Annotated in this window: 234 protein-coding genes, 7 tRNA genes and 1 pseudogene (2 of these 242 cut by a window edge); 157 read left to right on the top strand and 85 right to left on the bottom strand. The window is 66.8% G+C overall.

Annotated features, from left to right (window positions below; genetic code table 11):
* On the bottom strand, positions 1–320 hold the beginning of the coding sequence (locus ACR4XJ_RS11955) for a substrate-binding periplasmic protein (RefSeq protein WP_434755406.1). It extends 535 nt beyond the left edge of the window; 320 of the gene's 855 nt are visible here — the first part of the coding sequence; its start codon is at positions 318–320; its stop codon lies off the left edge, out of view.
* A 316-nt stretch (positions 321–636) separates the two neighbouring features.
* Positions 637–730 (bottom strand) — tRNA-Sec (locus ACR4XJ_RS11950).
* A 253-nt stretch (positions 731–983) separates the two neighbouring features.
* Between ACR4XJ_RS11950 and ftsH the strand changes: the two genes are divergently transcribed.
* The 11 genes from ftsH (at position 984) to ACR4XJ_RS11895 (ending at position 14,997) form a co-directional block, all read left to right on the top strand.
* A complete protein-coding gene (gene ftsH / locus ACR4XJ_RS11945) occupies positions 984–3,005 on the top strand; it encodes an ATP-dependent zinc metalloprotease FtsH (protein WP_434755405.1) in 2,022 nt (673 codons plus the stop codon).
* Complete coding sequence (gene folP, locus ACR4XJ_RS11940; RefSeq protein ID WP_434755404.1) at positions 3,002–3,967, top strand: dihydropteroate synthase; 966 nt, start codon at positions 3,002–3,004, stop codon at positions 3,965–3,967. The genes ftsH and folP overlap by 4 nt, the downstream gene beginning before the upstream one ends.
* Positions 3,967–4,710 (top strand): diadenylate cyclase CdaA, encoded by a 744-nt coding sequence (cdaA, locus tag ACR4XJ_RS11935; protein ID WP_007520992.1) that lies wholly within the window; start codon positions 3,967–3,969, stop codon positions 4,708–4,710. Before folP ends, cdaA begins: the two co-directional genes overlap by 1 nt.
* Before the next feature lie 2 nt (positions 4,711–4,712).
* Positions 4,713–5,612, top strand: a complete 900-nt coding sequence (locus tag ACR4XJ_RS11930; RefSeq protein ID WP_434755403.1) for a CdaR family protein — start codon at positions 4,713–4,715, stop codon at positions 5,610–5,612.
* Positions 5,613–5,783: 171 nt separating this feature from the next.
* The gene (gene glmM, locus ACR4XJ_RS11925; RefSeq protein ID WP_434755402.1) at positions 5,784–7,136 is read left to right on the top strand and encodes a phosphoglucosamine mutase; all 1,353 of its coding nucleotides are present in this window, start codon (positions 5,784–5,786) and stop codon (positions 7,134–7,136) included.
* 132 nt (positions 7,137–7,268) lie between these two features.
* On the top strand, positions 7,269–8,144 hold the full coding sequence (galU, locus tag ACR4XJ_RS11920) for a UTP--glucose-1-phosphate uridylyltransferase GalU (protein WP_434755401.1): 876 nt from the start codon (positions 7,269–7,271) through the stop codon (positions 8,142–8,144).
* 105 nt (positions 8,145–8,249) lie between these two features.
* On the top strand, positions 8,250–10,694 hold the full coding sequence (priA, locus tag ACR4XJ_RS11915; RefSeq protein ID WP_434755400.1) for a replication restart helicase PriA: 2,445 nt from the start codon (positions 8,250–8,252) through the stop codon (positions 10,692–10,694).
* A 33-nt stretch (positions 10,695–10,727) separates the two neighbouring features.
* Positions 10,728–10,895, top strand: a complete 168-nt coding sequence (locus ACR4XJ_RS11910; RefSeq protein ID WP_007520997.1) for a hypothetical protein — start codon at positions 10,728–10,730, stop codon at positions 10,893–10,895.
* A gap of 168 nt (positions 10,896–11,063) precedes the next feature.
* On the top strand, positions 11,064–11,456 hold the full coding sequence (locus ACR4XJ_RS11905) for a response regulator (protein ID WP_434755399.1): 393 nt from the start codon (positions 11,064–11,066) through the stop codon (positions 11,454–11,456).
* A gap of 84 nt (positions 11,457–11,540) precedes the next feature.
* On the top strand, positions 11,541–13,262 hold the full coding sequence (locus tag ACR4XJ_RS11900) for a response regulator (protein WP_434755398.1): 1,722 nt from the start codon (positions 11,541–11,543) through the stop codon (positions 13,260–13,262).
* Between the two features lie 445 nt (positions 13,263–13,707).
* On the top strand, positions 13,708–14,997 hold the full coding sequence (locus tag ACR4XJ_RS11895) for an OmpP1/FadL family transporter (RefSeq protein WP_434755397.1): 1,290 nt from the start codon (positions 13,708–13,710) through the stop codon (positions 14,995–14,997).
* Between the two features lie 387 nt (positions 14,998–15,384).
* Here ACR4XJ_RS11895 and dsrP read toward each other — a convergent pair whose 3' ends face one another.
* The 7 genes from dsrP to ACR4XJ_RS11860 all read right to left on the bottom strand — a co-directional run bounded on the left by dsrP (position 15,385) and on the right by ACR4XJ_RS11860 (position 22,295).
* On the bottom strand, positions 15,385–16,548 hold the full coding sequence (gene dsrP / locus ACR4XJ_RS11890) for a sulfate reduction electron transfer complex DsrMKJOP subunit DsrP (RefSeq protein ID WP_333506917.1): 1,164 nt from the start codon (positions 16,546–16,548) through the stop codon (positions 15,385–15,387).
* An 11-nt stretch (positions 16,549–16,559) separates the two neighbouring features.
* Entirely contained in the window at positions 16,560–17,339 is a 780-nt protein-coding gene (gene dsrO, locus ACR4XJ_RS11885; protein WP_434755396.1) for a sulfate reduction electron transfer complex DsrMKJOP subunit DsrO, read from the bottom strand.
* Complete coding sequence (gene dsrJ / locus ACR4XJ_RS11880; RefSeq protein ID WP_012611237.1) at positions 17,339–17,719, bottom strand: sulfate reduction electron transfer complex DsrMKJOP subunit DsrJ; 381 nt, start codon at positions 17,717–17,719, stop codon at positions 17,339–17,341. Before dsrJ ends, dsrO begins: the two co-directional genes overlap by 1 nt.
* Before the next feature lie 2 nt (positions 17,720–17,721).
* Positions 17,722–19,332, bottom strand: a complete 1,611-nt coding sequence (gene dsrK, locus ACR4XJ_RS11875; protein ID WP_434755395.1) for a sulfate reduction electron transfer complex DsrMKJOP subunit DsrK — start codon at positions 19,330–19,332, stop codon at positions 17,722–17,724.
* A gap of 9 nt (positions 19,333–19,341) precedes the next feature.
* Positions 19,342–20,349, bottom strand: a complete 1,008-nt coding sequence (dsrM, locus tag ACR4XJ_RS11870) for a sulfate reduction electron transfer complex DsrMKJOP subunit DsrM (protein WP_434755394.1) — start codon at positions 20,347–20,349, stop codon at positions 19,342–19,344.
* A 15-nt stretch (positions 20,350–20,364) separates the two neighbouring features.
* Positions 20,365–20,910 carry an RsbRD N-terminal domain-containing protein gene (locus tag ACR4XJ_RS11865; protein WP_434755393.1) on the bottom strand — a complete coding sequence of 182 codons (546 nt, stop codon included), beginning with the start codon at positions 20,908–20,910 and terminating at the stop codon, positions 20,365–20,367.
* A gap of 332 nt (positions 20,911–21,242) precedes the next feature.
* Positions 21,243–22,295, bottom strand: a complete 1,053-nt coding sequence (locus ACR4XJ_RS11860; protein WP_434755392.1) for a hypothetical protein — start codon at positions 22,293–22,295, stop codon at positions 21,243–21,245.
* A gap of 91 nt (positions 22,296–22,386) precedes the next feature.
* Between ACR4XJ_RS11860 and ACR4XJ_RS11855 the strand changes: the two genes are divergently transcribed.
* Positions 22,387–23,304, top strand: a complete 918-nt coding sequence (locus ACR4XJ_RS11855; protein WP_434755391.1) for a M48 family metallopeptidase — start codon at positions 22,387–22,389, stop codon at positions 23,302–23,304.
* A 191-nt stretch (positions 23,305–23,495) separates the two neighbouring features.
* Here ACR4XJ_RS11855 and sat read toward each other — a convergent pair whose 3' ends face one another.
* Entirely contained in the window at positions 23,496–24,782 is a 1,287-nt protein-coding gene (sat, locus tag ACR4XJ_RS11850) for a sulfate adenylyltransferase (RefSeq protein ID WP_333506909.1), read from the bottom strand.
* A 1,042-nt stretch (positions 24,783–25,824) separates the two neighbouring features.
* Here sat and rpsL point away from each other — a divergent pair.
* The 32 genes from rpsL (at position 25,825) to rplQ (ending at position 43,721) form a co-directional block, all read left to right on the top strand.
* On the top strand, positions 25,825–26,196 hold the full coding sequence (rpsL, locus tag ACR4XJ_RS11845; RefSeq protein ID WP_007521010.1) for a 30S ribosomal protein S12: 372 nt from the start codon (positions 25,825–25,827) through the stop codon (positions 26,194–26,196).
* 15 nt (positions 26,197–26,211) lie between these two features.
* Positions 26,212–26,682: a 30S ribosomal protein S7 gene (rpsG, locus tag ACR4XJ_RS11840; RefSeq protein WP_012611244.1), complete on the top strand. Its 471-nt coding sequence runs from the start codon at positions 26,212–26,214 to the stop codon at positions 26,680–26,682.
* Between the two features lie 18 nt (positions 26,683–26,700).
* Positions 26,701–28,776, top strand: coding sequence for an elongation factor G (gene fusA, locus ACR4XJ_RS11835; protein WP_434755390.1), 2,076 nt, complete (start codon positions 26,701–26,703; stop codon positions 28,774–28,776).
* 802 nt (positions 28,777–29,578) lie between these two features.
* Positions 29,579–29,896: a 30S ribosomal protein S10 gene (gene rpsJ, locus ACR4XJ_RS11830; protein WP_007521013.1), complete on the top strand. Its 318-nt coding sequence runs from the start codon at positions 29,579–29,581 to the stop codon at positions 29,894–29,896.
* A 12-nt stretch (positions 29,897–29,908) separates the two neighbouring features.
* Positions 29,909–30,538 carry a 50S ribosomal protein L3 gene (rplC, locus tag ACR4XJ_RS11825; RefSeq protein ID WP_434755389.1) on the top strand — a complete coding sequence of 210 codons (630 nt, stop codon included), beginning with the start codon at positions 29,909–29,911 and terminating at the stop codon, positions 30,536–30,538.
* Between the two features lie 18 nt (positions 30,539–30,556).
* Positions 30,557–31,177 (top strand): 50S ribosomal protein L4, encoded by a 621-nt coding sequence (gene rplD / locus ACR4XJ_RS11820; protein WP_434755388.1) that lies wholly within the window; start codon positions 30,557–30,559, stop codon positions 31,175–31,177.
* Positions 31,178–31,188: 11 nt separating this feature from the next.
* Positions 31,189–31,479: a 50S ribosomal protein L23 gene (gene rplW, locus ACR4XJ_RS11815; protein ID WP_333506905.1), complete on the top strand. Its 291-nt coding sequence runs from the start codon at positions 31,189–31,191 to the stop codon at positions 31,477–31,479.
* A gap of 3 nt (positions 31,480–31,482) precedes the next feature.
* Positions 31,483–32,313, top strand: coding sequence for a 50S ribosomal protein L2 (gene rplB, locus ACR4XJ_RS11810; RefSeq protein WP_333506904.1), 831 nt, complete (start codon positions 31,483–31,485; stop codon positions 32,311–32,313).
* 9 nt (positions 32,314–32,322) lie between these two features.
* Positions 32,323–32,604 (top strand): 30S ribosomal protein S19, encoded by a 282-nt coding sequence (gene rpsS, locus ACR4XJ_RS11805; protein ID WP_007521020.1) that lies wholly within the window; start codon positions 32,323–32,325, stop codon positions 32,602–32,604.
* A gap of 12 nt (positions 32,605–32,616) precedes the next feature.
* Positions 32,617–32,955 carry a 50S ribosomal protein L22 gene (gene rplV / locus ACR4XJ_RS11800; RefSeq protein WP_012611250.1) on the top strand — a complete coding sequence of 113 codons (339 nt, stop codon included), beginning with the start codon at positions 32,617–32,619 and terminating at the stop codon, positions 32,953–32,955.
* A 3-nt stretch (positions 32,956–32,958) separates the two neighbouring features.
* Positions 32,959–33,600, top strand: coding sequence for a 30S ribosomal protein S3 (rpsC, locus tag ACR4XJ_RS11795; protein ID WP_333506903.1), 642 nt, complete (start codon positions 32,959–32,961; stop codon positions 33,598–33,600).
* On the top strand, positions 33,600–34,013 hold the full coding sequence (rplP, locus tag ACR4XJ_RS11790) for a 50S ribosomal protein L16 (protein ID WP_012611251.1): 414 nt from the start codon (positions 33,600–33,602) through the stop codon (positions 34,011–34,013). The genes rpsC and rplP overlap by 1 nt, the downstream gene beginning before the upstream one ends.
* A 1-nt stretch (position 34,014) precedes the next feature.
* Entirely contained in the window at positions 34,015–34,200 is a 186-nt protein-coding gene (rpmC, locus tag ACR4XJ_RS11785; RefSeq protein WP_007521028.1) for a 50S ribosomal protein L29, read from the top strand.
* Positions 34,201–34,204: 4 nt separating this feature from the next.
* Positions 34,205–34,471, top strand: coding sequence for a 30S ribosomal protein S17 (gene rpsQ / locus ACR4XJ_RS11780; protein WP_333506902.1), 267 nt, complete (start codon positions 34,205–34,207; stop codon positions 34,469–34,471).
* 9 nt (positions 34,472–34,480) lie between these two features.
* Positions 34,481–34,849, top strand: coding sequence for a 50S ribosomal protein L14 (rplN, locus tag ACR4XJ_RS11775; protein ID WP_007521033.1), 369 nt, complete (start codon positions 34,481–34,483; stop codon positions 34,847–34,849).
* Between the two features lie 10 nt (positions 34,850–34,859).
* The gene (gene rplX / locus ACR4XJ_RS11770) at positions 34,860–35,183 is read left to right on the top strand and encodes a 50S ribosomal protein L24 (protein ID WP_333506901.1); all 324 of its coding nucleotides are present in this window, start codon (positions 34,860–34,862) and stop codon (positions 35,181–35,183) included.
* An 11-nt stretch (positions 35,184–35,194) separates the two neighbouring features.
* Positions 35,195–35,734 (top strand): 50S ribosomal protein L5, encoded by a 540-nt coding sequence (rplE, locus tag ACR4XJ_RS11765; RefSeq protein ID WP_007521038.1) that lies wholly within the window; start codon positions 35,195–35,197, stop codon positions 35,732–35,734.
* A gap of 12 nt (positions 35,735–35,746) precedes the next feature.
* Entirely contained in the window at positions 35,747–35,932 is a 186-nt protein-coding gene (locus tag ACR4XJ_RS11760; protein ID WP_007521040.1) for a type Z 30S ribosomal protein S14, read from the top strand.
* 18 nt (positions 35,933–35,950) lie between these two features.
* Positions 35,951–36,331 (top strand): 30S ribosomal protein S8, encoded by a 381-nt coding sequence (rpsH, locus tag ACR4XJ_RS11755; protein ID WP_333506900.1) that lies wholly within the window; start codon positions 35,951–35,953, stop codon positions 36,329–36,331.
* A gap of 9 nt (positions 36,332–36,340) precedes the next feature.
* The gene (rplF, locus tag ACR4XJ_RS11750; protein WP_333506899.1) at positions 36,341–36,877 is read left to right on the top strand and encodes a 50S ribosomal protein L6; all 537 of its coding nucleotides are present in this window, start codon (positions 36,341–36,343) and stop codon (positions 36,875–36,877) included.
* A 14-nt stretch (positions 36,878–36,891) separates the two neighbouring features.
* Complete coding sequence (gene rplR / locus ACR4XJ_RS11745) at positions 36,892–37,251, top strand: 50S ribosomal protein L18 (protein WP_434755387.1); 360 nt, start codon at positions 36,892–36,894, stop codon at positions 37,249–37,251.
* Positions 37,252–37,269: 18 nt separating this feature from the next.
* Positions 37,270–37,761 (top strand): 30S ribosomal protein S5, encoded by a 492-nt coding sequence (gene rpsE / locus ACR4XJ_RS11740; RefSeq protein ID WP_167128961.1) that lies wholly within the window; start codon positions 37,270–37,272, stop codon positions 37,759–37,761.
* Positions 37,762–37,771: 10 nt separating this feature from the next.
* Complete coding sequence (gene rpmD / locus ACR4XJ_RS11735; RefSeq protein ID WP_007521049.1) at positions 37,772–37,942, top strand: 50S ribosomal protein L30; 171 nt, start codon at positions 37,772–37,774, stop codon at positions 37,940–37,942.
* Positions 37,942–38,391, top strand: coding sequence for a 50S ribosomal protein L15 (rplO, locus tag ACR4XJ_RS11730; RefSeq protein WP_434755386.1), 450 nt, complete (start codon positions 37,942–37,944; stop codon positions 38,389–38,391). Before rpmD ends, rplO begins: the two co-directional genes overlap by 1 nt.
* Before the next feature lie 3 nt (positions 38,392–38,394).
* Positions 38,395–39,708 carry a preprotein translocase subunit SecY gene (secY, locus tag ACR4XJ_RS11725; protein WP_434755385.1) on the top strand — a complete coding sequence of 438 codons (1,314 nt, stop codon included), beginning with the start codon at positions 38,395–38,397 and terminating at the stop codon, positions 39,706–39,708.
* Between the two features lies 1 nt (position 39,709).
* Positions 39,710–40,504, top strand: coding sequence for a type I methionyl aminopeptidase (gene map, locus ACR4XJ_RS11720; protein WP_434755384.1), 795 nt, complete (start codon positions 39,710–39,712; stop codon positions 40,502–40,504).
* Between the two features lie 85 nt (positions 40,505–40,589).
* Positions 40,590–40,703, top strand: a complete 114-nt coding sequence (gene rpmJ, locus ACR4XJ_RS11715) for a 50S ribosomal protein L36 (RefSeq protein ID WP_007521055.1) — start codon at positions 40,590–40,592, stop codon at positions 40,701–40,703.
* A gap of 17 nt (positions 40,704–40,720) precedes the next feature.
* Positions 40,721–41,089, top strand: a complete 369-nt coding sequence (gene rpsM / locus ACR4XJ_RS11710; protein WP_012611260.1) for a 30S ribosomal protein S13 — start codon at positions 40,721–40,723, stop codon at positions 41,087–41,089.
* A 152-nt stretch (positions 41,090–41,241) separates the two neighbouring features.
* The gene (gene rpsK, locus ACR4XJ_RS11705; RefSeq protein ID WP_007521058.1) at positions 41,242–41,631 is read left to right on the top strand and encodes a 30S ribosomal protein S11; all 390 of its coding nucleotides are present in this window, start codon (positions 41,242–41,244) and stop codon (positions 41,629–41,631) included.
* A gap of 16 nt (positions 41,632–41,647) precedes the next feature.
* Entirely contained in the window at positions 41,648–42,274 is a 627-nt protein-coding gene (gene rpsD / locus ACR4XJ_RS11700; protein ID WP_333506895.1) for a 30S ribosomal protein S4, read from the top strand.
* A gap of 12 nt (positions 42,275–42,286) precedes the next feature.
* Entirely contained in the window at positions 42,287–43,330 is a 1,044-nt protein-coding gene (locus tag ACR4XJ_RS11695) for a DNA-directed RNA polymerase subunit alpha (protein ID WP_333506894.1), read from the top strand.
* Positions 43,320–43,721 carry a 50S ribosomal protein L17 gene (gene rplQ / locus ACR4XJ_RS11690; RefSeq protein WP_333506893.1) on the top strand — a complete coding sequence of 134 codons (402 nt, stop codon included), beginning with the start codon at positions 43,320–43,322 and terminating at the stop codon, positions 43,719–43,721. The genes ACR4XJ_RS11695 and rplQ overlap by 11 nt, the downstream gene beginning before the upstream one ends.
* A 157-nt stretch (positions 43,722–43,878) precedes the next feature.
* On the opposite strand, the gene ACR4XJ_RS11685 is transcribed toward rplQ, so the two are convergent.
* From ACR4XJ_RS11685 to ACR4XJ_RS11670, 4 genes are all read right to left on the bottom strand, one after another.
* Complete coding sequence (locus ACR4XJ_RS11685; protein WP_434755383.1) at positions 43,879–44,604, bottom strand: hypothetical protein; 726 nt, start codon at positions 44,602–44,604, stop codon at positions 43,879–43,881.
* Between the two features lie 122 nt (positions 44,605–44,726).
* Positions 44,727–45,140 (bottom strand): helix-turn-helix domain-containing protein, encoded by a 414-nt coding sequence (locus ACR4XJ_RS11680; protein WP_434755382.1) that lies wholly within the window; start codon positions 45,138–45,140, stop codon positions 44,727–44,729.
* A 480-nt stretch (positions 45,141–45,620) separates the two neighbouring features.
* Positions 45,621–46,673 carry a selenide, water dikinase SelD gene (gene selD, locus ACR4XJ_RS11675; protein ID WP_434755381.1) on the bottom strand — a complete coding sequence of 351 codons (1,053 nt, stop codon included), beginning with the start codon at positions 46,671–46,673 and terminating at the stop codon, positions 45,621–45,623.
* A complete protein-coding gene (locus ACR4XJ_RS11670) occupies positions 46,670–47,629 on the bottom strand; it encodes a selenium metabolism-associated LysR family transcriptional regulator (RefSeq protein WP_434755380.1) in 960 nt (319 codons plus the stop codon). Before ACR4XJ_RS11670 ends, selD begins: the two co-directional genes overlap by 4 nt.
* A gap of 296 nt (positions 47,630–47,925) precedes the next feature.
* Between ACR4XJ_RS11670 and ACR4XJ_RS11665 the strand changes: the two genes are divergently transcribed.
* The 5 genes from ACR4XJ_RS11665 to lon all read left to right on the top strand — a co-directional run bounded on the left by ACR4XJ_RS11665 (position 47,926) and on the right by lon (position 54,474).
* Positions 47,926–48,010, top strand: a tRNA-Leu gene (locus tag ACR4XJ_RS11665).
* 75 nt (positions 48,011–48,085) lie between these two features.
* On the top strand, positions 48,086–49,384 hold the full coding sequence (gene tig, locus ACR4XJ_RS11660) for a trigger factor (RefSeq protein ID WP_434755379.1): 1,299 nt from the start codon (positions 48,086–48,088) through the stop codon (positions 49,382–49,384).
* 232 nt (positions 49,385–49,616) lie between these two features.
* A complete protein-coding gene (gene clpP, locus ACR4XJ_RS11655; protein WP_434755378.1) occupies positions 49,617–50,477 on the top strand; it encodes an ATP-dependent Clp endopeptidase proteolytic subunit ClpP in 861 nt (286 codons plus the stop codon).
* A 7-nt stretch (positions 50,478–50,484) separates the two neighbouring features.
* Complete coding sequence (clpX, locus tag ACR4XJ_RS11650; protein ID WP_434755377.1) at positions 50,485–51,738, top strand: ATP-dependent Clp protease ATP-binding subunit ClpX; 1,254 nt, start codon at positions 50,485–50,487, stop codon at positions 51,736–51,738.
* A gap of 270 nt (positions 51,739–52,008) precedes the next feature.
* Entirely contained in the window at positions 52,009–54,474 is a 2,466-nt protein-coding gene (lon, locus tag ACR4XJ_RS11645; protein ID WP_434755376.1) for an endopeptidase La, read from the top strand.
* A gap of 285 nt (positions 54,475–54,759) precedes the next feature.
* Here lon and ACR4XJ_RS11640 read toward each other — a convergent pair whose 3' ends face one another.
* The 4 genes from ACR4XJ_RS11640 to ACR4XJ_RS11625 form a co-directional block, all read right to left on the bottom strand.
* Complete coding sequence (locus ACR4XJ_RS11640) at positions 54,760–55,335, bottom strand: FlgO family outer membrane protein (RefSeq protein ID WP_434755375.1); 576 nt, start codon at positions 55,333–55,335, stop codon at positions 54,760–54,762.
* Positions 55,336–55,358: 23 nt separating this feature from the next.
* Entirely contained in the window at positions 55,359–55,622 is a 264-nt protein-coding gene (locus tag ACR4XJ_RS11635) for a hypothetical protein (RefSeq protein ID WP_333507062.1), read from the bottom strand.
* Between the two features lie 27 nt (positions 55,623–55,649).
* Complete coding sequence (locus ACR4XJ_RS11630; RefSeq protein ID WP_434755374.1) at positions 55,650–56,642, bottom strand: FlgO family outer membrane protein; 993 nt, start codon at positions 56,640–56,642, stop codon at positions 55,650–55,652.
* A 114-nt stretch (positions 56,643–56,756) separates the two neighbouring features.
* Positions 56,757–56,975 carry a hypothetical protein gene (locus tag ACR4XJ_RS11625; protein WP_434755373.1) on the bottom strand — a complete coding sequence of 73 codons (219 nt, stop codon included), beginning with the start codon at positions 56,973–56,975 and terminating at the stop codon, positions 56,757–56,759.
* A 262-nt stretch (positions 56,976–57,237) separates the two neighbouring features.
* On the opposite strand from ACR4XJ_RS11625, the gene ACR4XJ_RS11620 reads away from it, so the two are divergent.
* The 7 genes from ACR4XJ_RS11620 (at position 57,238) to ACR4XJ_RS11590 (ending at position 64,487) form a co-directional block, all read left to right on the top strand.
* Complete coding sequence (locus ACR4XJ_RS11620; RefSeq protein ID WP_333507065.1) at positions 57,238–57,507, top strand: TM1266 family iron-only hydrogenase system putative regulator; 270 nt, start codon at positions 57,238–57,240, stop codon at positions 57,505–57,507.
* 33 nt (positions 57,508–57,540) lie between these two features.
* Positions 57,541–58,950, top strand: a complete 1,410-nt coding sequence (hydG, locus tag ACR4XJ_RS11615) for a [FeFe] hydrogenase H-cluster radical SAM maturase HydG (RefSeq protein ID WP_434755372.1) — start codon at positions 57,541–57,543, stop codon at positions 58,948–58,950.
* A gap of 25 nt (positions 58,951–58,975) precedes the next feature.
* Positions 58,976–60,487, top strand: a complete 1,512-nt coding sequence (locus ACR4XJ_RS11610) for an aspartate ammonia-lyase (RefSeq protein WP_434755371.1) — start codon at positions 58,976–58,978, stop codon at positions 60,485–60,487.
* Positions 60,484–61,527, top strand: a complete 1,044-nt coding sequence (gene hydE / locus ACR4XJ_RS11605) for a [FeFe] hydrogenase H-cluster radical SAM maturase HydE (RefSeq protein ID WP_434755370.1) — start codon at positions 60,484–60,486, stop codon at positions 61,525–61,527. Before ACR4XJ_RS11610 ends, hydE begins: the two co-directional genes overlap by 4 nt.
* On the top strand, positions 61,449–62,711 hold the full coding sequence (hydF, locus tag ACR4XJ_RS11600; protein ID WP_434755369.1) for a [FeFe] hydrogenase H-cluster maturation GTPase HydF: 1,263 nt from the start codon (positions 61,449–61,451) through the stop codon (positions 62,709–62,711). The genes hydE and hydF overlap by 79 nt, the downstream gene beginning before the upstream one ends.
* A 124-nt stretch (positions 62,712–62,835) precedes the next feature.
* Entirely contained in the window at positions 62,836–64,101 is a 1,266-nt protein-coding gene (locus ACR4XJ_RS11595; RefSeq protein WP_434755368.1) for a [FeFe] hydrogenase, group A, read from the top strand.
* Positions 64,102–64,112: 11 nt separating this feature from the next.
* Positions 64,113–64,487 carry an iron hydrogenase small subunit gene (locus tag ACR4XJ_RS11590; protein WP_434755367.1) on the top strand — a complete coding sequence of 125 codons (375 nt, stop codon included), beginning with the start codon at positions 64,113–64,115 and terminating at the stop codon, positions 64,485–64,487.
* Positions 64,488–64,737: 250 nt separating this feature from the next.
* Here ACR4XJ_RS11590 and ACR4XJ_RS11585 read toward each other — a convergent pair whose 3' ends face one another.
* Genes ACR4XJ_RS11585 through ACR4XJ_RS11570 form a run of 4 tightly spaced genes read right to left on the bottom strand, consistent with a single transcriptional unit; the run spans position 64,738 to position 67,974 of the window.
* Entirely contained in the window at positions 64,738–65,199 is a 462-nt protein-coding gene (locus ACR4XJ_RS11585) for a Fur family transcriptional regulator (RefSeq protein ID WP_434755366.1), read from the bottom strand.
* A gap of 4 nt (positions 65,200–65,203) precedes the next feature.
* Positions 65,204–66,031, bottom strand: a complete 828-nt coding sequence (locus ACR4XJ_RS11580; protein ID WP_434755365.1) for a metal ABC transporter permease — start codon at positions 66,029–66,031, stop codon at positions 65,204–65,206.
* Complete coding sequence (locus tag ACR4XJ_RS11575) at positions 66,031–66,960, bottom strand: metal ABC transporter ATP-binding protein (RefSeq protein WP_434755364.1); 930 nt, start codon at positions 66,958–66,960, stop codon at positions 66,031–66,033. The genes ACR4XJ_RS11580 and ACR4XJ_RS11575 overlap by 1 nt, the downstream gene beginning before the upstream one ends.
* A 6-nt stretch (positions 66,961–66,966) precedes the next feature.
* Complete coding sequence (locus ACR4XJ_RS11570; protein WP_434755363.1) at positions 66,967–67,974, bottom strand: metal ABC transporter solute-binding protein, Zn/Mn family; 1,008 nt, start codon at positions 67,972–67,974, stop codon at positions 66,967–66,969.
* Positions 67,975–68,293: 319 nt separating this feature from the next.
* On the opposite strand from ACR4XJ_RS11570, the gene ispG reads away from it, so the two are divergent.
* The 7 genes from ispG (at position 68,294) to dxs (ending at position 76,956) form a co-directional block, all read left to right on the top strand.
* Entirely contained in the window at positions 68,294–69,385 is a 1,092-nt protein-coding gene (gene ispG / locus ACR4XJ_RS11565) for a flavodoxin-dependent (E)-4-hydroxy-3-methylbut-2-enyl-diphosphate synthase (RefSeq protein WP_434755362.1), read from the top strand.
* Positions 69,385–71,112: a proline--tRNA ligase gene (locus ACR4XJ_RS11560; RefSeq protein ID WP_434755361.1), complete on the top strand. Its 1,728-nt coding sequence runs from the start codon at positions 69,385–69,387 to the stop codon at positions 71,110–71,112. Before ispG ends, ACR4XJ_RS11560 begins: the two co-directional genes overlap by 1 nt.
* Before the next feature lie 166 nt (positions 71,113–71,278).
* Positions 71,279–72,751 (top strand): exodeoxyribonuclease VII large subunit, encoded by a 1,473-nt coding sequence (xseA, locus tag ACR4XJ_RS11555; protein WP_434755360.1) that lies wholly within the window; start codon positions 71,279–71,281, stop codon positions 72,749–72,751.
* On the top strand, positions 72,751–73,731 hold the full coding sequence (locus tag ACR4XJ_RS11550) for a M23 family metallopeptidase (protein ID WP_434755359.1): 981 nt from the start codon (positions 72,751–72,753) through the stop codon (positions 73,729–73,731). Before xseA ends, ACR4XJ_RS11550 begins: the two co-directional genes overlap by 1 nt.
* 3 nt (positions 73,732–73,734) lie before the next feature.
* Complete coding sequence (locus ACR4XJ_RS11545) at positions 73,735–74,034, top strand: exodeoxyribonuclease VII small subunit (protein ID WP_434755358.1); 300 nt, start codon at positions 73,735–73,737, stop codon at positions 74,032–74,034.
* Positions 74,018–74,950, top strand: coding sequence for a polyprenyl synthetase family protein (locus ACR4XJ_RS11540; protein ID WP_434755357.1), 933 nt, complete (start codon positions 74,018–74,020; stop codon positions 74,948–74,950). Before ACR4XJ_RS11545 ends, ACR4XJ_RS11540 begins: the two co-directional genes overlap by 17 nt.
* A 65-nt stretch (positions 74,951–75,015) precedes the next feature.
* A complete protein-coding gene (gene dxs / locus ACR4XJ_RS11535; protein WP_434755356.1) occupies positions 75,016–76,956 on the top strand; it encodes a 1-deoxy-D-xylulose-5-phosphate synthase in 1,941 nt (646 codons plus the stop codon).
* A gap of 278 nt (positions 76,957–77,234) precedes the next feature.
* Here the strand turns inward: dxs and ACR4XJ_RS11530 are convergent, their stop codons facing one another.
* The 4 genes from ACR4XJ_RS11530 to dnaE all read right to left on the bottom strand — a co-directional run bounded on the left by ACR4XJ_RS11530 (position 77,235) and on the right by dnaE (position 84,636).
* Complete coding sequence (locus ACR4XJ_RS11530; RefSeq protein WP_434755355.1) at positions 77,235–79,550, bottom strand: methyl-accepting chemotaxis protein; 2,316 nt, start codon at positions 79,548–79,550, stop codon at positions 77,235–77,237.
* A gap of 177 nt (positions 79,551–79,727) precedes the next feature.
* Positions 79,728–80,345, bottom strand: coding sequence for a MarC family protein (locus ACR4XJ_RS11525; RefSeq protein ID WP_434755354.1), 618 nt, complete (start codon positions 80,343–80,345; stop codon positions 79,728–79,730).
* Between the two features lie 69 nt (positions 80,346–80,414).
* Positions 80,415–80,807 (bottom strand): 6-carboxytetrahydropterin synthase QueD, encoded by a 393-nt coding sequence (gene queD / locus ACR4XJ_RS11520; RefSeq protein ID WP_434755353.1) that lies wholly within the window; start codon positions 80,805–80,807, stop codon positions 80,415–80,417.
* A 313-nt stretch (positions 80,808–81,120) separates the two neighbouring features.
* Positions 81,121–84,636, bottom strand: coding sequence for a DNA polymerase III subunit alpha (gene dnaE / locus ACR4XJ_RS11515; protein WP_434755352.1), 3,516 nt, complete (start codon positions 84,634–84,636; stop codon positions 81,121–81,123).
* 338 nt (positions 84,637–84,974) lie between these two features.
* On the opposite strand from dnaE, the gene ACR4XJ_RS11510 reads away from it, so the two are divergent.
* Genes ACR4XJ_RS11510 through ACR4XJ_RS11500 form a run of 3 tightly spaced genes read left to right on the top strand, consistent with a single transcriptional unit; the run spans position 84,975 to position 86,929 of the window.
* Complete coding sequence (locus tag ACR4XJ_RS11510; RefSeq protein ID WP_434755351.1) at positions 84,975–85,310, top strand: hypothetical protein; 336 nt, start codon at positions 84,975–84,977, stop codon at positions 85,308–85,310.
* 2 nt (positions 85,311–85,312) lie between these two features.
* Entirely contained in the window at positions 85,313–86,182 is an 870-nt protein-coding gene (locus ACR4XJ_RS11505; RefSeq protein WP_434755350.1) for an HD domain-containing protein, read from the top strand.
* A gap of 54 nt (positions 86,183–86,236) precedes the next feature.
* A complete protein-coding gene (locus ACR4XJ_RS11500) occupies positions 86,237–86,929 on the top strand; it encodes a class I SAM-dependent methyltransferase (protein ID WP_434755349.1) in 693 nt (230 codons plus the stop codon).
* A gap of 13 nt (positions 86,930–86,942) precedes the next feature.
* On the opposite strand, the gene ACR4XJ_RS11495 is transcribed toward ACR4XJ_RS11500, so the two are convergent.
* The 3 genes from ACR4XJ_RS11495 to ACR4XJ_RS11485 all read right to left on the bottom strand — a co-directional run bounded on the left by ACR4XJ_RS11495 (position 86,943) and on the right by ACR4XJ_RS11485 (position 89,566).
* Positions 86,943–87,482 carry a hypothetical protein gene (locus ACR4XJ_RS11495; RefSeq protein WP_434755348.1) on the bottom strand — a complete coding sequence of 180 codons (540 nt, stop codon included), beginning with the start codon at positions 87,480–87,482 and terminating at the stop codon, positions 86,943–86,945.
* A 138-nt stretch (positions 87,483–87,620) separates the two neighbouring features.
* A complete protein-coding gene (locus ACR4XJ_RS11490) occupies positions 87,621–88,388 on the bottom strand; it encodes an HAD family hydrolase (RefSeq protein ID WP_434755347.1) in 768 nt (255 codons plus the stop codon).
* Entirely contained in the window at positions 88,385–89,566 is a 1,182-nt protein-coding gene (locus ACR4XJ_RS11485) for a DUF3179 domain-containing protein (RefSeq protein WP_434755346.1), read from the bottom strand. Before ACR4XJ_RS11485 ends, ACR4XJ_RS11490 begins: the two co-directional genes overlap by 4 nt.
* Before the next feature lie 213 nt (positions 89,567–89,779).
* Between ACR4XJ_RS11485 and galE the strand changes: the two genes are divergently transcribed.
* The gene (galE, locus tag ACR4XJ_RS11480; protein ID WP_434755345.1) at positions 89,780–90,835 is read left to right on the top strand and encodes a UDP-glucose 4-epimerase GalE; all 1,056 of its coding nucleotides are present in this window, start codon (positions 89,780–89,782) and stop codon (positions 90,833–90,835) included.
* Between the two features lie 195 nt (positions 90,836–91,030).
* Here the strand turns inward: galE and lpxB are convergent, their stop codons facing one another.
* From lpxB to rfbB, 4 genes are all read right to left on the bottom strand, one after another.
* Positions 91,031–92,221, bottom strand: coding sequence for a lipid-A-disaccharide synthase (gene lpxB / locus ACR4XJ_RS11475; RefSeq protein ID WP_434755344.1), 1,191 nt, complete (start codon positions 92,219–92,221; stop codon positions 91,031–91,033).
* Positions 92,222–92,238: 17 nt separating this feature from the next.
* Entirely contained in the window at positions 92,239–93,222 is a 984-nt protein-coding gene (locus tag ACR4XJ_RS11470) for a hypothetical protein (protein WP_434755343.1), read from the bottom strand.
* 67 nt (positions 93,223–93,289) lie between these two features.
* The gene (rfbD, locus tag ACR4XJ_RS11465; protein WP_434755342.1) at positions 93,290–94,171 is read right to left on the bottom strand and encodes a dTDP-4-dehydrorhamnose reductase; all 882 of its coding nucleotides are present in this window, start codon (positions 94,169–94,171) and stop codon (positions 93,290–93,292) included.
* Positions 94,168–95,190 carry a dTDP-glucose 4,6-dehydratase gene (gene rfbB, locus ACR4XJ_RS11460; RefSeq protein ID WP_434755341.1) on the bottom strand — a complete coding sequence of 341 codons (1,023 nt, stop codon included), beginning with the start codon at positions 95,188–95,190 and terminating at the stop codon, positions 94,168–94,170. Before rfbB ends, rfbD begins: the two co-directional genes overlap by 4 nt.
* A gap of 279 nt (positions 95,191–95,469) precedes the next feature.
* On the opposite strand from rfbB, the gene ACR4XJ_RS11455 reads away from it, so the two are divergent.
* Positions 95,470–96,309: a sirohydrochlorin cobaltochelatase gene (locus ACR4XJ_RS11455; RefSeq protein ID WP_434755340.1), complete on the top strand. Its 840-nt coding sequence runs from the start codon at positions 95,470–95,472 to the stop codon at positions 96,307–96,309.
* 161 nt (positions 96,310–96,470) lie between these two features.
* Positions 96,471–97,400, top strand: a complete 930-nt coding sequence (locus ACR4XJ_RS11450; protein ID WP_434755339.1) for a hypothetical protein — start codon at positions 96,471–96,473, stop codon at positions 97,398–97,400.
* Between the two features lie 90 nt (positions 97,401–97,490).
* Here ACR4XJ_RS11450 and ACR4XJ_RS11445 read toward each other — a convergent pair whose 3' ends face one another.
* Positions 97,491–97,694 carry a twin-arginine translocase TatA/TatE family subunit gene (locus tag ACR4XJ_RS11445; protein ID WP_043607897.1) on the bottom strand — a complete coding sequence of 68 codons (204 nt, stop codon included), beginning with the start codon at positions 97,692–97,694 and terminating at the stop codon, positions 97,491–97,493.
* Positions 97,695–97,819: 125 nt separating this feature from the next.
* Here ACR4XJ_RS11445 and ACR4XJ_RS11440 point away from each other — a divergent pair, with 125 nt between their 5' ends.
* From ACR4XJ_RS11440 to ACR4XJ_RS11385, 12 genes are all read left to right on the top strand, one after another.
* A complete protein-coding gene (locus ACR4XJ_RS11440; RefSeq protein WP_434755338.1) occupies positions 97,820–99,715 on the top strand; it encodes a rhodanese-like domain-containing protein in 1,896 nt (631 codons plus the stop codon).
* Positions 99,716–99,822: 107 nt separating this feature from the next.
* Positions 99,823–100,209 (top strand): hypothetical protein, encoded by a 387-nt coding sequence (locus tag ACR4XJ_RS11435; protein ID WP_434755337.1) that lies wholly within the window; start codon positions 99,823–99,825, stop codon positions 100,207–100,209.
* A 69-nt stretch (positions 100,210–100,278) separates the two neighbouring features.
* Positions 100,279–101,217: a hypothetical protein gene (locus ACR4XJ_RS11430; protein ID WP_434755336.1), complete on the top strand. Its 939-nt coding sequence runs from the start codon at positions 100,279–100,281 to the stop codon at positions 101,215–101,217.
* Between the two features lie 141 nt (positions 101,218–101,358).
* Positions 101,359–102,075, top strand: a complete 717-nt coding sequence (locus tag ACR4XJ_RS11425; RefSeq protein WP_434755335.1) for an HAD family hydrolase — start codon at positions 101,359–101,361, stop codon at positions 102,073–102,075.
* A 205-nt stretch (positions 102,076–102,280) separates the two neighbouring features.
* Positions 102,281–102,583 (top strand): YggT family protein, encoded by a 303-nt coding sequence (locus tag ACR4XJ_RS11420; protein ID WP_434755334.1) that lies wholly within the window; start codon positions 102,281–102,283, stop codon positions 102,581–102,583.
* Positions 102,584–102,592: 9 nt separating this feature from the next.
* Positions 102,593–103,102, top strand: a complete 510-nt coding sequence (locus ACR4XJ_RS11415) for a DivIVA domain-containing protein (RefSeq protein WP_434755333.1) — start codon at positions 102,593–102,595, stop codon at positions 103,100–103,102.
* Between the two features lie 55 nt (positions 103,103–103,157).
* Positions 103,158–103,427 carry a DUF167 domain-containing protein gene (locus ACR4XJ_RS11410; RefSeq protein ID WP_434755332.1) on the top strand — a complete coding sequence of 90 codons (270 nt, stop codon included), beginning with the start codon at positions 103,158–103,160 and terminating at the stop codon, positions 103,425–103,427.
* Positions 103,428–103,439: 12 nt separating this feature from the next.
* Positions 103,440–103,670, top strand: coding sequence for a DUF465 domain-containing protein (locus tag ACR4XJ_RS11405; protein ID WP_333507509.1), 231 nt, complete (start codon positions 103,440–103,442; stop codon positions 103,668–103,670).
* Positions 103,671–105,359, top strand: a complete 1,689-nt coding sequence (ilvB, locus tag ACR4XJ_RS11400) for a biosynthetic-type acetolactate synthase large subunit (RefSeq protein WP_434755331.1) — start codon at positions 103,671–103,673, stop codon at positions 105,357–105,359. It begins immediately after the preceding gene.
* A 12-nt stretch (positions 105,360–105,371) separates the two neighbouring features.
* Positions 105,372–105,863 carry an acetolactate synthase small subunit gene (gene ilvN, locus ACR4XJ_RS11395; RefSeq protein ID WP_434755330.1) on the top strand — a complete coding sequence of 164 codons (492 nt, stop codon included), beginning with the start codon at positions 105,372–105,374 and terminating at the stop codon, positions 105,861–105,863.
* A gap of 336 nt (positions 105,864–106,199) precedes the next feature.
* The gene (gene ilvC / locus ACR4XJ_RS11390; RefSeq protein WP_434755329.1) at positions 106,200–107,192 is read left to right on the top strand and encodes a ketol-acid reductoisomerase; all 993 of its coding nucleotides are present in this window, start codon (positions 106,200–106,202) and stop codon (positions 107,190–107,192) included.
* 239 nt (positions 107,193–107,431) lie between these two features.
* Entirely contained in the window at positions 107,432–107,998 is a 567-nt protein-coding gene (locus tag ACR4XJ_RS11385; RefSeq protein WP_434755328.1) for an NADPH-dependent FMN reductase, read from the top strand.
* A 321-nt stretch (positions 107,999–108,319) separates the two neighbouring features.
* Here the strand turns inward: ACR4XJ_RS11385 and ACR4XJ_RS11380 are convergent, their stop codons facing one another.
* From ACR4XJ_RS11380 to ACR4XJ_RS11370, 3 genes are all read right to left on the bottom strand, one after another.
* The gene (locus tag ACR4XJ_RS11380; RefSeq protein ID WP_333507505.1) at positions 108,320–108,535 is read right to left on the bottom strand and encodes a hypothetical protein; all 216 of its coding nucleotides are present in this window, start codon (positions 108,533–108,535) and stop codon (positions 108,320–108,322) included.
* Between the two features lie 162 nt (positions 108,536–108,697).
* Complete coding sequence (locus ACR4XJ_RS11375) at positions 108,698–109,015, bottom strand: IscA/HesB family protein (protein WP_434755327.1); 318 nt, start codon at positions 109,013–109,015, stop codon at positions 108,698–108,700.
* A 116-nt stretch (positions 109,016–109,131) separates the two neighbouring features.
* A complete protein-coding gene (locus tag ACR4XJ_RS11370) occupies positions 109,132–109,428 on the bottom strand; it encodes an adhesin (protein ID WP_434755326.1) in 297 nt (98 codons plus the stop codon).
* A 247-nt stretch (positions 109,429–109,675) separates the two neighbouring features.
* Between ACR4XJ_RS11370 and pyrR the strand changes: the two genes are divergently transcribed.
* Entirely contained in the window at positions 109,676–110,209 is a 534-nt protein-coding gene (gene pyrR / locus ACR4XJ_RS11365; protein ID WP_434755325.1) for a bifunctional pyr operon transcriptional regulator/uracil phosphoribosyltransferase PyrR, read from the top strand.
* 153 nt (positions 110,210–110,362) lie between these two features.
* Here the strand turns inward: pyrR and ACR4XJ_RS11360 are convergent, their stop codons facing one another.
* On the bottom strand, positions 110,363–112,099 hold the full coding sequence (locus ACR4XJ_RS11360; protein ID WP_434755324.1) for a lysylphosphatidylglycerol synthetase family protein: 1,737 nt from the start codon (positions 112,097–112,099) through the stop codon (positions 110,363–110,365).
* A gap of 790 nt (positions 112,100–112,889) precedes the next feature.
* Between ACR4XJ_RS11360 and ACR4XJ_RS11355 the strand changes: the two genes are divergently transcribed.
* Entirely contained in the window at positions 112,890–114,188 is a 1,299-nt protein-coding gene (locus ACR4XJ_RS11355; protein ID WP_434755323.1) for a DUF4910 domain-containing protein, read from the top strand.
* Between the two features lie 152 nt (positions 114,189–114,340).
* Here ACR4XJ_RS11355 and ACR4XJ_RS11350 read toward each other — a convergent pair whose 3' ends face one another.
* The 3 genes from ACR4XJ_RS11350 to ACR4XJ_RS11340 form a co-directional block, all read right to left on the bottom strand.
* Positions 114,341–114,886 (bottom strand): GlcG/HbpS family heme-binding protein, encoded by a 546-nt coding sequence (locus ACR4XJ_RS11350; protein WP_434755322.1) that lies wholly within the window; start codon positions 114,884–114,886, stop codon positions 114,341–114,343.
* A 223-nt stretch (positions 114,887–115,109) separates the two neighbouring features.
* On the bottom strand, positions 115,110–115,610 hold the full coding sequence (locus ACR4XJ_RS11345) for a hypothetical protein (RefSeq protein ID WP_434755321.1): 501 nt from the start codon (positions 115,608–115,610) through the stop codon (positions 115,110–115,112).
* Between the two features lie 112 nt (positions 115,611–115,722).
* Positions 115,723–115,816: transfer RNA gene (locus ACR4XJ_RS11340), tRNA-Ser, on the bottom strand.
* A gap of 668 nt (positions 115,817–116,484) precedes the next feature.
* Here ACR4XJ_RS11340 and ACR4XJ_RS11335 point away from each other — a divergent pair.
* From ACR4XJ_RS11335 to ACR4XJ_RS11315, 5 genes are read left to right on the top strand one after another with little or no spacing between them, the layout of a single operon-like run.
* Positions 116,485–117,993, top strand: coding sequence for a DNA cytosine methyltransferase (locus ACR4XJ_RS11335; RefSeq protein WP_434755320.1), 1,509 nt, complete (start codon positions 116,485–116,487; stop codon positions 117,991–117,993).
* Between the two features lie 3 nt (positions 117,994–117,996).
* Positions 117,997–119,940: a DNA double-strand break repair nuclease NurA gene (locus ACR4XJ_RS11330; protein ID WP_434755319.1), complete on the top strand. Its 1,944-nt coding sequence runs from the start codon at positions 117,997–117,999 to the stop codon at positions 119,938–119,940.
* 29 nt (positions 119,941–119,969) lie between these two features.
* The gene (locus ACR4XJ_RS11325) at positions 119,970–121,739 is read left to right on the top strand and encodes an ATP-binding protein (RefSeq protein WP_434755318.1); all 1,770 of its coding nucleotides are present in this window, start codon (positions 119,970–119,972) and stop codon (positions 121,737–121,739) included.
* A 1-nt stretch (position 121,740) separates the two neighbouring features.
* Positions 121,741–122,238: a very short patch repair endonuclease gene (locus ACR4XJ_RS11320; protein ID WP_434755317.1), complete on the top strand. Its 498-nt coding sequence runs from the start codon at positions 121,741–121,743 to the stop codon at positions 122,236–122,238.
* A complete protein-coding gene (locus tag ACR4XJ_RS11315; protein ID WP_434755316.1) occupies positions 122,235–122,744 on the top strand; it encodes a hypothetical protein in 510 nt (169 codons plus the stop codon). The genes ACR4XJ_RS11320 and ACR4XJ_RS11315 overlap by 4 nt, the downstream gene beginning before the upstream one ends.
* Before the next feature lie 133 nt (positions 122,745–122,877).
* Here the strand turns inward: ACR4XJ_RS11315 and tadA are convergent, their stop codons facing one another.
* Together tadA and ACR4XJ_RS11305 are read right to left on the bottom strand one after the other, a co-directional pair.
* Complete coding sequence (tadA, locus tag ACR4XJ_RS11310; RefSeq protein WP_434755591.1) at positions 122,878–123,309, bottom strand: tRNA adenosine(34) deaminase TadA; 432 nt, start codon at positions 123,307–123,309, stop codon at positions 122,878–122,880.
* Between the two features lie 202 nt (positions 123,310–123,511).
* Positions 123,512–124,168 carry a TIGR00730 family Rossman fold protein gene (locus ACR4XJ_RS11305; RefSeq protein WP_434755315.1) on the bottom strand — a complete coding sequence of 219 codons (657 nt, stop codon included), beginning with the start codon at positions 124,166–124,168 and terminating at the stop codon, positions 123,512–123,514.
* A gap of 300 nt (positions 124,169–124,468) precedes the next feature.
* Here ACR4XJ_RS11305 and ACR4XJ_RS11300 point away from each other — a divergent pair, with 300 nt between their 5' ends.
* From ACR4XJ_RS11300 to ACR4XJ_RS11265, 8 genes and pseudogenes are all read left to right on the top strand, one after another.
* Positions 124,469–126,079, top strand: coding sequence for an MBL fold metallo-hydrolase RNA specificity domain-containing protein (locus tag ACR4XJ_RS11300; protein ID WP_434755314.1), 1,611 nt, complete (start codon positions 124,469–124,471; stop codon positions 126,077–126,079).
* Positions 126,080–126,111: 32 nt separating this feature from the next.
* On the top strand, positions 126,112–126,684 hold the full coding sequence (gene rsmD, locus ACR4XJ_RS11295) for a 16S rRNA (guanine(966)-N(2))-methyltransferase RsmD (RefSeq protein WP_434755313.1): 573 nt from the start codon (positions 126,112–126,114) through the stop codon (positions 126,682–126,684).
* Positions 126,660–127,190, top strand: a pseudogene (gene coaD, locus ACR4XJ_RS11290) (pantetheine-phosphate adenylyltransferase); the annotation flags it as partial. The gene rsmD and the pseudogene coaD, both read left to right, overlap by 25 nt.
* A 239-nt stretch (positions 127,191–127,429) precedes the next feature.
* On the top strand, positions 127,430–128,380 hold the full coding sequence (gene miaA / locus ACR4XJ_RS11285; RefSeq protein ID WP_434755590.1) for a tRNA (adenosine(37)-N6)-dimethylallyltransferase MiaA: 951 nt from the start codon (positions 127,430–127,432) through the stop codon (positions 128,378–128,380).
* 201 nt (positions 128,381–128,581) lie between these two features.
* A complete protein-coding gene (locus ACR4XJ_RS11280) occupies positions 128,582–129,112 on the top strand; it encodes a YeeE/YedE thiosulfate transporter family protein (protein WP_434755312.1) in 531 nt (176 codons plus the stop codon).
* Between the two features lie 2 nt (positions 129,113–129,114).
* Positions 129,115–129,639, top strand: a complete 525-nt coding sequence (locus ACR4XJ_RS11275; RefSeq protein WP_434755311.1) for a DUF6691 family protein — start codon at positions 129,115–129,117, stop codon at positions 129,637–129,639.
* A gap of 416 nt (positions 129,640–130,055) precedes the next feature.
* Positions 130,056–131,294 (top strand): transglycosylase SLT domain-containing protein, encoded by a 1,239-nt coding sequence (locus tag ACR4XJ_RS11270; protein ID WP_434755310.1) that lies wholly within the window; start codon positions 130,056–130,058, stop codon positions 131,292–131,294.
* 191 nt (positions 131,295–131,485) lie between these two features.
* A complete protein-coding gene (locus tag ACR4XJ_RS11265; RefSeq protein WP_434755309.1) occupies positions 131,486–131,995 on the top strand; it encodes an OmpH family outer membrane protein in 510 nt (169 codons plus the stop codon).
* A 121-nt stretch (positions 131,996–132,116) separates the two neighbouring features.
* Here the strand turns inward: ACR4XJ_RS11265 and ACR4XJ_RS11260 are convergent, their stop codons facing one another.
* From ACR4XJ_RS11260 to ACR4XJ_RS11240, 5 genes are all read right to left on the bottom strand, one after another.
* Positions 132,117–132,965, bottom strand: coding sequence for a substrate-binding periplasmic protein (locus ACR4XJ_RS11260; RefSeq protein WP_434755308.1), 849 nt, complete (start codon positions 132,963–132,965; stop codon positions 132,117–132,119).
* A gap of 177 nt (positions 132,966–133,142) precedes the next feature.
* Positions 133,143–133,994 (bottom strand): substrate-binding periplasmic protein, encoded by an 852-nt coding sequence (locus ACR4XJ_RS11255; RefSeq protein WP_434755307.1) that lies wholly within the window; start codon positions 133,992–133,994, stop codon positions 133,143–133,145.
* Between the two features lie 255 nt (positions 133,995–134,249).
* Positions 134,250–134,326: transfer RNA gene (locus ACR4XJ_RS11250), tRNA-Arg, on the bottom strand.
* A gap of 80 nt (positions 134,327–134,406) precedes the next feature.
* A tRNA-Arg gene (locus tag ACR4XJ_RS11245) sits at positions 134,407–134,483 on the bottom strand.
* Positions 134,484–134,547: 64 nt separating this feature from the next.
* Positions 134,548–134,624, bottom strand: a tRNA-Arg gene (locus ACR4XJ_RS11240).
* Between the two features lie 159 nt (positions 134,625–134,783).
* On the opposite strand from ACR4XJ_RS11240, the gene ACR4XJ_RS11235 reads away from it, so the two are divergent.
* On the top strand, positions 134,784–135,479 hold the full coding sequence (locus tag ACR4XJ_RS11235) for a phosphoadenosine phosphosulfate reductase family protein (protein ID WP_434755306.1): 696 nt from the start codon (positions 134,784–134,786) through the stop codon (positions 135,477–135,479).
* 109 nt (positions 135,480–135,588) lie between these two features.
* Here ACR4XJ_RS11235 and ACR4XJ_RS11230 read toward each other — a convergent pair whose 3' ends face one another.
* Positions 135,589–135,807 (bottom strand): dual CXXC motif small (seleno)protein, encoded by a 219-nt coding sequence (locus tag ACR4XJ_RS11230; RefSeq protein WP_434755305.1) that lies wholly within the window; start codon positions 135,805–135,807, stop codon positions 135,589–135,591.
* A gap of 220 nt (positions 135,808–136,027) precedes the next feature.
* Between ACR4XJ_RS11230 and ACR4XJ_RS11225 the strand changes: the two genes are divergently transcribed.
* From ACR4XJ_RS11225 to ACR4XJ_RS11210, 4 genes are all read left to right on the top strand, one after another.
* A complete protein-coding gene (locus ACR4XJ_RS11225; protein ID WP_434755304.1) occupies positions 136,028–136,540 on the top strand; it encodes a ferritin in 513 nt (170 codons plus the stop codon).
* Between the two features lie 116 nt (positions 136,541–136,656).
* Positions 136,657–138,348, top strand: coding sequence for a 2-oxoacid:acceptor oxidoreductase subunit alpha (locus ACR4XJ_RS11220; RefSeq protein ID WP_434755303.1), 1,692 nt, complete (start codon positions 136,657–136,659; stop codon positions 138,346–138,348).
* Between the two features lie 68 nt (positions 138,349–138,416).
* Positions 138,417–139,268 carry a 2-oxoacid:ferredoxin oxidoreductase subunit beta gene (locus tag ACR4XJ_RS11215; protein ID WP_434755302.1) on the top strand — a complete coding sequence of 284 codons (852 nt, stop codon included), beginning with the start codon at positions 138,417–138,419 and terminating at the stop codon, positions 139,266–139,268.
* 88 nt (positions 139,269–139,356) lie between these two features.
* Positions 139,357–139,704 carry a cytoplasmic protein gene (locus tag ACR4XJ_RS11210; RefSeq protein WP_434755301.1) on the top strand — a complete coding sequence of 116 codons (348 nt, stop codon included), beginning with the start codon at positions 139,357–139,359 and terminating at the stop codon, positions 139,702–139,704.
* A 115-nt stretch (positions 139,705–139,819) separates the two neighbouring features.
* Here the strand turns inward: ACR4XJ_RS11210 and ACR4XJ_RS11205 are convergent, their stop codons facing one another.
* From ACR4XJ_RS11205 to ACR4XJ_RS11185, 5 genes are all read right to left on the bottom strand, one after another.
* Positions 139,820–140,308 carry a hypothetical protein gene (locus ACR4XJ_RS11205; RefSeq protein ID WP_434755300.1) on the bottom strand — a complete coding sequence of 163 codons (489 nt, stop codon included), beginning with the start codon at positions 140,306–140,308 and terminating at the stop codon, positions 139,820–139,822.
* Between the two features lie 210 nt (positions 140,309–140,518).
* Complete coding sequence (glpX, locus tag ACR4XJ_RS11200; RefSeq protein WP_434755299.1) at positions 140,519–141,502, bottom strand: class II fructose-bisphosphatase; 984 nt, start codon at positions 141,500–141,502, stop codon at positions 140,519–140,521.
* Between the two features lie 341 nt (positions 141,503–141,843).
* Positions 141,844–142,698 carry a formyltetrahydrofolate deformylase gene (purU, locus tag ACR4XJ_RS11195; RefSeq protein WP_434755298.1) on the bottom strand — a complete coding sequence of 285 codons (855 nt, stop codon included), beginning with the start codon at positions 142,696–142,698 and terminating at the stop codon, positions 141,844–141,846.
* 268 nt (positions 142,699–142,966) lie between these two features.
* Complete coding sequence (locus ACR4XJ_RS11190; protein ID WP_434755297.1) at positions 142,967–143,371, bottom strand: hypothetical protein; 405 nt, start codon at positions 143,369–143,371, stop codon at positions 142,967–142,969.
* Positions 143,372–143,548: 177 nt separating this feature from the next.
* Positions 143,549–143,824: a hypothetical protein gene (locus ACR4XJ_RS11185; RefSeq protein ID WP_434755296.1), complete on the bottom strand. Its 276-nt coding sequence runs from the start codon at positions 143,822–143,824 to the stop codon at positions 143,549–143,551.
* 554 nt (positions 143,825–144,378) lie between these two features.
* Between ACR4XJ_RS11185 and hrpB the strand changes: the two genes are divergently transcribed.
* Positions 144,379–147,123: an ATP-dependent helicase HrpB gene (gene hrpB, locus ACR4XJ_RS11180; protein ID WP_434755295.1), complete on the top strand. Its 2,745-nt coding sequence runs from the start codon at positions 144,379–144,381 to the stop codon at positions 147,121–147,123.
* A 116-nt stretch (positions 147,124–147,239) separates the two neighbouring features.
* Entirely contained in the window at positions 147,240–147,905 is a 666-nt protein-coding gene (locus tag ACR4XJ_RS11175) for a hypothetical protein (protein WP_434755294.1), read from the top strand.
* A 146-nt stretch (positions 147,906–148,051) separates the two neighbouring features.
* Here the strand turns inward: ACR4XJ_RS11175 and ACR4XJ_RS11170 are convergent, their stop codons facing one another.
* From ACR4XJ_RS11170 to ACR4XJ_RS11160, 3 genes are all read right to left on the bottom strand, one after another.
* Entirely contained in the window at positions 148,052–148,849 is a 798-nt protein-coding gene (locus tag ACR4XJ_RS11170; protein ID WP_434755293.1) for a DNA adenine methylase, read from the bottom strand.
* 186 nt (positions 148,850–149,035) lie between these two features.
* Entirely contained in the window at positions 149,036–149,227 is a 192-nt protein-coding gene (locus ACR4XJ_RS11165; protein WP_434755292.1) for a hypothetical protein, read from the bottom strand.
* Positions 149,228–149,247: 20 nt separating this feature from the next.
* Positions 149,248–149,937, bottom strand: a complete 690-nt coding sequence (locus tag ACR4XJ_RS11160; RefSeq protein ID WP_434755589.1) for a tyrosine-type recombinase/integrase — start codon at positions 149,935–149,937, stop codon at positions 149,248–149,250.
* A 68-nt stretch (positions 149,938–150,005) separates the two neighbouring features.
* Between ACR4XJ_RS11160 and ACR4XJ_RS11155 the strand changes: the two genes are divergently transcribed.
* Positions 150,006–150,977, top strand: coding sequence for a hypothetical protein (locus tag ACR4XJ_RS11155; protein WP_434755291.1), 972 nt, complete (start codon positions 150,006–150,008; stop codon positions 150,975–150,977).
* Position 150,978: 1 nt separating this feature from the next.
* Entirely contained in the window at positions 150,979–151,521 is a 543-nt protein-coding gene (locus ACR4XJ_RS11150) for a hypothetical protein (RefSeq protein WP_434755290.1), read from the top strand.
* 559 nt (positions 151,522–152,080) lie between these two features.
* Here the strand turns inward: ACR4XJ_RS11150 and ACR4XJ_RS11145 are convergent.
* Entirely contained in the window at positions 152,081–153,034 is a 954-nt protein-coding gene (locus ACR4XJ_RS11145; RefSeq protein WP_434755289.1) for a DUF2806 domain-containing protein, read from the bottom strand.
* A gap of 136 nt (positions 153,035–153,170) precedes the next feature.
* Here ACR4XJ_RS11145 and ACR4XJ_RS11140 point away from each other — a divergent pair, with 136 nt between their 5' ends.
* From ACR4XJ_RS11140 to ACR4XJ_RS11130, 3 genes are all read left to right on the top strand, one after another.
* On the top strand, positions 153,171–153,452 hold the full coding sequence (locus tag ACR4XJ_RS11140; protein ID WP_434755288.1) for a hypothetical protein: 282 nt from the start codon (positions 153,171–153,173) through the stop codon (positions 153,450–153,452).
* Positions 153,453–153,550: 98 nt separating this feature from the next.
* On the top strand, positions 153,551–153,730 hold the full coding sequence (locus ACR4XJ_RS11135; protein ID WP_434755287.1) for a type II toxin-antitoxin system HicA family toxin: 180 nt from the start codon (positions 153,551–153,553) through the stop codon (positions 153,728–153,730).
* Between the two features lie 42 nt (positions 153,731–153,772).
* Positions 153,773–154,210: a type II toxin-antitoxin system HicB family antitoxin gene (locus tag ACR4XJ_RS11130; RefSeq protein WP_434755286.1), complete on the top strand. Its 438-nt coding sequence runs from the start codon at positions 153,773–153,775 to the stop codon at positions 154,208–154,210.
* A gap of 104 nt (positions 154,211–154,314) precedes the next feature.
* On the opposite strand, the gene ACR4XJ_RS11125 is transcribed toward ACR4XJ_RS11130, so the two are convergent.
* Together ACR4XJ_RS11125 and ACR4XJ_RS11120 are read right to left on the bottom strand one after the other, a co-directional pair.
* Complete coding sequence (locus tag ACR4XJ_RS11125; protein ID WP_434755285.1) at positions 154,315–154,563, bottom strand: hypothetical protein; 249 nt, start codon at positions 154,561–154,563, stop codon at positions 154,315–154,317.
* Positions 154,564–154,592: 29 nt separating this feature from the next.
* Positions 154,593–154,934 (bottom strand): hypothetical protein, encoded by a 342-nt coding sequence (locus tag ACR4XJ_RS11120; RefSeq protein WP_434755284.1) that lies wholly within the window; start codon positions 154,932–154,934, stop codon positions 154,593–154,595.
* A gap of 179 nt (positions 154,935–155,113) precedes the next feature.
* Here ACR4XJ_RS11120 and ACR4XJ_RS11115 point away from each other — a divergent pair, with 179 nt between their 5' ends.
* The 3 genes from ACR4XJ_RS11115 (at position 155,114) to ACR4XJ_RS11105 (ending at position 157,006) form a co-directional block, all read left to right on the top strand.
* Positions 155,114–155,248: a DUF1778 domain-containing protein gene (locus ACR4XJ_RS11115; RefSeq protein ID WP_434755283.1), complete on the top strand. Its 135-nt coding sequence runs from the start codon at positions 155,114–155,116 to the stop codon at positions 155,246–155,248.
* A 181-nt stretch (positions 155,249–155,429) separates the two neighbouring features.
* On the top strand, positions 155,430–156,284 hold the full coding sequence (locus tag ACR4XJ_RS11110; protein WP_434755282.1) for a hypothetical protein: 855 nt from the start codon (positions 155,430–155,432) through the stop codon (positions 156,282–156,284).
* Complete coding sequence (locus tag ACR4XJ_RS11105; protein WP_434755281.1) at positions 156,281–157,006, top strand: hypothetical protein; 726 nt, start codon at positions 156,281–156,283, stop codon at positions 157,004–157,006. Before ACR4XJ_RS11110 ends, ACR4XJ_RS11105 begins: the two co-directional genes overlap by 4 nt.
* 72 nt (positions 157,007–157,078) lie before the next feature.
* Here ACR4XJ_RS11105 and ACR4XJ_RS11100 read toward each other — a convergent pair whose 3' ends face one another.
* Positions 157,079–157,969 (bottom strand): DUF2806 domain-containing protein, encoded by an 891-nt coding sequence (locus ACR4XJ_RS11100; protein ID WP_434755280.1) that lies wholly within the window; start codon positions 157,967–157,969, stop codon positions 157,079–157,081.
* Positions 157,970–158,357: 388 nt separating this feature from the next.
* On the opposite strand from ACR4XJ_RS11100, the gene ACR4XJ_RS11095 reads away from it, so the two are divergent.
* The 5 genes from ACR4XJ_RS11095 (at position 158,358) to ACR4XJ_RS11075 (ending at position 160,305) form a co-directional block, all read left to right on the top strand.
* On the top strand, positions 158,358–158,759 hold the full coding sequence (locus tag ACR4XJ_RS11095; RefSeq protein WP_434755279.1) for a hypothetical protein: 402 nt from the start codon (positions 158,358–158,360) through the stop codon (positions 158,757–158,759).
* Between the two features lie 87 nt (positions 158,760–158,846).
* A complete protein-coding gene (locus ACR4XJ_RS11090) occupies positions 158,847–159,110 on the top strand; it encodes a hypothetical protein (RefSeq protein ID WP_434755278.1) in 264 nt (87 codons plus the stop codon).
* Positions 159,100–159,348, top strand: a complete 249-nt coding sequence (locus ACR4XJ_RS11085) for a hypothetical protein (RefSeq protein WP_434755277.1) — start codon at positions 159,100–159,102, stop codon at positions 159,346–159,348. Before ACR4XJ_RS11090 ends, ACR4XJ_RS11085 begins: the two co-directional genes overlap by 11 nt.
* 235 nt (positions 159,349–159,583) lie before the next feature.
* Positions 159,584–159,775, top strand: coding sequence for a type II toxin-antitoxin system HicA family toxin (locus ACR4XJ_RS11080; protein ID WP_434755276.1), 192 nt, complete (start codon positions 159,584–159,586; stop codon positions 159,773–159,775).
* 92 nt (positions 159,776–159,867) lie between these two features.
* Complete coding sequence (locus ACR4XJ_RS11075; protein WP_434755275.1) at positions 159,868–160,305, top strand: type II toxin-antitoxin system HicB family antitoxin; 438 nt, start codon at positions 159,868–159,870, stop codon at positions 160,303–160,305.
* A 66-nt stretch (positions 160,306–160,371) separates the two neighbouring features.
* Here the strand turns inward: ACR4XJ_RS11075 and ACR4XJ_RS11070 are convergent, their stop codons facing one another.
* From ACR4XJ_RS11070 to ACR4XJ_RS11060, 3 genes are all read right to left on the bottom strand, one after another.
* Positions 160,372–160,614, bottom strand: coding sequence for an ogr/Delta-like zinc finger family protein (locus ACR4XJ_RS11070; RefSeq protein WP_434755274.1), 243 nt, complete (start codon positions 160,612–160,614; stop codon positions 160,372–160,374).
* A gap of 87 nt (positions 160,615–160,701) precedes the next feature.
* The gene (locus ACR4XJ_RS11065) at positions 160,702–161,778 is read right to left on the bottom strand and encodes a phage portal protein (RefSeq protein WP_434755273.1); all 1,077 of its coding nucleotides are present in this window, start codon (positions 161,776–161,778) and stop codon (positions 160,702–160,704) included.
* An 18-nt stretch (positions 161,779–161,796) separates the two neighbouring features.
* Positions 161,797–163,665 (bottom strand): terminase large subunit domain-containing protein, encoded by a 1,869-nt coding sequence (locus ACR4XJ_RS11060; RefSeq protein WP_434755272.1) that lies wholly within the window; start codon positions 163,663–163,665, stop codon positions 161,797–161,799.
* A 113-nt stretch (positions 163,666–163,778) separates the two neighbouring features.
* Between ACR4XJ_RS11060 and ACR4XJ_RS11055 the strand changes: the two genes are divergently transcribed.
* The 17 genes from ACR4XJ_RS11055 to ACR4XJ_RS10975 all read left to right on the top strand — a co-directional run bounded on the left by ACR4XJ_RS11055 (position 163,779) and on the right by ACR4XJ_RS10975 (position 173,919).
* Positions 163,779–164,642 carry a GPO family capsid scaffolding protein gene (locus tag ACR4XJ_RS11055; protein ID WP_434755271.1) on the top strand — a complete coding sequence of 288 codons (864 nt, stop codon included), beginning with the start codon at positions 163,779–163,781 and terminating at the stop codon, positions 164,640–164,642.
* A 17-nt stretch (positions 164,643–164,659) separates the two neighbouring features.
* Positions 164,660–165,682: a phage major capsid protein, P2 family gene (locus tag ACR4XJ_RS11050; protein WP_434755270.1), complete on the top strand. Its 1,023-nt coding sequence runs from the start codon at positions 164,660–164,662 to the stop codon at positions 165,680–165,682.
* A gap of 2 nt (positions 165,683–165,684) precedes the next feature.
* Complete coding sequence (gene gpM / locus ACR4XJ_RS11045) at positions 165,685–166,461, top strand: phage terminase small subunit (protein WP_434755269.1); 777 nt, start codon at positions 165,685–165,687, stop codon at positions 166,459–166,461.
* Between the two features lie 103 nt (positions 166,462–166,564).
* Entirely contained in the window at positions 166,565–167,020 is a 456-nt protein-coding gene (locus ACR4XJ_RS11040; protein ID WP_434755268.1) for a head completion/stabilization protein, read from the top strand.
* Between the two features lie 7 nt (positions 167,021–167,027).
* Positions 167,028–167,504, top strand: a complete 477-nt coding sequence (locus tag ACR4XJ_RS11035) for a phage tail protein (RefSeq protein WP_434755267.1) — start codon at positions 167,028–167,030, stop codon at positions 167,502–167,504.
* A 37-nt stretch (positions 167,505–167,541) separates the two neighbouring features.
* A complete protein-coding gene (locus tag ACR4XJ_RS11030) occupies positions 167,542–168,183 on the top strand; it encodes a phage virion morphogenesis protein (RefSeq protein ID WP_434755266.1) in 642 nt (213 codons plus the stop codon).
* Between the two features lie 10 nt (positions 168,184–168,193).
* Complete coding sequence (locus tag ACR4XJ_RS11025) at positions 168,194–169,303, top strand: DUF2586 domain-containing protein (protein WP_434755265.1); 1,110 nt, start codon at positions 168,194–168,196, stop codon at positions 169,301–169,303.
* Between the two features lie 13 nt (positions 169,304–169,316).
* On the top strand, positions 169,317–169,781 hold the full coding sequence (locus ACR4XJ_RS11020) for a phage protein (protein ID WP_434755264.1): 465 nt from the start codon (positions 169,317–169,319) through the stop codon (positions 169,779–169,781).
* Position 169,782: 1 nt separating this feature from the next.
* Positions 169,783–170,004 (top strand): TraR/DksA C4-type zinc finger protein, encoded by a 222-nt coding sequence (locus ACR4XJ_RS11015; RefSeq protein ID WP_434755263.1) that lies wholly within the window; start codon positions 169,783–169,785, stop codon positions 170,002–170,004.
* A complete protein-coding gene (locus ACR4XJ_RS11010; RefSeq protein WP_434755262.1) occupies positions 170,001–170,426 on the top strand; it encodes a structural protein in 426 nt (141 codons plus the stop codon). Before ACR4XJ_RS11015 ends, ACR4XJ_RS11010 begins: the two co-directional genes overlap by 4 nt.
* Positions 170,423–170,872, top strand: a complete 450-nt coding sequence (locus ACR4XJ_RS11005; RefSeq protein WP_434755601.1) for a hypothetical protein — start codon at positions 170,423–170,425, stop codon at positions 170,870–170,872. Before ACR4XJ_RS11010 ends, ACR4XJ_RS11005 begins: the two co-directional genes overlap by 4 nt.
* Positions 170,772–170,981, top strand: coding sequence for an Rz1-like lysis system protein LysC (lysC, locus tag ACR4XJ_RS11000; protein ID WP_434755588.1), 210 nt, complete (start codon positions 170,772–170,774; stop codon positions 170,979–170,981). Before ACR4XJ_RS11005 ends, lysC begins: the two co-directional genes overlap by 101 nt.
* Complete coding sequence (locus ACR4XJ_RS10995) at positions 170,978–171,322, top strand: phage holin family protein (RefSeq protein WP_167127810.1); 345 nt, start codon at positions 170,978–170,980, stop codon at positions 171,320–171,322. The genes lysC and ACR4XJ_RS10995 overlap by 4 nt, the downstream gene beginning before the upstream one ends.
* Positions 171,300–171,566, top strand: coding sequence for a putative phage tail assembly chaperone (locus ACR4XJ_RS10990; RefSeq protein WP_434755261.1), 267 nt, complete (start codon positions 171,300–171,302; stop codon positions 171,564–171,566). Before ACR4XJ_RS10995 ends, ACR4XJ_RS10990 begins: the two co-directional genes overlap by 23 nt.
* A gap of 11 nt (positions 171,567–171,577) precedes the next feature.
* Complete coding sequence (locus ACR4XJ_RS10985) at positions 171,578–171,751, top strand: DUF6890 family protein (RefSeq protein ID WP_434755260.1); 174 nt, start codon at positions 171,578–171,580, stop codon at positions 171,749–171,751.
* A gap of 11 nt (positions 171,752–171,762) precedes the next feature.
* Complete coding sequence (locus ACR4XJ_RS10980) at positions 171,763–173,592, top strand: phage tail tape measure protein (protein ID WP_434755259.1); 1,830 nt, start codon at positions 171,763–171,765, stop codon at positions 173,590–173,592.
* Between the two features lie 3 nt (positions 173,593–173,595).
* On the top strand, positions 173,596–173,919 hold the full coding sequence (locus ACR4XJ_RS10975) for a DUF2590 family protein (protein WP_434755258.1): 324 nt from the start codon (positions 173,596–173,598) through the stop codon (positions 173,917–173,919).
* Positions 173,920–173,937: 18 nt separating this feature from the next.
* On the opposite strand, the gene ACR4XJ_RS10970 is transcribed toward ACR4XJ_RS10975, so the two are convergent.
* Genes ACR4XJ_RS10970 through ACR4XJ_RS10960 form a run of 3 tightly spaced genes read right to left on the bottom strand, consistent with a single transcriptional unit; the run spans position 173,938 to position 174,853 of the window.
* Complete coding sequence (locus tag ACR4XJ_RS10970) at positions 173,938–174,240, bottom strand: HigA family addiction module antitoxin (RefSeq protein ID WP_434755257.1); 303 nt, start codon at positions 174,238–174,240, stop codon at positions 173,938–173,940.
* 39 nt (positions 174,241–174,279) lie between these two features.
* Positions 174,280–174,597: a BrnA antitoxin family protein gene (locus tag ACR4XJ_RS10965; protein WP_434755256.1), complete on the bottom strand. Its 318-nt coding sequence runs from the start codon at positions 174,595–174,597 to the stop codon at positions 174,280–174,282.
* Positions 174,584–174,853 carry a BrnT family toxin gene (locus ACR4XJ_RS10960; RefSeq protein ID WP_434755255.1) on the bottom strand — a complete coding sequence of 90 codons (270 nt, stop codon included), beginning with the start codon at positions 174,851–174,853 and terminating at the stop codon, positions 174,584–174,586. The genes ACR4XJ_RS10965 and ACR4XJ_RS10960 overlap by 14 nt, the downstream gene beginning before the upstream one ends.
* 46 nt (positions 174,854–174,899) lie before the next feature.
* Between ACR4XJ_RS10960 and ACR4XJ_RS10955 the strand changes: the two genes are divergently transcribed.
* Genes ACR4XJ_RS10955 through ACR4XJ_RS10910 form a run of 10 tightly spaced genes read left to right on the top strand, consistent with a single transcriptional unit; the run spans position 174,900 to position 182,997 of the window.
* A complete protein-coding gene (locus ACR4XJ_RS10955; protein WP_434755254.1) occupies positions 174,900–176,114 on the top strand; it encodes a baseplate J/gp47 family protein in 1,215 nt (404 codons plus the stop codon).
* Positions 176,111–176,731 (top strand): phage tail protein, encoded by a 621-nt coding sequence (locus tag ACR4XJ_RS10950; RefSeq protein WP_434755253.1) that lies wholly within the window; start codon positions 176,111–176,113, stop codon positions 176,729–176,731. The genes ACR4XJ_RS10955 and ACR4XJ_RS10950 overlap by 4 nt, the downstream gene beginning before the upstream one ends.
* Entirely contained in the window at positions 176,728–178,191 is a 1,464-nt protein-coding gene (locus ACR4XJ_RS10945) for a phage tail protein (RefSeq protein WP_434755252.1), read from the top strand. Before ACR4XJ_RS10950 ends, ACR4XJ_RS10945 begins: the two co-directional genes overlap by 4 nt.
* 10 nt (positions 178,192–178,201) lie before the next feature.
* A complete protein-coding gene (locus ACR4XJ_RS10940) occupies positions 178,202–178,765 on the top strand; it encodes a hypothetical protein (RefSeq protein WP_434755251.1) in 564 nt (187 codons plus the stop codon).
* 17 nt (positions 178,766–178,782) lie between these two features.
* Positions 178,783–179,748, top strand: coding sequence for a hypothetical protein (locus ACR4XJ_RS10935; RefSeq protein ID WP_434755250.1), 966 nt, complete (start codon positions 178,783–178,785; stop codon positions 179,746–179,748).
* The gene (locus ACR4XJ_RS10930) at positions 179,745–180,311 is read left to right on the top strand and encodes a DNA-binding protein (RefSeq protein WP_434755249.1); all 567 of its coding nucleotides are present in this window, start codon (positions 179,745–179,747) and stop codon (positions 180,309–180,311) included. Before ACR4XJ_RS10935 ends, ACR4XJ_RS10930 begins: the two co-directional genes overlap by 4 nt.
* Positions 180,308–180,997 (top strand): hypothetical protein, encoded by a 690-nt coding sequence (locus ACR4XJ_RS10925; RefSeq protein WP_434755248.1) that lies wholly within the window; start codon positions 180,308–180,310, stop codon positions 180,995–180,997. Before ACR4XJ_RS10930 ends, ACR4XJ_RS10925 begins: the two co-directional genes overlap by 4 nt.
* Positions 180,982–182,088 carry a bacteriophage T4 gp5 trimerisation domain-containing protein gene (locus ACR4XJ_RS10920; RefSeq protein ID WP_434755247.1) on the top strand — a complete coding sequence of 369 codons (1,107 nt, stop codon included), beginning with the start codon at positions 180,982–180,984 and terminating at the stop codon, positions 182,086–182,088. Before ACR4XJ_RS10925 ends, ACR4XJ_RS10920 begins: the two co-directional genes overlap by 16 nt.
* Positions 182,085–182,267, top strand: coding sequence for a Com family DNA-binding transcriptional regulator (locus ACR4XJ_RS10915; protein WP_434755246.1), 183 nt, complete (start codon positions 182,085–182,087; stop codon positions 182,265–182,267). The genes ACR4XJ_RS10920 and ACR4XJ_RS10915 overlap by 4 nt, the downstream gene beginning before the upstream one ends.
* Positions 182,221–182,997, top strand: a complete 777-nt coding sequence (locus tag ACR4XJ_RS10910; protein ID WP_434755245.1) for a DNA-methyltransferase — start codon at positions 182,221–182,223, stop codon at positions 182,995–182,997. The genes ACR4XJ_RS10915 and ACR4XJ_RS10910 overlap by 47 nt, the downstream gene beginning before the upstream one ends.
* A 496-nt stretch (positions 182,998–183,493) precedes the next feature.
* Here ACR4XJ_RS10910 and ACR4XJ_RS10905 read toward each other — a convergent pair.
* Positions 183,494–183,570: transfer RNA gene (locus ACR4XJ_RS10905), tRNA-Pro, on the bottom strand.
* A gap of 458 nt (positions 183,571–184,028) precedes the next feature.
* On the opposite strand from ACR4XJ_RS10905, the gene ACR4XJ_RS10900 reads away from it, so the two are divergent.
* The 3 genes from ACR4XJ_RS10900 (at position 184,029) to ACR4XJ_RS10890 (ending at position 186,163) form a co-directional block, all read left to right on the top strand.
* On the top strand, positions 184,029–184,295 hold the full coding sequence (locus tag ACR4XJ_RS10900; RefSeq protein ID WP_007521357.1) for an RNA recognition motif domain-containing protein: 267 nt from the start codon (positions 184,029–184,031) through the stop codon (positions 184,293–184,295).
* A 100-nt stretch (positions 184,296–184,395) separates the two neighbouring features.
* Positions 184,396–184,614: a translation initiation factor IF-1 gene (gene infA / locus ACR4XJ_RS10895; protein WP_012611350.1), complete on the top strand. Its 219-nt coding sequence runs from the start codon at positions 184,396–184,398 to the stop codon at positions 184,612–184,614.
* Positions 184,615–184,852: 238 nt separating this feature from the next.
* Positions 184,853–186,163 carry an ATP-binding protein gene (locus ACR4XJ_RS10890; RefSeq protein ID WP_434755244.1) on the top strand — a complete coding sequence of 437 codons (1,311 nt, stop codon included), beginning with the start codon at positions 184,853–184,855 and terminating at the stop codon, positions 186,161–186,163.
* 98 nt (positions 186,164–186,261) lie between these two features.
* On the opposite strand, the gene ACR4XJ_RS10885 is transcribed toward ACR4XJ_RS10890, so the two are convergent.
* From ACR4XJ_RS10885 to ACR4XJ_RS10870, 4 genes are all read right to left on the bottom strand, one after another.
* Positions 186,262–186,585 carry a hypothetical protein gene (locus tag ACR4XJ_RS10885; RefSeq protein ID WP_434755243.1) on the bottom strand — a complete coding sequence of 108 codons (324 nt, stop codon included), beginning with the start codon at positions 186,583–186,585 and terminating at the stop codon, positions 186,262–186,264.
* A 123-nt stretch (positions 186,586–186,708) separates the two neighbouring features.
* A complete protein-coding gene (locus ACR4XJ_RS10880) occupies positions 186,709–187,212 on the bottom strand; it encodes a cob(I)yrinic acid a,c-diamide adenosyltransferase (RefSeq protein ID WP_434755242.1) in 504 nt (167 codons plus the stop codon).
* Positions 187,213–187,215: 3 nt separating this feature from the next.
* Positions 187,216–188,370, bottom strand: coding sequence for an AmmeMemoRadiSam system radical SAM enzyme (amrS, locus tag ACR4XJ_RS10875; protein WP_434755241.1), 1,155 nt, complete (start codon positions 188,368–188,370; stop codon positions 187,216–187,218).
* A 40-nt stretch (positions 188,371–188,410) separates the two neighbouring features.
* Positions 188,411–188,860: a hypothetical protein gene (locus ACR4XJ_RS10870; protein WP_434755240.1), complete on the bottom strand. Its 450-nt coding sequence runs from the start codon at positions 188,858–188,860 to the stop codon at positions 188,411–188,413.
* Between the two features lie 138 nt (positions 188,861–188,998).
* Here ACR4XJ_RS10870 and purM point away from each other — a divergent pair, with 138 nt between their 5' ends.
* Positions 188,999–190,051, top strand: a complete 1,053-nt coding sequence (purM, locus tag ACR4XJ_RS10865; protein WP_434755239.1) for a phosphoribosylformylglycinamidine cyclo-ligase — start codon at positions 188,999–189,001, stop codon at positions 190,049–190,051.
* Positions 190,052–190,240: 189 nt separating this feature from the next.
* Here the strand turns inward: purM and ACR4XJ_RS10860 are convergent, their stop codons facing one another.
* Positions 190,241–191,761, bottom strand: a complete 1,521-nt coding sequence (locus ACR4XJ_RS10860; protein WP_434755238.1) for a radical SAM protein — start codon at positions 191,759–191,761, stop codon at positions 190,241–190,243.
* A gap of 156 nt (positions 191,762–191,917) precedes the next feature.
* Here ACR4XJ_RS10860 and ACR4XJ_RS10855 point away from each other — a divergent pair, with 156 nt between their 5' ends.
* Both ACR4XJ_RS10855 and ACR4XJ_RS10850 read left to right on the top strand, forming a co-directional pair.
* Positions 191,918–192,733 (top strand): hypothetical protein, encoded by an 816-nt coding sequence (locus ACR4XJ_RS10855; protein WP_434755237.1) that lies wholly within the window; start codon positions 191,918–191,920, stop codon positions 192,731–192,733.
* Between the two features lie 69 nt (positions 192,734–192,802).
* Complete coding sequence (locus ACR4XJ_RS10850) at positions 192,803–193,324, top strand: hypothetical protein (protein WP_434755236.1); 522 nt, start codon at positions 192,803–192,805, stop codon at positions 193,322–193,324.
* An 84-nt stretch (positions 193,325–193,408) separates the two neighbouring features.
* Here the strand turns inward: ACR4XJ_RS10850 and ACR4XJ_RS10845 are convergent, their stop codons facing one another.
* Positions 193,409–194,386, bottom strand: a complete 978-nt coding sequence (locus tag ACR4XJ_RS10845) for a glycosyltransferase family protein (RefSeq protein WP_434755235.1) — start codon at positions 194,384–194,386, stop codon at positions 193,409–193,411.
* Positions 194,387–194,614: 228 nt separating this feature from the next.
* Here ACR4XJ_RS10845 and thiC point away from each other — a divergent pair, with 228 nt between their 5' ends.
* Complete coding sequence (gene thiC / locus ACR4XJ_RS10840; protein WP_434755234.1) at positions 194,615–195,904, top strand: phosphomethylpyrimidine synthase ThiC; 1,290 nt, start codon at positions 194,615–194,617, stop codon at positions 195,902–195,904.
* Positions 195,905–196,017: 113 nt separating this feature from the next.
* On the opposite strand, the gene ACR4XJ_RS10835 is transcribed toward thiC, so the two are convergent.
* Positions 196,018–196,986 (bottom strand): D-2-hydroxyacid dehydrogenase, encoded by a 969-nt coding sequence (locus tag ACR4XJ_RS10835; RefSeq protein WP_434755233.1) that lies wholly within the window; start codon positions 196,984–196,986, stop codon positions 196,018–196,020.
* 149 nt (positions 196,987–197,135) lie between these two features.
* Between ACR4XJ_RS10835 and ACR4XJ_RS10830 the strand changes: the two genes are divergently transcribed.
* The 7 genes from ACR4XJ_RS10830 to ACR4XJ_RS10800 all read left to right on the top strand — a co-directional run bounded on the left by ACR4XJ_RS10830 (position 197,136) and on the right by ACR4XJ_RS10800 (position 210,593).
* Positions 197,136–198,530, top strand: a complete 1,395-nt coding sequence (locus ACR4XJ_RS10830) for an ABC transporter substrate-binding protein (protein WP_434755232.1) — start codon at positions 197,136–197,138, stop codon at positions 198,528–198,530.
* Entirely contained in the window at positions 198,527–201,700 is a 3,174-nt protein-coding gene (locus ACR4XJ_RS10825; RefSeq protein WP_434755231.1) for an EAL domain-containing protein, read from the top strand. Before ACR4XJ_RS10830 ends, ACR4XJ_RS10825 begins: the two co-directional genes overlap by 4 nt.
* A 119-nt stretch (positions 201,701–201,819) precedes the next feature.
* Positions 201,820–205,464, top strand: a complete 3,645-nt coding sequence (locus ACR4XJ_RS10820) for an AsmA family protein (protein ID WP_434755230.1) — start codon at positions 201,820–201,822, stop codon at positions 205,462–205,464.
* A 328-nt stretch (positions 205,465–205,792) separates the two neighbouring features.
* Positions 205,793–207,826 carry a two-component system sensor histidine kinase NtrB gene (locus ACR4XJ_RS10815; RefSeq protein WP_434755229.1) on the top strand — a complete coding sequence of 678 codons (2,034 nt, stop codon included), beginning with the start codon at positions 205,793–205,795 and terminating at the stop codon, positions 207,824–207,826.
* Positions 207,823–209,355, top strand: a complete 1,533-nt coding sequence (locus ACR4XJ_RS10810) for a sigma-54-dependent transcriptional regulator (RefSeq protein ID WP_434755228.1) — start codon at positions 207,823–207,825, stop codon at positions 209,353–209,355. Before ACR4XJ_RS10815 ends, ACR4XJ_RS10810 begins: the two co-directional genes overlap by 4 nt.
* A 98-nt stretch (positions 209,356–209,453) precedes the next feature.
* Entirely contained in the window at positions 209,454–209,954 is a 501-nt protein-coding gene (locus ACR4XJ_RS10805; protein WP_434755227.1) for a tetratricopeptide repeat protein, read from the top strand.
* Between the two features lie 273 nt (positions 209,955–210,227).
* Complete coding sequence (locus tag ACR4XJ_RS10800; protein ID WP_434755226.1) at positions 210,228–210,593, top strand: Hpt domain-containing protein; 366 nt, start codon at positions 210,228–210,230, stop codon at positions 210,591–210,593.
* A 24-nt stretch (positions 210,594–210,617) separates the two neighbouring features.
* Here ACR4XJ_RS10800 and ACR4XJ_RS10795 read toward each other — a convergent pair whose 3' ends face one another.
* From ACR4XJ_RS10795 to pgm, 10 genes are all read right to left on the bottom strand, one after another.
* Positions 210,618–210,881: a hypothetical protein gene (locus ACR4XJ_RS10795; RefSeq protein ID WP_434755225.1), complete on the bottom strand. Its 264-nt coding sequence runs from the start codon at positions 210,879–210,881 to the stop codon at positions 210,618–210,620.
* A gap of 218 nt (positions 210,882–211,099) precedes the next feature.
* Positions 211,100–211,726, bottom strand: a complete 627-nt coding sequence (locus tag ACR4XJ_RS10790; protein WP_434755224.1) for a peroxiredoxin — start codon at positions 211,724–211,726, stop codon at positions 211,100–211,102.
* Positions 211,727–212,019: 293 nt separating this feature from the next.
* Positions 212,020–212,646: a hypothetical protein gene (locus ACR4XJ_RS10785; RefSeq protein ID WP_434755223.1), complete on the bottom strand. Its 627-nt coding sequence runs from the start codon at positions 212,644–212,646 to the stop codon at positions 212,020–212,022.
* A 66-nt stretch (positions 212,647–212,712) separates the two neighbouring features.
* Positions 212,713–213,747: an OmpA family protein gene (locus ACR4XJ_RS10780; RefSeq protein WP_434755222.1), complete on the bottom strand. Its 1,035-nt coding sequence runs from the start codon at positions 213,745–213,747 to the stop codon at positions 212,713–212,715.
* A 154-nt stretch (positions 213,748–213,901) separates the two neighbouring features.
* A complete protein-coding gene (locus ACR4XJ_RS10775; protein WP_434755221.1) occupies positions 213,902–215,356 on the bottom strand; it encodes a dihydrolipoyl dehydrogenase family protein in 1,455 nt (484 codons plus the stop codon).
* Positions 215,346–216,791 (bottom strand): aminomethyl-transferring glycine dehydrogenase subunit GcvPB, encoded by a 1,446-nt coding sequence (gene gcvPB / locus ACR4XJ_RS10770; RefSeq protein ID WP_434755220.1) that lies wholly within the window; start codon positions 216,789–216,791, stop codon positions 215,346–215,348. The genes ACR4XJ_RS10775 and gcvPB overlap by 11 nt, the downstream gene beginning before the upstream one ends.
* Positions 216,788–218,119: an aminomethyl-transferring glycine dehydrogenase subunit GcvPA gene (gcvPA, locus tag ACR4XJ_RS10765; protein WP_434755219.1), complete on the bottom strand. Its 1,332-nt coding sequence runs from the start codon at positions 218,117–218,119 to the stop codon at positions 216,788–216,790. The genes gcvPB and gcvPA overlap by 4 nt, the downstream gene beginning before the upstream one ends.
* Before the next feature lie 16 nt (positions 218,120–218,135).
* Complete coding sequence (gene gcvH, locus ACR4XJ_RS10760) at positions 218,136–218,519, bottom strand: glycine cleavage system protein GcvH (protein ID WP_434755218.1); 384 nt, start codon at positions 218,517–218,519, stop codon at positions 218,136–218,138.
* A 211-nt stretch (positions 218,520–218,730) separates the two neighbouring features.
* Entirely contained in the window at positions 218,731–219,144 is a 414-nt protein-coding gene (locus ACR4XJ_RS10755) for a response regulator (RefSeq protein WP_333505502.1), read from the bottom strand.
* Positions 219,145–219,386: 242 nt separating this feature from the next.
* A protein-coding gene (pgm, locus tag ACR4XJ_RS10750) for a phosphoglucomutase (alpha-D-glucose-1,6-bisphosphate-dependent) (RefSeq protein WP_434755217.1) crosses the window boundary here: on the bottom strand, positions 219,387–219,844 show its 3' portion. It continues 1,192 nt past the right edge of the window; 458 of the gene's 1,650 nt are visible here — the last part of the coding sequence; the start codon falls outside the window, past its right edge — the gene reads right to left on this strand; it ends in the stop codon at positions 219,387–219,389.

Below are 219,844 nucleotides of genomic sequence, written 5' to 3'. Positions count from 1 at the left end.
ATGTGCAGCACGCGGTTCCAGGGCAGCAGCCGTTGCCGCACGGGGATGGACAGCCTGCGGAACAGTTCGTCGGCAAGCGCGGTGGCGACGCCCCTCACCCGGCCGCCTTCGGCCGTCATGGTGTACGGGGGGTAGACGGTGTTCACCAGCAGGAACGCGCCGTTGCGGCCGTCGCTGGCCGGAGCCCCGGCGCCGTTGCCGGCCAGCGCCAGGGTGGGCAGGCCGCACAGCGCGAACAGGACGAGCCGGAACAGCAATGGCAAGGCGCTGGCCGGGCGGCATGGCGCATGGTGGAGGGACCGGACCGGTGACGATGGCATGAAGGGCCTGCTGCGTGGGCGCCCGGACGGGCCGGGCGCGGGATATTCCGCGATGCGGGTGGGCCGGTGGCGTACCGGCGGGCGAGTCATAGCAGATGCGCGGCAAATGGCAATGCCCTTCGGCAACGCGGGATTTTGCGCCGCCTGCAAAAGGCAGCGGCATGCATAACATGCCGTGGATATGAGAAAGGACAATGTGATATAACGCCGGAGGGCGCCGGTGCGGACGGGGAGCGGCCCGGACGCGATGGGGGCGAAACCGCGCACTGTGCGCCGGGCAACGAAAAAGGCCCCGGAAACAGGGGCCTTGGCATCGTGGCGGAAGCGTATAGGAGTCGAACCTACCATGGACATCTCTGCCCACCACCGGTTTTGAAGACCGGGCGCCACACCGGTGACGAAACGCTTCCGCGAGGGTTCGGCGTATCTAGCAGAATCGGGGTGGCACGGCAAGACGGGGAAACGTGTCCGCGCGGTGCGCGTCCGCGTGGCCGCGTGGCCGCGGAGCGGGCGTGCGGGAGTGGACGGCAGGCGTCCGCGTCCCCCGCATGGTCCGAAAAGGCGGGGAAAGTGCGCCCGCGCGCATTGTCAAATAGTTCCCGACGACTTAAAAAGGAGAAATCGTCCGCACGACGGACGTTCACTTCCGCACGGAGGCCAGACTTGAACCAGTTTTCGCGCAATCTGATTCTCTGGGCGATCATCTCGTTGCTGATGGTCGTCCTGTTCAACATGTTCAATCAGCCACAGGGGACGCAGGCGCGTCTTACCTATACGGAATTCCTGCAGAAGGTCGAGCGCGGCGAAGTGCTGCGCGTGACCATCCAGGGCCAGAAGCTGACGGGCGAAAGCTCCGAGGGCAAGGCGTTCCAGACCTATGCCCCGCATGATCCCGAACTGGTTTCGCGCCTCATCTCCCAGAAGGTCGAGGTGAAGGCGGAACCGCAGGAAGAAGCCCCCTGGTACATGACCCTGCTGGTTTCCTGGTTCCCCATGCTGCTGCTGATCGGCGTGTGGATATTCTTCATGCGCCAGATGCAGGGCGGCGGGGGCAAGGCCATGTCGTTCGGGCGCTCGCGCGCCCGCATGATCACGCCGGAATCGGCCCGCGTCACCTTCGAGGACGTGGCGGGCGTGGACGAGGCCAAGGAAGAACTGAGCGAAGTGGTGGAATTCCTGTCCAACCCGCGCAAGTTCACCCGCCTTGGCGGGCGCATTCCCAAGGGCGTGCTGCTGGTGGGCCCCCCCGGCACCGGCAAGACCCTGCTGGCCCGGGCCGTGGCGGGCGAGGCGGGCGTGCCGTTCTTTTCCATTTCCGGCTCCGACTTCGTGGAAATGTTCGTGGGCGTGGGCGCATCCCGCGTGCGCGACCTGTTCATGCAGGGCAAGAAGAACGCCCCCTGTCTCATCTTCATCGACGAAATCGACGCCGTGGGCCGCCAGCGTGGCGCGGGCCTTGGCGGTGGCCACGACGAGCGCGAACAGACCCTGAACCAGCTGCTGGTCGAGATGGACGGCTTCGAATCCAACGAGGGCGTCATCCTCATCGCCGCCACCAACCGCCCCGACGTGCTGGACCCGGCCCTGCTGCGGCCCGGCCGCTTCGACCGGCAGGTGGTGGTGCCCACCCCCGACGTGCGCGGCCGCAGGCGCATCCTTGAAGTGCACACCCGCCGCACCCCGCTGGCCACGGGCGTGGAGCTCGACATCATCGCCAAGGGCACGCCCGGCTTCTCGGGCGCGGACCTCGAGAACCTGGTCAACGAGGCCGCCCTGCAAGCCGCCAAGGTGGGCAAGGACACGGTGGACATGGGCGACTTCGAGTACGCCAAGGACAAGGTGCTGATGGGCAAGGAGCGCCGCAGCCTGATCCTGAGCGACGAGGAAAAGCGCATCACCGCCTACCACGAGGCGGGCCACGCCCTGGCCGCCAAGCTGCTGCCCGGCTCCGACCCGGTGCACAAGGTGACCATCATCCCGCGCGGCCGCGCCCTCGGCGTGACCATGCAATTGCCGGAAGGCGACCGCCACGGCTACTCGCGCTCGTTCCTGCTGAACAACCTGGCGCTGCTGCTGGGCGGCCGCGTGGCCGAAGAGGTGGTGTTCAACGACATCACCACCGGCGCGGGCAACGACATCGAGCGCGCCACCAAGATGGCCCGCAAGATGGTCTGCGAATGGGGCATGAGCGACGCCATCGGCCCGCTGAACATCGGCGAGCAGGGCGAAGAGGTGTTCATCGGCCGCGAATGGGCGCATTCCCGCAATTTCAGCGAGGAAACCGCCCGCCTGGTGGACGCCGAGGTCAAGCGCATCATTGATGAGGCGCGGCAGCGCTGCCGCGCCCTGCTCGAAGAGAACATCGACTCGCTGCACGCCATCGCGGGCGCGCTGCTGGAACGCGAAACCATCAGCGGCGACGACATCGACATCCTGATGCGCGGCGAACCGCTGCCGCCGGAAAAGCCCAACAACCGCCCAGGGACCGCCCGCGCGGGGGAGCAGCCCGCGTCCGGCAGAAGCGGCATGGCGTCTTCAACCGCCGCCGCGCAGGCCGGTCCCGCACAGGCGGCCCCGACGGCCGCTGACACCGACGCCGCCGGACGCGACGAGTTCACGCTGGAGGCCGACGACACCTCCGAACGCGGCGGCGACGACTCCAACGGCGGGGCGGGGCATCGATGACGACGGCGTGCGGCCACGCGCCACAGGCCATCTGGACCGTAAGGGGGGGAAGGGCGGTGACGCCCGCCCCCCCTCATCCCTTTGTGGTGTTCGGCATCGTCAACGTCACGCCCGACTCGTTCCATGACGGCGGCCGTTACGTCACCCACGAGGCGGCGGTGGCCCACGGCCTGCGCTTGGCGGCAGAGGGCGCACACGTGCTGGACATAGGCGGCGAATCGTCACGGCCCTATGCCGACCCGGTGCCCCTGGAAGAGGAACTGGCGCGGGTACTGCCCGTGGTGCGCGGCATCCGCGACGGCTACGCGAGCCATACAGCCGCCCAGCCTGTCCAGCCCAGCCTGTCCGGTCAGACCGCCCAGCCCCCCCGCATGGCCGGGGGCGCGCCGCTGCTTTCCGTCGATACCTACAAGGCGGGCACGGCGGCGGCGGTGCTGGACGAGGGCGTGGACATCATCAACGACATTTCCGCCTGCGCCTTCGACCCCGGCCTGCTCGACGTGGTGGCCCACTACAAGCCCGGCTACGTGCTGATGCACAGTCCGGGCCGGCCGGAAACCATGCAGGACGCCCCGGCCTACGCCAGCGTGGTGGATTCGCTGCTGGACTTCTTTCACGAAAAGATGGATGTGCTCGTGCGCGCCGGGTTGCCGGAGTCGCGCATCCTGCTCGACCCCGGCATAGGATTCGGCAAGCTGACGGAACACAATTTCGAGATACTGCGCCATATCGAACGGCTCCACTCGCTGGGCCGCCCCGTGCTGATGGGGCTTTCCAACAAGTCGCTGTTCGGCGGGCTGCTGGACCTCGGGCACGGGCAGCGGGCGGGCGCCACCCAGGTGGCCACGGCGCTGCTGGCCGCGCGCGGCGTGCTCTGCCACCGCGTGCACGACGTGGCGGAAACCCTGCGCACCCTACGCCTCACCCAAGCCATGGCCCCCGCGCCACGGACGGAGAACTGATGCTGGGCCTGGAGAACGTCACCGCCAACTGGCGCGACCTTCTGGACATCGCGCTGGTCACCGCGCTGTTCTACCGCATCATCGTCATGGTCAAGGACACGCGCGCCGTGTCGGCCATCTACGGGCTGCTGCTGCTGGTGGTCACCTACTTCGTGTCGCGCGAACTCGGGCTGTACACGCTGGGGTGGCTGCTGGAGAGCTTCTTCGGTTCGTTGTTCCTGGTGATCATCGTGCTGTTCCAGCGCGACATCCGCCAGGCCCTCACCGACATGGGGGCGCGCAGTTTCTTCCGCAAGAAGACCACCGCCGACGACACCCTGAACGAGATCATCGGCGCCGCGCTGTACCTTGCCCAGCGCAAGATCGGCGCGCTCATCGTCATCGAGCGCAACGTGGCCCTGGGCGACATGATCGAACGCGGGGTGAAGCTGGGGGCCGCGCTCTCGCGCGAGTTGCTCATCACCATCTTCTTTCCCAAGACCCCCCTGCACGACGGCGCGGTGATCATCCGCAAGGGCGAGGTGGCGGCGGCCGCGTGCATCCTGCCCCTGGCCACCGTGGACCGGCAGGACTTCGGCACCCGGCACCGCGCGGCCCTCGGCATCACCGAGGAAAGCGACGCCGTGGCCGTGGTGGTCTCCGAAGAGCGCGGGGCCGTCACCGTGGCCGTGGGCGGCAAGCTGACCACCAGCCTCGACGCCACGCGCCTGAAGCGCGTGCTCAAGAACATCCTGGAGAAGTAGCGGTGCGTTCCAACTGGCAGTACGCCGTCATGGCCTTCGTCATGGCCGTCACCCTGTGGTACATGGTCACCGGGCGCGAACGGGTGGAAGTGGTGGGCGAGGTGCGGCTGGAATTCAAGGGCATTCCCCAGAACCTCGTGGTGCGCGAAGGGCTGGTCAACAAGGTCGGCGTGCGCGTGCGCGGCCCCAAGGGGCTGGTGCGCGTCATGAACGCCCGCGACATGAGCTACGCCATCGACCTCAGCGGGCTGAAGCGCGGCACCAACATCGTGCCTCTGACGGCCGAAAAGCTGCCCGAGGCGCGGGCCTTCGAGGTGGTGGAAATCACCCCCTCGCGGCTGACGCTGGAGGTGGACGCCATCATCGAGAAGGACGTGCCCGTGGCCGTGGACCTCAACGGCACCATGCCCGTGGACCTGCGCATCGACAAGACCGAGGTCAGGCCCGCCAGGGTGCATCTGCGCGGGCCGGAATCGCTGGTGTCGCGCATCGACAAGGTGAAGGTGGCGGTGGCTGCCCCGGCCCTGGACCAGGCGGGCACGGTGGACGTGCAGGCCACCCCGACCCTGCCCGAGGCCACGGAGTCGATACCCCCCACCGTGTCCGTGCAGTTCGTCACGGCCCTGCGCATCAAGGAAACCACCCTCAAGCGCGAGGTGGAAGTGCAGGCGCCGCACGGGCTGCGGGCCCAGGTCGCGCCGCGCGCGGTCACCCTGCTGCTGGAGATGCCGGCCTCCGTGGCCGCCGACGCGGAGGCGTTGCGCTCCATCCGGGTGTACGCCGAAGTGCCGGAGGGCGTCGGCCCCGGACAGGAGAAGCTGCCGGTGCGGGTGGACCTGCCGGACAGGGTGCGGCTGAAGGACATCTCGCCCGACATGGTGAACGTGACCTTCCGCAAGTAGCCGTTGAGCGGGGCGCGCCGCGCCCTTTCCGCGCACCGTCCCCCGCCCGTCCCCCGCCTGTCCGCAGTCCGTCCGCAGTCCGCGCGGACCATTGAACAACCCCTGCAAATGCTGTACTGAGGCGCACCGGCGGCGCTGCCGCCAACGCAACAATCCAGAGAGGATCCGCTGATGGGCAAACGCCTGTTCGGTACCGACGGCCTGCGCGGCCAGGTGAACATCTATCCCATGACCGCCGACGTGGCCCTGCGTCTGGGCCTTGCGGCGGGCACCCACTTCCGCAACGGCCAGCGCCGCCACCGGGTGGTCATCGGCAAGGACACGCGCCTTTCCGGCTACGTGTTCGAATCGGCCCTGACGGCGGGGCTGTGCGCCGCGGGCATGGACGTGTACCTGGTGGGGCCGCTGCCCACGCCCGCCATCGCCTTTCTTACCCGCAACATGCGGGCGGACCTTGGCGTGGTCATCTCTGCCTCGCACAACCCGTTCATGGACAACGGCATCAAGTTCTTTGACAAGGACGGCTTCAAGCTGCCCGACGAGACGGAGAACAAGATCACCGACATGGTGCTGGACCCCGGCTGGCAGTGGGACTACCCCGCGCCGGAACGCGTGGGCCGCGCCGCCAAGATCGAGGACTCGCCCGGCCGGTACATCGTCTACCTGAAGAACAGCTTTCCCGCGCACCTCACCCTGGACGGCATGCGCGTGGTGCTCGACTGCGCCAACGGCGCCAACTACAAGGTGGCCCCGCTGGCGCTGGAAGAACTGGGCGCCGAGGTCATCAAGATCGGCACCGAGCCCAACGGCCTGAACATCAACCACCAGTGCGGCTCGCTGTATCCCGGCGTGGCCGCGGGCAAGGTGCTGGAAACCCGCGCCGACGTGGGCCTGGCCCTGGACGGCGACGCCGACCGGCTCATCGTGGTGGACGAGAGGGGCACCGTGCTCGACGGCGACCAGATCATGGCCCTGTGCGCGGAAGACATGCTGCGGCGCGGGGTGCTGCGCAACAACACCCTTGTGGCCACGGTCATGAGCAACATGGCGCTGGAGGTGTTCATGAAGGAGCGCGGCTGCAAGCTGCTGCGCACCCCGGTGGGCGACCGCTACGTGGTCGAGGCCATGCGCCGCGAGGGCGCCAACCTTGGCGGCGAACAGTCCGGCCACCTCATTTTCATGGACCACGGCACCACCGGCGACGGCCTGATGGCCGCCCTGCAGATATTGCGCATCATGCGCGAGCGCGACCGGCCCCTGTCCGAACTGGCGGGCCAGTTGCAGCTTTTCCCGCAGGAGCTTATCAATGTTCATGTGGAGCGGAAGATTCCCTTCGAACAGTGCCAGCCCGTGCTCGACGCGGTGGCCAGGGTCGAGGCGGAACTGGGCGACAGGGGCCGCGTGCTGCTGCGCTACTCGGGCACCGAAGCCGTCTGCCGCGTGATGGTGGAGGGCGAGGATTCCGAACAGGTGCGGCGTCTGGCCGGGTTGCTGGCCGAGGCGGTGCAGAAGCACCTGCGCTAGGCCTGGCAGCCTCCGCCACCTCCGCCACCTCCGCAGCCTCCGCAGCCGGGCCTTTTCCCGTTGGCTGGCCAGCCCGCGCCGCACTCGCCTTTGCGAAGGCCGACACGACGACACATTCCAAAGGAGGACCCCATGAACATCCGCAAGGTCGTCATTCCCGTCGCCGGCTGGGGTACCCGTTCGCTTCCCGCCACCAAGAACATTCCCAAGGAAATGCTGCCGGTCTACAACAAGCCGGTGGTGCAGTACGTGGTGGAAGAGGCCATCCGTTCGGGCATCGGCGACGTGGTCTTCGTCACCAACCGCGACAAGAAGATCATCGAGGACCACTTTGACTACAACCTGCAACTGGAAGGCGTGCTGGAGCGCGCCGGAAAGACCGAAATGCTGCGGCAGGTGCGCGAGGTGGCCGAGATGGTCAACATCATCTCCATCCGCCAGAAGCAGCAACTGGGCCTTGGCCACGCGGTGCTGTGCGCCCGCGACGTGGTGCGCGACGAATCCTTCGCCGTCATGGTGGGCGACGACCTGATGTTCGGCATGACGCCGGGCATCAAGCAGCTCATCGACGTGGCCGCGTCGGAACGTCTGCCGGTCATCGGGGTGATGGAGGTGCCCGCCGACAAGGTGAACCGCTACGGCATCATCTCCGGCGAGGAATTTGCCCCCGGCATCTTCAAGGTGGGCAAGCTGGTGGAAAAGCCCAAGCTGGGCGAGGCGCCCTCGCGCCTGGCCATCGTGGGCCGCTACGTGCTCACCCCGGACATCTTCCGCTGCCTGGAGCAGGTCAAGCCGGGCCACGGCGGCGAAATCCAGCTTACCGACGCCTTGCAGATGCTGGCCGACGAGCGGGGCCTGCTGGCCGTGAAGATTCGCGGCATGCGCTTCGACGCGGGCGACTGGGCGGAATACCTTACCGCCAACATCTATTTCGCCCTGCAGGACGAAGAACTGCGCGACGAACTGGTACGCCAGCTCAAGCCGCTGCTGCCGTACAGCGGCACGTAGTCCCCGGACGGCATTCCGGAATGTCGTGAACAAAGGCCGGGGGGAGGAGTTCCCGCCCCCCGGTTTTCTTCTTGTGCCTTCCCCCTCTTCATCACCCCTTGCGCCATGCCCACCAACGCCGCCCAGCCGCTTCGCGCCGTAGCGCTGCTCAGTCCGCCGTACGCCACGCTGACGTACGCCGTGCCGCCGTGGCTGCCGCCGCAGGCGTGGCGGCGCGGCACCCGCGTGGCGGTGCCGCTGGGCAACGGCGCGGTGCGCGTGGGCGTGCTGCTGGACGACGAGGCGCACGCGGCGGCAAACGGGGGCGCGGACGGGCGGGCGCTGCCGGAAGGGGTGGTGCCCCGGCCCATGCTGTGGCCGCTGGAGCGCGAACCGCTGCTGGATTCCGGGTACCTGGACATGGTGCGGCAACTGGCGCTGCGCCAGGCGGCGAGCGAGGGGCAGATTCTGGGCAACTTCCTGCCCGTGGGCTTGCGCACCACGCAGGTGCGGCTGCGCTTCTTCGAGGACGGCCGGGCGCGCACCCTGCGGTTCCGCGATCTCGCGCCCCTGGCCAACAAGGACCCTTCGGCGCTGCACCGGCTGGGCCAGGCCTGGATGGATGGCCGGGGCGAGGTGCTCGACAGGGCCGAGGACGCCGCCGACGCGGAGTTGTGTTCCGTGACGGCGGACCCGCCGTGGCCGGTGCGGCCTTCCGCCGTGCGCCAGATGCAGTTGCTGGAATACCTGTGGGACAAGGGCTCGGCCAGCCGCCGCGCGGTGCTGCGCGACCTTGGCGCGGCGTCGGCCACGGCGCTGGAGGGATTGCTGAAGCGCGGGCTGGTCACGGTGACCCGGCGCGACGAGGCCGAATGCGCGTGCGACGAGGCAGCCGAGGGCGAAGGTCCGGCCTGCCTGTACGGCCCGCCTGACGTGGTCTCTGGCGCATCCTTCGAACTGAACGCGGACCAGAATACGGCCCTGAGGGACTTTCTGGCCGCGCTGGACGGCCCGCGCGCGGAACACCGCCTGCTGTACGGGGTGACCGGCAGCGGCAAGACGGCGGTGTACCTGGACCTTGCGCGGGAATGCCTGGCGCGGGGCCGCTCGGTGATGCTGCTGGCGCCGGAGGTGGCCCTGGCCTGCAAGCTGCGCCGCGATGTGGACGAACGTCTGCCCGGCGCGCCGTTGTTCTTCTTTCACGGCTACCAGAGCCCGGCCCGGCGCGAGCGTACCTTCCGCGATCTGGCGGCCCGGCGCGAGCCGTGCCTGATCGTGGGCACCCGCTCGGCCCTGTTCCTGCCCGCGCCCGGCCTTGGCGTGGTGGTGCTGGACGAGGAGCACGACACCTCGTTCAAGCAGGACGAAGGGCTGGCCTACCAGGCCAAGGAGGTGGCCTGGTTCCGGGTGGGGCAGGGCGCGGGGCTGCTGGTGCTGGGCTCGGCCACGCCGGATGTGAAGACCTTCCATGCCATGCGCGAGGGACGGCTGCCCATGGCGGCCCTGCCCGAGCGGGCCGGGGGCGGCACCCTGCCCGGGGTGGAACTGGTGGACATCAAGGATATTTCCTCCACCGATTCCGTGCTGGCCGCCCAGAGCGGCGCGGTCCTGCGCGAGACGGTGGAGCGCGGCGAGCAGGCGGTCATCCTGCTGAACCGGCGCGGCTACGCCCCGCTGATGTACTGCCTGGACTGCGGGGCCGTGGCCCGCTGCCCGCACTGCGACATCGGCCTTACCTACCACAAGGGGCGCGAGCGGCTGGTGTGCCACTACTGCGGCCATTCCGTGCCGTACCCGGCCACCTGCCCCAACTGCAAGTGCATGCACTACCTGCCCATGGGCGAGGGCACGGAAAAGCTGGAGGAAACCCTGGCGGCCCTGCTGCCCGCCGGTGGCAAGGTGCTGCGGCTGGACCGCGACTCCACCCGGCGGCCGGGGCGGATGGAGGAAATCCTGGGGGCCTTCGCCCGGCGCGAGGCGCAGGTGCTGGTGGGCACCCAGATGCTGTCCAAGGGGCACCACTTTCCGGACGTGACCTTGGCCGTGGTGGCCGACGGCGACCTTGGCCTGAACCTGCCGGACTACCGCGCGGCGGAGCGGACCTTCCAACTGCTCGTGCAGTCGGCCGGACGGGCCGGGCGCGGCGAGAAGCCGGGCCGGGTGCTCATCCAGACCCGCGATCCTTCCCACTACTGCTGGAACTTCGTGCGCACGGCCGACTACGAGGGGTTCTACGCCCACGAGATTGCCATCCGTCAGCGGCGCAGGTACCCTCCGTTCGTGCGGCTGGCGCTGGTGCGCATCAGCTATCCCATGGATTTCGCGGGCGGGGCCGAGGAATTGGCCCGTTTCGCCAACGCGGTGCGCGCCCAGGGGCGCGAGCGCGGGGTACAGGTGCTGGGGCCCGCCCCTTCGCCGCTGCCGCTGCTGCGCGGGCGCAAGCGCTTCCAGTGCCTGCTCAAGGCCGACGACTGGCCGAGCATCCGCTCGCTGTTCGGGGCGGCGGGGGCCGCGCCGGGCACCGGCCACCTGCGCATTTCGCTGGACCTTGACCCCGTCAACATGCTGTAACCCGCGCCAGCGCGCGGCCCTCAGGATACCGCCATGATCATCGTCGTGCGCAAGTGCAGCGACTGTCCCTTCTGCAGCCAGGGCGAACCCGCCCGCTGCAACCTGTCCACCCCCAAGCACCGCCCCCTGGACCCCGCGCAGGACCGTCCCTCGTGGTGTCCGCTGCGGCGCGAGCAGGCCATCGTGCGCGAGGCGTCGTAGGGGGGAGCGCGCGGACTGGCGGCGCACCGGAGGGCGGATGCGCATTCCGGCGTTGCACGAGGTGCCGCGTCCGGCTAAGATGTATGCGAAGGCCGCTCGTCCTGACGGCGGCCGGCCATTCCACCAGGTACACCGGGCGGGGGAAGCATCGGGGCACACGGGGTAGCTATGAGCAATGCCGACATCCTCATCCTAGTGGTGGATGACGAAGAGATGGTGCGCGAGAACCTCGAGGCGTACCTCGAGGACGAAGGGTTCCGGGTGGTCACGGCGGGCAGCGGCGAAGACGCGCTGGATCTGCTGGAGCGCCATCGGCCCGACGTGGGCATCATCGACATGCGACTGCCGGGAATGAGCGGCAACGATTTCATCATCCGCGCCCATCAGGTGCTGCCTCCGTTGCGCTATCTCATCCACACCGGCTCGACCAACTACAAGCTGCCGCCGGAACTCATCGCCATCGGCGTGGAACGCGCCGACATCTACATCAAGCCGCTCCAGAACATGGACGATCTGGTGCAGGGCATCTTCCGCCGCCTTTCCGCACCGGAGCGTGCATGAACCGCCTTGGCCGACGTCCTGCCCCGTGCCCGCCCGCCCACGCGGCGGCCGGTTCCGGCCGCGCGGTGGCGCGAGGGGGACGCCATGCCTGAGCGCAAAGCCCCCGCCCTCTCTGCTCCTCCTGTCCCCCCAGCGCCCCCCAAGGTGGTCGTCATCGACGACGACACGGTGGTGCGGCGCAGCATCACCGCCTATCTCGAAGACCTGGGATACGACGTGCACGAGGGCACCGACGGCCGCACCGGCCTTGATCTGGTGCGCGCGGTGCAGCCGGACGCCGTGCTGGTGGACCTGCGCATGCCCGGCATCGACGGGCTCGACGTGCTGCGCGAACTGACGGCCGAGCGGCCGGACATGCCCACCATCGTGGTGTCCGGCACAGGGGTCATGCAGGACGCCATAGAGGCGGTGCGCCGCGGCGCGTGGGATTTCATCCTCAAGCCCATCATGGATCTGGACGTGCTGGGCCACCGGGTGCGCCTGGCCATCGAGCAGGGGCGGCTGCGCGCCGAAAACCGCCGCTACAACGAGCGGTTGGCCGAAGAGGTGGCCCTGCGCACCCGCGAACTAGAGCAGGCCCGGGTGGAGGCGGAATCGGCCAACCGGGCCAAGACCCAATTTCTCGCCAACATCAGCCACGAACTGCGCACCCCGCTCAACGGCATCATCGGGCTTACCGAACTGCTGCTGGCCGCCGGACCCGCCGGCGAGCAGGAGGAATGCCTGGGCATGGTGCGCCAGGCCGGGCTGGACCTGCTGGCCATCGTCAACAACCTGCTGGACATGTCCAGCATCGAGGCTGGGCGCATCGCCCTCAACGAGGCCCCGTTCAACCTGCGCGAAACCGTGGGCGACCTGGTCCGCGTGCTGGACGTGCAGGCCCGCTGGAAGAACCTGACCCTGGCCTGCGACGTGTCCCCCGAGGTGCCCGACCGGCTGGTGGGCGACGCCGCCCGGCTGCGCCAGGTGCTGACCAACCTGGTCATCAACGGCATCAAGTACACCGAGGTGGGCGGGGTTTCCCTGTCCGTGGAACTGGACGCCGGCCGGCAGGACGCGCCCGCGGCCGGCGCTGGCGTCCGTTCCGGGCACCCGGCGGGCTCGGTGACGCTGCGCGTCACCGTGGAGGACACCGGGGTGGGCATCGCGCCCGAAAAGTGGGAACGCATCTTCGAGCCGTTCACCCTGGCCGAGAATTTCCTGACCAAGAAGTACGGTGGCGCCGGGCTTGGCCTTGCCATCTCGCGCGAGATAGCGCGGATGATGGGGGGCGACATCGCGGTACGCAGCCAGGAGGGCGCGGGCAGCACCTTCGTGCTGACCATGCGCTTCGCCGTGGGTGAATCGGCCGCTCCCCGCCCGCGCGACGCCAGCCTGCCGGTGATCCGTGGCGTGAACCGGCGGCTGCGCATCATGGTGGCCGAGGACGACGTGATCAACCGCAAGCTGGCGGTCTATTTCTTCGAGCGCATGGGCCACGACGTCATCACCGTGTCCAGCGGCATCGAAGTGCTGGCCGGGCTGGAGCGCGAACCCTGCGACCTCTTGCTGATGGACATCCAGATGCCCGAGATGGACGGGCTGGAGACGGTGCGGGCGTTGCGTGGCCGCAGGGGCGGCCAGGTCCGGGTGCCGGTCATCGCCATGACCGCCCATGCCATGGCCGGGGACCGGGAGCGGTTCCTGGCCGAGGGCATGGACGGCTATGTCTCTAAGCCCGTGGATTTCGGCTGTCTGGTGGCCGAGATAGAGGACGTGCTGGGCGCGCGGGGCCTGCTGGACACACCGCTGGACGGGCCGGAATAACGGAACACCGCCGTCACGCATGACGTGTGCAGGGTGCACGCGTGCCGGGGGCGCGGGGAACGGACGACGGGTCCGGGCTCCGCGCCCCTGGTGCGTTTGGCGCGTGGCGGGCGCGGCAGGATGCGGCGTGGGCCAGGGCGTGCAGCGCCGCCGTGTCCGGCGCGAGCGCCACTTCCGCCGTGTTTCCGAGGTGTTTCCGAATGGTTGCAAATCGTTGACGAATCGTATAGCTAAAACCGATTGTGCTTAAGGGGTGCCGTGCCCCGGTTCGTGCGTTCGGCCGCTGGCCGAGAGGGAACGCGCGGGGGAACGGCAATCGTCATTCTGCCTGAAAACGTCGGAACGTTCCGTGTGTTCTCCCTTGGACGGGTTGCCGCGCCGGGGGACTCTCTTCGCGCGTGTGCATCGTTTGGCGGCAGGCATACAAAACATCTAGGGGAGATCCATGAAGCGACTGAAATCGTTGGCTGTGTCATGTCTGCTGGTGTGCACCGCCCTGGCGGGCACCGCGCAGGCCGAGGGCTTTGCCCTGTACGAATGGGGCGCGCGCGGCAACGCGCTGGGCGGCACCATGATGGCCCGCAAGCCCGATGCCTCGGCCGTGGCCTACAACCCGGCCCTGATGACCCAGCTGGAAGGCACCCAGGTGATGGCTGGCGTCAGCGCCATCATCCCCAGTGCCAAGGTGGACGTGAACTACGGCGGCCGGACCTACACCGGCGAAGGCGCCGACAACGTGTGGACGCCCCCGCACGGCTACCTGACCACCCAGCTCAAGGACAACCTGTGGCTGGGCATGGGCATCTACACCCGCTTCGGCCTGGGCACGGAATACGACGACAAGAACTGGGCCGGCCGCTACAACATCTACAACGCCGAAATCCAGACCATCTCCTACAATCCCAACATCGCGTTCAAGCTCACCGACAAGCTGTCCGCCGCCGTGGGCGTCGAGTTCATGACCTTGAAGCTGAACATGGACAAGAAGAGTTACGGCCCGGACCCCACGAATCCGAACCCTGCCTCTTCCGGCCTGGACGTCGATTCGAACCTTGAGGCCGACAGCTACGGCTGGGGCCTTACCGCCGGTCTGCACTATCAGTTCAACGACCAGTGGGCCGCCGGCGTAAGCTACAAGAGCCAAGTGGAACAGGACGCTGAGGGCACCAACTCCTTCTCCTTCGATCCGCTTATCGCCAGCAACCCCACACTGCGCGCCATTTACGCCGACTGCGACGTGAAGGGCTCCGTGACCCTGCCCGACATGATCGCCTTCGGTGTGTCCTACACCCCCATCCCCGAATTGAGCATCGAAGTGGGCGCGTTGCTGACCCGTTGGTCGCTGTACGACAACCTGCCCATCTATCATGAACCGCCCTTCTATGCAGGCGCGGGCAGGCTCGTGAACCAGGAGAAGGATTGGCGCGACGCGTGGCGCTACAGCATCGGTGTGGAATATGCGGCCACCCCGTGGATGGACCTGCGCGCCGGCTTCATCTACGACGAATCCCCGGCCCGCAGCGGCAAGATCGACTACCTGATCCCCACCGACGACCGCCAGTTGTACAGCGTGGGCACCGGCTTCCACTGGGACAGCTACACCGTGGACCTGTCCTATACCTACATCGTGGCTTCCGACGCGGAATACGACAACCAGGGCGGCGGCATCTACGAGGGTTCCTCGCGCGACGGCCGCACCCACGTGTTCGGCCTTTCGCTGGGCTACCAGTTCTAGTCCCGGCCTTTCCTCGCATGCATGGGGCCGCTCCTCCGGGGGCGGCCCTTTTGCGTTTCCGGGTGTGGGGGCAGGGTAGCGCGCGGCAAGGCGAGGAGGGCCGGAGGCCCGCTGGTGGAGACGTCCCGATCATGGTGGGCAGGCGAGGTGAGGGCTGCGGGGGGGAGGGCACGGCGGGCCATGGGACCGTACAGGAAATCCCGCCAATGCGCTTGGCCGGTGTAGCGCCGGGACCGTTGCGCCCCCATCCGTGGCCTTCCGGCGTGCTTTCCGGTGCCGCATCCACGGTGCCGTCCCGAGCTTGGGGTTCGCTCACTCGAGGGCATGCAAAAGGGCCCGCACCATCCGGCGCGGGCCCTTGCAATCAGGCAGGGTGAAGGCAGGGGGCTAGAAGGTGCCCGCTTCCTTCTTCACGTCGAGGGCGATCTTCCACAGCACGGAAAGCACCATCAGGCCGATGGCATAGATGCCCACGGTGACGATGATTTCCGGGAAGGTGGGCGCGTACTCGGTCACCGTCTCGAAGGGGTTGGGGGTGAAGCCGCCGATCAGCAGGCCCAGGCCCTTGTCGATCCAGCTGGCGATGACCAGGATGCCCAGCGCCCACGGCAGCACGCGCTCGTTGTCGCGGATCTGCGGGGGAATGAGCAGGCACAGCGACAGGATGGCCAGCACGGCGGCCGTCCACATCCAGCCCACCACCCACGAGGCGTGGCCGTCGTGGCCCACGAACAGGAAGGTGAGCGGGTGCTGGTGACCCGGCATGCCGCTGTAGAAGGCCGTGAACACTTCCAGCAGGAAGAAGAACACGTTGATGGCCATGGCGTAGGTGATGATCTTGGTCAGGGTCTGGATGGCTTCGCGGCCCGGATCGAACCCGGTCAGGCGGCGCAGCGCGATGACCAGCAGCAGCAGGATGGCCGGACCGGAGGCGAAGGCCGAGGACAGGAAGCGGGCGGCCATGATGGCCGTCAGCCAGTAGTGGCGGCCGGGCAGGCCCGCGTACAGGAAGGCCGTGACGGTGTGGATGGAGAACGCCCACACCACCGACAGGTAGATGAAGAACTTGATCCACTTGGGCGGGTCGACGTCGTGGCGCTCGGCTTCAAGGGTGACCCAGCCGACCAGCGCGTTGATGAACAGGTACCCCATCAGCACCATCATGTCGTAGAACATGATGGAGTTCGGCGTGGGGTGCAGGATGACGTTCAGCATGCGCTGCGGCTGCCCCATGTCGGTGACGATGAAGAGCATGCACATCAGCACGGCCGAGATCGCCATGAACTCGCCGAGGATGATCATCTTCTTGAATTTCTTGTAGTGGTGGAAGTAGGCGGGCAGCACCAGCATCACGGCCGAGGCCGCCACGCCGACGAAGTAGGTGAACTGCGAGATGTACAGCCCCCACGAAACGTCGCGGCTCATGCCGGTGATGGTCAGCCCGTATTTCAACTGGAAGATGTACGCGAAGACGCCCAGGCTCGCGATGCCGCCAAGGAAGAGCAGCCAGATGTAGAACGCCGGGGAGCCTTTCAGAACCTTCTCGATCATGGCTTCTCCTCCTACACGATGTAGTAGACGCCGGGCTGGGTCCCGATGGAGGGCTTGCGGCGAATGCTGAAGTTCTCGGCAAGGGCCTTGCGCACCGGCGAGTTCGGGTCGTCGAGGTCGCCGAACAGGATGGCCCCGTTCGAGGCTTCGACGCAGGCGGGTTGCAGGCCCACCTCAAGCCGCTCCGAGCAGAAGGTGCATTTTTCCACCACGCCGCGCATGCGGGTGGGGAACGCGGGGTTCACGTCCTTCAGGTAGGGGCGCGGATCGCCGAAGTTGAAGCTGCGCGCGCCGTACGGACACCCGGCCATGCAGAAGCGGCAGCCGATGCAGCGGTGGTAGTCCATGACCACGATGCCGTCGGCGCGCTTGAAGGTGGCCTTGGTGGGGCACACGCGCACGCAGGGCGGGTTCTCGCAGTGGTTGCAGAGCAGCAGGTAGTCCTTTTCGCGCACGGCGGGGGACAGGTGCTGGCTCATGTCGTCGGTGAACACCCGGTCGTACTTGTCGGTCCAGATCCACTTGATTTCCTGCTTGTTGGGAATCGAGGGGACGTTGTGGACCGTGTGGCAGGCGTGGATGATGCGCTCGAAGTCCTCGCGCGATTCCAGCTTGCGGGTGTCGATGACCATGGCCCAGCGCTTGGCGGCCAGGTGCTTTTCGCCCACTTCGTATTTGGCGCCCGGCATGTCCTTGGCGACCGCGTCAGCCGCGTCCAGCGCGCTCGAGGTGCCAAGGCCGAAGGCGGCAAGCCCGGCGATCTTCAGGAATTGTCTTCTGGTGGTGCTCATTACTGGTTCCCCCTCGGCGCCACATGGCAATCCCAGCAGTAGGGGCTCACGCTGTTGGAGTTGTGGCACTTGTCGCAGAAATCGGCCTTGTTGGCGTGACACTTCATGCAGGTGTTCTGCAGGCTGATGTCCCAGACCTTGCCGTTGGAGGCGACATAGGCGCGCTTGCCTTCGCGCAGGGCCTGGTCGCGCCACACGTCGAGGATGTGCATGTGCTCGGCGCGCATGTATTCGGCCGGTTCGATGCATTCCTTCTGGTCTGCGGGCATGGCCAGCTGCGGACGCTCATACTTGGGCGTCAGCAGGTTGGACCAGAAGGGGAAGGTGAACAGCCCGACGAAGATCACGATGCCGGGGATGATGTATTTGCCGTTATACATGGTTATTCATCCTCCATACCGGGCAGTTCTTCCTGCCGCAGGTCCATGGTGCGCTTCTGTTCGCCGCGCATCACGAGGGCGTTGGCCACCAGCTCGTGGGTACCGTAGACCGTGACGCCGGGGGCCCAGTAGTTGGCCAGCGGGGGCAGGGTGGCCCGGTCGATGGCGCAGATGCAGGCCATGGTGTTCACGCCGTGCTTCTGCTGCACGTACCGCAGGGCATTGCCGCGGGGCAGGCCGCCGCGCATGCGGATTTCCATGATTTCGTCGGTGTTCAGGCCGGAACCGCCGCCGCAGCAGAAGGTCTGCTCGCGGATGGTGTTCTCGGGCATGTCCACGTAGTTGTTGCACACGTTCCTGAGCACGTAGCGGGGTTCCTCGAGCAGGCCCATGCCGCGCGCCGGGTTGCACGAGTCGTGGAAGGTCACGGTCAGGTGGTCGTTGCGGCTGGGGTCGAGGCGCAGCTTGTTGTGCTTGATCAGGTCGGCCGTGAACTCGGCGATGTGCACCATCTTGGTGGACGCCGCGTTCTTGAACACCGTGCCGGTGATGGGCGACTTGGGCACTTCCATCTTGGGCGGGGTGGGGCCGTTGAAGGTGTCCATGTACTGGTGCACCACGCGCCACATGTGGCCGCATTCGCCGCCGAGGATCCACTTGGAGCCCAGGCGCTCGGCTTCGGCGTACATCTTGGCGTTCAGCTTCTTCGCCATGTCGAAGGTGGTGAACGAGCCGAAGTTGCCGCCTTCCGAGGCGTAGGTGGACAGGGTGTAGTCCAGCCCGATTTCGTGGAACAGCATCAGGTAGCCCATGAACGTGTAGATGCCGGGGTCGGCGAACACGTCGCCCGAGGGCGTGATGAACACGATCTCGTGGCCCTTTTCGTTGAAGGGCGGGTTGATCTTGATGCCGGTCACCGTTTCGATGTCCTCGCAGAGGAACTCGACGATTTCCTTGAAGGCGTGCGGCTGGATGCCCAGGTGGTTGCCGGTGCGGTTGCAGTTGAACACCGGCTCCATGATCCAGTGGATGCCAAGGCCCAGCTCGTGCAGCAGTTCGCGCGCGATGGCGGTAATTTCCGCCGTGTCGATGCCGTAGGGGCAGAACAGCGAGCAGCGGCGGCATTCGGTGCACTGGTAGAAGTAGTAGAACCACTCCTTGATGACGTCCTTGTCCAGCTTGCGGGCGCCGGCCAGCTTGCCCAGCAGCTTGCCCGCCGTGGTGAAGTCGCGGCGGTACACCGAGCGCAGCAGCTCGGCGCGCAGCACGGGCATGTTCTTGGGGTCGCCCGTGCCGATGAAGAAGTGACACTTGTCGGCGCAGGCGCCGCAGCGCACGCAGATGTCCATGAAGACCTTGAGCGAGCGGTGCTTGGCCAAGCGCTCCTTGAGGCCCTCGTAGATGATCTCTTCCCAGTTCTCCGGCAGGTTCCAGTCTTCCTGGTCGGCCGACCACTCGTGCGGGTTCGGCATGCCGAGGGCCCGCATGTTTTCGACCTTGGCCGGATAGCACCACGTGCCGGGCTTGAAGTCCGGCTTGGTGTCCATCCACCCTTCCATGGGGAAGGCGGGGATGGTCGCGATCAGCTTGTCGGGAGTTGGCAGTTTGGACATGTCGGCTCCTTACTCGGCGGCAGCGGCTTCTTCAGAGGTTTTGTCGACAGGCAGCCCCGCCTCTTCCATCAGTTCCCGGAACTCGTCCTCGTATTCCGCGTAGGTGCGGTACTTCTTGGGCGGGTTCCAGGGGTTCACGTGGCGCACCGCGCGCGTGTTGTTGGGCAGGTTGCGCGTGGGGCTGAGGAAGACGCCCCCCATGTGCATCAGCTTGCTGAACGGGAAGTACGCAAGCAGGCACGAGAGCAGGAAGATGTGGATGAAGAACGCCGCGCCGATGCCTTCGGGCAGCACGGGATTCATGGTCACGAGGCCCATGGTCAACACCTTGACCGCGGCGATGTCCACCTTGGCGAAGTAGCGCATCCAGATGCCGCTGCCCACGAGGCCCAGCAGCAGGAACAGCGGGAAGTAGTCGTTGGCCAGCGAGATGTAGCGGATCTTCTCGCTGAACAGGCGGCGGGCCAGCAGGAAGCCCAGGGCGGCCACCACCAGCACGTCGGACATGAACATGCGGGGCACGCCGATCTGCATGATGCCGTCAACGAATTCGATGGCCGTCAGGGCGAAGGGCACCGGCTCGAGGAAGAACCGGAAATGCCGGATGAAGATGAGCAGGAAACAGTAGTGGAACAGCAGCGCGAAAAGCCACAGCCACTTGGCCGAATAGTAGACCACGCGCGGGCCTTTCTGGATTTCGACCGAAGTGTTCCGGAAAAGCGACCGGAACAGCAGCACTTCGAGAAGCATGCGCCCCACGGTGCCGGCGGTGGTGAAGGGACTGTCGAGCCGGGCGGGCTTGATCCAGTCCAGCGACTTCTGCTGGCCGGCCGTGGTCGGGATGCGGAAGGGCACGGGCGACTTGGCCCAGTCCACGATCCGCCAGACGAAACCGCCGATGAACACGAGCACCGCGGCATACGGCAACACCACCCCGATAAGGTACTGGAAGCCTGAGGCCGCTCCCAGCCAGGCGATGCAACCCAGCGCAATGACCGCTAAAAGTGAAATGAACATTCCGTTACCTCGCTGCTAGGCTATCGGTTTCTGCGTGTCCGGTTCCCCTACCGGCTTGTCCAATATACGTTCAGCCCTGCGCAGGAGCTGGGCGTATCCACGTTTGAAGTCGTCCACCTTCATCATGTGCAGGCGTTCGCGGCAGGCGGCATACTTGCCGAAGGCCAGGAGCGCCACGGTGTCGATGCGCGATTCCACCTCCAACTGGGCGTCGTGCAGCCCGTGCTGCACGATGGCGGACCGCAACATCTGGCGGATCACCGTCTTCAGCACGAACAGCACGCCCACGGCCTGCTCGGGGGTGAAATTCTGGATGGCCCGGATGCGGATGACATCCTCTATGGCCTCGGAAAGGCGGGCGTCGTCCACGTCGTCGCCGGCCACGGCGTCGAAGATGACCACCGCGGAGGCCGCCGTGGTGTGCCCCACGGGATTGGAGAACTGGTCCCTGCTGCTGCGCAGGAACCCGACGGTATCAAACGGATAGGTGCCGTACATGGCGTCTATCCATTTGTGGATGATGGCGTCCTTGTGCTCGACGAGCAGATTCCGGATGGTCATGTGAACTCTTTGCCGTTGTGGTTGGCGGGCACGCCTCTGGCGGCGCACCCCCCTATACGGCGTTTTTTTCGCTTTGTCCAAGCGAAAAGGGGGGATGCGACGCCTCCCCGGGCAGACCCCGTGCACGGCGCGCGCGGGTGCGATGTCTGAAAAAATGATTTTTTTCACATAGTCTGAAACACCCGAAACGTCAACAAATCATGCAGCTTCTGATTGGCTGATCAATCTATATGCCGACCCGTGAGGAAAGGTGATGTCCAGCCCATGCGCCCGGCCTGTGGCGCGTGCCCGAGGCATGGAAAGGCCGAGGGCGGCGAAACCCCGCGTGAAGCCTAGTCGCAGGTGGCGTTGCTGGCGGGCGTCTGGGCGCACCCCGCGAAGTCGTTGCTCAGGAACGGCAGGGCGGAGTCCTGCCCGGCGCTTGGCCCGGCTCCCGGCCCAATTCCCGGACCGGCCGCGGGCTTGCCGCCCTGGCCCTGCACCGGGGAGGACGGTCCCTGCTGGGGGGCGGCGGGACGCGAGGCCGGGGACGGCGATGCGCCGTCCGCTGCGTGCCCGAAGGGCAGGCGGGGCATGCCCGACATGAGCATCACGGGCAGCCGGTCCGCGCCGGTGGACAGCACGCGGGCCTTGTTGCGCAGCAGCTTCCAGCGCAGGCGGGCCTGCTCGAACAGGGACATGGCAGGGGCGGGGGGCGTTTCCACCACCTTGCGCAGGGCCTCGGCCACGGGCGTGCCCTGTTCGACGTCACGCCGCATCTGTTCGATGGCCGGGATGTCGTCGTCGTTTTCGGCCACCGGGCGGTAGGCCACGGTGTCCGGGGCCGCGTTGGCCAGGGCGGCGATGGCCTGGCGGCAGGCCGGGCACGACGGAGAGAAGTACAGGGTGACGGGGGCGTTTTCCGGTCCCTGGAGGTTCCATGTCCCCATGCGTTCGGTGGCCAGGGCCGTTCCGTTGGCGAAGAACAGGCCGCCCCATGCCAGAAGCAGGATGGAGATGCGCTGCTGCCGGTCGCGGCGGGGTTCGGCAGGGATGGCCACGAAGGCGCCCGCGATGAGCGCGGCCACCACCAGGCAGGCCGCGCAGGGGGCGGTAAGGGCCATCAGGGCCAGCAGCGCCGTGTCCGCCGCCAGCATCAGCCAGACGAACCCGCGCGCGGCGCCCTGCTTGCCGAAGATGCAGAACAGGGCTAGGAGCGAGAACGCCCCGGTGCCGTACCACCACAGGGGCAGCCCCAATACCGTGAGGTTGCTGTACAACGAACAGCCGGTGCTGACGCAGAGCGACTCGGACGGGGCGATGGCGGCCCAGGCGCAGAACGCCGCGCCCAGCGCGGCGAGCAGAAAGCCGCCCCAGATGGGGGCGGAACGATTGGACGCGAGCATGTCTCGAATCTCCAGTGCGGGTCTTGCGGTAAGGCCAGCCCGAGGCGACGCGATAGTATGCGGTAAACAGGCACAGGTAAAGACCCGTCCCATGAGCCCCATGATTCCATTGAAGGACCTGATGCGGCGGTTCGCCGGTATCGGTTCGGGAGGGCCCGACGCCGGACCGGACGCCGTGCCCGATGCGGGGCACGACGCACTGGCCGATGCGCCATCGCCCGAAGTGGCCTGGCCCCCCCGGCACGACGTGCGCACCAGTCCGCGCGCCAGGCGGGTGCGGCTGCGCATCGTGCCCAGGCGCGGGCTGGAGGTGGTGGTGCCGCCCGGCTTCAGCGCCACGCGCATACCGGAAGTGCTGGAACGGCACCGGACGTGGATCGTGCGCGCCCTGCTGCGGGCCGGGCTGGCCGAGCCAGTGCCAGGTCCCGTGGGGGGGCAGGGCGATGCAATCACCCCCGGTGGAACTCCCGGCGGCGGGGCGTTTCTCGGGCCGCACGGCATCCGCAGCGTGCCCGCAGAGGTGGTCCTGCCCGCCGTGCAGGCCCGTTATGCCGTGATCCGCGCGCCCCTTGCGCCAGGCATGCGCCCGGAACTGCGCGAGGTGGACGCCGCCCTGCGCCTGCGCGTGCCCGACGGCGGAGCGGGCGACGGCGTGGCCGTGGACCTGCTGCGCGACTGGCTGCGCGCGGTGGCCCGGCGGCGGCTGGCCCCGTGGCTGCACGGGCTGGCCGTGCAGCACGGCTTCCTCTACCAGCGCTGCGTGGTGCGCATGCAGCAGACCCGCTGGGGCAGCTGTTCCGCGCGGGGCACCATCAGCTGCAACGCCAGCCTGCTGTTCCTGCCGCGCGACCTGGCCCGCCACGTGCTGCTGCACGAGCTTTGCCACACCGTGCATCTGGACCATTCCCCCCGTTTCCATGATCTGCTGGCCAGGGTGGACCCCGATGCCGCCCTATGGCGCGAAGGGTTGCGTTCGGGCTGGTCGCATGTGCCGTGGTGGGCCCGCTAGGGGCCACGGCATTCCGCTTTCGCCCGCATGAATGAAACATGGCCGCCCCGGGGTTCTTCCGGCGCGGCCATGCTGCTTTTGCGGAAACATGCACTCGGACTGTTTTCCGATATCTCCCCGCCGGCATCCGCAAAAAAGGGAGGCGCCTTGCGGCGCCTCCCCGATGTAGCGAGCGTTGAAGCGGCCGGGGCCTACTTCATCACGGAGCCGGAAGCGGCCTGCTGCATCTTGACCTCGACCTTTTCGGTCAGGCCTTCGTAGTAGGCGCGCAGGATTTCCAGCACTTCGTCGCGGCCGAAGTGGTCGGCCACGGGGGCGCCGTCGGACAGGGCCTTGCGCAGCTTGGTGCCGGACAGGATGACGCGGTCTTCCTTGCCGTGCGGGCAGGTGCGCAGGGAAGCCATGCCGTCGCACTTGTAGCAGTAGAAGGTCCAGTCGATCTTCAGCGGGGTGCAGATCAGGGCCTTGCCGGGCTCGGGGCAGGCTTCGTTGACGTAGGGGATCTTGTCGAAGATGGTCTGGGCTTCGAACATGCCGTAGAAGTCGCCCACGCCGGCGTGGTCACGGCCGATGATCATGCGGTTGATGCCGTAGTTCTGGCGGAAGGTGGCGTGCAGCAGACCTTCGCGGGGACCGGCGTAGCGCATGTCCAGCGGGTAGCCGGCCTGGATGACGTTCTGCTTCACGAAGTACTTTTCGACCAGGGTGTCGATGCACTTCACGCGCACTTCGGCGGGGATGTCGCCGGGCTTCAGGGTGCCCACCAGGGAGTGGATGACCACGCCGTCGCACACTTCGATGGCGATCTTGGCCAGGAATTCGTGCGAACGGTGCATGGGGTTGCGCAGCTGCAGGGCGGCCACGTTGGCCCAGCCGCGTTCTTCCATTTCGGCGCGCAGTTCGGCGGGGCGCTTGTACACGCCGGCGAACTTCACGGGGAAGTCACCTTCGGACAGCACCTTGACGGGGCCGGCGACGTTGAATTCCTTCTGTTCCATGACCATCTTCACGCCGGGGTGGTCTTCGAGCGCCACTTCCCAGAACTTCTGGGAGTCGGGGCCGTCGCCCTTGAAGACGAGTTCGCATTCCCACTTCTTGTCGGCTTCGGTCATTTCGTAGAGTTCTTCGATCTTCATGGTGGCGAAGGTTTCGCCCTTGCGCACCAGGGCCACTTCGTCACCCGCCTTGATGGCGGCGGCGTCTTCCTTGGAGATGTCGAGGGTCACCGGAACGGGCCAGAAGGTGCCGTCGGCGGTGGTCATCTTTTCGCACACGCTCTTCCAGTCGGCCTTCTTCATGAAGCCGTTCAGCGGAGAGAAGCCGCCGATGCCCATCATGATGAGGTCGCCCTTGGCGCGCGAGCTGATTTCGATCTGCTTCAGGCCGGCGGCCTTCTTGAGTTCGGCTTCGCGGGCGGCACCTTCGAGCAGGCAGCAGACGAGGCCCTTACCACCATGAGGGGGAACCAGCTTGGACATACCTTCCATCCTCCAAATGAATGAATGTGTTGTTGCCATGGCGCGCCGCTTCGGGGGCGGCGCCGAACGAAAAAAGCTGTTCTCGTGAGAGAAGCGGGCGGAAGCGGCGGTGCATTCGGGAGTGCATGTCGCCGTTCACGAATCCCTCTTGTGAAATATTTTACATAATGTCAAGCGGCAAATGGTGGAAAAGCGTCAGGTCATTGCTTTTGCCCGGGCAGGTGCGCGACCCGGGCGGCGCGGGGAGCGGAAACGAAGGCGCCGGGGGCTGCCGCGGACCGTTGCGTCCATGTTGGAATGGCGCGCGGGGCGACCTGGTGCGCGAACGCGTGGCGTCGTGATGCGTGGGGGCGGGGCCATCGCCTGTGCGGGCGCATCCGCCGTGTATCCCCAGTTGCCGTGTGCCGGGCTTGCAGTCGGGTGAAATCGCAGCCGAAAAAGGGGGGGCGGGCGGCTGGCCGCCGAATGTGGCGAATGTCCACCATTTTGGTTGTGATAAAATGACCAAGGTCTGCGCGGTCGATGGAGCGTCCGGTTCCGTGCGCCGCGCGTGGCGGGCCCTGCGCTGGATGCGGGGCGTCGGATCGCCGGAATCCGGCCGTTCCGGGTGCATCCTACATATATGTTCACTCCACGGGGAGCGAGAGGGGACAAGGGGCGTGGGTGCCCGCCCCGCGCGAAGGGGCGGAAGGTGGGGGCATGCTTCCCGGCACTGCCTCGCACTGCTCGGCGCTGCCTGCGCCGAGGCGTGGCGCCCGGGGTTTTGCATGGAAAAAACTTGTCCATCGGTGGGAAAAGGAGTACAGAAATTGGGTTCAGGACCATGGTGGGCGATTTTGCGGGGATGCTTGGCTGCTGGAACCCCGCCCCACCGGAGCGCTTGCGGCGCGTCCGGTAGCCCGTGTGACCGTGCGTTCGGCGTGAACCTGCCCGGAGGTGATCGGGCGGGCTCCGTATCATGTTGCTTGACAACGGTCAGGCGCTGGGCTATGCCCATGCGCCTTTACCGATTGTTTCCGATCCACTTTCACGGAGGAGCAGAATGCCCACTATCAACCAGCTCATTCGCAAAGAGCGCAAGGCAGTGCTGAAGCGGAAGAAGACCCCCGCTCTCCAGGCCTGCCCGCAGCGCCGTGGCGTGTGCACCCGCGTGTACACCACCACCCCGAAGAAGCCCAACTCCGCCTTGCGTAAGGTTGCCCGCGTGCGCCTCACCAACGGTATCGAAGTTACCGCCTACATTCCCGGTGAAGGCCACAACCTGCAGGAACACTCGGTCGTCATGATCCGCGGCGGCCGCGTGAAAGACTTGCCCGGTGTCCGCTACCACATCGTGCGCGGCACCCTCGACACTGCCGGCGTGCAGGACCGTCGCCAGGGCCGTTCCAAGTACGGCGCCAAGCGTCCCAAATAGCAAGGGAGTATTTCGATGCCTCGTAAAGGTCCCGTCCCCAGACGTGAAATTCTGCCCGATCCGGTGTACAACAGCCGGCTGGCCGCCCGTTTCATCAACCGCCTGATGTACGACGGCAAGAAGGGCGTTGCGGAAAAGCTGTTCTACAAGTCGCTCGAAACCCTGGGCGAAAAGACCGGCGAAGAACCCCTGAAGGCGTTCGAGCGCGCCGTCGAATCCGTGAAGCCGCACCTGGAAGTGAAGGCCCGCCGCGTGGGCGGCGCCACCTACCAGGTGCCCATGGACGTGCGCCCCGACCGTCAGGTCTCGCTGGCCATCCGCTGGCTGATCAACTACGCCCGTTCGCGTGGCGAGAAGGGCATGTCCGCGAAGCTTTCCGCCGAACTTATCGATGCCTTCAACAGTCGCGGCGGCGCCGTGAAGAAGAAGGAAGACACCCACCGCATGGCCGAAGCCAACAAGGCCTTCGCCCACTACCGCTGGTAGGGCGCCGGAGTACCCATCGTGTCAAGAACCGTCCCCCTCGAACGGCAGAGGAACATCGGGATCATGGCCCACATTGATGCGGGCAAGACCACGACCACCGAGCGTATCCTCTATTACACCGGCGTTTCCCACAGGATCGGCGAAGTCCATGACGGCGCGGCCACCATGGACTGGATGGAGCAGGAGCAGGAGCGCGGCATCACCATCACCTCCGCCGCCACCACCTGCAGCTGGAAGGACCACACCATCAACATCATCGACACGCCCGGCCACGTGGACTTCACCATCGAAGTCGAACGCTCGCTGCGCGTGCTCGACGGTGCCGTGGCCGTGTTCGACGCCGTCGCAGGCGTCGAGCCGCAGTCGGAAACGGTGTGGCGCCAGGCCAACCGCTACGGCGTGCCCCGCATCTGCTTCGTCAACAAGATGGACCGCATCGGCGCCAACTTCTTCCGCTGCGTCGACATGATGGTCGAACGCCTGCGCGCCAAGCCCATTCCCATCCAGCTGCCCATCGGCAGCGAGGACAAGTTCGAAGGCGTGGTCGACCTCATCCGGGGCAAGGCCATCAAGTTCGACAAGTCCAGCAAGGGCGTGGAGTTCACCGAAGAAGACGTGCCCGCCGACATGATGGATCTGTACGAGGAGAAGCGCCTCGCCATGGTGGAAGCCGTGGCCGAAGAGGACGAAGCCCTGCTCGAGAAGTACCTGGGCGGCGAAGAGCTGACCGAGGAAGAAATCGTCTCGTGCGTGCGCAAGGCCACCATCGCCCGCAACATCGTTCCGGTGTTCTGCGGCTCGGCCTTCCGCAACATGGGCGTGCAGCCGCTGCTCGACGCGGTGGTCGCCTTCCTGCCCTCGCCGCTGGACATCGAACAGATGAAGGGCATGAATCCGGACAACGAAGAGGAAACCATCGTCTGCAAGTGCAGCGACAAGGAACCCCTGGCCGGTCTGGTGTTCAAGCTGTTCTCCGACCCGTACATCGGCCACCTGTCCTTCTTCCGCATCTACTCCGGCTTCATCGAGTCCGGCATGACCGTGCTGAACTCGACCACCGGCAAGAAGGAACGCGTCGGCCGCCTGCTGCGCATGCACGCCAACAAGCGTGAAGAGATCAAGTGGGCGGGCGCGGGCGACATCGTGGCCGTGGTGGGCCTGAAGCAGGCCGCCACCGGCGATACCATGTGCGACGAAAAGCGCCCCGTGGTGCTCGAATCGCTGGACATCCCCGAGCCGGTCATCGAAGTCGCCATCGAGCCCAAGACCAAGGCCGACCGCGACGCGTTGTCCGCCGCCCTCGCCAAGCTGGCCAAGGAAGACCCGTCGTTCCGCGTGAAGGGCGACGAGGAAACCGGCCAGACCCTCATCGCGGGCATGGGCGAACTGCACCTCGAGATCATCGTCGACCGCCTGACCCGCGAGTTCAGCGTCAACGCCAACGTGGGCAAGCCCCAGGTTGCGTACCGCGAGACCATCACCGCCTCGTCCAAGTCGGACATGAAGCACGTGAAGCAGTCGGGCGGGCGCGGCCAGTACGGCCACGCGGTCATCGAGATCCAACCGAACCCCGGCAAGGGCTACGAGTTCGTCAACTCGATCACCGGCGGCGTCATCCCCAAGGAATACATCGCCCCGGTGGACAAGGGCATCCAGGACGCCATGAAGAGCGGCGTGCTGGCCGGGTTCCCCACCGTGGACATCAAGGTCAACCTGGTGTTCGGTTCGTACCACGACGTCGACTCCTCGGAGCAGGCGTTCTACGTGACCGGCTCCATGGCCATCAAGGACGCCATCCACAAGGCCTCGCCGGTTCTGCTCGAACCGATCATGGACGTGGAAGTGGTGACCCCCGACGAATACCTCGGCGACGTCATGGGCGACCTGAACGGCCGCCGCGGCCGCGTGCAGAACATGGAAGCCCGCGTGGGCTCCCAGGCCGTGCGCGCCCAGGTGCCGCTGTCCGAGATGTTCGGCTACGCCACCGACCTGCGTTCCAAGACGCAGGGCCGCGCCACCTTCTCCATGCAGTTCCACCACTACGAGCGGGTTCCGGCCCAGCTCGCCGAAGAAGTGGTGAAGAAGAAGGGCTAACCTTCACCTGCCTCCCTTGCCCTTCGCGGCGGGGACGGAGCCATCGGTAAAGGTCTCCGTAGAAAGCAGAGCCCCGGGCGACATGTCCGGGGCTCTTTTTTTTCTGAAAATTCTTGACGGGGGCGGGGCGGTGGGGTAATGAATCCACTCGCGCCGGTTCTCCGGTGCGAAAAACGAGTTCCCCCGCAGCGGCGGGGGCCCCTGTAACGGCAGGGGAAGGACGGGTCGAGCCTGTCCTGATGTGTTTGGCGCAAGCCGAGCTTTGACATTTGCAGGCGTTACCGAATGCCGCAAATATGTCATGCCGTTCCAGTCCGTCGTTAACCCCTTGTTGGCGGGCTGTAAGGTACTGTACGTGCGGGGCGCGTTGCGCCCTATTCGGTGACCCCTGTGGACCACCTGCACTCGCCGGAGCATGCTCCGGCCTGGGCCAGGCTGGCGACAACATGGGTGATCTTCCCGGACGGATGCCGCGAACGCGGCGCCGCGAGGCGAACGAGAAGGCCTTTGGGTGTGCCGGCCGGCCCCCCTCCCGCCTTTCTCTCCATCGCTCCGAATCCCAGAAGATCACGGCACCCCGTCCCCCGCCGGACGGCAAGCCGCCATGACGTCATGCGCCACCTGTGCCCGCGTCGCGGAAGCGGCGTCCGGGTATCGCGTAGCTCCGGATGCTTATGGCGGGTCTCGGTGTGCCGCCACCGAACGTGAGGAACTCTGCAGCCCAAGGCGCCTGCCTCTCACCTCATGGCAGTCGGGCGCCGGACGGCAAGGGTACGTTTGCCAGATAACGGAGTAATCAACAATGACGACAGTTAGCAGTGATCGTATCAGAATCAAGCTGAAAGCTTACGATTACCGCATCCTCGACAAGGCTGTGGCGGAAATCGTGGATACGGCGCGCAACACGGGCGCCGGGGTGGCTGGTCCCATCCCCCTGCCCACCAACATTCACAAGTACACCGTCAACCGGAGCGTGCACGTCGACAAGAAGTCGCGCGAGCAGTTCGAGATGCGCATCCACAAGCGGCTCATGGACATCCTCGAGCCTACGCAGCAGACCGTGGACGCACTGGGCAAGCTGAGCCTGCCCGCCGGTGTGGACGTCGAAATCAAGCTCTAGTGAGAGGAAGTCATGGCTGAGAAATTGGGTATCCTGGGTCGCAAGGTCGGCATGACCCGCATTTTCGCCAGTGATGGTTCCGCCGTGGCTGTTACGGTCATCCAGGCCGGTCCCTGTCCGGTCATCCAGGTCCGCAACGGTGAGACCGACGGCTACGACGCCGTGCAGATCGCCTTCGAGGAAGCCAAGGAAAAGCACGTCACCAAGCCCGCCCGCGGCCACTTTGCCAAGGCCGGCAAGGGTCTTTTCCGCAACCTCCGCGAAATCCGCCTGGAAGCGCCCGCCGAATTCGAAGTCGGCCAGGAACTCACCGTGTCCCTGTTCGCCGCCGGCGAAAAGGTGAAGGTGACCGGCACCAGCATAGGCAAGGGGTACCAGGGCGTCATGCGCCGCTGGAACTTCGCCGGTTCCAAGGACACGCACGGCTGCGAAAAGGTGCATCGTTCCGGTGGCTCCATCGGTAACAACACCTTCCCGGGCCACGTGTTCAAGGGCAAGAAGATGGCCGGCCACTGGGGTGACGAGCGCGTGACGATCAAGAATCTCGAGATCGTCGACGTCCGCGCCGAAGACAACGTCATTCTGGTGAAGGGCGCCGTTCCCGGCCCCAAGAACGGCTTGGTCCTGGTGCGCAAGCAGTAACGAAATGAGGATGATCACATGGCTGTGGTGAAAGTATACGATCAGAACAAGAAGGAAGCCGGCGAACTGACGCTCGCTCCCGAGGTGTTCGAGGTCGAGGTGAAGCCTGAGATTCTCAATCTCGTGGTCCGCGCGCACCGCGCCGGGCTGCGCTCCGGCACCCATGCCACCAAGACCCGCGCCTTCGTTTCCGGCGGCGGTGCGAAGCCCTGGCGCCAGAAAGGCACCGGCCGCGCCCGTTCCGGTTCGAACCGTTCGCCCATCTGGCGCGGCGGGGCCGTCATTTTCGGCCCCCAGCCCCGCGAGTACGGCTTCAAGGTCAACAAGAAGGTCCGCCAGCTGGCCCTCAAGATGGCGCTGAGCTCGCGGCTTGCCGGCGAGAACCTGATGGTGGTCAAGGGCATCGAACTGCCCGAAGTCAAGACCAAGCTGTTCGCCAAGGTGGCCGACACCCTGGGCCTCGGAAAGGCCCTGGTGATCACCGCCGAAGCGGACACCACCCTCGCCCTTTCGGCCCGCAACATTCCCGGCATCACCCTGATCACCGCCGACCAGCTCAGCGTCTACGAGATTCTGAAGCACCCGACGCTGGTGATGTTCGAGGGCGCCGTCGAATCTGTCCAGGCCAGGCTGAAGTAGGGAGGTTGGTCATGGATTATACGCAGATTCTCGTGAAGCCCCTGGTGTCCGAAAAGGCCACCTTCGTGAAGGAACAGGCCCAGCAGGTCGTGTTCTTCGTGAACCCCCGGGCCAACAAGATCGAAATCAAGAAGGCCGTCGAAGCCGCCTTCAAGGTCAAGGTGACCGACGTCAACGTCGTCACCAAGAAGCCTGCCGACAAGGTCCGCCAGGGCCGCGTCGTGGGCCGGATCTCCGGCTGCAAGAAGGCTTACGTGACCCTGGCTCCCGGCGAAAAAATCGAATTCTTCGAGGGAGTGTAAGCAATGGCTGTTCGCAAGCTGAAACCGACATCTCCCGGTCGCCGCTTCCAGACCGTCTCGGATTTCGAGGAAGTCACCAGGAGCACGCCCGAGAAGTCCCTTACCGAGGGGCTGACCAAGAAAAGCGGTCGCAACAACAATGGCCGCGTGACCATGCGCCGTCGCGGTGGCGGTCACAAGCGCCTGTACCGCATCATCGACTTCCGTCGTAACAAGCTCGGCATCGCGGCCACGGTCGCGCACATCGAGTACGACCCCAACCGTACCGCCCGCATCGCCCTCCTGCACTACGCGGATGGCGAGAAGCGCTACATCCTCGCCCCGCTCGGCATCAAGCAGGGCGACATGGTGCAGGCCGGCGAAGGCGCGGACATCAAGCCCGGCAACGCCATGGCCATGTCCCGCATCCCCGTCGGCACCGTGCTGCACAACATCGAGCTCTACCCCGGTCGTGGCGGCCAGTTCTGCCGCGCCGCCGGTACCTACGCCCAGTTGGTGGCCAAGGAAGGCAAGTACGCCCTCCTGCGCATGCCCTCGGGCGAAGTGCGCAAGGTGCTCGCCGCCTGCTGCGCCACCATCGGCCAGGTCGGCAACGTGAACCACGAGAACATCTCGCTGGGCAAGGCGGGCCGCAATCGCTGGCTCGGCCGTCGTCCCAAGGTCCGCGGCGTCGCCATGAACCCCATCGACCACCCGTTGGGTGGCGGTGAAGGCCGCAGCTCCGGCGGTCGCCATCCGGTGACCCCGTGGGGCGTGCCCACCAAGGGGTACAAGACCCGCGATCGCAAGAAGGCTTCCACGAAGCTCATCGTCAAGCGCCGCGGGCAGAAGTAGGAGTAGAGCATGCCCAGATCCCTGAAGAAAGGTCCGTTCATCGACGACCATCTGATCAAGAAAGTGGAATTGGCCGTGTCGAACAGCGACCGCCGCGTCATCAAGACGTGGTCGCGTCGGTCCACCATCGCTCCCGAGATGGTCGGCCTGACGTTCGCGGTCCACAATGGGAAGAAGTTCATTCCCGTGTTCGTCACCGAGAACATGGTGGGTCACAAGCTGGGCGAATTCGCCCCGACCCGCACGTTCTACGGGCATGCCGCGGACAAGAAGAGCAAAGCAAAGAAGTAGTGGGTGAATCCGATGGAATCGAGAGCCACCGCGAAATTCATGCGTGTGTCGCCGCGTAAGGCCCGCCTTGTCGCCCAGAACGTGAACGGGCTGCCTGTCGAAGACGCCATGAATATCCTGAAGTTCACGCCCAACAAGCCCGCCGACATCATCTTCGGCGTGCTGCGTTCCGCCCTCGCCAACGCCGAGCAGCTGCCCGGCATCGACGTGGACGCCATGGTCGTGAAGCAGATCGTCATCAACGAAGGCCCCACCTGGAAGCGGTTTCTTCCGCGTGCGCAGGGTCGCGCCACCAAGATCCGGAAGCGTACCAGCCACATCACCGTGATTCTCGCAGAAGGGCAGGAATAGGTTATGGGTCAGAAAGTACATCCTTACGGCTTCCGGCTGGGGTACAACAAGAACTGGCAGTCGCGCTGGTTCAGCAAGAAGGAATACCCCGGCTTCGTCTTCGAGGATCACAACATCCGCAAGTACGTGAAGAAGACGCTGTACCACGCCGGTCTCTCCAAGATCGAGATCGAGCGCGCCGGCGGCAAGGTGCGGCTGATCCTCTCCACCGCGCGTCCGGGCATCGTCATCGGCCGCAAGGGCGTGGAAATCGAAAAGCTCCGTGGCGACCTGCGCAGGAAGTTCAAGCGCGAGTTCTCCATCGAGGTGAACGAAATCCGCCGCCCCGAAGTGGAAGCCCAGCTCGTTGCCGAAAACATCGCGCTGCAGCTTGAACGCCGCGTGGCCTTCCGTCGCGCCATGAAGCGCACGGTGTCCATGTCGCGCAAGTTCGGCGCCGAAGGCATCAAGGTGACCTGTTCCGGCCGCCTCGCCGGGGCCGAAATCGCCCGTACCGAATGGTACCGCGATGGTCGCGTGCCCCTGCAGACCCTGCGCGCCGACATCGACTTCGGTTTTGCCGAGGCCCGCACCACCTATGGGGTGATCGGCGTCAAGGTCTGGATTTTCAAGGGTGAAATTCTGGACAACGAGGTAGAACAGTAATGCTGAGCCCCAGAAAGGTTAAATTCCGCAAGTGGCAGAAGGGCCGTCTGCGTGGCATGGCCACCCGCGGCGCCACTGTCTCCTTCGGTGATATCGGTCTCAAGGCAGTAGAACACGGCAAGCTGTCCAGCCAGCAGATCGAGGCCGCCCGTATCGCCATGATGCGCCACATCAAGCGCGGCGGTAAGGTCTGGATCCGCATCTTCCCCGACCATCCGGTCACCGCCAAGCCCCTCGAAACCCGCCAGGGTTCCGGCAAGGGCGCCCCGGTGGGCTGGTGCGCTCCGGTGAAGCCGGGCCGCGTGCTTTACGAAATCAAGGGCGTCAGCCTGGAGCTGGCCAAGGAAGCTCTGACGCGCGCCGCCCACAAGCTCCCCATCAAGACGACCATTGTCGTGCGGGAGGGCCTCTAGAATGAACGCCGCAGAACTGAGAAAGCTCAGCGCTGAACAGCTCAAGGACAAGCTGGCCGAATCCCGCAAGGAACTGTTCGATCTGCGCTTCCGCCACGCCACCGCGCAGTTGGAGAAGACCTCCAACCTCCCGGCGACCAAGCGCGAGATCGCCCGGATTCTGACCATCCTGAAGGAGAAGGGGTAAGCCCATGTCCGAAGAACTGATGAACCGCAAGGGCAGGGTGCTCACCGGGATCGTCGTCAGCGACAAGAACGACAAGACCATCGTCGTTCGCGTCGAAACGCTGGTGCAGCATCCCCTGCTGAAGAAGTACGTGCGCCGTCGCAACAAGTTCACCGCTCACGATCCCCAGAACGAGTGCGGCGTCGGCGACAAGGTGAAGATCATCGAGTACCGTCCGCTCAGCCGCAACAAGCGCTGGCATCTGGTCTCCATTCTCGAAAAAGCCGTGTAGGGGTTTGCGATGATCCAGGTAGAATCCACGCTGCAGGTGGCGGACAATTCCGGTGCGAAGAAGGTCGCGTGCATCAAGGTGCTCGGCGGCTCCAAGCGCCGCTACGCCACCGTGGGCGACATCGTCGTCGTTTCCGTGAAGGAAGCCCTGCCGCACTGCAAGGTGAAGAAGGGCGACGTGATGCAGGCCGTCATCGTGCGCACCCGCAAGGAAGTCCGCCGCGTCGACGGTTCGTACATCAAGTTCGATTCCAATGCGGCCGTTCTGCTGAACAAGCAGGGCGAGCCGGTGGGCACCCGCATCTTCGGCCCCGTTGCCCGCGAACTGCGCGGCAAGAACTTCATGAAGATCGTCTCGCTGGCGCCCGAAGTGCTCTAGGAGCCCAGAAATGAAACAGTTCCGCATCCGCAAGGACGACAAAGTGGTCGTCATCGCCGGCAAGGACAAAGGCAAGATCGGCAAGGTGCTGAAGGTTCTTCGCAAGAAGGACGGCGTACTTGTCGAGAAGGTCAACATGGTCAAGCGCCACATGCGCGCCAATCCGTACCGGCAGCAGCCGGGCGGGATCATCGAGAAGGAGATGCCTGTAGACATCTCCAACGTGATGGTGATGTGCGATGCGTGCGCCAAGGCCACCAAGGTGGGCTACCGCTACACCGAGGACGGCAAGAAAGTTCGCTTCTGCAAGAAGTGCAACGAAATCATCGGATAGGGTGAGAGACGATGACGCGTCTTGAACAGATATACCGCGAGAAAGTGGTTCCGGTATTGCAGAAGGAGTTCAACTACACTTCTTCGATGCAGGTTCCCGGGATTGAGAAAGTCTCTCTGAATATCGGCCTCGGCGCCGCGAGCCAGAACAACAAGTTGATGGAAGAAGCCATCAAGGAGTTGACCGCCATCGCCGGGCAGAAGGCCGTCGTGACCCGTGCGAAGAAGTCCATCGCGTCGTTCAAGCTGCGCGAAGGCATGCCCATCGGCTGCCGCGTGACGCTGCGCAAGGAACGCATGTGGGACTTCCTGGACAAGCTGATGAACTTCGCGCTGCCCCGCGTGCGCGACTTCAGAGGGATTCCGGACCGTGGCTTCGATGGCCGGGGCAATTTTACCCTGGGCATCAAGGAACACACCATTTTCCCCGAGCTGGAAGTGGATCGCGTTGACAACCCCAAGGGGATGAACATCACGATCGTTACCACTGCCCAGACGGACAAGGAAGGCAAGCTGCTGCTCGACCAGCTCGGCATGCCTTTCAAGAAGTAAGGAGAAACGGCTTTGTCTCGTACATCGCTTGAAGTGAAGGCGCAGCGCAAGCCCAAGTTCTCCGCCCGCGCCTACAACCGTTGTCCGGTCTGCGGCCGCCCGCGTGCCTACATGCGCAAGTTCGGTCTTTGCCGTATCTGCTTCCGCAACATGGCCCTGCGCGGCGAACTGCCCGGCGTTCGCAAGTCGAGCTGGTAAGTCACCAAGGAGTAAGGAATGCTGACTGATCCTATTGCTGATATGCTCACGCGTATCCGCAACGCACACTTGGCCCTGCACAAGGAAGTGAGTGTGCCGCGCTCGAAGATCAAGGAATCCATCGCCGTCATCCTGAAGCAGGAAGGTTACGTCGAAGACGTGGCGGTGGAAGAGGCCGAGATCAAGATCTCCCTCAAGTATTTCAAAGGCAAGCCGGTCATCTCCGGCCTCAAGCGGGTGAGCAAGCCCGGCCGCCGGGTGTATGTCGGTTCCACCGACATCCCCAAGGTCCAGAACGGGCTCGGCATCTGCATCCTGTCCACCTCCAGCGGTGTCCTTGCGGGCACGCAGGCCCGCGACCGCAAGGTCGGCGGCGAACTGCTCTGCGAAATCTGGTAGGGTACGGACATGTCGCGAATCGGTAAACTCCCCATCGCCATTCCTTCCGGCGTCGAAGTGAAGGTCGGGACCGAAGCCGTGGAGGTCAAGGGCCCGAAGGGCGTGCTCGTCACCCCTACCCATGCTGAACTGAACTACGCGGTGGAAGACGGCCACGTCGTCATCACCCGCACCGCCGAAACCCGCACCGCCCGTGCTCAGCACGGCCTGCGCCGCACCCTGCTCGCCAACTGCATCCAGGGCGTGACCAAGGGCTTCTCCAAGACCCTGGAAGTCATCGGCGTCGGCTACAAGGTCGCCGTCAAGGGCAACCTGGTGGAACTCGCGGTCGGTTTCTCGCACCCGGTGATCATGGAGATGCCCGAAGGCGTCGAAGCCAAGGTGGAAGGCCAGAAGCTGACCATCTCGGGCATCAGCAAGGAAGTGGTCGGCGAGATCGCCGCACGCATCCGCCGCGTGCGTAAGCCCGAACCCTACAAGGGCAAGGGCATCAAGTACGACAACGAGCAGATTCGCCGCAAGGCCGGCAAGTCTGGTGGCAAATAGGCAGGTATGAGAAAATGACGATGACCAAGAACGATGCCAGAAAGCGGCGCAAGGTCCGCATTCGCAAGAAGATCGCCGGAAGCGCCGAGCGTCCCCGGCTGGTTGTCTACCGCTCGAACCTGCATGTCTACGCCCAGATCGTGGACGACGCCACCGGTGCCACGCTTGTTGCCACCTCCACCCTTGCCATCGGCAAGGCCCAGGCCGGAGCGCACTGCAACAAGGCCGGGGCGGAACTGGTGGGCAAGGAAATCGCGCGTCTTGCTGGCGAGAAGAGCATCAAGCGCGTGGTGTTCGACCGTAACGGCTACCTCTATCACGGGCGCATCAAGGCTGTTGCCGACGGTGCCCGTGAGGGCGGCCTGGAATTCTAACGGGTGGTAGGTACTGGCATGGAACAGAATGAGTTCGGGTTGGTAGAGAAGATCGTCTACCTTAACCGAGTTGCCAAGGTTGTGAAGGGCGGCCGCCGCTTCAGCTTCAGCGCCCTCGTTGTCGTGGGCGACGGCAAGGGCGCCGTGGGCTTCGGCCTCGGCAAGGCCCAGGAAGTGCCGGAAGCCCTGCGCAAGGCCACCGAACGTGCGAAGAAGGACATGGTCCAGATTCCGCTGGTGGACGGCACCCTTCCGTACGAAATCCAGGGCGAGTTCGGCGCCGGCTGCGTCATGCTGAAGCCCGCCTCCAAGGGTACCGGCATCATCGCCGGTGGTGCCGTGCGCGCCGTCATGGAAGCCGTGGGCGTGACCGACGTGCTTGCCAAGGCCATCGGCACCAACAACCCGCACAACGTGCTGCGCGCCACCATGGCGGGGCTTACCTCGTTGCGCAGCGCAGAGTACGTGAGCCAGCTTCGCGGCATGAAGCTCGAAGCGCCCAGAAAGTAGGGACGCAATCATGATCAAGGTGAAGCTCGTACGCAGCTGGATCGGCTGCAAACCCAAGCAGCGCAAGGTTCTTGACGCGCTTGGCCTGCGGAAGATCCGTTGCGAGAAGTCGTTTGAGGACAATGCCGCCATCCGCGGCATGATCGCCGAAGTCAAGCACCTGGTCGAGGTCAGTGAATAATGAGACTGCACGAACTCTATCCGTTCGCCGAGGAACGGGCATCGCGCAAGCGCGTGGGCCGCGGTTCCGGTTCGGGGCTCGGCTGCACCTCCGGCAAGGGTAACAAGGGCCAGAACGCCCGCGCAGGCGGCGGCGTACGCCCCGGTTTCGAAGGCGGCCAGATGCCGCTCCAGCGCCGTCTGCCCAAGCGCGGCTTCAAGAACGCGCCCTTCAAGGCCACCTACGAGGTGATCAACCTCGATCGCCTGGTGGCGGCCTTCGAAGGCAAGACCGACATCACCCTGGAAGACATCTACGAACGCGGCCTGTGCAAGGCCGGCGCGTCGGTGAAGATCCTGGGCGTGGGCGAGGTCAGCGTGGCCCTTACGGTGGAAGCGCACAAGTTCAGCGCCTCCGCCGCCGAGAAGATCCGCAACGCCGGTGGCGAAGCCAAGGCACTGGAAGGGTAAGCCGTGGCGCTTAGTGGTGTAGAAAACCTGGCGCGTCTGCCCGAGCTTCGCAGGAAGCTCATCTGGACGTTCCTGTTGCTGGCCGCATACCGCATCGGGGTTCACGTCCCGGTCCCCGGGGTGGATTCCGGAGCGCTGGCCGACTTCTTCGCCAGCGTCCAGAACACCCTTTTCGGCCTCTTCGACATGTTCTCCGGGGGCGGGCTCCGCAATCTGTCGGTGTTCGCCCTCGGCATCATGCCCTACATCTCGGCCTCCATCATCATCCAGCTTCTGCAGGTCGTAAGCCCTGAACTGAAGCGGATGGCCAAGGAGGAAGGGGCGGCGGGCCGCCGGAAGATCACCCAGTACACCCGCTACGCCACGGTGCTGATCACCGTGATCCAGGGCTTCGGCATCGCCGTGGGCCTCGAGAACATGCACAGCCCCGCGGGCGCGCCCGTGGTGTTGGAGGCGGGCTGGGCCTTCCGGATGATCACCATCGCAACCCTGACCGCCGGCACCGTGCTGATCATGTGGCTTGGCGAACAGATTACCGAGAAGGGCATCGGCAACGGCATTTCGCTGATCATCTTCTCGGGCATCGTCGCCGGTATCCCCGGCGGCATCGTCAAGTCTGGCCAGCTCATCAAGGCCGGCGACATGAGCGTGTTCACGGCGATCCTGGTGCTGGCGCTGATGGCGGTGGTGCTCGGCTGCATCGTGTTCATGGAACGCGGGCAGCGGCGCATCCCCATCCATTACGCCAAGCGGCAGGTGGGCCGTAAGATGTTCGGCGGGCAGAGCACGCACCTGCCGCTGCGCATCAACACGGCGGGCGTCATTCCGCCCATCTTCGCCTCGTCGCTGCTGCTGTTCCCCGCGACCATCGCCAGCTTCTCGGCCAACGAGACGTTGCAGAAGGTGGCCGCGTGGTTCGCGCCGCACACGGTGATGTACAACATCCTGTTCATCAGCCTCATCGTGTTCTTCTGCTTCTTCTACACGGCGATCATCTTCGACCCGAAGGACATTGCCGAAAACCTGAAGAAGGGCGGCGGGTTCATTCCCGGCATCCGCCCCGGGGACAAGACCCGGCAGTACATCGACAGGGTGCTCACCCGGATGACCATCTGGGGGGCCATCTACATATCCGCGATCTGCGTCCTGCCCATGATCCTCATCGCGCAGTTCAACGTGCCGTTCTACTTCGGCGGCACCAGCGTGCTGATTCTGGTGGGCGTGGCCATGGACTTCATGTCCCAGGTGGAATCGCACCTGATCTCACGGCAGTACGAGGGTCTCATGAACAAGACCCGCATCAAGGGACGGCAGTGAGTTGAAGAAGTTTCGCGGTGTCTTCATCAAGAACGACAACGAGATTGGCCTCCTTCGGGAGGCCAATCGAATCGTTGCCGCGATACTGGACGTGCTGGGCGAAAACGTGCGCCCGGGCGTCCCGACGATGCATTTCGAGGAGCTGGCCCAGGCGGAATGCCGCAAGCACGGCGTCCGCCCGGCCTTCCAGGGCTACCACGGGTTTCCGTTCGCCCTGTGCTGCTCGGTGAACGAAGAGGTGGTGCACGGCTTTCCCTCGGCCAAGCGGATTCTCCAGGAAGGGGACATCGTCAGCTTCGACATGGGCGTCGTGTACGACGGTTTCTACGGCGACTCGGCCCGCACCTACCCGGTGGGGACCGTGAGCGACGAGGCCGCGCGCCTCATCCGCGTGACCCGCGAATCCCTCTTCGAGGGCATCGCCGAGGCGCGGGTGGGCAACACCCTGTACGACATCTCGGCGGCCGTGCAGCGGCACGTCGAGGCGGCCGGGTTCGGGGTGGTGCGCAGGTTCGTGGGGCACGGCATCGGCCGTTCGCTGCACGAGAAGCCCGAGATCCCCAACTTCGTGCCGCGCGGCATGCAGGGCGTGCCCCTGAAGCCGGGCATGGTGCTGGCCATCGAACCGATGGTCACGGTGGGGACGTACGAGGTCGAAATCCTCGCCGACAACTGGACGGCGGTCACCCGCGACCGCAAGCTGTCGGCCCACTTCGAACACAGCGTGGCCATCACGCCGGACGGGCCGATCATTCTCAGCCTGTCGCAGGCAGAGGCGGCGCGACTTGCCGGTTGACGGGCGCCGGTGGGGGTGATATGCACCCCTGTTCCGACGTTGCTCTTCCGTCATGTCGGGTCAAAGACAAACAACGGAGTCGAACATGAAAGTCAGGCCTTCCGTCAAGAAGATGTGCCCCAAGTGCAAGGTCATCCGCCGCCGGGGCATTCTCAGGGTCATTTGCGACAACCCCCGGCACAAGCAGCGCCAGGGCTAAGCCGTCAGGAGTAAACAGTGGCCAGAATTGCAGGTGTCGATCTGCCCCGTGGCAAGCGCGTTGACATCGCCCTTACCTATATCTACGGTATCGGGCGGACTACCGCGCTTCAGATCCTGGATGTTACCGGCGTCGACTGGAGCCGGAACATCGACGACCTGAGCGCCGACGAGGTCAACGAAATCCGTAAGGAACTCGAGCAGAACCACAAGGTTGAAGGCGATCTCCGTCGCGAGATTTCCAGCAACATCAAGCGTCTGATGGACATCGGCTGCTACCGCGGCCTGCGCCATCGTCGCGGTCTGCCGGTGCATGGTCAGCGCACCCACACCAACGCCCGCACCCGCAAGGGTCCCCGTCGCGGCGCCGTCGGCAAGAAGAAGTAATCCAAGGCTAGCACAAAGGCGTGGAATCTCACCTGCGTCGCCAGGGCATGCAAAATTTCCCGGTGACCAGCGCGGCACGGCTCTGTCATGACTGAGCTCGTTTTGAGGTTCCGGCTGCAAGCCCCCTAATTCTAGTCCGCAGAGAGTAAGTCATGGCAAGACCCAAGCGTACGGTCAAAAAGAAAGAGAAGAAGAACGTCCCGGTCGGGATCGTTCACATTCAGGCGACGTTCAACAACACCATCGTGACCTTCACGGACACGCGGGGAAACACCATCAGCTGGGCCAGCGCCGGGCAGAGCGGTTTCAAGGGCTCGCGCAAGAGCACCCCGTTCGCCGCGCAGGTGGCTGCCGAACAGGCGGCCAAGCGTGCCCAGGATCACGGCATGCGTACCGTGGGCATCTACGTCAAGGGCCCCGGCTCCGGCCGTGAAGCCGCCATGCGCGCCGTCAACGCCGCGGGCTTCAAGGTCGCCTTCATCCGTGACATCACCCCGATTCCCCACAACGGCTGCCGCCCGCCCAAGCGGCGCCGCGTCTAGTTAGGAGGATCCAGCCTTGGCTAAGTACAATGACGCAAAGTGCCGGATGTGCCGGCGTGAAGGCACCAAGCTTTTCCTCAAGGGCGACCGCTGCTACACCGACAAGTGCGCCTACGACCGTCGCCCCTACGCGCCCGGCCAGCATGGCCGCGCCCGCAAGAAGGTGAGCGACTACGCCGTCCAGCTGCGCGAGAAGCAGAAGGTCCGTCGCGTGTACGGCGTTCTTGAACGCCAGTTCCGCGGCTACTTCCACAAGGCCGACATGACCAAGGGCGTGACCGGCGCCAACCTGCTGGCCATTCTCGAACGCCGTCTCGACAACGTGATCTACCGTCTCGGCTTCGCCAACTCGCGCCAGCAGGCGCGCCAGCTGGTGCGCCACGGCATCTTCACGCTGAACGGCCGCAAGGTGAACATCCCCTCGTTGCAGGTGCGCGTGGGCGATACCATCGAAGTGCCCGAAGCCAGCCGCAAGATCCCCGTGATCGCCGAAGCCCAGGAAGTCATCGCCCGCCGCGGCTGCCCCTCGTGGCTCGAAGTGGACGGCCCGAACTTCAAGGGCATGGTCAAGGCCCTGCCGCAGCGCGAAGACATTCAGTTCCCGATCAACGAACACCTGATTGTCGAGCTTTACTCCAAATAAGCGGGTGTGAGCATGCTCATCAAACAAGGCGACAGGCTTATCAACACCCGGAACTGGTCGGAGCTCGTGAAGCCCGAGCAGATCACCCGGGACAGCGACCCGGCCGATGCCATGTACGGCAAGTTCGTGTGCGAACCGCTGGAACGTGGCTATGGCACCACCATCGGCAACGCGCTGCGCCGGGTTCTGCTGTCGTCGCTTCAGGGCGCGGCGTTCGTCTCGGTGAAGGTCTCGGGCGTGCAGCACGAGTTCACCACCATTCCCGGCGTGCTCGAGGACGTGACCGACATCGTCCTCAACCTGAAGCAGGTGCGTCTTGCCATGGACACGGACGAGCCCCAGTTCTTGGAGCTTTCCGTGAACAAGAAGGGCGCGGTGAAGGCCGGCGACATCAAGACCAACCAGCACGTGATGGTCCTCAACCCCGACCTGCACATCGCCACGCTGACCGAAGACCTGGAACTCACCTTCGAGTTCGAGGTGCGCATGGGCAAGGGCTACGTGCCCGCCGACATGCACGAGGGCCTCAGCGAGGAGATCGGCCTGATCAAGCTGGACTCCAGCTTCGCCCCGGTCCGCAAGGTCGCCTACACGGTGGAGCAGGCTCGCGTCGGCCAGATGACCAACTACGACAAGCTCATCATCGAGGTCTGGACCGACGGTTCCGTGACCCCCGAGGATGCGATTGCGTACAGCGCCAAGATCATCAAGGACCAGATATCCGTCTTCATCAACTTCGATGAGCGCATTTCGGGCGAAAGCTCCGGCAACTCGTCGGGCAGCAGCGACGTCAACGAAAACCTGTTCAAGGGGATCGACGAACTCGAACTGTCCGTGCGCGCCACCAACTGCCTGAAGAGCGCCAACATCACCCTGGTGGGCGAACTGGTCCAGAAGTCCGAGAACGAAATGCTGAAGACCAAGAACTTCGGCCGCAAGTCGCTGGATGAAATCAAGCGCGTGCTGTCCGACATGACCCTGGACTTCGGCATGAAGGTCGACGGCTTCGAGAAGAAATACCAGGAATGGAAGAGGAAGCAGCAAAATGAGGCATAGCAATTCCGGCAAGAAGCTGGGCAGGACGCCGTCCCACCGGAAGGCCCTGTTCCGCAACATGGCCAAGGCCCTGCTGACTTACGGCAAGATCCGCACGACCGAGACCAAGGCCAAGGAACTGCGTCGCATCGTCGAACCGCTGATCACCCTGGCCCTGCGCAACGACCTGCACTCCCGCCGCCTGGCGTACGACGTGCTGGGTTCGCACCAACTGGTCAAGCGCCTGTTCGACGACATCGGCCCCGCCTTCTCCGGCGTGTCCGGCGGCTTCACCCGTGTGGTGAAGCTGGGCCTGCCCCGCAAGGGCGACTGCGCCCCGCTGGCGGTCATCGAACTGACCCACCAGCCCGCCGCCGCCGCTCCGGCGGAAGAGAAGAAGGCCGCCGAGTAACCGGCGACGCCCTTCATAGCACGTACCCGAACGGGGCGGACCATGCGGTCCGCCCCGTTTTTCATCTGCAAACGAGGCCCGCCCCTGCATGGGGCGGGCCTCGTTTACGGCTCCGGCCAAGGTCGGGTGGGCTGGATGGGGCCGCCCAGCCTTGTTCTTACACCGTGATGTCTATGGAGGTGACCGTGGGCTTGGCCGCCGGGGCGTCTTCCATCGCCACTACGGAAGCGGAACTGACTGGTGTTGCGGGGAGCGCGGCTGCTTCCGCCCCGGTCAATGGGATAGCCTGGGGGACAGATGGGGGGACAGTTTGGGAAACAGCCGCAGCCGCGGTCTGTCTGGCGGGCGTGCTTGCGGATGTCGTCGCTTCAGGTGGTGCCGCCTGCCCGTTCCCTTCCGTATCCGGCCGGGTGGCCTCCGCTGCTCTTTCCCTGATATCCCGCTTCATTTCATCGAGATTGCTTTCAGAGGCTTCGGCTGCGGAACGCTGCTGCTCTTCGCGCATGCGCCGTTCAGCTTTCTTGCCGATGAGATACCGTTGCACGCTACTGGGCTTCCCGCTTGCGCTCATGACCTCCAACTCCGCGATGGCCACGGTCAGGACGGAGTTCTGCCGGTTGACCATGTCGCTGTCGGACTGGAGCGCCGCCTTGCGCGCGGCGATGTACCTTGATTCCGTGAGCTCGATGCTGGCGAAGTGGCCCGCCATCAGGTTCGCCTGGCCGGACTGCACCCCGGTGGCCGGCATGATCGCATCGCCCAGCGGGCTTTCTTTGGTGCCCGTTCTCGTGGAGGCGCCCTCACTCTTGCTACGGAGCAAGGCCGTTGGTGCGAGGTCGCCCATGCTAACAGAAAAACCGTTGCCGAGACCGTCGAGCCCCATCGTGACACCTCCTTGCCGCATGTCTTTTCTACGTTGCGTATCGGCAGGAGTGCCCGGAAACTTTATGGCGGTGTATAGGAATATGGATGTTCCAAGGGGCGCCCCGCGCGGGCGGGCGCGTTTCAGCGTTTCGCCGCGTCCCGCGACACGGCGGGGATTTGTCCCTTGCGCGGGAGGGGCCGTCGGCGTCTGTCCAGTTCGTCGGTCAGCGCCTGGGTGGGAAAGCAGCGCAGAATGTCTTGCAGGATGGTTCCGGGGGGCGCCTCGACGACCACCTGTTCCCCGGAGCCATGGCCGGACGGCATGTAGCGGGGGCCGATGCCGGTGACGATCCAGTCGGAATTGATGCCCAGCCGCGTCAGCCGGACCAGCCAGTCCGCGGGGATCCCGTCGTTTTTCCTGGCCCTGGCCACTGCCGCCAGCGAGATGCCCAGCAGTTCGGCCAGTTCGGTCCGGGAACGGCACCCGGTGGCCTCAAGGATGCGGGCCAACTGTACCTTGGCGTCCGGCCCGTAGGGTGCGGGGTGTTCCGACATGACAAGCCCTCCGGCGTTGCGGGTAGGCAACTGCCCGGAGGGAGACACCGGCCGCGCAGATTGCCGGGAGCTCACAACCGCCCCAGGACGGCGGGATTATTCCCCCTTGCGGGGTATTGTATTCTCCGCACTCCCGACACGTACGCGCGAAAAGACGGTCGTGCCTGCAACGCAAGCACAACCCCGCTGTGTCGGCGGCGGACCGCCTGGGGAAAAAAGGTGTTGTGAGCACCTGGGGGCACTATGCCGTAACCGCTTGGAATGCGTCAAGGTGCCCGAAGGGTGGGGCGCGAAGGAAGACCCCCCGTCCGGAGTAGGGTGGGACGGGGGGGAAGAGCATCCGGGGCGGGAACGAGCATGGGAAACGCCCCGGCGCTTTCGGGCAGCCGGGGCGTGGGGCATGAACGGGAATTTTCTGGCTGGTTGTCCGTGCCGGACTGTCGGATCGCCGGCCCGCCGGTTCGGGGAGCAGGCTGCGCGTCAGCGCAGCACCAGCCGCACGCCGTCGGGCAGCGGTTCCAGCACTTCTCCCACGGGATAGGCCGGGTCGCCGGATTCGGCCAGCAGGGCCACGGCCCGGTCCACCAGTTCCGGCTGCACGGCCAGCACCATGCCGCCCGATGTCTGGGCGTCGAAGGCCACGTCGGACAGCACGGGGCTGACGCCGGGATCGGTGCGCACGTGCTTGTGGCAATGTGCGCGGTTGGCGTGGCTGCCTTCGGGCACCAGCCCCATGCCCGCCAGTTCCGCCACGCCGGGCAGCACGGGCAGGGCGGCGGTGTCCAGGGCCACGGTGACCCCGGAGGCGTTGGCCATCTCCAGGCAGTGCCCTCCAAGGCCGAAGCCGGTCACGTCGGTGGCGGCCTTCAGGCCCAGTTCGCGGATGACCCGGCCCGCGCCCTTGTTCAGGCGCGAGGCCCAGCGAAACAGTTCTTCCTCGTACTCTTCCCAACCGGGCCAACTGGCCTTGATCGCCGTGGCCAGGATGCCGGTGCCCAGCGGCTTGGTGAGCAGCAGCCGGTCGCCGGGGCGCAGACCCGCGTTGGAGGCCACCTTGTCCGGATCGATGAGCCCGGTGACGGACAGGCCGTACTTGATTTCGTCGTCCTCCACGCTGTGGCCGCCCACCAGCGCCGCGCCCGCCTCGCGCAGGGCGTCGGACCCGCCGCGCAGGATGTCGGCCAGGATGGTTTCCGGCAGCCGCTTTACCGGAAAGCAGACGATGTTCATGGCGCACCACGGCTCGCCGCCCATGGCGTAGACGTCGGACAGGGCGTTGGCCGCGGCGATGCGCCCGAAGCGGTACGGGTCGTTGACGATGGGCGTGAAGAAGTCCAGCGTCTGCACGATGGCGCGTCCATCGGGCAGGCGCACCACGGCCGCGTCCTCATTGTGGCGCGTGCCCACGATGACCCTGTCCTCGACGGCCGGGTCGCGCGGAAGCCCCGCCAGGATGCGCTCCAGGTCCCCCGGAGCCACCTTGGCGGCTCAACCGGCGGCCTTGACCGAATCGACCAGCCGAATGCGGCTCATGCCTTGTCCTTGTCGCGGTCCTTGCCGCCGTTCGCCGCGTCCGCGTCCCTGCCGTTGCGCAGGTGGCGGGTGTGCTCGCCGAGGTAGGCGGCAAAGGCCGCCGCCGCCGGAAACCGGTGCCGCCGGGCATGGCGCACCGAGTGGAACTGGCGCGCGGGGCGGCAGTCGTCAAGCTGCAACTCCACCAGTTCGCCCCGGGCGATGCTTTCGGCCACGGCCAGGCGCGAGGTGGCGCTGACCCCAAGGCCCGCGCGCACGTACTGCACCACGGCCTGGGTGCTGTCCACCACCAGGGCCACCGGCAGCCGCCGCACATCCATGCCCGCCGAGGCCAGCGCTTCGGCAAAGGTGCGCCGCGTGCCGGACCCGGCCTCGCGCATGATCCACGGCCACTGGGCCAATTCCTCGACCTGCACCTGCCGCCTGCCGCCCGCCAGTTCCGGCGTGGCCACCACCACCAGTTCGTCGTCCACCAACGGCTCGAACACCAGGTCGGGGTGCGGCTCCACCGCGCCCACCAGGCCCAGCATCAGTTCTCCGTCGCTGACGCGCTGCACGATGTCCGCCGTGTCGCCCACGCGCAGGTGCACGCGCACCGCGGGGTAGGTGCGCACGAACCCGGCGATGATCTCGGGCAGGACATGATGCGCGGGTATGGTGCTGCCGCCCACCACCAGGTCGCCGCTGACCTCGTCGCGCAGCTGGCCGATTTCGGCCTCTGCGGCGGCAAGGCTGGCGAACGCCTCGGACGCGCGCCGGTAGAGCACCTCTCCGGCGGGCGTGGGCAGCACCTGCCGGCCCATGCGGTCCAGCAGGCGGACGCCCAGTTCCTTTTCCAGTGCAAGGACGTGCGCGCTGATGGTGGGCTGGGAGAGGAACAGGTCCGCCCCAGCCCGCGAAAAACTGCGCAGTTCGTAGACCTTGCAGAACGCTTCGAGTCTTCTGAAATCCAGCATGTCGATTGTGTATATTGATGGAAATGATACGTCAAGAAAGCTGGCGGGTTGGAGGCCAGCTTTCTCATGCGCGCGTACCGGTGCGTACTGGCGCGTATTGGCGCGTATCGCGTGCGCCGGGCGGCCGCCGGGGCGCGGCTTCCGTCATGACGCGGGCTTGCGCTCCGCTGTCACAAATGGTAAAGGAGCGGGCTTTCCGAAGCGTCGCCGAACCGTCTCCGGAGCGCCCCGAGCCTTGCGGCGCCTGCCGCACGGGGCACCGCCGGGCTGGCGGCACGGGAACGCGCCGTCGCACTGCCGGGGTGGCGGAACTGGTATACGCGCTGGTCTTAGAAGCCAGTGGTTCACACCATGCGGGTTCAATCCCCGCCCCCGGCACCAGCGCACCGCGCCCCGCCAGACATGGCGCGGCAGGGGCGCCGGGCACGAACAGACTTTCACAAGGAGCGTTGCACCATGGAATATACCGTCGAAGATCTTTCCCCGGTCAAGAAAAAGGTCAACATCACGGTGCCGGTCGAAGAGGTGGAGGCCGCCCTGTCCGCCGCCATCGCCATGTACCGCACCAACATGACCCTTGACGGGTTCCGCAAGGGCAAGGTGCCCGCGAACCTGGTCGAAAGCCGCTTCCGCAAGGAAATCTACAACGAGGCCACCCAGGACCTCGTCAACGTGCATATCAACGAAGTGATGACCGCGCTGGACGCCAACCCCATCTCGCGCATCGACTTCGACGGCGGGCAGCTGGAGCGCGGCACCCCCTTCGAGTACAGCATTTCCTTTGAAGTGCTGCCCGAATTCGACCTGCCCGACTACGACGGCTTTGCCGTGGAGCAGGAAAAGGCCGTGGTGGACGAGAAGGAAGTGGACGAGGTCATCACCCGCATCCGCACCAACATGGCCGAGCTGGTTCCCGTGGCCGAATCGCGCCCCGGCCGTGACGGCGACGTGGTGGTGCTGGACTTCGCCGCGTTCGAGAACGGCGAGCCGGTGGAAGGCATCAGCGCCGAGAACTTCCAGATGAACCTTGGCGACCGCCAGGCCCTGGAAGACTTCGAAAACCTGGTGAAGACCCTGGCCCCCGGCGAAGAGGGCGAAGGCCCCCTGAACTTCCCGGCCGACTTCATCAACCCTGATTTCGCGGGCAAGAGCCTGACCGTGAAGGTCAAGGTGCACGCCGTGAAGGAACGCCGCCTGCCCGAGGCCAACGACGACCTGGCCCAGAAGGCCGGGGGCTTCGAGTCCATGGACAAGATGCGCGAGGCGGTCACCTCTTCCTACATGCAGAGCCGCACCCAGCTTGTGAAGGCCACCGCCCAGAAGACCATGCTGGACAAGCTGCTGAAGATGGTGGACTTCCCCCTGCCCGAATCCATGGTGGACATGTACGTGGGCCATCTGCTGGACGACATGCGCGGCAAGTTGGAACGCCAGGGCAAGAGCATGGAATCCCTGGGCAAGAAGCCCGAGGAATTGCGCGCCGAAGTGCGCCCCGAAGCCGAGCAGGTGACCCGCACCCAGATCTTCCTGCTGCGCGCCGCCCGCAAGGAAGGCGTGGAAGTGACCGAGCAGGAGATCGACACCCAGATCCAGCAGATCGCCATGCGCTCCGGTCAGGACTACAACGCCCTGAAGGACTACTACATCAAGAACAACCAGATATTCTCGCTGCGCGACCGCATGCTGGCCGACAAGGCCATGGACGCCATCTACGAGAAGGCCACGGTGACCGAAGTGGAGCCCGCCGCGAAATAGCGGCCGCTTCGCCCGCGCGACCTGCGCACTCGAACCGGCCCGCCCGGTTCCTGGATGCATGTTCGGGGCAGGGGGGTGCACCCGCACCTTCCTGCCCCTTGTTTTCGCCGGGGATTCGTAAAGGAACGCCGTTTCCGGCCGACAAGACGGATGGACGGCTCGCCGCGCCGGGCGTTCCGGCTTGCGGCGGGAGCGGGGCTCCCCCGCCGCGCGGGCAGCCGGAGCGCCACGCGTGCCTTGTGGTGCGGGGCGGTCTTCTGCTATCCTCGGGGTAACGAGTCAGTTTCGCACCGGCCCCGTGACCCCGCATTCCGCATGCGCGGGGTGCGGGCGCTCACCCGGCAGACGGCCTTCATGGCCGGGGCCGGACACGTCCCCTTCACCGGCCGGATCATGCCGGCGCCACGTGCGCCGTCGCCCTAACCGCACAGGACCGCACGCGGATTCCACACGGGCCGCACACGCCCGACACACGCAGGAGAGGCACATGCCAGTTCCCATAGTCATCGAGACCACGGGCCGTTCCGAACGCGCCTACGACATCTATTCGCGCCTGCTGAAGGACCGCATCATCCTGCTGGGCACTCCCATCGACGACCAGATCGCCTCGCTCATCTGCGCGCAGCTGCTGTTCCTCGAATCGGAAAACCCCGAGAAGGAAATCTACCTGTACATCAACTCTCCGGGCGGCTCGGTGACGGCGGGCATGGCCATCTACGACACCATGCAGTACATCACCTCGCCCGTGGCCACCCTGTGCCTGGGCCAGGCCGCCAGCATGGGCGCGCTGCTGCTGGCCTCTGGCGCCCCCGGCATGCGCCACGCGCTGCCCAACAGCCGCATCATGATCCACCAGCCCTCGGGCGGCTTCCACGGCCAGGCCAGCGACATCGACATCCACGCCCGCGAAGTGCTGCGCATGAAGGCCAACCTGAACGAAATCATGGCCCGCCACACCGGCCAGCCCGTGGAGCGGGTTGCCGACGACACCGAGCGTGATTACTTCATGGGACCCGCCGAGGCCAAGGAATACGGCATCATCGACAGCATCCTCACCTCGCGGCGGGATGCCACGCAGAACCAAGCGAAGTAGGTACATCATGGCCAATACCAAGGGCGGCTCGGATCGCGAGCTGCGTTGTTCCTTCTGCGGCAAGGGGCAGGACGCCGTGCAGCGCCTCATTGCCGGGCCCGGCGTCTACATCTGCGATGAATGCGTCTCGCTGTGCAACGAGATCATCGCGCAGGAGCACATCACCGAGACGGTGGAGGAGGGCAAGCTGCTCACCCCCGCCGAGATCAAGGCCAAGCTCGACGAATACGTGATCGGCCAGCACCAAGCCAAGAAGATCCTGTCCGTGGCGGTGCACAACCACTACAAGCGGGTCTTCTTCGCCGGCGCGCTGGGCGGCGAGGTGGAACTGGAGAAGAGCAACATCCTGCTCATCGGGCCTTCCGGCAGCGGCAAGACCCTGCTGGCCAAGACCCTGGCCCGCGTGCTCAAGGTGCCCTTCGCCATCGCCGACGCCACCACCCTGACCGAGGCGGGCTACGTGGGCGAGGACGTGGAGAACATCCTGGTCCAGCTGCTCCAGAACGCCGACTACGACATCGAGGCGGCCTCCAAGGGCATCATCTACATCGACGAGATCGACAAGATATCCCGCAAGGGCGACGGCCCCTCCATCACCCGCGACGTGTCGGGCGAAGGGGTGCAGCAGGCCCTGCTGAAGATCATCGAGGGCACCGAGGCCAACATCCCGCCCAAGGGCGGGCGCAAGCACCCGCAGCAGGAATTCATCAGGATGGACACCTCGAACATCCTGTTCATCCTCGGCGGGGCGTTCATCGGGCTGGACAAGCTCATCGAGCAGCGCATCGGCGGCGGGGCCATGGGCTTCGGCGCCAAGGTGGCCAGCCGCAAGGACGTCCCCTTCGGCGAACTGCTGGGCCAGGTGCACCCCAACGACCTCGTGAGGTTCGGCCTGATCCCCGAATTCGTGGGCCGCATCCCCGTGGTCACCCACGTGGAGGAATTGAGCGAGGAAGACCTGGTGCGCATCCTCACCGAGCCCAAGAACGCGCTGGTGCGCCAGTACCAGAAGCTGTTCGAACTGGACAAGGTGAACCTGCGCTTCACCGCCAACGCGCTGAAGAGCATCGCCACCCAGGCCATCGAGCGCAAGACCGGCGCGCGTGGCCTGCGCAACGTCATGGAATCGGTGATGCTGGACATCATGTACAACCTGCCCTCGCAGCAGGACATCAAGGAGTGCGTCATCAACCGCGCCGTGGTGGAGAAAAGCCGCGAGCCGGTGATGATCTACCATACCGAGGCCAAGACCGGCTCCTAGCTACTGCAACGGCGCGGTCCGCAAGGGCCGCGCCGTATGGTTTCGTCCCGCGCGCCGTGCGGGCGCGGCCCCTCCGGGGCCCCCGTCGGCCTTCCCGCAAGCGCCCGCATGCGTTCCCCGTACCCCACGGGGCGCCCCATGCCCGGCGTTGACAACGGGAATCGGGTCACTAGTTTGTGTGCATTGTGCCCCGTCTCGCACGCGGGGCTCCCGCGCCCCCTTCCGGCGCGCGGGCACCCGGCGGCCCCTGCCGCCGTTCTGGAGGAATGAATGAGCGATTTCGACGTTGATGGCGAAAAGGCCCGTCCAGTCCTGGACCTGCCGCTGATGTCGCTGCGCGAGGTGGTGATGTTCCCGCGCTCCATCGTGCCCCTGTTCGTGGGGCGCGAGGCGTCCATCCGGGCCATCGAGAACGCCATCTCCGATTACGGCAAGAAGATATTCCTGGTGGCCCAGCGTGAGCCCGAAGTGGAAAAGCCCGGCGCCGAGGACCTCTTCGAGGTCGGCACCGTCAGCAAGATCCTGCAACTGCTGCGCCTGCCCGACGGCACCATCAAGGTGCTGTTCGAAGGGCTGTACCGCGCCCGTTGGGAAGCCCTTGGCGAAGAAGGCGGCGAGGGCGACTTTCCCCGCGCCTCCATCCTGCCCCTGCGCGAATCCGACGCCCTGACCGCAGAGTCCGAGGCCCTCGTGCGCGCCACGCAGGAAGCCCTTGAGGAATACAGCAAGATCAACAAGAAGCTGGCGCAGGAAACCCTGCTGGCCATCACCGCCATCAACACGGCGGGGCGTCTGGCCGACGCGGTGATGCCCCACCTGAAGGTGGACTACCGCAAGAAGCAGGAAGTGCTGGAACTGGAAGACCCGGTGGTGCGCCTGGAGAAGGTGTACGAGCTGCTTCAGGGCGAGATCGCCATCTCGTCCATGGAAAAGCGCATCAAGAACCGCGTCAAGAACCAGATGGAGCGCAACCAGCGCGAGTACTATCTGAACGAGCAGATCAAGGCCATCCACAAGGAGATGGGCCGCGAGGAAGACCCGCAGGCAGAGGTCAACGAGCTCGAACAGCGCCTGGCCGAGAAGAACATGCCCGACGAGGCGCGCGAGAAGGCCCTGCGCGAGATGAAGAAGCTGCGCCAGATGCCGCCCTCGTCCGCCGAGTACACCGTGGTGCGCAACTACGTGGACTGGATTCTCGACCTGCCGTGGAACACCCTGAAGGAAACCGAGATCGACATCGAGAAGGCCCGCGCCGTGCTCGACGCCGACCACTACGGCCTGGAAAAGCCCAAGGAGCGCATCCTTGAATACTTGGCCGTCCAGAAGCTGGTGAACCGCCTGAAGGGTCCCATCCTGTGCCTTGTCGGCCCCCCCGGCGTGGGCAAGACCTCGCTGGCGAAATCGGTGGCCAGGGCCACCGGGCGCGAGTTCGTGCGCCTTTCGCTTGGCGGGGTGCGCGACGAGGCCGAAATCCGCGGCCACCGGCGCACCTACGTGGGCGCGCTGCCCGGCAAGATCATCCAGTCGCTGAAGCGGGTGAAGTTCAACAACCCCTTGTTCTGCCTGGACGAAATCGACAAGATGAGCATGGACTTCCGGGGCGACCCCTCGGCCGCCCTGCTGGAAGTGCTGGACCCCGAGCAGAACAACACCTTCAACGACCACTACCTGGACATGGACTACGACCTGTCGCAGGTGTTCTTCATCACCACGGCCAACAGCCTGCACTCCATCCCCCTGCCGTTGCAGGACCGCATGGAGATCATCCGGCTGCCCGGCTACCTCGAGACGGAAAAGCGCCGCATCGCGCGCGAATTCCTGCTGCCCAAGCAGATCGAGGCGCACGGCATCAAGCCCGAGAACGTGAGGATGTCGGACAACGCCGTGCTGGAGATGATCCGCACCTACACCCGCGAGGCGGGCGTGCGCAATCTGGAGCGTGAACTGGCGGGCGTGTGCCGCAAGGCGGCCATGCAGATCGTGGAGGCCGACGACCTGGACAAGGTGGTCACCGTCACCCGGCAGAACCTGCCCCAGTTCCTGGGCGTGAAGAAGTTCCGCTACGGCGAGCGCGAGGCCAACCCGCAGGTGGGCGTGACCACCGGCCTTGCCTGGACCGAGCTTGGCGGCGAACTGCTGATGGTGGAGACCGCCCTCATGCCCGGCACCGGCAAGGTGGTCATCACCGGCAAGCTCGGCGAGGTCATGACCGAATCGGCCAAGGCCGCGCTGTCCTACGTGCGCTCGCGGTCCAACATGTTCGGCCTGCGCAGCGACTTCCACAAGGACATCGACATCCACGTGCACGTGCCCGAAGGCGCTACCCCCAAGGACGGCCCCTCGGCCGGCATCACCCTGGCCACCTCGCTGGTCTCGGCGCTGCTGGGCGTGCCGGTGCGCAACGACGTGGCCATGACCGGCGAGATCACCCTGCGGGGCCGCGTGCTGCCCATCGGGGGGCTGCGCGAAAAGCTGCTGGCCGCCCACCGGGGCCTTATCACCAAGGTGCTCGTGCCGCGCGACAACAAGAAGGACCTCAAGGAAGTGCCCGACGAAATCCTGAAGGACCTCACCATCACCTTCGTGGACCACGTGGACGAAGTGCTGCCCCTGGCCCTGGAAGGCGAGGCCGAAGCCATCTTCTCCGGCCGCGCCGACGAAGGGCTGCCGCTCTTCCGCACCCTGCGCGAAGGCGCGGGCTGCGACGTGACTCCGCCCGTGCCCACCGCGCACTAGCGGGAACGTGGAAGAGGTTTGATGCAAGAATAACCGGGGGAAGGAACCTTTTGGAAAAGGTTCCTTCCCCCGGACCCCCATCCTCCCAAACTTTTTGATTGGTCCGGTGAACCCCCGTTGCGGAGACGCGACGGGGGTTCTTTTTTGATGCCCATTGCCTTGTTCGCGGCGCGACAAAAGGAGCCGCCCCGTCCTGAACGGCAGGGCGGGGCGGTCCGTATCCTGGGCGTGGTGCCCGTGCCCTGGCCCCCCTGGCGCGGGGAGCGGGGCGTCGGAATCTTGGTGTCAGCGCAGGCTGGTGCCCACGCTGGGCCGGATGGGGCCGGTGTGCGTGGCCTGCACCAGCAGCGGGCGCAGTTCCTCGGAAACCGGCACCGTGGCCGTGCCCATGGCCAGCACTTCGTTGGACGGGGTGTGGATGAGCCGCATGTTGAAGCGCACGGCCTTGGGGGTGATGGTGTAGGTGCCCGCCAGAATGGCCACGCTGGACACGTTTTGGGTGCCCAGCAGTTCCGTCTTGCGGGTCAGCAGCAGTTCGCCCGTTTCCGGCTGGAACAGGATCGTGCGGCCCTTGCGGATTTCCTGCACCCTGTAGCCCGCCTGCACGAACCAGCGGGACATTTCCTCGGCCATCTGGCGGGCCAGTCCGTTGGCCCCTTCCAGGTCGCCCAGGTCCACCGGGGTGGTGACCATGATGCTGATGCCCTTGGCGGGCGGGGCTTCCTGTCCCAGTTTGCGGGCCATCTGCACGTCCATGGCCGAGGCCATGGCGTCGGCGGCCTCGGGCACGCTGGCGGCGGCCGCCGCCAGGGGCAGCAACAGGCCGATGGTCAGCACGAGCAGGGCGAGTATGCGTTTCATGGGGGGCTCCCGGAATCGCCGCGTCAGCGCAGCGTCTTGATCTGACGGTCTACCACGTCCACTTCGCGGGTCAGGGCGTCGCGCACGTCGTCCGAGCGCGCGGCGGCCAGCGCCAGCAGGTAGTGTTCGCGGGCCAGTTCGTAGCGGCCCTGGGCCTGGTAGGTGCGGCCCTGGTGCCAGTTGTGCAGCGCTTCGTCGCTTTCGGGCACCGAGGCCACCTGTCTGCCGCATCCCGCAAGGGCGGGAAGGGCAAGGCAGGCCAGCAGCAAAAGGGCGGGAATGCGCATGATGTGCCTCGTTGTATCCGGTTGCGCCTACTTGCGCGTGGTCCGGTCGAAATCGCCGATGTTCATGGAGCCGCCGGTCAGCTTGCGGCCGGTGTTGGCCAGCATGCGGCCCAGCAGGCCGTTGGCGGGCATCACCAGTTCCGCCGTGCGCAGCACCAGGCCGTCCGCCGCGCGGATCAGCCGGGCGTTGATGAACACGCTGTACTTGTCGCGGTAGTAGGTGCCCGCCACGAACACGGCCCACCCCTCGCGCGCGGGCAGCACGCCCACGTTGCGCGAAAGCAGAAATTCGCCCTCGCCCTCGCGCGGGCGCAGGGTGCCGGGCAGGCGGTATTCGCGCACCGGAAAGCCGCGCTGGTTGAACTCGTAGAACAGTTGTTCGGCGATGTACCGCCCCAGCGACGACGATTCGTCGAAGTCGTCCTGGTTCACGAACGACGTGGGCAGGGCGATGTACCCCAGCAGCGCGTCGTTGGGCACCGTGGCCAGCAGCTGGTCCACCAGTTCGCGCACCTTCAGCTTCAGTTCGCGGGCCTCCATGTGGTTGGGGTCCGCCTGGGGGCGCGGCACGCCCTTGCTCCAGAACATGCCGCCCTGGTTGTCGGGCACCATGAAGCCGTTGTCGTGGGTGACCACCGTGGAAAGGGGCATGGTCTGCCCGTTCACGTTGGCCTCGCCCGCTTCCCTGGCCTCCAGCGGCGCGCCGGGGTCCGCGCCGAGGCGCGGGGGCTGCGGCGCCATGGAGGCGGGCTGCGGCGGGGATGCCTGCGACTGGCGCATCTCGGCCCCGGCGGGCGTGCCGCCGGGGGGCAGCAGCGGCAGGGCGGCAAGCGCCAGTCCGGTCAGGAGCAGCCCGGCTGAAACCAGCCGAATCAGGACGGGGCCGGTGCGGGGCGCGCGGGATGGCCGGATGCCGGAACAGCGGCGTTTGCCCTGCCCGGTGCCCGCGCCGTCGTGTCCGGCGGCGGAATCATTCTGCGGAATATGCGACTCGCGGGGTACGCGGGATTCACGGGACATGGGTTGCCTCCGATGGACTTCGCGCGGCACCGGGCCGCGCCCCGCATGCCGTGGGCACGTGCGGTACGGATGTACGGACCGGTCGCGCCCTTGCGGGATGCTTCGTTGCTCGTCCTATCGGCGCAATTCCGAAAACCTTGAGGTCGCAACATCCATGGTGGCGCGGTGCCCGTCATGCCGGAGGCAGAACGGCGGCAAGCCGGTGCGCGGGTGATAAAACGCCCGCGCCATGCACTGGGGGCGCGGGGCGTGGGGATGCACCATCGTCCATGCGGTTTCGTATTGTTTGATGGAACAACCCGGAATACTGGCATTGATGAAAGCTATTTTCATGATTGATTTCGTGGCGAGAAAATGTAGCACGAAATTGACATAGGTAACACATGAGGGTAATCGCAATAAAAAACATAACACCAGAGGCCGCCGGGCACGCGGGAATGCGACGTGCGGCGGACACGCGGCCTCGTGTGCGGAAAGGCCGCGCGGCCGGGCGATGGAGCCCGGTTGGCAGGCGGCGTGCGGCCCGCGCACTCCGTGCGCCGCAGGCCGCCGCGTGTCACAGGCCGGGGTGTGGGGCCGGGGAGGCCGGACAGGGATGCAAGCCAACGGACAATGCAAGCGCGTGGGCGTGGTGGCGCTGCTGGTGAGCAACCGCGAAGCCTGCGCGGACAAGGTCAACGCCGTGATCAGCGAGTTCGCTTCGCTGGTCATCGGGCGCATGGGGGTGCCGTATCGCGAGCGCGGAGTGGGCGTCATTTCGCTGATCGTGGACGGCACCACCGACGAACTGGGGGCGATGACGGGCAGGCTGGGGGCCATTCCCGGCGTGCGCATCAAGACGCTTCTGCTTACCGACGCGGCATGAGCCGCGCCGCCATACCGGGGAAGGAGCAGGACCATGGGCAAGGCAACGGATGCCGACAGGGACGTTTCGTGGCTTGACGACGGCTTCATCGCGGACACGCTGGCCCGCAACGCCGCCGAAGATGCGGGGAAGATACGCGAGGTTCTTGCAAAGGCCCGCGAACTGGAGGGGCTGGACCACGACGACGTGGCCGCGCTGATGCACGTGAAAAGCCCCGGCCTGATGGACGACCTGTTCGACACGGCCCGCCGGGTCAAGGAAGAAATCTACGGCAACCGGCTGGTCATGTTCGCGCCGCTGTACATCTCCAACCTGTGCGCCAACGAATGTCTGTACTGTGCGTTCCGCGCCACCAACAAGGAACTGGACCGCCGCGCCCTGTCCATGGACGAGGTGGCCGCCGAAACCCGCGTGCTGGTGCGCCAGGGCCACAAGCGGGTGCTGCTGGTGGCGGGCGAATCCTACCCCGGCGAGGGCTTCGAGTACGTGCTGAAGGCCATCGACGCCGTGTACTCGGTGCGCGAGGAAAGCGGCGAGATCCGGCGCGTCAACGTCAATGTGGCCCCGCTGACGGTGGAGGACTTCACCCGCCTGAAGGAACGCGGCATCGGCACCTACCAGTTGTTCCAGGAAACCTATCACCGGCCCACCTATACCCGCGTGCACGTGGGCGGCCTGAAGCGCGACTTCGACTGGCGCGCCTCGGCCATGGACCGGGCCATGCGCGCGGGCATCGACGACGTGGGCCTGGGCGTGCTGTACGGGCTGGCCGACTGGCGGTTCGACACCCTGGCGCTCATGAGCCACATCCGCCATCTGGAAGACCGCTTCGGCGTGGGCTGCCACACCATCAGCGTGCCGCGCATCGAGCCCGCCGTGGGCTCCGAGATGGCCAGCTGTCCGCCCAGGGCCGTGACCGACGACGATTTCCGCAAGCTGGTGGCCATTCTTCGGCTGGCCGTGCCCTACACCGGCCTGATCATGTCCACCCGCGAGAACGCCGAGGTGCGCCGCTCCACCTTCGCCCTCGGGGTGTCGCAGATATCGGCGGGCAGCCGCACCAACCCCGGCGGCTACGTCGAGGCCGAGAAGTTCGAATCCAGCCAGTTCCAGTTGGGCGACCACCGCAGCCTGTCCGAGGTGGTGGCCGACATCGGGCGGTTGGGCTACATCCCCTCGTTCTGTACCGCCTGCTACCGGCTGGGCCGCACCGGGCAGGACTTCATGGACCTCGCCAAGCCGGGCCTGATCAAGGAAAAGTGCGCCCCCAACGCCCTGTCCACCTTCCTCGAATACCTCATCGACTACGGCACCCCCACGGAACGCGAGGTGGGGCAGGGCGTCATCGCCGCCGAACTTGGCTGCATGGACGCCCGCATCCGCCGCGTGGCCGAGCGCATGCTGGACAAGGTGCAGGAAGGGCGCAGGGATGTCTTCTGCTGAACCTGTCGCATATGCAGGGCAGGACATGGCGGCCGCGCCGTCCTTGATGGACGCGGCCGCCGCCCCGCCCTCGAATGGCTGCGGGCCGCATGCCCGCGCGGCGTACGCACCCGTCCGCGCGGAACGCGACCTGCTGGGCGAGATGCCCGTGCCCGCGGATGCCTATCACGGCATCCACACCCTGCGGGCGCTGGACAATTTCGCTCTTACCGGGCGGCGCCTCCATCCGGGACTGGTGGAGGCGCTTGCCCTGGTCAAGAAGGCCTGCGCCCGCGCCAACGCCGAACTGGGCCACCTGGAACCGCGCGTGGCCGACGCCGTGTGCGCCGCCTGCGACGAAATGCTGCACGGCGGCCTTGGCGCGCACGTGCTGGTCGATGCGTTGCAGGGCGGCGCGGGCACCTCGGCCAACATGAACGTCAACGAGGTGCTGGCCAACCGGGCGGAAGAATTCATGGGCGGCATGCGGGGCGCGTACCGGCTGGTGCGTCCGCTGGACCACGTCAACCTGCACCAGTCCACCAACGACGTCTTTCCCACGGCGCTGCGCGTGGCGGCCATGCGCGGCCTGCGCGAACTGGAGAGGGCCGTGTCGGCCCTGCAACGCGCCTTCCAGGACCGCGAGCGCGACTTCGCCGGGGTGGTCAAGCTGGGCCGCACCCAGTTGCAGGACGCCGTGCCCATGACCCTGGGGGCGGAATGCTCCGCCTGGGCGGAGGCCCTTTCGCGCGACCGCTGGCGCATCTTCAAGTGCGAGGAACGGCTGCGCGTGGTCAACCTGGGCGGCACGGCGGTGGGCACGGGCATCACCGCCCCGCGCGACTACATCTTCCTGGTGGTGGAACGGCTGCGCGAGGTGACGGGACTCGGCCTCGCCCGCGCCGAAAACCTGGTGGACGCCACCCAGAACGCCGACGTGTTCGTGGAGGTTTCCGGCATCCTCAAGGCGCACGCGGTGAACCTGCTGAAGATTTCTGGCGACCTGCGGCTGCTGGCCTCCGGCCCGCGCGGGGGGCTGGGCGAACTGGCGCTGCCCGCCGTGCAGGCCGGGTCCAGCCTGATGCCCGGCAAGGTCAACCCGGTGATCTGCGAGGCCGTGGCCCAGGCGGCCATGCGCGCCCTGGGCAACGACGCGGCCCTGACCATGGCCGCGCAGGCCGGGCAGTTGGAGTTGAACGCCTTCATGCCGCTCATCGCCGACACGCTGCTGGACACCATTTCCATTCTCACCCGCGCCTGCGTCATGTTCCGCACCCGCTGCGTGGAAGGCATGCGGGCGGACGCGGCGGCCTGCGCGCGCCACGTGGACGCCTCGTGGGGCACGGTGACCGCGCTGGTGCCGGTGCTGGGCTACGAGGGGGCCACACGGCTGGTGGAAACCATGCGCGCGGAAGGCTGCGGGGTGCGCGAGGCGGCCCGGCGCACCGGCCTGCTGGACGACGCCACGCTGGACGGGCTGCTCGCTCCGGAGGCCATGGCCCGGCTGGGGCGCGCGGGTGACGGCGACGACCGGCGCAACGGGCGGGGGCGGCCATGATGCACCGCGACGAGATTCTCGGCCTGCTGTTCGAAATGCCCTTCGGGCAGCTTGCGGCCCGCGCCGACGCGGTGCGCCGCGCCGCCAAGGGCGACGTGGTGCACGTGCGCGGCATCGTGGAATTCTCCAATCATTGCATCCGGAATTGCGCCTACTGCGGGTTGCGCCGCGACAACGGGCAGGTGCGCCGCTACCGGCTGTCCCTGCCCGAGGTGATGGCCGCCGCGCGCGAGGCCGCCGAGGCCGGGGCGGATACCGTGGTGCTGCAATCGGGCGACGATTACGGCCTGCCCCCGCGCGAACTTGCGGAGATGGTCGAGGCGGTGAAGACCCGGCTCGGCCTTGCCGTCACCCTGAGCGTGGGCGAACGGCCCGCGAAGGACTACGCCCTGTGGCGCTCGGCCGGGGCGGACCGCTTTCTGATGAAGCACGAGACGGCCGATGCCCGCCTGTACGCCCGCCTGCACCCCGGCAAGACCCTGGCCCAGCGGATCGCGGCCCTGCGCCGCCTGCGCGATGCGGGCTACGAGGTGGGCAGCGGGTTCATCGTGGGGCTGCCGGGCCAGCGGCCGGAGAGCCTTGCCGACGACGTGCTGCTGGTGTGCGAACTGGCGGCCGACATGTGCGGGGCCGGGCCTTTCGTGCCCAATGGCGCGACGCCCCTGGCGGGGGCGCAGCACGGCCCGGTGGAACTGACCCTGCGCTGCATGGCGGCGCTGCGCATCGCCCGGCCCGGCCTGAACCTGCCCGCCACCACCGCCCTGGCCACCCTGGCCCCGGAAGACGGGCAACTGGCCGGGCTGCGCGCTGGCGGCAACGTGCTGATGCCCGGCTTCACCCCGGCCGCCCGCCGTGCGGACTATCACATCTACGATCACAAGCGGCGCGTGGACATGGACGACGCGCTGGACACCATCCGCCGGGCCGGGCGCGTGCCCGCCCCGGCGCAAGGAGCAAGGGCATGCAGGATACCCCCAGGGGACTGCGGCTGCACATCGGCATCTACGGCCGCCGCAACGTCGGCAAGTCGTCGCTGCTGAACGGTCTGGTGGGGCAGGGCGCGTCCATCGTCTCGGACACGCCGGGCACCACCACCGACCCCGTGGAAAAGACGCTGGAGCTGGACCCGGTCGGCCCCGTGGTGTTCATCGACACGGCGGGCATCGACGACGAGGGCGCGCTGGGCGCGCTGCGCCGCGAACGCTCGGAACGGGCGCTGGACCGCACCGACGTGGCCCTGCTGGTCACCGACGGCGCGTGGGGCAGGGACGAGGAAGCGCTGGCGGATGCGTTTACGGCCCGCAAGCTGCCGTACTTCGTGGTGGCCAACAAGGCGGACCTTGGTGCGGATGGTGCGGACGGAGCCCCCTGTGGCGCGCTGCCCGGCCACGTCAGGGAAACCCTGTCCGGGCGCGGGGTGGCCGTGGTGGCGGCCTCGGCCCTGCTGGGCCACGGGCTGGACACGGTGCGCGAGCGCATCGCCATGCTGGCCCCGGAGCACGCCATCGCCCAGCCGCACATGCTGTCCGACCTGGTGCCGCCGGGGGGGCTTGCGGTGCTGGTGGTGCCCATCGACCTCGGCGCGCCCAGGGGGCGGCTGATCCTGCCGCAGGTGCAGGCCATCCGCGACCTGCTGGACGGCGACCAGATGTGCCTGGTGGTCAAGGAACGCGAGTTGCGCGCCGCGCTGGACCGCCTGTCCGCGCCGCCCGACCTCGTGGTGTGCGACTCGCAGGTGGTGCTGAAGGCCGCGGCGGACACCCCGCCCGGCGTGCCCCTGACCACCTTTTCCATCCTCATGGCCCGGCTGAAAGGCGACCTGGTGGAACTGGCGCGCGGGGCGGCGGCCATCGAACGGCTGGGTCCCGGCGACCGCGTGTTGATCGCGGAAGCCTGCACCCACCACCCCCTGGCCGACGACATCGGCCGGGTCAAGATTCCCCGCTGGCTGCGCCAGTACGCGGGCGGCGACATCGAAATCGACGTGGCCGCCGGCAAGGAACTTTCCGACGACATGGCCGCCTATGCGCTGGTGGTGCATTGCGGCGGCTGCGTCATCAACCGGGGCAACATGCTGGCCCGGCTGCGCGCGGCGCGGCGGGCGGGGGTGCCCATGACCAACTACGGGCTTGCCATTTCGCTGACGCAAGGGGTGCTGCCCCGCGCGCTGGGACCGTTCCCGGCGGCGCTGGACGCCTTCCGCGCGGCGGCGGGGGGCTCCTGACGCCACCCCGGTGGCGGCGGGCGGTGTCGAAGCGGCACAAGGCGGCGCGGGACAAGGAGGTGTTCGGACGGCGTCGCGGGTGCCAACGACGTGATCGCAACCTTCAACCACAGGAGACGTGCAGATGAGCCGTATCGAAATGGAGAAGATCTTTTACGAAGATCACGCTCCGGACCCCAAGGCCGATCCCGACAAGCTCTTCTTCATCCAGATCGATGAATCGAAGTGCATCGGGTGCGACAGTTGCCAGCAGTACTGCCCCACGGGCGCCATCTTCGGCGACACGGGCGACGCGCACAAGATTCCCCACGAGGAATTGTGCATCAACTGCGGCCAATGTCTGACCCACTGCCCCGTGGGGGCCATCTACGAATCGCAGTCGTGGGTGACGGAGATCGACAAGCAGATCAAGGCCAAGGACGTCAAGGTCATCGCCATGCCCGCCCCCGCCGTGCGCTACGCCCTGGGCGACGCCTTCGGCCTGCCCGTGGGCACCGTGACCACCGGCAAGATGTTCTCGGCGCTCAAGGAACTGGGCTTCGACCACTGCTGGGACAACGAATTCACCGCCGACGTGACCATCTGGGAAGAAGGCACCGAATTCGTGCAGCGCCTGACCAAGAAGCTGGACAAGCCGCTGCCCCAGTTCACCTCGTGCTGCCCCGGCTGGCACAAGTACGTGGAATCGCTGTACCCGGAACTGTTCCCGCACATGTCGTCGTGCAAGTCGCCCATCGGCATGCTGGGCACGCTGGCCAAGACCTACGGCGCCGACCGCATGAAGTACGACCGGGCCAAGGTGTACACGGTGTCCATCATGCCGTGCACCGCCAAGAAGTACGAAGGCATGCGCCCGCAGCTGTGGGACAGCGGGTACAAGGACATCGACGCCACCATCGACACCCGCGAACTGGCGTACATGATCAAGAAGGCCAAGATCGACTTCGCCAAGCTGCCCGACGGCAAGCGCGACACGCTGATGGGCGAATCCACCGGCGGCGCGACCCTGTTCGGCGTCACCGGCGGCGTCATGGAAGCGGCCCTGCGCTACGCCTACCAGGCAGTCACCGGCAAGAAGCCGGAAAGCATGGACTTCAAGGGCGTGCGCGGGTTGCAGGGCGTGAAGGAAGCCACGGTGAACGTGGGCGGCGTGGACGTGAAGGTGGCCGTGGTGCACGGGGCCAAGCGCTTCCATGACGTGTGCGAACTGGTGAAGGCGGGCAAGGCCCCGTGGCACTTCATCGAGTTCATGGCCTGCCCCGGCGGCTGCGTGTGCGGCGGCGGCCAGCCGGTGATGCCCGGCGTGCTCGAAGCGGCCGACCGCAGGGTGACGCAGATGTACGCGGGCCTCAAGAAGCGCCTGGCCATGGCCAGCGCCAGCCGGGCATAGGAGGAACCACCATGCAGATCGTCAACATCACCCGGCGCGGTTTCCTGAAGGCCGCCTGCGTCGTCACCGGCGGCGCGCTGATCAGCATCCGCATGACCGGCAAGGCCGTGGCCGCCGCCAGGCAGCTCAAGGACTACATGATGGACCGCATCAACGCGGTGTACGGGGCGGACGCCAAGTTCCCGGTGCGCGCCTCGCAGGACAACGCGCAGGTCCAGAAGCTGTACAAGGACTTCCTGGGCGAACCCATGGGCCACAAGGCCGAACAACTGCTGCACACCCACTGGGTGGACCGCTCCAAGGCCATCGAGCGCATGAAGGCCGCGGGCGCGTATCCCAACCCGCGCGCCAAGGAATTCGAGGGCAACACCTACCCCTACGAATAACGGGGGAGCGGCCGCGCTGGCGCGGCACCCCGAAGCGGGCCGAGGCCCGCGCCCGTGCATGATCCGACGGCCCGCCTGCGACGAGGGGAGGAAACCCCTGACACCAAGGGCGAGGTCACGGGACGGGGGAATGCGGCGAGGGCACATGGCGGCGCAAGGGCCGGGCATCCGAAGACATCGGATGCCCGGCCCTTGCGCCGTGTGGGGGAAAAGGATGGGGTATGGCGCGGCCCGTTTCCGGAGCGCCGGGTCAGCCCTGGCGGCACCGCCCGCACACCCCGTCCAGGCGCACCTCCACGTGCTCCACGGTGACTCCGGCGGGCAGCAGGGCGGCGGCGTCCAGGGCTTCCGGCAGCGGGGGCAGGCAGGTCATCACCCCGCAGCGGGTGCACTGGAAATGGCCGTGCGGCGCGTTTTCCCCCGCCGGGGCCATACAGTGCCGGAACGCGCCGTCGGCCCCGGTGTGGCGTTGCAGGATGCCCGTCTCCACCAGCAGGTCCAGGGTACGGTACAGGGTCACCTTGTCCATGCGGGTGGTGCGGCGCACGGCGTCCAGCAGTTCCTGCGCGGCCGGGGCGTGGGGCAGGGCCGCCAGAGCCTCCAGCACGGCCACCCGGCGGGGGGTGGCCTCCAGCCCGGCCTGTTCCAGCAGGGCGCGGGCGCCTGTCGCACGGTCGGTCATGGTGATGTTCCCCGATGTTCCCGTATCCATGGGTTCAGTTCCGGCCGGATTTGCCAAGGGCCCGGCGCAGCGCGCCCGCGCCGGACACGGCCATGAACCCGGCCGAGGCCACGGCGATGATGGCCGCGCCCGAGGTCACGTCCCAGCGGTAGGCCAGGGCCAGCCCGCCCACGCAGAACGCGGTGCTCCACGCCGTGGCGGCGGCCATCATGGACGGCAGCGACCGGGCGGAGCGCGCCGCGATGAACGGCGGGATGGTCAGCAGGGCCATGACCAGCACGAGGCCCACCACGCGGATCAGCATCACCACGCCCACCGCCGTCATGCCCACTACCAGATAGTGCGCGGTGCGCACCGGCAGGCCGCGCGCTTCCGCGAATTCGCGGTCGAAGGACGTCACCAGCAGGGTCTGGTGGCACAGGGCCACCACGGCCAGCAGCGCCGCGTCCAGCGCGGCCATCAGGTACAGGTCGGTGACCGGCACGGCCAGGATGGACCCGAACAGGAAGCTCATCAGGTCGGCCTTGTAGCCGGGGGTAAGGTCGATGAGGATGATGCCGAAGGCCATGCCCGCCGCCCACAGCACGCCGATGGCCGTGTCGGCCTTTTCCGGCCGCTTCAGGGCCACCCCGGCCATGAGCATGGACGAGGCCACGGAAAAGCCGATGGCGCTGGGCAGCACCGGCCAGCCGTAGTGGAAGGCCAGCCCCACGCCGCCGTAGGCCGCGTGAGACACGCCGCCCGCCAGGAACACCAGCCGGTTCACCACCACCAGGGTGCCGATGACCCCGCAGGCGATGCTGGCCAACAGAGAGGCGGCCAGGGCCTGCTGCATGAAGTCGTAGGAGAGCGCGTGGAGCATCAGGCGTCCTTTGCGGCCGGGCGGGTGGAGGCGGCCGGGTGATCCGGGGCGTCCGGAGGGGCGGGGGGCGTGGCGGCGGCGGAAGGCGGCAGATCGTCCATGCGCGGCAGCACCGGGAACAGCCCGGAGACGGAAGAGATGAACGCCCCCATGGGGCAGGTCTTTTCGTGGTGGCCGTAGAGCATGGCGAGCATGTCCGGGGTCAGCCCCGCGCCCCGGCTGTGCACCAGGGTGCGGTTGACGAAGGCCACGTTGGAGAAGGTGGAGGTGGCGATGGACAGGTCGTGGCTGACCACCACCAGGGTGTGCGGGCCGCGCAGGGTGCCCAGGAATTCGAAGAAGCAGAACGAGCCCTGCGGGTCGATGGAGGCGGTGGGCTCGTCCAGCAGCAGCAGTTCCGGCTGGGCCATCAGGGCGCGGGCCACCACGGCCCGCTGGCGCTGGCCGCCGGAAAGCTCGCCCACCATGCGCCGTTCCATGCCGGAAAGGCCCACCTGGTCCAGCGCTTCCCGCGCGCGGTCCACGGATGCGGCGTCGCGCGACCAGTGGCGGCCGAAGAGACCGCGCCGGGTGCCCGCAAGGCCCATCAGCACCACGTCCAGCACGGTGACGGGAAAGTCCAGCCGGGCCGTGGAATACTGCGGCACGTAGCCGATGCGCGGCAGCGCCGCGCGCGGCGGGCCGCCGAAGACCTCCACGCTGCCGGAACGCGGCGCCAGCAGCCCCAGCAGCAGCTTGAGCAGGGTGGTCTTGCCGCCGCCGTTGGGGCCGAGCACGGCCAGGAATTCGCCGCGTTCCACGGTAAGGTCCACGTGGTCCAGCACCGGGTCGTCGCCGTAGGCGAAGCACAGGCCGCGCACGGCGATGACCGGTTCGTGTGGTGTATGCGGCGCGCCCGGAGTGGCGGGCGCGCTGGCGGGCATGTGCATGCGTGTCTACTTGTTCAGGGTTTTGGCCATGGCCTCGGCCACGCGGCGGATGTTGGCGGCCCAGTCCCCGGCCAGCGGGTCGGCCTCGATGAGCGTGGCCCCCACGTTGCGGGCGATGGTTTCCGCGCCGCGCTTCGAGAATTGCGGCTGGACGAAGATGGCCTCGATCCCTTCCTTCTTGGCGAACTCCACGATGCGGGTCAATTGCTTTGGCCCCGGTTCGCGGCCTTCCACCTCTATGGCGATTTCACGCAGGTTGTAGTTGTGGGCGAAGTAGCTCCACGCCGGGTGAAAGACCATGAAGCGGCGGCGGTTTTCGGGCACGTTCTCGAACAGGCCGTTGATGTGCAGGTCCAGTTCGTCCAGTTCGCGCACGAAGGCGTCGTGGTTGGCGCGGTACAGGGGGGCGTGGGCCGGGTCGGCCTTGACCAGCGCGGCCTTGATGGAACCGGCCATCATCTTCACCAGCGCCGGGGACAGCCAGATGTGCGGGTCGCCGCCGTCGTGGTCGTGGTGGTGGCCTTCGGCGGCCTCGGCGTGGTGGTCGTCCTTGTCGTGGTCGGCGTCATGGTCGGCGTCGTGATCGCCGTCATGGCCGTGGTTTTCATCCAGGAAGTGCTCGTCCTGCGGCAAGAGGTCGATGCCCTTTTCCAGGCGCACCATGGTCATGTCCTTGCCGCCCGCCGCCGTGATGCGTTCCAGCCAGGCTTTTTCGAAGGGCACGCCGATGGTCATGTACAGTTTGGCCCCGGCAAGCCCGCGCATCTGGCTGGGCTTGGGCTCGTAGGTGTGCGGGTCCGCGCCGGGGGGCACCATCACCGTGACCTCGGCCAGGTCGCCCGCGATGCGCTGGACGAAATATTTCTGCGGCAGGATGCTGACCGCCACCTGCACGGGGGCAGCGGCGCTGGCGGGCGCAACGGCGGGGGAACCGGGCGCGGCAAGCAGGCAGGACAGCGAGAGCAGGGCGAACAACTGCGTGATGGCTTTCGGAAGGGCGAAGCGGATGGTCATGGCGCCTCCGGAGATGGGAACGGGGCTGAAGGGTTGAAAATGCAACTCGGTTGCATTTGAGCCGTGTAATCTTCCGGCCGGGTGCTGTCAATGCACCGGGCGAGGGGACGGGAAAAGGCGTTTCGCGGCGGTGCGGGCACGCATCTGTCCGTGCGCCACGTTCGCCCGCGCGCCCCGTTGGCCCCCGCGCGCACCGGTTCCGCCACGCCGTCCCGGCGGCCGGAGCGCCCTTGGCGAGCAGGGGGAAATGCAGTATGAACCGTCAATTCGGCCTGCGCCGTTTGGATACCGCCGGGCCGTCCATCCTCAGGGACCATTCATGACCATCGAACGCAGGCGGACCCGAGAGGTCCGCATCGGCTCCGTGCGCATCGGGGGGGACAACCCCGTTGTCGTGCAGAGCATGACCAATACCGACACCCGCGACGTGGACGCCACGGTGGCGCAGGTCCGCGCGCTGGCCGCCGTGGGGTGCGAGGTGGTGCGTCTTGCCGTGCTGAACGAGGCGGCGGCGGCGGCCATCGGCCCCATCCGCGCGGCCTCGCCCGTGCCGCTGGTGGCGGACATCCACTTCGACCACCGCCTGGCCGTGGCCGCGTTGGAGGCAGGCGTGGACGCCCTGCGCATCAACCCCGGCAACATCGGGGGCGAGGCCAACGTGGCTCGTGTGGTGGACGCGGCCCGCGCGCGCGGCGCGTGCATCCGGGTGGGGGTCAATTCCGGCTCGGTGGAAAAACACCTGCTGGAACGTTTCGGCGGGCCCACGCCGGAAGCCATGGTGGAAAGCGCCCTCGGCCACGTGCGCATGCTGGAGGACCGGGGCTTCGGCGACATCAAGATATCGCTCAAGTCCTCGTCGGTGCTGCACACCATCGACGCCTACCGCGTACTGGCGGACCGTTGCGACTACCCCCTGCACATCGGCGTGACCGAGGCGGGCACCATGCTGCGCGGGTCCGTCAAGTCGTCGGTGGGCCTCGGGGTGCTGCTGTGGCTGGGCATCGGCGACACGCTACGCGTCTCGCTGACCAGCGACCCGGTGGAGGAAATGCCCGTGGCGTGGGAAATCCTGCGTTCGCTGGGGCTGCGCCACCGGGGGCCGGAGATCATCTCCTGCCCGACCTGCGGCCGCACGGAGATCGGCCTCATCAACCTCGCGCAGGAGGTGGAGCGCCGCCTGGCGGGCGAGACGGAGAACTTCAAGGTGGCCGTCATGGGCTGCGCCGTCAACGGCCCCGGCGAGGCGCGCGAGGCCGACATCGGCATCGCGGGCGGGCGCGACAAGGGCATCATCTTCCGCAAGGGAGAAATCATACGGACCGTCAAGGGCGGCGCGAATCTGCTCGCCGCCTTCATGGAAGAACTCGATACGTTCCTTGCCGAACGCAAGGCAGCCAGAAAGGACAGCTGATGCGCTGGAGCAATTGCTACATCCCTACCCTGAAGGAAGCCCCGGCCGACGCCGAGGTGGTCAGCCACAAGCTGCTCACCCGCGCGGGCATGATCCGCAAGCTCACCTCGGGCATCTACATCTACATGCCGCTGGGCCTGCGGGCCATCGAGAAGACCGCCGCCATCGTGCGCGAGGAAATGAACCGCGCGGGCGCGCTGGAACTTTCCATGCCCATGGTGCAGCCCGCCGACCTGTGGCAGGAATCGGGCCGCTGGGAATTCTACGGCAAGGAACTGCTGCGCTTCCAGGACCGCAACGGCCGCGACTACTGCCTCGGCCCCACGCACGAGGAGGTCATCACCGACCTCGTGCGCGGCGAGGTGCGCTCGTACCGCCAGCTGCCGCTGAACCTGTACCAGATCCAGACCAAGTTCCGCGACGAGATCCGCCCGCGCTTCGGCCTGATGCGCGGCCGCGAGTTCATCATGAAGGACGCCTACTCCTTCGACCGTGACGAGGCGGGCGCCGACAAGAGCTATTGGGCCATGTACGAGGCGTACCAGCAGGTGTTCAAGCGCCTGGGCCTGCGCTTCCGCGCCGTGGAGGCGGATTCCGGCTCCATCGGCGGCAGCTTCTCGCATGAATTCATGGTGCTGGCCGACACCGGCGAGGACACCATCGCCGCCTGCACCGCCTGTGCCTACGCCGCCAACGTGGAGCGCGCCGAAGTGGCGGCCCCGCCCGCACCGTCCGCGCTGCCCGCCATCGGTGCCATCGAGGAAGTGGCCACCCCCGGCAAGCACACCGTGGAAGACGTGTGCGCCTTCCTGAAGGTGCCGCCGTCCGAACTGGTCAAGACGCTGATCTTCGTGGCCGACGGCACGCCCGTGGCCGCTCTGGTGCGCGGCGACCGCGAACTGAACGACGTGAAACTGAAGAACCTGCTCAAGTGCGACGAACTGGACCTGGCCGCGCCCGAACTGGTGCAGCAGGTCACCAACGCGCCCGTGGGCTTTGCCGGTCCCGTGGGCCTGAACGTGGAGCGCGTCTTCGCCGACCACGAACTGCTGGCCGCCGACGGCTGGATCACCGGGGCCAACAAGGGCGATGCGCACCTGCGCAACGTCAGCCTGCCGCGCGACGCCAAGATCGAACGCTACGCCGACCTGCGCGTGATCACCCCGGCCGACGCCTGTCCGCGCTGCGGCGGGGCCATCGAGCTCACGCGCGGCATCGAGGTGGGCCACGTCTTCAAGCTGGGCACCAAGTACAGCGAACCGCTGAAGTGCACCTTCCTTGACGAGGACGGCAAGGAAAAGGTCATGGTCATGGGCTGCTACGGCATCGGCGTGTCGCGTGTCGTCGCCTCGTGCATCGAGCAGAACCACGACGCCGACGGCATCGTCTTTCCGCCGCCCATCGCCCCGTACGAAGCCGTGCTGTGCTGTCTGGACCCCAAGAACGGCGAAACCCTGGGCAAGGCCGAGGAATTCTACGCCGAACTCAAGGCCCAGGGCGTGGACGTCATCCTCGACGACCGCGACGAGCGCCCCGGCGTTAAGTTCAAGGATGCCGACCTCGTGGGCATGCCCCTGCAACTGGTCGTCGGCGGCAAGGGCCTGGCCCGAGGCATCGTGGAAGCCAAGGACCGCCGCACCGGCGAAAAGACCGAACTGCCTGTGGACGGCTTCGCCGAAGCCTTCCGCGTCTGGCGCGCCGCCGTGCGCGCGGGCTGGGGGCTGTGAGGGAATCAGGCTATGAAGAATTTCCGGGGAGGGGACCCTTTAAAAAGGGTCTCCCTCCCCGGACCCCTCCCCCCCAAATTTTTTAATTGACCTGCCGTACCCCAAAAGGGGGTGCAGGGGGCATGGCCCCCTGCCCGCCGGAGGCGCATAAAAAACCTCGCGCACCATGAGCACCATCTACACCGTGGGTGAATTGACCCGGGCCATCCGGGCCGCCGTGGAGGGCGGATTTCCCTTTGTGTGGGTGCGCGGGCAGGTGAGCAACCTGTCGCGCCCGGCCTCGGGGCATTGCTATTTCGCGCTCAAGGACGAGGATGCGGTACTCAACTGCGTGTGGTTCCGGGGCAACCAGCGCGACGCGGAGCACTTCGACCCCATGACCGGCGAGGTGTTCGAGGACGGGCCGCGCCCCGGCCTTGCGCGCACCATGGCCAACGGGCAGGAATTGCTCTGCGCGGGACGGCTGACGGTGTACCCGCCGCGCGGCGGCTACCAACTGGTGGTCGAGATGGCCCAGGACGCGGGCCTGGGGCGGCTGCACGCGCAGTTCGAGGCATTGAAGGCCCGCCTTGCGGAGCGGGGATATTTCGACGCGGCGCGCAAGCGGCCGCTGCCGCGCCACCCCCGGCGGGTGGCGGTGGTCACTGCCCCGACCGGGGCGGCCATCCGCGACTTTTTGCGCATGGCGGACGAGCGCGGCTGGGGCTGCGAGATACGGATTCACCCGGTGCCGGTGCAGGGCGACGAGGCCCCGCCGCGCATCGAGGCCGCGCTGGCCGACGTGGCGGCGCAGGGCTGGGCGCAGGTGGCGGTGCTGATCCGGGGCGGCGGCTCGCTGGAAGACCTGTGGGCTTTCAACGACGAGCGGGTGGCCACGGCGGTGTTCGCCAGCCCGCTGCCCGTGCTGGCGGGCATCGGCCACGAGGTGGACCACACCATGGCAGACATGACCGCCGACGTGCGCGCGGCCACGCCCACCCATGCGGCGCAGCTGCTGTGGCCGGAACGGCGCGAACTGGCGCAGCGCGTGGACGAACTGGAAATGGTCCTGACGCGGGGCATGGAGCGCCGCTTTGCCCGGCTGGACGAACAGTTGGGCGCCCTGATGCGCGGGCTGGCCTGGCTTTCGCCGGAACGGGCGCTGGCCCGGCTGGACGAGCGCTTTGCCGACGCGGCGGCCCGCCTGTGCCGGGCGTGGGATGCGCTGGCGCAACGGAACGCGGCGCGGCTGGACGCGGCGGACGCGGCCTTGGCCCGCGCCATGGGGCCGGAGACGTGGGAACGGCGCGAACGGGCCGTGGATGCACTGGAATCGCGCCTGCGCTGGGCGGGCGAGCGCGCGGTGACCGGGCGCGAGCACGAACTTGAGCGCTGCGCCTTGCGGCTGGATGCGCTGGATCCGTTGCGCCCGCTGGAGCGTGGATACAGCTTGGTGCGCCGGGCCGACGGCGGCTTTCTGCGCAGCGTGGCCGAGGTGACGCCCGGCGATGCGCTGGCCGTGCTGGTGCGCGACGGCGAGGTGGACGTGACCGTGCGCGGCGCGCGCGCCGGCGGGATGGAAGGGCAGGGCGGCGCAACGGGGAACGACGGCAATGCCGCAACGGACGCCATGGAGCGGCCCGCCGGAGAGATTTCGTGATGCAGTGGTTTTCGAACGTCATTGGTGCCGGGCAGGGCGGCGCGGGGGGCGTGCGCCTGTTGTCGATGCTGACGGCCTGCTGGTGTCTTGCCATTTCGCTGTTCGCGTTGGCATTGCCCGCATCCGCGCATGCGGCGGTGCTGTCCTTGGACGCGCCGGAATCCACCGGCGACGGCAAGCCCTTCGTGGTCACAGTGACGGCGGACGGTCCGGGCGACGTGGTGCTGGACTGGCGCGGCCAGGCCGTCACCGTGCCCGTGGCGGCCGACGCCTCGGGGGCCGGGCGAACCTCCACATGGACCGGGCAGGCCATCCTGGCCGTGCCGCTGGATGCGAAGCCGGGCAGGGAAACGCTGCGCGCCCGCGCCGCCGGGCAGCCCAAGGCTGCGCCCGGCGTCACCCGCGCCATCGCCGTGGTCCGCGCCGCCTATCCGGAACAGCGCCTGACCGTGGAGGGCAAGTACGTCAACCCGGACAAGGCCGCGCTGGACAGGCACGAGGCGGAGCGCGCCCGGGTGAAGGCCGCCCTGGCCCTGCGCACCCCGGAACGGTTGTGGGCGCTGCCCATGGCTCGGCCCGTGCCGGGCGAGGTATCCAGCCTGTTCGGCCTGCGCCGGGTGTTCAACGGCGAACCGCGCGCGCCGCATCGCGGGCTGGACCTGCGCGGCGCGGCGGGCGAGCCGGTGGCGGCCTGCGCGTCCGGGCGGGTGGTGCTGGCCGAGAATCATTATTTCGCGGGCAATTCCGTGTACATCGACCACGGCATGGGCGTGGTGAGCATGTATTTCCATCTTTCGGCCATGGACGTGGCCCCCGGCCAGATGGTGGCGCGGGGCCAGGTCATCGGCCGGGTGGGCAGCACGGGCCGGGTCACCGGGCCGCACCTGCATTTCGGCATGGCGGTGCTTGGCGACATGGTGGACCCTCAGGTATTGCTGGAAAACGCGCCCGGCAGCACGGGTGCGACCACACGGGAGTAACGCATGGCCGCGCGCGCACGGAAGAATGCGGGGGGCGACGCCCCCGGCAGCGTCAAGGAACTCGGGGAACAGGTGGACTACGAGGCCGCCATGGCCCGCCTGCAGGAAGTGGTGGCCGCGCTGGAAGCGGGCGACCTGCCGCTGGAGCGCGGCGTGGCCCTGTACAAGGAAGGGCTGGGCCTGTCCCGCGCCTGCCGCGAACGGCTGCGCACGGCCCGCAACGAGATACGCCTGTTCACCGAAGGCGGCCTGTCCGATTTTCAAGGGATGGAAGGGGTGGGGGACGATGCTGACGCCGAGTGAGATCAAGGCCCGTCTGCGCGACGAGGCCGCCGGGGTGGAACGCCACTTGGCCGCGTGTCTGGCCGACAGGGGCATTCCCGCGCGGTTGCGCGCGGCCATGGAATACAGCCTGAACGCGGGCGGCAAGCGGGTACGCCCGGTGCTGTGCCTGACCGCCGCCGCGCTGTTCGGCCTGCCCGCGCACCGGGTGATGCCCTTTGCCGCCGCCATCGAGATGATCCACACCTATTCGCTCATCCACGACGACCTGCCCGCCATGGACGACGACGACCTGCGGCGCGGCAAGCCCTCGAACCACAAGATGTTCGACGAGGCCACGGCCATCCTGGCCGGTGACGGCCTGCTCACCGACGCCTTCGATTTCATGGCGGGAGTCGGGACGAATGCCGGTGACGAGGGCGGCGGCAATGCCTCCGCCATCCCCGCCGCCAACGTGCTGGCCGCCCTGCGCGTGGTGGCCCGCGCCGCCGGAGCCCCCGGCATGGTGGGCGGGCAGGCGCTGGACATGGAATACACCGGCCGCGCGGGCGTGACCCTGGAGGAAATGGCCGCCATGCACGCCATGAAGACCGGGGCGCTGCTGCGCGCCTCGTGCCTGTCCGGGGCGCTGCTGGCGGGCGCCGACGCTGACGCCCAGGCCCGCATCGCCGACTACGGCGCGCACATCGGCGCGGCCTTCCAGATCGTGGACGACATCCTCGACGAGGTGGGCGACGAGGCGGAAATCGGCAAGCCCGTGGGCAGCGACGCGGAGCAGGGCAAGACCACCTATCCTTCGCTGCTGGGCATCGAGCGCAGCCGCGCCCTGGCCCGCGAACGGGCCGACGCCGCCATCGAGCGGTTGGCCCCCTTCCGTGGGCCGGACGCCGATTTCCTGCGCAGCCTGGCCAGCTACATCGTGGACCGCGCCTCCTAGCGTCCGCCCGCAACGCACAGCATCACCGGACGCGCCCCGCGCGGCCCGATAACGGATACCCACGCATGACCGAGCAGCTACCGCCCTCGCTTTCTCTCCAAGGGCAGCTTGTTGGCACGCCCCTTCTGGATTCCATCGCCAGCCCGCGCGACGTGGCCGGACTGGGGCCCGAAAAGGTGCAGCAACTGGCCGACGAACTGCGCCAGCGCATCATCGCCACCGTATCCCGCAACGGCGGACACCTTGCGCCCTCGCTGGGGGTGGTGGAACTGACCATCGCCCTGCTGACCTCGTTCGACGCCGACCGCGACAAGGTCATCTGGGACGTGGGGCACCAAGCCTACGCCTGGAAGCTGCTGACGGGCCGGGCGGGCGATTTCCATACCCTGCGGCGCATGGGGGGCGTCAGCGGCTTTCCCAAGATGGCGGAAAGTCCCTACGACCACTTCGGGGTGGGGCATTCCTCCACGTCCATCTCCGCCGCGCTGGGCATGGCCATGGCCCGCGATCTGGCCGGGGAAAAGCACGACGTGGTGGCCGTCATCGGCGACGGCTCCATGACGGCGGGACTGGCCTTCGAAGGCTTGAACCAGGCCGGGGCCATGGACCGCAAGCTCATCGTCGTGCTGAACGACAACGAGATGTCCATCTCCAAGAACGTGGGGGCGCTGTCGCTGTTCCTCAGCCGCAACCTGTCCAAGCGCTGGGTGCGCCGCATGAAGAAGGACATGGAAACCTTCATGCGTTCCATCCCCGGCATCGGCGAGGACATGCTGGCCTACGCCAAGCGCAGCGAGCACAGCCTGAAGGGCTTCTTCACGCCGGGCATGCTGTTCGAGGCGTTCGGGTTCAACTACATCGGCCCGGTGAACGGACATGACGTCAAGGCGCTGACCCGCACCTTCGACATGGCCCGCACCCTGGACGAGCCGGTGCTGCTGCACGTGCTGACCCGCAAGGGCAAGGGCTACGCCCCGGCGGAGACCAACCCCACCCACTTCCACGGGGTGGGCCGCTTCGAGCCGGAAACGGGCAAGGCCGCCAAGCTGGCCGACGCCCCGGCGCTGCCCAGCTTCACCGACGTGTTCGGAGAAACCCTGTGCATGCTGGCCGACGAGGACGCGCGGGTCATGGCCATCACCGCCGCCATGCCCGAGGGCACCGGCACCAGCTGTTTCTGTACGCGCCACCCCGAGCGGTTCGTGGACGTGGGCATCTGCGAGCAGCACGCGGTGACCTTTGCCGCAGGGCTGGCCACGCAGGGGCTGCGGCCGTTCGTGGCCATCTATTCCACCTTCCTGCAACGCTCGTACGACCAGGTGGTGCACGACGTGTGCATCCAGAACCTGCCGGTGGTCTTCTGCGTGGACCGCGCCGGGCTGGTGGGCGAGGACGGCCCCACCCACCACGGGGTGTTCGACCTGTCCTACCTGAGGCACATCCCCAACATGCACATCCTGGCCCCGCGCGACGAGGCGCAACTGCGCCACGCCATGCGCACCGCCCTGGCCTTGGATGGGCCGGTGGCCGTGCGCTATCCGCGCGGCGTGGGCACGGGGGTCGCTCTGCCCCCGCGCGGAGAGGTGTTGCCCCTTGGCCGGGGCGAGGTGCTGAAGGAGGGCGAAGGGCTTGCCGTCATCGCCTGCGGCAGCCGGGTGGCCCCGGCGCTGGAGGCGGCGGAGCGGGTGGGGGAAGAGTCCGGCCGCCAGGTCACCGTGTTCGATGCGGTGTGGGCCAAACCCCTTCCTGCGGACCAACTGCTGGAACTGGCCGCCACCCACGACGCGCTGCTGCTCATCGAGGAGAACGCCCTGGCGGGCGGCTTCACCTCCGCCGTGCTGGAATGTCTGGCCGACCGGGGGGCGTTGCGCGGGCAGGCCATCCGCAGGCTGGGCGTGCCCGACCACTTCGTGGAGCATGGCAGCCAGAAGGAACTGCGGGCCAAGCTCGGCTTGTGCGTGGACGGGATTGAAGAAACCCTGCGGGACATGCTGGGGCTGGAGTAGGGGCCGTTTCCAAATTGTCCTTTCGCCCGTTGGCTTCGTCAAACTTCGCCTGCCATATCGGTCGAATACGAGAAGAGTATGCTCCCTCATGGCAGGCTCGTTTTCCTTGCCGACGAACGAAAATCCTAATTTGGAAACAGCCCTTGGGCCGTGCCCCACAGGTGGGGGGCGGGGCATACGAAATGAATGCGGCGGCGGGAGGTGTCTCCCGCCGCCGCTCGTCTTTTCGTCCGGTTGCGGCGGAACCGGATGTTCCGCCGCAAGACCGCCGTCGCCCGCTACGCCCGCATGTCGGTGATGATGTTCTTCAGTTCCACGGCCAGCCGGGCCAGTTCGGTCACGGCCTGCGAGGACTGGCCCATGGCCTCCGCCGTTTCCGAGGCGATGCGGTTGATGTCCTCGGTGCCGCGCCCGATCTCTTCGCTGGCGGCGGACTGCTGCTCGCTGGCCGCCGCGATGGCCCGCACGTTGTCAGAGGTGCGTTCCACCAGGCCCACGATGCTGCGCAGCGAATCGCCGGAAAGATTGGCGGTGCGCGTGCAGTCCACGATGGCGGCGGTGGTGTCCTCGGTGCCCTGGATGTTGGCCCGCGCGCTTTGCTGCACCGAGCGGATGTAGTTGCCCACCTCGTTGGTGGCGGTCATGGTCTTTTCGGCCAGCTTGCGCACCTCGTCGGCCACCACGGCGAAGCCGCGCCCGGCGTCACCGGCGCGGGCCGCCTCAATGGCCGCGTTCAGGGCCAGCAGGTTGGTCTGATCGGCGATGTCGGCGATGACGTTCATGATCTGGCCGATGCCGTCGGCCTGCCTGCCCAGTTCGGTCATGTCGGCCTTGAGGCTTTCGGCCCGCTCGTTGACGGCGTTGATGGTGTCCACCACCGTGCCCACCAGCCGCGCGCCCTCCTGGGCCTGCGACCGGGCGGAATCGGCCAGTTCGGCGGTTTCCGCGGCGTTGCGCGCCACGCTCATGGCGGCGGCGTTCATTTCCTCCACGGCGGCGGCCGCCTCGGCCGTGCGGCCGCGCTGCTCGTCGCTGCCTCGCGCGGACTGCTCGATCTGCGCGGCCAGCTGTTCGGAGGCCGAAGCCAGCATGTTGGCCACCTCGTCGGCCTTCACCGCCGCGCGGGCGATGCGCTCGTTCTGCTCCTCGATGCGGGCGTGCTGGGTCTTGATGTCCGTCTGGTCCGAAACCAGGGCGAACCCGGCGATGAGCGCGCCGTCCAGGTCGTACATGGGCGCGGCGTCCACGCTGGCGAACAGCCTGGCGCCCTTGCGCCCCGCCAGTTCCAGTTGCACGCCGCGATGGGCGCGGCGCTCGGTCATGCAGGTGCCGATGACCGTGGAGTGGTTGTCGTCGGCGTGGAAGATGCGCCCCACCGGCGCGCCCGTGAAGGATTGCGGGTCGCCCTCGATCTGCATGTAGTCGAGGGTGGCGCGGTTGACGAACAGCACCCGCTGGTCCGGCCCGGCCACCACGCAGGGCAGGGTGATGCCGTCCAGCAGCCCCTGGGCGAAGCCCAGCTTGTTCTTGAGTTCGCCCACCATGGTGCGCACGTTGTGGCCCAGGCTGCGGAATTCGTACTTGAAGCCGTCGTGCAGCACGGCCTTCAGGTCGCCGCCCGCCACGGCGCGGGTGTAGGCTTCCATGTCGGCCACGGGGCGGGCCACCAGCCGCCGCACCAGCAGCGAGATCACGCCCGCCAGCACCAGCAGCGCCGCCGCGCCGATGCCCAGCAGGGTGTTGCGCTGGGCGATGGCCGTGCCCGCCAGTTCGTCGGTGTAGGCGCTCATGCACACCAGCCAGCCGGTTGTCGGCTCGGTGGTGACGGTCAGGTACTTGCGTTCGCCCTGCCAGTCGTAGAAGGCGTTGCCGTTCTTCATGGACAGGGCGGTGCGCACGAATTCGTGTTCGGTCAGGTCCTTGAGCATCATCTCCTTGTCGGGGTGGGCGATGATGTGGCCGCTGCCGTCCAGCATGAAGCCGTAGCCGCGCTGGCCGAAGCGCAGCCCGCTGACGAAGACGGAGGTGAAGTTTTCCCAGCGGGGGAAGATGCCCACCCCGCCGATGACCTTGCCGCTCGCGTCACGGATGGCCTTCACCGCCACGAAGATGAACATGTTGCCGCCGCCGGACTTGGCGGTGATGATGGACTTGCCGATGAAGGTGTCCTGCCCGGCCATGACCGCCTTGAAGTAGTCGCGGTCGCCGCGCTTGCCGCCGGTCAGGTCTTCCATGTCGGCATTGATGCCCGCGCGGACGATGCCCTGGTCGTCGAACACGATGACCGACCAGATGTTGCTGTCGCCGCGCACCACGTCCTTCAGCCTGTTCTGGGCGATGGCGGCGTCGCCGGTCAGCGCTTCCAGCACCAGGCGCTGTTTGGAGAGCTGGTTGATGGTGCCGGTGAAGTTCTGCACGTACAGCGAAAGCGCATCGCGCGCGCTGTTTCCGGCCTGCTCCATGGCGTGCTGTTCAAGCTCCAGCGACATGCGGTACGAGGAACTCGTCACGTAGTATATGATGGTGGCGAAGGCCATAATGACGGCCAGCATGACCGAGATGATGAACACCGGAGCGACGCTTTTCGCGTTCATGATTCCTCCCTACGATGCAATATTTCCATCTTGTACAAGATGTAGGCTCATGTCGTGCGGTGTGTCAAGAAATGCGGGTACTACCTGGGATATGGGGGAAAGCAGAAGTGGCGCACTCGTGAGCAGGGTGCGCCACATGCAGGAAGGCGAAAGTACTACGGCGAGTTTGTAATGGCGTTACAATGACGTTACGAACAGCCGTATCCCGTTCTCCAGCATCTGCACCGCCATCAGGATGAGCACAAGGCCCATCAGCCGTTCCATGGCCCGCATGGTGCGTGCCCCCAGCAGGCGCGCGATGTCGGGCGTGAAGGCCATGATGGCGGCGGTGCCCGCCCAGGCCATCATGACCCCCGCCAGCACGTTGACCTGGGCCATCATGCCGCCCTGGGCCTGCCGCGCGAAGACCATCACCGCCGCCAGCAGCGACGGCCCGGCGATGAGCGGCACGGCGATGGGCACGATGAACGGGTCGTGGGCCACGGCTTCGGTGTCTCCCTCCTGCGGGGGAAAGACCATCTTCATGGCGATGATGAACAGGATGAGCCCGCCGGACAGGCGCAGGGTGGACTGTTCTATCTCCAGCATGCCGAGCAGCGCGTCGCCAAGCGCATGGAAGCCCAGGATGATGCCGAGCGCGAACAGCAGTTCGCGCCGCAGGATGGCGCGCTGCCGCGCCTCGCTGTGTTCGCGCAGCATGCCGATGCACATGGCGGCGTTGCCCACCGGGTCCATGATCAGGAACAGCGGCAGGGCGATTTCGAAGGCGGTGCGAAAATCGAAGGCGTCGAACATGGTCGTTTCCGGTTCAGGATATCCGGTGCGCACCGGCAAGCGCACGGGGCGGCGCGCCGTGCCGGGGGGCTATTCCTCGATTTCCATGTAGGTGGCCGACTGGGCGGCCTTTTCCGACACGGTGACGGCGTGCAGCCGCACCCCGTGCGGCCCAAGGCGCGGGGCCAGCTGCTGCCAGATGTGCCGCGCAAGGTTCTCCGACGAGGGGTTCACGGTATCGAACGGGGCCACCTCGTTGAGGTTCTTGTGGTCCAGGGTGTCGAGCACCGCGTTCAGTTCGCGCTTCAGCACCTTGAAGTCCAGCACGATCTCGGTGTCGCCGGTCAGGCGGTCGCCCTCGGCCACCATTTCCACGGCGAAGTTGTGGCCGTGCATGGATTCGCATTTGCCTTCGTAATGGCGCAGCGCGTGCGAGGCGCAGAATTCCGAGCGCACGGTCAGCCGCCAGATGGATTTCTTCACGGTGTGTCTCCTGGGGCAAGCCCCGCAAGGCGGTGAGGCCAGGGAAAACGCAAGGCACGGATTCTTGCAGGGGCTGTTTCTAACTTAGGCATTTCGTTCGGTGGCGAGGAAAACGAGCCTGCCATGAGGGAGTGCGGCAGCCGTTATGCGAGTCTTCGAGCATTACGGATGGCGACCGCAGAGCGTACTCTTCTCGTATTCGACCGAGCCACAGCCGTTGGCGAGTCTTCGAGCCTTACGGATGTGGACAGCAACGCCATGGCAAGCGAAGTTTGACGAAGCCAACGGGCGAAAGGACAATTTAGAACAGCCCCTACTCGGGGCCTTCGGTCCAGTGGGCGATGTCGGTCTCGAACGCCGGGCCGGGCTGCACCATCCACTGCGGACCGAACTGGAGCAGGCATTCGGCCTCGTCCACCACCAGGCGCACGTTGACCGGCACCGGGCCGCGATGCCGTTCCAGGATGGCGCGCAGGGCGGCCAGACTGGCGGGCTCCACGCGGGGCAGGGGCATGTCGATGGTCACGGGCTGGTCGCTGGCGCCGCAGGCGCGGGCCAGCGGCATGACTTTTTCGCCCATCAGCTTGATTTCGCGCGGGGTGTCGTCGTCCTCGTCAGGCATGCCGGACATGCCGTCGCCGCCCCCGCCGCCGTTCCTGCCGCCGTCGTCGTTCTGCTGCTTGCTGATGGTAGCCTCCAGCAGCAGCGGCTGGTCCGATTTCAGCAGTTCGCGGAACTCGGCGTAGGCTTCGGGAAAGAACACGCACTCGCCCGAGGCGGTCAGGTCTTCCACCTGCAGGAAGGCCATGCGCGCGCCCTTCTTGGTCATGTGTTCCTTGATGCCGGTGACCAGCACGGCGGTCTTCAGCGACATGCCGGGGGCCATGTCGCGCGTCTCGTCCAGCGGGGTCAGGCGCAGGCGGAACAGTTCCTTGCGGTAGGGCTGGAGCGGGTGGCTGGTCAGGAAGAAGCCCAGGGCTTCCTTCTCGAAGCGCAGCTTCTGGTCGTCGTCCCATTCCTGGGCCTGCTGCTCTTCGCAGTCGAAGCCGATGCCGGGGCACACGGCGGGCTCTTCCGGCACCATGGTGAACAGCGATACCTGGTTGGATTCCTTGTCCTTCAACCGTTTCTGGGCCTTGCTGACCACGTTGTCCAGGGCGGCCAGCATGCCCGCGCGGGTGCAGCCAAGGCAATCGCACGCACCGCCCTTGATCAGGCTTTCCAGCACGCGCTTGGTCACCTTGCGCAGGTTCACACGCACGCACAGGTCCAGCAGCGATGCGAACACCCCGCCCTGTTCGCGGGCGTCCACGATTTCGCGGATGGCTTCGTCGCCCACGTTCTTGATGCCGCCAAGGCCGAAGACGATGGCCCCCTCGTGCACGGTGAACTCGCGGCGGCTGGCCTGCACGTTGGGTTGCAGGACAGCGATGCCCATGTCCTTGCACGCGGCCACGTATTTCAGCAGCTTGTCCTGGTTGCCCATTTCCGACGTGAGCAGGGCGGCCATGAATTCCGTGGGAAAGTGCACCTTCAGGAACGCGGTGTAGTACGAGATCAGCGCATAGGCGGCGCTGTGCGACTTGTTGAAGCCGTACTCCGCGAACTTTTCCATCAGGTCGAAGATTTCGTCGGCCTTGGCCTTGGGCACGCCGTTCTTCTGCGCGCCCTCCACGAACATGACGCGTTGCTGGGCCATTTCGTCGGCGTTCTTCTTGCCCATGGCGCGGCGCAAGAGGTCCGCGCCGCCCAGGGTGTAGCCCGCCGCGATCTGGGCGATCTGCATCACCTGTTCCTGGTACACGATGACGCCGTAGGTGTCGCGCAGGCAGTCTTCCAACTGGGGCAGCGGATAGGTGACCGGCAGTTCGCCGTGCTTGCGCTTGATGAATTCGTCCACCATGCCCGAGCCCAGCGGGCCGGGCCGGTACAGGGCCAGCATGGCGATGACGTCGTCGAAGCAGGATGGCTTGAGCATGCGCAGGTACTGGCGCATGCCCGAGCTTTCCACCTGGAAGATGCCGTCGGTGTCGCCGCGCGAGTACAGTTCGTAGGTCTCGGCGTCGTCCAGGGCCAGGTTGTCCAGGTCGGGCGGGGTCTTGCCCTGCCGGGCAATCTCGTCCAGCGAATCCTGCACCAGGGTCATGGTGCGCAGGCCCAGGAAGTCGAACTTCACCAGCCCGACCTTCTCGACCATCTTCATGTCGAACTGGGTGACTATTTCACCCTTCTTTCCCCGGTACAGCGGCAGGTATTCCCGCATGGGTTTGTCGGAAACCACCACCCCCGCCGCGTGGGTGGAGGCGTGGCGCGACAGCCCTTCCAGCCGCATGGAAACGTCCAGCAGCTTGCGGATCTGCGGGTCGGTCTTGTACAGCGCGGCCAGGTCCGGCTCGGCGTCGATGGCCTTCTTGACCGTCATCTTTAGGTCTTCGGGCACCAGCTTGGCGATGCGGTCGGTCTCGGCAAAGGTCATGCCCAGGGCGCGGCCCACGTCGCGCACCACGGCCTTGGCCTTCATCTTCCCGAAGGTGGTGATCTGGGCCACCATGTCCTCGCCGTACTTCTCGCCCACGTACCGGATGACTTCGCCGCGGCGGCGTTCGCAGAAGTCCACGTCGATATCCGGCATGGACACGCGCTCGATGTTCAGGAAGCGCTCGAACAGCAGGTTGTACGGAATGGGGTCGAGGTTGGTGATGCGCAGCGACCACGCCACCAGCGAACCGGCGGCGGACCCGCGCCCCGGACCCACGGGAATGCCGTTGTCCTTGGCCCAGTTGATGAAGTCCTGCACGATGAGGAAGTAGCCCGGAAAGTCCATCTGGCCGATGACGTCCAGTTCCAGTTCCAGGCGCTTCCAGTACAGGTCGTGGTCGATGGTGTCGCGGTTGGGGTGGCGTTCCAGGCGGCGCTTCAGCCCTTCGCGCGAGAGGCGGCGGAACTCGTCCTCCAGGGTCATGCCCTCGGGCAGGGCGTACACGGGAAAGACGTACTTGCCGAACTCGAACTTCAGTTCGCACTCGGCGGCGATGCGCCCGGAGTTGGCCACGGCCTCGGGCACGTGGGCGAACGCCTTCGCCATTTCGTCGGGCGACTTGTAGTACAGTTCCTTGGTCTCGAAGCGCATCCGGCGCTCGTCGTCGACCTTGGCCTGGGTCTGGATGCACAGCAGCACGTCGTGGGCTTCCACGTCGCCGGCTTCCAGGTAGTGGCAGTCGTTGGTGGCGACAAGGGGCAGCCCGGTGTGGTGGGCGAGCTCCAGCAGCTTTTCGTTCAGCTCGTCCTGTTCCTTCAGGCCGTTGGACTGCAATTCCAGGTAGTAGTGGCCGGGGTAGATGGACTCGTACTCGCGGGCGATGCGGATGGCGTCGTCCATGGTGCCCCGCAACAGCGCGCGCGGCACCTGCCCGGCAAGGCAGGCGGACAGGGCGGTGATGCCGCCCGAATACTGGCGCAGCAGGTCCATGTCCACGCGCGGCTTGTAGTGGAAGCCGTGCAGGAAGCCGTGGGTCACCAGCTTGACCAGGTTGTGGTAGCCTTCGGTGGTGCGCGCCAGCAGCACCAGATGGTTGCGCACCCGGGCCAGCTCCGAGGTCTTGTCCGTGTGGTCGTGCGCCACGTAGACCTCGCAGCCGATGACCGGCTTTATGCCGAACTGCTTGCAGGTATTGTAGAAGTAGACCGCGCCGTAGAGGTTGCCGTGGTCGGTGATGGCGGCGGCGGGCATGCCGAAGTCCACCGCCTTGGCGCAGAGGTCCTTCAGGCGGATGGCCCCGTCGAGCAGGCTGTATTCGGTATGGCAGTGCAGATGGACGAAATCGGACATGGAGGTTGGGCGTGTTCCCGACAAGGGCGGCGCAGGCCGGGCCGCGTGGGCGCGGTGGCTGACCGTCTGTCTGTTCGCGTGTGAATACGGATGGTTGCCGCGTCCGTTTCAGAGGAAAGGGACGGCGGCGGTGCCGTGACGGGGATGACACACCCTAGCAGAAGGGGGGCACGCCCACAACGCCGGAATGGAGGGACCGGACGTGCGGGCGAGGGAACGGCCGCGCCGCAAGTGGCGGGGATGTGGATGCCGCCGTCGCGGCGCGGCTTGCCCGGCCGGAAGGGAATGCGTACAACCACGGCTGCCGCCGCAGCCAGCGGGCGGCGCAGGAGGTTGGCGTGTTCGACGTGACCATGGCCCATGCGGCCACAGCGGCCACCGCAGCGGCGGACGGCGGGCTGGGGGCGCTGTTTCTGGACAAGGCGGGGCAGTACGTCCTGATCATCGGCTTTTTCGGGGCCATCATCTGGTTCCTGCGCTTTCTGTACGGGCCGAAGGGGATATTCCGCGACCCGACCTGGGACCGCTGGAACGACGAGGCCCGGCGCGAGGAAGCCCGGCGCGTCGAAGAGTTGTCGGCACAGGCCGTCGATACGGACAGAGCGAACGGGGCGGACAGGCCGGACGGGGCGGACGCCGGGGCAACCGCACCTGCCGACGGGGACCGGCGGTGAGCATGGACGCCGCATGCGACATTTCCCGGCACGAGGCGTGGTTCGGCCAGTACGTGAACCGCTTCCTGACCGGCGACGCCGAGCACGACGCGCACATCGAACTCAAGCGCGAGCATTCCCTGCTGGTGCTGGCGGGCGCCCGGACCATCGTGGACGAGGCCGTAGCGGAAGGCGTCATGGACATGGTCAGCGCCCGCGCGGCGCTGCTGGGCGCGCTGTACCACGACATCGGGCGGTTTCCGCAGTACCGGCGCTGGCGCACCTTCAGCGACGCGCGCTCGGCCAACCACGGCCTGCTGGGCGGCCGGGTGCTGAACGAGGAACGCCCCCTGGCCGACGAGTCCCCGGCCGTGCGCCGCCTGGCCGCCTGCGCCGTGGTGTTGCACAACCGTTTCGCCATTCCGGCCGGGGTTTCGCCGCGTGTCCGGCAGGTGACCCGGGTGGTGCGCGACGCCGACAAACTGGACATCTTCCGGGTGCTGGCCGCGCATATGCAGCCCGGCGGCCCCCGCGACGAAGTGGTGGTGCTGCACCTGCCGGAAACGGAAGGGGCCTGGACCCCCGCCGTGCTGGACGCGGTGCGCTCGGGACGCCTTGCCAGCTACGCGGACATGCGCTGCATGAACGATTTCCGCATCCTGCTGTGCGGCTGGAGCTTCGACCTGGGCTTTGCCGCCTCGCGCCGGTTGCTGCGCGAATCCGGCCGGGTGGAGCGGTTGCTGGCGTGGCTCCCTTCGCCGGACGAAGTGCCGGAAATGGCCGAACTGCGCTGCCGGGTGCTGGCCGCCCTGCGCGACGACCGGGACGCGGCGGACTGCCGCCCTGGCATGGCGGCCGATGATCCGGAAACGCCGGAGCCCGTGGCCCCGTAGCTCTACGGGCGGCCCGGCGCGTGTTCCCCTCTCCCCGAACCCTTCGGAACCCCCATGACTGCCGACCCCTACGCCCGCATCGCGGAATGGTACGACCTGCTGCTGAACCCCGTGCTGGACGGGGTGCGCCGGACCGTCGCCCATGTCTGCCGCGCCGAAGGGCTGCTGCGGGTGCTGGACGCCTGCTGCGGCACCGGGCGGCAGTGCGCTGTGCTGCGCGGCGCGGGCGTGGCCTGCGTGGGCGCGGACCTTTCCCCGGCCATGCTGGGCGCGGCGCGGGCCGCCACGTGCGTGGCCCGGCCGTGCGAGAGGGCCGGGGCGCGCGGCGGGAACGGCATTCCCCCGGCGGCGTTCCCCCGGTCTCTTCCCCTGCTGCGCGCCGACGCGCGCGTGCTGCCCTTCGCGGACGGCAGCTTCGACGCGGTGGTGCTGTCGCTGGCCCTGCACGAAATGCCGGAGGCCACCGGCAACGCGGCCCTGGTCGAAGCCCTGCGCGTGGCCCCGCGCGTGCTGTTGGCAGACTATCGCCTGGCGGAGCGCAATCTGGACCTGCCCGCCGCCCTGTTCGTGCACCTGCCGGAACGGCTGGCCGGGGCGGAGCACTACCGCAACTTCCGGGGGTTCATGGCCCGTGGGGGCGTGGAAGGGCTGGCGCACCGGGCCGGGCTGACGGTCATCCGGCGGGAGCGGTTGTTTGGAGGGGCCGGGGCGCTGCTGCTGGCGGAGCGGAACAGCCGGACTGCGTGACGTCAGCCCGTCTTCATTGTTTCGCCGCGCCTTCGCCGGTGGCGGAGGCGGGCACGGCGGCCACCAGGTCCAGCGTCGGCTGGGTCACCCGGCCCTCGGCCAGCAGGCGCTGGCGGGCGTCGGCCACGCGCAGGATGGACAGCGGCGTCGCCAGCAGCGGCACCAGTCCGGAGGTCAGGGCGTCGCGGTAGTAGGCGGTGTCCTCGTGCTTGCCCAGGAATTCGCGCAGGGTGGCGTCGAGGGAGTAGCCCTCTTCGGTGAAGGCGTCGTCGAAGGCGCGGTACATGTCCAAACGCACCCCCTCGCCGGTGAATTTCGGCCCCGTGGCCGTGCCGGTCAGCACGCCCAGCAGACCCTGCACCACTGCTTGCTGCCCGGCGCTGACGGCCTTGTTCTGCACCCGCTCGAACACCGGCTTGGTGCAGCTTTCGCGCGGGGGACAGGCCCGCCCGGCGCAGGCGGCGCACAGGGCGGCAAGGAGCAGCAGCGCAAGGACGGCGGTTTTCGGAAGCGCGGCGCGGGTGGCGGGAATGCCGGAGGACGTGACGGTCATGGCATGGTCTCCTGCGGATCGTTGCGGCCGGGGCCGGATGTTCCATCTTAGGCCGCCCCGCGGGCCAGCGCAACGAGGTGAGGCAAGGTTGCGGATGACGGGGCGCGGCCCGGCAGCACGGCCCGATGGCCGTATCCCCTATTCCTGTCCGCCCGGCTTCGCTGCCGCCAGCCCCGCCCCCGCCAGCCCCAGTCCGGCCATCAGTTCCCGGCAGTCCGCGGCCACCACGTGCGCCCCGGCGTCGCGCAGCGCCCGGGCCGGGCTTTCGCCGCTGGCAACCCCGGCGGTCAGGGTGCCCGCGCGGTGCCCGGTCACGATGTCCATGGGGTGGTCGCCCACCATCAGGGCTTCGCCGGGCGCGCGGCCCAGCACGCCCAGCGCGCGCAGCAGGTGGTCCGGGTCGGGCTTGACGCTGGGCACGTCGTCACGGGTGAGCAGGCAGGGGCACAGCGCGTCCACGTCGGGGAACACGGCCCGCACCGCCTCGGGGCAGTTGCGGGTCACGATGGCCACGGGCACGCCCATGGCGGCCAGCGCGGCCAGCATGGGGCGGGTGAACGGGAACAGGCTGCCCCGCGCGGCGGCCTCCACCTCCACGCGGCGGATGGCGGCGTGGGCGTCGGCGTGCAGGGCTGCGGCGTCGGCGCGGCGGCCGTGGAGTTCCAGCAGGGCCGTCACGTGGCCGATCCACTCCATTACCGGAAGGTCCATTACCGGAAGGTCCATCACCGGCAGGTCCGGCGGGCTTGGGCGCTGCGGCGGCTCCAGATGCGTCCGCATGGCCTCGGCCACGGCGCGGCGCATGACGCCGAAGTCCAGCGTGGGCACGGCCAGGGTGCCGTCGAAGTCGAACACCACGGCGCGCACGGCCACGCCCGCGCAGTGCAGCGAGCCGGGCGCGCTCATTGGAACGGGGCCAGCCCCGGCATGTCCAGCCGGGGCTTGGGCGGCGCGGGCCACGCATCCGCGCCCGGCACGATGATGGTGGCGGGGTGGAAGGCGGACCAGGCGAACCACATGGCGTTCACGGCCACCACCTCGTTCAGCACCGCGCCTTTCATGGGGCCGGACTCGGCCTTGCCGTCCATGGACCATTCGCTGCCGCTTTCGGCGTCCACCAGGCGGTTGGGGCTGCCCTTCCTGAACGCGAAGGTGGCGGGCTTGCCCCACACCATGCGGTCGTACACCCGGATCACGTCCAGCCGCCGGTCCACCACGGCCAGCAGCGGGGTGGGCCCCTGCTCGATGTTGGCGATGCCGTCCTTGCGCACGGCGGCGGTGTCGATGGCCACCTGCTGGCCCTGCATGTCCACGCCGAGGATGCGCGTCTTGGGCTTCATGCGGCGGTCCGGCCTGGGCACGGGGTGCAGGATGCGCTCGTCCTCGTAGTAGGTGCCGGGCAGCAGGTACGAGCCGTAGGGGTCCTTGCCGTACGAGCGGCGGATGCCGGTGGGGGTGGCCAGCACCCTGGCGTCGGGCAGGGCGGCGCGCGCCATGCCCCAGGTGGTCCACCACGCGGGGACGCGTTGCAGCACCTTGCCGCGCAGGGGGCCGTCGATGGAAATGCCCAGCAGCTGCGACCACAGGCTGCCGGTGGCCCTGTCGAACAGCACGGTGTTGTTGTGCAGCAGGCGGCCGTCCACGCCGAAGGTGGTCATGAACTTTCCGGCCTGCCCCCTGTAGGCGGCCACCACCCCGGTCAGCGGGCTGTAGGTGATGCAGTAGGTGGCGTCGCCCACCACCTCGTTGACCGCCTCGTGCCAGACCATGATGCGCTGGGGGTAGATGCGCGGGCCGTCGGGCAGGTTCACCACGAAGACCGGTTCCGGGTCTTCCAGGTTGAGGGCCGCGCTGATGGTGGTGGTGTATTCCGGACGGTACAGGGCGGGGATGGCGTCGGGCTTGACCCCGGTTTCCAGCAACTGGCCGGCCAGTTGTTTCAGGTCGTCGTCGGTGCGCGGACCGGCCGTGGCCGGGGCGGACGCCGACAGGAACAGCAGCGCCGCCAGGCAGGCCAGGGCAAGCCCGGCCAGCGCGCGGCATGGCGGAAAGATGGCGCCGTGTGGTTGCATCCGTTGCCGCATGTGTTAGGTTCTCCTTGGCTGACGGCATGTTGCGCGGGCGTTGCGCCCCCGGCATGCGTCGCGTGCGCGCCGCCTTTCCGGCATGTTCCGGCATGTTCCGCGCGCGTGGCCGGTGCGTCGGCATCGGGACAAGAATAGAGAAAACGGCGGCATGGGGCAAGGATGCCCCGTTCCGGCCACGGAGCCGCCTTCCGGGGCGCTCCAGGAGGACCCATGGGCGAAACACCCATCTGCAACGTGCTGGTCTGCGGCGGTGCGGGCTACATCGGCTCGCACATGGTGCGGGCGCTGGTGGCGCGCGGCTGCACGCCCGTGATCTTCGACAACCTTTCCACCGGCCACGCCGACGCCGTGGACGCCGCCGCCCCGGACTGCGACCTGGTGCGCGGCGACCTGTTGGACCTCCAGGCCCTGCGCCGGGTGTTCGCGGAACACAGCTTCGACGCGGTGATGCATTTCTCGGCCCGCAGCCTGGTGGGCGAATCGGTGCGCGACCCCGCGCCGTACTACGCCAACAACGTCGCCGGCACCCTGAACCTGCTGGACGCCATGCGCGAGGCGGGCGTGCTGCGGCTGGTGTTCTCGTCCACGGCGGCGGTGTACGGCACCCCGGTCACCGAGCGCATCGCCGAGACGCATCCGCTGGCCCCGGTGAACCCCTACGGCGCGTCCAAGCTGATGGTGGAACGCATGCTGGCCGACCACGCCACGGCCTACGGGCTGCGCTCGGTGGCGCTGCGCTATTTCAACGCCGCCGGGGCGGACCGGGCGGGCGGTATCGGCGAATCGCATTCGCCGGAAACGCACCTCATCCCCAACATCCTGCGCGCGGTGCTGGGCACCGGCCCGGCGCTCACCGTGTTCGGGGCCGACTACGACACCCCGGACGGCACCTGCGTGCGCGACTACATCCACGTCAACGACCTGTGCGACGCCCACCTGGCCGCGCTGGACAGGCTGCTGGCGTCCCCGGCGGGCGCGGCGGCCCTGAAGGACGGGCTGACGGCGGAACCAGGTGAGAAGGTCGCGCTGCACTGCAACCTGGGCAACGGGCAGGGGTTCACCGTGCGGCAGGTCATTGACGCGGCGGCACGGGTGACCGGGCGCGAGGTGCCCTTCACCGTGGGGCCGCGCCGCGAAGGCGACCCGGCCCGGCTGGTGGCCGACAGCACGCTGGCGGGCCGGGAACTGGGCTGGACCCCCAGGGTCACCGACATCCGCGAGATCATCGAGACCGCCTGGGCCTGGCACCGCAACCAGAAGTACTGAGTAACGTTTCGGACGGGGATTGTTCCCGTGGGCGGACGCGCGGATAGCCCCAATTGAAAAGTTTTGGGGAAGGAGGGAGGGGGGCCGGGGGAGGGAGGAAGGGACTTTTTCGCTCTGCGGTCGCCATCCGTAAGGTTCGCAAGCTCACCTAACGGCTGCCGCAAAAGTCCCTTCCTCCCTCCCCCGGTTCTGTTTCTACTCCATTTCATCCAGAATGATCTTCGCGGCGGCGTCGGCCGCGCCGGGGGGGCCGCAACGGCGGCGCAGGTCGGCCAGGTCGGCGCGCACGCGGTCCAGTTCGCCGGGCGTGTCCAGCCAGCGGGCGGCATGGCGGGCCAGCACCGCGCCGTCGGCGTTCTCCTGCAACAGTTCGGGGAACACCTCGCGGTTCAGGACAAGGTTGGGCAGGCTGACCCACCTGACCTTCACCAGCCGCTTGCCCAGCCAGTAGGAGAAGGGCGACACCCGGTAGGCCACCAGCGTGGGCACGCCCAGCAGGGCCGTTTCCAGCGTGGCCGTGCCCGAGGCGGCCAGCAGCAGCTGGCAGGTGCGCAGGATGGCGTAGCGGTCGTCCGGCGGTTCGACGGTCAGGGGCACGTCGGCGGGCCACAAGGCGCGCAGGGCGTCCTCGGTGACGTTGGGGGCGCGCACGCAGTGGAAGGACAGGCCGGGGTGGCCTTGCAGCAGCAGCCGGGCGGCCTTGCCGTATTCCGGCAGCAGCGCCTCGATCTCCTTGCGGCGGCTGCCGGGCATCAGGCCGATGCGGCCGGGCAGCGGGGCGATGGCGTCCAGCCGTTGCCAGTCCATCATGTCCAGCAGCGGGTTGCCCACGTAGTCCACGTGCATGCCGTGGCGGCGGTAGAATTCCACCTCGAAGGGCAGGATGCAGATCATCCGGCGGATGTGGCGGCGGATGAACTCCACCCGCCCGGTGCGCCACGCCCATATCTTGGGGCTGATGTAGTAGTGCACCGGAATGCCCAGTGCGTGGGCGGCCCTGGCGATGCGGAAGTTGAATTCCGGCGCGTCGATGAGCACCACCGCGTCGGGCCTGCGCGCGGCAAGTTCGGCCTTGATGCGGCGCAGCATGCCGAGGATGCGCGGCAGGTAGCCGAGCACCTCGGTGATGCCCATCACCGACAGGTCTTCCACGCGCAGGATGGCGTCCTGCCCGGCCGCGCGCAGGTGCGGGCCGCCCATGCCGATGCAGCGCAGGGACGGGTCGCGGCGGCGCAGGGCTTCCAGCAGGCGGCCGCCGTGCATGTCGCCGGACAGTTCGCCCGCGTTGATCCACACGGTGCGCGGCGCGGCGTCGGCCGGGTGGACGTCGGGCGTGATGGCGTGGGGCGTGATGGCGTCGGGCCGGTGGGCAGCGGGCGTGGACATGGCCTGCGGAGGCGCGCCTACGCGCCCTGCCGGGCGGGAGCGGCCGGGGTGGGCGTGGGCCGCAGCCGGTCGTACAGCCGGATCAGCAGCATCACCACCACCATGGAAAAGACCAGCCGCGCCCACAGGGTGCCGCCCAGGTGCGCGCCGATGAGGGCCATGAGCAGGGTGTCCTCGATGAGCGCGTGCGACAGGCCCATGAGCGACAGCGAACTGAACACGTCGCGCGGGGGCACCTTGCCGCCCTGCACCTCGTGCACGATGAGCCCGCCGCCGTAGGCGATGCCCATGCCGAGGCCGATGATGGTGATGGTGGCGGCGTTGTCGCCGATGCCCATCAGCCGCAGCGCCGGGCGCAGGCAGGCGTTGAGCAGCCGGGTGATGCCCACGGCGTCCAGCACGCGCATCAGGCCCATCAGCGCCAGCACGATGCCGAGCACCGAGACCAGGTTGCGCGCCTCGTTCCAGGCCCAGGCGACCAGGGTGGCCGGGGCCTCGCGCGGGGCCCAGAGCATGACGGCGGGCTCGGAAAGGTAGCCGGTGGCGTCGAAGAAGGCGCGCATGAGCATGCCGCACAACAGCGCCCCGCCGAAGCGCAACCCGATCTGGGTGGTCATGTTCAGGCCGCACTGCTGGGCGATGCGCCCTTCCACCAGCACGTTGTGGGCGATGAGCGTCATGGTGGCGAAGGTGGTCACCTGGGCCACGGTCAGCTGTTCCATGCCCGGCAGCAACCCGGCGTACACGAACAGGCCGCTGTAGATGTTCACCAGCATGCTGGTGGCCCACGACAGGCCGAGGTCTGCGGGCAGGCCCACAAGCCCCATGACGGGCGACAGCGGCAGGGCCAGGTAGCGCACCAAGTCCAGTTCGGTCAGCACCTTGACCACGACGATGATGGGCACCATCACCTTCATCAGCGTCAGCCAGACGTGGAAGGCGTCCTTCACGGTGCCTTGTACGGCGCGGGCGAGGGCGCGGAGATTTTCGGCGGGCGGCATGTCGTATTCCCTGGGGTATCCTGATCGTTGGCGGCCGCTGGCCGAAGTGCGGTCTGCCCGCGCGGCGTCAGGCGTCGTGCGTGCCGGGCAGGCATTCCTTGTAGATGTAGTCGCGCAGGGCCTGCGGCCACGGGCGCGGGGCGATGCCGGTAACCTGGGTGAAGCGCGAGGTGTCCAGCACCGAGAAGGGCGGGCGCTGGGCCTTCTGCGGATAGTCGCGCGAAGGAATCGCGTGCACCTTGCAGGGCAGCCCGGCCAGGCTCACGGCTTCCGACGCCAGTTCGCACCAGCTGGCCTGCCCGGCGTTGGCCAGGTGGAAGATGCCCGTGGCCCGCAGTTCGGCCAGCTTCACGCTGCCCGCCGCCAGGTCCAGGGTGTAGGTGGGCGAGCCGATCTGGTCGTGCACCACGCGGGCTTCGCCCCTGTCGTGGCAGATGTCCAGGATGACCTTGACGAAGTTGCGGCGGCCCGGCCCGAACAGCCAGGATGTGCGCACCACGCAGGCGTTGTCCGGGCACTGCTGGAGCACGGCCTGTTCCCCGGCCAGTTTGGTGGCCCCGTAGACGGACGCGGGGTCGGGCGTGTCGTCCGGCGTGTAGGGCGCGCCCTTTCTGCCGCTGAACACGAAATCGGTGCTGAAGTGCACGAGGTGCGTGGACGTGCCGCGCACCATGCGCGCGAGGCACGTGGGCAATTGCCTGTTGAGACGGGTGGCGTCTTCCTCGCGCTCTTCGGCCAGGTCCACCTGGGTCCAGGCCACGGTGTTGAAGATCACGGCGGGCTCGGCGCGCTCGATGAACGAGGCCAGCGCCCCGGAATCGAGCACGTTCACGTCGTCGCGCCCGGTGGGCAGGGCGTCCCAGCCCGATTCGCGCAGCACGCGCACCAGGGCCTGGCCGAGCAGCCCGGTCCTGCCGCCGAGCACCAGCGCCTTGGGGCGCGGGCTCACAATCGTTCTCCGTACCAGCGTTGCATGAACTCCCTGTACGCCCCCGAGGCCACGCTTTCAAGCCATGGGGTGTTGGCCCGGTACCAGGCCACGGTTTCGGCAAGGCCGCGCTCGAAATCGTATTCCGGCGCGTAGCCCAGTTCCCGCGCGGCCAGCGAAAAGTCCATGGCGTAGCGGCGGTCGTGGCCGGGCCGGTCGGTGACGTAGCGGATCAGGCTTTCCGGCTTGCCCACCAGGCGCAGGATGGCGCGCACCACCTCGATGTTGGGGCGCTCCGCCGCGCCGCCGAAGTTGTAGACGGCGCCGGGACGGCCCTTTTCCAGGGCCAGCAGCACGCCGCGGCAATGGTCGTCCACGTGGATCCAGTCGCGCACGTTCAGGCCGTCGCCGTACACGGGCAGGGTTTCGTCGCGCCCGGCCCGGCCGATCATCAGCGGAATGAGCTTTTCCGGGAACTGGTACGGCCCGTAGTTGTTGGAGCAGCGGGTGACCACCACCGGGTAGCCGTAGGTCTCGAACCAGGCGCGGGCCATCAGGTCGCCCGCCGCCTTGGAGGCGGAGTAGGGGCTGTTGGGGGCCAGCGGGGTGGATTCGGTGAAGCGGCCCTCGGGCCCCAGGGTGCCGTACACCTCGTCGGTGGAAACGTGGACGAAGCGGGCCACCCCGGCGTCGCGCGCGGCGGTGAGCAGGGTCTGCGCGCCCAGCACGTTGGTGAGCACGAAGGGCGAGGGGTCGTCTATGGAGCGGTCCACGTGGGTTTCCGCCGCGAAGTTGACCACCGCGTCGATGCGGTGGTCCTTCAGGATGCGGCGCACGGCGGCCGCGTCGGCGATGTCGGCGCGCTCGAAGAAGTAGCGGACGCCGCCGTGGGCTTTTTCGATGTCGGCGAGGTTCAGCGGGTTGCCCGCGTAGGTCAGCTTGTCGAGGTTGACCACCGTGACGTCGGGGCGGCGGTCCATGACGAGACGGACGAAGTTGGTGCCGATGAAGCCGCAACCGCCCGTAACGAGTAGGCGCATCATGTCTCCGTGATGGTGACGGGTGTGCTGGGGTGACGCCCGGCAGGGCCGGGCGCAGGGGCGAATGGTACAGGCAGCGGCGGGGCAAGGTCAATACGGCGTACCGGGTGGAGTGGGCACCTTGCATCGTACAGAAATAACTTGCAATGTTCTGCCGTCATGCGTAGCCTGCACTGTGGCGCTTCCCGCCGTCGCGCCGCCCGGCATGGCCGCATGGGTTCGTCCCGTACGCACGGCCCGTATCGCAACTACCCGCTGGCAATCCCCACGGCAGTCCACATGAAGAAAGGCATCCTTCTCGCCGCGTTCGGCTCCGGAACCCCGCAGGGGCAGTCCACCCTTCGTCTGTTCGACGAACGGGTGCGGGCGCTGTTCCCCGGCGTGCCGGTGCGCTGGGCGTTCACCTCTGTGGTCATGCGCCACCGGCTGGCGGCCGCGCGGAAGAAGACCGACTCCGTCCACAAGGCCCTGCGCAAGATGTGGTTCGAAAAGTACACCCACGTCGCCGTGCAGTCGCTGCACTCCATCCCCGGCGCGGAATACGCCGACCTGCTGGCCGACGTGGAGGACATGCGCGGGACGGGGGACGGGCGGGAAGGCTTCGTTCGGGCCACCGTGGGTGCGCCCCTGCTGGATTCCGGCGAGGACATCCGCCGCGCCGCCGCCGCCCTGCTGGCCCACCTGCCGCCGGAGCGCGCCCCCGGCGACGCCTGCGTGTTCATGGGGCACGGCACCTGGCACGAGGGCGAATCCCGCTACGGGACGCTGTCCGCCCAGGTGCGCGAGCGCGACCCGCTGGTGCACATCGGCACCATGGACGGGGACTGCACCATCGACGACATCCTGCCCCGCCTCGCGGCGGCCGGGGTGCGCCGGGCGTGGCTGCTGCCGCTGCTTTCGGTGGTGGGGCGGCACGCCATGCTGGACATGGCCGGCGACACGCCAGACTCGTGGCGGTCGCGCATCGAGGCGGCGGGCATGGAATGTGTGCCCGTGCTGCGCGGCACGGCGGAGTATGGCGGCTTCGTGGACATCTGGCTGGACCACCTGGGCGTGGCCTTCCGCGCGCTGGACGCGGAAACGGAGCCGGTCACGGACCTGGATAGGGTCGGGGAGTGACCCTTCCCCGGCGTCCGGCCCGCCCGCGCTGGCGTTCGGGGGCGAAATCGGCTACAACGCCACGGAACGACACCATTTTGCAGAACACCGGAGTATTCATGATGTTCCGTTGTCCCGGCCGCCGCACGGACGGCCACGGGGCGGCATCGGCGCCCCGTCATATGGCATCCCGCCATGCGTTTTCGCCCGCCGTGCCGCGCGCGCCCGCGCCGTGGTGGCGGGTTCTGTGCTGCCTTGCCGTCGTGGTGGCCGTGCTGTGCCAGGCCGTGCCGGGGCATGCCCGCCGCGCCGAGGCCGTGTGGGGCGAGGGGCAGGTTTCCAAGACCCGCGCCCAGGCGCAGGGCGAGGCTTTCACCAACGCCGTCACCGACGAGGCCCTGGACATCCTGCGCGCCCCCCTGTCCGAGGCGCGCCGCGCCGCGCTGCGCGAATACCTGGCCACCGTCACCGGCGAGGTGGTGCGCGGCTACAGCGAACTGGGCATGACCCAGGTGCAGGGCGGCACTCGCCTTGCCGTGGACGTGGACGTGAACCGCGACATGCTCAAGGACCGGCTGCGCCAGGTGGGCGCGTACTATACCGCTGAAGAACCCGTGGCCATGGTGTTGCAGCTTTCCGGAGCCTCGCCCGAGGTGGCGGAGCGCGTGAGCAGGCTGCAACTGCTGTACGGGGTGGAACAGCGCGCCGGAGCTTCGGTGCGCGTGGCCCTGCGCCCCCAGAACAAGGCGTGGTACGGCACCCTGGATGCGCCCGAAGGCTCCACTTCGGCCGACGGGGCCAGCGTGGACGATGCGTGGCGGGGGCTATGGGCGTGGTATTTCTCGCACCGCCAGGTGGCCGGGGCGGCGGCGGGGCAGCAGGCCGTGCTGCGGGTGACCGGCTGGCTCACCGCCGACAGCGTGGAAGCCTTCGACCGGGCCCTGCACGACTGGGACCGCGCCTTGCAAAGCGCGCAGTTGCAGGACGTGACCATGCGGCCCGGCGGGCTGGCGGCCACCTGGAAGCTGGTGCTGGTGAACCGGGTGGAACTGGACCGGCGGCTGGACGAATATCTTGCGCCGCGAAAGCTGACGCGGGAAGTGCTTCAGTAACGGAAAGGCGCGCCGCACGCGGAAACGAAGAAACCCGGCGGGCATGCCGCGCCGGGTTCCGGAAAAATGCCTGTCGGGCGCGTGGCCCGGTTATGCCTGCTTGTCGTCCTTTTCGATCTTTTCGTTCTTTTTGCCCGGAGTGATGTCGATTTCGTCGGGTTCGCTGGTGGCCCGCTTGAAGTTCCGGATGGCACGCCCGAGCCCGCCGCCGATTTCGGGGAGCTTGTTGGCCCCGAACACCAGCAGGACCAGAACGAGAACGACCAACAATTCCTGAATGCCGATACCGAACATATGCATGCCTCCGTTAGTGATGCCATGCATATACACATCGGGTACACCCCGGTCAAGACGCGCAACGCCGGGGGATGGCCTGTGTTCCAAGGTGGTTGCGCACACTTCAATGAATGGAGCGATACATGCGACGCATCGTTGTCATAGGTTCCGGTGTGGGGGCGGGCAAGCTTGCCGCGCGCGTCAAGCGGCTGCTGCCGGGGTGCGAGGTGAACATGATCATGCCCGAGGCGGGTGTTGACGGCGGGGGCGGCGGGCCGTTTGCCGCGTGCCTGGCCTCCCGGCGCGCCTCGCGCGTGCTGCTGGCTGCCCGCGAGGTGGGCGTGCTGGACGCGGCCGAGCTTTCCGTCGATCTCGACGCCAGCACCGTCATCGCCGGTTCCAGCCGGGGCAGACTGGCCGTGCGCTATGACCAGTTGGCCATGGAGATCGACGCCACCCCGCGCATTCCCCGTGCCCTGCGCGGCGCGCCCAACGTATTCGCCTGGCCCGGCGCCGACGTGGCGGGCCTCGACGGCCTGCTGGCCGAACGGGTGGCCGCAGGCGCCTGCCGCGCCGTGGTGGTGGGGCAGGGGGCCGAGGCACTGGAGGCGCTGCGCCTGGTGCGCGCGGCCGGGGCCACCCCGGTGTGGGTGCGCACCCGCCCGGCCACGGGCGATGCCGCCAACGCCGTGGACGCCGACATGTGGCGCCACGCGGCGCGCATGGCCCGCCGCAACGGCGTGGAAACGGTGAACTGGACGGGCGTGGCCATGGAACGCATGGGCGCGCTGCCCGCCGGGGACGGCGGCTTTGCCGCGCTGGTGGCCGTGGCCCCTGACCGTGCGGACCGTGCGGACGGGGCGGGCGGCCCCGGTGGCCCCGGTGGGGCGGACCTGCGCGTGGAAGGCGACCTGTTCATCTGGACCAGCCCGCTGGTGGTGCAGAACCCGGCCCTGACCCTGGACGGCATCAGCCTGGACGATACCGGCCGCATCGACGTGGACGGCTGCCTGCGCACCGGCGCGCCCGGCGTGTACGTGTTCGGCACCGGGGTCGGCGTGCAGCGCATGGCCCCGGATGGCGGGGTGGAGCAGGCCGCCGCAGTGCCCGCCGAGGTGCCGGGCTTGGTCCGCGCCCTGGCCGACCATCTGGCCTCCATCGACGCCACCGGCGCCGACGTGTCCCCCGCGCGGGGCGTGGCCGCCTGTCCTGCGGGCGATCTGGCGGCGGAACTGGCCGGGTCCGGCGACCCCGATATGGCCGAACTGGCCGACGCCCTGGGCGACTGCCCCTGCCGCCTGCCCGCCCTGGGCACCGTGCACGCCGAAGGCCCCGGCGTCACCGTGGCCGCCGTGGGCCTTGGGTCCGCCGCCTGCGCCCGGGCCGAGGTGGAAACCGAGTTTTCCGTGTACGCCACTCCCTCCGCCCTCGGTGGCCAGCCCGGCCAATCGCCCGGCCAATCGGATGACGACGACGAATCCGGCGCCTGGGGCGGCCTGCCCGCCGGGCAGGCCGTGAAGCTGCTGGCCGCCAGGACCGGCGGCGCGCTGCTGGGCGCGCAGGTGGCGGGCCGCGATGCGGAACTGTGCGCCGCCGTGGTGTCCGCCGCGTCACTGGCGCTGCGCGCGGGCATGCGCGTGGCCGATCTGGCCCAGGCCGAACTGCCCGGCGCGGCCGGTGAACTGCTGCGCCGCGCGGCGGCCGTCCTGGCCAACAAGCTGGCTGGCCGCTACTTCGGCATCACTCCGGACGAATTCATCGCCTCGCGCGAGGCCGGGGCGGAATTCTTCACCCTGGACCTGCGCAGCGCGCCCGACTGGCGCGCGGGCCACGTGCCCGGCGCGTACAACATCCCCCACACCCAGCTGCGCAAGCGGTTGCAGGACGAAGTGCCCCGCTTCACCCCCATCGTGCTGGTGGCGGCCACATCGGACGCGGCGTGGAGCGTGGCCTGCATGCTGGGCGCCCTGGGGGCCACCGACCTCTACGTGCTGGACGGCGGCATGGCCTTCTGGCCCCACGCGCTGGAGACGGCATGACGTCCGAAAAGCCCGGCAAGGGGGGGAAGGCCCCCGGCGGGCCGAGCGGTTCGGCCGCTTGGGGCGCGTCCGGCGCTTCCCCCATTTCAGGCGTCCGGGGCCGCGTCATGCGGCTGCCCGGCATCCACTGCCGCTTTCACGAGGCGGGGCACTGCGCCGTGGACGAGACCATGAACCCCGGCCTGAACGAAGGCTGGCGCTGCGGTGAGGAACAGCGCATCGTCCGCGCCTACGACCATTTCCTCGAACAGGCGGATACCTTCGACTTGTCGTCGGAGCAGGCCACGGCGCTGTGGGAGCGCCGCCTCGCCACCATACCGCCGCCCGGCGGGCTGTGCGCCGACTACACGCCGCCCCCGTCCTGTCCGTCCTGTGCGGGCGGCGGCTGCTGCGGCGAGGCGGACTGGCTGGACTGCACCCACTTCCGCGAGGGAGTGTGCGTGCTGCTGCTGCCCCGCTGCGACGGCATCTGCGAACGGTTCCAGGGGGCGTGAGCGGCCGTGGCGCGCCGCGCCCCCCGTTCACGCACATCCAGTGACTTCAAGCCCATACCGATGGTGACCATGCACAACGCATCCGAACACCCCGTGCTCTACATTCCGCTGCTGCACCGCGAACTGGCCCCCGCCTGCCTGCCCGAGGGCGTGCGATTCCTGTCGGCGGGGCTGCCCGCCGCGCCCCATGTGGCCGGCGCCGCGCCGCAGGCCGACTCGGGCGCTCCCGCCGTTCCGGCGTGGCGTTCGCCCCTGTTGCCGTTGTCCGAGACCGAGGCGCGGGCCTGTCTGGCAGAACTGCTGGACTTCGGCCTGAATGTGGGCTCCGGCCCGCACGGCGACCTGGCCGCCATGGTGGCCGCGCTGGAAAGCGCCCAGGACGAGGCCCCGTTCTCGCTGGGCCGCTCCGAACTGGCCGCGCTGGAAGGGTTCGCCTCCGGCGGCGAGGTGGCCGGGGCCGCCCCCGGCTCCCGTGACGACCCCGCTCAGGCGGAGCGCAACCGGCGCATCGCCGCGCAGAAGACCCTGATCCTGGCCTGGCATCTGGAAGAGCGCGTGCGCGAACTGGACGCCCTGAAGGAGAAGTTTTCGCGCAGCCGCGAGAGTCTGGCCGACATCCTGGGCGTGGAGACGGACGAGGAATTGCGCGAACTGCCCGCTCTCGACCCCTATTCCGCCATGCTGCCCGGCAGCGGCGCGGACATCATCGGCCCCTCGTGGCGGGTCATCGTGGAGAACATGGGTCCCTTCCTGCCCGACGGCGCGGTGCTGTTCACCTGTGACGCCGAAATCGCCGCCACCCTGCGGGACGGCGGCGCGGCCTTCGCCCCCGTGACCGCCGAACAGGCCACTGCCCTGTGCCCCGCCTGGGGCGCCAAGGTGGCCAAGCTGGTGGTGCACGCCCGCCTGCCCCTGTGGCAGGTGGCGGGCCGCCCCGGCCCCGATGGCGCGCGCCCGTGGCTGGACCGCGTGTTCGACGTGGTCTGTTGCGGCAAGTGTGCCCGGTAGGGAAAACCGTTTTTGTACGCCTCCGGCGGGCAGGACGGCAGATGTTATGCGAGCGCAACGCGCGAGCATTACAGATGGCGATAGCAGAGCTGGCTACCGCCCCCTGCACCCCCGTTTTAGTAGATATTTTACGAGGTTTTCGTGTATCCAACGGTTCATCGCATCCAGCAGCTGTTTCCCAAGGGCCTCAAGGGCATCATCTTCGATTGCGACGGCGTGCTGTTCGACTCGCGCGCGTCCAACATCCACTACTACAACCTCATCCTCGGCGCGCTGGGGCAGCCGCCCATGTCGCGGCAGGACGAGGACTACACCCACATGGCCTCGGTGGGGCAGTCGCTGGCGCGCATCGTGCCGCCCGAACTCATGCCGAAGCTGCCCGAGGCGCGCAGGCGCATCGTCTACCGGCGCGACATTCTGCCCCTGCTGGACCCGGAGCCGGGCCTGATGGAACTGCTGCGCTGGCTGCGCGACGCGGGCTTTCGCCGGGGCATCTGCACCAACCGCACCACCACCATGGAATACGTGCTCGACCACTTCGGCATGGCCGACCTGTTCTTTCCGGTCATGACCGCCGCGCGGGTGCGGGCCAAACCCCACCCCGAGGGCCTTTGCGCCACCCTGGACGCCTGGGGCCTCGCCCGCGACGAGGTGGCCTTCATGGGCGACACCATCGCCGACGAGGAAACCGCCCGCATGGCCGGGGTGTGCTTCTGGGCCTACCGCAGCCCGTCGCTCACCGCGCGGCTGCACCTGGACGACTTCTGGACGCTGCGCCGCGTGCTGGCGGAATACCAGCGCCAGGAGAACGGGCGGCAGGGCGGGCAGGCTGCCGGGCGGGAGTGCCCATTCCGGTAGGATGGCCGCCCGCTGGCGTCACTCCTGCGGGATGCGCCTGCGGAATGCGTCCGGCGAAAGGTGTCCGGCGAAAGGTGCCCGGCGGGCAGCGCCGCGCATCCGGTGCAGGAGTAACCACTTTTTGCTTGATTCTTGTCGCGGGTAAGTGGAAGTATCGGTGTTACGGTCGCCCCCCAATTCCGGGGTGCGCTTAACCGGAGGGTTCATGTTCGTTTTTTCGAATCTCCTTATCGGCGTGGCGCGCGTGCTCGATGCCGTGCTGAACCTGTATTTCTGGATCGTCATCGTTGCGGCAGTCCTCTCGTGGGTCAACCCCGATCCCTACAATCCCATCGTGCGCATCCTGCGCAACCTGACGGAGCCGGTGTTCTACCGGGTCCGCAAGTGGATTCCGTTCACCTACGTGGGGGGGCTCGACCTGTCCCCGGTGGTGGTGCTGCTGGCCATCCAGTTCATCAACGCCGTGGTCATCCAGTCGCTGTACCAGTTCGCCGTCACCATGCGATAGGGGCGTCACATGTCCGTGAGCCGCATAGATCTGCTGAACCACAGCTTTTCCAAGTCCCTGCGAGGCTACGCCACCGACGAGGTGGACAGGATGATGCAGGAGGCCGCGGATACCATCGGCCGGCTGAGCGAGGAAAAGGCCGCGCTGGCCGGCCAGCTGGCGCATCTGGAAGAGCGCCTGACCGAATTCAGGGAGCGGGAATCGACGTTGCGGGACACGTTGATGACCACCCAAAGGGTCACCGCCGACCTCAAGGCCAGTGCCCAGAGGGAGGCGCAGTTGATCATAGACGCTGCCCATTCCAAGGCGGAGAACCTCATCAATCAGGGGCAGCTCCGCCTTGCGCGCATTCAGGAGGACATCGCCGAGGCCCGCAAGGTCAAGGCGCAGTTCGAGATGAAGGTGCGCGCCGTGGTGCAGCAGCACCTGCGCATGCTGGATATGACCCGCGAGGACGACGAGGAATTGGAGGCCGCCGCGGCGCGCATCGCCGGGCGGCAGAAGGGTGGACCAGCCTGAGGCCGGCCGCCCCGAATGGGCGGCCCCTGCCGGGGAAGGGCAATGGGCGGTCCTTGTGCGGGCGGTGCCCGGCGCGCGCAAGAGCGGGTGCGAGGGCACGGCCGACGGAAGGCTGAAGGTGCGCCTGGCCGCACCGGCCGTGGACAACAAGGCCAACAAGGCGCTGGAGGACTTCGTGGCCTCCGCGCTGGGAATGCGCCGCAACCGCGTGCGCATCGTATCCGGTCATACGGGCCGGTTGAAGAAACTGATCGTCGAATCGGATGTGGAGCCCAGCTGGGGCCTGCTTGGCACATGTGGGAAAGAACAACCCTCAACGCCATAGGAGAAGAGTTCCATGGAACCGAAAGACAACGCGCTCCTGGAAAAGTACGCCGCCACGGATCCCGAACTGAAGGCGCTATGGGATGAGCATATTCTGTTCGAGAAACAACTGGAGAAAATCGAATCCAAGTCGTTCCTGACCCCTGCCGAAGAAAAGCAGGCCAAGGAACTGAAGAAACAGAAACTCGACGGAAAGACCCGGCTCCACGCCATACTGGACCGGTACCGCGCCTTGGAGGGCTAGATGGAACTGAACGGGGCCCGGATTCTGCTGGAATGCCTCAAACGGGAAGGCGTCGACGTACTGTTCGGCTATCCCGGCGGGGCCGTCATAGACATCTATGACGAGTTGCCGCGGCACGACATCCGGCATGTATTGGTCCGGCACGAACAGGCGGCGGTGCACGCCGCCGACGGTTTCGCCCGCGCGTCGGGCAAGGTGGGCGTCTGTCTGGTCACTTCCGGGCCGGGCGCCACCAACACCGTGACTGGCATCGCCACGGCCTATGCCGACTCCATTCCCATGGTCGTGCTGACGGGGCAGGTACCCACCCCCCTCATCGGCAACGACGCCTTCCAGGAAGTGGACATCGTCGGCATCACCCGCCCGTGCACCAAGCACAACTATCTGGTGAAGGACGTGCGCGACCTTGCCCGCGTGCTGCGGCAGGCTTTCTATCTGGCCCGCTCCGGCAGGCCGGGTCCCGTTCTTGTCGACTTGCCCAAGGACGTCATGCAGGCGAAGACCGAATTCGCCTGGCCAGAGGACGTCAAGCTGCGCAGCTACAACCCCACCTACCGGCCCAACCTGAACCAGCTGCGCCGCGCGGTGGAGGCGCTTATCGAGGCGAAACGCCCGCTGTTCTTCGCGGGCGGCGGCGTGGTCATGTCCGACGCCAGCGAAGAGCTGGGCTGGCTGGCCCGCACCCTGAGCATTCCGGTGACCTCCACGTTGATGGGCCTTGGCGCCTTTCCGGGCGACGACCCGCTGTGGCTGGGCATGATCGGCATGCACGGCACCTACGCGGGCAACAAGGCGGTGAACAACGCCGACTGCATCGTGGCCGTGGGCGCGCGCTTCGACGACCGGGTGACCGGCCGGCTTTCCGCGTTCGCCTCTGGCGCGCGCATCATCCACATCGACATCGACCCCACGTCCATCCGCAAGAACGTGCAGGTGGACATTCCCGTGGTGGGCGACTGCCGCAAGGCGCTGGCGGGCATCCGCGAGATAGCCACCACCCGCCTTGCCGAAAAGGACTGGGCGACGGCGCACGAGCCGTGGCTGGCCCAGGTTTCCGCCTGGCGCACCGAACAGCCCCTGACCTATGTGAAGAACGGCTCCATCAAGCCGCAGCAGGTGGTAGAAACCATCTTCTCCATCACCCGGGGCGACGCCATCGTCACCACCGAGGTGGGCCAGAACCAGATGTGGACGGCCCAGTTCTTCACCTTCCGCAAGCCGCGCACGCTGCTCACCTCGGGCGGGCTCGGCACCATGGGCTACGGCTTTCCGGCCGCCATCGGCGCGCAGTTCGCCTTTCCGGACAAGCTGGTCATCGACATGGCGGGCGACGGCTCCATCCAGATGAACATCCAGGAACTGGCCACCGCCGTCTGCAACAAGCTGCCCATCAAGATCGTGATCCTGAACAACGGCTACCTCGGCATGGTACGCCAGTGGCAGGAACTGTTCTACCAGCGCAACTACTGCGCCACCTGCATGGAGGCGCAGCCCGACTTCGTGAAGCTGGCCGAGGCCTACGGGGCCGAAGGCTACCGCATCACCGAGGCGGGCGAACTGGAATCCACGCTGCGCGCGGCCTTCGCCTCGCCCCATACCGCCGTCATCGACGTGCGGGTGGAACGCGAGGAGAACGTGTACCCCATGGTGCCCGCGGGCGCGGCCCTGGACGAAATGCTGCTGGTGTAGGGAGGGCAGCCCATGCGACATGTGCTTTCCGTTCTCGTGGAGAACGAACCGGGCGTGCTGTCCCGGGTGGCGGGGCTGTTCAGCGGGCGCGGCTTCAACATCGAGTCGTTGAACGTGGCCCCCACGCTGGAAGAGGGCGTTTCGCTCATGACCATCAGCACCAGCGGCGAGGAGCAGATCATCGAGCAGATCGTCAAGCAGCTGCGCAAGCTGGTGACGGTGATCAAGGTGGTGGACTTCGAGGGCATCGCCGCCGTGGAGCGCGAGATGATGATGGTCAAGGTGCAGGCCGACGACGCCCGCCGGGCCGAGGTGTTGCGCATCGCCGACATCTTCCGCTGCAAGGTGGTGGACGTGAGCCTGAACGACCTGACCCTGGAAGCCACCGGCGACCACGGAAAGATCCAGGCCATCCTGAGCCTGCTGGCCCGCTTCGGCATCAAGGAAATCGCCCGCACCGGCACCGTGGCCATGCGGCGGTCGATGCAGCCTGAGACAGCGTAACACCGGCGGGCGCTAGGCAGCGGCCCAGCCTGCCGGGATGTTCCGGAACCTTCACGCGCGGCGGCGGGCGGTACAACGCCTTCCGCCGCGCGTCCTGCAAGACCGGGGGAACGCGGCGCTGATTGAACAAATATTCAGTCCGTCGTGTTTCGGCGCCCCCAAGGGGTAGCCTTCCGCCGCCGAATCCGGTATCGCAATCCATTGCGGCAGCGCTTTCGCTGCCTACGGTGGCAAACCCGCAAGGGTGCCGGGGCCGCTCCCGGCGCCGGGCGGGGTCTTCATACACCGCAACCGTCATTCGAGGACGCCGCACCCGTGTGCGGCAGGGAGTAGATGATGAAGGTCTATTACGAACAGGATGCGACACTGGAGGTCCTGAAGGACAAGACCGTGGCCATCATCGGCTACGGCAGCCAGGGCCACGCGCATGCCCAGAACCTGCGCGACTCCGGGATCAACGTCGTCGTCGGGCAGCGTCCCGGCGGGGCCAACTACGAACTCGCCAAGGAACACGGCTTCGCGCCGCTACCCGTGGCCGAGGCCGCAGCCAAGGCCGACCTCATCATGATCCTACTCCCCGACCAGGTACAGGCCGCGGTCTACGAAGCGGAAATCAAGCCGAACCTGAAGCCGGGCGACGCGCTGCTGTTCGCCCACGGGTTCAACATCCACTTCGGCCAGATCGAGCCCCCGAAAGACGTCGACGTGTTCATGATCGCCCCCAAGGGGCCGGGCCATCTCGTTCGCCGCACCTACACCGAGGGGGGCGGCGTCCCCTGCCTCGTCGCCATCCACCAAGATGCGACCGGCAAGGCCATGGAGAAGGCTCTGGCGTATGCCAAGGGCGTTGGCGGTGCGCGTTCCGGCGTCATCGAAACCACCTTCAAGGAAGAAACCGAGACCGACCTGTTCGGCGAACAGGCGGTGCTGTGCGGCGGTCTTTCGTCGCTCATCAAGGCCGGTTTCGAAACCCTGGTCGAAGCGGGCTACCAGCCCGAAATCGCCTACTTCGAGTGCCTGCATGAAGTGAAGCTCATCGTCGACCTCATCTACGAGGGCGGCCTTGCCAAGATGCGCCACTCCATCAGCGACACCGCCGAATACGGCGACTACGTCACCGGCCGCCGCATCGTGAACGAGGAAACGAAGAAGGAAATGAAGAAGGTGCTCCAGGAAATCCAGGAAGGCACCTTCGCCCGCAACTTCATCCTCGAGGCCAAGGCCGGGTACCCCGGCTTCAAGGCCACCCGCCGCATCGAGGCCGACCACCAGATCGAGAAGGTGGGCGGCAAGCTGCGCGGCATGATGCCCTGGCTGCACAAGAAGTAGCCGCCAGCCTCATAGCCTTGCATGATCGACAGGGGCCGCTCCGGATGGGGCGGCCCCTTTTGCGTGCGCGCCGCCGCGTGGAAGGGCGGGGGGACCGGGTGAGCGGCGACGTGAAAAGTTGCGAGCGGGCGTTGCCCTGGCGGCGTTCAGGTAGTATTCTATCGGCAACGTCGTTTCTCCTCCCGGCGGATGCACCCGCCGGGAATACGGCGATACCCGAAACCACAGGAGAGACACCCATGAGCACCATATTCACCGTCGCCGTCATTGTTGGCAGCCTGCGCAAGGATTCGCTGAACCGCAAGATGGCCAGGGTCCTGACCGAACTGGCCCCTCCCGCGCTGCGTTTCGAATTCGTCGAAGTGGGCGGCCTGCCGCTGTACAACCAGGACCTGGACGACGAAGGCACCCCGCCCGCCGCGTGGACCGACTTCCGCAAGGCCATCAAGGGCACGGACGCCGCGCTGTTCTTCACGCCGGAATACAACCGGTCCATGCCCGCCACCATCAAGAACGCCTTGGACGTGGGTTCGCGCCCCTACGGCAGCAGCGTGTGGAACGGCAAGCCCGCGGCCGTGGTCAGCGTGTCGCCGGGCGCCATCGGCGGCTTCGGGGCTAATCATCACCTGCGCCAGTCGCTGGTGTTCCTGAACATGCCCCCGTTGCAGCAGCCGGAAGCGTACATCGGCGGCGCGGACAAGCTGTTCGGCCCCGACGGCGCGCTGACCGACGCTTCCATGCGCGAGTTCGGCGCCAAGTTCATGAACGCCTTTGCCGGGTGGATTGCCACCAACGTGAAGCGGTAGCAGGCCGAATTGTCCTTTCACCCGTTGGCAAGGAAAACAAGCCAGCCACGAGGGAGTATACTTTTGTGGTATTCGACCGATGGGGCTGGCTTGTTTTCCTTGCCAACGGGCGAAAATCCTGCTTCGGCCCCTATGGCGTAGCCCATCGGGGGGAACACTTGATCTGCATGGATCCTTGCGCGACAGCGTGACCGGACGAAACGACGGCCCGCGTCCCTTATGGGAGCGCGGGCCGTCGTGCGTTCAGTCGGGGGGAGTTGCGGCAAGGTGGGCGGGCAGCCCGTGGCCAGCTGTGGCCAGTCGCCGCCAGTCGCGGCCCGCTCAGGCCCCTTCGGCCACCAGCCGGGCGTACAGGTCTTCGTGCTCCGGATACTTCAGGCCCGCGCCGGTGACGATGACGCTGGGGCGCAACTGATCGGAACGGGCGTCGGTGATGGGCACGATCTCCCAGCGTCCGTCCTCGCGGCCGACGACCAGTTCCTGCTGCTGCCGGTGGGCGAGCTTGACGGCGAGGATGACGGTTTCCTTGAAGGTCATGATGGCTCCGTGGGCGTTCCTGCATGCATGATGCGCGGAGGATGCCCGCCACGCCGTGGTGCGTCAAGCCTGATTGCCGAGAGCCGCATCGGGCTTCCCGCCCGGAAAAGAAAACGGCCCTCCGCAGGGAGGGCCGTAGAGCGTGCGCGTGGTGTGCGGGGTCTAGGAACCGCAACTGCCCGAGCTGCTGCAACCGCCGCAGCTGCTGCCGCCGAGCGGCTTGCCGGATTCCACGGAGAACCCCATGTAGCTGATGTCGATGCGGATGGATTCCGCCATGGACAGAAGTTCGGCGTTCACGCAGAAGGTGAAGCCGCCTTCCTCGAAGACTTTGTCGGTATCGTTAGGCTCATCCAGAGCCAGGGCCAGCCGGGGACCGCTTCAGCCGCCGGGGGCAAGGTAGACCCGGATGGGGTTCTTCTGCTTGTCCGCAAAGTAGGCATCAAGCTCTTTGCGGGCGTTTTCGGTGAGTTCGAACATGTGTCCTCCACTGTTGGATGTGCGGAGAGCAACAAGTACGTACCCATGGGGTGTTTGTCAATGTGTCGGGGGCGAGGTCATAGCGGATATCTATGCGACGCGGGGGCAGGGTGGGGTCAGGGTGCGTCGGTGGCGCGCATGGCGGTAAGAGGCCGTTCGGGAACCACCTCGAATCCGGCGTTGCGCGCCCGGATGCGCACCGTCCCCACCTGTTGGGCCAGACGCTGGCTGATGCAGAAGGTGTAGCCGTCCACGACCACGACGTGGTCGCGTTCGTTGGGCTCGTCCGGGCCCAGCACGAGGTGCGGTCCCCGGCTGCCGCGCGGCGAGATGTAGATGCGGATGGGGCTGTTGGGGTTCTCGGAAAAGTATTCTTCCAGAATGTCCCGCGCGCCGTGTTCGAGGGTGATCATGTCCGTTTCCTTGCGGCCTGTGGCGACGTTCGGGCATACCCTACCTCAGAACTGGCAAAAAGGCCAACCGAATGAACGCGCAGTGACCGTGCGCGGATGCGGGCTGCGGCGATCCGGCGTCATGCCCGGCGTCATGGCGCGGCATCATGGCCGGCAGTATGGCCCGGCGCCGCCGTCCGGTTTGCCAAGCGAAAGGAAACCGGTTACCGGTGAAGATATTACGAATTCCCACCGGACGGGGGACCCGATGGAACAGACCATTCTGCTCACGGAACAGGAAGTGCGCCGCGCGCTGGAACGCTTGGCCTATCAGGTGCTGGAGCGCCACGGCGATTGCGCGGGCCTCGTGCTCGTGGGCATCCAGCGTCGCGGGGCCGACATCGCCGCGCGCCTCGGGCGCATCATCGCCGAGAGATTGGGCTGCGTGCTGCCTTCCGGCGCACTGGACATCAACCTGTACCGCGACGACTGGACCACCCTTGCCGCCAAGCCCGCCATCGGGCCGTCGGACATTCCCGTGGACCTGGAGGGCCGCGACGTGCTGCTGGTGGACGACGTGCTGTTCACCGGGCGCACCATCCGCGCCGCGCTGGAGGCGTTGCTGGACTACGGCAGGCCCCGCCGCGTGGAACTGCTGGTGCTGGTGGACCGGGGCCACCGCGAACTGCCCATCCATGCCGACTACGTGGGGCGCACCGTGAACACCGGGCGCAACGAGCAGGTGGACGTGCTGCTGCGCGAGCGCGACGGGCGGGACGAGGTGTTGCTGTCGTCGCGCTAGGACGCCGAACGTTCGCAACTCCGCGCCGCCGTCGCGTGGCGCATGAAAATCGGGGCGATACCGGAATGCGGCGTCGCCCCGTTGTCATGTCATGCGAAACGTTCGTGCGGGCGGGGGCCGTGTGTCCGGCCGCGCCCGCATGATTCCGGCGCGTTACTTGCCTTCCGCTTGGCCGGTGTCGCCAGGCTGTCCCGGATTGCCCGGCTTCCTGCGGCGCAGGGCGTTCTCGCGGATGCGCTGGGCCGCGCGGTAGATGCGCCGGAAGCGTTCGCGCCGGGCCGCCGTGAATTCGCCCAGGCGTCCGTGCAGCGGGAAGGCCAGCCGCCGCACCATGAACACCGTCAGCACCATGGCGATGCCGCCAAAGGCGCGCAGCAGGCGGGCGGCATCGTTCTCCGCCGCGAAGGTCCACCATAGTTCGTTGGTGTAGGGCATGCGGGCGTGCACGAACAGCCCCAGCAGCAGGGAACAGCCCACCACCAGCAGAACCGCCACCATCCAGCGCAAGGTGAACCGTTCGCGCAGCAGCGAGGTGCGGCGGAAGAAGCGCCGCCGGGTCACGCACAGCGACGCCAGCACCAGCATCAGCAGTATGGCTTCCTGCCAGTCCAGCCCCTTCAGCACGCAACTGGCGATGCCCAGCACCACCAGCGCCGTCACCAGCCGCCAGGCCGAGGCAAGGCGGCGTTGCAGCCCGCGCGAAAGCAGCAGCAGGCCCACCCCCGCGACCGCGCCCAGGAAGTGGGCGGATTCCATGGCCCACAGCGGCACGTTGGCCACCAGCGCGGCGCGGCTGTCCGCCGCCAGGGGGATGGCGCTGGAGAACAGCAGGATCAGCCCGGCCGCAAAGGCCAGATAGGCCATCAGGGTATGCGACAGCGCGTCGGTCCAGCGGCCCGCCTCGTCCAGCATCCGTTCCGCCTCGTGGCGGCGCAGGTGCAGTTCGTGCCCGCCCAGCAGCACCGCGGCGAACAGCAGCGGCAGCAGGTAGTAGATGAACCGGAAGCAGATCAGCGCGGCGATGACCGTCTGCGGCGAATGGGTGTGCGACAGGCTGAGGATGACCAACTCGAACACGCCCGCGCCGCCGGGCACGTGGCTGAGCACCACGGCCACGATGGCCATCAGGTACACGGACAGGAACTGGATGAAGTCCAGCCCCAGGTCGGCGGGCATGAGCACGTACAGGCAGCCCGCCGCCACCACCAGGTCCAGCCCGGCCACCAGGGTTTGCAGGATGGCCAGCCGGAAGGGCGGCAGCGCGAATTCCTTGCCCATGACCCGGATGGGGTGCTTCGCCACCAGCGTCAGGATGTGGTAGCCGATGGTCAGGGCCAGCAGCACCACGCCCAGCAGGCGCACGTCGCGCAGGGGGATGTCCAGCGATGGCGGCACCGGCAGGGGCTGGATGATGAACACCGCCCCGGCCACGCCCAGCGCGCCCACCCAGAAGGTGATGGCCAGCATGATCACCAGGCGCACCACGTCCACCACCGAAAAGCCCCACGCCGAATAGAACCGGTAGCGCACCGAACTGCCGCCCAGCAGCGCCCCGAAGTTGTAGCTGGTCACGCAGCCCACGAACGAGACGAGGGCGGTGCGGGTCATGGACAACGGCTTGTTGATGGCGCGCAGGGCCAGCGCGTCGTACCCCACCAGCACCAGGTAGTTGAACACCATCAGCACCATGGACGCCACGAGACTGGTCATGGGCATCTGGCGCATGCTCTCGCGGATTTCGTCGATGTGGTATTTGCTGACTTCGTTGTACAGCAGCCACACCGCCCCGCAGAAGACGGTGAATACTGCCACCTTGCCGAGGGAGCGCAGGTGCTTCTTCCACGGAGAGGGGTGTCTGGGGGCCGGGGATTCGACGTCAGTGTGCTTCATGCGGAGATGTTGCGTCGGGGATGGAGGTGTTGTCATGCGCCGCGTTGTCACACCTGTCGGCGCGGCGGAACGCAGCCTACACTGGAGACCCGGTTACGGCAAGGCGCGGAGGCATGAATTCCCTCGCCCGGCGCACCACCGGCGCCGGGCGGGCGGCGGTGGCGGCGCGTCCGGCCGTGTGGCGCGGGTGTGTCATCATGCGGAATCCGGGGCGGGGGCAGGGTCTTGCATGCGGCACGCACGCTGCCGGGCGTACCGTGGCCGCGCAAGGCCTCGCAGCCAGGGGCGTGTCGCATGGCGCACGGGGCGGACGGCAGGACAGCGGCCTGTTAGTAAGCCACGATGGACGGACGGTTTCAGTCGCATGGGATGTCTCACGCGTTTCACGGTTGCGGGAAACAAGGTGCCGGTGCGTCATCCATGGTCTATGCATGAATATTTTATCCTGTCGCATGGCTGTGTTGTGCCAAGAAGTCAGTTTTGTAGCATTTCTGCCGCTTGAACACGTTTCAGCGGTGCAGTAGAAGGACGTTCCGCCGGGAAACCGTTCCCGGCTGCATGGCGCCGCGTGTGCACGTGGCGCCCGTTCGGCGTGTCCGCAGCCGTAGTGTGGACGGGCGCGCGCCGCATCCGGCAAGGGGTTGCCCGTGGGCGTCGCGTCGGTACCTTTTCAGCCGCATCATGCCGCCGCGTCGCGCGCGGGGCGATGCAGGCCGGGGGGGCCTTTTGCGGCGCATGGGAACGGTGGCATGGCGCACCGCCCGGCAGCCGCGCGGGCCGAAGGAAGGATATGGACGCAGTGAGTCCGGGGCAGGAGATGTACCGCTGGATGGCGGACCTCTTTCCCATCTGTAGGAGCCTTACCGGCGACGGGGTTCGCGAGACGTTGCGCTACCTTGGCGGGTTGCTGCCGGGGCTGCGGATGCACGAGGTGCCCAGCGGCACGCGGTGCTTCGACTGGACCGTGCCGGACGAGTGGAACATCCGCGACGCCTGGGTGGCCGACATGCAGGGCAACCGGCTGATCGACTTCAAGGCCAGCAACCTGCACGTGGTGGGCTATTCCGAGCCGGTGGACGCCGTGGTGACTCGCGATGAACTGGACGCCCGGCTCTACTCGCTGCCCGACCAGCCGGACGCCATCCCCTACGTCACCTCGTATTACAAGCGCACCTGGGGCTTCTGCATCGCGCACAACAAGCGGGATGCGCTGGGCCCCGGCCCGTTCCGGGTGGTGATCGACTCCACCCTGGGTCCCGGCCACATGACCTGCGCCGACCTGCTCCTGCCTGGCCGCTCGGAGAAGACGGTGGTGCTGTCCACCTACGTCTGCCACCCGTCCATGGCCAACAACGAGCTTTCCGGCCCTGTGCTGCAAACCGCCGTGGCCCGCCGCCTGATGCAGCGCGACCGCGAGTTGTCGTACCTGCTGGTGTTCGTGCCGGAGACCATCGGCACGATCTGGTACCTCAGCCGGCATCTGGCCGAGATGCAGCGCAACGTGGTGGCCGGGTACGTGCTGAGTTGCACGGGCGACGACCGGGCCTGGTCGTACCTGCCCTCGCGCAAGGGCGACACCCTGGCCGACCGTGCGTTGCTGCACGTGCTGGGCGCGTATCACCCGGACTTCAAGCGCTACACCTTCCTGGACCGGGCCAGCGACGAGCGCCAGTACAACAGCCCCGGCGTGGATCTGCCCATAATCCCGTTCACGCGCAGCCTGTACCGCCACTATCCGGAGTACCACACCTCGCTGGACGACCTGTCCGTGGTTTCTCCGGCGGGGCTGGACAACTCGTTCGCCACGCTGACGCGGTGCCTGGACATCATGGAGAACAACCGCACCTACCGCGCCACCTGCCTGTGCGAGCCGCAACTGGGCAGGCGCGGCCTGTATCCCACCACATCCGTGAAGAATGGCTACTGCAACAAGGTCAACGTCATCATCGACTTTCTGGCCTACGCAGACGGCACGCTGGACCTGCTGGAGATAGCCCGCCGCATCGGCGTGCCCGCCGACCAGTGCATCCCCGTGGTGCGCGAACTGGTGGCGGCGGGCGTGCTGGCCCCAGTGGGTAAGGTAGAGTAGGTGGGGTAAGGTGGAGTGAGGTGGAGTGAGAGCGGCGGCAGGCGTGGCCGGTCTCCCTCGCCGGGCCTGACCGTGATGCCCGAGAATCGCCATGAACGAGGCCCCGGCACGACGCCGGGGCCTTTTGCATGCCATGGTGGGCGGGTGTGGCGCTAGTTCAGCGCGGCGACTCCTGCCCTGACGACCGCCATGTCGTTTTCCACCGAACTGCCGCTGACGCCCACGGCTCCGATGACGGTGCCGTCCTTGGCGCGCAGCAGTTCGCCCCCGCCGAAGATGACCAGGTTGCCGTTGGTCACCTCTATGCCGTACAGCGGCTGGCCCGGTTGGGCCGCGTCCCCCAGTTCCTTGGTGGACATGTTGAAGAAGCGCGCCGTGCGGGCCTTGCCGATGGAAATGTCGATGCTGCCCAGGAACGCCCCCTCCATGCGCGCGAACGCCTTCAGGTTGCCCCCGGCGTCCACCACGGCGATGTTCATGAGCGTGCCCTGTTCCACGGCTTTGGCCTGCGCGGCGGCGATGACCTTCTGCGCCTGGGCCAGGGTGATGTCTCCGGGCAGCACCAGTTTCGCGGCATCGGCCGGGGCCGCCTGCGCGGGCGGCGTCGCGGCCATGCAGCAGGCGACGGCCAGCAGGGCCGCCAGAATCAACCCGCCGATGTTCCGGATGTTCCTGATGTTCCGAGTTCCGTGTGTCATTGCAGCCTCCTTGTCGGTCACGGCAAGCGTGAGTGCTTGCTGCTATAGGCTTTGGTGCCGCATAGCATATTTTTCGTGACTGTACACGTGGGCGGAAAAACGCGGCGGCGCAAGGGCGGCGCAAGGGCGGCGGGAAGGGCGGGAGAGGGGAGGCAGGCGAAGCAGGGGGGAGACGTCGAAAAAGAAATGGGGGGCATGGCGCCCCCTTCGTGTTCTGGCGGGATCAGTCCAGGTCTTCGTCGTCCACGTCCTCGCCAAAGCCGTGGTAGTCGGCCAGACGGCGCGCCTTCTTCAGGGCTTCCGCGCATTCCTTGGCGATGGCCTGAATGCCCTTGGCGGAGACGGCATCGGGCGTGGGGCCGTCGCCCTGGCCCGCGCCGTCCCTCTCGGGCATGCCGGTCGTGCCGGTCATGCCAATCTGGGAGGCCATGGAAGACATGGCGTTGGCGCGCATGGCGTCGGTGAAAATCCAGATGCGGTTGGTGAGGTAGCGGCTGTCACCCGCCGTCCACGCCGGGCTGCCGTTCTTGCACGCGGCGGGAATGACCCCGCGCGTGCCCGGCCTGTCCGTGAAGCACTGGACGTACAGGCTGTAGTCCGTTTCCCGCCGCACCTCCACGAAGGCGCACGGGGCGTGCTCGTCCTCCTTGTCCATGCCCTTGGAGGTGGTGGGAATGGCCCCTTCTTCGAGGAGGTCGTGCGGTACGAGGTGGAAGACGTTCATGCGGACTCCGGCTGGTATTCGGGGAGAAGGAGAGACCGTAACCCGGTCTGCTCCCTACAGGTTGACTTCAAAACGAAAGAAGGGGCCGGACTGCGTCCAAACCCTTGAAATATGGCGGAGAGGGTGGGATTCGAACCCACGTACCGGCTACTAACCGATAACTCGATTTCGAGTCGAGCGCGTTACGGCCACTTCGCTACCTCTCCGCGTGCCAACCGGGGCTTGCCCGTGGCGGAGTGACCTTTTAGGAAATTTCCGGAGGGAAAGCAAGCCCCCAAAAAGACAGCGGGGCGCAGGCGCTGGCGTATTGCGTGGGGGGCGGGACCGCCTCTTGGCTGGTAGCGCCCGGCCAAAATATATACATAACTTTGTAGGTGTGTTACATTGTGGAAGCATCATGCTCGTGCTGCAGACGACTGTTCCGTGCGACGATTGCGTGGCCAACGGCGGCCATATCGGACGGTTGTCGGCAGGCTTCTATTTGCCCCAGTACGTCGCTTGTTAATGCAGGGTAGAGGGTGGTCCGGTACCGTAAATGGAAGTGCGGCACCGAAGCGCAAGGATTTTTGCACAATGGCGCGCATTTTTATTGAGTTTACCGCATCTAATTGGTAGACGAAACTATGTGTTATCTATTTGCTGCGCCAATCCATCTAGTTAAAATTCCAGTCCTTTCCGCCCCGGGGGAGGCAAGGCGTTTTGCTTCGTGTAGTGAGCAGCGCGGGTATAAGAAGAGTTTGCTCATCGCATGGCTGACGCGTGTGCATTTGGCCCAAGAGGCGTTCTCCCCTTTGGTTAATATGTTCCGCGAGCACTGCTCCGAAGGCAGGGCGAGATGAGCCGGTCTGGTTGTTCAGCCCCCCGGGTCGTGAGTGTGGTCGACTTCGCCAGGATTCAAATCGTCCGGCAGAAGATCGCGCGTCTGCGTGCGGGAGCTAAGCCGCGCGTTCTTGATCTTTTTGCAGGCTGTGGCGGCCTTTCGCTTGGCTTCCAGGCGGCAGGCTGTGAGATTGTGGCAGCCGTTGAATTCGACGCAGAGGCAGCGCGTTCCCACGGAGTAAATTTCCATCCCGAAGATGGGCGCTTCGCTCAGGCGAGGGATATAACGACCACGCCGCCGGATAAGCTCACCGCCGACCTCGGCCTTGGAAAGCCAGAATCCACCTTCGATATAATCGTCGGCGGGCCACCGTGTCAGGCGTTCGCACGCGTCGGCCGGTCTAAGCTGCGCGAAGTGGCAGATCATCCCGAAGCGTTCCGCCATGATCCGAGGGCGCGGCTTTATATCGAATATATCGAGTATGTGAAGGCTTGCGCGCCGCTTGCCGTCGTGATGGAAAATGTACCTGATATGCTGAACTTCGGCGGGCACAACATTGCGCACGAGATCTGCGAGGTTTTGGCTGCTGAAGGATACATCTGTGGATACACCCTTCTGAATGCCGCGCTCTATGGTGTTCCGCAAATGCGTGAACGAGCTTTCCTGATTGCCATTCGTGCAGAGATCGCAGACAGAGTTTGCTTCCCTGCGCCTTCACATCAAATCGATCTGCCTGCAGGTTATGAAGGCACGCGGGCTGTGGCGCTGAAGCTGCTTGCCAACAGCGATACCCATGGGCCTGATAGTTACTGGCATCCCATACCGGATGCCGACGACGAACTGCCCCATGCGGTAACCGCACAGCAGGCGCTTGAAGATCTTCCTGCTATCCACGCCCTCAGTGAGATGCAGAACGGAAATCTGAAGCGTGGGGCGAGGCGCTTCGATAAACCCTTGCCCTATCCGCAGGTGGATGCTGTGTCTGAATATGGCCGCCTGATGCGAGATTGGCCGGGCTTCCGTGCGCCTGATCGACTACGCGATCATGTCATCCGCTATCTGCCGCGGGACTATAAGCTGTTTGCGCGTCTGTCTCCCGGGGATCAGTATCCGCAGGCTTACCAGACAGCTGAGGCGATGTTTGCGGAAGAGCTTGCACGGCTTCATACCAACGGAGCGAAACCCCGAAAAGGATCAAAAGCCTGGAAGGAGCTTCGTGCCAGTATCGTTCCGCCATATGATCATACAAAGTTTCCGAATAAGTGGCGAAAGATGGAGGCCGAAAGACCAGCGCGTACGTTGATGGCTCATCTGGGAAAGGACAGCTACAGTCATATTCACTATGACAGCACACAAGCTCGGACAATCTCCGTCCGGGAAGCCGCAAGGCTGCAATCCTTCCCCGATGGTTTTATTTTTAGTGGTACGATGAACCCGGCCTTCCGACAGATTGGGAATGCCGTCCCTCCTTTGCTCGCAAAAGCTATCGGGCTTGAGCTGCTTAAGCAGATAAATGACGGACTCGCGCTTCCTGTAAGGGAAGTTGTGGTGGTCAGGAGATAAGGTGTGACGGCCAAGGAGGCGCAAGAAATCATCGTTGTACGCTCGTTGGCTGAATCCGAGCTTGGCCTGTTCGCAGCGCATCGCGCTTCTGCAACGAGCAAGCAGCGGGCCATCAACATCAATTCCGACATTGCCCGCCGTCTTTTATCGTCGGATCTCTTCGAGAACGGCGGCGCTGACCTGAACTGCATCTGTGTTTACGGTAGCACAGTGGTCCGCGCTCCACGCCGTCTGGGAAAAAGCGGAAAAAACTGGCGGCTGGGTGGCAGGAAGATCGAGGGTGATGCTTTTGCTGAGCTGGACAGCAAGGATTTTATCCTGATCCGGACGTGCGCCAGCAATGACGGCTCGCACCCAGTAAGCATTTTCTTCATTTCTAAGACCAGACACCAAGTCGTTCACGCTGGCGTGGCGGCTATCGTCGAACGGCACCTGGAAGGCAGCATGGCGGCGTTCGATGAGGGCGACAGTCGCTTTTCGGGACTGGCGGAACATTGTCCGCCCATGCGGTGGGAGGCAGCAGCCCCGTCAAAATGGGAACTGGAAAATCAGACGCCGCGCGCCGTCCCGCCGATGCCGACCGATGACACTGATGCACAGCGCCGCCCAAAAACCATCAGGGATAAACTTCGCAGCCCTCATATCCTTGAGCGCATGCTGAAAGTGGCAGGCGACCTTTCAGCACCGGCCCAGCTCCGTTTCATGGAGACGGTCGATCAGCTTGCCTCACAATTGCGTAGCGTTCTTCTCGCAACAGATCGGATTGTGGCCATAGAGCGCAATCATGGCGCGTTCTGGCCATCCATGAGAGGGCAGCGTACCGGCTTCGTGGATGGAGGCCTTGCCAATCTCTCTATGCTCGGTTCTGCACCGATTGCCGCGCGCGTGGGCGCTTATACGGTGGTGCCCGGCATGGAAGGGCCGGAGCGGGAAGACTTTTTTGTCCTCAAACACCTTATCGACGAACTTTACGCGCACGCTGAAGGAGGTGTCTATACGGATACTTTTCCAGATATCGGAGCCCTCCGGGATGCAGTAAGGATCACCATAGAAGCAGCTGGTGCTGTCCGGCTTCTTGCAGAACATCCCGATATCCGGTGGCTGCTGCTGCACGGCGCGCTAGTCAATCCTGTTTCCCGATACACCGATGTGATGCAGGACGGGCGCCCACGCCACCACTTCCCGGATTTCTCCGATTCCGCATTGCGCGAATTTCTCCCGCCGGATGAGCCACAACGCGAAGGCAGAGATCGCAATTTCATCAGTGTGCATCTCCGGCAGCTTGATCTGCTGGCGTCGTCCGATGCCGTGGTATGCGGCGTGATCGAGCGAGAAAGTACGACCACAACAGTCTGCCGAGCAGTGCTCGCCAGCCTTACCGATGATCTGATCCGTGACCTGCTTCCCATTCCTCCGGGTGAATGGAGGCGATGGTTTCGCAATGCGATCGATCCTTCCGGTGACGACGATTTTGAAGGGCAACGGATTACCGATTCTCTGCTTTTTCGCTGCGTGCTTGAGCCGGGAGAGGCATTGCGTCCTGTCGAGGTTGACCGCAATGAGGAACGCCGGGCACCAGATGCCTGGAAAGATAAAATCCTTCAGTATCCGAAACCAGTTGTATCATATATTCAATCAACCGAGTGGAACTCTCCTGTCCGGGTGGAGCTATTCAGGAAAGACCTACCCAAGTTCAATAATATTGCATCCCTTGTCATGCACTGCTCACTTCTTCTGCCACGGTATGCATTTCCCGTTGGGCTAGATATTGTAGACAAGTTTGCGCGCATTCCCGACTGGATGAGTCGTCCGGTCAATACGCATACTGCTGTCCGCGCCATGCGAGTGGCGCTGGATAATGGTGACAGCAGGCTCTTTGATGCACTTCGGAGAATGCTGTGCGGTTCGGGGCGCGACTTTTTGCTCCGGCCGGGAATATTCCGCTAAACTATGCGGGCTGAGGGGGCTTTAGTATCGTGACAGAACAGGATAATGGTTGGCGAAAGATAGGAACGGTTGTCGGAAACGCCGGTACGGTTGAATTTACCTTCATCTTGAAGCATCTCCAGGCAAGAGTCGGCGATATCGTCGCGCTCCGTATGGAAGTGCCGGATCATGGATATACTCAGACGACAAGCGTCTATGTTTGGGCGCGCATCACGGACATCCGGCGCTTCAATCCGTTCTTTCCGTTCGAGGCGGCGCAAGAGATTGCTGGCGAAGGCATCTCACTTGAGGATACGGTTCTTTCTGATACGCGCGACCAGCTTGAGGCGGTGGGGTTGATCCTCGGAACGACCCCGGAAGACCAGTTTTCCAGTCTGTCGCCGCTCACCTATCCCGTAAAGCCTGCATCCTCTGTGTGGCATCCCCCGGCGGAAATCGTTCGCCAGCTTCTTGTCGGTGGCAGGGAGGAGGAGCGTAGAGCCTTAATCGGCTCGCTGATTGCGCGGAGTGATGTTGAAGTGACGCTGTCCGCACCTCGTCTGGTGGCACGGCATCTCGCAATCCTTGCCATGACCGGCGGAGGCAAGACCGTCGCATCCCGCCGCATCATCCGCGAACTCATCGCGCTCTGCTATCCGCTTCTTATCCTTGACCCTCACGGTGACTATGTGGGGCTAGCTAAATGTAAGGATATGCTTCAGCAGGAAGCGCCAGGTTGCAGGATCAGACTCTTCTATCCCGAATTGCTGATGCAGAAGGCGGGCGAGGCCCTGATTGAGAAGGTTATCGCTCAGATGACGAATGGCTTGTCAGAGCCCCAGTCGGACTATCTGCGCACGGTATTCAATAGCCTGCCCGCCAACGAAGGCGAATCTGCGATTGACTACATCGAAAGACTGATCGCCAAGGCAGAGAGGGATGCAGCTGGCGCGGCTAATCAGCGGCAGGTTCCGACGATATACGCCGTCAGGCGATCGCTCCGCATCGTTAGAGATCGGCTTTCAGGTATGCGGAACACCAGTAGCATGATGCGCAAAAGCAGCAAGCTGAAAGAGTTACCGTTTGAGCCTCTGCCAAATCCATTTAGTCAGCCGGAGGAAGTGATCCAGCCAGGGCAGGTCTCAATTCTGTATCTGGGCGGCTATGACCATATCACGCAATGTTCCATAGCCGCGATCACGCTGGAAACGTTGTTTGAATTCCGCGCAAATCTAACGAATCGTATTGCGCCGTTCATGACAGTTGTGGAGGAAGCGCACACATTCATTCCCTCTGCCCGTGAAGGAACGCAGGATGCCGTGTCGCTGCCTGTGATCCGGCGAATCATAACGGAGGGACGGAAGTTTGGTACTGGCCTGATGCTGATTTCTCAACGCCCCAGCCGCCTGGATGAGACGATTGTCTCGCAGTGCAACTCGTTCCTGATTCTCCGACTCGTTAACCCGCGCGACCAGAACTTTGTTCGCTCAATTATGGAAAACCTGACAGAATCCGATGCGCACATGATACCGGGCTTTGGACCTGGCCAAGGCATTGTCAGCGGTCAAGTCGTCAGGTTCCCGCTTCCGGTTCGCATCAGGATGGACAGCGATCTTCTCGCTTCGGAGATCGGCGATGAGGATTTTTTCGATCAGGCTGAAGCCTGGAGGCCTGATGCCAGTGCGTCCACCCGCCAGAAAGTGGCTGCCTCTATGGCCACGATAAACAGGAACCGGCGTAAGCCTGCGGAAAAAGCCAGCCCGGCAGAAAATACAAGCGCACCGCGCAAGCGCGGGCGTCCAACCAAATCGGCGAAGTGAAATGGCGGATGTTCTGACCCCGGAGCAGCGTCGCCTGAACATGAGCCGCATACACGGTCGTGATACCCGACCGGAATTGCTGATCCGGCGCGGCCTTCATAAAATGGGTTTCCGATTCCGCTTGCACCGGCGCGATCTTCCCGGCAGCCCCGACGTCGTGTTTACAGGATATAGGACGTGCCTTTTTGTGCACGGTTGTTTCTGGCACGGACATGACTGCGTCCTGTTCAAGCTTCCCGCGACGCGCACAGAATTCTGGCAGAAGAAGATCGAGAATAACCGGATGCGTGATGCGGCGGCGATTACGGCACTACTTCACGAAGGCTGGCGGGTAGTTGTCATCTGGGAATGTGCCCTCAAAGGGCCGGGGCGTATCCCTCTGGAAATGCTTCTGAGCCGGTGCAGTGGCTTTCTGAAATCCCCTTTCAGTTCGAGTGAAACTCTCTGTCACATTTCCGGGGCGACTCCCGCGGCGGGCGTGCCGGAGAATATGGCATGAGCACGTTATCGGTCTTCGCCCCGCCGCCAACCAGCAGTTTGCCGGAGCTTTCCGACGCTGATCTTGTTCGGCTGCGCGCGGCGGTCGATGTCGAGATGCGACGACGGAAAATTGCTTTTACAATCGGCCAGATGGGCGAGCAACTCGCAATCGCTTACTTCAACGCGACGCCGGGCTGCCCTAACTTGATTCTTGCTCCTCCAGGCACAGCCAATGTGGATGCGCTGTCCAGGCGGGGTGAACGCTATTCGATCAAGACCGTCTGCAATGCAAAAAAAACGGGGACAATTTATCCCGATCCTGTCGACCGAGACAAACAGCTTTTTGAATATATCCTGCTTGTCAGAATGACCAGCGAATGGGCATTGAATGCCATCTATGAGTTTGATTGGAAGGCGTTTGTTGAATGCCGGAAATGGGACAAGCGCATGACCGCTTGGTATATCGGGATTTCCAGAAAGACGTTGGCTCGTGCCAGGGAATATACAGTTGTTCCCCGCACCTGAATCGAGATGGGCTTGTCGCTTCATTGTTGGAAAAAATGCGCCTTCAGATCCCTTGCTCTATTCTGCTGGCCCTTGCTTGATGCTACAGTCTTGGTAGGTTGGTGGATAGCAGGTGCCAGGCTCCCCGCTGCCGTTACCTTCGCTCCCGGAAAAACTCCTGCAACAGCGCGCCGCACTCCGCCGCCCGCACGTGCCCCATGTGCCACACCCGGTGGTTATGGAAGGGCTGGTCCAGCGCGTCGAGGCAGGAGGTAACGGCCCCGGCCTTCAGGTCGGGCGCGCCGTACACCACGCCCGCCACGCGGGCGTGCACCATGGCCCCGGCGCACATCAGGCAGGGTTCCAGCGTCACCACCAGCACCGCGCCATCCAGCCGGTAGTTGCCGGTGTTGCGGCATGCCTCGCGCAGGGCCGCCATTTCGGCGTGGGCGGACGGGTCGTGCGTGGCCACGGGGCTGTTGTGCCCCGCGCCGATGATGCGCCCCGCCCGGTCCGCCACCACCGCGCCCACGGGCACCTCGCCAAGGTCCGCGGCCTTGCGGGCCTGTGCAAGGGCGGCGTCCATCAGCGCGTCCCACGTCCAGCCGGGCGGGGCGGGGGGCACGGGGCCGGCCGGTCCGCGCAGGGCGTAGGGCGGCAGGATGAAGGCGTCGTCGGTCACGATACTGCTCCGAAAACGGTCCGGCCCGGTTGCCATCAGGTGGCCGGGCCGGTGCTCCGTTGCATCCCCGGCGCGGCGGGAGCCCGCAAGCCCCCGCCAGCCGCCCCTAGATGATCACGTGCTTCTTGATATACGCCACCACCTGCTCGGGGGTGTCCAGCACGGTGACGAGGTCCATTTCCTCTTCGCGGATGAAGTCGTACGAGACCATCTTGTCGCGAATCCAGTCCAGCAGGCCGTTCCAGTAGTCGCTCTTGTACAGCACGATGGGGAACGGCTTGATGCGGTGGGTCTGCGTCAGCACGAAGGCTTCGGTCAGTTCGTCCAGCGTGCCCACTCCGCCGGGCATGACCACGTAGGCCATGGCGTACTTGATGAACATCAGCTTGCGCACGAAGAAGTAGCGGAAGTCGCAGCGCGTCTTCACGTACTGGTTGGCGCCCTGTTCCATGGGCAGATGGATGTGCAGGCCCACGGACGTGCCGCCCGCTTCATGGGCGCCCTTGTTACCCGCTTCCATCAGGCCGGGGCCGCCGCCGGTGATCACGCCGTACCCGGCCTCCACCAGTTTGCGGGCAATGGTCTCGGTTTCCATGTACAGGGGGCTGTCCGGCTTCACCCGCGCGGACCCGAAGATGGACACGCAGCGGTCCAGGTCGCTCAGCGTCTCGAATCCGTCCACCAGTTCGGCCATTATCTTGAAGAGCCGCCACGACTCCTTTATGGACAGGCTGTCAATCACGTACTGCTTGGAAGAACCCATTGCACACTCCTTGAGTTTTGCGCACTATACGGATTCCGCGCAGCCTGCGCAACGCTCGGGAATCGTTCGCGGGTTGGCGTGCCGGGGAATCATCCCCCGGCCGAGAGAACCCCCGGCCAGCGAATTCCGTGCCTTCGCGCCGTTGCGCGGCACGTGCGCCCATGCGTGCCCCGCATGACCGGTACCCCCGCATGCCCGGCACATCCGAACGCACCCCTAACGTATCCAACGGCGCTTCCGGCATCTCCGCATCGTACGCCATCCGCGCCCTTCACCACTCACCGGAACCAGAGGAACGGCATGAACATACAGTTTCTGGGAGCCGCGCAGACCGTCACCGGCTCGTGCTACATGCTGGAAGCCAACGGCGCCCGCTTCGCCATCGACTGCGGCATGCACCAGGGCAACTCCGAAATCGAAAAGCGCAACGTCGATACGGAGATCTACCGCCCCGGCGACATCGCCTTCTTTCTCGTCACCCACGCCCACATCGACCACACCGGCCTTCTGCCGCGCATGACGCGCGAAGGCTTCAAGGGCGACATCTACTGCACCCCGCCCACGCGCGACCTGATGGACATCATGTTGCAGGATTCCGCGCACATCCAGGAAATGGAAGCGGAGTGGGAAACCCGCAAGCAAAGCCGCTTCGGCAGGCGCAAGCCGGTGGACCCCCTGTACACCATGGCCGACGCCCAGAACGCCGTGCGCAGGCTGCGCCCCGTGGAATACAACGCCCCGTTCGAGCCCGCGCCGGGCATCCGCGTCACCTACAAGGACGCCGGGCACATCCTGGGTTCCGCGTTCCTCGAAATCGAGGTGACGGAAAACGGCACCCCCACGCGGCTGGTGTTCTCCGGCGACCTTGGGCGGCCCAACCAGCTCATCGTCAACGACCCGGACCACCCCGCCCGGCCGGACTACCTGTTCATGGAGTCCACCTACGGCGACCGCGACCACAAGAACTCCGAGAACAGCCGCGCCGAACTGGCGGAAGCCATCGCCTACAGCCACGGCCTTGGCGAAAAGGTGATCATTCCCGCCTTTGCGGTGGAGCGCACCCAGCAGGTGCTGTACACCCTGCACATGCTGTGGCAGGACGGCAAACTGCCCGCCGACATGCCGGTGTACATCGACAGCCCGCTGGCCATCCGCGCCACGGAAATCTTCCGCAAGCACCCCCGCTTCTACGACGACGACCTGAAGGCCGCCTACGCGCGCGGCGAAGATCCGCTGAGCCTGCCCAACCTGCGCTACACCCTGAGCAGCCAGGAATCGCAGGCGCTCAACGGCATGAAGGGTTCGGCGGTGATCATTTCCGCCAGCGGCATGTGCAACGCCGGGCGCATCAAGCACCACCTGCGCCACAACCTGTGGCGGCAGGGGGCGTCCATCGTGTTCGTGGGCTACCAGGGCGTGGGCACGCCGGGCCGCAAGATCGTGGACGGCGCCCAGACCATCCGCCTGTTCAACGAAGACGTGGCGGTGAACGCCAGGGTGTTCACCATCGGCGGGTTTTCGGCCCACGCCGGGCAAAGCCACCTGCTCGACTGGGTGGGGGCCTTCCAGCACAAGGACATGGAAGTGTTTCTGGTGCACGGCGAAGAAAAGGCCCAGACCACCCTTTCGGAAAAGCTGCACGAGCGCTACGGTCTTACCGTGCACGTGCCCACCTACATGGAAGAGGTGACGCTGAAGCCGGGCCGCACCATGCTTACCGCGCCCGACGAAAGCCGCGCCCACCCGCGCGTGGACTGGGAATTCCTGCTGGGCGACACCGAGGCCAAGGTGGCCATGCTGCGCCAGCGTCTGGCCGGGGTGGAAAAGCGCCCGTGGGTGGAGCAGGTGGACATCCGCGACCGGATGGCCGACCTGAACAGGGAAATCCTGAGTCTGCTTTCGCAGGTCTAGCTGGCTGAACGTTTATCTGGTTCAGGAGATACATGCGCATCATCGCAGGTGAATACGGCGGCCGCGTGCTGAAGACGGCCGAAGGACCGGGCTACCGGCCCGCCATGGGCAAGGTGCGCGAGTCGCTCTTTTCCATGCTGGAATCGCGCGGGGTGGTCTGGCCCGGCCTGCGCGTGCTGGACCTGTACGCGGGCAGCGGCAGCCTGGCCTTCGAGGCGCTGAGCCGGGGCGCGGCCGAGGCGTGGTTCGTCGAGGCCGCCCCCAAGGCGGCGGAACTCATCCGCAGGAACGCGCAAACGCTGGGCATCGCCCCGGAGCGCTGGCAGGTGGTGCAGGAAGACTGCAACAAGCTGCTGGCGCGCCGGGCGCGCACCACCTTCGACGTGGTGTTCATAGACCCGCCCTACGGCGAGGGGCAGTTGTCGCCCACGCTGCGCAACGCGGTGCGCAACGGCTGGCTGGCCGACGGGGCCATCGTGGCCGTGGAAGTGGAAGCGCGCCTGCCGCTGGACCCGGAACGGGAAAACGCGGCGCTCGTGCCCATCGTGGACCGGACCTACGGACAGACGAGGATCGTGCTATGGACGACGCGCGAGAACGGGTAGGGCGTCTTGCCATCTACCCCGGCACCTTCGACCCGCTGACCAACGGGCACGTCAGCCTCATCCGCCGGGGCTGCCAGATCTTCGACAACGTGGTGGTGGCCGTGGCCGCCGACACGCCGAAGACGCCGCTGTTCTCGCTGGACGAGCGGGTGCGCATGGCGGAAGAGGTGTTCGCCGGGCATCCCGCCATCACCGTGGAGCCGTTCACCGGCCTGCTGGTGGACTACGTGGAGCGGCGCGGGGCCAACGTGATCCTGCGCGGGCTGCGCGCGGTGTCCGACTTCGAGTACGAATTCCAGCTGGCCCTGATGAACCGCAAGCTCAAGCGGCACATCCAGACCGTGTTTCTGATGACGGACTACCAGTGGCTGTACATCAGCTCCACCATCATCAAGGCGGCGGCCAGCCTGGGCGGCGACATCAAGGGCCTGGTGCCGGAAAACATCTACCGCAAGCTGCGCGAGAAGTACGGCTACCCCTATCCGCTGGGCGACGACATCGACCTTGGAATAGGGGGAATAGGGGGAATAGGGGGAACCGGTGCGGCGGGTTCCGCCTTCGGGGCGGGCCTGGGCAACGGAGGCTTCCTGCCGCGCGGGGGCAATAGCGCCGAAGGCAACGGCTGCCTTGGCCCCGACGACGAGGGCTACGGCGGGGGGACGCCGCCCATGGCCCCCACGTTTTGAAGACTGTGGCCGTGACCGGTTCTTCTGTTTCGCATACGCCGCGTGACGCCGACGCCCCCATCCGCGTGATCTGCCTGGTCGGCCCCACGGGGGCGGGCAAGACGGCGGCGGCGCTGCATCTGGCGCGCACCTTCGGGGGCGGGGTGGTCAACGCCGATTCGCGGCAGGTCTACCGCGACTTCCCCGTCATCACCGCACAGCCCTCGCCGGAGGAACGCGCGGTGTGCCCCCACCTGCTGTACGGCTTTCTGCCCAGCACGGAAAAGATCAGCGCGGGCGTGTGGACCGACAAGGCCACGGCGGCCATCGAGACCCTGCGCCGGGACGACCTGCGCCGGGACGAATCGCGCCGTGACGGGCTGCTGCCGCTGCTGGTGGGCGGCACCGGGCTGTACCTGAAGACCCTGCTGGACGGCATAGCCGACATCCCCCGCGTGGACCCGGCCATCGGCGCGCGGCTGGAGCGCCAATGCGACGACCTGGGCGCGCCCGCGCTGCATGCCCGGCTGGCGGCCATCGACCCGGAGTACGCCGCGCGCATCCACCCCAATGACCGGCAGCGCACCGTGCGCGCGCTGGAGGTGCACGAAGGCACCGGGCGCACCCTGTCGTGGTGGCACGCCCGGCCCGTGCCGCCGCCGCGCTTCGCGGCGCTGCGCCTGGGCATGGACATGAGCCTGGACGAGTTGACGCCCCGGCTGGACCGGCGCATCGGCCTCATGCTGGAGGCGGGCGCGCTGGACGAGGCGCGCGCGGCCCGCGCCCTGTGCGACGACCCGGCCGCGCCGGGCTGGTCGGGCATCGGCTGCGCCGAACTGTACCGCCACCTTACCGGCGAACTGACCCTGGCCGAGGCCCGGCTGCTGTGGCTGCGCAACACCCGCGCCTACGCCAAGCGGCAACTGACGTGGTTCCGGGCCGACAGGCGCATCCGCTGGGTCAGGCCCGACGACCTCGACGCCATGGCCACGCTGGCCGCCGCCTTCCTGCGCGGCGAGGGCGCGGAGTAGGGCGGGCCGCCACGGCGCGCGCTGTCCGCCTCCGGTATCCTTCCACCCCGCCGCCAGCTTGCCCGTTCCCCTCTCCCTCCGCTCTTCAGGCCCGCCGCCGGTCCCGCCTGCCGGGGCGTCACGTGCCGCGCGAAATGCGTCACGTCAGTTGTCACATACTCACCTGTGATGTACCATGCGCCAAACCTCAGGGAGGCGTTCATGAATGCACAGGGTACCGTGAATCCGGGCCGCAGGCCGTGGAGCCCCTACGTGGGCGGCGCGCTGAGCGGCCTTCTGGTGGTGGCGTCGGTGTGGGTGACGGGCAAGTTCTTCGGCGCGTCCACCACCTTTGTCCGTTCGGCGGGCTTCGTGGAGCGGGTGTTTTCGCCCGAGCGCGTGGCCGTGCTGGAGTATTTCGTCAAGGAAGCGCCCAAGGTGGACTGGCAGTGGATGTTCGTGGCCGGGATATTCGTGGGGGCGCTGCTGGCGTCGCTGGCCTCGGGCACCTTCCGCTGGCAGGGGGTGCCGCCGGGCTGGGCGGAACGGTTCGGCCCGTCCAGGCTGCGGCGCGGCGTGGCGGCCTTCTGCGGCGGCGTGCTGGCCATGTTCGGCGCGCGCCTTGCCGACGGCTGCCCCAGCGGACACGGGCTGAGCGGTTCGCTTCAGCTTTCGGTGAGCGGCTTCGTGGCTCTGGCCTGCTTCTTCGCGGGCGGGCTGGTGATGGCGCGCATCCTGTACCGGGGGAGATAGCCATGGACCTTACGTACGGACTGGTCACGGGCATCCTGTTCGGGATATTCCTGCAACGCTCCGAAGTGCTGCGCCATGACCGGCAGTTGGGCGCGCTGCGCCTGCGCGACATGACCATCGTCAAGTTCATGCTCTCCACCGTGGTGGTGGCCATGGTGGGCGTGTACCTGCTGGTGGACCTGGAACTGGCGAAGCTGTCGGTGAAGCCGTTGGTGCTTGGCGGCAACGTTGTCGGCGGGCTGGCCTTCGGGCTGGGCTGGGGTCTGCTGGGCTACTGCCCCGGCACCTCGCTGGGGGCGCTGGGCGAAGGCCGCTGGGACGCCCTGTGGGGCATCCTGGGCAGCCTGTGCGGCGCGGCCCTGTACGCCGAAGCCTACCCGGCCATGAAGACCACCCTGCTGACCTGGGGCGATTTCGGCAAGATCACCCTGCCGCAGGTGCTGGGGGTGAACCACTGGGTGGTCATCGTGCCGTTGGCGGCGGGCGCGGTGCTGCTGTTCCGGTGGTTCGAGCGCAAAGGATTGTAGATACAGGACAAGGATAGGCTTCCGGGCCGCCGCTCCCGTATCGGAGTGGCGGCCCGTTGCGTTTGGGGGGGGCAGTCCGGCTGTCCGGCGTCGTGGGGTGAAACGGAGCAGCCGCCCGGAACATGGCCGTAGTGCTTGCCCGCCGGGCCATCACCCCCTATGCTGGGCGAAACGCGGCGTCGGGTTTCCGACTGCGGCGCATGCCCGGCCCGGTTTCGGCGGAAGGCCGACCCGGCCGGGCTTTGGCGGGCGCGAATCGCACGGCCCTTGGCGCGGAATTTGCTTTTTGCCGGGGCATGGCGCAGTCACGGAACACGGATCACAGGGCGGCATGCAGGGATGCGGGCGCGCCGGGCAGCCCGGTCGCGTTGGGCAGGCCGGGTACGCCGAATGCCGTCGGCAACGGAGGATGGTGGGTGAAGCGGAAACGCACGGCATACGGCGGCCTGTTGGCTGCGGCGGCGCTGGCGGTGGGCGTGCTCGGCCTGGTGGCCGGGTTCGTGCCCGACGCGGGCAGCCCGTTCGTGCGCGCTCCGCTGAGCGACAGGGTGCTACGCGCCAGGCCCGCCATCGAACGTCCCGTGGCCGAGGGTGAGCAGTGGCGCATGCGCGCCGCCGTGGCCCGGCCCGGCGATGCCCCCGCCGTGATCAACCCGGCCAATCCGGCAGATCCTGCCAGTCCGGCAGATCTTGCAAATCAGGCTGACGGGGCCGCCATGGCCGTGCTGGCCGATGGCGTGCTGGAAGAATTCTCCCCCCTCCACCCGGTGTCCCCGATCAGCTTTGTCGGGGGCGGCGTGGCCGTGTCCACCGTGGACGGGCACCGCACCGTGGACGCCATGGCCGATGCGTCGCCCATGATCCTGCCGGGGCTGGACCCCTTGCGCGTCGATGGCGGCCGTCCGGGAGACCCCATGCAGCCCACCCTGGTTGCCGAGCCCGCCTTCTACGGCGAGGCGCTGGACCAGGCCGGGCGTCCGTTGCGCTGGACGCGCGGCGAAACGTCCCGGCTGCTGGCCAGGGAATGCGCCGCCACCCGGCGTTCCGCCGTGGCCGGGGTGCGCCGGCCGGCCTACGGAGGCGCCTCGCGCGAGATGCTGGCGGCCGCCACGCCCGAACAGATGCTGCTGCGCGCCCGCCAGTACCGCGACATGGTGGACCGCTACGCCCGGCGCTACAACCTTTCCCCGCGCCTGGTGCTGGCCATCATGCACGCCGAGAGCGGGTTCAACCCCAACGCGGTCAGCCCGGCGCAGGCCCTGGGGCTGATGCAGATCGTGCCGGAAACCGCCGGGGGCGAGGTGCACGCCTACCTGCACGGCACGCCCGGCCAGCCGCCGCGCGACGCCCTGTTCGACCCCGGCACCAACATCCGGTACGGCACGGTGTACCTGCACCTGCTGTCCAACCGGCACTTTCCCGACATCGCCAACCCGGCCACCCGCGAACTGTGCGTCATCGCCGCCTACAACGGCGGCCCCAACGCCCTGCTGCGCGTGTTCGACGCCGACCGCGACAAGGCCGTGGCCCAGATCAACGCCATGACCACCCAGCAGGTGTACGACAAGCTGGTGCGCCACATGCCGGCCGACGAATCGCGCAAGTACGTGGACAAGGTGCTTGCCTCGCTGGAGAACTTTTCGTCCGTCCACTAACGGCTGTTCCCGGATCGTCCTTCAGGGGGCCGCACGGTCCGGACCCGCCTCGTGGCGTTGTGTTGCGAACCGAAAGGGCGTAATGGGGGATGGTCGCGCCGACCGGCGCGCCGCCATGCCCGGCGGGCACGGCATTACCGTCCGTGGTCGCCCCCGCGCGGGGCCAACCGTTCCGAACACAGGAGTCGTTCATGAAAAGATATGCCCTCGTACTGCTGGCCCTTGCCGCCATTGTGGCGCTTGCCGGGTGCAACCAGCCCAAGTCCGGCGGCATCGCCGTGGTGAACACCGCCCGCGTCTACCAGGAAAGCGAGGCGGGCAAGGCCGGGGTGAAGCACCTCGAAACGCTGCACGAGGAAATGCAGAACCAGCTCAACCAGATGCAGGAATCGTTGCAGCAGGACCAGAGCGACGACAACAAGCGCAAGTTCCAGGAAGCCTTCGCCGACTACCAGAAGCGCATGGGCGCCGAACAGCAGCAGGTCATCTCCGTCCTGAACGAAAATCTGCAGAAGGTGCTGGACACCTACCGCGAAAAGAACGGCCTCGACGTCATCGTGGGCAACGACAACGTGCTCTCCGCCGGTCCCAGCGCCGACGTCACCGGCAACATCGTGGCCGAACTCAACAAGCTGAACATCACCTTCAAGCGCATGGAAGCGGAAGCCCCGGCCGCGCCGGCGGAAGCCCCCAAGCAGTAGCGCCCGGCGCGTGCCCGCGCTGCGCATGGCCGACAGATGGCAATGACAAGGACGCCCCGGCAGGCCGGGGCGTCCTTTTTTTCTTCGTCCGGAACCGGGCGCGGGGGAAGGCCGTCCCGGCTCATTCCTTGCGCAGCGACTGCACCAGTTCTCGGTAACGCGGGGTGTTGGACACTTCACGCAGGGCGGCTTCGATGCGTTGGGCGGTGGCGGCGTCCACGCCCCTGGCCACCATCAGGTAGCGCGGTTCGGCCGGGGGAGTGCCCGGCACCGGCCGCAGGGTCAGGGCCGCGCCCAGGTCGGGATGGGCGCGCAGCAGATGGGCGGCCTCTTCATGGCCCATGAAGGTGATGTCGTAGCTGCCGCTGGCGATGTCGCGCAGCATCCGCGCGTTGTCCTCGCGGGTGCGGGCGGGCGAGGTGCCCGTGCGCGCCAGCGCGGAGGCCAGCCAGTCGCCGTACCAGTAGCCGTCGCCCAGCACCACGCGCAGCCCCCCGGCCAGCAGCGAATCCAGGGACCGTGCGGAGGCGGCCAGCCCCGCGTGGGTGCGGCGCACCACGATCACCGGCGGCAGCGGATCGTACAGCGGGCCAAGGAACCGGGCGTACGCCTCCCGTTCCGGCGTGCGGTAGATACCCGGCGCGCACGCGAACGGCGCACCGGCGCTGAATGTGGCGAGGATGCCGGTGAAGGTGCTGCTGACCAGGCGCGGCTTCAGCCCCGCGCGCTCCAGGACGGCCAGGGTCATTTCCACCAGCGGGCCGTCCTGCCTTTCGCGGGTCACCGTGAAGAACGGCGGACGGTGGTAGACGTAGACGGCGATCTCGCGCGGGGCGGATGGCGGGGCGGCCTGCGATGCCGCGTGGCCCGCGCGCGCGGGAACCGCGCAGACGGCCAGCGCGAGCAGCAGGGCGGCAATCAGGCGGCGGGTGGGCCTGAAGGGGAAGGGCCGGGCGTGTTGCAGGGCCATGGCGACCTCCGGCTGGGCGGGACAGGGGTGTCTGATGCAGGGTGACGCCATTACGGCGGACCCTGAATGATTATTACACACGATGCCTGCGGCGCGGGGGCGCGCGCAGGGGGCGGGGTGCCCGGCACCCGATGGAGCGCGGCCGTCCAGGTGGGCATCCGCGCGGGCGGCAACCGGTCAGGGGGCGGCGGTCACGTCGCCCAGCACCTCGGCGATGGCGTCGTCGATGCGGCGCAGGGTAGCCTCGTCCACGCCGCGCCCGCACATCAGGTGCCGGGTCTGGGGCTGGCCCACCAGGATATCCTGCCCGGCCAGGGGCACCAGTTCCAGCGCCTGAAACAGCCGGGGGGACCGGCGCAGCAGTTCCGTGGCTTCTTCCTGCTCCATCAGGGTCATGTCGTAGCGGCCGGATGCCAGCATTTCCAGCAGGGCGGCGTTGTCGGCCGTGCTGCGGTAGACGGGCGCGCGGGACCGGGCCAGGGCATCGTCCAGGGCCGGACCGTACGAAAAGCCGCCGCGCAGCACCATGCGCAGCCCGGTGGCCAGCAGCGCGGCCAACCCCCGCCCACCGCCGGTCCGGTGCGCCGCCTCGACGCGGAGTACGGCCACCGGCGACAGGTTGCGGTAGATGGGCGCGCTGAACCGCGCGAACTGCGCGCGTTCGCGGGTGCGGTACCAGCCGGGGGAGCAGGCGTAGGCATCCGGGTCCTGCTCCAGCCGCACCAGAATGCGCTTGGGCGGCATTTCCGCGACGTGGTAGGGGATGCGCGCGGCGTCCAGCACGCGGCGCACGGCGTCGACGAGAAATCCCCCGGCCTCGCCGTGGGCGAAAGTGTAGTAGGGCGGGCGGTGAAAGGCCAGGATGGCCAGTTCGCGGGGGGCGGCGGAGTCTGCCTGCGCCCCCGCGCCGTCATCCGCGCGCACCTGCACGGGCAGGGCCAGCAGGCACCAGAGCACGGACGCGAGAACAAGCCTCGTGGCCGTGACCGGCGGAAAATGGCGGTGGGTGCGGGGCGGACAGGCGTGCATGGGGCTGCCTTTCCGGGTACGGCACGGGAGGACACGACGCGAAAGGCGACGGCAGGGCCGCCGGAACCGGAAACCGCCGGAAGAAGCCGTACGTTCGGAGTGTGCGTATTGTTAGACGGGCGCGGGATGGTGGTCAAGCCACGAAATGCGCGGGCACGAACCGCACCGGATTGCGTGACCGCAAGGGGCGGCGCGCGGGCGGGCACGGCGGCAATGCAAAAGCCCCCGGAACGGTGTTCCGGGGGCTTGCATGCATGGCGCGCCAGGAAGGATTCGAACCTCCGACCTACAGGTTCGTAGCCTGTTGCTCTATCCAGCTGGGCTACTGGCGCGCAAGGTGCGCTGTTTCGCGGGGCTTGCGCCCCGCCACGGAAGCGGCTGCCGTGTCGCATGGTTCCGGTGCATGCCTGAGTGGCGCGCCAGGAAGGATTCGAACCTCCGACCTACAGGTTCGTAGCCTGTTGCTCTATCCAGCTGGGCTACTGGCGCGTGTCTCCGGAACACTTCCGGACCTGCTGGCGTGGTGACGCCCTGCGAAGCCCGGATTTTTCGCTGGCGCGCCGGGAAGGATTCGAACCTCCGACCTACAGGTTCGTAGCCTGTTGCTCTATCCAACTGAGCTACCGGCGCAGCGAGAGAAGGCATATATGCCCGATGGGGGCGGATCGTCAAGCGGTTTCGTGCATGCCCGGCATGCCTTTTCGGTGGAGGCGGCGGAACGGGCGGTGTTGCCCCGGCACGGGGAAAGGGATAGACCGTGCCTCTCCGGTTTTTCCGGATGGAGGATTCATGAGCCTTGATGCCAAGATTGACGGGGCGCGCCAACTGCTGCGCGAAGTGCTGGACCGGCACGGCCCGCGCCGCGTGGCCGTGGCCTGGACCGGCGGCAAGGATTCCACGCTGGCGCTGACGCTGTGGCGCGGCGTGCTGCGCGACGGCGCGCCCGGCGCGCGCCCGCTGGCCCTGAACCTGGACACGGGGTGCAAGTTTCCGGAAGTGCTGGCCTTTCGCGACCGGCTGGCCGACGAGTGGGGCGTGGAGATGCACATCGCCCGCCCGGATGTCGCCCCCGGCTACCCGGTGGCCGTGGACCGGGCCGCCTGCTGCCGCGACCTGAAGGTGACCCCGCTGCTGCTGGCCCTGCGCCGTCTGGACGTGGCCGTGCTGGTCACCGGCATCCGCCGCGACGAGCACCCCGACCGGGCCGCGCGGCCCGCGCGCGAACCGGTGGCGGAGCCGCCCCACCTGCGCGTGCACCCGGTGCTGGACTTCACCGAGATGGACGTATGGGCCGCCACCATGCAGCTTGGCCTGCCCCATTGCGAACTGTACGGCCGGGGCTACCGCTCGCTGGGCTGCATGCCGTGCACCCTGCCGCCGGAAATGGCGGGGGACGCCGGGCAGGGCGCGGGCGGCGAACGCGCCGGGCGCGCCGCCGACAAGGAGGCCGTGCTGGCCTCGCTGCATGCCCTGGGCTATTTCTGACGACCGGTACGGTCAGGGCCACGCACGCGAAAGGGGACGGAAGCCACGTGGCTTCCGTCCCCTTTCGCGCGTCCGGCCGGACCGGCGGATGGGGGCCGTCCCCGCTTGCCTAGGTCCGGTCGCAGTACACGTTCTCCATGAACGATTCCAGCGCGTCGTCCATCTGGTCCACGTATTCGCCCACGGTGTGGGTGGTGCGGCAGGTGGCGCAGCGCAGGAACACCTCGTGGCAGGTGCGCTCCACGCGCAGCGCGGTGCCGCAGGCGCGGCAGGGAATGGTGGTCTGGGCGGTCCGGGCATGCCCGAAGCCGTAGCTCATGCTGTACATGCGGTCTCCTTGCGGCGCGGCGTGGAAGTGAGGGCGCCATCATGGCCGCGCAGGCGGGGCATACCGCATCGCGCCCGTACGGGCAATCCCTTTCCGCCGCCTTCCCCTTGCGCAAACCCGTCCTTCGTGTACTATGGTAAATACTGCCGGTCATTGCGTGAACCGGTGCCCAACGGCCCGGCGCCCCGGCGGATTCCCGCTCATTTCCAAGGAGACCGCGATGCTTTCCGAACGCATGAACCAGGCCCTGAACGATCAGGTGAAATGGGAAATGTACTCCAGCTACCTGTACCTCTCCATGTCCGCCTACTTCGCGGACATGGGCCTTGCAGGCTTCGCCAACTGGATGCGGGTGCAGGCGCAGGAAGAACTGTTCCACGCCATGAAGTTCTACGACTTCATCAACGAGCGCGGCGGCCGGGTGATCCTGCAACCCGTCGACGCGCCGCCTTCGTCCTGGGACGGCGTGCTGGACGCCTTCCAGAAGACCCTGGAGCACGAGCGGCATGTCACCGCGCGCATCAACGACCTGGTCAACGTGGCCATCGAAGAGCGCGACCACGCCACCAACATCTTCTTGCAATGGTTCGTCACCGAACAGGTGGAGGAAGAGGACAGCGTGAACGACCTGCTGCACAAGCTGCGGCTGGTCAACGGCGAAGGGCAGGGCATGCTGCTGCTGGACAAGGACCTGGCCGCGCGGGTGTTCACCATGCCCGCCGCCACGGCCTAGGCGGAAACCGCATCGGGCGGGGGACCCGCAGGGGCGGCCCCGGCCCGCCCGCGCATGCGCCCCGCGCGCGGCGCTGAACAACGCGAGACGGCATACACAGAGCAAGGAGGTGCGGCGTGAGCCACACGGGCAGAAACATCGTCATCGGCGGCGAGGCCGGGCAGGGTCTGGTGACCATCGGCCAGATGCTGACCAAGGCCCTGATCCGCAGCGGCTACGAGGTCGTGGTGTCGCAGGACTACATGTCCCGCGTGCGCGGCGGCCACAACACCTACAGCATCCGCGTGCACGACGCGCCCATCGCCGCCCCGGCGGACGCCATGGACGTGCTGGTGGCCCTGAACCAGGAGACCGTCAGCCTGCACAAGCACGAACTGGCCGAGGGCGGCATCGTCATCCTGGACGCCGGGCTGGACCCCGAAGGGGCCAGGGCCGTGCCGGTGCCGTTCAAGGACGTGGCCCCGCGCCCCATCTTCGAGAACGTGGCCGCGCTGGGCGTGCTGGGCTCGCTGCTGGGGGTGGACCGGCCCACCATGGAAGGGCTGGTGCGCGAAACCTTCGGCAAGAAGGGCGACGAGGTGGTGGGCCAGAACATGAAGGTGCTGGACGACGCCTGGAAATGGGCGGAAGCCCACCGCGCCAGCTGCGCCGCGTTGCCCGCGCCCAAGGGGGCCAAGGGCCGCATGATGCTGCACGGCAACGAGGCCATCGCCCTTGGTGCGCTGGCGGCGGGCGTGAAGTTCTGCTCGTTCTACCCCATGACCCCGGCCACCTCGGTGGCGCAGGAACTCATCACCAAGGGGCGCAAGCTGGGCGTGGTGGTGGAACAGGCCGAGGACGAGATAGCCGCCATCAACATGGCCCTGGGGGCCACCTATGCCGGGGCCAAGGCGCTGGTGCCCACCTCCGGCGGGGGCTTCGCCCTGATGACCGAAGGCGTCAGCCTTGCGGGCGTCATGGAGGCCCCGGTGGTCATCGTGCTGGCCCAGCGGCCCGGCCCGGCCACCGGCCTGCCCACCCGCACCGAACAGGCCGACCTGAACCTGGCCCTGTACGCGGGCCACGGCGAATTCCCCCGCGCCATACTGGCCCCGGCCACCATCGAGGACTGCTTTCACCTCACCCACGCGGCCTTCGACCTGACCGAGCGCTTCCAGACGCCGGTCTTCGTGCTGACCGACCAGTACCTGTCCGACTCGTACCGCGCGGTGGTTCCCTTCGACCTGGATGCGCTGCCCCCCGTGGCCGAGCCGGACTTCAGCCCCGGCGGCGGGCCGAAGTTCAAGCGCTACAAGCGCTACGAGCTGACCGAAAGCGGCGTTTCGCCCCGCAAGGTGCCCGGCTTCACCGAAACGCTGGTGCTGGCCGACTGCCACGAGCACACCGAGCAGGGCAACATCACCGAGGACGCGGACCTGCGCACCGCCATGAACGACAAGCGGCTGCGCAAGGGCGAAGGGCTGCATAAGCTGGTCATCCCCCCGCGCGTGTCCGGCGACGCCAAGCCCGACCTGATGCTGGTCTGCTGGGGCTCCAGCGAGGGGCCGGTGGCCGAGGCGGCGGAGATGTTGCGCGCCAGGGGCCGCACGGTGGGCGTCATGAGCTTCACCCAGGTCTGGCCGCTGGACCCCGCGCAGTTCCTGCCCGCCCTTCAGGCGGCGAAGGAAGTGGTGTGCGTGGAAGGCAACGCCACGGGCCAGTTCGCCCGCCTGCTGCGGCAGGAGACCGGGTTCGAGGTGTCGCGCACGCTGCTGCGCTATGACGGGCGCATCTTCACGCCTGGGTGGCTGGCGGAGCGCCTCGGCTAGGCAACCCGGCCTTTTTCCCGCTGGCGGCCCGGACAACGGAATTTCACAGGGAATTTCCAGGAGCGATCATGGATATCGAAGTCTACGGCGAATACAAGAAGACCGCGTGGTGCCCCGGCTGTGGCAACCACGACGTGATGAAGGCCGTGCGGCAGGCGCTGGCCGGGCTGGACCTTGCCCCCAACAAGGTGGCGCACGTCTCGGGCATCGGCCAGGCGGCCAAGGCGCCGCACTACATCGACCTCAACGGCTTCAACGGGCTGCACGGGCGCGGCCTGCCCCCGGCGCAGGCCATCAAGCTGTGCAACCCGGAGCTGACCGTCATCGCCCAGAGCGGCGACGGCTGCAACTACGGCGAGGGCGGCAACCACTTCCTGGCGGCCATCCGCCGCAACGTGGACATGACCCTGCTGGTGCACGACAACCAGATCTACGGGCTGACCAAGGGGCAGGCCAGCCCCACCACCCCGGAAGGGCAGATCACCAAGAGCCAGCCCGACGGGGTGCGCAACGCGCCGTTCAACCCCATCGCCGTGGCCGTGGCCATGAAGTGCTCGTTCGTGGCGCGCTCGTTTTCGGGCAACATCCCGCACTTGGTGGAGATGATCCAACTGGCCATCCGTCACAAGGGCTTCGCGCTGGTGGACCTGTTCTCGCCGTGCGTGTCGTTCAACAAGGTCAACACCTTCGGCTGGTACAAGCAGCGCTGCCAGGAACTGCCCGAAGACTACGACCCCACGGACTGGGCAGCCGCCATGCAGGTGGCGCAGGAGTTCGGTGAGCGTATCCCCATCGGGGTCATCTACCGCAACGACAGGCCCACGCTGGACGCCAGCCTGCCGGTGCTGCAAAAGGGGCCGCTGGGCCGCCAGCCCGTGGACAGGGACGGGTTGCGGGCGCTGATGCAGTCCTACACGTAAGCCGGAAACGGCTTCTGGATGAAATGATCGCCGCCGGGCCGGTCGCATGATGGCGGTCGGCCCGGCGGGAACAGCAAGGGAGGATGCCATGCACAAGGTCGTGCTGTATGCCGTTCAGGGCGAGGTGCCGTGTTTCGTGCACGTGCTGCTGAACGCGCTGGACATGCACGCGCGCGGCTGGGACGTGCGCGTGGTGGTGGAAGGGCAGGCCATCAAGGTCGTGCCCGTGGTGGCGGGCACCGGGCATACCATGCGTCCGCTGTTCGAGAAGGCGCGCAACGCCGGGCTGTTCGCCGGGGCGTGCAGGGCCTGCGCGGCCACCCAACGCATGGCCGAGGAAGTGCAGGCCACGGGCCTGGAACTCATCGGCGACATGAGCGGCCACCCGGCCATGGCCGACTGGATCGAGCAGGGCTACGCGGTGATCACCATGTAGCGCCGTGGCATGCAGGCACACGGTGCCGGAACGCGCCCGCGCTCCCGAGGGGAGGGCCGGGCCGAACGCACGACGCGCCCCGCCGGACGAGCTTCCGGCGGGGCGCGTTGCGCCGTTATTCCCCCAGCACGGCGCGCAGCAGCGAGGCCAGTTGGCGGCGCACCAGTTCCGTTTCCGCCGCCGATACCTGCGGCATGTCGGCGGGACGGTTGGCCCCGGCCAGCGCGTCGCCTTCCTCGATGTCGGCCAGCGCCGCAGCCGAGCGGCCCATGATGCAGAAGAACCGTTCCGGCTTCCAGCCCATGCGCTCAAGCTCCGCCGCTGCGGCGGGGGAATACTCGAAGCCGGGCAGGCCGTCCGCGCCCACGGTGGGGTGGGGGGCGTCTCCAGGGCCGGTCGTCCGCGTCACCCAGTCGCGGAAGCGGGGAAAGTCGTCGATGAAGCGGGTCAGTTCGGCGTTGTCGAAGGGGGGCTGGTCGTAGAAACCGGCGGCGTGGGCCTGCGGCGCGGCCAGCAGCACCAGCGCAAGGCAGATGCAGGCCACGGACGCGGCGAGGCCGAGGGCGCGGCGGAGCGGGGCAAAACGGGATGAAGGCGTGGACATGGAAATCCTTTGGTTGCGGTAGGGGGCGGGGAGTACCGGCGGATGCGCCGGGCACGCCCCGGATGCGATCACCTGTCTACAGGCGGGGGCGGTGAAAGGGAAGCCCGGCGCGGGAACGAAACGGCCGGTGCGTCGCCGCACCGGCCGGAGGGATACAAGGAACAGGCTTCCGCATTGCGCCGCCAAAGGGGCTGCGGCGGCCGCTCGCCACTAGTCGTACTTCACCGAACTGATCTTCATCAGGCGGTCCCAGTTGTGGTACGATTCAATGTAGCGGATGGTGCCGGTCTTGCCGCGAATGACCACCGAGTGGGTGATGGCCCCGGAACCGGTGTACTGCACCCCGCGCAGGAAGGTGCCGCCAGAGATGCCCGTGGCGGCGAAGAACACCTCGTCGCTGCGCACCAGCGTATCCACGGTGTGGATTTCGCGCAGGTCAAGGCCCGCGTCGTGCAGGGCTTCCTTTTCGGGGTAGGACTGCGGGTCCAGGCGGGCCAGTATCTGGCCGCCCACGCCCTTGATGGCGCAGGCCGCCAGCACGCCCTCGGGGGTGCCGCCGGTGCCCATCATCACGTCCACCTCGGAGCGGGGATCCACGGCCATCAGCGCTCCGGCCACGTCGCCGTCGGTGTGCAACTGGATGCGCGCGCCCGACTCGCGGATGCGCTGGATGAGCTTTTCGTGGCGCGGCTTGTCCAGCACGAACACCACCAGGTCGTCCACGTCCTTGCCCAGCGCCTTGGCGATCTTCTGGAGGTTTTCCTTCACCGGGGCGTCGATGTCGATGACGTCGCGCGCCGCCGGGGGCACCACCAGCTTCTGCATGTAGAAGCTGGGGCCGGGGTTGTACATGGTGCCCGCGGGGGCCACGCCCACCACGGAAATGGCGTTGGGACGGCCATAGGCCAGCAGCTTGGTGCCTTCCACGGGGTCCACGGCCACGTCGATGGCCGGGCCCCGGCCCGTGCCCACCTTTTCGCCGTTGTGCAGCATGGGGGCGTGGTCTTTCTCGCCTTCGCCGATGATCACGTGGCCGGCCACGTTCAGCGAGTTGAAGGACAGGCGCATGGCGTCCACGGCCGCGCCGTCGCCCGCGTCGTTGTTGCCCTTGCCCAGCCAGCGGGCGGAGGCCAGCGCGGCGGCTTCGGTGACGCGCACGAGATCCAGGGCGAGATTCTTTTGCGGGGCTTCCATCAACGGTCCTCCAGTGGGGTGGTGCTTCATGCTTCGGAAACGCGACGCGCCGCGTGAACCCGTGCGGCGCAAGGCCGTGCGGGGCGCGGGCGCGGGCTGCCTCCGGCGGTCGGAGGGGCGGCCCGGCAGGGCGACGAGGAGTGCGCGCCGTGCGTCCGGTGGGGACTCTAGCGCAGCACCTTGGCGGCTTCAAGACAAAACACGGACCGTTGCGATGCGGCGGGTGCGGATTCCTTTTGGCGGAGCGGGCGAAGGAAGAGGCGGAACCGAAACACGCCCGGAAGCGAAGGCTTCCGGGCGCGGTGCGCACAGGGGGGGGGCGGTATCCGGGAACGGTGTGCTTAGGGGAACACCACGGTCTTGCTGCCGTTCAGCAGCACCCGGTGCTCGATGTGAAAGCGCACGGCCCGCGCCAGGGCCAGGCATTCCACGTCGCGGCCCACGGCCACCAGGTCGTCGGGCATGTGCGAATGGTCCACCCGCGCCACTTCCTGTTCGATGATCGGGCCTTCGTCCAGGTTTTCGGTGACGTAGTGGGCGGTGGCGCCGATCAGCTTCACGCCGCGCGCGAATGCCTGGTGGTAGGGCGAGGCGCCCTTGAAGCTGGGCAGGAAGGAATGGTGGATGTTGATCACCCGGCCCTTGAACCGCGCGCAGAATTCCGGCGACAGGATTTGCATGTACCGGGCCAGCACCACGAGGTCGATGGACTCTTCCTCGATGATCCTGGCGATGCGTTCTTCCTGTTCCGGCTTGTTTTCCTTGGAAATGGGCAGGTAGTGGAACGGGATGCCGTGCATCTCGGCGATGCGCTGGAAGTCCCGGTGGTTGGAGACGATGGCCGGGATGGCGGCGTTCAGCGCGCCCGTCTCGCAGCGGAACAGCAGGTCGTTCAGACAGTGCCCGAAACGCGAGACCAGCACCAGGATGCGCGAGGTGCTGCCCGCGTCGAACAGCTGCCACTGCATGTCGAAGGTGGCGGCCACCCCGGCGAACAGCCGCTCCAGTTCGGGGCGGCCGGGACCCTCGCCGGGCATTTCGAAATGGATGCGCAGGAAGAAGCGCCTGCTTTCGCGGTCGCCGAACTGGGCGCTGTCCAGGATGTTGCAGCGCTGCACGGCGAGAAAGGTGGAAACCGTGGCCACGATGCCGATGCGGTCGGGGCAGGAGATGGTCAGGATGTACGGAGAGGCCATGCGTGGTCCTTGTGCGAGGGGGCCCGGCGCGCGGGCGCGATGCGGTTTGGTCTCCTGCGGCTGCGGTGGCTGGTCATGTGGTGTGATGGGTTGCCTTACGACAGAACCGCGCGCGCTTCAACAGGATTGGGAGCCGGGGGCGTGCACGGGGACGCGCGCAAGGGCTCGCGCAAGGACACGATGGCCCCTGCCCGCGGGGGGCGGGGCTCATCACGGTACGCCGCGCCGGGCGCGGCGGCATGCGGGCGGGGGAAGGAGCGGCGCGGCCCTACAGGCAGGTGCCGATGCCGTCCATGTAGAAGCGGGTGACCTGGGGCAGGCTGGCGCGGTCGCCTTCGCGGCGGCGGGCCCAGCGGCGGCGGAACATGCGCACCGCCTTGCGGAAGCGGGAGGATTCGAAGCCCAGCATGTTCAGGGCCATGAGGGCGTCGTCGATGGTCAGGCGGCCCTTTTCGATGAAGGCGTCCAGTTGGCGGCATACGGCGTAGAAGCACTGCACCCGCCGCCGGGGCGAGAAGAACCCGATGGAGGGCATGCGCGAGCGCAGGGTGTCCACGGCTTCGCGCAGGGCGTCGAAGTCGTCGATGCAGCGGATGGCCTCGTGCATGGGCATGCACGTGCGGTTCAGGAATTCCGCGAATTCATCCAGGGTACTGAAGCGTCGGCGGGGCATGGCGCGCCTCCCGGCCGGTGACGGCCCGCGATGGTGGACGTGGATACGGCATTCTGCGCCATTTGTCCGCAAAGGACAAGCAAATGCCTTCCACCGGGCGCGGGTGACGAAAGGGCGTGCGGCGACGCGGCGCGGGAAGCGGGCGGGGCCGGGCGCGTTGCCCGGCCCCACCCCGGCCTACTGGTTCTGGTATTTCAAGTTCTTGGAAGTCTTGGCGGCCTTGGCGGTTTTGGAGGTCTTGTCCGCCTTGGCGACCTTGGTCTGCTTTTTGGCGGCGGCCTGCTGGGTGTTCTTCTTTTTCACGGCCACCTTCTTGGGGGCCTTCTTCTTCTGCTGCGCCTGCCGGGTTTCGATGGTCTGGGGCTTCTTTACCGTGGCGGCTTCGCCGACGGCGGGCAGGGCCAGAAACGACACGCACAGGGCGGCGAGAAGGGCTTTGGTCAGGGTCTTCATGCTATGCAGCCTCCTGCAAGGGATTGTTTGCGCCTTCTCTGCGCCCATGGCTGTAAAAGTCAATCAGAAAAATTGAATACCGTGCGTTGCGTCGGGGATGTGCGGAAAAAATGGGGAAACATTCCGCAAGTAAGGTTGTCTGACGCGGATGAATGCAGCCGGAATGAAGGTTGGTGCGGTTCAAATTTCTTGCTTGATTTTCAAACTATATGTGTTGAAAGTTGCACATGATGCATGTTGCATATCGCTGTCAACGCAACATCCCGCATGTCTGGCATATGACAACAGTGGTGAGGCTGCACGGTTGCGTTGCGATGTCATGCCTGCACGCAGTTGCGTGCCGGGCGCGCGCGGATGTTTCGGCCCCATGCGGCCCCCATGCGGTGAAGTACGGCGAAGTGCCCGTGGCGTGCTTCCGGATTGCCATCGGCGGCGCTTTTCCATAGCCTGACGCCGCGCGCTTCACATGCCTGCCGTGTGCCGCCTGCCGGAAAGGGCAGCCGGACACGTACTGCCACGGTTCGTTCCTCATCATCCGCAACCATATGGTATCCATGCCCGCATCCTCCCCGCCCATGCCTTCGGGGCATCTCCTCATCGATCTGCTGGCCACTGGCGCGGCATTACCCCATGGACCGGCACTGCCTGTGGATGCCGAACTGCCGCGCCTGCTGCGCGTATTGGCGGACGGTGCGCGCCTGGTATTGCAGGCGCCGCCCGGCGCGGGGAAGACCACTCGCGTGCCGCTGGCCCTGTTGGCGGCCCCGTGGCTGGCCGGGCGCAAGGTGGTGCTGCTGGAGCCCCGCCGCCTTGCCGCGCGGGCGGCTGCCCGGCGCATGGCCGCCACCCTGGGCGAGGTGGTGGGAGAAACCGTGGGGTACCGCATGCGCCTGGATACCCGCGTGGGCCCGCGCACCCGCGTGGAGGTGGTCACCGAGGGCGTGCTGACGCGCATGCTCCAGGCCGACCCGGAACTGGCCGAGGTGGGCTGCGTGATCTTTGACGAATTTCACGAGCGCAGCCTGCACGCCGACCTGGGGCTGGCCCTGTGCCTGGATTGCCAGGAGGGGTTGCGGCCGGACCTGCGGCTGGTGGTCATGTCCGCCACGCTGGATTCCGGCCCCGTGGCCGCGCTGCTGGGCGGCTGCCCGGTCATCGAAAGCGCGGGCCGCGCCTTCCCGGTGGACACCCGCCACCTGCCCCCCGTGCGAGGGTGGCTGCCCTACGACACCAGGCCGCCCGGCGTGCTGGAGGACGCGGTGGCCGATGCCGTGCGCCGCGCGCTGCATGAAGAGGCGGGCAGCCTGCTGGTGTTCCTGCCGGGGGCCGGGGAAATCCGCCGCACGGCGGAGAGGTTGGCGGATCTCTCCGCCACGCCGCACGGCCCCGTGACGGTGCATGCCCTGTACGGCGACCTGGCCCCCGAACAGCAGGACGCGGCCATCGCCCCCGCGCCGCCGGGCACGCGCAAGGTGGTGCTGGCCACGGCCATCGCCGAGACCAGCCTGACCATCGACGGCGTGCGGGTGGTCATCGACGCGGGGCTTGCGCGGGCGCCGCGCTTCGACCCGCGTTCCGGCATGTCGCGGCTGGTCACGGAACGGGTGTCGCTGGCCGGGGCGGACCAGCGCCGGGGCCGCGCCGGACGCACCGGGCCGGGCACGTGCTGGCGGCTGTGGCGCGAGGGCGAGGAGGCCGCGCTGCGCCCCTTTGCCCGGCCGGAGATTCTCGACGCCGACCTTGCCCCGCTGCTGCTGGAACTGGCCCTGTGGGGCGTGCCCGACCCCCTGGCGTTGCGTTGGCTGGACGCGCCGCCGCAGGCCAACCTGGCCCAGGCGCGCGACCTGCTGACCCTGCTGGGCGCGCTGGACGCGGCCGGGCGCATCACGCCGCACGGGAGAAGGGTGGCCACGCTGCCGTTGCACCCGCGTCTGGCGCATATGGTGGTGCGGGCCGGGGAACTGGGCCTTGGCGCCACGGCCTGCTGCGTGGCGGCCCTGCTGGAGGAGCGCGACCCCATGCGTGATGCGGGCGCGGACCTGCGGTTGCGGGTGGCCCTGCTGGCTGGTGACGGCCGGGGCGCGGGCAACGGGCCCATGTTGGCCCGCCTGCGCGAGGCCGCCCGGCAGGTGGCCCGGCTGGCCGGGGTGGACTGGTCCGCAGCCGGGGGCAGGGGGACCGGGACAGGGCGGGAAGCATGCCCGGATGTGCGTCCGGACCCGGAAGCCACCGGCGAAGTGTTGGCCCTGGCCTATCCGGACCGGGTGGCCGAGGGGCGCGGACAGGGGCAGTTCCGCCTTTCCTGCGGGCGCGGGGCGTTTCTGCCGCCGGAAGACCCGCTGGCGCGCGAACCCTTTCTGGCCGTGGGTGACATGGACGGCGAGGCCGCGCGCGGGCGCATCCGCCGTTGCGCGCCCCTGACGCGGGAACACATCGAGGAGGTCTTTGCCGCATCCATCGTCGAAGGGGCCTTCGTGGTCTGGGACGACCGGGCCGAGGCCGTGGCCGCGCGGCGCCAGCGGCGGCTGGGTGCGCTGGTGCTGGACGACGCCCCCCACGACGCGGCCGATCCGGAGGCGGTGACGGCGGCGGTGGTGGCGGGCATCCGGTCCCTGGGGCTGCACTGCCTGCCGTGGACGCCGGAACTGGAACAGTGGCGGGCGCGGGTGGCCTTTCTGCGCGGGCTGGCGTTGGACGAGCCTGAGCCCGACGCGCTCTGGCCCGGCGTGTCCGACGCGGCCTTGCTGGCCGGGCTGGAGCACTGGCTGGCCCCGTATCTGACCGGCATCACCCGGCGTACGCAGTTTCCGCGCATCGACCTCGCGGGCGCGCTGGCGGCCCTGTTGCCGTGGGAACTGGCGCGCCGCCTGGACGCCGAGGCGCCGGAGCACATCGAGGTGCCGTCCGGTTCCCATGTACGGCTGGACTACGCGGCGGATGGCGGCCCGGTGCTGGCCGTGAAGTTGCAGGAAATGTTCGGCGCGCGTGAAACGCCCCGCGTGGGCGGGGGGCGCGTGCCGGTGGTGGTGCACCTGCTGTCGCCCGCCGGGCGTCCGTTGCAGGTCACCCGCGACCTGGCCGGATTCTGGCGCACCGGATATCCTGCGGTGCGGGCGGAGATGCGCGGCCGTTACCCCAAACATCCGTGGCCGGAAGACCCCATGACCGCCCCGCCTACCCGGCTGACCACGCGGCGCATGCAGCAGGCGGCCACGGCGGGCAGAACGCCGGAAAACGGCGACAGCGCCCGCGTGAAGGGCGGTGACAGGGGTGACAGGGGCGGAGGCCGCGCCCGCTGAGCGTTGGTTGCGGACGGGCGCATCCGCTCATGTTTTCTTCCTCCGGCCTGTCTGGCGCGCCCCATTTGCGTTGCCGGGCGCGGGTCTGGTATCGCCGGAAAAAAAGGAGACACACGATGACGCACCAACGCCCGGCACGGCCCGCTTCGGCCCGCCAGCCGTTCCTGCTGCCGGTCCGCCGGTCGGCCCCGCTGCTGTGCCTGCTGCTGGCGGCCCTGCTGGCGGGCGGTTGTGGCCCCAAGCGGGCCATTACCGGCTTTCCCGGGGAATCCACGGAGGAAACCCGCCCCGCGACGCAACAGGCCGAACCGCAGCGGCCCCGCATCGTCACCCTGGCCACGCCCTATGATTCCAAGGAGGCGCGCCGCAAGCTGGCCCCCGGCAAAAACACCATCCGGGGCACGGCCACGGCCAGGACGCCCGGCGGAGAGGTGGCGACCTGCGCGGGCAAGCCGGTGACCCTGGTGCCGGTGACGGCCTATTCCAGCGAACGCATGTTCGCCCTCTACGGCAGCGACGACAGGGGCGCCCTGCGCCTGGGGCAGGGTGCGGCCCCGCCGCCGGTCATCACCAACGACGATCCGCAGTACCTCGCCGACCATCCGCAGACCGTGTGCACCGACAGCGGGACCTTCGTCTTCAAGGACATCGCCGACGGACAGTTCTTCATCGTCACCGGCTTCACGTGGCAGACGGCGGACAAAAAACCGCAGGGCGTGGGCCTGATGCAGCGGGTTTCCGTGTCCGGCGGGCAGACGAGAAAGCTCGACATGAAGCCGTAGGATGAAATGTAGCGCGACACTTATTTTTGCCCTAAGCGACGTTTATTTTTGACGAACGTTACCGCGCCGTGGCTTATTGGCGTGCGCCGTGGGCGGAGCAAAGCCACCGGAATTCCCCGGTGGCTTTTTGCTCCTTGCAGAGGTTATCAGCGCCGTTGGATTAACAGTTCTCCTGCCGCGACGTTTTTTCCGTTGCTGCAGGAGTACTTCGTTTGCACGGCCTCGATTTCAAAGTCCTTGAACGCAGCCCGCACCCCAGGTGTGTCGTTCAGGCTGAGGAGAAACCGCCCTTTGATACCTGCCAGTTGCTTGGCCAGCCGGGTAAAATCCTCCCGACGGAAGATACCGGGGCCGTAGTAGCCCTCGCAGTTCCAGTATGGCGGATCGATGTAGAAGAAGGTGCCCTGCACATCGTACCGCGCGATGACCTCGCTGTAAGGCAGGCATTCCACGTACACCCGGGCCAGCCGAAGATGCGCGGCGGAGAGGTATTCCTCTATACGCAACAGATTGAGTTTCGAGGGTCTTGTCAGGCCATACCCGAAGGTCGGGTTGGAGATACGCCCACCAAAGCATGCTTGCTGCAAATAGTAGAACCGGGCTGCACGCTGGATATCCGTCAGCGTGTCGGGGTTGGCCACCTTTAGCCGTTCAAACTCGTCCCTGGCTACCAGCACCCATTTGAAGTATCTGACAAACTCCTCCAGGTGCCACTGCAGGCAGCGGTAGAGGGTGACCACCTCCTTGTTGATGTCGTTGATGACTTCCACTTTGCTCTCTGGCTTGCGGAAGAGAACCCATGCCGCGCCGCAGAAGGGCTCGACGTAGCACTCATGTTCGGGGATGCGCTCGATGATGCGCTTGGCCAGAAGACTCTTGCCTCCCATCCAGCCTGCAAGCGGCGGACGGCAGGAGGGTATAGGGTTATTGTCGGTTTCGAGCATCGGGGTCTCCTCACGGTAAACACTCTTGTGTGTTTGCCCGATCCACTGGTAAACACTTCTCGTCCGGTGGCCACTGGACAAGGCCGCGGATCGAATCATCAGGTTGTACCCTGATGAGGGCCGTGGGCGGTGTTTGCGCACCGTTCGGTGGGGCGTTCCAGCGCCCCGCCTGCCTCCTCTCAAAATCTATCTCCCCAAAATCGCCCAGGCGCAGCGCATGTCCAGATAGTCGGCCCAAGCCTGCATCATCCGGGTGCGCTCGGCCAGCAACTCGCCGCGCTGATAGGCGGCTCGGACCTGATTTTTGTCCACGTGGGCCAACTGGCGCTCAATGGCCTCGCTGGCCCACCCTTGCTCGGACAACACGGTCGCGGCCATGGCCCTAAAACCATGTCCGGTCATGACGTCCCGGCCATGGCCCTAAAACCATGTCCGGTCATGACGTCCCGGCCATAGCCCATGCGCCGCAGGGCCGTATTAATGACCCCGCCACCTTCATGGCGGGATTTGTCCCACCGCGACGGGAACAGCCAGCGATTATCACCGGTCACGCTGCGCAACTCGCGCAGCACGTCGAGGGCCTGCCGGGCCAACGGAACGAGGTGCGTGCGCCTCATCTTCATCTTTGCGGCCGGGATGCGCCAGATACACGCATCCCATTCGATTTCGCTCCATTCGGCCTGGCACAGTTCGCCGGGGCGGACGAAGATCAGCGCCGCCAGTAGCAGCGAACTCCGCCGTTTTTTAGCTCGGACGTCGTTGATGTCGCGCATGAGTTGCCCCATCTGCCGTGGTTCGGTCAGGGCCGCCCTGGGCTTGGACTTGTGGGGTGTCATAGCCCAGCCCAGATCCCGTGCCGGGTTGGAGTATATGTGCCCGCACGCGATGCCGTAGCGCATAATTTGGGATACGTGCGACTTGATTTTGCGGGCAGTTACCAGCGTGCCCCGTTTTTCGATGCGGCGCAGGATGGTCAGGACCATCGGCGCGGTGATTTTCTTGAGCGGTTTATCCCCGAGCTTTGGCATGACCTCGCGCTCAAGGCGTCGCCACGACTCCTGGGCATATTCGGCGTTGCCTTGGAGTATATACAGTTCCCACCATTCCCGAACCGGGGGCGGGCAAATCCACCATCCTGGAGTTTCTGTGGAAGTGCGTGGGCCGCGACGACTACGAAGGCTTCGATCTGCTGAAGGCCACCCCCGCCGGGCGGCGGCGCGCCTTTTCGCAGGTGAGCAACCTGCCGGTGGTCATCATCGAATCGGACCGCGACAACGGCGACAAGGACGCCAAGCAGCGGCAGTTCGGCTTTGACGAAGTGAAACCCTTCTACAACGGGCGCGGCACCGGCACGCTGGGCGTGGCCCGGCGTTCCAACGACGTGGAGGAGCACCTGTTTCAGGCGTCGCTGGTCATCAGCCAGAATGCCGAGGTGGACGGGTCGGAGGCGCTGCTACAGCGCATCGTGCATTGCCACGCCGACAAGAAGCACCACAAGACCGGCACGCGCGACGTGGCCCGGTGGTTCGAGCGGCAGACGGCGGCGGACGTGGGCGGCTTTCTGAGCGTGGCCCTGTCGCGCGAACGCGATATCCTGGAAGCCTACGCCGCGGCCTTCGACAGCATCGAAACCCGCTACACCGACAGCGGCGTCCTGAAGAACGAGCGCATCATTAAGAACCACGCGCAGGTGGCCGCGTGCGGCCACGCCCTGAAGGTGCTGTTTCCCACCATGTCGGACTATCTGCGCGAAGGGCTGACCGAATACCTGTTCCTGCGGGCCAAGGCGCGGGAGCAACGCCTGGCTGCGGACCACCCGCTGGTGGAGCAGTTCTGGGACACTTACGACTACCTGTCCATCCAGTTGACCAAGACCACCTCGCGGTTGGACCCGCTGAACCACGAGAGCAAGCCGGGCTTCATTGCCGTGAACTTCAACCAGTACACCGAAGCCTGCCGCAATTGCGGGCAGGCCATGCCCGACGTGGGCAACCTGAAGAAGCTGCTGCACACCAGCAGCGTGCGGCGGTTTGTGGCGTCGAACCGCTGCGTCTATTCGCAGCACGAGAAGAAGAACGTGAAATGCTGGGTGTTCCACGAGGCCAAACTGCCAACCCTGGAGGATTGAAATGGCGCTTCAGAATCCTGAGCCGACGGATCGGCTGATCGACTATGCTGGCCAGCTGAAACTGCTTGCCAAACGGCTGGAAAGGGAAGGGGCCATGCCCGATATCTTGCGTGCCCTGCGGGCCATCGCAAACGAGATGCGCCGCTGCGGTGCCGTTTGGAAGGAGGTGTACCACCCCGGCATGCTGCCTGTGGCGGTGCCGCCCACCGTGCCGTATCTGCCCCGGCGGGGGCTGGCCGTGTTTGCTGCCGAAGAGCCATCCCGCGTTGCCCAGTTCTGGGCAGCATACGAGGCTTTGACGGCGGGGCTTGGCGGCGACCTGCCAGAGCCGCTAAACCACAGCACGGACGCAACGCGGATCGCCATCAGCATGCCGCACTTCTATGAGGTCTGGGCGAATTCCGAACTTCCCGTCATTGAGAAGCCCCGGCTACAGGCCGCGTTGAAGAAGTCTGCCCGGCGGCCTCTGGTGGGCAGTAACCTGCTGGTGCGATCACGCTTGGTCGGCAAGTACATTCGATGTTGGGTTTTCGAGAAACCCTGACGGAAAGCCCGCCGAACCCTCGGCGGGTTTTTTTGCGCCCAATGGTCCGAAATTACATGACATGCGCGTACTACGCGCACGTGCATGCGCACGACGCGCGCGGAGAGTTTTTCCAAAACGAAGGCTTTCTCATTTAGGGTTCAAAAGGTTCAAAGTGTAAAAAATTAACTATAACTATTTAAAATTATAGTATGTGTGAGTGAACCATTTTTGAACCTGCCAGCGTTCAAAAATGGTTCAAACTGAACCTCTGTTTTGAACCCCAGCTGAACATCCGTGAACCTTCGCAACAAGCTGATTTTATTGGCCGCGCAAGAATGAGGCGGATTGGGGCGGTTCAAAAAATAGTGGAGTAAAATAGGTGTGTTGTGCTGTTGTGGGGCGGTTTTTCGGGCTCTTGAACTTTTTGAACCGGTTCAAAATTGAGGTAGGGCGCGGGCGGCGGCAGGTAGCTGAGGCTAGCCTGCATGGCGTGGCAATGTTTCTGGTGGAATGAAGTGTTTTGCAATGTCATAAGTTGCGTAATCGAAATGTATATTTAGTAGTGTTGTCTGGTGGGTTATCTTAATGGGTGGTGTGATATGATTGTGTCTGAAGTGTGATTAGATGTTTCTTGGTTGCGCACTACATCTATTGATGTGAATGAATGAATATTCTTATTATTTAGCCTGAACATAGATATGATGTATTTTAATTGTGCATTAGACGGTTCCGGAGCGTCAGAAATCAAAGAGATTTCAAAACCTGCACGAGACATTGATAACCAAATTATTCCAGATCCATGTATGTTTTTAATGGTTGGTGCTTTGTATGTGACTTTATGTCCAAAGAAAAGTGAAGTTGAAGAATCATCGTCGTATTTTCCTGTTTGAATTGCTTTTCTTTCCATAATTAGACCAACGTCAATCATTTTTGATATTTCTGAATACGGAGTTTCAAATATTTCTTCTGTTTCAGTGCATGGAATAACGGACCCTACACGTAAAGGAATTACTGAAGAGAATATTGTAGCGTCGCGCTTGGTAATGTTTTTTAATACGTCGAGGGTCTTGTATGAGAATGATGTCGGCGTTTTAATTTCTTCAGCCAATATGCGTCCCCAAAGGGCTTGCATGTCTGTGTTTCCAATGACGGTTGCGCCTTGCCGCCAGCGGGCAAACCAGTCGGGGGCTACATCTGTTTCGGAAATGCTTTCGTCTGGTGTATTGCCCAAGATGTCCAAGGCGATCTTGAGGTTGCCGGTCAGATTCTCCAGGTCTTGATGTTGGCCGAGAGCGATCAGGGGCGAAATTGGAGCAAGCGCCGGGCGTAGTTCTCCGTCAACATAGACCAGCTCCCCGTTCGTGATCTGCTGGGCGTCCCTTTGGTTTTGGGCTGCTGCGAGGATGTTGCGGCGATCTTCTGCGCGGGTGAATTTGCCGAAGAGGAGACCTCCCAGCTTCTTAAGGCCGGTGCAAGGTGTTTCAACTAGGGGGGTCAGGTCGGCTTTCGCTTCGACGGGCCAGAATGACATGGTTCCCCCGCTGAATTATGAGTGGCGTTTTTGGTAACCTTTTGCATTCTTGCTGGTATAGGTCAATACGTCCGTATGCGGGATGTCTCTTTTGCCTCGGTCTTCTGTATCGGCCCCCCTTCAGTTCAACCAGGCCATGGGCGAGCAGCCAGCGCACGGAGCGCGGGCGCTCGCCTTTTTTCACGTCCAGTTGCAGCAGGATCAGGTGCTTGAACCGTTCGGCTATCATGGTGGCGCGGACCACGCGTTCGGGCGCTGGCGCGCCGCGCCGGTCGTGGTGCAGCAGCAGGCGGCGCGGGCGGCCATCCGCGTCGCGCAGGATCTCTGGCTTGCAGTCGTGGGCCAGCAGCCAGGCGAGGGGGGCGAAGAGTTTCGTGTAAGGCATGGGCCGATCATATCGCGCCCGGCGACGGGGTGAAGGTGGGTGCGCGGCTCGGGATGGGGGAATACACACAAAAACACACACGCGATTGACGATGTGTAGAAAAGTGTGTAAGTTAATTTCACGAGGTGCGCATGAAGCGATCACGCATCCTGAAGGTCTTGGAGAAAGCGGGCTTCACCTTCAAGGAGGGGGGCAACCATACCAAGGCATACGACAGGGACGGGCGGTACAGGGCGGCGATTCCGAGGCACAACGAGATCAAGGAGATGTTGGCCGCCCTCATTGAGAAGCAGACCGGAGTGAAGTTTTAACGAAACGGGGGGAGGGGGCGCCTTCCCCCACCCGGAGCAGATATGCATTACTTTGCCATTTTCACGCCCGCCCGCGAAGGCGGGTATGTCATCACCTTTCCGGATATCCCCGAGGCGTTGTCGCAGGGGGATACGCTGGAAGAGTGCATGGAGAACGCCCGCGACGTGCTAGCCGATTCGCTGGGCGAGTATGCCGCAGAACGGCGCGAGCTTCCGGCCCCGTCCACCTACGAGCATGTGCAGGAGCAGGCGCGGGCGCTGCACGCGGAGCCGGGCGTGGCCCCGGACCGGCCCCAGTTGCTCCAGCTGATCCACGCCCCCGCCGTGGACCGTACGCCGGTGCGCATCAACATCAGCCTGCCCAAGTTCGCCCTGGAGGAACTGGACCGTCTGGCCCGCGCGCGTGGCATGAGCCGTTCGGCCTTCATTGCGGAAACCGCGTTGCAAGCGGCTGGGCGAGGCGAACGCGCGGCGGCCTGAGCGGTAACGGCAGGGCAAGGGTAGGAAATGAAGCGGCCCGCATCTCGTGAGAGGTGCGGGCCGCTTATGTTGGCTGGCGGGTTTGAGCCCGCCGCGTGGAGGGGTTAGCGTTTTTTGTTGGACTGGGAAACGATGGATGCTGCGAACTCCTGGGCCAGATTGCTGGAGCGCTCGTTCTGGAGGACTCGCCCAGCCTTGGCTTCCATCTCGGCGCCGGTTTGTTTGTCGGGTGACCGTTGGGACAGGGCAGAAGCGGCGAGGCTCTTGGTGGATGCCGAAGCGTTCGGATCGTTAAGCGCTTTTCCGGCGTGGGACGCGACAGTCGCGGACGTCTGCTTGGTGTTCTTGGACATGATAGGGTCTCCATGGTGTCGTTTAGGGGTTAATCGTCGCTGTCTTCGTGCTCATCTATCCGTTGTTGGTCGTCTTGGCAGTCTCCGCAGTATAACCCTCCGTTTTCATCTTGGTTTTCGTAGGCGGACGGGATGTCCTCAAGCGCAATCTGGCTTCCGTCGCAGTAAGGGCTTTCACATTCAATTTCGAGGTGGGGTTGGATATGTTGCGTAAAAACATGCTGTTGTTTGTCTGAGAGGTTGTCGAGCCCGTGGTCTCCGATGATCTGCTTGGCGACGCCTTCTGAAGCAATGTGATCCAATACCTCGTACTCCAGAAGGGTTTTCAGGGCGGCAACTAAATGATCTTGAGGGCTTTCTTCCTGTGGCATGCTACCTCCGGGTTTTGTTTCTAGACATTTTCTGTACTGTTTAGCGATATTTTAAAGTGGGTCAAGATGTCCGCATGGAATATAATATATCTGGATGTATTGAATGTTGTATGGTTGCAGGCGTTGCGCTGTTTTTCTTTGGAGAAAATTTTGCGACCGATGGCCGGAAGGCCGTGCCCGTGAACATCACCATGCCCGTCTACGTGCGCAACGCCATCGACAGGGCCGCCAAGGCGCGGGGGCTGACCCGCTCTGCGTTCATCGTCGAGAGCGCCATGCAGGCGGCAGGACGGAGCAGGCGCGCGGCGGCCTGAGCGGTAACGGCAGGACAAGGGTAGGAAATGAAGCGGCCCGCATCTCGTGAGAGGTGCGGGCCGTGTTTTGCGTGGGGGGGCAAAGGCGGTTGTCTAATGTCTTGTCAGATGTGGGTATATAGGGCAATTTGTCCGTGAGCGTTTACTGGTGATTCTTTTATAAGAACCGGAGGTTATATAAATGTCTCATGTGATGTCGGTGCGATTTGACGGGGATATCCTTTCTGAACAGCATTATATTTCGTTGCGTACCGCATCGAAGGTTTTTGGGCATCTCCAGGTCGCCGTGGACAGGGCGCATCTTCAGAAGTTGGGGCGGCTGCACAAGCATGCTAAGCTTGGGGCTGAGCAGTATCAGAGTCATGTTATTTGGCTTGGGGATAGTTTGGCGAATTGTAGAACGTTTCAAATTTTAGCAGATAATGACGACAAGCAATTAATTGATGTCGTAAAAATGAATTTTGTTGATGCATTTGAGGGTGCTGTTAAAAAAGGAATAGCTGCTGAAGTTGAAGATATTAGAGATGAGAGTCGACTTGTGCTGGCAAAGGTAGAGTCGGGAGTAGTAAGGCCAACACGGTATAATGAATTTCGAGTGCTTAATGAAGAGAGATTTTCGTCGGGCTTTATTCGTCGGGCGATAGCTAAAGAGTTGGTTAAAATTGGTTCTGTTGTCAGCAGTGAAGGGGCAGGTGCCAGTTCTATAACTCTTGATTTTCTCGGAGAAGACTCTGAAGCTGTAACCTTGAATAGGCAGATTGCCGAATTGCTGCGCAATTATGTGGGGCAGCGGTCGTTGGGTGATCCTGTCGTGTATGCTGGTGAGTATCGTGGGGGAGACGTTTTTACTAAGACTGGAAAATTTAAAAATGCATTAAATGGAAAGACAATGATTGTGCGTTTTGACAAAAAAGAAGATGCAATGTTTCTAAATGGGTTTTCTGGTCAGGTTGTATCTATTGTGTGTTGTCCTGTTTTGGAGTATGGTACACACGACGTGGAATGTGGAGATGTTTTCTACCTGAAGAAGATATGAGCGATACAAAAACAGTCATTGCGCGCTATGTTGATGATTTGCTGCGAAAGCTGTCGTCACGTTTTCTTGTGGCTACAGTGTTGTCGTATTACGCGATCGTCGTAGCGCTTGAGGTTTCTGGCATGCGTCCTGGGGGGCTGCTGCCGGACTCTGTGTGTGCGGTTGCTGATTGGTTGTCGGCCCGCGACAGTGTGCTTCTTGGGGTGGCTAGCTATCCGTTTGATAAGCTGCTCGCCAAGGGGTCACCTTTGCTGGTGCATGGCTCTTTGTCTGTGGTGGCAGTCTGTTTTTTTGTGGCGGGGGTGGTCGGCCATGTCGTCAACTCGTTTTCTATGAAGTTGTATGGATGGCTGGTGCGAGATGGTGGTGGGGCTAGGGTTAGTATTGAAGGCGTTTATGCTGCGGCAAGCTCCAGCCGTACTGGGGATTACGCGGATGCGGTGTTGGCTGGTGAGATAGAGAGTTCCCTTGATGGGCGGCGGTTTGTTTCGTCGTTTTTGTTGTTTCTGGGTGACTCCTTTGCCGTGCTTGGGCTCATCGCGTTTTGTGTGTCCCGTGGCTCATGGTTTGATAATTTGGCTTCCTTGTTGATGCTGTTACTTGCTGTGGTGTCGTGCTGTGTGAGTGTCTGGTATTACGTTGTGCGTGTTGTGGTGCGTCAGGCTTATGTGGCGGGTCTGCGCGGTCAGAATATCGAGGCTGCAATTTTTGCGCGTCGTTAATGTGGCGGCGTGTATATCGGTGCTGAAGCGGCCCACATATCGTGAGAGGTGCGGGCCGCTTCTTTGTAGTGTTTATGTGGTGATGGTGGGGTTTAGTCCCTTTTTTTGCCAGTAGTCGCATAGGTGTTCTAGGAAGCCGGGGACAGCGGTTTGGTTCGCGAGTTTGTGCAGTTCTGTCCCGGATTTTGTCAAAACAACTTGGCCTATGGGGATCTCAGTGTCTGGAGATATGTTTAGTGTTATTCTGTGGCCAAAGTATGAGAAGGTTATGGGGGGGGTGTCAAATGTGTAATTTGTTCCGATGGGGGTGGTGTATGATATGAGTCCAATGTCATCAAGGTGATGAAGCATTATGTAGTCTATGCCATTGCGTGCGTATATATCGTCGCTGTGATTTATAATTACTGGCAAGTCTTCTTCTTCTACGCGTAATGAGAAACGACATATTGACTCGAAGCCTTTTAAGTCGTCTTTGCTGAAGTCGTTGAGGATGTTGATAGTCCTGCGCGAGTATGATCCAGGGGCGTTGGCTTCACCAGCCAATATGCGACCCCAAAGGTTTTGCATGTCAGCGTCTGAAAATTGGCTCGACTTGTTTATAAAGTTATGTACCCAATCAGAGTCTATTTCTCTCGATTTTGCTCCGTTGCTTAGTAGTGGTAGCGCAATGTCGAGAATCGTATCGATGTTTATTTGTTTTCGTATCTCTTCTGTTGTGAAGCGTGTTAGTGCTCGGAGCTTGAGTTCTGTCGTTTTTATTTGAGATTCTGTGAGTATCTCATCTGTGAGAGCTTTTGCTCTTGCTTGTGCTTCTGCTGCTTTTGCTTCTGCTTTTGCATTTCTTGTGATTATCCAAGGCTTAAAAAATGTTCCTGTAGCCTTAGATATGGTGGAAATTAGTTCCAAAGCTGGTTTTTCGCAGTGTCCAGATATTTCCGCAAGGTGTTGGAGATCGTCAGGCACGTTGAACTCCTTTGGATGCAGCACTATTGGTAAAAATGAACCAAGCAGGGCCAATGTGATCAGCGTTCGTCTAGTGCCCATTCTCTTGACATCCCTCACCCCTATAGGTCAATCTGTCCGCAGGTGCTCGAAACACCTTGTTTCCTAGGCGGCCATCACGCCCGTCAGCCGTGGTTTTTTTGCGCCCATGCTCCGGCGGTGCCCGTGCGTCTTGCGCATGGTTTCTCTTGCCATTAGGAGAGGTGCGCCCATCCCACGCGATATTCTGTCGGGAGTGCGGCTAATACAATACCCTTCGGGGGAATACGCCCGCCGCCCTAGGACGGTTTCGAGCTCCCGGCAGCTTTCTCGAAAGAGGCTGCCAATCGAAAAATCCTAGGAGCCTCACATGATCCCCACCCCCACCTTGTCCGCGTTCATCGTAGAGCGCGGCCACCTTCTGGCCGAGGCCGTGGCCGAACTGGGTGCCCAGTTCGCGCTGCCCGCCGAATGCGTCCACCTTTCCGTGCGACCTGCCTTGTGCGCCGCCCAGGGCGACCTTGCCGAGTTGGACGAGCTGCTGCACGAATCGCTGCCCGATCTGGACGGTGGCCCCGATGATGCCCCCACTGGCGGCCTGCCCGGCAACCTGTCCGGCGATCCGTCCGGAGCGCCTGGCCGTGGACTGGCTGGCCCACCGTGCGGCGGCGCTTTCGGAGCAGGCAGCCCGGCTTTCCGTCTCCGCGTGCGAGGCGGTGGCCGATGCCGCCGCCAGTCTTGCGCCATCCGTTGCCCAAGACGCATTGCCTGATGTAGGTTCGCCGTTCGCGCAAACCGGCCACAGGGGGACCACGGCATCCGCGCGTCCTGAAACCTCAACCCCTGTGGAGGCGGCAGCATGAACGCCCACAGGGAAACCACCTATCAGGACGCCTTTGCCGTCGTCTCCGGGCAGGACCGCCTGCAAGAGGATCTGGAAGATGTGGCGAATGAGGCAGAAGAACTGGCGGGCATCCTTCGCGGCGCGCTGCGTAAGGGTGAACCCATCGACTTCACGCGGTACCTGTTCAAGACCCTCCAGCGCCAGTTGACGTGGCTGTCGGGCGATGTGGCCCGCATGCATGTCGCCGTCGAGCAGGAGGAGACACACCATGGACGTTGACCCCATCGGACGCATCTACAGCCACGCGGCGGCGCTACGCACCATCGCCGCCCGCCTGCCGGAAGAACACGGCGGCCTTGCGCTGATTCTGGCCCTGCTGGGCGAAGACCTGCAACACTGCGGAGAGGCGCTGGACGACACCCCCTGCGCCGCCGCCAGCGCCCCAGCGCGCGGCGGGACAGGGGCAGGGCAACGGCCCACCGTGGGCCTGCGGACGCCCTTCCTAGCCCGGCCCTGAAGATCACCCCCATAACGAAACGCCCCCGGCATCGGTTGATGTCGGGGGCGCTTTTTTGCGCAAAAAATACACACTGCCCTTGACAGGTGTGTAGAGCGTGTGTAGATACTGGCGGCACAGGAGGCAACAATGATGGAGACAACCACGCCCCGCGGCTTTCGGCAATTTGTTGCAGAATCTGCGCTCCCCAGTGAACTCGGTGTCGTTCCGAACCCAACCCTCGACAGGAGGAAACATGTCAAGCCGGGAAGTGATTAAAAGACTACAAGACGCTGGCTGGTACCTCGCCAAGACCGTTGGCGACCACCATCAATTCAAACATCCGGAGCATCGCGGGAAGGTTACTGTCCCGCATCCCGTGAAGGATTTGTTTGTCAGTGTTATCAAAAGCATTGAGAAACAATCAGGCGTAAAACTCAGAGAATGAAAAGGGGGGGCTCCCCCCTTGGCCTAGGCTCTCTAGGGCCTATAGTATCTATAGGATAGATTTTGTCGCCCAAAATAATGGAGAAAGATATCATGTACTTCTATGTGGCACAGTTCCTCCCTGCAGAGGAGCGTGAAGGTGCCTATGCCGTGACGTTCCCGGATTTGCCGGGGTGCATCACCCAGGGCGAAAGCCTTGAAGATGCATTTCGCATGGCACAGGAAGCTCTGGAGTGCCATCTGTTGGGAATGCACGAGGACAATGATCCTCTGCCTGTTCCGTCCAGCCTCAAGGAGGCACGCGCCAAGGCCGAGACCGAGGCTGCCGAAGATGGCGAAGTCATCCCCGAAGGTACCCTGTACCAACTGGTTCCGGCTCCGTCGCTCGATATCCCGCCCGTGCGGGTGAACATTTCACTGGCTCCGCATGTGCTTGCGCTGGTCGATCGAGTGGCGCAGGAAGAGGGTATGAGCCGTTCCGGTTTCTTGGTCGCTGCAGCACGGCATTATGCCATGCAACTGCGGGCCTAACCGCAGCTAGGTGAACCGTACAGCCCCCGGTGTTTTGTGACGCCGGGGGCTGTTGTTTTTCAGGGATCAGGTGGAGAGCAGCAACTGCACTTCTCGCCGCCCGCCGCATTCAGCTAGGGCGTCTCGCGTCTGTTCAGGCAGATCCAGCGCAGACGGTGACAGCGTGTGCGCAAACTCCAGGTTCATGACAAAGCTGTGGCCGCATTCGGGGGTGTTGCATACGCAGTAGAGCTTGGTGAACTGTGGGGTCACCTCGCGGCGCGAGGTGATACGGGCCTTGCCGTGGCACCTGTCGCAGATAATGCGCATGGTGTTCATCCTCCTGCACAAACACAATGACAAGGGGGCGTTGCTGTCAATCGGGCAGCAAGTCCCATGCGTTTCGCCCGCCGGTGGTCAGGCCACCGGCGGGTTTTCCGTTTGCGGGGCAAAGCCCACGCGGGCGGCGGGCGGCAGGTGCTCGTTCACTTCCAGCAGCAGCTCGCGCACCGGGGTTATCTCGTTCTTCTCGTACACCGCGTCTATCTTGGTGATGTCGCCAAAGCCGCCGGTGTTGTTGGGGATAATGCTGGCCATGGCCGGGGGTATGCGGTGCGCGGCAATGATGTCGTCGCGGCTGATGTTCTTGATCTTCTCCAGTTCGTCCCGCGTGCTGAAGTCGCCCACCGGCAGGATCTGCACGTCCTTTTCGCGCCCGTTGGGTATGTGCAGGAACATGTTGCGAAAGTTGCCGATGCCCTTGCTGCCCTCTATGGCGGCGCGGATGCGGTCGCGGTCGTCCGCCTCCAGCGAACTGGAGGAGGAGTAGAACACGTAGCCCATGTGCGCGCCGTTGCGGTAGTACCGGCGGCGGAACAGGGTGGCGTCCTCGTTCAGCAGCATGGACTGGATGGCCCCCAGGTACGAGGGCAGGCCGTAAATGGTCTGGCTGACGTCGTAGTTGCGGATATGCACCACCTCGCCGGGGGCAAAGCGGTGGATCTGCCCCGTCAGGGGCAGCAGGCCATAGCAGTCGTCTTCCTTCAGGCGGCGCATGTTGATGGCCGGTAGGTGGCGCAGCTCCACCACCTCGCCGTACCAGTTGCGGATTTTTTGCAGGTACCCGTTGGCGAACACCAGGTAGTCGGTGGTCATGGCGTGCATGGCCCGGCGGGTAAGCGCCGCCGTGGGCAGAAAGCCGCGCAGCACCACGTTGGTTTTGAATTCCAGCAGGGGGCCATGGTAGGCGTTGGCCCGCAGCAGCCGGGCCAGCCCGCGCAGGGGCACCGGCGGCTGGTAGTAGCTGCCGTTGTCCAGCAGCCATACCCCAAGGTGGTCATACACCGCCCCGGCCAGCGCCGGTTCCGGGTCGCCAAAGGTGAAGGCCTGCACCCCGCGCAGGGCATCGTTGATGATCGCCCCGGCGTTGGGCACCGGCCCGGCCCCGGTGGCGGGGTTGGCGGTGGCGTGCTTTTTCGTTCTGGCCCTGGCCATGTATCCCTCCTGTTTGCTCTACGCGCCGATGACCACGGTGCAGCCGCCGTGCCCGGTCTGGCGCGCCAGCGGTTCCGCCGCCAGCGCGTGCATGATGGCCCACGCCACGTCGGCATGTCCGGTGGTGGGCGTGCGCCCGGCGGCGTAGGTAATCTGTCCCTTGTCGGTGGTGGTCTGCCGAATGGTCAGAAAGGCGTGGGCGATGTCCGTTTCCGCCGCGTCCCATTCCAGCCGCTGCTCCTCGATCACCTCGCGGGCCTTCAGCACAAGGGCGGCCTTGCTGGCCACGGCGTAGTTGATGGGCGCGGCCACCGGGCAGAACTGGCGCACGTGCTCGTACACGCCGATGCCGGGGCCGGTGGTGTCTATGCCCAGATGCGCGAAGCGGTACCTGTTCGCCAGCTCGCGGATGCGTTCCGCCTGCCACAGGTAGCTCTTGCCCACCCACTTGTGCCGCTCCACGCAGCGGATCACCCCGCCCGGCTTCAGGGGCGGTTGCAGCACCACGAAGGATGCGTCGTCGCGCGAGCGGCTGGGGTCGTACCCGCCCCACACCGGGTGGGTGCCCACGGGGCGGGGCGCGCCGGGGGCGTAGTCCGGCCAGTCCGCCGGGTCGGTCATGCAGCGTTCCAGCAGCGCCAGGCGGAACACTCCCTGGGTGTCGTCGATGAACTCGCAGTCGAACAACTGGCGGAATTCGTCCGGCGCGTACTCCAGCCGCAGCTGGGCCACGTCGAACAGGTTGTAGCCGCCCGCCTCCGCGTCGGCCAGCGTGATGATGTTGCGCCAGTACGTGTCCGGACACAGGAACCCCGCGCGCAGGGCGGCGGCGTCCGGCCACGGCCGGGGCTTGGCGAAGCGCTTCTGAAAGGCTTCGCCGGTCCACAGCGGGTAGGCGTCATGGGTGATGGCGGATGGCGTGGAAAACAGCGTGCGCCGCCACTTCTTGTGCGCGGCCATGCCGGTGGCCACCTTGTACAGCTCGCGGAACTTGGTGATCCAGAAGAACTCGTCGATGTAGACGTGCCCGTGGTAGCTCTGCGCGCTACGCGAGTTGTTGGACAGGAAGTGCAGCTCGGCCTTGCCGTTGCGGGTGTGCAGTATCAGCGGGTTGCCGGAAAGGGTGATGTCGAAGGCATCGGACGCGGCCTGCACGATGTAGTTGCGAAACACCTGCGACTGCGCCTTGGTGGCGGAAAGGAAGATCTGGTTGTCGCCGGTCAGGCAGGCATCCTCGAAGGCCTCCTGCGCGAAGTACCACGTGGCCCCTATCTGCCGGGCCTTCAGCAGCATGCGGTTGCGGTGCTGCTTGGCCGTGCGCAGGGCGTGCTGGTAGCCGAAGTACCGGCGGTGGAACTTGTCCGCGAACAGCTCCGGCGTCAGGGCTGTGACGTCGTTTTTGATGGGCTTGCCCCTGCGGTTGGGGCGGGCGGCGCGGGGTGCGGCGGAAGGGGTGTCCGCGGCGAACTCGCCGGGCGCGGCGTCCGGCTGGGGGGCCGGGCCGGGGTGGGCGCTGTCCTGCCCCAATCCACGCTGGCGCGCCAGGGCCACCTCTTTGGTGCGCAGGGCCTGCAACCGCTCCAGCGTGCCCACCAGCAGATCCACCTCGCGCAGTTCGCCGGGCGTCTTGGGGTCGCGCTCGGCCAGCAGGGTGAGGCGGCGGGTAACGGCCTCTTCCGCCGTCTCGTGCGTGAGCAGGGCGTCCCATTCGCCCGTCGTGCTCCAGTGGTAGACGGTGCGACGCGGCACGCCCAGCGCGTCGGAAATGTCCGCCACGGTGTAGCGCCGCAGGTACATGCCCCGCGCGGCCTGCCGTATCTCGTCCGGGTACTGGCGCACGCCCTGCCGGGCTTCCTGCGCATTCCCGCCGTCTGCAATGGTCTCCATCGTGCTGCAATAGCACTGTTGCGGCAACACCCCACGCCAGAGAAATCCGATTTTCGCAAAATCGGACGCCGTGTCTTTGACCTGACCTTGCGTGCTGTGCCTACATGGCGCGCATGAGCAAGCCCACCCTCACCACAGATTTCGTCAGGATAGGCCAGTCCTGCCCCACAGTGGACGGGCGGACCATCGACGCCGCGTGGCTGTTGCAGGCGGCGGAATCCTACAGGCCCGACCTGTACACCGCGCTGATCTGGCCGGACCACTTCCGCTTTCAGAACTACGGCAAGGTGCTGGAACTGAAGGCGGAAGAGGAGGGCGGCGTGGTGGCGCTGTACGCGCGGCTTCAGCCCAACGCCAGCTACCTGATGGGCAACCAGTACGGGCAGCGGCTCTTTTTCTCCATGGAGATCGACGACAACTTCGCGGGCACGGGCCGGGCCTACCTTGTGGGGCTGGGCATTACCGATTCGCCCGCCTCGCTGGCCACCAGCGAGCTGAAGTTCTCCGCCCGCCGCAACACGCCGGGCAGCCAGTTTCTGTCCAACGTGGAATGCGTCCTGCCCGCAGAAGCAGAAGACCGGGAACCCTCGTGGGTGGCCCGGCTTTTCCAGTTGTTCACCCCCAACGCCACCCAACGCGAGGAGCCCATGGACGCACAGCAGTACGCGGAGATGCAGGGCAAGATCGACGCCCTTGCCACCACCGTTACCGAGATCAAGGCCACCGTGGCCACCTTCACGGCCAGTCCGGCTGCCCCGGCGCAGCCCGCCGCCCCCGTCGCCCCTGCGGCCCCGGCTGCCGCTCCGGCGGATGCCCCCGCCGAATCGATGGACGCCAAGTTCGCGGCGGTGACGGACGCCATCACCAAGCTGGGCGCGCAGATGGATGGCATTGCCGCCCGGTTCGAGGCCGCCAAGTCCGGCACGCCGGTGCCCCCCACCGAAGGCCCGGCGGACGACAACGCCCCCCTCCTGTAGGGGCGGGAGGAACCCACATGCGCGAAAGTACCCGCAAGAAGTTCAACGCTCTGTGCGACCGCATGGCCGCCACCTACGGCGTGCCCAGTGTGCGCCAGCAGTTTTCGGTTGCGCCCACCGTCGAACAGCGCCTGCAGGACGCCATCGTGGAGCGGTCCACCTTCCTGCCCAAGATCAACACCATCCCCGTGGATGACCTGGAAGGCGAAACCCTGCTCGGCTCCGCCACCGGCCCCGTTTCGGGCCGCACGGACACCAGCGCCGACAAGGAACGCACGCCCCGCAACGTGCTGGGCCTGAAGCCGTACCGCTACAAGCTGGTCCAGACCAACACGGACGTCTACATGCGCTACGCCACCATGGACGCGTGGGCCAAGTTCCCCGACATGGGCGACCGGTATTCCCGCTACGTGCAGGAACGCATGGCCAACGACCGCGAACTGGTGGGCTGGCATGGCCGCTCGGCTGCCGCCGACACCGACCTTTCCGCCTTCCCGCTGATGCAGGACGTGAACAAGGGCTGGATGCAGTACATGCGCGAAAACCTGCCCGGCAACATCCTGAGCGGCGGCGCGACCGCCGGTGAAATCCGCATCGGCGCGGGCGGCGACTGGGCCAACCTGGACATTGCCGTGCACGACCTGTTGCAGGGCATCCCCACCTACATGCGCCAGAACCTGGTTGCGCTGATCGGCACCGACCTCATCGCGCAGGAAAAGGCCGCGCTGTTCGCCGTGGTGGGCGGCAAGCCCACGGAAAAGGCCCTGCTGGGCAACGCGCTGACCACCTTTGGCGGGCTGGCGTGGGATACCCCCAGCAATTTCCCCGGGCGCGGCCTTGTGGTCACCAGCTACGACAACCTTTCCGTCTACCTGCAGAACGGCTCGTGGCGCCGCAAGGTGGAGGACAACCCCAAGAAGGACCGCGTGGAGGACTACAACAGCCGCAACGAAGGCTACGTGGTGGAAACGCCCGAACGCTTCGTGGCCGTGGAGTTCGACAACGTGAAGCTGCCCGACGGCGCGAGCGGGTGGGCCTAGCCATGAGCCTGATGCGCAAGCACCAGCAGGCCGTGCGTGTGGTTACCGGCGTGCCGGGCGAGCGGATAGGGGCCGGGGCCGTGGTGCTGGGCAGCATGCCCGCCGCGCCCCGTGGCCTGCTGGGCGGCAGCCAGTTGGGCACCTTCCTTTCCGCCTCGCTGTCCGAAGATCTGGCGGCGCTGTCGTCCATCGCCTCCGTCGAACGCAAGATCGACCTGAAGCGCGACACCCTCATCCCCAAGTACCGCGACTATGCGGCGCGCCTGATGGCCGACGGCCGGCGGCACGAGCTGCTGGGCTACTACCTTGTGTGGTGCCTGGACGCAGGCTGCATGGAAGAGGGCCTGCGCGTGGCCGCGTGGGCCATGGAGCACGGCCTGCCGCTGCCGGAACGCTTCCGCGCCAGCGTGCCGCTGTTCGTGGCGTCTGCCGTGGTTGCGTGGGCCGAGCGCCAGCACGACGCCGGACACGATGTCGAGCCGTACCTGTCGCAGGCGCAGGCGCTGGTGGAACCCGGCGGCGAGGTGCCGGACAAGGTGCGCGCGGGCTTCCATCGTCTGTTCGGCCTGCGGGCCGAGCAGGGCGGTGACCTGCCCACGGCGGAGCGCGAGTTGCAACGCGCGCTGGAGTTGGGCGCCAAGGTGAAGACCGCGCTGGACGGCGTGCGCAAGCGGCTGACCCGTGAGGGCGGGCAGGCTGCGCCCGGCACTGAAGAAAGCAATGCGCCCGCACCCGGTGCCGCCCCCGATGAACCGGCGGGCGGCGACGGGGCGGACTAGATACTCCTCCACCCAGCCGGGGCGGCCCGAACGGAAGCTCGGCACAGGGTGCCGGTGACTAAACGTCCGGGTCCGCCCCCAACACACCAGCACGGGTAACGCCATGAGCTTCAGCGCCCTCACCGACCAGCCATCCACCGTCACCCTGCCGGGCGACGGCTGGTATCCGGATCTGTCCGTGGGCGAGTTTCAGCGCGTGTACCGGCTGCCCGCCGAATACGCGGAGGCGCTGGTGGAAGACCACCTCGGCCTGGCCCGGCTGTGGGCCGTGCGCCAGTTGCAGGCGTGGCGCGCGGAGCAGGAGGCGGCAGGGTTCACCAGCCTGGACGCCGTGCCCGTGTACGGCCTGACCGGCGAGGCAACGCGGCTCTTCAAGCGGGCGGTATTCTGCCACGCCAAAGCCCTGTTGCTGGGCCAGTTCGCCACCGTGGAGCGGCGCGAGGCCGCCCGCGAAGATGCCAAGGAAGGCCCGGACGTGGCCGACCGCTTCTATACCTGGGCGCATGACGCCATAGCCGATCTGCGCGGGCGCGGGCGCATCGACGCGGACTTGGTGTGAGGCGGGCATGCGCAAGATTTCATCCCTCGTTGACCACCTGCTGACCACCACCGGCCTGCCGCGCGAGCAGATGCACGCCTTTGCGGACAAGGGCGAGTTGCAGCCCACCGGGCGTGACCTGGGCACGACGCCCGATGGCCGCGCCCAACTGGAAGTGGGCGTGTGGAAGTACGACGCGGTGATCCGGCTGGAACGCTATGCGGGCGACGGCCCCACGCTGATGGCCATCGTGCTTGGCTGGTTGGCCGACCACGACGGCGACCGCGACGGGCTGGCCGAGCCGGAGCTGGATGTGGACATCAACGACGCCACCACCAGTGACGTGGAGCTGGCCGTGGAGTTCGAGGAACGCATCACCGTGGCGGAAGATCCGGCAGGCCCCGTCCCCTTCAACGGCAGGCGCTGGAGCGTGGCAGCGCCGGATATCGTGGCTGCGGATTCGTTCACCTTTGGCGCACGGCGTGGGGGCGGCGATGCGGGTTAGTTTTTCCGTTTCGCCCGATCATGGCCGGTCGGCCCGGTTGGATACGCAACTCGACGCCCTGGGCGGCGAGATTCGCGACCGCCGCAAGCATGCCCGACGCCTTGCCGGGTACGTGCGTACGCAGACCCGCCGCAACATCCGTAAGCAGGAGACGGTGGAGGGCGCGCCCTTCGCACCGCGCCGCGACAGCAGGGACAAGCGGGCCATGCTGACCGGACTGGCCAAGACGTTGGCCATCATCCCGCGCGGGCCGGATGGCGGGGTTGTTGTTTCGTGGAAGAACCCGCGCGATGCGCGGATTGCCTACCGGCACCAGCACGGCGTGGGCGAGGATTGGGGGCCGCAACGCGCGGCACGGGCCTATGGCGTGCCGGACTACAAGGCGCGCTGCACCCGCAGGCAGGCCAAGGCGCTGCTGCGGGAAGGGTTCCGCCTGCCAGTGCCCGGCAAGGGCGGCGGTAGGGCAACCCGGCGCGTGTCCGTGATGTGGCTGGAGAAGCATTTCACCCTCGGGCAGGCGGGCCTGGTGCTGCGGTTGATGCGCACCGGCAAGCCCAAGGGTGAGCAGGATTGGCGCGATACCGTGCCTGAGCGCGCCCCGTTGGGCGTGACGGCTGCCGAGGCGGACAAGATGTGCGAACGGCTGGCGAAAAACGTGCTGGGCAGCGTGCCCGGATAGGAGACCATCCATGCTCGGAAGCGTGCAGGTAAACAACCTGAACCTGATCCAAGGCCCACTGGAGGAAGTGGAGAACTTCTTCCTGTTCGTCGGGCGCGGCGCGGGCACCAACGAGGGCAAGCTGATCACCCTGAACACCGAGACGGATCTGGACGGGGTGTTTGGCAGCGCCGATTCGGACCTGAAAGCCCACGTGGCCGCCGCCCGGCTGAACGCCGGGCAGAACTGGAACGGCTGCGCCATCCCGCTGGCTGAAGGGGACACGTGGGCCGAGGCCGTGGACTTTGCCATGGAGCGGGTGACGGTGGAGGCCATCGCCATCACCGATCCTGTGTCCCTGCCCACAGAGATAGAGGCCATGCAGGCCAAGGCCGAAAGCATCATGGCCCGCTACATGCGCCCGCTGTTCTTCATCCCGCGCAGCCGGGGGCCGCTGCCCACCGAGACGTGGGAAGACTGGCTGGATGCCGTCCGCCCCGTGACCACCAACCTTGCCTGCGACCAGGTGAACCCCGTGGCCACCATCTGGGGGCCGGAGCTGGGCACCTACGCCGGGCGGCTGTGCAACAGCGCCGTCACCGTGGCCGATTCTCCCATGCGCGTGGCCACCGGCCCGCTGCTGGGCGCGTGGTCCACCCGTCCTGCTGACAAGAACGGCCGCATTCTGGACCTGTCGGTCATCGCGGCGCTGGACGCGGCGCGGTTCTCCGCCCCGCAGTGGTACCCGGACTACCCCGGCGTCTACTGGACCGACGGCAACGTGCTGGACGTGCCCGGCGGCGACTACCAGGCCATCGAAAACCTGCGGGTGGTGCAGAAGGCCATGCGCCGCATTTATCCGCTGGCCGTGGCCCGCGTGGCCGACCGGCGGCTGAACAACACGCCCGGCAGCATGGCGGCGGCCGCCATGTACTTCATGCGGCCGCTGCGGGAGATGAGTCGGTCGCGCCAGATCCTCGGGCAGGTGTTCCCCGGCGAGGTGGAGCCGCCCAAGGAAGGCGACATCGCCATCACGTGGCCCAGCAAGTACGCCGTGGAAATCTGGATGGCGGTGCGCCCCTACAACAGCCCCAAGGCCATTACCTGCAACATCCTGCTGGACCTGACCAACTACGCCTAGAGGGGGTGAGCACATGCAGCGCATCAGCGGAAAGAACTTCGACATCACCATCGGCACGCTGGCCATCACCGTGTCCAAGGCCACGCTGAACATCGAGGACAACACCGAGGTGGCCCAGGACAACGGCGTGCCCAACGGCTGGGTTTCCGGCGACGCGAAGGGCGACGGCGAAATCGAACTGGACGCCCTGGGTGTGCGCCTGCTGGGCGAGGCGGCGAAAAGCGCCGGATCGTACCGCGAACTGCCCGTGTTCGACATCCTGTTCTACGCCAAGACCGGCGACGGCGAGGAAATGAAGGTGGAGGCCTTCGGCTGCAAGTTCAAGATCGAAGGGCTGCTGGATATCGACAAGAAGGGCGGCGAGAAGCACCTGACCAAGCTGAAATACATGGTCACCAGCCCGGATTTCGTCCGCATCAACGGCGTGCCCTACCTGTCCACGGCGGACACGGAAGGGCTGATGGGCTCGCAGAACTAGCATGGCCGACGCAGCGGACATCGCCACGGAACGCGAGTTCATCCTGAGACAGGAGGCGCTGGCCCGCCTGCGCGCCGCGCGCGGAGCGCAGCGGGCCAGTCTGACCAGTCTGGCCAGCCGGGCCACCTGCGAGGAATGCGGCGACCCCATACCGGAGGCCCGGCGCGCGGCGGTGCCCGGCGTGCGCCTGTGCATCACCTGCCAAAAGGAGCTGGAAGCATGATCGACCGGAACAAGCCCCCCCGTGGCGTGCGCAACAACAACCCCGGCAACCTGCGGCACGGTTCGCCGTGGGAAGGGCTGGCGGCCGCGCAGGCCGATACCGCCTTCTGCACCTTCGTGCGGGACGAGGACGGCCTGCGGGCGCTGGCCAAGGTGCTGCTGAAATACGAGCGCGACGGCCTGAACACCGTGCGGGGCATCCTGAACAAGTACGCCCCGGACACCGAGAACGACACCGAAGGTTACATCGCCCACGTGGCGGCCCGCATGGGCGTGGCCCCCGGCGCGGTCATCAGCGTGAAGGACAACCTGGACCCGCTGATGCGCGCCATCGTGGATCACGAGAACGGCAGGGGCTGGGCGGACCATTACGCCCCGGCCACCTACGCGGCGGCCATCCGGCGCGCCAAGGGGATGGCGTGAACCGGCTGCTGGCCATCGTGGCCGGGGCCGCCGTGCTGTGCCTGGCTCTGTGGTGGCAGGCGGAGACCATCAAGGATCTGCGCGCCGACCTGGACACGGAGCGCCGGTCGGTGGCCACCCTGGAGGAGGCGCGGCAGGCCAACGCCCAGACCATTTCGCTGCTGCGAGGCGACATCAAGGTCCGGGACGACGCCATCATCCGCCGCGACAGAAAGGTGGAGGCACTGGAACGGGAACATGCGGCGTCCATGCGCGCCTACAAGGAAGAGGTGCAGAATGATGAAGCCACTCGCGCTTGGGATGCTGTGCCTGTGCCTGCTGCCGTGCACCGGCTGTTCGGCAAGGGTGGAACGGGTTCCCGTGCCGGTGACGGAACGGGTGCTGCCCCCGGCCTCGCTGACGCGGGAGACGACGGTTCCGGAGTGGAACGGCGTGACCAACGGTGACCTGTCGGGGTTCGCCAAACAACTGGAAGGGGCCGTGAACCGATGCAATGCCGACAAGGCGGAACTGCGGGCATGGGCGGCGGATACCGCCACGGGGCAGGGCAGATGACCGAGGTCAAGGAGTGGCTGGCCAGCACGTGGCTGGTGCTGGCCCTGTCCGTGGCGGGCGGCATGGCCCGTGCCGCCAAGTGCGGAGAACGCAGCCTGTGGGCGTGGTTCTGCTCCGTACTGGTGGCGCTGTTCGCCGGGGTGGTCACCAACCTGATCCTGGTGGACCTGACCTCGCTGCCCGAAACGGCCCGCGTGGCCTGTGCATCCGTCTCCGCCTATTCGGGCGGGGCCGTGCTGGACGCCCTGCAAACCCGCATTGCCGACGTGCTGGCCGCGTTGCTGGGCGCGCGGCGTGAATCGCAACCGACACAAGGAGATGACCGTGGACAAGACCATTAAGCTGGACGTGAACGGCAGCGAACTGACCTTCAACATGAACCTTGCGGCCTACAACCGCTACCTCAACGAGGTCCAGCCCACCAACAAGGTGGGTCCGGCGCAGAACCTGTGCATGCGCACCGTGGCCCCGGAGAGCAAAGAGACCTTGCAGGAACTGCTGCAACAGCCCGGCATGGGCGTGATGATCATGGCGTCTCTGATTGAAGAGTACATGCCGGACATCAAGATAACGGTGGGAAAGTAGAGGCGCGGGCGGTGGCCCTTGCGGAGAACGGCGCGGCGCAACTGGTCGCGCTGTCCCGCAAGTGGTTCCCCGGTCGCGCGGTGGACGCGGAGGCCATGGCCGAGGCGCTGTGGCTGGAACGGGACCATTGGGAAAAGATGGCGGTGGCCGTGTGCAACGGCATCGCCAAGGCGTTCAAGGGATAGGGAGCTAGGGCATGGCCACCAGGCTGGAGCGGTTGGAATTCTCCGTCGGGCTGAAGGACCAGGCATCGGGCAAGCTGGGCAGGCTGCGTACTACCATTGACCGGATGACCGGCACCGTCAGCAGGCAGTTCGGCAATGCGCGCGACGGCGTGATGGGGCTGGTGGGTACGGGGTTTTCCATCCACCAAATGGTGGCCCCGGCCATCGACCTGAACCGGGCCTTGGGCGATGTGGCCAGCCTTGGGCGCAGCGATTCGGAGCTTGCCGTCCTGCAAAGCGAGGCGGAGCGGTTCGCTATGGCCTATGGCGGCAGTGCCGCAGCCGTGGTGCGGTCCAGCTACGAAATTCAGTCGGCCATTGACGGGTTGTCCGACCGGGAACTGGCCGCATTCACCACGGCGTCCGGCGTGCTCGCGCGGGCGTCCAAGGCAGACGAGGCCACCATCACCGCATACATGGGCACCATGTTCGGCCTCTTTGAGGACCAAGCCAATTCCATGGACAAGGTGCGTTGGGTTGAACAGGTGGCCGGGCGCACCGCTTACGCCGTGGGTCTGTTCAAGTCCTCCGGTGAGTCCATGTCCGCCGCGTTCACTTCGTTGGGGGCCAATGCCACGGCGGCGGGACGCAGTATGGAGGAGCAGTTCGCCGTGCTGGGCATGCTCCAGATGACCATGAGCGGCAGCGAGGCGGGCACCAAGTACAAGTCGTTTCTCGCCGGGGTGGGCAATGCCCAGAAAGAGTTGGGGCTGCAACTTACCGACGCCAAGGGCAACATGCTGGGGATGGTGGACATCCTGGAAAAGTTGCGTGGCAAGTTTGGGGATACGCTGGAAGTTGCCGAGCAGATGCAGCTCAAGAAGGCGTTCGGCAGCGACGAGGCCGTGGCGCTGGTCAACTACATGCTGACCAAGACGGATGCGCTTTCCCGGAACATTGCCGACATCGCCAATATCCAGGACATGGTCCCGGCGGAGAAGATGGCGAAGCGGATGACCGACATCTGGGCGCGCATGGGTGGCGCCGTCAACGTGCTGGTGGCGAACTTCGGGCAGAAGCTGCTGCCGCCGCTGGAGGATATCGCGGGCCAGGGCGTGGCCGTGGTCCAGACGCTGGTGCGCTGGGTAAACATCGCCCCCAATGTGGCCCGCTGGGTGGGCTACGGGGCCATGGTGGTCATGGGGCTGGCGGGCGGCATGGGCTTGCTGACCACGGCAATTGCCATCAGCCGGGTGGCCATGCTGGCGCTGGGCGGCCCACTGAAGCCGCTCATCTTTCTGTACAAGCTGCTCAACGCTGAAACGCGGCTGGCCATGCTGGCCCAGTGGAAGCTGAACCTCGCCTTTCTCGCCAACCCGGCCTTTTGGGTGGTGGGTATCATCGTGGTGCTGATCGCCGCCGTGGGCGCGCTGATCTACTGGTGGGACGATCTGAAGGCCGCGTTCCTGGACACGGCGTGGGGCCAGGCCCTGATGAAGACCATTGAGGCCGTAATGGCCCCGTTCCGCGCCCTGGGCGCAACGTGGGACTGGTTGCAGCAGAAGCTGGGGCTGGCCACCACGCCCATGCCCGCAGCCATCAACGCCGCCACGGGCGCGCCGCAGGCCGCCATAGAGAGCACGGCCACCGCGCTGACCACGGCGCAGCCCATCGGCCCGCTGTCCTCGCTGGAGCAGGCCCGGACCCCGGCCATACCTGCCGGTGGACTGCTGCAAGCCACCACCAACCAGATCAACAAGGGCCGCACGCGGCAGACCACCATCGGCAGCGTGACCATCAACGCCGACCAGCCCATGACGCCCGGACAACTGGATGAATGGGCGGCCCTTCAGGCGGGGTAGACCATGGCCGACTACATCGACCTGCGCATTTCCAAGGACGACCTGACGCTGGATGCCGGGGGGCAGCCCGTGCTGCTCGATGGCCGGGCGTCCATCGCCCAGGACATCCAGCACATGATCCGTGAAAGCGGCCTGCTGGTGGACATAATCGCCAACCGGGACGCTCGCGCACGGAGCACCAACCTGGTGCGCATCACCATGGCCGTGGACGACGACGAGCGCATCGTGCCCGGCACCACGGTCATCCGCGAATCGGCCCTGGGCGAATACTGGCTTACGGCCACCACCGTGAAGTACGGCAGCATTTCGCTGCAACTGGGGGCGTGAGGTGAGGAGAGGGGAAGGCTACGCGTTGGCCACCTTGATGGGCTGCACGTCCCGCCATTCCATCCGGGTATTGGCGGTTTCCCACAGGGTGTACGCCTGCTGCATGCCCAGCCAGAGTTCCGGCGTGGTGTCCAGCGCGCGGGAAAGGCGCAGGGCGATGTCGGGCGTGATGGACGCGCGCTCGTTGACGATGGCCGAAAGGGCCTTGCGCGAAATGCCCAGGCGCTGCGCCAGTTCGGTGATGGTGATGCCCAGCGGGTCCATGTGCATCCTGAACAGGATTCCCCCAGGGTGCGTGGGCTTTCTGGTGCGGGTACGCATGGCACTTTCCTCGAAATGCGGGGGCGCGGCGGCTAAAAGTTATCTGCCCGGACGGGATTCCTTGTACGCCCGCAGAATTGCGTTGATGGTGGTCTGGTATCCCTTGCCCTGCTGCTTGAACCATTCCAGCACCTCGGCATCGAGGCGCAACGTCACCTGCTTCTTGCAGGCCGGGGTCACGCGCCGGGCATGCTCCCAGAACGTATCGTCCAGAATGGGGTTGTCGAGGTCGCTTTCCGCGTTGGCAGTGAGCTGGGCATCGGAAAAGGCCCGGCTGCGCTTGCCGTCGGTAAGCGGGCGCATCTTGCGGATGTCCTCGATGTCGAAACCGACCTTCTTGTCCTTATTCGTAGCCATATTGCCTCCGCTCTCTGGCGTTTGCGCGGCGGGCGGAAATGATCCGGAACAGGTCCGTTCCGCGCATGGTGAAGGCAACGACCAGCACCATGCCCGCGTATTCCCCGATGGCCTGGCACCGGGGTTCGCCGTACTCCTTGCGCCGGTCGTGCACGAGGTACGGCGCGCAGGCCAGCATTTGCGCCGCCTGCACGAAGTCGATGTCGTGCTTTTCCACGTTGGCCCGGCGTTTGTTTTCGTCCCATTCAAAGCGCATGGCACAGATGTAGTTACAAATTGTAACCACGTCAAGGGAGGGGCCAATGGCCATCACCAGCGCCGCGCGTGAACTGTTTACCCTCATGCTGCGCGAGGCGGGCATGCCGGTAACGCAGGCCGAGATGCAGCGGCAGTGGGACGCCCTGAACACGACCGAGGGCAGCCAGATCACCAACAACAGCGCATGGTCGCCGTTCTGGCGGCTGATTTCGGCCATCGTCACGGCCCCGGCGCAATGGCTGGTGGGCCTGCTGGTGGAGCACGCCCTGCCCAACACCTTCCTGCGGTTCGCCGCCGATGCCTGGCTGGACGTGTTCGCCTGGGGCGTGGACGTGAAGCGCAAGGCGGCGGCCACGGCCACGGGGGTGGTGACCTTCACGCGGGCCACGGCAACCGGCACCCTGACCATCCCGCCGGGCACGCTGGTGGAATCGCCCCCCATCAACGACGTGACCTACCGCGTGGCCACCGTGGGGGACGCCGTCATTCCCGTCGGGCAGCTGTCGCTGGCCGTGCCGGTGCGGGCCGAGCAGGCCGGGGCCGCGTGGAACCTCGGGCCGGGCTACTATTCCATCCTCACCCGGCCGGTGCCGGGCATCACGGCCGTGACCAACGGGGCCGACTGGTTGACCTCGCCCGGGGCGGACACCGAGGATGACGAATCGCTGCGGCTGCGGGCGCGCAACCAGTTCGCCGCCGTGGGCCAGTACCACCACGACGCGGCGTACCGCGCCTTGATCGCGGAGTTCGCCGGGGTGCGCACCGACTACCTGCACTTCGAGAAGGACGGGCCGCGCGGGCCGGGCACAGCCAACTGCCACGTGATGGTGGAAAGCGGCATCCCCCCGCAGGAGTTCATCGACACCATCAACGCCTACGTGCGGGCCTCCGGCAACCACGGCCACGGCGACGACATGCTGTGCATGCCCATCGCGGCCATGCCGGTGGCCCTGACCGTGACGGTGTACCCGGTGACCACGGCCAGCACCGCGCGGGCGGAGGCCGTGCGCCTTGCCGTGGAAAACCGTGTGCGCTGCGCGTGGCGCGAGAACGCCGACTTCACCATGACCAGGACGTTGCCGCTTTCGCGCTTCAGCTTCAGCCGCCTGTCGGAGGAGTTGCACGCGGCCCTGCCGGATCTGCAAAGCGTGGAGTTCACCCACGACGGCGAGGGCGGGGCCGTGGGCGCCGACATCGTGGCGCAGCTGCAACTGCCGGTGCTGGGCAGCCTGACCGTATCCCTTGGGGGCACGGCATGAGCGACCTTCCGCAGCTCGACCAGCCCAGCCTGCCGTTCTGGATGGGCGGCGAGGAGTGTTCCAAGCTGGCCCGTGCCGCCCATGGTTGGTTTTCACGCTTGGGCGAATGGGCGGCCCTGCCTGCCCGGCAGTTGGACCCGCTCACCTGCACGGCCACGGTGTTGGATCTGCTGGCCTGGCAGCGCAACGTCACCACCTACAAGGGCGAACCGGAGCGATTGTACCGCCTGCGCGTGGCCCACGCCTACGCCAACGCCCGCGACGCGGGCAGCGTGGCCGGGTGGGGACGCATCTTCCAGCGGCTGGAGTTGGGCGGCGTGGCGTTGGAAGAGCGCGTGGCCGGGCAGGATTGGGACGTGATTGGCGTGGTGGTGGATGACACCGCCTTCCCCGATCAGCAGAACGTGCTGGAAATCATCGTGCAGGAGTATGGCCGCACCTGCCGCCGCTATCGGTTCATCAGCCGTATCCCGCAGGCCGTGCGCGTTGCCCCCTGCGCCTTCGACGACGATCACGCCACGGTGTGCGCCGTGAGCAACCCCCTCACCCTGGTCACGGCGGGCATGCGCGCCGCCGCGTTCGACAACAGCCACCACACCACGGAGGCCCACGCATGAGCGTTACCCTGACCGCCGCCGGGGAGGCCCTGATTGCCCGCTTGCAGGCGGAAGGCACCCCCCTTGTCATCGACCGGTTTGTCTTCGCGGACGTGCCGGGGCAGGATCACACCCAGCCCGCCAACCCCGCCCAGGGCGTGCCCACGGACCACGTGGTGCACGAGTTTCCCATCCCGCCGGAGTACCGGGCCTATGTGAACCCCAGCCAGGTTGTGTACTCCGCGCTGCTGGGCAGCGACGTGGGGCCGTTCTCGTTCAACTGGCAGGGCTTGTACTGCACCGCGCACGCCACGCTGGTGGCCGTGGCCACCTTTCCCCGGCTGGAGAAGCGCCGGTACGACCCGGCCACCAACACCCAGGGCAACAACCTGACGCGCAACTTCCTGCTGGAGTTTAGCGGCGCGCGCGAGCTGACGCAGATCACCGTCGAGGCGGCGGTGTGGCAGCTGGACTTCACCGTGCGGCTGAAGGGCATCGACGAGCGCGAGCGCCTGTCGAACCGGGACATTTACGGGCGTGCCGCGTTCCTGGACGACGGCTGGCTGCTGACCAACACCGGCGGGGCGTACCGGTTCGAGGCCGGGCGCGGCTACGTGGAGGGCATTCGCGTGGCGCTGCAGGACCCCACGCCCTTGGTGCCCACCGTGACCCCGTGCGAGGTGTGGCTGGACGTTTCCATGCAGGGGCAGGGCTCGGACGTGGTCACGGTGGTGACGCCGCTGTGCCTGGAGCCGGGGGCGGAGTGCCCGGACTACACCGTGGGATATCCCGTCAACACGGAGCACCACTGCGAGAAGGTGGCCCGCATTGAGGCCGACGGCAGCGTGACGGATTTGCGGTCGAGGCAAACCGCCCTCACACCGGAGCAGGTCGGCGCGATGTCGGAGCAGGAGATGCGGGCCGCCCTTGAGGCCGCCCTCGCGGAGGCGATGGCCGACATGGATATGACGGCGGCCGTGCGCGACATGCGGGCTGGCGAGATCGTGATGTGGGGTAAGGCGACCATCCCCACCCTTTCCGACGGCTTGCCTGCAGGGCTGGAACTGAATGGCGACGTGGTGTCGCTGGAAACATTCCCCCGTCTGCTGCGCGCGTGGGTTGGCGAGGCGGGCAACGCCTCGGCCGTGGCGTTCTACCGCTGCTCGAATTCCGGGGCGCGGGATGTGGCGGGCAACCATATCCGCCTGTTGGACATGCGCGGCGTCGCGCCGCGCGGGTGGGACCATGGCCGGGGGCTGGATGCCGCACGCGTGCTCCTGAGCTATCAGGCCGACGCGTTCGCCAGCCACGTGCACACCCAAAGCCGGAACAGTTCCAGCGGGTCACTAGGCGATCTCGGGTGCCAAGGCACGAACTCGAACAACAACGGATACAGCTCGGGAGCCAATGGCACAGGTGCCACCGGCGGCACCGAAACCCGCATGAAGAACGCCGCCGTCATGTTCATTATCTACGTCTAGGGAGCAACACATGCGCACCATCCATATCTATGACAAACAAACACGCGAACACCTGCGCACCCAGGACTGGACCCCGCCCGCACCGTGGGTGGCGCTTCCGGCCGATGCCGTGGACGCCGACGCCGCACCGCTGCCTCCCGCGCGCGCCGGGTATGCCCGCGTGCTGACCCTCGCGTGTGATGCATGGGAGTACGTCGAGGACCACCGGGGCAAGCAGGGCTGGCTGGGGGACGGCACCCAGCACGTTGTGGACGCGCTGGGGCCGCTTCCGGACGGCTGGAGCGAGACGGAGCCGCACCCCTCGCTGGAGGAGGCCCACACCGCCAAGGCGCGCGAAATCCGGACCGGCTACGATACCGCCCTCGCGGGCGTGCTGGCCGGGGCGGAGGCGACCGCCACCGGCGTGGCCGTGGGGTCGGCCCTGATGGCCGTCACCGACCCCGACGGTCTGGAATATTTGGTGGACATGCTGACCGCCCGCCGGGTGGAACTGGAGCAGACCCTGCTGGCCGCGCAGACCGACGCCGACCCCGTGGCCGCCGTACTGGCCATGGTGGTCAGCTACCCGACGTAGGAGCGGGGGAGCGAACCATGCTGTGGCAACCCGTGTCGTTCACGCCCCCGGCCAGCATCGGCGCGGTGGGCGACGGGCTTTCCGGATCGCTGTGGGCGGTGGGAGCCGCCGTGGCCAGCGGCGCGGCGTCCCTTGCCGGGCTGGGCCTGTCGGAGGGGCCGCCCCCCGCCGGAGGGGGCACTGCGGATCTTCGCGGCGACGCCTCCAGCATGCTGGCCAGCCCGTGCCCGTATATCGCGGTCACGCCGTACCAGCAGGGCGTGGGACAGCGCCGGGGCGACCGGGCCTACCTGACGCCACAGGGGGCCATCAGCGCGGTTGCCTCGCGCATGAGCGAGGCCCAAGACCGGCAGGCCTCCGGAGCGCAGCCGGACCAGCCAGATCCCACTGACCCCACGGAAGCGGACACGGCCATGGTGTTGGTGGTCATTGCCGCCCCGGATGAAGCGGCCTTTGCGGCTTCGCTGGCGCGGTTCAACGATGTCTTCCCCATTCTTGAATTGCAGCAGGCGCAGCGGCGTGCCGAAGGCTTGGCCGGACTGGAGCGGCAGAAATTCACCATTCCGTCCGCCCCCGGCTATCCGGCGTGGGGCGCATCGTCGCCGCAGCGGGGTGGGCCGGGGCTGGCCACGTCGCGGGTGCTGGGCGGGCAACTGGCCATGGCGGAGGGGCTTTCCGCCGCCGGTGCGTCGCCGGTGGCCCGGCTGGGCGCGTTCGGGGCCAAGCGGCAGGCAGCCATGGCCGCCCGGCAGGCCAACCTTGATGCGCTGCGCGGGTCCATGACCGGCAGCGATCCGGGGTGGTTCGGCGTGTACCTGGAAGGGTTGGCCGTGGAGTTGGCCAAGCTGCTGGTGACGTTCGCCCCGCCCATGGATGCCGCGTTCAAGTGCTGCGCGGCAGTGTGCTGGTACGGCACCCAGCGGCAGGTGGCCTACTACAAGGAAGCCTTCGGGCTAGAGAACCCGCTGGAGGGCGTGCTGTGAGCTTTCTGCGTCTCGACGACTTCACCGTACCGGGCTTCGGCCTGATCACCTCCATGACCCTGCCCTTCAAGGACGAGGACGCCAGCGGCGACACGTCGAGCACTTCCAAGGCCAGCAAGGGCACCAAGGCCAAGAAGCTGGAGGCGAAAATCTTCATCCGGTTCACGGACGAAGACGATCTGCGCGCCCTGACCCGCATGGCCGAGGCCAAGAAGGGCGGCGACGGGCGCATCTACACCGTCACCAACCGCACGGCGAACGCGTCGGGGATGCGGCAGGGGCGGTTTACCGGCGACTTCAAGGCCGAGGAGCAGGAGGAGCGGCGCTGCTGGCTGGTGTCCTTCAGCCTGTCCGAGCACGTGTCCGTGCCGGAGCGGGCCGAGGCGCGCGAACCCGCCAAGACGGCCACCGCCCAGCAGAACGAAGGGCAGGCCGTGGCGCCGCCGGAAGAGGCCGAACCGGCGCAGGAACTGACGTGGTTCGAGAAAAAGCTGAAGGCCGCCAGCGACGTGCTGGGCGACTATAAGACGGCGGACGGCACGGGCAGCGAGGCCGGGAAATGAGGCTGCAAAAGCGGTTGACCGTGGCGGGCGCGGAAGTCCCGCTGGTGAGCGAGGACGTGCGCCTGGATCTGGACCGGCCCGGCAGGGCCGTGTTCCAGGTGCGGGCGGATGCCCCGCTTTCCGGCGAGGTGTCGTTCGCCATGGGCTGGCATTGGGATACGGCGCTCACCCTGTTCTTCAGCGGCGACGTGGAGCGGTGCACCCCCGTGGACGGCGCGCAGCAGCGGCTGTTCTGCCGCGAGGTGTCGGCCCGGCTGGACGTGGCCATACCGCTGGCGCTGCGCCACCCCACGTTGCGCGAGGTGCTGGCCGCCTACGCGCAGGCCGCGCGGGTGCGCTTCATCGTACCGGACAGGCCGTATGCCGCCACCCGCGTGCCGTACTTCGGCGCGGTGGGTTCCGGCTTCCACGGCATGGCGCAGTTGGGCCAGGTCTTCGGCATCGAGGATTACGTGTGGCAGGCGCAGGGCGACGGGCAGGTATTCGTGGGGTCGTGGGCCGATTCGCGCTGGGCCGGGCGCGCCGTGGATTTGCCGGAAGAGGCGTGGGGCACCACCGTGGCCACGGGGGCGCGTACCGTGACGGCCATCCCCGGCTTGCGCCCCGGCGCGGTGCTGGACGGCGGGCGGGTCACGTCCGTGCGGTTTGCCGGGCACCAGATGGAGGTCACATGCAGGACGCAATAAGGGCGGCGGTGCTGCGGCTGTTTCCGGAGCTGTCCGGCGGGCTGCACCTGGACAGGTACGGGCGGGTGGTGGCCATCGCGGACCAGCCCGGCGAGGGCGTGACCTGCGAGCGGTTCCGGCCGCGCTATGCCGTGGACGTGCAGATCCTGACGCCGGAGTTGGAGCCGGATCCGGCCTTCCCCGTGTTTCCGGCGGTACCGCTGCCGGTGCCAGGCGGGGCAGGGCAGGAGTGCGGCACGTTCGCGTTTCCGGAGCCGGGGGCGCTGGTGGTGGTGGGCTTTGCCTACGGCAGGCCGGACCATCCCATCATCCGGCAGGTGTACCCCATGGGCACGTCGCTGCCGTCCGTGGCCCCGCGCGAATGGCTGGCGCAGCAGTCGCCCGCCGTGTTCCAGCGGGCCGACGCGGACGGCAACTGGACCCGCCAGACCGACGCGGCCATCACCGATGAATCGCAGACCCGGCTGGTCCGGGCCATGGAGGCAGTGACCGAGGTGGCGCGCGAAATTCGCCGCGTGTCGGAGCATTCCACCACCGAGGTGGAGGGCACGTACACGGTGGAGACGGGCACGGTGCTCACCCTGTTGGCTGGGCTGCGGGCCGACCTTGGCACCTTGGGCGCGCTGAACCTGACCGCCGGGGGCGATTCCAGCCACACCACGGCGGGCGCAGCCACCGAAACCGTGGGGCGCGACCACGCCAGCACGGTGAAGGGCAGCCGCTACATCACCGTCGCCGGGGGCCGCAGCGAGGCCGTGCAGGGCGGCCAGCAGACGCAGATCGGCGGCGACAGGACCGAGGCCGTGGACGGCAGCTGCACCGAAACTGCCGGAGGTGACCGCACCATCGAGGCGGCCAACCTGGCGCTGAAGGCGGGCACCATCTCCTGCGTCTCCACGTCCGGCAGCGGGGCAGGGGTGAGCCTGTTCGCGGAACTGCTGGCCTGCCTGGACGAAATCAAGGCGGCCCTCGATGTGCTGGCCGCTCACACCCACCCCACCACGACGGCCATCACCGAGGGCGGCGCGGTGGCAACCCACGCATCCCGGCTGGCCACCCACCGGGGGCGCATCGGAGGCATCACGGCGTGACATCGGACGAGATCCGCTGCGGGCACTGCGGCAAGCTGCTGGCCCGTGGAATCGTCGTAAACCTGCATATCCGCTGCCCGCGCTGCCGGGCGGACAACCATGTGAGGCCCGCGAGGCCCTACCCGGATGGCCATGAGCCACGGCAAGGAGCCTCGTATGCAGACCATCCTTTCGACTGACCGGGCCACCCTGATCCAGGGCGATTCCCTCGCCGTCCTCCGTACCCTGCCCGACGCCAGCGTCGACACCGTCCTGACTGACCCGCCCTATTCGAGCGGGGGCATGACCATGTCCGCACGGCAGGCGGACCCCGCACAGAAGTACCAGCACGCCAGCACGAAACGGACCTACCCCGCCATGATCGGCGACAACCGGGACCAGAGGAGCTTTACCCTGTGGGCCTCGCTGTGGCTGGCGGAGTGCTGGCGCGTGGCCCGCGACGGCGCGCGCATCATGGTATTCACCGACTGGCGCCAACTGCCCGCCATGACCGATGCCCTGCAGGCGGCCGGGTGGATGTGGCGCGGCGTGGTGACTTGGCACAAGCCCAGCGCCCGGCCCAGCTTGGGCGACTTCAAGCGGGACGCGGAGTTCGTCATCACCGGCAGCAAGGGCAAGCCGTTGATGCACACTCGCACGTGCCCCCCTGGCGTCTACCGCCACCACGTGCAGGCGGCGCGCAAGATCCACCTCACCGAAAAGCCGGTCCCGCTCCTGGAAGACTTGCTGGCCGTGACCGCCCCTGCCGGGGTGGTGCTTGACCCCTTCGCGGGCAGCGGCAGCGCTGGTGAGGCGTGCCTGCGCACCGGGCGGCGTTACCTGGGCGTCGAGCTGTCGCCGGAATATGCGGAACTGGCCCGTGCGCGGCTGCAGCAGATCCTGGCGACGGGGGCCGAAACGGTCGAGTGACCCTTGCACGTCGTTGCACGGCCTGAAGGGGTCGGGCGGTGAACGAAACAGGGCCGGGAGAGTATCCCGGCCCTTTGCTTTTTCGTGCGGTGCGGCGTGCTGCGCGACGAAGCGACCACTAGGAGGCTGAGCCTTTGCGCGCCTCTCCGCCGCCCGCGAAAAACCAGCGCCCCCCGGAAAAAATCACTCCTCCGCCCCAAACCTTCGGCCTTTTTCGAGCGCGATTGTGCAAGGGCTCGGCCGGTGCATCGGGGAGGGTATCACTACAGCCGCCCCGGCTATCTCCACGTTCGGCTCATTGCGCCCGGTGCAACGTTGCGCAAGGCTGTGCAAGCTCATTGCAAGAGGTTGAAGCGAGTAGACGTGAGTAACTACGTGTGAAGGAAGGTTTTTTCGAGGGGGTGCTTTCGCGCACTCACGAAATTGTATGCCCCTGGCTGTATGCCCCAAATGCGAAATGGCCTACGAGGTATCTCGTAAGCCATTGTTTTTTCGGTGGTCGGAACGACTGGATTCGAACCAGCGACCCCCTGCTCCCAAGGCAGGTGCGCTACCAGGCTGCGCTACGTTCCGGCGGGGCCATGGCGGTGGTGCCGTGGCGTACGGTGGTCAGATAGTCGAAAGCGTGTCGTGGTGCAAGGGAAAATGGCCGTGCGGCCGGTTGGCTGGATGGGGAGAGGCGGTCCGATCGCAGGCTCCGCCCGTTTCCGCGCGTGTATCCCGTGCCCATTCGCACACCGCGCGCGTTCCATATTTCTTGCGGCATTTCCATATCCCCTGCATGCGCGAACATGCCGCAATGCATCAACTCTTGCCCCAGGCATCCGGCCCAGGCGTCCGGCCGGACCGGAAACTTTTTCGGAGCGGCGCGTTATTTTGCGTGCGGCACGCTTGACGGCAGGGGGGAAGGTGCGTATTTACGCATCTCCTTACCAATTGGCAGCGTTCTTGTTTCCCTCGTTCGATCTTCGCATGTGCAAAGCTCCGGACAGATGAAAAGAAGAGCCTGAGAAAATTCCGGAGTATTTCACATGTCCAAGAAGCTCTACGTCGGCAACCTTCCCTTCTCCAGCAGCGAAAGCGACCTGCGCGCCCTGTTCTCCAACCACGGCGAAGTGCAGTCCGTCGCCCTGATCATGGACCGCGAAACCGGTCGTCCCCGTGGCTTCGGCTTCGTGGAAATGGACGACGACGGCGCCCGCGCCGCCATGGAAGCCCTTGACGGCCGTGACTTCCAGGGTCGCAGCCTGAAGGTGAACGAAGCGCAGGAACGCGCTCCCCGCCAGCCCCGCTGGTAGGTCTTCGCTCCCCCCTATCGTCTGGACCGGGTCCCACCCATTTCGGGCGGGACCCTTTCTTTTCGGCGCGGATCCGCGTCACAAGCCGGAGGAGACCCCTATGGCCAAAGACGATTATTTCGAAGTGGCGGGCGTGGTGCAGGAAGCCCTGCCCAGCACGCTGTTCCGGGTGGAACTGGAAACGGGCCACACCGTGCTCAGCCACCTGTGCGGCAAGATGCGCAAGTTCCGCATCCGCATCCTGCCTGGTGACAAGGTGCGCGTCGCCATGTCCCCCTACGACCTGACCAAGGGCCGCATCGTGTTCCGCGAACGCTAGGCGGCCCGTCACGGCCCCCGCGCCGTGTCCCGTAGCCTGAAGGCCCCCGCTGGCGTTGCGCCTCCGGGGGCTTTTCGTTTGCGGTTCCCCCCGCCGCGACGCGGATCGGGCCAGGTTCCGTCGGGCAGAACGCGGGGGCGCGGGCTTTGACACCCCCGGCCGCATGGGGCATTGCGGTGTGGGGCGAAGGCGGTCCGCCGCGCTGCCCCATTTTTGCGCACCTTCTCCGGAGCCGTTCATGGGACACATCGCCGCCAGGGACATTTACCGCCGCCTCGGCCACGCCATCGACAACACGCCCGTGCGCACGCCGTGGAACGACGCCTTCCACGCCATGCTGCGCGAACTGTACACGCCGGAGGAAGCGGAACTGGTGGTGCGCATGCCGTACCGCCCGTCGTCCATGGGGCGGTTGGAACAGGTCACCGGCATGCCGCGCGCCCGGCTGCAACCGCTGCTGGACCGGCTGTGCGACAAGGGGCTGGTGCTGGATATCCGCGAGGATGGCGACCACGCGGCCCCAGCTACCGCGGACAATGACGACGGCTGCCTGTACATGATCAGTCCCATCGTCATCGGCATCTTCGAGTTCACCATGATGCGCACCGGCGGGGCGCTGCCCAGCAGGCGCTGGGCGGAACTGTTCCACGACTACATGTTCGGCGACCGGGCCTTCCTGGACGCCAACTTCGGCGACGGGCAGCGCGTCTCGGTCATGCGCGCCCTGCCGCACCAGGAAACCCTGGGCGACCACGTGGAAATCCTGGACTACGAGCGCGCCGCCGCGCTGGTGGAGGAACAGCGCACCTTTGCCGTGGGCTTGTGCTCGTGCCGCCACGAAAAGCACCACCTCGGCGCCCGCCAGTGCGACGTGGACATGGAGACCTGCACCTCCATGGGCTCCGGCGCGGAATACCTGATCCGGCACGGCTTTGCCCGGCGCATCGACAAGGAGGCCATGCACGACATCCTGGCCCGCTCGCGCGACCTCGGCTTCACCCTGTCCGCCGACAACGTGCGGCAGGGTGTGGGGTTCATCTGTCACTGCTGCGGCTGCTGCTGCAACCTCATGCAGGGCATCCGCCAGTGGGGGCATGCCGGGGTGCTGGTCACCTCGTCGTTCATCGCCCGGTGCGACGCCAGCCTGTGCAACGGTTGCGGCCTGTGCGGGCGGGCCTGCCCCATCGACGCGGTATCGCTGCCCGTGCCGCCCGGCGGCCGCAAGCGCGACCGGCGCTGCGTGGTGGACGAGGCGTACTGTCTGGGTTGCGGGGCCTGCGCCCTGAAATGCCCCACCGGGGCGTTGCGGCTGCACCCGCGCCAGCGCAAGGTGCTGCACCCGGCGGACAGCTTCGAGCGGGTCATCTTGCAGAGCCTGGAGCGCGGCACCCTGCAGAACCTGGTCTTCGACAACCCCAACAGCCGTACGCAGGAATTCATGCGCGGGCTGGTGGGCGGCTTTCTGCGCCTTGGCCCGGTGAAGCGAACACTGATGGGCGAGGCGTTGCGCTCGCGCTTTCTCGACGCGGTACGCCGCATGGCCGGGTAGGGCGCGTCGTTCCCTTTCCGCACGGCAAAGCCCCCGCCGGCAACGCTGGCGGGGGCCTGGTGTTTACAGGACGGGCCGGGTGCGCCGGATGCGCCGCGTCAGTTGCAGGGGGTGGGGTGCGATTGCAGCAGGTCCTCGGCGATGACGGCGCGTTCCCCTTCGTCGGCCGGGTGCACGCACAGACAGTCCGCGCCCTGGCCCACGGCGGCGGCGCGCTTGTCGTGCCTGCCGAGGTGGCTGCCCAACTCCGCCGAGTGTCCGATGAACATGGGGCTGTAGCCCGTGTCCAGCACCGCCTGCGGCTTGCGGGCGAACATGAACACCCCGCTGAAGTCGGCCATGGTGGCGCCCAGCGGGTACACCGCGAAGGTGTAGGCCTTGCCCGAAGCTCCGGTGAACGAGGTCATGGCGATGGGTTCCATAGTGCCTCCTTCGTGTTGCGGGAAATTCGATACCCTTTGGTACCATATAGGCACGCAACGGCCGTGCCGCAATGATTTCCGAAGGGTAGGCGGGGCTGTGTCACCCCGGAATGCCGGCGGCCCCTAGAATTCGATGCCCTTGGTCGCCTGCACCCCCTTCTGCCACGGGTGCTTCACCTCGTTCATCTCGGTGACCAGGTCGGCCCGCTCGGCCAGCCAGCCGGGCAGCCCGCGCCCGGACAACACCAGGTGCTTGCATTGCGTTTCCGCCAGTTCCAGCAGGCATTCCACTTCTTCGTTGGTCACGATGCAGTAGCCCAGGGCGTACAGGGTTTCGTCCAGCACCAGCATGTCCACCTCGGGCAGGATGTCTTCGGCCCATTGCAGCAGGTCCAGCGCGGCCTTGCGGTGGGCGGGGCGGTCCTCCTCGCGCCGCAGGAATCCCTTGCCTCCGGCGCGGAAGCGTTCGCCCAGCAGCCGCTCCAGCATCGCCTGTTCGCCCGCCTGACCGGGGCGTTTCATGAACTGCCCGAAGGCCACGGTCAGGCCCTGCCCCAGGGCGCGGATGGCCTGCCCCACGCAGGCGGACGTCTTTCCCTTGCCGTTGCCGGTATATATCAGCAGCATGCGTCAGTTCTCCGGGGTGTCCCAGCCCACCCCCGGCACGGCGGCTCCGCAGCGGGCACACCGCGACGAGGCGGGCAGGTGGGTGTGAAAGCCTTCGCGCCGGGCGAACAGCGCGCCGCAGGCGGGACAGTGGGTGGATTCGGCGGGGTGGCCCGGCATGTTGCCCAGGTAGACGAAGTGCAGCCCTTCCTCGCGCCCGATTTTCCAGGCGCGCTCCAACGTGGCGGGCGGCGTGGGGGGGCGGTCGGTCAGGCGGTAGGCCGGGTGGAAGCGCGAAAGATGCCACGGCACGCCGGGACCCAGTTCGTCACGGATGAACCGGGCCATGTCGCGCATCTCCGCCGGGTCGTCGTTCAGGCCGGGGATGAGCAGGGTGGTCACCTCCAGCCACCAGCCCATGCGGGCGATGGTGCGCAGGGTGTGCAGCACCGGTTTCAGCCGCGCGCCGCACTGTTCGGCGTAGAAGCGTTCGGTGAACGCCTTCAGGTCGATGTTGGCCGCGTCGATGCGGTGTTCCAGTTCGGACAGGCATTCCGGCGACTGGAACCCGTTGGAGACCATGATGGCGGCAAGCCCGGCGGCGCGGGCCGCGTCCGCCGTGTCGCTCATCAGTTCGAAAAAGATGGTGGGCTCGGAATAGGTGAACGACACCGACGCCGCCCCGCTGGCCCTGGCCTCGGCCACCAGCCGGGCCGGGGTGGTGCGCTGGCCGCGCACGATGCCTTCTTCCGCCGGCGGGCGCGACAGCGACCAGTTCTGGCAGAAGCCGCAGGACAGGTTGCAGCCCATGGTGCCGAAGGAATAGGTGAGCGTGCCCGGCATGAAGTGGAACAGCGGCTTCTTTTCCACCGGGTCCAGGTTCACGGCGGCCACGTTGTCGCCCACCAGGGTGAACAGCCTGCCCACGGGGGCGGTTCCCGGCGGCGCGTCCGGCCCCGGCATGTCTGGCCCCCGTGTGTCTGGCCCTGACACGTCTGGCCCCGGCATGTCTGGCCCTGACATGTCTGGCCGATTCACCCGCACCCCGCAGCGGCCCGAGCCGCCCGCCGGAATGACGCAGTAATGGCTGCACAGGCGGCATTGCACGCGCGCCGCGTCCGCATCCGGGGATGCGGCGTCGGGGGAGGGCAGGGGCTTCCAGATGCGGGCATCGAGCATAGCGGTGGTCCTTGGCGGAGGAGAGTGAAGGGCGGCGCGGCTACTGCCGCTTGCCCGTCCCCATGCCGCCGGGCGGCAGGGGTGTGGGCCGCATGACGCCGCCCCGGTTCCCCGAATCTCCGGGCTTCTGCTGGTTCCAACTGCCGCCGTTGCCGCCGTAACCGCCCTGCTGCTGGCCCCACGTGCCGTTGACGTTGATTTCGGGCGCGATGATCATGGGCACCTGCTGCTGCGGCATGTCCTGATGCCGGGGCGGCCCCTTGGACTCCATGATCCGGTCGCCGGTGTCCGGGTCGCGCCCGATGTACGACTGGTCGCCGCCGGTGCCCATGATGGTGTCGTGGCGGGGACGCTCCTGTTGCGGCGGGATGCCTTCATCCGTGCCCGTGGAGCCGGTCACGGATTCCGCGACGGGCGTGTGGCGTTCCGCCTGCGCGGCCGCACCCTCGCGGGCGGTCGCAACGCTTGGCAATACCGCTGTGGACAGCATGGCCGCTGCCAGTATACCATAGGAGAAAGCCCGTGCCAGCAAGGGTTTCATGGCGTGTTCCTCTTGCGCTTCGGGGGGTAAAAGCCTATGAAGGGCTTCCGGAAAATCCGGAGCAGACGACCCAAGGAGCCTACGTCAATGTCTGAGGACCGTTCCAAAGCCTACACCGATGCGGGGGTGGATATCAACGCCGGCAACGCCCTCGTGTCGCGCATCAAATCCATCGTCGCCCGCACGCACACCAATGGCGTGATATCCGACATCGGCGGGTTCGGCGGCCTGTTCAAGCCGGACCTTGCGGGGATGGACGAACCGGTCCTCGTCTCCTCCACCGACGGCGTGGGCACCAAGCTCAAGTGCGCCTTCCAGTTCGGCAGACACGACACCGTGGGCATCGACCTTGTGGCCATGAGCGTCAACGACATTCTGGTGCAGGGCGCCCGGCCGCTGTTCTTCCTCGACTATTTCGCCACCGGCAAGCTGGACGTGGACGTGGCCGCCAGCGTCATCTCCGGCGTGGCGGAGGGGTGCCGCCGTTCCGGGTGCGCCCTGTTGGGCGGCGAAACCGCCGAAATGCCCGAGATGTACGCCCCCGGCGAATACGACCTGGCCGGGTTCTGCGTGGGCCTCGTGGACAACACGCGCATCGTGGACGGCTCGTCCATCCGCGTGGGTGACGCCATCATCGGCATCGCCTCTACCGGCCTGCACTCCAACGGCTACAGCCTGGCCCGCAAGGTGCTGGCCCAGAGCGGCCTGGGCGGCGACGACCCGCTGCCCGGCTCGGACCGCACCGTGGCCGACGTGCTGCTGGAACCCACCGCCATCTACGTGGACATCGTGCGCTCGGTGATGCGCGACTTCGACATCAAGGGCATGGTGCACGTGACCGGCGGCGGCTTCTACGACAACATTCCCCGCGTGCTGCCCGCCACCGTGGAGGCGCATATCGATTTCGGCTCGTGGACCGTGCCGCCGGTGTTCAACTGGCTGCTGGCCCAGGGCAACCTGACCTGGCCGGAAATGTTGCAGATATTCAACTGCGGCATCGGCTACATCATGATCGTCTCGCCCGACGTGTGCGACGAGGTGCTGGGCCGCGTCAACGCCATGCACGCCCAGGCCTGGCGCATCGGCGCCATCGGCCGCCGCCGCGACAAGACGGCGGAGCAGGTGCAGGTGGCCTTCTAGGGACTGTTTAGAAACAGCCCCTCGCCGCGCGGCTGCGAAGCATGCCATCGGGGCCGTTCCTTCGGGAGCGGCCCCGTTCTTTTTCCGGTATGGGCAGGCCGTGGCGCGGCATGGAAAGGAAAACGGGCCGGAACCGCGAGGTTCCGGCCCGTTGTGTCGTCATCTCGATGGCAGGAAAGCGAAGTCCCCTCACTCCTCGCAGCCGCAGTTCTGATCGTCGTCGTCAGGTACGCCGTCGTGCGGTCCGGGTTCCAGGTGCCCTTCGGGCAGGCCTTCGTCGGCGTCGTCGGGCTCGGTGTCTTCCACGCCGCTCAGGTCTTCGGCCGCGGCGTTCCTGTCCCCGTCCGGCTCGGCCTCGGGCGCGTCGCGCAGCAGGTCGGCCAGGGGCGTGGGCTGCCACTCGCCGGGCATGGGGACGCCCCGTTCCGTCAACTCCGCCCGGTCGCCCAGGTACGGGTTGAAGTAGCCGAAGCCCAGCCACGGACATTCCCGGCGCAACCGCTTGCGGAAGTTCACGAGGCCCATGCTGGGGCCGAACTCCACGCCCTCCAGCAGTTCCAGGTACATTTCCGGGTCGATGTTCAGGTTGCGCAACTGGATGAAGCTGACCCCGCAGGTGCGGATCATGTCCAGCAGGGCTTCCAGTTCCGGCTCGGTGTCGGTGACGCCGGGAAAATACAGCAGGTTCAGCGAGACGAACACCCCGCCCCGCCGCGCCGTGGCGATGCTGTCGCGCACGTCGGCCAGGGTGTAGCCGTGCGGGCGGTAGTAGCGGTTGTACGGTTCCTCGCGGGCGCTGTTCAGGCTGACCCGCAGCGAGGTCAGGCCCGCCTTGGCGATGCGCTCCACCGCCCCCGGCAGCGAGGCGTTGGAGTTCAGGTTCACCGTGCCGCGCCCGCCCCCGGAGCGGAACAGGCGCACCGCCTCCTCGATCAGCGGGGCCTCGGTCAGCGGTTCGCCCTCGCAGCCCTGCCCGAAGGAAAACACCGGCTCGCGCACCTCGTTGCGGGCGTGGTGGCGCATCACTTCCACGATTTCCGGGGCCGTGGGGGTGAAGGCCATGCGGTTTTGCGGCGTGGCGCAGATGCGCGACCCGGCCTCCTGCTGCGAGATGCACCCCACGCAGCGGGCGTTGCACGCGCGCGATACGGGCAGCGGCGCCTCGTAGCGGCCAAGGCACAGGTTGCGCGCGGCCGGGCAGGAGTAGGTCAGGGCGCACTTGGCGGTCAGGTGCTGCATCAGCCGGTTGTCCGGGTAGCGGCGCATCAGTTCGCGGGCGGTCTGTTCCACCTTCTTGCGGTGGATGCCCCGGAACACCTGGCGGTTGGATTCGTCCACCCGCCGCGCGCACACGTAGAAGCGGCCATTGGCGAAGCCCACGGCCCCGTAGGCGAACAGGGGCAGGGTGGGGGCGTCCGGCTCGCTGACGTAGGCGGGGTGCGCGGTCAGGGTGTGCGCGGGCGCGGCGAACGCGGCCACCGCCAGTTCGTCCATGCCCACGGCCTCTCCCGTTTCCGGGTCCAGCCCCACGGCCCGGCGGCCGGGCAGCAGGAACAGTTCGCTCTCGTCGGGCAGGGGCATCAGTTCGTCGGGGCGGGGCAGGGCGAATTCGTGCCCGCGCCGGCAGACCATCAGCAGGTCCGGGTGGTCGTAGATTTCGCCGTTCTCGTCGGCCACGACGAGGTGGGGGCGGATATTGGATGAGGCCATGTGGTGCCCTTTGTTCTCATGTATTGTGGTGCAGCGTGGGATGTGCTAGGTGCCGGATGGTTACTGCAAGCGGGGTTCCCCGGCAAGTGCATATCCGGCCCGCTGGCCGGTGGCCGGGGAAATGCCGCCTTTTTTTTCTGGGAGCGAAAAGAAACCATGTTCGACAACGCCACCATGTTCATGATGTTCATCCTGCTGTGCTTCGCGGGATTGCTGGTGATGTTCTACTTCGTGCTGCGCGGCATGGACGAGCTTGCGCGCGGCATGCGCGACGAACACGCCGCACTGGCCTCGGGCCTGCGCACGCTGGAGGCGCGGGTGAACGAACTGGCCCGCGCCCAGCGCGCGGCCGCCGCCGGACTGCCCTCCACCCCCCACGCGGATGGCGAGGCCGACGTCTTCGACGAACCGGCCGGGCAGTACCATGTGCAGTACGGCACCGGACCCGGCGCCCGCACCGATGTGGGCTACGGCGCGGGATACGGCAAGGATGCCGACCCGTTGTACGGACTGGTGCAGGAGGATGCCGACTCCACCCTGCCGGGCGGCCTGGCCATGGACTTCGAGGAGCCCGTGGAACTGGTGGACCGTAGCCAGGACGATGTGCCCGGCTTCGGGCAGGCCGGGGTACCCGGCTTCGGACAAGACGGCGGGCACGCCACGGCGCAGCCCCACGCCGCCCCGCACGAGGCCGCCATGCACGAGGTGGAACTGCCCAGTCTCGACCTGGGTGGACCGGCATCGGGCGCATCGCGTGGCAGGGGGGCCGGGCTGGATACCTCGGCGCTGGATACCTCCGCCTTCGGCGGGCCGTCCCGCGAGCCCGACGGCACCCACGAGACGCAGCCGGACGGAGCCGCCGGGCCGGACCTGCTTTCCTTCGGCGACGGCCGCACCGAGCGCGAAGCCCGCGAACGGAAGGCCGACGCGCGCGCCGGGCGTGGACTGCCGGACCTCAAGCTGGACGACTAGGACCCGCCGCGCCATATCCGGTGCGCTGGCCCCGCTGCGGCGAACCGGCTGCGCAAGGGCGGAGGACGCATGGACATCGTCTACATACTGCTGGCCTGCTGCGTGGCAGCGGTGCTGCTGTACGCCAAGCTGCGCGGCGGCGCGGGCGCCCCGCGCCTGGCCGAGGCGGCCCTGGAGCGCGACATCCAGCTCATGGAACTGCGCCTTGCCAACCTGACCGAGGAGTTCGGCAATCTGCAATCCCGCGTGGCCGCCATGCGCGGCCGCCTGCACGCCCATGCCGAGCACGAGGCCGACCGCGCCCGGCAACTGCGCGACGCCGCCACGCAGACCGCCACGGAACTGCGCGAAAGCCTGACCGACCGGCTGATGCGCAAGGGGCTGGTGGACGCCGACCAGGTTGCCAAGGCCGAGGCCTACCGCCGCAACACCGGCAATCCCCTGCCGCCGGAAGAAGTGCTGGCCCTGCTGGGCTTCATTCCCCCCGACGTGCTGCGCGCCGAGCGCGACGAGCACAGGCGGCAGGCCAAGGGAAGCGCGGTGCCGGAAGAGGTTCCCACCCCGGCGGAAGACGGCGAGGGCATGGCCTGAACCGCGCCGGTTGTTTCCGGCTTCATGAAGAATTGCGGGATGCATGCGCCCGGTGCGCCGCATGGCCGCCGGGCGGTTTCGCGTTCAGCGCGAGGCGGCCAGATACGCCTCGCGCAGCAGGGGCGAGGGCATCTGCTCGGCCAGCAGCAGGTAGATCAGGCGCAGGTGGTTGCGGCGGATGTCCCCGGCCTGGGTAAGGCGCTCGGCCACGACGCCGTCCGGCAGGCCGCGCAGCCGGGCCGTGAAGTCGCGTGCCCGGTGGCGCGCACGGTGGGCGGCGTCCACCCTGGCCAGCCCGCTGGCGGCGATGCGCGCGCACCGGGCGGGATCGGCCAGTGCCGCGCGGGTCACCTTCAGCAGGCTGTCGATGTCGTCGGGCTCGTACAGCAAGAGGTCGCGCCCGTCCTCGAACAGATCGGTCAGCCCGTGGCCGGTGCGCGGGGTGACCAGGCACCCGCCGCAGCCAAGGGCCTCGAACACCCGGAAGTTCAGGTCGCCGTGCTCGCAATAGTTCAGCAGCAGCCGCCCGCGCGGGTACAGCGCCCGGTAGTCGCCCCGCGTCACGTGCAGGCCGGGCAGGCGTTCGCCCAGCCGTTGCAGGAAGGCGTGGCGCGCCGGGGTGCGCGCCGCGTCCACCGTGCCCACGAACAGCAGGTCCCATTCCGGCGCGGGGGGGCGGGGCAGGTCCGCGTCCTTGGCGAAGGCGGGCGTCCACCAGATGCGCTCGTCCGGCAGGCGCCGGCCGGTCACCAGCGGGATGTGGTCGCGCAGGCTCATCAGGCACACGTCGAAGGCCTGGGCGTACAGCGGGTACCAGCTGTGGATGTGCGAATCCACGCAGTAGAACACCGTCAGGCACGGGAACGATTCCATGCCCAGCACGAAGGGGGGGCGGCTCTTGTCCGCCACCACTACCACGTCGGGTTCCCAGCCCGCCGCGCGCACCAGATCGTCCCAGCCGAACACGGCCACCTGCTGGAAGTCCATGGCGTGCACCTGCCAGCCCTCGTCGCGCAGGGCCTGCGAAAAGAACGGGCTGCCGATCCAGAGCAGCTTGCGCAAGGGTCTTTGGTGTTCGCCAGTCATGGCCGGGGTATACCGTGCCGTGGCGGCGGGCGCAACGCGGGGGTGACCCGTGCCGGGGGGGGGGCGGACGGGGCGGCCCGGCGGCGGCCCCGGCAACCGCATCGCCTTTCCCCCTTGCCAGCCGTCGCGTGAACGGATAGTGCTGGACCGTCGTGTTGTCGGCGTCACCGGCCCCCTCCCGCTGAGTCAGCAGCGGGGACCATCATGTCCATCCTTACCCGGAACACCGCGCTCGCGGGCGTTCTCGACACTCACCTCGCGGCCCTGGCCGCGGACGAGGGCCTTGCGCCCCAGACCATCCGCGACGGTATCGAACGCGGCACCATGGTGCTGCTCGGCAACCCGTCGCACCCTTCGTTGCGCCCGCTGCTTGTCGGCCAGCCTTCCCGCGTGAAGGTCAACGCCAACATCGGCACCTCGCCCCTGTGCAACAATCCCGACCGTGAAATAGAAAAGCTGGCCGCCGCCCTGGCCGCCGGGGCCGACACCGTGATGGACCTTTCCATCGCGGGCGACCTTCTGGCCATCCGCAAGGGCATGCTGGCCGCCTGCCCGCTGCCGCTGGGCACCGTGCCGCTGTACTCCGTGGCCCAGAAGTACCTGGACAAGGGCAAGGACCCGGCGGGCATGGACCCGGAAGAACTGTTCGCCGAAATCGAGATGCAGGCCGAACAGGGCGTGGACTTCATGACCGTGCACTGCGGCCTGACCCGGCGCGGCGCGGAATGGGCCACCGAGGGCGGCCGGGTGCTGGGCATCGTCTCGCGCGGCGGGTCCATCCTGGCCCGCTGGATGCGCAGGAACGGCAAGGAGAACCCCCTGCTGGAACGGTACGGCCGCATCCTTGAAATCGCCCGCAAGTACAACGTCACCCTGTCGCTGGGCGACGGCCTGCGCCCCGGCGCGGGGGCCGACGCAGGCGACGCCGCCCAGTGGGAAGAGGTGATGATGCTGGGGCGTCTCGCCAAGGCGGGTCTGGCCGAGGGCGTGCAGTGCATGATCGAGGGCCCCGGCCACGTGCCCATGCACGAGGTGGAGGCGCAGATCGTCGGCATCAAGAAGCTGACCAACAATGCCCCGCTGTACGTGCTGGGGCCGCTGACCATCGACAGCTCGCCGGGCTACGACCACATCGCGGGGGCCATCGGCGGGGCCATCGGCGTGCGCGCCGGGGTGGACTTTCTGTGCTACCTCACCCCCGCCGAGCACCTTACCCTGCCCACCATAGAGGACGTGAAGGCCGGGGTCATGGCCTCGCGCATCGCCGCGCAGGCGGGCGAGGTGGCCCTTGGCCGCCGCCATGCGCTGGAGCGCGAGGCGGGCATGTCCCAGGCCCGCATGGCCCTGGACTGGGACGAGATGAAGCGCCGCGCCCTGGACCCGGAAATGGTGGACGCCCGCCGTGGCGAGCACCGCAACGAAGAGGAATGCGCCATGTGCGGCAAGTTCTGCGCGGTGAAGATGCTGCGCGACGACCCGCAGGGCGCGCTGTAGCGCCGCGCGCCGGCGCCGCCCCGCCTGGGCAAGTCCGCGCAGGCCGGGCGGGGCCCGCCGGAATCCGGAAACGGGGGGGATGCCCGCATCCTTCCCGTTTTCTTTTCCCGGCGCTAGGTTCTGGACGCGTTCACCACGTTGGCGGGCGAACCGGCCAGGAAGGCGCGGATGTTTTCCGCCGTGACGCGCATCAGGGTCTGGCGCGCGGTCAGGGTGGCCCAGGCCAGGTGCGGGGTGATCAGGCAGTTCTTGGCCGTCAGCAGCGGGTTGTCCGGGCGGATGGGCTCCACCGCCACCACGTCCACGCCAAGGCCGCCCAGGTGGTTGTCGTTGAGGGCGGCTGCCACGGCGGCCTCGTCCAGCAGGGGGCCGCGCGCGGTGTTGATGAGGATGGCCCCCTTCTTCATGGAGGCCAGGCGCACCCGGTTGACCATGCCGCGCGTGGCCTCGGTGAGCGGGCAGTGCAGGGTGACCACGTCGGACCGGGCGAACAGTTCGTCGAGCGAGACGTACGCGAACGGCTCGTATCCCGGCATGACGCGGGTGTTGGGCGAATAGGCCAGCACCTTCATGCCGAAGGCGTTGGCGATGTGCCCCACACGCTTGCCCATGTTGCCGAAGCCCACGATGCCCATGGTCTTGCCGGTCAGTTCGATCTGCGTGGTTTCCCAGAAGCACCAGTCCTTGTTGGCGCTCCAGTTGCCCACCTTCACGCTGGCGTCGTGCCGGGCGATGCGGCGGCACAGTTCGAGCAGAAAGGCGAACACGTGCTGGGCCACGGCGTCGGTGCCGTAGCCCGGCACGTTGCACACCGGAATGGAGCGCGCGGCGGCGGCGCGGATGTCCACCACGTCGTACCCGGTGGCCAGCACCCCGATGTAGGCAAGGTCGGGCAATGCCGCGATGGTGCCGGCATCCAGCGGCGTCTTGTTGGTCAACACCATGTGCGCGCCGGCGGCACGTTCCAGTATCGCCTCGCTCGGGGTGCGGTCGTGCACCGTCAGGTCGCCGAGCGCGGCCACGGCGTCCCACGGGTTGTCGCCGGGGTTCAGGGTATAGCCGTCCAGTACGACGATACGCATGGTTGTGCTCCGAAAAAGTTTTTCTGTTGCCACGTGGCGTTGGGTCCAGTAAACGGGGACTTACCCTTTGGAATTCTACGTGAGAGCGCCGCCGGGGTAAAGCCCGCCGCCGCAAGCCGGGGGATCAGACACATACGGGACCGGAAACCATGGGCAAGGCGCATGCCGGGATGACGTACCAGCCGCTCCGCGTGGCCGTGGCCTGCACGGTTCTTCTGCTGTCGCTCGCCTGCCAGGCGGCTGCCGCCGCCGCCTCTTCCCCCGCCATCCGTACCCTTCCGGCCCCCGGCGCCCCGGTGCGCCTCGGCATGTCCGCCCCGTTCACCGGCTCCGGCGCCACGCTGGGGTGCGAGTTCCATCGCGGCGCGGCCAGTTGTTTCGCGCGGGTCAACGCGGACGGCGGGGTGCACGGCAGGCGGGTGGAAATCGTGGCCCTGGACGATGGCTACGACCCCGAGCGCACCGTGTGGAACGTCATCAGGCTCATCGAAGAGGAGCAGGTCTTCGCGCTGTTCGGTCTGGTGGGCACGCCCACGGTCACGCGGGTGCTGCCGCTGCTGGGCGGCCACCCCGACCGCACCGTGCCGCTGCTGTTCCCCTTCACCGGGGCGCGCCCCCTGTCCCTGCCCCGCCACGAAGGGCTGGTGTTCCGCCTGCGCGCCTCGTACGACGCCGAATTTTCCGAACTGGTGGAACGCCTGAACGGCGCGGGGTGCACCCGCGTCGCCGTGTGCTACCAGGCCGACGCATATGGCCGCGAGGGCTGGGCCGACCTGCGCGATGCGCTGGCCCGCCGCAGTCTGTCCCTGGCGGCCGAGGCATCCTATCCGCGCGGCGCGGGCCGCGACGCGGACTTCACCGAACAGGCGGGGCTGATCCTGCAGGGCATGCCCGACGCCGTGGTCTGCGTGGGCACGGACGCGGCCTGCGCGGCCTTCATCCGGGACCTGCGCGACCTCGTGGCCTCGCAGGCCGCCAGTCCGGTTTCCGGCCAGCCGGCCCGGCCCGCCATTCCCGTGGCCATGCCCTCGTTCGTGGACAGCCGCCATCTGGTGCGGCTGCTGGCCGAAATGGGGCGCGCCGCCCAGCGCGACTACACCCGCGACCTGGTGCTGGCCGAGGTGGTGCCCCCGTGGAACGGCGACCTGCCCGCCGCCGTGGACTACCGCCGCGATTTCGCGGAAATGGCCGGTGCGCCCGAGGTGATGGCCCTGCCGGGCGGCGATCCGTCCCCCCAGCTTGGCGTGACCGGCGCACCGGGCACACCGGGGGAGCAGGCGGCGCAGGCCCCGACTCCCGGCGAGATCAGCTTCGAGGGGTACCTGGCGGCCCGGCTGGTGGTGCTGGCGCTGGAGCGCATGGGGCCGGACCCGTCGCCCGCCGGGCTGCAAACGGCCCTGGCCGGGCTTGACGGGCACGACCTGGGCATCGGCCTGCCGTACCGCTGCACCCCCACGCAGCAGGGGGTGGGGCTGGTGCGCTTCACCACCGTGCGCGGCGGGGTGCCCGTGGACCTGCCCGACTTTTCGGAGTGGCGGCGATGAGGCGCTCGCGCCTGTTCGGGCGCACCCTGCGGGGGCTTATCGTGTTGTTCGGGGTGTACGCCGCCGTCACGTCCATCTATTCCGGCTGGACCCTGCACACCCTGCTGATCCGCGAATACGAAAGCAAGGCCCTGGCCATCGCCCGCGCCATCGCCGGGGCGGACCTGGAAAGCCTGATCGGGCGCGACGTGATCACCGTGCAGTCGCGCATCGACCAGTTCCTGGGCATCGACGGGGTGTCCTACGTGCTGGTGGTGGACGGCCGGGGCGAGACCGTGGCGCACACCTTCGTGCCCGTGGTGCCCGAGCCGGTGCGCGAACTGGCGGCATCGCTGGCGGGCGCGCGCATGAACGAGGTCACCGTGTTGCGCGACCGGCTGTATCTGGATGAACCGGCAGGCGGGGCCGGGCGCGAGGTGATGCACGTGACCATGCCGGTCTTTTCCGGCGTGGGCGGCTTCGTGCACATCGGCATGGACCGGGGGCGCATCAGCGAATACATCGACGGCGCCATCCTGCGCCAGCAGGGGCTGGGGCTGGCCTTCTTCGCCGCCTGCGCGGTGGGGGCGTGGGTGCTGCTGCATTCCATCTCGCGGCCGCTCATGCGCCTGACCGACCAGGCCCGCCGGGTGGCCGCGCACGACTTTTCCGCCCCGCCCGACCTGCCCGCCCTGAAGGCCAACGACGAGATCGGCGACCTTTCCCGCGCCATGGACACCATGTCCCGCGACCTGGCCGGACTGGTGGAAGGGCTGGAGGATTCGGTCCGCCAGGCCACGGCGGAACTGGGCGGCGCGCTGGAGCAGCTTTCCACCATCGTGGCGGGCATGGCCGACGGGCTGCTGGTCACGGACCCGCAGGGCCTGGTGCTGCGCAGCAACGCGGCCCTGTGCGAGATGTTCGGCCTTGACGCCGACCCCGACGGCAAGCCGGTGTGCGAGGTGTTCGGGTTCGTGGCGCCGGACGCGCCCTCTCCGCCCATCCATGAATTCGCCTTCGAGACCGAGGACGGCGAGGACGTGGAGCCCGAGCCCGAGGTGCACGACAACGCGGCGTTGCTGGCCTTTTTGGCCGGGGCGGACGTGCCGGGCCAGCCCATGCCCGGAGTATCCTGTCCGTTGCCCGCTCCCGCCGCCGTGCCTCCGGAGGGCGCATACCCGCCCGGGCCGGGGATGGCCCTGCGCTCGGGCGAGGTGGCCGCCGTGCGGCGCGACGGCACCCCCTGCTGGGTGGAACTTTCGCTGGTGCGGCGGCAGGTGCTGGGCACCACCTACGGGATCTGCCTGGTGCGCGACGTGACCGAGCGACGGCGCGCCCAGGAGGCCCTGCACCGCGCCCACGGCCTGCTGGAGCGCAAGGTGCGCGAACGCACCCGCGAACTGAGCCGCGCCAACGCCCAGCTGATGCTGGAAAACGCCGAGCGCCGCACCGTGGAGCAGGCCCTGCGCCGGGCCGAGTCGCGCTTCCGGGGCATCTTCGAGCAGGCCCTGGAAGGCATTTTCCAGAGCACGCCGGAAGGGCGCTTCCTCAGCGTGAACCCGGCCATGGCCCGCATCCTGGGCTACGACGGGGTGCAGGACCTGTTGGAAAGCGTGGTATCCATCGGAGACGGGATGTACGTGGACCCGGCCCGCCGCGACGAGTTCGTGGCCCGGATGGAGGAGCACGGGCAGGTCACCGCCTTCGAGTTCCGCGCCCGGCGCAAGGGGGGCGAACTCGTCTGGCTGTCGGTCAACGCCCGGCGCGTGCCGGGGGCCGACGGGGCCACCATGTACTACGAGGGCTTTCTGGAAGACGTCACCCTGGGCCACGAAAGCCGCGAACGCCTGGAACACCAGGCCTTCCACGACCCGCTCACCGGCCTGCCCAACCGCCTGCTGTTCCACGACCGCCTGCAAATGGCCCTGAAGCGCGCCGCGCGCCGCCGCAACTACACCTTCGCCATGCTGTACCTGGACCTTGACCGGTTCAAGGTCATCAACGACAGCCTGGGCCACGACGTGGGCGACGCCCTGCTGAAGGTGGTGTCCGGGAAACTGCGCGAGTGCGTGCGCGACGTGGACACCGTGGCCCGCTTCGGCGGCGACGAGTTCGGCGTGCTGCTGGAGGAAACCCCCACGCGCGGCACGGCCGTGCGCGTGGCCCGGCGCATCCGGGCGCACCTGGCCGAGCCGGTGCGCATCGGCCAGCACGAGGTGTTCACCACGGCCAGCATCGGCATCGTGCTGCGCACCGACCAGTACACCACGCCCGAAGAACTGGTGCGCGACGCGGACACCGCCATGTACCGCGCGAAAGAGCAGGGCCAGTCGCGCTTCAAGGTGTTCAACAAGCGCATGCGTGAAGAGGCGTTGCGCCTGCTGACCATAGAGACCGACCTGCGCCGCGCCGTGGAACGGCAGGAAATGCGCCTGCACTACCAGCCCGTGGTGGCGCTGGAAGACGGCGGCCTGCACGGGGTGGAAGCGCTGCTGCGCTGGACGCGCACCGAAGGGGGCGACATCTCGCCCGCCGAGTTCGTGCCCGTGGCCGAGGACACCGGGCTGATCACCTCCATCGGGGCCTTCGCGCTGGAAGAGGTGTGCGCGCAGTTGCGCCGCTGGTGCGATGCGGGCCTGCCCCCGCCGGGGGTGGTGCACGTGAACATTTCCGGCCGCCAGTTCATGCAGCCGGGCCTGCCCCACGCCGTGGAAACCCTGCTGGAGCGCACCGGCACCGACCCGCGCACGCTGCGCTTCGAGGTGACCGAAAGCGTGCTGATGCGTCACGGCAGCCAGGCCATCACGGTCATGGCCCAACTGCGCGAACTGGGCATCCGGCTGTGCCTGGACGACTTCGGCACCGGCTATTCCTCGCTGGGCTACCTGAAGCGGCTGCCGGTGGATTCCATCAAGATCGACCGCAGCTTCGTGGCCGGGCTGGAGCACGACCGCGACGGGCAGGCCATCGTGCGGTCCATCGTCTCGCTGGGGCTGCATCTGGGGCTGGAGATCGTGGCCGAAGGGGTGGAAACGCCCACCCAGGCGGAAATCCTGGCCTCGCTGGGCTGCCGGTACGCCCAGGGGTTCCTGTACGCTCCGCCGCTGCCCGCCGGAGACCTGGCCGTGATGCTGGGCGCGGCGCCGTTTCCTCCCGCCGGGGGTGGCGTTTTCGCGGGTGGTTCGCTATAGCATGACACGCTGCGAGCAGACGCGCCGTCCGGTGGCCCCCGGCCGGGCCAGCCGCATGGGCCGTCTGCGGGCGGCCGCGCGCCGCTTGCCGCGCTTCACACCGTCGTACCGGAACCCCCATGCGTTTGCGCCCCCTGCTGATCATCCTGTGCATCGTGCTGCTTGCCGCCGCCGGCGGCTATGCGGCGTTGCGCAGGCTGGTGGATTCGGAGGCGGCGGCGCGCCAGCTGGGCGAGACGCTCACCGGGCTTACCGGGCACCCAAGCCGGGTGCAGGGCGGGGTGCGGGTGGTCTTCGACCCCGACCCCACGGTGGTGGCCCGCGACGTGGTCATGGAGCAGGCCACCACCTTCGCCGGGCAGGAACCGCTGCTGCGGGTGGGCGAGGCGCGGTTTAACCTGCGTCTGGCGCCCCTGTTTTCCGGGCGGGTGGAGGTGCGCGGGGTGGAGGTGGACCGGCCGCGCCTGGTGCTGCTGACCGACGGCGAGGGGCGCAATGGCTGGGATGGCCTGCTGGGCCGCCTGACCGCTGACGGGGCGGCCGGGCCGGACGCTTCCCAAGAGGGGGATGATTCCCCCGCCGATGCCGTACCGCCGCCCGCTCCCGCGCCCGCAGAAAACGGGCCGCGCATCGAATCTCCGTCCCCTCCGGCCTCCACTCCCTGGTTTTCTCCGCAGGTGGTGCTGACGGGTACCGCGTCGCTGCGTATCGACGATGCCGACCTGGAATGGCGCAACACCGGCACGGGCGCCCAGGCGCGCGCGCGTGGCGTGGATGCCGCCCTGGTGGCCAGGAACGGCCGTCTGGCGGAGGCGTCGCTGCGCCACGGCAGCCTGGAATGGGTTGCCGCGCCGCAGGCGCGCCCCGCCGTGCTGCGCGACCTGGACGTGTCGTTCACCACCCCTGGGGGCGGCTGGAAGGCGCTGCGCGACCTGCTGCAGGGAGCGATGGACGTGATGCCCCACCGCGGTGGGGCCGGTACCCCGGCGGGCAATGGAACGGGCTCCGGCAATGGAACGGGGCAGGGCAATGGCACCGCCCGTGCCGACGCCACGGGCCGGAAAGTCCCGCAGGGCAGGGCGGGCGTGCTGCGCATGTCCTGCGCCTACGACGTGGCGCCGGGCGTCAACGGCACCCTGGGGCTGGAGGCGGCCGTCGCCCACGCCGGTCCCGGAGAACAGACTGCCGGGCCGGTTGGCGGCGCGCGCGACATCCTGTGGAGCCTGCTGCCCGGCGAGGCCCACGGTACGGCGCGGGCGCGCGGCCACGTGCCGCTGGGCGGGCAGCCCGTGCCCTTCGAGCTTTCGGTGCCGTTCGACGTGGAGCGGGGCGCGGACCCGCGCGTCACCGGCGCGCGCCTGCAACTGGAGCAGGACGCCGTGGAGGTGACCGCCAGCCTGGGCGGACTCGGCACCGGCGCCGCGACGGCGCGGGGTACGGCCGAGGTGCGGCGGCTCAGCCTGCCGCGCTGGTTCGGCTTTGCGCGCGACCTGCCCGTGGGCTTGCAGCACGCGCTGGACGCCCTTTCCGGGCATCTGGAATTTTCCCTTGACCGGCACGGGCTCCGCGTGCCCGTGCTGCGGGCCGAGGTGTTGGGCATGCCCCTGCACGGCTCGGGCGGAGTGGCTGACTTCGCCGCGCCGGTCATCGCCATCGACGTGGCCGGGGCGGACATCGACGTGAACAGGGTGATGCCCGAACTGGCCGGGGCCGATCCGCGCCCGCTGGTCCATTCCGGGCCGCCCGCCGTCGAAGCGGATGCGGGGGCTGCTGGCGAACCCCACGCCGCCGCCAAGCCCCCCCCGCAGGGGACCGCCACTCCGGCGGACGAGTTGCCCGATGTGGGCTACGACATCCGCGTGCGCGCGGAAAAGGCGCACGGCTGGAAGTTCGACGCGGGCGGGCTGGCCTTCCGCTGCTCGCCCTCGCGCGAGGGCACGCTGCTGGAGTTTACCGCCGCCTCGTTCTACGGCGGCACTGCCAAGGCCCTGCTGGACATCGTGGATGACTACCGGTTGCAGTTCACCGCAACCGACGTGGCCCTGGCGCGCCCGGCGGTCATCGTCAGCGGGCGCGAATCCGCCGCCGGGCGGCTGGCGCTGAAGGCCGACGTGCGCGGGCAGGGCCATACCCTGGGGGCCGTGGTGGCCTCCATGCGCGGCACGCTGGACGCCCGTATCGACGACGGCTTCCTGCTGGTGTGGCGCAACGGCGCGCTGGAGCGGCAGCCGTTCAGCCGGTTCGACCTGCGGGGCGAAGCCTCCGGCCAGGGGCTGCCGGGCGGCAAGACCCCCGCCCGCCTGGCCTGGACCGGGGCCTGGCGGACGGCCATGCGCACCCCCACCGGCACGGACTGGGAGGCCACGGCCACCGGCCCGCTGCTGTTCGACACGGCCACCGGCCTGCCCGTGGCCGCCGACCGGCTGCCCGCCACGCTGCGTCTGTCCCTGCCACCGGCGCTGACCGGCCTCGACCGCACGGTGGAGACGCGTTTTTCCGGTCCTGTCCGCTTCGACTTCGACGTGGGCACCCTGAGTTCGGACCGGCTGGAACTGGAGGCCCTTGCCGCCAGGGGCACCATGGCCCTGAGCGCCACGGGCCTGAACAAGGTTGCCGCGTGGGCGGGCACGCTGTCCGCCCGCTTCCCGGACCCGCGCGCCACCCTGCGCGGGCTGGGCCTGCCCGAATGGAAGATGGGCGACAACGCGCTGCGCACGGCGGAACTGTCCACGGAGTTCCGGCAGTCGGGTGCCGCCTTCGATCTTTCCGACGCCCGGCTGGTGCTGGACGGGCAGTCCGTATCGGGCAACGTCTCGCGCATTTCGGGACAGCGCCCCCTGTGGCGGTTCAGCCTGCACGCCGACCGCTTCGACGCGGACCGCTATTTCGCGCCCCGGCTGCCGGACCCCGCGCCCGGCGAGCCGGAACCCCAGGCGTCCAATGATCCGCTGCACTATGCGTGGCTGCGCGCGTTCGATGCGGACGGGCGCGTGTCGGTGGGCAGCGGCACGTTCAAGCAACTGCGCTTCGACGGGTTCACCGCGCCCATCCTGCTGCGCGGCGGGCAACTGGAAGTGGGGCCCATCGCCTCGGGCTTCTATGGCGGCACGCTGGGCGGCAGCATCCGCGCCACGGCGGGCGACGCGCTGGCCACGCGCCTGGTGCTGGACGCGCGCGACTTCGAACTGGAACCGGTGGGGCTGCGCTTCGCGGGCAAGGACTACGTGGGCGGCAAGGCCATGCTGGTGCTGGACGTGCAGGGCCCCCTGCGCACCGAACTGGACATGCCCGCCGCGCTTTCCGGCACCTGGGCCTTCGAGGTGCGCGACGGCTTCTACAGCACGCGCGGCAAGTCGAGCACGCCGGAGCAGTCCAAGACCCCGTTCTCCGAGGCGCGGGCCAGCGGCTACATGCGTACCGGGGTGCTGCACAACGAGGACTTCACCCTGAACAGCCTGCTGCTGACCATGGCGGGCCGGGGCTGGGTGGACCTGGCGAAAAAGCGCATCGACTACACCACCGACGTTTCGCTGGTGCGCGTGCCCACCTTCCCCATCCGCTTCCACGGCGACCTGCGCAAGCCGGAAACCAGCGTGCGGCAGACGGGCATCGTCACCGGCACCCTGGGCAACCTGGGTAGCACCGTGTTCGACCTGCTGGGCGGGATCATCGGCATGCCGCTGCGCGTGCTGGAAGGCTTGCAGGACGCGGCGCGCGGCAACGGCAACGGCACGGCGGGCAGCGGCCAGAAGTCCGGGCAATAGTCCGGGCAGTAGTCCGGCGCGTCCCTGCACCCCCGGCGGCCCGCCCGGAGTTTCCGCCTCCGCATGATTCCGCTCCGTTCCCTCCCTTTCCCCTTCGCTTCCCTCCCTGCCTCGGCCTGTCCGGGGTGCACACGTGCAAACGGTGGTTGCGCATTTTCCTGATGCGTGCAACTTTATGCACATAAAGAATGGCTATCGGGCTGTTTGTGCAATGCGCCCTCCGTAACAGCATGAAATCATGGTGTGCACACGTTGGCACGGCGTTTTCATGCGTGCGCCCACGCCCGGTTTCTTGTGCAGCCGGGTGCACGCATCCCAAGGAAATTTCATGGATATAGCCGACAAGAACACCGAGCGCAGCACCCTGATCATCGCGGTGATGGCGCTGGTGACCATCGGGCTCTCGCTCATCGTCTCCACCGGGCAGACCCTGAACCGGCAGGAAGAGGCGGGCACGCAACACCTCATCCTCACCGCGCGGTCGGTGTTGCAGGCGGTGGAAACCTCGTTGCGGCGGGGGCTGTTCATGCGGCCCAACGGGCCCGGCCTGTTCAGCCCCGGCACGGCCGAACTGTTCCGCGAACTGGAGCAGAGCGGCGACGTGCTGTTCGTGGGCATCATCGACCGGCAGGGGGGGCGAGTGCTCACCTCGCGTCCCACGCAGGAGGCGGGCGGCACGCTGGTCTTCCCGCCCGAGGCGTTGCAGGACCTGGCCCAGAAGGGCGAGTGGCACGGCCGCGCCACCTTCGGCAAACTGAGCGCCTATGTGTACGGCAAACGCATCCTGCCCCGCAGCCACACCATGATGCATGACCAGGAGATGGACGGCACGGGGCAACCCCATTCCGACGCCGCGGGCGACGGGGCGCAGCCGCATGTTTCCGGCCCCTTCGGGCAGGAGGACTTTGCGCCCGACGACCCCAACCAGTTGCCCACCTTCCTGGTGGTGGGGCTGGACATGGCCAAGCACCTCGCCGTGTACCGGGGCTTCCGCCAGAACGCGCTGTTCCAGGCAGCCTACATCCTGGCGGCGGCGGTGTTCATCTGGGTGCTGACCATGAGCTTCCTGAAGCGCCGCGAGCAGGCGGGCCGCGCAGCCGTGCTGGAACGTTTCCAGGCCAGGCTGGTGGACAACCTGCCCGACGGCCTGCTGACCATCACCCAAGACAACGTGGTGCGCGCGGCCAACCCGGCCGCCCACGACATCCTGAAGGCCCGCGACGGCAGCCTTGCGGGCACGGACGTTGCCGACCTGCCGCCCGAAATCGCCGGGTGCATCGCCGGGCCGGACAGCGGGGCCACCCCCGGCTGGACCAACCGCACCGTGGACGGCGCGCATCTGGAAATCCTCACCCTGCCCATCCGTGAAAGCGACGAGGAGCACGACCGGCTGGTCATCATCCGCGACCGCACCCAGATCCGCGAACTGGAAAAGAGCCTGAGCGAGGCGGAAAAGCTGGCCGCCGTGGGCACGCTGGCGGCGGGGGTGGCGCACGAGATCCGCAATCCGCTCTCGGCGTTGCGCGGCTTCGCCCAGTATTTCGCCAAGAAGCTGGCGGGCAGGCAGCCGGACGAGAACTACGCCCAGACCATGGTGCGCGAGGCCGACCGGCTGAACCGGGTCATCACCGATCTGCTGTACCTGGCCAAGCCGCGCGCCATCGAGCCGCACCAGGTGAGCCTGGGCCAGCTGGCGGCGGAACTGGAAAGCCTGGTGCGCTTCGACGCGGGCAAGCTGGGGGTGCGCATGCGCACCAGCCTGGGGCCCGACCTGGTCATGGCCGACGAGGACGCCCTGAAGCAGGCCCTGCTGAACCTCGTCCTGAACAGCCTGGACGCCCTGTCGCAGTGCCCTCGGCCCGACGGCGAGGGCGGGCGCGAGATCCACATTTCGTCCATGGCCTCCGACGGCGGGGTGTGGGTGTTCGTGCGCGACACCGGCCCCGGCATGAGCCGCGAGCAGCGGGAACAGGCCTTCGAGCCGTTCTATACCACCAAGAAGAAGGGCACCGGCCTTGGCCTTGCCCTGGTGCACAAGACCATGCGCGACCACGGCGGCCGGGCGCAGATCGATTCGGAGGTGGGGCGCGGCACCACGGTGGCGCTGTTCTTTCCGGGGGCGGGGCACGCCGCCCGGCCCGGCGGAGCAGGGGGAATGGATGCGCCGGAGGGCGGCGACCCGCTTGACCACGGCACGGATATTCCGGCGGGCGGATGCCCCGGCGCGGCGGCCTTCGACATGGCCATGTCCGGCCGGGAAGGGCGGGGCGGGACCGGCCACGATCATGCCGCCTCCAGACAATCCACCACGGACCAGTCCGCCACGGATACGGTCATCGACATAACCGAGGACAGACGATGAAGCGACTTCTGGTCATCGACGACGAGCCAGGGCACCGGCTGATGGTCCGCGCCGTCATGGAGGACAGCGGCTGGAGCGTGGAAGAGGCCGGTTCCGGCGAGGAAGGGCTGGAACTGCTGGCCCAGGACCGCGTGAACGTGGTGCTGCTGGACATGCGCATGCCCGGCATGGACGGCCAGGAAACGCTGGCCCGCATCCAGGACATGTATCCCGGTCTGCCCGTGGTCATGCTGACCGCCTTCGGCACGGTGGGCTCCGCCGTGGTGGCCATGAAGAAGGGCGCCTTCGACTACCTGACAAAGCCCGCCGACAACGAGGAATTGACGGCCGTGCTGGAGAAGGCGTGGGATTTCGGACGGCTGATGGAAGAGAACGAGAATTTGCGCCGCCGCCTGAGCGACGACGACCCCACCGCGCCCATCGTGGGGGCCAGCCAGGCCATGTGCCGGGTGCGCGACTTCATCCGGCAGGCCGGACCCAGCGAGGCCACCATCCTGATCATGGGCGAATCGGGCACCGGCAAGGAGTTGGTCGCCCAGGCCCTGCACGACGCCAGCAACCGCGCCGCCCAGCCCCTGGTGAAGGTGAACTGTGCGGCCCTGCCCGGCCACCTGCTGGAAAGCGAACTGTTCGGGTACATGAAGGGCGCGTTCACCGGGGCCGTGCGCGACAAGCCGGGGCGCTTCCAACTGGCGCGCGGCGGCACGCTGTTCCTCGACGAGATCGGCGAACTGCCGCTGGAATTGCAGTCCAAGCTGCTGCGCGCCCTGCAGGAGCGAGTGGTGGAGCCCTTGGGCGCGGTGCGCCCGGTGCCCGTGGACGTGCGCATCATCGCGGCCACCAACCGCGACCTCAAACGCGCGGTGGAGGCGGGCGAATTCCGCGAGGATCTCTTTTTCCGGCTGAACGTGCTGGAGGTGGTTTCGCCCCCCCTGCGCGACCGGCTGGAGGATTTGCCCATGCTGGCAGGACGCCTGCTGGAACGGCTGTGCCGCAAGAACAAGAAGGGCATCCGCAGCGTGAACCCGGAATTTCTCGACGCGCTGATGCGCTATGCCTGGCCCGGCAACGTGCGCGAACTGGAAAACGTGCTGGAGCGGTCGCTGATTCTCAGCCGTTCGGATACGCTGGGCCCCGAATCGCTGCCCTCGCAGGTGCTGGCGGACCGTCCCGAAAGGTGGCAGGACCGAATGGTCCGGCCAGAGAGGCCAGAGAGGCCGGACAGGTCCGAACGGTTCGACAGGCCGGACCGTGCAGACAGGCCGGACAGGCCGGACATGGCGGGCGCGCCGCGCGGCGATGCGGGCTGGCCCGGCGAGGGCGATGCTCCCATGGCCGGGGGGTACGGCGGCGGGGGCGTGCCGGGGGCCTACCCCGGCTCGCTGGACGACGCGGAACGCGATGCCCTGTTGCGCGCGCTGGAAGTGCACGGGGGGCATCGGGAACGCACGGCGGACGCGCTGGGCATCAGCCGTCGCACCCTGCAATACAAGCTGAAGAAGTTCGGGTTGATCCGGCGCGGCATGTAGCCCGCCAGGGAGGCAGCATGAACAGGTTGCGCGGTATTTCCGTCCTTGTGGCTCTTGTTGTTGCGGCAACCCTTGTGGCCGGGTGTTCCGGGAAAAGCATGCAGGCTTCGCAGTTGCTGGAGCAGGGCCGCTATGCAGAGGCCGCCACGGCCTACGCGCAGGTGACGGCCGAAGATCCGTCCGACTGGCAGGCCGGGGTGCGCCACGGCTATGCCCTGTACCGCAAGGGCGACCATGCGGCGGCCCAGGCCGTGCTTGCGCCGCTGATGAACGACTGGCGCGCGGCCCAGTACGCCAGGTTCTGGGCGGGCATCGCCGCCATCGCCGCCCGTGACGGCGACGCGGCCCGCGCCGCGTGGTCCGGCTGGACCACGGACAGGTTCGAGGTGCTCCGGGTGGTGCGCCCGCGCGTCGAACTGCTGCGCGCGGACGAACTGGCCCTTGGCCCGCAGTCGGCGGACTTGTATGCCCGCGAGGCCGCCCAGGCCAATGCCCTGGAAGAGATGAAGCGCTCGCGCGACATGTTCCGGCGCGGCATGGACAGGGGCGACGTGCCCGATCCGGCGTTGCCGCCGACCCCTGTGGAATATCTGCCGTAGCCCCGTTTTTCCGGCGTGCGGGCAGGGCAGCCGTTGCCGGTGGCCTTGTCCGCGTCGCCGGGGTTGCGGCTGCACGGCGCAAAACATGAAAAACCACCCCGCAAGGGGTGGTTTTCGCATTGCAAATATTGATGGAAAGAGCCTCGTGAGGGGTACCCACTTGCGGACGAGGGGCGTATTGCCGTAGGTTGGCCGATGAACCTCGGCACCGCGCCCGCATTCCGGCGGGATGTCCGCCAGTGGCGCGGCCCGGCAATCCTCCATGAGTGTCCCATGAGCGAGCCCGCCCTCCATCCCGTCTTCGACATCGATGCCGTGCTGCACCGCCTGCAAGGCGACCACGAATTCCTCACGCTGCTGCTCGATACCTTCCTGCCCGACTTCGTCGACCGGCTGGCCAAGATGCAGGCCGCACTGGGAGAAGGGCGGCTGGACGACCTTGCCCGGCTGGCGCACAGCCTGAAGGGGGCCTCCGCCACCATCGGCGCGTCGCGCCTGCACCACCGGGCCTCCGCCCTTGATCTGGCCTGCCGCAACGAAGACTTGGCCGTGGCCCGCCGGGAATGGCTGGGTCTGCTGGAGGATTCCGAGGCCACCCGCACGGAGATTGCGGCGTGGCTGACGGTCAACAGGAGTTGACCCGGACCGCCGCGCAGGCCCGCGTCAGGATGCGTCGCCATCCTCGAAGCAGCCTTCCGGGCAGAAGGCCATCAGTTCGGTGAGCACCCCGTCCGGGGCCACGTCGCTGACCAGAAACGGCCGTTCATCCCCTTCGCGCCACCCGACGATGTCGGGCGCCAGTTCCGTGCATGCCCCGCACCCGCTGCAATCGCCCGGCGAAAGCAGCACTTCCCTGAATCCGCGCGGCGTGGCCGCGGCGTCCTGCTGCGCGTCCATTCCCCGTACCGAGTCCTGCCGGTTGGTCATGTGCCCTCCCGGGCGCGTTCGCGCGCCCATCCTTCAACTATGGCCGCTGACGGGACGAGGCAAGGGGCTGCCGTCGGCAGACATCCTTGGTTCGTCATCCATCCGCGCCCGCGCCCGGCAAATGCAAACGGGGCGCGACCTGCGTCGTGCCCCGTTGCCTGCATGGCGTTGGAGTCTGGTGCGGCGGCCGACGTTGCATGGCTGCCGCAGGGTGCGCGCTAGGGGTTGAGATCTTCGTACACCTTGCCCACCGACTTGGCCGAGGGGGTCAGGGTGCGGGCGCCGGGTTCCCAGCGGGCGGGGCAGACTTCGGCCGGATGGTCCCGCAGGTGCTTGTTGGCCTGCATCTTGCGCACCAGTTCGGCGGCGTTGCGGCCCACGTTGTAGAAATTCACCTCGGACCCCACCAGCACCCCTTCCGGGTTGATGATGAAGGTGCCGCGCAGGGCGGTGCCCGCGCTTTCATCGTACACGCCGAAGTAGCGCGAAACCGTTCCGGTGGGGTCGGCGGCCATCTGGTAGCGCACGTTCTCCAGCAGGCGTTCGGAATTGCGCCAGGCCAGGTGCGAGAACTTGGTGTCTGTGGACACCGAGATCACTTCCACGCCCAGTTCCTTGAGCGCCGCGTGGCGTTCGGCAAGGTCCGCCAGTTCGGTGGGGCACACGAAGGTGAAGTCGGCCGGGTAGAAGACCAGCACGGTCCATTTGCGGTCCTGCTGCAATTTTTCCAGGGAAACCTGGCCGAAGGAACCTTCGGTGGGATCGTAGGTATCCATGGTGAAAGGCTTGACCGGGCGGCCGACGATGGCGGAGGCGGGGTATTCCTGTTGGGTGGGGCAGCTCATGTTCGATGACTCCTTTGAAAAGAGTTGTTAGTAATGATTTCTGGTATCACTTATGGCAGCGCGGGGCCGATCCGTCAAGGGGACGTGAGAAAAAAAGTGATCCAGCGCCATGCGCCGGAATCATGCGCAAAATGCGGGGGAATGCCGGAAGCTGCTGGTACGGCGCATGCCGGGTGAAGGATGCGTGCGCGGATGACGGCCAGCCGCCCTGACCGTGCGCCCGTGCAAACGCAAACGCCGCACGGACGAACATCCGTGCGGCGTGAAACGGCGGGCTGAAGCGGGCGGAAGCGTCAGTCGATCCACTTGCCCTTGTCGTAGCGGATGATCTCGGTGACGCGGCGGGCCTTGACCATGGTGAAGTCGCCCGCAAGGGCGGCTTCCTTGGTGGCGGCGCGGCTTTCGAATTCCTGCTCGTGGTAGACGATGAGCCCCACGTACTTGGCGCCGGGGCCTTGTGCGTCGTGCACGTCGGTGGAGAGCGAGTCGGGGTCCACGGCCAGATAGCGGGCCACGAATTCGTGGCCGTTCTGCACCACGTCCTTGCGGGTCTGGCAGGGACGCAGACTTTCGTTCATGTGGCGCAGCTTGGCGCGGGCCAGGGTATCGAGCTTGTTGTGCACTTCCTCGATGGTGTCGCCCGCGGACTTCTTGGCAGGAGCCACCTTGGCCACCTGAGTGGTCTTGGAAGCGGTCTTGCCGGTCTGGGCAGGCTTCTGCGTGGCGGCCTTGGCGGTCTTGTCGGCCGTCTTGCCCGTGGTCTGGGCGGCGGCCTTCTTCGTCTGCTGCGCCGGGGAGGCGGTGGCGGCGGTATCCGCCGCGCCTGCCGGAGAAACGCAGACAGCCCCGGCCAGGACCAGGGCCAGAGTGACGGGCAGCGTCAGGGCCTTTGCGGCCATCGCGATGCGGCCTTGCTTCATCGACTTCGTCTCCGTTTGCGGAAAGGCCCGGCGGGTTTCCCCACCGGGCCTTCATGGTCCGTTGTGCTACTTGAGGAAGGAGAGTTCGACCCGGCGGTTCAGCTTGCGGGTCTCTTCGGTGCTGTTGTCGTACTTGGGCATGGACTCGCCGTAGCCCTTGGTGATCAGGCGCGAGGATTCCACGCCCTGCTTGACCAGGAAGTCCTTGACCGACTTGGCGCGGGCTTCGGACAGCTTCTGGTTGTATTCGTCGGTGCCGAGGCTGCAGGTGTGACCGGCGACTTCAACCGAGCCCTTCTTGGACTTCAGGATGGCGGCGGTTTCCACCAGGATGCTGGTGGCGGTGGCGTCCAGCTTGGCCGAGTTCAGGGCGAACTGGATGCTGCGCAGCACGATCACTTCGTCCATGGGAGCGGCGGCGGCGGCGGGGGCGGCCTTTTCTTCGTAGAAGACGTCGCGCACGAACTTGTCGAGGGCGGCTTCGTTGGCCAGCAGTTCGGGGCCCTTGGCGGTAACGGCGCAGCCGTTCAGCTTGGCGATGGCGTCAAGGGTGGCCTGACCGGCGGGCTTGTCGGCCATGGAGATGACGTGCAGGCACAGGCCGGGGTTGGTGGAGAGCAGCATCTTGGCTTCGGCCACCGGGTCGGAACCCAGGTTGGATTCGCCGTCGCTGACCATGATCATGGCGGCCTTGCGCTTCATGGCCTTGGCGTAGGTGGCCTTCTGCAGGCCGGTGCCCATGGGGGTCAGGCGGGCGAAGGTGTCTTCGTTTTCGTTCAGCTTCTTGATGGCCTTTTCATAGGACGCCTTGTCCCACGCGGCCACGGGCTGGATTTCGGTGGACGGAGCGAAGGTGTGCAGGCCGCCTTCGTAGCCCAGCGCCGGGATCTTGGCGTTGATGGCCGAGAGCAGCTTCTTGGTCAGTTCCATCTTGTTCTTGCCGACCTTCTCGTGCGACATCATCATGGACCCGGAGTAGTCCACGAAGAAGTCGAAGCTGGCGATTTTGGGAACAAGGGTGGATTGACCGGCGGCGAAGGCCGGAGCGGCGCAGACGAGCATGAGCGCCGCGACCAGAGTCAGAAGTTTCGCGATTTTCATGGGAGCCTCCAAAATAGCTGATGTTGACGCAGGGTAAAAACTCCAGCCCGGAATTATCTTCATATTGTGCAAGTTACCGACAAAACATGGTCGTGACAAGACCATTTCTGCATTTTATACACAAAGTTTCCGATTTTTCATGGGCCGCATGCCGTCACGCGGACTCTTGCGGAGCCTCCATGGCGGCTTCCAGAGCTTCATCCAGCGTCGGATGGGCGAAAATGACAGAGCCCGCGTCGTGCGCGGTCCAGCCCGTGGCCGCGCCGCTCCCTCCCGCAAGCACGGCCGCCAGCGTCACCAGATGCGACACGCCGTGTCCCACGGCGGTCACGCCCCGGATGCGCCCGTCAACCCAGACGATCTTGACGAAACCCTGCGTCGTTCCATACGCCTGCGCAATGGGATTGGCAATGAGCATGGAGCGGGAAACACGGGGGGAAAATCCCGCATTCTTCAATTCTTCCACGGTAGGGCCGACGCGCATCGCTTCCAGGTGGCCATAGACGCACGCGGGCATCACGCCCGCGTCGTAGGCCGTTGCAGTCGCGCCGCAGGCGTGGCGCACCGCGTAGCGGGCCTGGTGGTCCGCCGCGTGGGCCAGCAGGGTGCGGCCGTTCACGTCGCCGATGGCGTACACGCGCGGGGCCGCGCGCAGGCAGTCGTCGGTCTGCACCCAGCCCGGCCCGCGCAGGGTCGCGCCCAGCACGTCAAGGCCGATTCCGGCGGACGCCGGGCGGCGGCCCACGGCCAGCAGGGCCTTCTGCGCGGTCAACTCCTCGCCGTCCTCGAAGCGCAGAACGGCCTTGCAGCCGGTCCCCCCATCCCCCTCGTTCACGGTCGCCAGCGAGGCCACCTTGCGCCCGGTGTGGATGGCCCACCCCTCGCGCGCGTAGACCTTGCGCAGGGTGTCGCCCACTTCGGGGTCCTCGGTGGGGGCCAGGCGGCCCATGCCTTCCACGATGGTGATGCGCGTGCCAAGGCGGGAGAAGAAGTCGGCCATCTCCAGGCCGATGGCCCCGCCGCCCACCACCATGAGGCTTTCCGGGGCCTCGGTCACATCGAGCAGCGCGGTGGAGTCGAGCACCGCCGCGCCGTCGGCGGCAAGGCCGGGAAAGCTGGCCGGAGTGGAGCCGGTGGCCACGATCAGGGTACCCCAGGCCAGCCGGGTTTCCTGCGTGGTGCCGTCGGCCTGCACGGCGGCGACGGTCAGCTCGCCATCCCCGTCGGCCGGGTTATCTGTGGGCGGCGCGGCGGTCACCCGCCCTTCGCCCGCGTACACGGCGATGCCCGCCGCCTTCAGGCGCTTTTCCAGCGCCTGGCGGGTGCCCTTGACGTACCTGTCCTTGCGCTGTTGCAGGGCGGGTAGGTCGAAGGCGATGTGCCCGTCGGCGGCTTTCAGCTTCTTCTGCGCTTCCAGCAGCGGCAGGGCGGCGGTGGCCCCCAGCAGCAGCTTGGTGGGGATGCATCCCCGGTTCAGGCAGGTGCCGCCCAGGCCGTCACGGTCCACCAGCGCCACGGAAAGCCCGCGCGCCGCCGCATCGAAGGCGGCCCGGCTTCCGCCGGGCCCTCCTCCGAGTATGATCATGTCGTAGTGGGCGCTAGGCGTCATCCGTCAGCACCATGTTGCGGGCCGCCGCCGTCTCGTCCAGCCTGCGCACCGGCGTGTTCACCGGGGCCGCGTGCAGCGCGTCGGGGTTTTGCGCCGCCGATTCCAGAATGGCGATGAGGTCGTCCGCGAATTCGTCGAGCGTCTGCCTGCTCTCGGTTTCCGTGGGCTCGAACATCAGGCATTCCTTGACGATGAGCGGGAAGTAGATGGTGGGGGCGTGGTAGCCCTTGTCCAGCAGGGCCTTGGCCACGTCCAGCGCGCGGATGCCGCATTCGGCGTGGTTGCAGGCGGACGCCACGAACTCGTGCATGCAGATGCGGTCGTGCGGGATTTCCAGCACCTTTTCCAGCCGCTTGCGCAGGTAGTTGGCGTTGAGCACCGCGTATTCCGAAACGCGTTCCAGCCCTTCGCCGCCCAGGCGCAGGATGTAGGCATACGCCTTCAGCAGCACGCCGAAGTTGCCGTAGAACGGGGCCATGAAGCCGATGGACTTGGGATGGTCGTAGTTCAGGTAGTAGCGGCCGTCGTGCAGCTTTTCCACCCGCGAGACGGGCAGGTACGGCACCAGCCGTTCGCTGACGCCCACCGGACCGGCGCCGGGGCCGCCGCCGCCGTGCGGGGTGGCGAAGGTCTTGTGCAGGTTCAGGTGCACCACGTCGAAGCCCACGTCGCCCACGCGCATCTTGCCGAGGATGGCGTTGAGGTTGGCGCCGTCGTAGTACAGCAGGGCGTCCACCGCGCGCAGCTTTTCCACGATGCGCGGCAGGTGGTTTTCGAACAGCCCCAGGGTGTTGGGGCAGGTCATCATCAGGGCGGCCACGTCGTCGGTCAGGGCGGCTTCCAGCGCGTCCGGATCGACCATGCCGTCCTTCGACTCGATGTTGATCACCTCGTACCCGGCCAGCGCGGCCGAGGCGGGGTTGGTGCCGTGGGCGGAATCCGGGCAGATGACCTTGGTCTTACGGTTGCCCTTGTCCTTGTGATAGGCGGCGATGAGCATGGCCCCGGTAAGCTCGCCGTGCGCGCCCGCCATGGGGTGCAGGGTGAACGCGCGCATGCCGGTGATCTCGCACAGCAGGCGCTCGGTCTCCCACATCACCTCCAGCGCGCCCTGCGCGTACTGGCCCGCGCCCTTCAACTGGGCCATCAGCGGGTGCAGCCGGGTGAAGCCCGGCAGGGCGGCCACCTGTTCGGTGAACTTGGGGTTGTACTTCATGGTGCATGAGCCGAGGGGGTAGAAATTGGAATCCACCCCGAAGTTCAGGCGCGACAGCCGCGTGAAGTGGCGCACCACGTCCAGCTCGCCCAGTTCGGGCAGGGCGGGGCGCTTGGCGCGCAGCAGGTTCGCGGGCAGCATGTCGGCGGCATGTTTCTTCGGCTCGGCGGGCAGGCAGGCGGTGCGGCCGGGAACGGATGCGGCGAAGGCGGTCTTCACAGGATACCTCCCAGCATTTCGGCCAGAATGCCGACCTGTTCGAAGCTGTTCTTTTCGGTGCAGGCCACCAGCAGCACGTCGTCCATGCCCGCGTAGTAACGTCCCACGGGAAAGCCGGGCACGTAGCCGCGCGCGGTGAGCCGGTCCACCGCCTCGAAGGCGGGAACGGGCAGCCGCACGGCGAACTCGTTGCCGAAGGGGGCGGTGTTCAGCGGGCGCACCCCGGCGATGGCGGTCAGCCGTTCCATGGCGTAGCGGGCGCGTTCCATGGAAAGTTCCGCCGTGCGGACAAGCCCCTCGGGGCCCAGCAGGCACAGGTGCACCAGCGTGCGCAGGGCGCACAGGGCCTGGTTGGAGCAGATGTTGGACGTGGCCTTGGCGCGGCGGATGTGCTGTTCGCGCGCCTGCAACGTGAGCACGTAGCCGGTGCGGCCTTCGATGTCGTTGGTGCGGCCCACGATGCGGCCGGGCATCTGGCGCACCATGTCCTTGGTGCAGGTCATGATGCCGAGGTACGGCCCGCCGAAGCTCAGGGGCTGGCCCAGCGACTGGCCTTCGGCCACGGCGATGTCCGCGCCCATTTCGCCGGGCGTCTTCAGCACCGACTGCATGACCGGGTACACCGAGATGACCGACGCGGCCTTCTGCGCGCGGGCGTGGGCGAAGAGGTCGGTGAAGTCCTCCACCACCCCGAAGAAGTTGGGGTTCTGCACCACCACGGCGGCGCAGCCGGTGTCCACGGCGGCCTTCAGGGCGGCCAGGTCCGACCTGCCGTCCACCTGCGGCACGGTGACCAGGTCCAGCGAGAGGTTGGACGTGTACGAGGCCAGCATGGTGCGCCAGATGGGGCTGACCGCTTCGTCGATGACCAGCTTGCGGCGCTTGGTGGCGCGCACGGCCATCATCATGGCCTCGAAGATGGCCGAGCCGCCGTCATACACGGAGGCGTTGGCGCAATCCATGTCCAGCAGGCGGCACACCGCCGTCTGGTACTCGAAGATGGCTTGCAGGGTGCCCTGCGAGGCTTCGGGTTGGTAGGGGGTGTAGGCGGTGTAGAATTCACCGCGCGAGACCAGCGCGTCCACGGCGGCCGGAATGTGGTGGCTGTAGAAGCCGCCGCCCAGGAAGCTGACCACGTCGGTGCGGTTGCGGGCGGCCAGTTCTTCCATCTTGGCCAGCACCTGCATCTCGCTGAGGCCCAGGGGCAGCTCGAAGCTGCGCGGGCGCATCTCTGCCGGAATATCGACGAAAAGATCCTCGATGCTCTGCACGCCGATGACGGAGAGCATTTCCCGGACCTCCTCTGGGGAGTGCGGGATGAACGGCATGGGCTGCTCCTTGCCGCTAGTGGGCTTCGCGCGCGACGACGGCTTCGTAGTCGGCGGCGGAGAGCAGGCCCTCGGGCTTGCCGTCCAGCTTCACGCGCACCATCCAGCCGTCGGTGTAGGGCGACTGGTTCACCAGTTCCGGCGCGCCGGACAGGGCGTCGTTGACGGCGCTGACGGTGCCGGCGAGCGGCGAGTAGAGTTCGCTGGCGGCCTTCACCGATTCCACCGAACCCATTTCCTGGCCGGTGGCCAGGGTGTCGCCCACGGCGGGCAGGTCCACGAAGGTCAGGTCGCCCAACTGTTCCTGGGCGAACTGGGTGATGCCGATGACGGCCTCGTCGCCCTCGATGCGCACCCATTCATGGGTGTCGGTGTAGAGCAGGTCGGCGGGAATGGACATGTGTGCCTCCTGGAAAGGTTCGGCCTGTGGTGGGGGCCAATGGGGGTGTGTGGAATGCGCGGCGCGGGCGCGGCGGTCACGGCCCGGCTGCGGTGTGTGGCGCTGTAGCGAACGGCGCAGGGCGCGGCCAGCACGCCGGTGCACCGGTAATAGCCGGACACGGCGCGGCCCGCAAGTGCCGCGACACATTGAAAAGAGGGCGTCGGCGCGCCTACTTTTCCGTCTTTTCGAGGTGTACGCCGAGCTTTTCGATTTCGTCCAGCAGCAGCTGGCGGCGGATGGGCTTTACGATGAAGCTGACGGCGTCGCCCAGAAAGAAGGCGTCGTGCACTTCCTGCGAATCGTCGAGGCCCGAGATCATGATGACCTTCACGGCCTTTTCGGGGGCGACGCCCTCTTCCTTCTCGATCTCGCGGATTTCGCGCAGGGCCTGCTGCCCGTCGGCGTTGGGCATGAGGATGTCGAGGGTGACCACGTCGTAGGGTTCGCCGTCCTTGAGGGCGGAACGGAACGCCTGCACGCCTTCCTCGCCGTCGGTGGCGATGTCGACATACCCGAAGGGGTGAAGGATCTTCTGGACCAGTCTGCGGCTGTCGAAGTCGTCGTCAACGACCAGGAATTTCATCGGAACGTCCTTCTGCCTGCGCGCTTGCCGCGCCGTGGTTTCGCCGCCGCGCCAGCGTGGGGCGGCGGCCTGATGGATGCCCGGTAAACGCGTTGCGGTCCGTAACGCGAACAATATCGACGCACTCCGGCGTCGCCCCTCGGAATTGCTGACGAACATAGCCGCGAGCGGTGGCGGGGTCAATGAGCGTTACCGCGCCATGCGACGTTCGCGCGGTGGCGCAACGCCGTGCCGCCTGCCGCCTATACCCCGGCCGCCGCGAAGGCCCGGTCCACGATGTCCACCGCCTCCTGCTGGATGCGCTTGAGGTGGTCCGGCCCTTTGAAACTTTCGGTGTAGATCTTGTACATGTCCTCGGTGCCGGAGGGCCGCGCGGCGAACCATCCGTCGTCGGTGATGACCTTCAGCCCCCCGATGGAGGCCCCGTTGCCGGGGGCCTTCGTCAGCATTGCGGTGATGGGCGCGCCCGCCAGTTCGGTGGCGGTGAGCACGTCGGGCGACAGGTTGGCGAGCACGGCCCTGCGTTCCGCCCCGGCGGGCGATTGCAGCCGTTCGTACAGCGGCGCGCCGAACTGTTCGGTGAGCCTGGCATACAGTTCCGCCGGGTCGCGGCCTTCCACGGCCATGATTTCGGCGGCCAGCAGATTCAGCAGCAGGCCGTCCTTGTCCGTGGTCCACACCGTGCCGTCGCGCCGCAGGA

Source organism: Nitratidesulfovibrio sp. D1, from assembly GCF_051133415.1.
GTDB lineage: Bacteria > Desulfobacterota > Desulfovibrionia > Desulfovibrionales > Desulfovibrionaceae > Cupidesulfovibrio.
The sequence above is the reverse complement of the archived record's forward strand: the minus strand, read 5'-3'. Positions and strand labels throughout refer to the sequence as shown.

Coding starts and splice junctions, on each gene's coding strand:
- folP (WP_434755404.1), top strand. CDS start 3,002: ATGACGACGGCGTGCGGCCACGCGCCACAGGCCATCTGGACCGTAAGG.
- cdaA (WP_007520992.1), top strand. CDS start 3,967: ATGCTGGGCCTGGAGAACGTCACCGCCAACTGGCGCGACCTTCTGGAC.
- glmM (WP_434755402.1), top strand. CDS start 5,784: ATGGGCAAACGCCTGTTCGGTACCGACGGCCTGCGCGGCCAGGTGAAC.
- galU (WP_434755401.1), top strand. CDS start 7,269: ATGAACATCCGCAAGGTCGTCATTCCCGTCGCCGGCTGGGGTACCCGT.
- priA (WP_434755400.1), top strand. CDS start 8,250: ATGCCCACCAACGCCGCCCAGCCGCTTCGCGCCGTAGCGCTGCTCAGT.
- ACR4XJ_RS11910 (WP_007520997.1), top strand. CDS start 10,728: ATGATCATCGTCGTGCGCAAGTGCAGCGACTGTCCCTTCTGCAGCCAG.
- ACR4XJ_RS11905 (WP_434755399.1), top strand. CDS start 11,064: ATGAGCAATGCCGACATCCTCATCCTAGTGGTGGATGACGAAGAGATG.
- ACR4XJ_RS11900 (WP_434755398.1), top strand. CDS start 11,541: ATGCCTGAGCGCAAAGCCCCCGCCCTCTCTGCTCCTCCTGTCCCCCCA.
- ACR4XJ_RS11895 (WP_434755397.1), top strand. CDS start 13,708: ATGAAGCGACTGAAATCGTTGGCTGTGTCATGTCTGCTGGTGTGCACC.
- dsrP (WP_333506917.1), bottom strand. CDS start 16,548: ATGATCGAGAAGGTTCTGAAAGGCTCCCCGGCGTTCTACATCTGGCTG.
- dsrO (WP_434755396.1), bottom strand. CDS start 17,339: ATGAGCACCACCAGAAGACAATTCCTGAAGATCGCCGGGCTTGCCGCC.
- dsrJ (WP_012611237.1), bottom strand. CDS start 17,719: ATGTATAACGGCAAATACATCATCCCCGGCATCGTGATCTTCGTCGGG.
- dsrK (WP_434755395.1), bottom strand. CDS start 19,332: ATGTCCAAACTGCCAACTCCCGACAAGCTGATCGCGACCATCCCCGCC.
- dsrM (WP_434755394.1), bottom strand. CDS start 20,349: ATGTTCATTTCACTTTTAGCGGTCATTGCGCTGGGTTGCATCGCCTGG.
- ACR4XJ_RS11865 (WP_434755393.1), bottom strand. CDS start 20,910: ATGACCATCCGGAATCTGCTCGTCGAGCACAAGGACGCCATCATCCAC.
- ACR4XJ_RS11860 (WP_434755392.1), bottom strand. CDS start 22,295: ATGCTCGCGTCCAATCGTTCCGCCCCCATCTGGGGCGGCTTTCTGCTC.
- ACR4XJ_RS11855 (WP_434755391.1), top strand. CDS start 22,387: ATGAGCCCCATGATTCCATTGAAGGACCTGATGCGGCGGTTCGCCGGT.
- sat (WP_333506909.1), bottom strand. CDS start 24,782: ATGTCCAAGCTGGTTCCCCCTCATGGTGGTAAGGGCCTCGTCTGCTGC.
- rpsL (WP_007521010.1), top strand. CDS start 25,825: ATGCCCACTATCAACCAGCTCATTCGCAAAGAGCGCAAGGCAGTGCTG.
- rpsG (WP_012611244.1), top strand. CDS start 26,212: ATGCCTCGTAAAGGTCCCGTCCCCAGACGTGAAATTCTGCCCGATCCG.
- rpsJ (WP_007521013.1), top strand. CDS start 29,579: ATGACGACAGTTAGCAGTGATCGTATCAGAATCAAGCTGAAAGCTTAC.
- rplC (WP_434755389.1), top strand. CDS start 29,909: ATGGCTGAGAAATTGGGTATCCTGGGTCGCAAGGTCGGCATGACCCGC.
- rplD (WP_434755388.1), top strand. CDS start 30,557: ATGGCTGTGGTGAAAGTATACGATCAGAACAAGAAGGAAGCCGGCGAA.
- rplW (WP_333506905.1), top strand. CDS start 31,189: ATGGATTATACGCAGATTCTCGTGAAGCCCCTGGTGTCCGAAAAGGCC.
- rplB (WP_333506904.1), top strand. CDS start 31,483: ATGGCTGTTCGCAAGCTGAAACCGACATCTCCCGGTCGCCGCTTCCAG.
- rpsS (WP_007521020.1), top strand. CDS start 32,323: ATGCCCAGATCCCTGAAGAAAGGTCCGTTCATCGACGACCATCTGATC.
- rplV (WP_012611250.1), top strand. CDS start 32,617: ATGGAATCGAGAGCCACCGCGAAATTCATGCGTGTGTCGCCGCGTAAG.
- rpsC (WP_333506903.1), top strand. CDS start 32,959: ATGGGTCAGAAAGTACATCCTTACGGCTTCCGGCTGGGGTACAACAAG.
- rplP (WP_012611251.1), top strand. CDS start 33,600: ATGCTGAGCCCCAGAAAGGTTAAATTCCGCAAGTGGCAGAAGGGCCGT.
- rpmC (WP_007521028.1), top strand. CDS start 34,015: ATGAACGCCGCAGAACTGAGAAAGCTCAGCGCTGAACAGCTCAAGGAC.
- rpsQ (WP_333506902.1), top strand. CDS start 34,205: ATGTCCGAAGAACTGATGAACCGCAAGGGCAGGGTGCTCACCGGGATC.
- rplN (WP_007521033.1), top strand. CDS start 34,481: ATGATCCAGGTAGAATCCACGCTGCAGGTGGCGGACAATTCCGGTGCG.
- rplX (WP_333506901.1), top strand. CDS start 34,860: ATGAAACAGTTCCGCATCCGCAAGGACGACAAAGTGGTCGTCATCGCC.
- rplE (WP_007521038.1), top strand. CDS start 35,195: ATGACGCGTCTTGAACAGATATACCGCGAGAAAGTGGTTCCGGTATTG.
- rpsH (WP_333506900.1), top strand. CDS start 35,951: ATGCTGACTGATCCTATTGCTGATATGCTCACGCGTATCCGCAACGCA.
- rplF (WP_333506899.1), top strand. CDS start 36,341: ATGTCGCGAATCGGTAAACTCCCCATCGCCATTCCTTCCGGCGTCGAA.
- rplR (WP_434755387.1), top strand. CDS start 36,892: ATGACGATGACCAAGAACGATGCCAGAAAGCGGCGCAAGGTCCGCATT.
- rpsE (WP_167128961.1), top strand. CDS start 37,270: ATGGAACAGAATGAGTTCGGGTTGGTAGAGAAGATCGTCTACCTTAAC.
- rpmD (WP_007521049.1), top strand. CDS start 37,772: ATGATCAAGGTGAAGCTCGTACGCAGCTGGATCGGCTGCAAACCCAAG.
- rplO (WP_434755386.1), top strand. CDS start 37,942: ATGAGACTGCACGAACTCTATCCGTTCGCCGAGGAACGGGCATCGCGC.
- rpmJ (WP_007521055.1), top strand. CDS start 40,590: ATGAAAGTCAGGCCTTCCGTCAAGAAGATGTGCCCCAAGTGCAAGGTC.
- rpsK (WP_007521058.1), top strand. CDS start 41,242: ATGGCAAGACCCAAGCGTACGGTCAAAAAGAAAGAGAAGAAGAACGTC.
- ACR4XJ_RS11695 (WP_333506894.1), top strand. CDS start 42,287: ATGCTCATCAAACAAGGCGACAGGCTTATCAACACCCGGAACTGGTCG.
- rplQ (WP_333506893.1), top strand. CDS start 43,320: ATGAGGCATAGCAATTCCGGCAAGAAGCTGGGCAGGACGCCGTCCCAC.
- ACR4XJ_RS11685 (WP_434755383.1), bottom strand. CDS start 44,604: ATGGGGCTCGACGGTCTCGGCAACGGTTTTTCTGTTAGCATGGGCGAC.
- ACR4XJ_RS11680 (WP_434755382.1), bottom strand. CDS start 45,140: ATGTCGGAACACCCCGCACCCTACGGGCCGGACGCCAAGGTACAGTTG.
- ACR4XJ_RS11670 (WP_434755380.1), bottom strand. CDS start 47,629: ATGCTGGATTTCAGAAGACTCGAAGCGTTCTGCAAGGTCTACGAACTG.
- tig (WP_434755379.1), top strand. CDS start 48,086: ATGGAATATACCGTCGAAGATCTTTCCCCGGTCAAGAAAAAGGTCAAC.
- clpX (WP_434755377.1), top strand. CDS start 50,485: ATGGCCAATACCAAGGGCGGCTCGGATCGCGAGCTGCGTTGTTCCTTC.
- lon (WP_434755376.1), top strand. CDS start 52,009: ATGAGCGATTTCGACGTTGATGGCGAAAAGGCCCGTCCAGTCCTGGAC.
- ACR4XJ_RS11640 (WP_434755375.1), bottom strand. CDS start 55,335: ATGAAACGCATACTCGCCCTGCTCGTGCTGACCATCGGCCTGTTGCTG.
- ACR4XJ_RS11635 (WP_333507062.1), bottom strand. CDS start 55,622: ATGCGCATTCCCGCCCTTTTGCTGCTGGCCTGCCTTGCCCTTCCCGCC.
- ACR4XJ_RS11630 (WP_434755374.1), bottom strand. CDS start 56,642: ATGTCCCGTGAATCCCGCGTACCCCGCGAGTCGCATATTCCGCAGAAT.
- ACR4XJ_RS11625 (WP_434755373.1), bottom strand. CDS start 56,975: ATGAAAATAGCTTTCATCAATGCCAGTATTCCGGGTTGTTCCATCAAA.
- ACR4XJ_RS11620 (WP_333507065.1), top strand. CDS start 57,238: ATGCAAGCCAACGGACAATGCAAGCGCGTGGGCGTGGTGGCGCTGCTG.
- hydG (WP_434755372.1), top strand. CDS start 57,541: ATGGGCAAGGCAACGGATGCCGACAGGGACGTTTCGTGGCTTGACGAC.
- ACR4XJ_RS11610 (WP_434755371.1), top strand. CDS start 58,976: ATGGCGGCCGCGCCGTCCTTGATGGACGCGGCCGCCGCCCCGCCCTCG.
- hydE (WP_434755370.1), top strand. CDS start 60,484: ATGATGCACCGCGACGAGATTCTCGGCCTGCTGTTCGAAATGCCCTTC.
- hydF (WP_434755369.1), top strand. CDS start 61,449: ATGCAGGATACCCCCAGGGGACTGCGGCTGCACATCGGCATCTACGGC.
- ACR4XJ_RS11595 (WP_434755368.1), top strand. CDS start 62,836: ATGAGCCGTATCGAAATGGAGAAGATCTTTTACGAAGATCACGCTCCG.
- ACR4XJ_RS11590 (WP_434755367.1), top strand. CDS start 64,113: ATGCAGATCGTCAACATCACCCGGCGCGGTTTCCTGAAGGCCGCCTGC.
- ACR4XJ_RS11585 (WP_434755366.1), bottom strand. CDS start 65,199: ATGGATACGGGAACATCGGGGAACATCACCATGACCGACCGTGCGACA.
- ACR4XJ_RS11580 (WP_434755365.1), bottom strand. CDS start 66,031: ATGCTCCACGCGCTCTCCTACGACTTCATGCAGCAGGCCCTGGCCGCC.
- ACR4XJ_RS11575 (WP_434755364.1), bottom strand. CDS start 66,960: ATGCACATGCCCGCCAGCGCGCCCGCCACTCCGGGCGCGCCGCATACA.
- ACR4XJ_RS11570 (WP_434755363.1), bottom strand. CDS start 67,974: ATGACCATCCGCTTCGCCCTTCCGAAAGCCATCACGCAGTTGTTCGCC.
- ispG (WP_434755362.1), top strand. CDS start 68,294: ATGACCATCGAACGCAGGCGGACCCGAGAGGTCCGCATCGGCTCCGTG.
- ACR4XJ_RS11560 (WP_434755361.1), top strand. CDS start 69,385: ATGCGCTGGAGCAATTGCTACATCCCTACCCTGAAGGAAGCCCCGGCC.
- xseA (WP_434755360.1), top strand. CDS start 71,279: ATGAGCACCATCTACACCGTGGGTGAATTGACCCGGGCCATCCGGGCC.
- ACR4XJ_RS11550 (WP_434755359.1), top strand. CDS start 72,751: ATGCAGTGGTTTTCGAACGTCATTGGTGCCGGGCAGGGCGGCGCGGGG.
- ACR4XJ_RS11545 (WP_434755358.1), top strand. CDS start 73,735: ATGGCCGCGCGCGCACGGAAGAATGCGGGGGGCGACGCCCCCGGCAGC.
- ACR4XJ_RS11540 (WP_434755357.1), top strand. CDS start 74,018: ATGCTGACGCCGAGTGAGATCAAGGCCCGTCTGCGCGACGAGGCCGCC.
- dxs (WP_434755356.1), top strand. CDS start 75,016: ATGACCGAGCAGCTACCGCCCTCGCTTTCTCTCCAAGGGCAGCTTGTT.
- ACR4XJ_RS11530 (WP_434755355.1), bottom strand. CDS start 79,550: ATGAACGCGAAAAGCGTCGCTCCGGTGTTCATCATCTCGGTCATGCTG.
- ACR4XJ_RS11525 (WP_434755354.1), bottom strand. CDS start 80,345: ATGTTCGACGCCTTCGATTTTCGCACCGCCTTCGAAATCGCCCTGCCG.
- dnaE (WP_434755352.1), bottom strand. CDS start 84,636: ATGTCCGATTTCGTCCATCTGCACTGCCATACCGAATACAGCCTGCTC.
- ACR4XJ_RS11505 (WP_434755350.1), top strand. CDS start 85,313: ATGGACGCCGCATGCGACATTTCCCGGCACGAGGCGTGGTTCGGCCAG.
- ACR4XJ_RS11500 (WP_434755349.1), top strand. CDS start 86,237: ATGACTGCCGACCCCTACGCCCGCATCGCGGAATGGTACGACCTGCTG.
- ACR4XJ_RS11495 (WP_434755348.1), bottom strand. CDS start 87,482: ATGACCGTCACGTCCTCCGGCATTCCCGCCACCCGCGCCGCGCTTCCG.
- ACR4XJ_RS11490 (WP_434755347.1), bottom strand. CDS start 88,388: ATGAGCGCGCCCGGCTCGCTGCACTGCGCGGGCGTGGCCGTGCGCGCC.
- ACR4XJ_RS11485 (WP_434755346.1), bottom strand. CDS start 89,566: ATGCGGCAACGGATGCAACCACACGGCGCCATCTTTCCGCCATGCCGC.
- galE (WP_434755345.1), top strand. CDS start 89,780: ATGGGCGAAACACCCATCTGCAACGTGCTGGTCTGCGGCGGTGCGGGC.
- lpxB (WP_434755344.1), bottom strand. CDS start 92,221: ATGTCCACGCCCGCTGCCCACCGGCCCGACGCCATCACGCCCCACGCC.
- ACR4XJ_RS11470 (WP_434755343.1), bottom strand. CDS start 93,222: ATGCCGCCCGCCGAAAATCTCCGCGCCCTCGCCCGCGCCGTACAAGGC.
- rfbB (WP_434755341.1), bottom strand. CDS start 95,190: ATGCGCCTACTCGTTACGGGCGGTTGCGGCTTCATCGGCACCAACTTC.
- ACR4XJ_RS11455 (WP_434755340.1), top strand. CDS start 95,470: ATGAAGAAAGGCATCCTTCTCGCCGCGTTCGGCTCCGGAACCCCGCAG.
- ACR4XJ_RS11450 (WP_434755339.1), top strand. CDS start 96,471: ATGGCATCCCGCCATGCGTTTTCGCCCGCCGTGCCGCGCGCGCCCGCG.
- ACR4XJ_RS11445 (WP_043607897.1), bottom strand. CDS start 97,694: ATGTTCGGTATCGGCATTCAGGAATTGTTGGTCGTTCTCGTTCTGGTC.
- ACR4XJ_RS11440 (WP_434755338.1), top strand. CDS start 97,820: ATGCGACGCATCGTTGTCATAGGTTCCGGTGTGGGGGCGGGCAAGCTT.
- ACR4XJ_RS11435 (WP_434755337.1), top strand. CDS start 99,823: ATGCGGCTGCCCGGCATCCACTGCCGCTTTCACGAGGCGGGGCACTGC.
- ACR4XJ_RS11430 (WP_434755336.1), top strand. CDS start 100,279: ATGCACAACGCATCCGAACACCCCGTGCTCTACATTCCGCTGCTGCAC.
- ACR4XJ_RS11420 (WP_434755334.1), top strand. CDS start 102,281: ATGTTCGTTTTTTCGAATCTCCTTATCGGCGTGGCGCGCGTGCTCGAT.
- ACR4XJ_RS11415 (WP_434755333.1), top strand. CDS start 102,593: ATGTCCGTGAGCCGCATAGATCTGCTGAACCACAGCTTTTCCAAGTCC.
- ACR4XJ_RS11405 (WP_333507509.1), top strand. CDS start 103,440: ATGGAACCGAAAGACAACGCGCTCCTGGAAAAGTACGCCGCCACGGAT.
- ilvB (WP_434755331.1), top strand. CDS start 103,671: ATGGAACTGAACGGGGCCCGGATTCTGCTGGAATGCCTCAAACGGGAA.
- ilvN (WP_434755330.1), top strand. CDS start 105,372: ATGCGACATGTGCTTTCCGTTCTCGTGGAGAACGAACCGGGCGTGCTG.
- ilvC (WP_434755329.1), top strand. CDS start 106,200: ATGAAGGTCTATTACGAACAGGATGCGACACTGGAGGTCCTGAAGGAC.
- ACR4XJ_RS11385 (WP_434755328.1), top strand. CDS start 107,432: ATGAGCACCATATTCACCGTCGCCGTCATTGTTGGCAGCCTGCGCAAG.
- ACR4XJ_RS11380 (WP_333507505.1), bottom strand. CDS start 108,535: ATGACCTTCAAGGAAACCGTCATCCTCGCCGTCAAGCTCGCCCACCGG.
- ACR4XJ_RS11370 (WP_434755326.1), bottom strand. CDS start 109,428: ATGATCACCCTCGAACACGGCGCGCGGGACATTCTGGAAGAATACTTT.
- pyrR (WP_434755325.1), top strand. CDS start 109,676: ATGGAACAGACCATTCTGCTCACGGAACAGGAAGTGCGCCGCGCGCTG.
- ACR4XJ_RS11360 (WP_434755324.1), bottom strand. CDS start 112,099: ATGAAGCACACTGACGTCGAATCCCCGGCCCCCAGACACCCCTCTCCG.
- ACR4XJ_RS11355 (WP_434755323.1), top strand. CDS start 112,890: ATGGACGCAGTGAGTCCGGGGCAGGAGATGTACCGCTGGATGGCGGAC.
- ACR4XJ_RS11350 (WP_434755322.1), bottom strand. CDS start 114,886: ATGACACACGGAACTCGGAACATCAGGAACATCCGGAACATCGGCGGG.
- ACR4XJ_RS11345 (WP_434755321.1), bottom strand. CDS start 115,610: ATGAACGTCTTCCACCTCGTACCGCACGACCTCCTCGAAGAAGGGGCC.
- ACR4XJ_RS11320 (WP_434755317.1), top strand. CDS start 121,741: ATGGCGGATGTTCTGACCCCGGAGCAGCGTCGCCTGAACATGAGCCGC.
- ACR4XJ_RS11315 (WP_434755316.1), top strand. CDS start 122,235: ATGAGCACGTTATCGGTCTTCGCCCCGCCGCCAACCAGCAGTTTGCCG.
- tadA (WP_434755591.1), bottom strand. CDS start 123,309: ATGGACGCCGCCCTTGCACAGGCCCGCAAGGCCGCGGACCTTGGCGAG.
- ACR4XJ_RS11305 (WP_434755315.1), bottom strand. CDS start 124,168: ATGGGTTCTTCCAAGCAGTACGTGATTGACAGCCTGTCCATAAAGGAG.
- ACR4XJ_RS11300 (WP_434755314.1), top strand. CDS start 124,469: ATGAACATACAGTTTCTGGGAGCCGCGCAGACCGTCACCGGCTCGTGC.
- rsmD (WP_434755313.1), top strand. CDS start 126,112: ATGCGCATCATCGCAGGTGAATACGGCGGCCGCGTGCTGAAGACGGCC.
- ACR4XJ_RS11280 (WP_434755312.1), top strand. CDS start 128,582: ATGAATGCACAGGGTACCGTGAATCCGGGCCGCAGGCCGTGGAGCCCC.
- ACR4XJ_RS11275 (WP_434755311.1), top strand. CDS start 129,115: ATGGACCTTACGTACGGACTGGTCACGGGCATCCTGTTCGGGATATTC.
- ACR4XJ_RS11265 (WP_434755309.1), top strand. CDS start 131,486: ATGAAAAGATATGCCCTCGTACTGCTGGCCCTTGCCGCCATTGTGGCG.
- ACR4XJ_RS11260 (WP_434755308.1), bottom strand. CDS start 132,965: ATGGCCCTGCAACACGCCCGGCCCTTCCCCTTCAGGCCCACCCGCCGC.
- ACR4XJ_RS11255 (WP_434755307.1), bottom strand. CDS start 133,994: ATGCACGCCTGTCCGCCCCGCACCCACCGCCATTTTCCGCCGGTCACG.
- ACR4XJ_RS11235 (WP_434755306.1), top strand. CDS start 134,784: ATGAGCCTTGATGCCAAGATTGACGGGGCGCGCCAACTGCTGCGCGAA.
- ACR4XJ_RS11230 (WP_434755305.1), bottom strand. CDS start 135,807: ATGTACAGCATGAGCTACGGCTTCGGGCATGCCCGGACCGCCCAGACC.
- ACR4XJ_RS11225 (WP_434755304.1), top strand. CDS start 136,028: ATGCTTTCCGAACGCATGAACCAGGCCCTGAACGATCAGGTGAAATGG.
- ACR4XJ_RS11215 (WP_434755302.1), top strand. CDS start 138,417: ATGGATATCGAAGTCTACGGCGAATACAAGAAGACCGCGTGGTGCCCC.
- ACR4XJ_RS11210 (WP_434755301.1), top strand. CDS start 139,357: ATGCACAAGGTCGTGCTGTATGCCGTTCAGGGCGAGGTGCCGTGTTTC.
- ACR4XJ_RS11205 (WP_434755300.1), bottom strand. CDS start 140,308: ATGTCCACGCCTTCATCCCGTTTTGCCCCGCTCCGCCGCGCCCTCGGC.
- glpX (WP_434755299.1), bottom strand. CDS start 141,502: ATGGAAGCCCCGCAAAAGAATCTCGCCCTGGATCTCGTGCGCGTCACC.
- purU (WP_434755298.1), bottom strand. CDS start 142,698: ATGGCCTCTCCGTACATCCTGACCATCTCCTGCCCCGACCGCATCGGC.
- ACR4XJ_RS11190 (WP_434755297.1), bottom strand. CDS start 143,371: ATGCCCCGCCGACGCTTCAGTACCCTGGATGAATTCGCGGAATTCCTG.
- ACR4XJ_RS11185 (WP_434755296.1), bottom strand. CDS start 143,824: ATGAAGACCCTGACCAAAGCCCTTCTCGCCGCCCTGTGCGTGTCGTTT.
- hrpB (WP_434755295.1), top strand. CDS start 144,379: ATGCCCGCATCCTCCCCGCCCATGCCTTCGGGGCATCTCCTCATCGAT.
- ACR4XJ_RS11175 (WP_434755294.1), top strand. CDS start 147,240: ATGACGCACCAACGCCCGGCACGGCCCGCTTCGGCCCGCCAGCCGTTC.
- ACR4XJ_RS11170 (WP_434755293.1), bottom strand. CDS start 148,849: ATGCTCGAAACCGACAATAACCCTATACCCTCCTGCCGTCCGCCGCTT.
- ACR4XJ_RS11165 (WP_434755292.1), bottom strand. CDS start 149,227: ATGGCCGCGACCGTGTTGTCCGAGCAAGGGTGGGCCAGCGAGGCCATT.
- ACR4XJ_RS11150 (WP_434755290.1), top strand. CDS start 150,979: ATGGCGCTTCAGAATCCTGAGCCGACGGATCGGCTGATCGACTATGCT.
- ACR4XJ_RS11145 (WP_434755289.1), bottom strand. CDS start 153,034: ATGTCATTCTGGCCCGTCGAAGCGAAAGCCGACCTGACCCCCCTAGTT.
- ACR4XJ_RS11140 (WP_434755288.1), top strand. CDS start 153,171: ATGGGCGAGCAGCCAGCGCACGGAGCGCGGGCGCTCGCCTTTTTTCAC.
- ACR4XJ_RS11135 (WP_434755287.1), top strand. CDS start 153,551: ATGAAGCGATCACGCATCCTGAAGGTCTTGGAGAAAGCGGGCTTCACC.
- ACR4XJ_RS11130 (WP_434755286.1), top strand. CDS start 153,773: ATGCATTACTTTGCCATTTTCACGCCCGCCCGCGAAGGCGGGTATGTC.
- ACR4XJ_RS11125 (WP_434755285.1), bottom strand. CDS start 154,563: ATGTCCAAGAACACCAAGCAGACGTCCGCGACTGTCGCGTCCCACGCC.
- ACR4XJ_RS11120 (WP_434755284.1), bottom strand. CDS start 154,934: ATGCCACAGGAAGAAAGCCCTCAAGATCATTTAGTTGCCGCCCTGAAA.
- ACR4XJ_RS11110 (WP_434755282.1), top strand. CDS start 155,430: ATGTCTCATGTGATGTCGGTGCGATTTGACGGGGATATCCTTTCTGAA.
- ACR4XJ_RS11105 (WP_434755281.1), top strand. CDS start 156,281: ATGAGCGATACAAAAACAGTCATTGCGCGCTATGTTGATGATTTGCTG.
- ACR4XJ_RS11095 (WP_434755279.1), top strand. CDS start 158,358: ATGATCCCCACCCCCACCTTGTCCGCGTTCATCGTAGAGCGCGGCCAC.
- ACR4XJ_RS11090 (WP_434755278.1), top strand. CDS start 158,847: ATGAACGCCCACAGGGAAACCACCTATCAGGACGCCTTTGCCGTCGTC.
- ACR4XJ_RS11085 (WP_434755277.1), top strand. CDS start 159,100: ATGGACGTTGACCCCATCGGACGCATCTACAGCCACGCGGCGGCGCTA.
- ACR4XJ_RS11080 (WP_434755276.1), top strand. CDS start 159,584: ATGTCAAGCCGGGAAGTGATTAAAAGACTACAAGACGCTGGCTGGTAC.
- ACR4XJ_RS11075 (WP_434755275.1), top strand. CDS start 159,868: ATGTACTTCTATGTGGCACAGTTCCTCCCTGCAGAGGAGCGTGAAGGT.
- ACR4XJ_RS11070 (WP_434755274.1), bottom strand. CDS start 160,614: ATGCGCATTATCTGCGACAGGTGCCACGGCAAGGCCCGTATCACCTCG.
- ACR4XJ_RS11065 (WP_434755273.1), bottom strand. CDS start 161,778: ATGGCCAGGGCCAGAACGAAAAAGCACGCCACCGCCAACCCCGCCACC.
- ACR4XJ_RS11060 (WP_434755272.1), bottom strand. CDS start 163,665: ATGGAGACCATTGCAGACGGCGGGAATGCGCAGGAAGCCCGGCAGGGC.
- ACR4XJ_RS11055 (WP_434755271.1), top strand. CDS start 163,779: ATGAGCAAGCCCACCCTCACCACAGATTTCGTCAGGATAGGCCAGTCC.
- ACR4XJ_RS11050 (WP_434755270.1), top strand. CDS start 164,660: ATGCGCGAAAGTACCCGCAAGAAGTTCAACGCTCTGTGCGACCGCATG.
- gpM (WP_434755269.1), top strand. CDS start 165,685: ATGAGCCTGATGCGCAAGCACCAGCAGGCCGTGCGTGTGGTTACCGGC.
- ACR4XJ_RS11040 (WP_434755268.1), top strand. CDS start 166,565: ATGAGCTTCAGCGCCCTCACCGACCAGCCATCCACCGTCACCCTGCCG.
- ACR4XJ_RS11035 (WP_434755267.1), top strand. CDS start 167,028: ATGCGCAAGATTTCATCCCTCGTTGACCACCTGCTGACCACCACCGGC.
- ACR4XJ_RS11025 (WP_434755265.1), top strand. CDS start 168,194: ATGCTCGGAAGCGTGCAGGTAAACAACCTGAACCTGATCCAAGGCCCA.
- ACR4XJ_RS11020 (WP_434755264.1), top strand. CDS start 169,317: ATGCAGCGCATCAGCGGAAAGAACTTCGACATCACCATCGGCACGCTG.
- ACR4XJ_RS11015 (WP_434755263.1), top strand. CDS start 169,783: ATGGCCGACGCAGCGGACATCGCCACGGAACGCGAGTTCATCCTGAGA.
- ACR4XJ_RS11010 (WP_434755262.1), top strand. CDS start 170,001: ATGATCGACCGGAACAAGCCCCCCCGTGGCGTGCGCAACAACAACCCC.
- ACR4XJ_RS10995 (WP_167127810.1), top strand. CDS start 170,978: ATGACCGAGGTCAAGGAGTGGCTGGCCAGCACGTGGCTGGTGCTGGCC.
- ACR4XJ_RS10990 (WP_434755261.1), top strand. CDS start 171,300: ATGACCGTGGACAAGACCATTAAGCTGGACGTGAACGGCAGCGAACTG.
- ACR4XJ_RS10980 (WP_434755259.1), top strand. CDS start 171,763: ATGGCCACCAGGCTGGAGCGGTTGGAATTCTCCGTCGGGCTGAAGGAC.
- ACR4XJ_RS10975 (WP_434755258.1), top strand. CDS start 173,596: ATGGCCGACTACATCGACCTGCGCATTTCCAAGGACGACCTGACGCTG.
- ACR4XJ_RS10970 (WP_434755257.1), bottom strand. CDS start 174,240: ATGCGTACCCGCACCAGAAAGCCCACGCACCCTGGGGGAATCCTGTTC.
- ACR4XJ_RS10965 (WP_434755256.1), bottom strand. CDS start 174,597: ATGGCTACGAATAAGGACAAGAAGGTCGGTTTCGACATCGAGGACATC.
- ACR4XJ_RS10960 (WP_434755255.1), bottom strand. CDS start 174,853: ATGCGCTTTGAATGGGACGAAAACAAACGCCGGGCCAACGTGGAAAAG.
- ACR4XJ_RS10955 (WP_434755254.1), top strand. CDS start 174,900: ATGGCCATCACCAGCGCCGCGCGTGAACTGTTTACCCTCATGCTGCGC.
- ACR4XJ_RS10950 (WP_434755253.1), top strand. CDS start 176,111: ATGAGCGACCTTCCGCAGCTCGACCAGCCCAGCCTGCCGTTCTGGATG.
- ACR4XJ_RS10945 (WP_434755252.1), top strand. CDS start 176,728: ATGAGCGTTACCCTGACCGCCGCCGGGGAGGCCCTGATTGCCCGCTTG.
- ACR4XJ_RS10940 (WP_434755251.1), top strand. CDS start 178,202: ATGCGCACCATCCATATCTATGACAAACAAACACGCGAACACCTGCGC.
- ACR4XJ_RS10935 (WP_434755250.1), top strand. CDS start 178,783: ATGCTGTGGCAACCCGTGTCGTTCACGCCCCCGGCCAGCATCGGCGCG.
- ACR4XJ_RS10925 (WP_434755248.1), top strand. CDS start 180,308: ATGAGGCTGCAAAAGCGGTTGACCGTGGCGGGCGCGGAAGTCCCGCTG.
- ACR4XJ_RS10920 (WP_434755247.1), top strand. CDS start 180,982: ATGCAGGACGCAATAAGGGCGGCGGTGCTGCGGCTGTTTCCGGAGCTG.
- ACR4XJ_RS10910 (WP_434755245.1), top strand. CDS start 182,221: ATGAGCCACGGCAAGGAGCCTCGTATGCAGACCATCCTTTCGACTGAC.
- ACR4XJ_RS10900 (WP_007521357.1), top strand. CDS start 184,029: ATGTCCAAGAAGCTCTACGTCGGCAACCTTCCCTTCTCCAGCAGCGAA.
- infA (WP_012611350.1), top strand. CDS start 184,396: ATGGCCAAAGACGATTATTTCGAAGTGGCGGGCGTGGTGCAGGAAGCC.
- ACR4XJ_RS10890 (WP_434755244.1), top strand. CDS start 184,853: ATGGGACACATCGCCGCCAGGGACATTTACCGCCGCCTCGGCCACGCC.
- ACR4XJ_RS10885 (WP_434755243.1), bottom strand. CDS start 186,585: ATGGAACCCATCGCCATGACCTCGTTCACCGGAGCTTCGGGCAAGGCC.
- ACR4XJ_RS10880 (WP_434755242.1), bottom strand. CDS start 187,212: ATGCTGCTGATATATACCGGCAACGGCAAGGGAAAGACGTCCGCCTGC.
- amrS (WP_434755241.1), bottom strand. CDS start 188,370: ATGCTCGATGCCCGCATCTGGAAGCCCCTGCCCTCCCCCGACGCCGCA.
- ACR4XJ_RS10870 (WP_434755240.1), bottom strand. CDS start 188,860: ATGCTGTCCACAGCGGTATTGCCAAGCGTTGCGACCGCCCGCGAGGGT.
- purM (WP_434755239.1), top strand. CDS start 188,999: ATGTCTGAGGACCGTTCCAAAGCCTACACCGATGCGGGGGTGGATATC.
- ACR4XJ_RS10860 (WP_434755238.1), bottom strand. CDS start 191,761: ATGGCCTCATCCAATATCCGCCCCCACCTCGTCGTGGCCGACGAGAAC.
- ACR4XJ_RS10855 (WP_434755237.1), top strand. CDS start 191,918: ATGTTCGACAACGCCACCATGTTCATGATGTTCATCCTGCTGTGCTTC.
- ACR4XJ_RS10850 (WP_434755236.1), top strand. CDS start 192,803: ATGGACATCGTCTACATACTGCTGGCCTGCTGCGTGGCAGCGGTGCTG.
- thiC (WP_434755234.1), top strand. CDS start 194,615: ATGTCCATCCTTACCCGGAACACCGCGCTCGCGGGCGTTCTCGACACT.
- ACR4XJ_RS10835 (WP_434755233.1), bottom strand. CDS start 196,986: ATGCGTATCGTCGTACTGGACGGCTATACCCTGAACCCCGGCGACAAC.
- ACR4XJ_RS10830 (WP_434755232.1), top strand. CDS start 197,136: ATGGGCAAGGCGCATGCCGGGATGACGTACCAGCCGCTCCGCGTGGCC.
- ACR4XJ_RS10825 (WP_434755231.1), top strand. CDS start 198,527: ATGAGGCGCTCGCGCCTGTTCGGGCGCACCCTGCGGGGGCTTATCGTG.
- ACR4XJ_RS10820 (WP_434755230.1), top strand. CDS start 201,820: ATGCGTTTGCGCCCCCTGCTGATCATCCTGTGCATCGTGCTGCTTGCC.
- ACR4XJ_RS10815 (WP_434755229.1), top strand. CDS start 205,793: ATGGATATAGCCGACAAGAACACCGAGCGCAGCACCCTGATCATCGCG.
- ACR4XJ_RS10810 (WP_434755228.1), top strand. CDS start 207,823: ATGAAGCGACTTCTGGTCATCGACGACGAGCCAGGGCACCGGCTGATG.
- ACR4XJ_RS10805 (WP_434755227.1), top strand. CDS start 209,454: ATGCAGGCTTCGCAGTTGCTGGAGCAGGGCCGCTATGCAGAGGCCGCC.
- ACR4XJ_RS10800 (WP_434755226.1), top strand. CDS start 210,228: ATGAGCGAGCCCGCCCTCCATCCCGTCTTCGACATCGATGCCGTGCTG.
- ACR4XJ_RS10795 (WP_434755225.1), bottom strand. CDS start 210,881: ATGACCAACCGGCAGGACTCGGTACGGGGAATGGACGCGCAGCAGGAC.
- ACR4XJ_RS10790 (WP_434755224.1), bottom strand. CDS start 211,726: ATGAGCTGCCCCACCCAACAGGAATACCCCGCCTCCGCCATCGTCGGC.
- ACR4XJ_RS10785 (WP_434755223.1), bottom strand. CDS start 212,646: ATGAAGCAAGGCCGCATCGCGATGGCCGCAAAGGCCCTGACGCTGCCC.
- ACR4XJ_RS10780 (WP_434755222.1), bottom strand. CDS start 213,747: ATGAAAATCGCGAAACTTCTGACTCTGGTCGCGGCGCTCATGCTCGTC.
- ACR4XJ_RS10775 (WP_434755221.1), bottom strand. CDS start 215,356: ATGACGCCTAGCGCCCACTACGACATGATCATACTCGGAGGAGGGCCC.
- gcvPA (WP_434755219.1), bottom strand. CDS start 218,119: ATGCCGTTCATCCCGCACTCCCCAGAGGAGGTCCGGGAAATGCTCTCC.
- gcvH (WP_434755218.1), bottom strand. CDS start 218,519: ATGTCCATTCCCGCCGACCTGCTCTACACCGACACCCATGAATGGGTG.
- ACR4XJ_RS10755 (WP_333505502.1), bottom strand. CDS start 219,144: ATGAAATTCCTGGTCGTTGACGACGACTTCGACAGCCGCAGACTGGTC.